The organism is Rhizobium oryzicola (genome assembly GCF_030504645.1).
Lineage (GTDB): Bacteria > Pseudomonadota > Alphaproteobacteria > Rhizobiales > Rhizobiaceae > Neorhizobium > Neorhizobium oryzicola.
On sequence record NZ_JAUKWQ010000011.1, the window covers coordinates 1 to 178,085 of the forward strand.

Here is a 178,085-nt window from a genome sequence, read left to right on the forward strand (position 1 = left end):
GCCGGAAAACCACCGAAGGTCGCCATCACCGCAATCATGCGAAAGCTCATTGTGCTCGCAAACGCACTGTTGAAAAACAACCGGAAATGGACCCCAAAACACGCTTGATCAAAACGGATACTCTAGCTTGCCATTAGCTGTGGTAACCGCTGCATAAGCAGGTTGAGGAACTGCCGAGCGGCTGTCGATAGCGCGTGCGAGCTCGGATAGACGGCATAGATCGTCACCGGGTCCGGAACCCAATCCTCCAGCAGCGGCATCAATCGCTTTGCTTCAAAGTGGTCATAGCATAAGGCTTTTGGCAGGGAGGCAATGCCGAGCCCCTGGCAGGCGGCGCTCAGCAAGGCGCTTGGAAGCGTAGTGGTAAAAACAGGCGCGAAGCGATGTGTATGCACCTGTCTTGTTTTGCGAAGGCGCCATTTCCATTCCGTGCCCCGTTTGCCGAGTCCAATGCAGCGAAAATCCTGCAATTCCTCTGGGCTCTTTGGAACAGAACGTCCTTCTAGTACATCTGGGCGTGCCGCCAGAATGTAGGGAGACGTCATGATCTTGCGCGCTACGAGGCTGCTATCCGGCAAAGCAGCAAAGCTTGGATATATAGCAAAATCGGCCATGCTGTCGCGTGGGTCAAAGATCCCCATTGTCTCTTCCAAGTGCAGACGGACCTCGGGCACGGAGGCTGCAAATTCCACGGCAAGTGCATCAACAATGGCGGTACCGAGGACGGGCGGGCAGACGACGTGCAGCACGCCGGTCGGCTGGGCGCGGGATCGTTCGGCCAAGGCCAGAACCTTGTCCGCCTCATTGGCCAGACGCACGCAGTGTTGATAGCACTCCGCGCCAAAATTCGTCAGCCCGAAGCGACGGCTGCCGCGATGATACAGGGGAAGCCCCAGTCGAGTCTCCAAATCGCCCACCCGTCGAGCCAGCGTGGACTTCGATACGCCAAGGCGTCGTGCCGCGGCCGAAATACCGCCACATTCCACAATCTTTCGAAAGAGATACATGTCGTCGAGGCCATTCATTGTAAACTCGCTTTTGGAACGATAACGTCCCAAATATAGAACGACAGAAGTCAAAAGTCGCGGCTATCATTCCAATCATGGAAACGGAGGGTTATCCCAATGCCGCAGACACATGACATCACTCTCAATACACTCTTTGGAACACTGAGGGGCCTCCGGCGGGACGGCATCGCGTTCTTCCACCGCGTCCCTTTTGCAGAGCCACCTGTGGGGAACCGCCGTTATGCGCTGCCGAGCGAACCCCTGCGATGGGATGGCGTGCGGGACGCTCTGGAGACGGGTCATGTGGCCCCACAACTGCCATCGCGTCTGGATGCGGTGATGGGGACGTACCCGATGCATCTCGATGAAGATTGCCTGCACCTCGACATCTGGTCACCCGTCACGACGGGTGCGCCTGCGCCGGTGCTTGTCTTCCTCCACGGCGGAGCTTTCATGACGGGTGGCGGCTCGCTTGCATGCTATGATGGCTTCCTGCTGGCAAAGAACAGTGGTTGCGTTATCGTCAACGTCACATACCGTCTGGGCCCGCTCGGCTTCCTGTCTCAGCCGGATTTCGCGCCGACCAACCTCGGCATCCACGATCAAATCGCGGCACTTCGTTGGGTGGGTAAGACGATTGCCGCGTTCGGTGGCGATCCAAAGGCTATCACGGTCGCAGGACAATCTGCCGGCGCCTTCAGCATTGCCGCAATGCTGGCCAATCCCGTCTGCAAGGACCTCTTCCAACGTGCTATCTTAATGAGTGCCCCGCTTGGATTGAAACTACGCAAAGCTGAACAGGCACCGCTGGTGGCGCGCGCAATGCTGCAGGCGCTGGGGCTTGATCCGAACGATTTGCAAGCGCTGCGCACGCTGCCCCCCGAAGCGTTCCTCGATGCGTTACGCAAACTGCAGCAGGCCCTGCCACCGTCTACTGTGCCGGGTGATGTCGCGCCCCCCTTCATGCCCGTCATTGATGGTGATCTCATAAAGCGTGATCCGATCGAGGCGATTCTGGAAGGAGAAGGAGCCTGGTGCGACACCATCATCGGCATTACACGCGAAGAATACGGCTCCTTCAGCCTCGGCAATCCGCTGTTTGCCAACTTCACCGATGTACAGCTAGAGGCCGAGTTCGCGCGCGTGTTCGGTGAGGAGGCAGAAGAGCGTCTTGCCCGCGCCCGTGCTCGCCGAGTTCCCGGCAATCCAGGCGCAATTCTGGCCGACCTTCGTGCCGACGAAGCCTTCGTTGAACCAAGTGCTGCCTTCGCCGCGGCACAAGCCCGTAATGGTGCGCGCTCCTACATGTACCAGTTCGACTGGCAGGCGCCGATGGTCGGGCTAGGCGCCTGCCACTGCATCGACCTGCCATTCCTGTTCGGCAACATCGATACCTGGCACAGCGCCGTCTCGGTGGCCGGTGCTGATGCCCAGGAAACGTATGACCTGTCACACATTTTCCAGAGTGCTCTCACCAGCTTTGTGCGCACCGGTTCGCCCGAGGGCGAAGGGCTACCGGCTTGGCCATCCTATGGTGAAAATGGTGTGCGCCTGCATGTCGACAGGAGGGTGCAAGCCTACGCAAGCATCTGATGGCGGAGATGAGTATGAGCGGCCACCTATGGCGTCCAACCCGGGTGGACTTGAGGGTGAAAAGAACGACCCAAGGCGTCAACGTGCCGGCTCGCTCTGGAAGGAAAGCCGGATGCGTTGGCTGTTCATGACGGCTCTCTGGCATTCGAGCAGCAAGCCGTTGTCGATGCCGCCCTTCGAATGAACGACAAGCACCGGCGCATTGGCGGGGCTCTGCAGCAGACTGGCCTCCCGGTCCGTAGGGAGTCCCGCTTCGACCGTGGTTGAAACGCGGCGCAACTGGCCGAGACCTTCGTGGCGGGCAACCAGCGTGAGGGAATTGGCTTCCTTCATCTTTCGCTCGAGATCTTCGATGAGATCCGCGCGGATGTGACGAACCGTCAGAATGAAGGGTACCTCGTCCCCGAGGATGAGGTCGGTGACCCTCAGCAGCGGATGGCCGCTCTCCACCTTCAGGATACCAGCAATTTCCTCGTCGGCTTTTGTGTACTCGCTATCCAGAAGCTGGACGGTGGAGCGCACGCCCTGCCGGTCCAGCACATCGCGAAAGCGCGAGGTCGCATCCACTTCATAGGTCAGTCCCGTCTGCATGACGAAGGAGCCGCGTCCATTCACGCTGCGGATGAGGCCTTCCTGCGACAGTGCGAGATAGGCGCGCCGCACCGTGTTGCGGCTGACGCCATATTCTTCGGACAGATCGAATTCCGGCGGAACCTGTCTGCCAGGCTGCAATTCGCCTACCAGAATGGCCTTCTTTACGGCCTGATAAACCTTGAACCATTGCGGCTCCATCAATCGCTTACCCCTCAAAAACCATAGCTGTACCTACAGCTGTCATTCGCAGTTCACAATGACCTCTTAAGAATTTGCCCATCACGGCGGGCAAGGAAAACTGTGCAGTCCGTCGGACACCTCTGATCATCGTCATTTTAACGTCGACGCTTGAACACGCCGGACGCGAGCCACCTCGCGTCTTCGCGGACCGTTTCCTTGGATTGCTATCCTCAGAAGGTCAAGAAAATGACTGGAATCACTCGTCGCCATCTTCTTTCCGTCTCCGCTGCCTCCACGGCCGCCTTTGCCATGCCACGGTTTGCCTCTGCCCAATCGACGGAGCGTCCGGCCGTGACCGTTGCCGTGCAGCGCATTTCCAATTCCAACACGCTGGAAATGCTGACGGAACAGTCCAATGTCGGAACCCGCATCTACACGAGCTATGCGGAGACGCTGATCGGCAATAACTGGATCGGCGACATGTCGCTGCAGCCGCAGCTTGCCACCTCCTGGAAGCGCGTGGATGACCAGACGGTGGATGTGGACCTGCGCGAGGGCGTTAAGTTCCACAATGGCGATGTGATGACCGCCGAGGACGTGGCCTTTTCCTATGGCCCGGACCGGATGTGGGGCGGCGGCACCGTCGAGGTCCCGGAAAACGTCAAGGTGGTGGCACGGCAGGCGCTTCCGGCCTTCGAGCGCATCGAGGTGCTCGGGCCGCACAAGATCCGCCTGCACAATTCCTCCATCGATCCGGTGCTGGAAGGCCGCCTGTCCGGTTCGATCGGCATGATCGTCAGCAAGCGCGCCTTCATGGAAGCCAAGAGCTGGATGGATTGGGCGCGCCGGCCGATCACCACGGGTCCCTATGCGATCACGGAATACAAGCCGGATTCCGTGCTGACGCTCTCCGCATTCGATGATCACTGGGAAGGCCGTCCGCCGCTTCGCCAGGTCCGTTTCGTGGAGACGCCGGAAACGGCTTCGCGCATCAACCTGCTGCGCTCGGGCGGTGCCGATTTCGCCTGTGACATTCCGCCGGACCAGATTGCGACCGTCGAGGCCGACAAGCGCTTCAAGGTGGTCGGCGGCCCGATCAACAACACCCGTTATACGGTCTTCAACAAGTCGCATCCGGTGCTTGCCAACCCGCTGGTCCGCCAGGCGCTGACCCATTCCGTCGACCGCAACCTGATCGTGGAATCGCTCTGGAGCGGCCGCACCGAAGTGCCGCGCGGCCTGCAATGGTCTTTCTACGGCGATTTCTACATCGCCGACCACGAGAACCCTGCCTATGATCCGGACAAGGCGCGCGCTCTGCTGCGCAAGGCCGGCTATAACGGCGAGCCGATCCCCTACCGCGTGCTGAACGATTATTATACTGCCCAGACGGCGACCGCGCAGATCAATACGGAAAACTGGCGTGCCGTCGGCCTCAACATCAAGCTGCAGATGGTCGAAAACTGGGGCCAGATCAGCGAAGGCGGCCCGGAGACCCGTGGCATTCACGACTGGTCGGCTGCTGCCAGCCTGCCGGACCCGTACGTCCAGATGTCCGGCTCCTGGGGGCCGCTCGGGTCGCCCTGGAAGAGCAACCAGTGGCGCAACGAGGAATTCGGCAAGCTCTCGCAGGAACTCGGCAGCAGCACGGACAAGACGCGCCGCATCGCCGTCTGGCGCCGCATGCTGCAGATCATCGAGATCGAAGATCCGGCCTATGTGGTCCTGCACCGCAACGCCTCCTTCACAGCCAAGCGCGCCGATATCAAATGGACCCCCGCCCAGTCCTTCGTGATGGATTTCCGCCGCCATAACTGGAGCGCGTAAGGTCATGGCCTTCGTCGAGATCGAGAACCTGTCGGTCGCTTTCGGGCGCTCGATGGCGCTTCGCGGCATCAACTTGTCGGTAGAGCGTGGTGAGGCGGTCGGGCTGGTTGGTGAGTCCGGCTGCGGCAAGTCGGTCACCTGGCTTGCAGCCCTCGGGCTTTTGCCGGCATCGGCCACCGTTCGCGGTTCCGTCTGGCTGGACGGCAAGGACATTCTCGGCGCGCCGAAGGCGCGTCTGGAGCCGGTGCGGGGCGGGCGCATTGCGATGATCTTCCAGGATCCGGCAGCAAGCCTAAACCCCGTCCACCGCATCGGGCGACAGATCGGCGAGGCGCTGACGCTCCATCGCGGCATGACCGGCGAGCGGGCGAAGGCCGAGGTGATCCGGCTGATGGATCAGGTCGGCATTCCCGATGCGAGAAACCGCATCAATGCCTATCCGCATGAGCTTTCGGGCGGCCAGAACCAGCGCGTGATGATTGCCATGGCGTTGGCCGGCGAGCCGGAATTGCTGGTGGCCGACGAGCCCACCACGGCATTGGATGTGACTATCCAGGCGCAGATCCTCGATCTGTTGACTACGCTTCGCCGCGACACCGGTATGGCGATGGTGCTGATCTCGCATGATCTTGGCGTTGTGTCGGAAACCTGTTCGCGCATCGCCGTCATGTATGCCGGCCGTATCGTGGAAGAGGCGCCGAGCGGGCAGATCTTCAGCCATCCGGGCCACCCCTATACACGCGGGCTGCTGGGTTCGCTGCCGCCGCTCACCGGCCCTCGGCGGCGGCTTGTCGCCATTCCCGGCAGTGTGCCGGAGGCGGCTCGCATGCCGAGCGGATGCGCTTTCGCGCCTCGCTGCGACCTGTCGACGGAACTTTGCGCACAGGTCGATCCAGCGCCTCTGCCGCTTGCCGACGATCACAGTGCGGCGTGTGTTTTCGCCAAACCCTACCAGAGGAATGTCCATCCTGTTGCGGGTGAGGGGGCATTTGCCCGTGAGCGGGTGCTGCAATGAGTGGCGGTACTGCTGAATTGTTAGAAGCGCGCGATCTTGCCCGCAGCTACATGATGCACCGCGGCTTTCTGGGTCGCACCACCCAGGTGCGCGCTGTCGATGGCGTTTCGCTCAGCCTGTCGCGCGGCGAAACGCTCGGACTGGTCGGGGAATCCGGTTGCGGGAAGTCGACGACCGCGCGGCTGGTGCTCGGCATTGAGCCGCCGGATGAAGGCGCTGTGACCTTCGACGGAACCGCGATGCCGAGAAGCGGCACCTCGAACTGGGCCGCCTTACGCCGTCGCATGCAGATGGTGTATCAGGACCCGCTCCAGGCGCTCGACAAGCGCCTGACCATCGGCGCGCAGGTGGCCGAGCCGCTCGATATTCACCGCATTGGCACGTCCGCCGAACGCAGGGAACGCGTGGCGGCCGTCATGGCCGAGGTGGGCCTGCAGCCGCATCACGCGGCACGCCATCCGCAGTCGCTATCCGGCGGTCAGCGCCAGCGCGCCGTGATTGCCCGCGCCCTGGTGACCAATCCTGATCTTCTGGTCTGCGACGAACCGATCAGCGCGCTCGATGTCTCGATCCAGGCGCTGGTGCTGAACCTTCTGATGGACCTGCAGGAACGGTCCGGCATGGGCATGCTGTTCGTCAGCCACGACCTGCGCGCCGTGCGCCAGATCAGCCATCGCGTCGCTGTCATGTATCTCGGCCGGATCGTGGAGGAGGGTGAACCCGATGCCGTCCTGCAGGATCCCGCCCACCCCTATGCGCAGGCGCTTGTCTCGGCCATCCCGCATCCCGGCAAGACGGCGGCTCGCGTTATCCTGCAGGGGGATCCGCCCAACCCGGCCAACCGCCCGAGCGGTTGCGCATTTCATCCGCGCTGCCCTGTCGCAACCGCCACCTGCCGCACGGAAGTGCCGGTGTTGAAGCCCCGCCGCAGCGATGGCCGCCGCGTTGCCTGCCATGTCGCGCATGGGGAGGCGGCACCCGCCCGCGCCCCGACCATGCTGGAGACCTGCTGACATGCTGCAATACCTTTTGTCCCGGCTGCTGCGCGCCGCCGTCAGTATCGTCATGGTCGTCACCTTCGTCTTCGTCGTGCTGCGCATGTCCGGCGACCCGGCCACCGTGATCATGGGAGCCGATGCGCCGCCGGAAGCAATCGATGCCTTCCGCAAGGCTTGGGGGCTCGATCAGCCGCTTTGGGTTCAGTATTTCGCCTTCTTTGAGGCCGTCTTCAGCGGCGAACTCGGCCGCTCCATGCGCGATGGCCGCGATGTGGTGGCCGTGGTCCTGGAGAGGGTACCCTCTACGCTGGCGCTTACCATTCCGGCCTTCTTCGTCAACATCGCGGTCGGCATTCCGGCAGGCGTCTATGCCGCGCTGCACCGCAATTCCCTGATCGACCGCTGCGTGATGGTCATGGCGGTCACCGGTTTTGCCGTGCCCTCCTTCATTCTTGCCATGCTGCTGGTGCTGATCTTCTCGGTCACGCTCGGCTGGCTGCCATCCGCGGGGCAGGACAGCTGGCGAAACGCCATCCTGCCGATTGCGACCATGGGCTTCGGCGGTGCGGCCTTGCTTGCCCGGTTTACCCGCAGCGCCATGCTGGAAGTGCTGGGTCAGTCCTATATCCGCACCGCCAGTGCCAAGGGCCTGCCCTGGTCGGCGGTGGTCTGGCGCCATGCGCTGCAGAATGCCGCCATCCCCACCATCACCATTATCGGCTTCATGCTGGGCGGCCTCGTGGCCGGTGCCGTGGTGGTCGAGAGCGTGTTTTCCTGGCCGGGCGTGGGGCGTCTGCTGGTGGTTTCTGTCGCCAACCGCGATCTCGCCGTCGTGCAGGCCGTGGTGCTGATGATCGCGATGACCATGGTCGCCGCCAACATGGTTGTCGACGTGCTTTACGGGCTGGTCGATCCGCGCATGCAGGGACAGGCGAGGGCGGCGCGCCGATGACCGATGTCTCCGCTTGTCCGCCGCTCGAACCCTGACGGAGTATTTTGATGGTCGACGCCACCTCGTCTCCCGCCGGTACCGGCGGCTCGCTGATCACGCGGCTCCTGTCGCGGTTTGCCACGGGCAACCGGATGCCGCTGCTGATTGTAATCGCCATCCTCTGGCTCGTTCTGATGCTGGCAATTGCCGTATCCGCGGACCTGATCTCGCCCTATCGCTTCACGCAGATGGATCTGCGCAACCGCTTGAGCCTGCCGGTCTTCATGGGCGGCAGCTGGCGGCATGTGCTGGGCACCGATGAACTGGGGCGCGATGTGCTCTCACGTCTCATCACCTCGATCCGCATGAGCCTGCTGATTGCCTTCGGCGCCACCATCATTGGTGCGGTGATCGGCGTGACGCTGGGTTTTGTCGCCGCGCATTTCCGCGGGATCGTGGAACAGGCGGTTCTGGCCCTGGTGGATTTTTCCGCCGCCATTCCCTTCCTGGTCCTGGCATTGGCCGTTCTTGCCTTCTTCGGTAATTCGCTGGTTCTTTTCGTCTGCCTGCTCGGCTTCCATGCCTGGGAACGCTATGCCCGCATTGCCCGCGGTCTTGCCATCAGCGGCAAGACGCATGGCTATGCCGCCGCCGTGCACCAGTTGGGCGCCTCGCCCTGGCGCCTTTACGGCCGGCATATCCTGCCCAATATCGCCTCCACCCTGATCGTCTCGATGACGCTCGCCTTTCCGGAAATCATCCTTCTGGAAAGCGGCCTCTCCTTCCTCGGGCTCGGCATCCAGCCGCCGGACACCTCGCTCGGCAACATGGTCGGTTTCGGGCGCGAATATCTCTCGTCCGCACCCTGGATCATGCTGGCGCCGGCCTTCGTCATCACCGTTACCGCGCTTTGCGTGTCGCTGCTCGGCGACTGGCTGCGCGACCGGCTAGACCCGACCCTTTCCTGACTTTCCACCCCAAGCAGCATGTTTGCTCGATAACACAAGGACTGACCCATGTCTGATCTGCCCATCCTCGGCGCCGCCATGACGTTGAAGGACGTCGAACTGAACCGCGCCTGGCTTCTGGAAAAGCCACGCGATCTCGAATTGCAGGATTTCGTTCCTGCCGAGGTTCTCTCGGGTGACTGGCAACCGCTGGTGGACCGCGCAAAGCAGCTTCTCGATGGCCATACGGGCCGGCTCGGCATGCACGGCCCCTTCATGGGCTTGAACATTGCCTCCGCCGATCCGGATGTGCGCGCCGTCGTGGCACGTCGCATGGATCAGGCACTCGACGTGGCTCAGGCACTCAACATCACCCAGATCGTCATCCATAGCCCCTATACGACCTGGATGCACAACAATCTCGACAACTGGCCGGACCAGCGCCAGCGGGTGTTAGAGACGACGCACCAGACGCTGGATGCCGCCATCAAGCGCGCCGAGGATCAAGGTTGCGTGTTCGTGCTTGAAAACATCGAGGACAAGGACCCCGCTGAGCGCCGCCGTCTGGTGGAAGACTTCAACTCGCCGGCCTTTGCCCTATCGATCGATACCGGCCATGCCCATTACGCCCATGGCTCCACCGGTGCGGTCCCGGTCGATTATTTCGCGCATGATGCCGGTAACCTGCTGCAACACGTGCATCTGCAGGATGCCGATGGCTTTGCCGACCGTCACTGGCCGCTCGGCCACGGCAATATCAACTGGCGTGCGCTGTTTGCTCGCCTGTCCGTCATCACCTCCAACCCGCGCCTGATCATCGAGATCCGCGACAAGAGCCAGATCAAGGCCTCTGCCGCTCATCTCGTGGAACTTGGCCTGGCGCAGTAAATCATAAAGTAGGAAGGGCGCGGTGACCCTTCGCCCTTCCTCATTCAAGACCTTTCAGCGCAACGCCGCTTTGCCTGTCGAACAGATAGAGGTTTTGTGGTTCGATATGGACATCGATGACGCGCGCCGCGAGCATTTGGCGGCTCATCGTGGCAGCGGCTACACCGCAGTGAAAATCTTCTCTCTGCCTTTTCCCGGCAGGTGAGCCCCGGCGCGTCTCAACCGACGTGAGGCGGGAGCGCACATTGTCAGCGAGCTTGCATCACCCTTCCGCTCACAGTGAGTTCAAGGCCGTATCACTTCCGGCTACGTAAGTGTGCCTTTAAGCAAGCGGTTGTCCACCACGCAGTTCCGCCTCGTTCCGGACCCGACACCTCTGGCCACCCCTCACTACGATCCCATCTAAAGGAAATGTGTGGTCTGCCTTTGGAGCTTAGCAACGTTATGAATGAAGCCGATATTCTGAAGAACGCCTTCGCCATGCCGCTAACCAGTCCGGCGTTTCCCAGGGGGCCGTACCGGTTTGTGAACCGGGAATTCATGATCATCACCTATCGCACCGATCCGGATATTTTGCGCAAGTTGGTGCCGGAACCCCTTGAAATCGACCCGGCAAATCCGCTGGTGAAATACGAGTTCATCCGCATGCCGGACTCGACCGGCTTTGGGGACTACACCGAAAGCGGTCAGGTCATTCCGGTGTCGTTCCAAGGTCGGAAAGGCGCCTACACGCACTGCATGTTCCTCAACGACGATCCGCCGATCGCAGGGGGGCGGGAACTCTGGGGCTTCCCCAAAAAACTCGCCAATCCATGCTTGAAGGTTGAGACCGACTCCATCGTTGGCACACTGGATTATGGTTCCGTGCGCGTTGCCACTGCGACGATGGGCTACAAGCATTCCAAGCTTGAGAATGGCCCCGTGCTCGAGTCCCTCAAGTCACCGAATTTCCTGCTGAAAATCATTCCCCATGTCGATGGTAGCCTTCGCATATGCGAGCTGGTGGAATACCATTTGGAGGATATCGATCTGAAATGGGCCTATGCCGGTCCGTGCAGCCTTAAGCTCGATAGCCACGCGCTCGCTCCGGTGAATGACTTGCCAGTGCTGGAGATTGTGTCTGCCATGCATTTCCGCGCCGATCTGACGCTTGGTCTCGGCAAGGTCGTCCACGATTACCTCGAAAACTAGGAACTGTCATGAAACTCGAAAATAAGGTTGCCATCGTCACGGGCGCTGCTAGCGGTATCGGCAAGGAAATCGCTCTAACTTTTGCCCGCGAAGGCGCGAAGGTCGCCATCGCGGATCTGAATGTCGATGCCGCCAAGACCGCAGCCGAGGAGATCGAGGCGAAGTACGGCAAGGGTAGCGCGATCGGTATCGGCATGGATGTGACGAGCGAAGCGCAGGTCGAGGCAGGCGTCGATAACGTTGTCTCACACTTCGGCAAGCTGGATATCTTGGTTAGCAACGCCGGTATTCAGATCGTTGCGCCCGTCGATGAGTATGATTTCACCAAGTGGAAGCAAATGTTGGCCATTCATCTCGATGGCGCATTTCTGACGACCCGGGCCGCGCTCAAGCATCTGTATCGTCAGGGCACTGGCGGCAGTATCATCTATACGGGTTCCGTTCATTCCAAGGAAGCTTCGCTCCTCAAGGCACCGTATGTCACAGCCAAGCATGGTCTGATTGGCCTGGCAAAAGTAGTGGCGAAAGAAGGGGCTAAGCATAAGGTCCGTTCCAACGTCATCTGCCCTGGTTTCGTGCGCACACCCCTCGTTGATAAGCAAATTCCAGAACAGGCAAAAACATTGGGCCTGACGGAGGACGAGGTCGTCAAGGACATCATGCTCAAGGACACCGTGGATGGCGAATTCACGACCGTTCAGGATGTTGCTGAGGCGACTTTGTTTTTAGCTGCTTTCGAGAGCAACGCACTGACCGGTCAATCCCTGGTCGTAAGTCACGGCTGGTTTATGCAATAAGATTTGAGAGGGTCTCATGAAAACCCGCGGAACATCATTTGCGACGAACCGCCCTCCCTTTGAATGCATCGCATTGGTACTTCAGGGAGGTGGAGCGCTCGGCTCCTATCAAGCGGGTATTTATGAGGCGATGGCGGAGGCCGGCCTGCCGCTCGATTGGGTGGCCGGTATCTCAATCGGCGCAGTTAACGCTGCGCTGATTGCAGGCAATCCACCGGAAAAGCGCGTGGAAAAGCTCCACGCGTTTTGGAACACGATTACCACCAATCCGCTATTGGATTGGGTAACGACGAACGAGCTGTTTGCGCCCAAGGGTGAACTGGCACGCCGCGTTCACAATGCCATTGGCGCGAATTACGCGCTGTTGGCTGGCGCTGCGGATTTCTTTACTCCCAGGTTTCCAGCGCCATTTTTTCATGCGCACGGCAGCCACGAGGCAACCAGCTTTTACGACACCGCCCAGCTCAGGTCGACACTGGAGCGGCTGGTTGATTTCGATCGGATCAATCATGGCGAGACGCGGTTCTCAGTTGGCGCAGTGAATGTGAGAACTGGAAACTTCACCTATTTTGATAACACACGCGAGCTTATAAGGCCTGAGCATGTCATGGCCAGCGGAGCGTTACCGCCCGGATTTGGCGCCGTCGAGATTGACGGGGAACATTATTGGGACGGGGGGCTGATCTCCAATACGCCGCTGCAATGGGTGGTGGATACCGCTGGTATGCGCCAGGACACGCTTGCCTTCCAGGTTGATCTGTGGAGCGCGCGCGGCGATCTTCCGGGAAATATCTTCGAGGTGTCGACACGTCAGAAGGAAATTCAATATTCCAGCCGCACGCGGTCCGAAACCGATCACTTCAAACGCCTGCAGCGGATTCGCGGCGCTCTTGCTCACCTGCTCGAGAACCTGCCCCCAGAATTGCAAAACAGCGAGGATTTTGATCTGCTGAAACAAGTGGCGGATCAGAAGGTCTACAGTGTGGTCCACCTGATCTACCGAACACAGAAGCATGAAGGTCACTCGAAGGATTACGAGTTCTCGCGCCTGACCATGCTTGACCATTGGAAATCCGGTTATCAGGACGCGAAACGTACTCTGGAGAATCCTGCCATCTACGCGCGACCTCAAAACCGTGAAGGCGTTCTGGCTTTCGACTTGCTGAAAGAGGACGATTAACGCATCGCCCGCTGGCAAAACGCTCAGCGGACGATCGCATATCTGGATGCGAATTGCTTTTCCGCGGGACGTCCGGAAGCAAAGCGGCGCTTTGAGTCGCCTCGCTCCCGGAAGGGCAGACTTATATGTCAGAAGAACCCCAGCTTGTTGAGGCTGTAGGAGACCAGCAGGTTCTTCGTCTGCTGATAATGGTCCAGCATCATCTTGTGCGTTTCGCGACCAATGCCGGATTGCTTGTAGCCACCGAAAGCTGCTCCTGCGGGATAGGCATGGTAGCAATTGGTCCAGACGCGGCCAGCCTCGATGCCGCGACCTGCGCGGTATGCGGTGTTGGTGTCACGGCTCCACACGCCGGCGCCAAGTCCATAGACGGTGTCATTGGCAATCTCGATGGCCTCTTCGACTGTCTTGAAGGTGGTCACGGACACGACGGGGCCAAAGATCTCCTCCTGGAATACGCGCATCTTGTTGTGGCCTTCGAACACGGTCGGCTGAATGTAGAAGCCGTCTTTCAGATTGCCGGAGAGCGACTTGCGATCGCCGCCGGTCAGCACTTTCGCGCCTTCCTTCTTGCCGATTTCCAGATAGCTCAGGATCTTGTCGAACTGCTCCTTCGACGCCTGGGCGCCGATCATCGTCGCGGCATTGAGCGGATCGTCCTGGCTGATTGCCTCCACGCGCTTGATCGCCTTTTCCATGAAGCGGTCGTAGATGGATTCGTGCACCAGTGCACGCGACGGGCATGTGCAGACTTCGCCCTGATTGAGCGCGAACATGGCAAAGCCTTCGAGCGCCTTGTCGAGGAAGGCGTCATCTTCGTTCATCACGTCGGCGAAGAAGATGTTGGGCGACTTGCCGCCGAGTTCCAGAGTGATGTTGGTGACGTTGTCAGCGGCGTAGCGCATGATCTCCTTACCGACCGACGTCGAGCCGGTAAAGGCGATCTTGGCGATCCGTTTGCTTTGCGCCAGCGGCTTGCCGGCTTCCGTGCCAAGCCCGTTGACGATGTTGAGGACGCCAGGCGGCAAGAGATCCTCGATCAGTTCCATGACGAGCAGAATGGAGGCCGGGGTCTGCTCCGCGGGCTTCAGCACTACGCAGTTTCCGGCTGCCAGCGCCGGCGCCAGCTTCCAGGCGGCCATCAGGATCGGAAAATTCCATGGAATGATCTGGCCGACAACGCCGAGTGGCTCGTGGAAATGATAGGCCACGGTGTCATTGTCGATCTGGCCGATGGACCCTTCTTGAGCGCGCACGCAGCCGGCAAAATAACGGAAATGGTCGATGGTGAGCGGGATATCAGCATTCGTGGTTTCCCGCAGCGGCTTGCCGTTGTCCCAGGTTTCCGCACGCGCGATGAGGTCCAGATTGTCCTCGATGCGCTGGGCGATCTTCAGAAGAATGTTGGAGCGCTCGGTTACGCTGGTCTTGCCCCAGGCGGCGCGGGCCTTGTGCGCCGCGTCCAGAGCGAATTCAATATCGCTGGCATCGGAGCGCGGCACTTCGCAAAGCTTCTGTCCGGTGACGGGCGACAGGTTGTCCATATAGCGGCCGGACTTCGGCTCCACCCATTGGCCGCCAATGTAGTTTCCATATTTCAGCTTGAACGGTGCTTCACCCGCCTTGTGCTGGACCTGAATGTTCATGCGTTCATCCTCCCTGATGAAAGGCGATCGGTGATGATCGCGTGAGAGGAAGGTGATCGCGAAACAGCAGTATGGATAGCCACTGCCAGCCATTCCGCACCGCACACTGTCTCACATCTGCGACAGCGCAATCGGCGAAATGATCGGTTCAACTTACGGCCAGCTTCTTCATCTTGCGGTGAAGTGTTGCCCGGCTGATCCCCAGCAGGGCAGCTGCCTGGGTGATGTTGCCATTGGTCCGCGAAAGGACGCGGCGAAGGGCTGCCCGTTCCGCCTCGGCAAGTTCTGCACCCCTGTCGTGACGGTCTTCGCGAAGTGCGTCCGACGCCGGGATGCCAGCCGCCAGTTGCGCGTCATCCAGCCGCAAGGCAAGCCTTGCCGCGCGCGTCGCGCCCAGAATGATGTCGTCCTGATCCACTGCCAAAAGAGATAGGGCCGACGACTTTCCAGGTGGCAGCATGAGGATGCGCGCACCCGGAAAGGCCCGACGGAACAGATTGCCCTCGATGCGTTGCGCCGCATCGCGCACGGCCTGCGTCAGCATGGAAAAGGTCAACTCGTTCACGTCATCCCGGCAGGTGGAAATGTCGAGGGCGCCAATCACATGGCCCTTGTGGTCGCGGATGGGCGCTGTCGTGCAGCACAGACTGATATTGGACGTGAAAAAATGCTGGTCGCGATATACAGTGGCGGAGCGCTCCTCGGCAAGTGCTGTTCCGATGCCGTTGGTGCCGACGCTCGCCTCGCTCCAAACCGCCCCGGACCATAGGCCGAGCTTACGGAAATCCTGGTCGTCGGCCGATGCACCTCGTCGCTCCAGCGCCACGCCATCGGCATTCGTGAGAAGCAGGCAGCATCCGGCCTTGCCGACTGTGGTAAAGATCCGGTCGAGTTCGTCAGTGCTTTCGGCAATCAAACCCGCGGAAATTTCGCGCGCACGGCGAAACTCGGGATCGGCCAGGATCATCGGCTTGCTGCCTTTTTCCGGCGCCAGATGATGCATGGTCATGCAGCGACGCCACGATGCAATGATCGGCGAGTTCGCCGCAGCCGAAGGCTGGCTGGCGCTGTGGTACACGTGATCCGCATGGCCCGTGCTGCTGGACATCGGCTCCTCCCCGATTTTTCCGGATGGTGCGCCGGAAGCCTGCTTCTTTCAATGAAAAAAGTGATGCTTGTGTTTATCCCTTCGTTGCAAGGATCAAACGCGCTGAAAGGCGCAGCGCTTGAGGCGAGCAAAGTCCGCTCACGTCAGGCAAATGAACTGGCGGTTGATTGGGGTGAAGCTCCGCGCTAGCCTTCTTATTCCCAAGCAATGGCTTCAGCAGGAGGTCAGTTGCCGGGATGACGCTTTTCACTCAGAGCGATCTTTGCGACTTTGCGATCAGATTCTCGGGAAGCTTTATGGTTCGCTTTCCAGGCTGATAGGCAGTGTAAAGGTGAAGACGGTTCCAACATCAAGGGCTGTCACCTTCAGGATACCGTCATGCGCTTCGATAATGGACTTGCAGATTGCCAGTCCCATGCCCATGCCGGCCGCCTTTGTCGTATACATGGGCTCGAAGATCTGACTGGCGATCTCCGGGGAAATACCGCTGCCGAAATCGCGGATGTCCACCGTGACGTCTCCGTCTTTGGTACATGATACGATTTCCATGCGCCGCTCAGCGGATGGAAGGGTGTCCATTGCTTCCATTCCGTTTTGCAAGAGATTCAGGACAACTTGCTTGAGCTGGGTGGCATCCCCAAGGACTGCTCCCTCGCCTGCGGCAAGCGTCACGGTTACGTCGACACCGTGGCGCTCAATTTCTGATCTCGCAATGTGTAGAACCTCCTTGATAACCTCATCAACCTTGATGTTCTGCCGGATGCCGGGAACCTGCTTCGATAGCGCGCGTAATGCCCGAATAATTTCATGGGCCCTTGCTACGCTTGCCTGTATCTCCGTCAGAACCATGACGGTTTCCTCGATCTCCGGTTCCGCCCGTTTCAGCCATCGCAGACCTGCTCCTGCATTGGATGCGATAGCTGCCAGCGGTTGTCCGATCTCGTGGGTGATGGAGGCGGCGATGCTTCCGAGCAGCGTCAGACGTGACGTCTTCTCGAGTTCCGCTCGCGCTCCGGCCAGCGCGCGCTCGCTTTTTGCACGAAGCTCGTTTTCCGCCAGCAGGCTCGTGTAAAGCCGGGCATTTTCGAGGGAAATTGCCGCCTGGGATGCAATGACGGTGACAAGAGCAATGGTATCGGGGGCGAACACGCCCTCGAGGTAATCATTCTGAAGGCAAAGCAAACCAGTGAGTTCACCGCGACGAAGTAGGGGAACGCAAAGAAGCGAGCGACCTGTAAGGACCGCGTCCCGCTCCGATGTCCATGTTCCGAAGTCGGTGCCGGACAGCAGGAAGGGTGCACGCACTTGCAGTGCCCTGTCGATGACCGAATAGGGCAGCCCCTGATCAGGCTGTGGAAGATTTGAACTGCTGACGCGGACATTGCCTCCGTCTGTCCAGGCCGAGGCTTCAATGTCTAGCCTGCCTTCGGAAATCTTCAGGAGAAGACCCCGATTGGCGCCAGTGTGGACCAGCATCCTCTTCATCAGAGTTTCTATCAAGCGGTCGAGCATGATCTCGTCTGAGAGGGCGAGAGAGATGCCGAGAACGGTCTCGGCCTCGGCGGAATGGGTTCTCAAATTAGGCTTGGTCGCGGGCGGTTCCAACACGTCGGGAAGCAGGTTAGCGGTGAGAATATCCGCCTTCCAGCCGGCGCCCCATCGCGCATATGTCGCAGCAGCGACCCGCATATAGGCATTGCCGGCCACGGCATTTCCCATGTTCAGGCAGCAGAGAGCCGCGCGCTCCATAGCCAGCGCGACTTCCTGCTGAAAGTGCGATGCCCGGGCGGCCTGCGCGGCCTCCTCATACAGGACAAGCGCATGCGCAGGGTTCATCTCAATGCGGGCAATCTCGGCTTCCAGGAGCAGTAGCTTATGGCCGAAGGTTTCTGGATTGAGCTTGGCCCATGAAGCAAATCTATCTTTAATTTCGGATAGCCGCTGACGATCCGGACCGGCGCCGGATACGCCATTGTAGGACGCCGCAATCGCCATTCCCAAAAAGAACTTGCAGTAGGCGGTATCGATATGGGTGATAAGAAGTGGACCCAACTCATCCGCATAGGCCAACTTTGCAATGGCCTCTTCATAGGTTCCGACGAAATAGAGGGACATGCCCGCGTAGAAATTCACCCAGAACAACGTGGTCGGCGCGACAATCGGAGCACGAGGGCCGGTATCCAGCGCCTGGATCCGGGAGGCCTCTCCGCCGTCGGCAAGCTGGTGTACGAAAGAAAGTTGTGCCGTGAGGATATACTCGATGTCGCTATACCCAAAGCGACGGCACACGGCCACCGATTCCTCCGCCTCTCTCGCGACATGTGTGAGATCCTCGCCCATGAAGATCAAGTCAGAGATCAGATGGTTGCGCGCATAGCACATCCAGGCGACATCGCCTGCGGCATGGCCGGCGGTGATCGCTTCCCGAACGCGCTCCAGAGCAAATGGCATCGGGCGCGTCCAAGGACCAATCTGGTCCACGGCAAGAAGGACAGATGTCCTGTACTCCTCGAAGCCATATCGATCGACCAGTGCCCGTGCGGCAAGGCAGAACTCCAGCCCGTCGTGATAGGCGTCGTATTTCTCTCCAATCATGGCTCCGAACCAAGAAAGGCCGTGGCTCGATTCCGGACAGGCCCCGTATCGGATAGTCAGTTCCACCATCTTTGCCAGATGGGTGAACCTCAGCCCGTCGGTGGTAAACACCGACGAGATCAGCGGTGCCAGCAAGGACATGGCCGCGCGGACACGGGGATCCTCCATGGCCGGCGAGTCTGCCAAAGCCGCAACGGGCTGATCGCCCAGCAGTTCAAGGATCCCGCCATAGATCTGGTCTTGTTCCTCGCGGCACGGCCAGCGCTTCAGATGGACGCCAAGTTCGGTCAATCCCGATAGTACCGCATCAATGGCACCCTCGTAGTCCGACTGAAGGGTCAGCAGGTTGGCGCGAAGCCGAAACACGGCATTTCGATCCAGATCGGAGGCCGCACGGGGCAACAGTTGATGTAACTGTGTATCTGCCTTGTCGAGTATTGCGGCTGCCAACAGCGCATCACAGAGGAGTATGTGAGCGCGAAAGGATAGGGCATATTCCTCCTTCCACATCTCCTCGTCGATCAGTCGAAGTGCGGCCTCGGCGTAACGGGTTGCCTGAACAGCTGCAGCGGAGCGTCTTGCATGCGTCACAGCGGCAAGAAGAGCCTCCACGAACAGCTTACGCTCGTCGCGAGAAAGGCATTCCGCGTGTGATAGCTCGATCTGACTTGCGATGGCGAACGCGGCTGGTCCGCTTTGTGTGCCCCATAAGGATAGGAGGACATGAGCAAGGCTATGGTGAACACGCTGGCGCTTCGATACGTCCAAAAGTGCATAAGCTGCCTCCTGGATGCGGTCGTGGGCAAATTTCAATGACGTCGGAGAAAGAATTATGAATCCCGAACGAACCAGAGGCATGGCTTGGTCAAGCAACTGATCGTCGGACATGTTCAACGCGTGTGCAAGCACTGCCTTGTCCGTTTGCGGGCCGATGCATGCCATCGTTATCAGAATGTTCAAAGCCTCAGGCCCGGCCTGCATCAGGCGTTGTGTGACGAAGGAAAGAATGTTTTCGCTGACAGGATAGCGCGATACATCCTCCTTGCGACAGGACCATGAGCGTTCGACGGGTGAAAAGGCAATCACACCATCCTGCACAAGCGCCTGTAGCAATCTGCGTACATAGAAGGGGTTGCCGCCCGTCTTCTCCTGTAGTGTGTCCGCAAGACCGAGCAGATCCCTCGACGCCTCCGGGAAAATCGCCAGCAACATTTCGCCGATCGCATCCAAAGAGAGCGGAGCTAGAACGATCTCGGTCACATCAACCATTGTCGCGCGGGCGCTAACGGCAAGGGAAGCCAGTGCTTTTGGCGTTGAGTTTTCGTCACTTCGGCTTGCCACTACAAGAAGCAGCCCCGCAATTGGCTCTTGGACGAGAAAGGATAGAAGCGACAAGGTTGCCTCATCGGCCCATTGCAGATCGTCGATAAACAGAACGACCGGCGAGAGAGCATCGGCAACCGTAGAAAGAACCGAACGAAGAGCTCTTTGCAGGAGAAGCTGCATTAATGGAGCAGGAATTTCGCCGGCCGGTGTCTTTGTCCCTGTTAGCACCTCCATTGCCGGAACGAGATCGAGAAGCAGGCGTGCATTGCCTTCCAACTTCCCTGCAAGAAGCTGCCGGAGTTCGCTTAGAGCCAGGCGATCGAAGCGCATCACGTGATCGATCAGCGCGCGCATGGCCTGCACGATGGGCGCATAAGGGGAGTCCGACTGCTGTAAATCACCTTTGCCTTGTATGAAGAATATGTGCTCGGGGAGCCCGCTCGTGAGGTTCTGGATCAGGGCAGACTTGCCCACGCCTGGCTGCCCGTGAACACCGATCAATCCAGGTTTTCTGTCTCGCAGGAATACCTGGACTGCCTCGCCCAAAAGATGCTGTTCATTCGCCCTGCCGGAAAGTGCTGGGATCGAAAGTTGGGCAAACGGGGCATCAATGACGCCGATTTCGAAATCACTGATTGCACGGTTTTGCCGCCACTCTTGCAGGCACCGAAGTAGATCCATTTCGAGGGCGATCGCCGACTGATATCGGACTGTGGGTTCTTTTGCCAACAGACGATCAAGAATTGCTGCGATGACAGCAGGCAAACCATCATAGACAACCGAGGCATTTTGTGGAGCTAACGCAAAATGTGCATGCCGCCATTCCAGAGTTGAACTGGCGCTCAAGGGTAAACTGCCCGTCAACAGTTTGAAGAGGACCATTCCGAGCGCATAGAGATCGCTTCTCGCATCAGACTGCGGGCTAATCGGCCGCAATTGTTCTGGAGCGCGATAGACGATGTCATCGCCAAGATCGACGTGCAGGCTCGATGACGGAGACAGCGCCCCTGATTGATCAATCGTGCCAAAATTCCGAAGACGTGCCTCCCTATTCTTGTCAATCGCAATATTGCTAGGGTGCAGGCTCGCCAGCGTACCGCAATCTGCGTGGGCTGCCACAACTGCCTTGGTCATCGAGATGGCCAGAGGCAGAAATTCATCGAGCGGCCGAGGCTCAGTCCGCAACAGGTTTGTGAGGATGCTGGACGTCTCGAAAATGGCAACAAGGCGGTCTGTCTCCAGCAAGACCGCCTTGGGCCTATCGTGCCACCACTCGCAGCCATTTCTCCAAGTGGGAACCTCGCAACCGACCGAAGCTTCGGTGCCCGACGGCAGTACAAAGGCTTCCCATGTTCCAGATGGGTCATACAGTCTATAGAGTTGCCGCCCACCCGATTGCCAAACAAGCTCCCGCTGGGAAGCGACAAGCCAAGCGTCATCAAAAATCACATGGCTCTCCGTCAAGCGCTATCTCATCTCGAGCAGGCCTCATTGGGCTTGTCTTGTTGGTATACGCTGCACCTGAGCTGTCTAGAATAATAGGCGTCCAATTTGAATGAGATGGTCGTGTGTGCTGCAATATTTGGTCGATTGAGAGTGGTTTATATAAACACACCGCGAATGCGTGATGTTGAGTTCTGTCGCCGCGTTGACCGATGACCCGTCGCGAGTTCATGGTACCCCGATGCGGTCGGCGTAAGAGGGTTCCTCAATCGACTATGTCGCTCGCCGGTATAACCCTGCGGTCGCTCAAACAATACCTGCGTATAGCTTTCATCGGCTCAAGAACGTCGTAAACTCTGCTCGATTCAGACACTTCGCTTTTGTCGAAAATATCCCGACATAACGTTTCTATCGTCATGGAGCAGAAATGAACTCCATTTCACTTCTCAAAGAAGTGCAGCCACCGCAGCATATCGGGTGGCTGACAGGCTTCTCCACGCATGTCATGGCGTCAGCTCTTCCGAAGGATTCATCCAGCTTGATGATACCGTGTGTCACTGAAGACGGATCGTCATATCGCTATCGATCCCGAACGCTATTGTCTGTGGCAGCGCCGACTTTTCAATGCTGACTTGCTCGGCACAAGATCTAACTTCGCAGTGTCCGCCGGTAATTCACGTTTTCCATGCGGCGTTAGAACCCGCCTTCAACAGCGACTTCTAGCTTTAGGCCCCTTTTGCGAAGCCCATGCACTGCTAAATTCAACCGCGACAAGGACAGGAGCGACAGATGGCGGATCTTAGCGCAAGACGGGACCAGATGTTCCCAATCCTGAACGCGCGTCAGATTGAAACTGCCAGCAGATTTGCGAGCGGTGAGGCGAGGGAATTTCTGCCTGGGGAAGTCATCTACAGGGTCGGGGATCGCGGGGCTCCCGCTTGGCTGGTAATTGGCGGATCGATGGATGTCTTTCGCCATGACGGATTATCTGGACCGGCGCTCATAACCACCCACGGGATCGGGCAGTTGTCCGGGGAGGTCAGTCAGCTTTCGGGACGGCCGGCTCTCGCAGGAGCCCATGCGGGGGATGCAGGATGCACCGCACTGCCTTTTGATGCCGCCCACCTGCGTGCTCTGATGATTGGCTCTGCGGATGTCGGGGAAATCATTATGCGGTCGCTTATCCTGCGCCGTGTGGGCCTTATCGATGCGGGAGCCGGATCGGTGCTGATCGGCACAGATGGCAATGCCGCATTGTCTCGTCTTCAGGGGTTTCTCACCCGGGGCGCTTTTCCCTATACGGTGCTGGATGCCACGATCGAGGGGGAAGGCAAGGCCCTGGTTGAGCGTCTAGGTATTCTTGCATCCGAACTGCCGCTGATGGTCTGCCCCAATGGGACAGTGCTGAAGAACCCGACCGATACAGAAGCAGCACGCTGTCTCGGCATGACGCCGGATTTGCCTGAAGGCAAGATCTACGATGTAGCCGTCGTCGGCGCCGGGCCAGCCGGCCTGGCAACAGCCGTCTATGCCGCGTCGGAGGGGCTCGACGTTCTGGTCATCGATGAGCGTTCGGTGGGTGGTCAGGCAGGCGCGTCTTCCCGAATTGAAAATTATCTCGGCTTTCCCACTGGCATCTCCGGCCAGGCTCTCGCGGGCCGTGCTTACAATCAAGCACTGAAGTTCGGTGCAGAACTCGTCGTTCCCGTCGAAGTCCAGAGTTTAGTCGAACCCACAGGCGCAGGTGCACCTCTGGAACTGGCGCTGGCAGGGGATAAGACGGCGTTAGCGCATACCGTCGTCGTCGCCTCCGGCGCGCGCTACAGGCGTCCAGACATTGCTGATTTGGTTGCCTTTGAGGGAAGCAGCGTTTCCTATTGGGCGTCGCCGATCGAGGCAAAGCTCTGTACTGGTCAGGACGTGGTTCTGGTGGGGGGCGGCAATTCTGCTGGCCAGGCCATTGCTTTTCTCGCACCGCAAGTGCGGAAGCTTCACCTCGTCGTGCGTCGCGCGCTCGAGGAGACCATGTCTCAATATTTGATCGACCGTATTCATGCTTTGCCGAATGTTGAGCTTCATATGAACTGCGAGGTGGATGCGATCGATGGTGAACCGGTGCGCGGCCTGTCTTCGGTCCGTATCCGCAACCGCATAGACGGGAGTTCCGAGATCCTGCCGCTCCACCATCTTTTCCTGTTTATTGGCGCAGATCCCAATGCCGGCTGGATCAGGGATCAGGTTCGCACGGACGCAAAGGGCTTCATTGTCACCGGTCAGGCTTTCGATGCCAATATCAAGGTAGATCGAGATCCTCTACCCTTGGAAACAAGTCTGCCAAACGTGTTCGCCATCGGCGATGTTCGAGCCGGATCGACCAAGCGTGTTGCCGCTGCCGTAGGCGAAGGCGCCGCCGTGGTGTCACAAATCCACGCGGCCCTTAGTCACCTCAGCGTCCGGCGCTGAGGGCTCGGGCATTGGGCTGTATAACAGCGGAGGTGTGTCTTCTGATCGTGGCAAGATATCGAAGGCTTGGCTTCAGAGGGCGGATGCTGCCAGTTGACGGCCATAGGCTACGATATTCTCGCCGACGCTCATGCGCTCTGTCTCATACCGACTGAGCGCAATAGATAGATCCTCTTCTTGTGACAGAATGCTGCTCAGTGCCATTACATCGCCAGCCGCCTTCGAGACGCCCATGGCCGTGTGCGGCCGGGCAACAAAGGCCGCGTCTCCAATCAGGGCAATCGCGCGACCGATCATGCGGGGTGCTTCGTAATCGAAAATCCCTTGGATGGAAGGCATTGGCTCCGCCTCGACCGCCAGTGCGAATTGGGGTGGAAGCATCGCTGCAGCGTCGCGGCGAAACTCGTTCAGGCGTTCAACTGAGAGAGCGCCTCGTGGCAGGGAGAATGCGTGTATACTGCCGCCAGCATCCGTCAACGTTGCCGCCAGTTGATCCGCTGGAACAGGCCGGTACCAGACCCAGTTATAGCGCCGTTGGCCAATTTCTCTTTCACCCCTTGAGCCCGGTACGAGATAACCGAGCACATGCACGCCTGGTTGGCTGTAGAAGGCGAAGCGATCCAGAAGCACTGCTGCCGCTGGCGGAAGGTGAGTTTCTGGAATGAGACCCCGCCACGCGACATAACCTGAATAGAGGTTTTTGCAGTGATTTGGATTGATGGCGGCACGCACTGCCGAACCGAGACCGTCCGCACCGATGACCAGATCCGCAAGCTCGCGACGCCCGTTGCTGAAGAGGATTTCCGCGTCATCATCACCATCTTGTACGCTGGCAACCTCGTGACCCAGCTCATAGGTCTCGGGCGCGATACGGGAGGATACAGTTTCAAAAAGCACGTCCCAGGAAATTTGGGTCTGCGGTGTGTTCAAACGGTGTGCGATGCCGCCATCTCGATCAAGATAAATACGTTCATCAGCGACAACGCCAATGCGTGCTACATGTTCGCAACCGATTAACCGCAGGATATGCAGCAGCTCACGCTGACCGACGAGCCCGGCGCCGCGTCCTGCCAGACCGCTCGTCGATCTTTCAAAGATGCGCACATCGTGGCCCGCTTCCTGCAGAAGGATGCCAGCAAAGAGACCCGCGAGCGATCCGCCAACGATCCTGATCCGGAGTTTTCGCATTGTCGTATCCTCACGTCTGCATGACACCGGCTGCCAAGCGTCTGGATTGCCGCACCGGTTGCTCTGTCGGGTCAGAGGGTAATCAGGGCGCGACGCAGCTTTTCAGGCGTCAGTGGCATATCGCGGAAGCGCAACCCCGTCGCATCTGCCAGCGCGTTGGCAAGGGCTGCCGAGGTCGGACCCTGAGATGCCTCGGCCACGCCCAGAAAGGGCTCACCCGGCTTCGGCAGCACATCCACCCGGATGTCGATCGGAACAGACTGAAAGCGCAGAATAGGATAACTACTCCAGTCGAAGCTTGTCCTGCGTTGGGTATCGTAAGACATTGCTTCGCGCGTACACCAGCTGAGAGATTGGATCAGGCCACCCTCGACCTGGTTGCGGACACCATCCGGATTGACCACCTCTCCGCAATCCACCGCTGTCTGCGCGCGAAGAACGGTAATGGCGCCGGTGTTCTGCTCGACGGAGATTTCCAGAAAGACCGAACAATAGGCTCCGAGGTTCTTGTAGCGGGCAAAGCCCATGCCGAAGCCGTGGAACTTGCTTTCCTTACGCCGCGTCTTCCATCTGAAGGCTTCGGCACCGGCCATCATGACGGCGCGGGCACGGGCATCTTCCATATGGTCAAGCCGAAGATCGAGCGGGTCGGTTGCTGCCGCCTTGGCGAGTTCGTCGAACATGCTTTCAATCGAAAAAACGTTCAAGTGCCCGCCCAGCGAACGCATCGCGGACGAGCGAAACGGCCCGTTTGAAATGAAGTGAAAGTTCACATCCATATTCGGCAAAGCGTAAAGCGGGTTTGAGTTACGGCTTCCATCCCCTGCCGGCATTGGGATGGGTATTTTCTCGGCCGGCGGGAAAGCGGGAGTCACCTCCCATCCGGCAAGCACACCATTCGCCGTTGTCGGGCGCGTGTTGTGTGGGGGGCTCCAGACGTCGTAATTCCAGGTGACAATACGGTTGCTCGCGTCGAGTTCCGCGACGGCTTCTGTGACCATGCCGGCACCGAGCGGTTCCCAGCCGAATTCCTGCTCGCGCATCCATTGAAGGCGAACCGGGCGGCCGGGCAGCAGATGGGCAATCAGGGCCGCATCGGCGGCGGCATCGTCTGCGCCGTTCTGACCGTAACATCCCGCGCCCTGAACATGGATCGCATGGACCTTATCTTCCGGCATGCCGACAAGGCTCGAAGCTACGCGCTTGACATCGAAAATGCCCTGACTATGGCTCCAGACTGTCAGCTCTCCATCGACCATCTGTGCGATGGCACAGGAAGGACCAATCGAGCCATGGCTGTACCAGGGCCTTGTATAGCGGGCCTCCAGGCGCTTGACCGGTTTGGCCGTCGGGTGAGAGACTTTTTCAATGACGTAATCCTTCGCGGGTAACGGCTTCAGAATGGAAGCGATATCACCGACAGGAAGATTTTCATCCTGTCGCTGCGAAGGGTTCGCCATCAATTGCCGCATGATCGAGACGGCATCCCACTCCCGCTCACAGACAACGGCTGCAAAGTCACCCTGTTGAACGAACGCGTGCAGCCCCGGAATGGCTTCGATCTCGGCGCGCGGCGGCAGCGCGAGCTTCATTCCTTCGGATGGTGCGCGAATGACGCGTGCATGCAGCATGCCCGGAAGACGCATGTCCTGGATGAAGGATGCGCCCCCGGTCACCTTGCCCGGAATATCGAGGCGGGGAAGGCTTTGACCGATGCTGCGATAGCTCTTCGGCTGGCGCAAAGGGGCATCGGCGACGGCTTCCACATGCAAAGAGAGCGATGCGGCAACGGCGCCATACGGGATGCTGCGACCATTGCTGGCGCGGATCGTGCCGTCGCCCATGGTTGACACCTCGGTATCTGCAACGCCGAGCATCGAGGCTGCCGTGCGCAGAAGCAGCATGCGGACATTCGCTGCGGCAAGACGCAGGGCTGGGCCACCATATTGCATGGAATGGCTAGCGGCCGTCAGTCCCTCGTCAGGCGTACGGGTGGTGTCCGCCGTTACGATTGAAACCAAATTGGGTGGCATGTCCAGCTCTTCTGCGGCCACCTGCAGAAGCGCCGTCATGATGCCTTGCCCTAGTTCCACCTTGCCGGTGAAGACCTGAGCCTTGCCATCTGCATCGATCCGGATCCACGAGTCGAGATAGGGAAATGGTTGAAGATCGTCGGGGAGTACAGAGACGGCACCAGTACCCGATGGCTCAGCTTCCCCGGTTGCCGCGCCGCGAGCCGTTGACATTCCGGCAAGCGAGAAGGCAACGACGATCCCGGCGCCGCCGAGAAAGTTGCGGCGCGTGACCGGCAAATGGCTGGATGGGGTCACGTTGCATCTCCCTTGTTTTGATGGTTGGCCAGCACCGCACTCGCACGTTTAATTGCACGGATGATCCGATAATGCGTGCCGCAGCGGCACAGATTGGGCTGCATATGCTGGCGAATTTCTTCATCGGAAGGCGAGGGATTGTAGGATAGCAGGCTCTGGGCGCGCATGATCATTCCCGCGATGCAATAGCCGCACTGCGCCGCCTGCTCATCAATGAAGGCCTGCTGCAAGATGCCCGGCTTCTCTGCAGTTCCAAGTCCTTCCAGGGTTGTCACCCGGCGTCCCACCGTTGCCGCCACAGGTGTCAGGCAGGAAAAGACCGCGTTCCCGTCCACATGAACGGTACAGGCGCCGCATTGACCGAGGCCGCAGCCGTATTTGGCCGCGTTGAGTTGCAGATCATCGCGTAGGACGTAGAGGAGCGGCGTGTCCGGGCTTGCTGTAACGGTATGGCGCTCGCCGTTGACGTCGAGAGAGATGGTCATTTGGCGTCCTCTTTCCGTATGACTGAAACCTTGGCGGCCAGATCGGGCCATGTGGGCGCATCGGTGAAACGCGACCGCGCGTAGGCAAGCAGGTCTGCGATCTGTTGATCTGTCAGTGCGTCGGCAAAGCCCGGCATGTAAGGTCCGTGGCCAGCGGCAGGCGTGATGCCGCCCAGCACTACCTTGATAGCATTGCGCGGATCATCCATTTTCAGATCGGACACAACAGATAGTGGCGGCCGTCCTGCCGTTTCCATGGGGGCTCCGCTCATGTGGCAGCCACCGCAGGCACCGGCGAAAAGCTTCGCCGCGTCTGAAGCCGGCGTCCTGGTCGCTGCCTTCGACGCGGTTGTCCCTTCAGCCTTGGCCGGATTTGCGTTCGTTTTTGCGGAAGGTGTAGCAGCCGGCTTCATGCGCGAGGCGATGTAGGTTGAGATGGCCCTGACATCTGCGTCATCCACCTCGGAAAGTCCCTCGGCAACCGGGCCCATCGGGCCACCGGCGGCGCTGTGAGCGCCAGCGATACCGTTCTTCAGGTAATCGAACAGCGACGCCTGATCCCAGCGACTGGCAGAAGGGTTGGACGCATCGAGCGCCGGCGCGATCCACCCTTCGGCAACACCGCCTGCCAGATCGGAGCCATGCTCCTCGGCGCCGAGGAGATTGCGCGGGGTATGGCAACCGCCGCAATGGCCAAGGCCTTCGACCAGATACTTGCCGCGATTCCATTCGTTGTTCTGTGTTTTATCCTGAACGAACGCGGTCTTTCTCAGGAACAGAAACTTCCAGCCGGCGAGCAAGGGGCGGAAGCCCAGCCCCGGCAACAGATCGTTCGGAGGTTGAACCTCCTTCACCGGCTCGCGGGTCATCAGGAAAGCATAAATCGCCTGAAGATCCGCATCATCGACATGTGTGAAATGCTCGTAAGGCAATGCTGGATAAAGATGCGAGCCGTCGCGCGCCACACCTCTCGTCATCGCGCGCTGGAAGGCGGCGAATGACCAATTGCCGATACCGGTTGTTTCATCCGGCGTTATGTTGTCGGAATAGAGCGTACCGAACGGCGTCGGCAGAGCTTTCGATCCCGCAAAGGGACGACCGCCATCGGTTGAATGACAGACCACACAATCGCCAATGCTGGCAAGTTCCGCGCCGCGTTTGACTTCTGCCACCTCGAAGCTGCTCGGAGACGGGCGCGCCACCGGTGGGATGGCTGGCTCATAGACGATAATGGCCGCCGTGACCATGCCGACCAAACCAGCAATGCCGAGGGCAGAAAGCCAGATCTGGCGTTTGGATTTTACCACGATCATCTCAGCAGGCTCCATCAGGCCATTTATTCGCCTTCGGTCCCGTGGGTTATTCATCCTGGTTAGGACAGAGGTCGGGCTTTGGATCGAAGACTTCAGGGCATGAGGATAGAATTGTGCTGACCGGGTTTGAACTATCGACTGGTATACGCGTGCTCATACTCCAGTATAGCTGGAGAAGCTGACACGCAGTCGACGCGAGCAACCATGACAGGGGCGTGGGTCGTCAGAGCCTGGATACCGCGATCGCAAAAATCATGATCGCCGGAGTTTCTCGAAGCTAAAGCCATGAGTGACTGATCCGCATTGACTGATTTTGCGGCGGCCGGACATCTTCCGGTCTTGAACGGACCACGTGCTACAAGCGCGGGAATTCGTCTTGACGCGCGCTTGAATTTTGCGATCAGAGATCGTACAAAAATTTGATCAAATTATTAGAGGCGATAAAGTGCGCCTTCCCGGCAGAAGAAGGTCGCTCTTCCGCAGAAGCAATCTCATAAAAGCGGCCACGAGGTGAACCATGAGCATTCTCAACAATACCCGCGAGCTTCAACGCATCGACGCGGCGCACCATCTGCACCCATTCACCAATACGCGAGAACTGAACGGCCGAGGTGCGCGCATCATCACCTCAGCCAAAGGCGTCTATCTAAACGATGCCGATGGTAACAGGATCCTCGACGGCATGAGCGGTTTGTGGTGCGTGAATGTGGGTCATGGCCGCAAGGAGATCGTCAGTGCTGTCGCAAATCAGATGGAGCAGCTGACCTTCTACAACACCTTCTTCAATACGACCCATCCGCCGGTGATCGAACTGTCGCGCCTACTTTCCGAAGTAACGCCACCGCAGTTCAATTATTTCCATTTCACCGGCTCCGGTTCCGATTCCAACGACACCATTTTCCGTATGGCCCGGTATTACTGGGAGCTCGAGGGCAAGCCGGAGAAATCGATCTTCATTTCTCGCCGCGGTGCCTATCACGGCTCCACCGTTGTGGCGGCATCATTTGGTGGCTTCAATTCCATGCACAAGCAGGGAGGCCTGCCGATCGACGGGATCTACCACGCGCCATCGCCGGACTGGTGGAGCAATGGCGGCGATTTGAGCCCCGAGGAGTTTGGTCGCAAGGTGGCTGCGCAGACATTGGCGCTGATTGATGGCATCGGCGCCCACCGCATCGCCGCCATGATTGGGGAGCCGATTATGGGTGCTGGTGGCGTGATCATCCCGCCGAAGACCTACTGGCCAATCATTGCTCAGGGCCTGAAAGAACGTGACATCCTGTTCATTTCAGACGAGGTGATTTGCGGTTTCGGCCGTACGGGGCAATGGTTCGGCTGTGAGTTCATGGGCACGGAGCCAGACTTCATGACCATGGCGAAGGGCATTACCTCTGGCTATGTGCCAATGGGTGCTGTGGCGGTTTCAGACCGTGTGGCCAAGGTGCTCATAGAGAAGGGTGACGAGTTTACCCATGGTTATACCTACTCTGGCCACCCGGCAGCCTGCGCGGCCTCCATCGCCACGATCGGCATCATGCGTTCTGAAAAGCTTGTTGAGCATGTTCGCGAGGACGTCGGCCCCTATCTGAAAGAGAAATGGCTGACATTGGCGGATCACCCGATGGTCGGTGAGGCGGTTATGGAAGGTCTCATAGGCGCCTTCCAGTTCACATCCAATAAAAGCGCGCGTGCGGGTTTCCCCGAAGCGGCGAAAATTGGTTTTACCGCGCGTGAGCATTCTTTCCAGAATGGTCTTGTGATGCGCGCGGTTGGGGACCGCATGGTCATTGCACCGCCCCTCACGCTAACCCGAGCCGAGGCTGACGATCTGGTCGAGAAAGCGGCTAGGGTCACCGATCTCACCTATGCCTATGCTAAGAAGCAGGGTCTGATGGCATGATACGCTAGGGTGAGGGCCCAATCATCTTGTTGAAATGGTGTGAGGCGATCCGGATGAGATACGAGGCGAAGAACGGAGGCGATGCAAAGGCATCGGCGAGGCTTTTCAACGACGTAGCTCGCCGGATCGACCACATCCCGAGCATAATCCTCTCAGGATTATGCGGGAGGACGCGCGAACGGCTGCGATCTGCTTTGTCGAAGCGCTTGAATGGGTGCCGGACCCATTCGTGCGCGCTTCTCCTCGCATATCATGGCCGTTCATCGCGCCATTTCAATAATATGATTGAGCCCTCACCCTAGGCTCCACGTTCAGCCGTTGGCGATCGTGGAGCCGTTTGATGTGACTGGAACAAGACAAAGCAATGAAGATAGCATCGCCCAGTGGCTCCCATTTCGAAGAGGCGGAAGAATTTCTGGCTCGATACCCGCAGGTCGAAGGAATCGATATCGTCATGACCGACTGCCACGGCATTGGTCGCGGCAAGATCATTCGACGTCATGAGCTTGCCTCGCTCTATCATTCCGGTCGGGCCATGCCGGCTTCCCTGTTCGGGCAGGATGTAGCAGGCGATGACGTCGATAGTTCGGGCGTCGTGCTGACGGATGGCGGTGGCGATAAGCGATGCTGGCCTATTCCGTCCACTCTGGGAATGATGCCGCATACGGGGCGCGGTCAGGTCCTGGTCAGCATGTATAATCCCGATGGGAGCGCCTTTGATGCTGAGCCACGCCACGCGCTGGTGCGCCAGGTGGAGCGGGCAGCGAAGCCGGGCTTTACGCCGATGGGTGCTTTCGAGCTGGAATTCTATCTCATCGATAAGGAACGTGACAGCAGCAGGCGATACCAGCCGGCGCGCTATGCGCTGAACGGTCGCCATTCCGTTCAGCGCAATACGATGTCCGTCGATGAACTGGATGAGATGTCACCACTGTTTGATGTCATTTACCAGGGTGCGGCGCATTTGGGGCTTACGCTGGAATCGCTCATCTCAGAATATGCGGCAGGCCAGTATGAGTTGACGATTCGGTATCGCGATCTTCTGCGCGCTGCGGATGATGTTGTCATCGCCAAGCGTCTCATTCGCTCCGCGGCGCGTCGGTTTGGGATGGAGGCCTGCTTCATGGCCAAGCCCTTCGGCCAGCAGGCAGGCTCAGGCATGCATCTTCATCTTTCGCTTCGCAATGACGTCGGCGAAAATCTCTATGGCGACCAGCCCGATGGTCGGCTTAGTCCGGTTATGCTGCAGTCGATTGCCGGTATCCGTGAAACGGTTGGCGACACAATGCTGGTTCTGGCTCCTTTCCTCAACTCCTGGAGACGGTTTGCATCTGTCTCCTATTCTCCCGCCTCCGACGATTGGGGCGTCGAGAATAGAACGGTAGCCCTGAGGGTGCCCGGTACTCCGGGCAAAGGACGCCATTTCGAACATCGTGTGGCCGGGGTTGATGCCAACCCTTATATGGTCGCCGCTGTTACGCTTGCCGGCGCGCTGCAAGGCATTGAAAGCAAGGCAGACCCGGGACCACCGGTCGAAGGGCATCTCCACAGTGATGCGCGCGCGCATAGCAGCCTGCCGCAAAGCTGGCTTGATGCCATCGACCGAGCTGAGCATTCCAGTTTCGTTCGCCAGGCGCTTGGGCCGATGCTCCATCAGGCATTCATCGCGGTGAAACGCGCCGAGTATGAACGGCTGGCGCTGGAGGTTTCCGAGGCCGAATGGGATCTCTACGGCTTTGTCGTTTAGAAAGACGACACTGCCGAGCTCTCAAATTATGAGCTGTTACCGGAGAGAAATGACCGCCCAAGATGACCGACGCCATCCTGAATATCGGCAGTAATGGCGGCGCGCAGCGCGTCTGCATTTTTAGCGTCGATCGCTTGCATGGCTTCTGCATGGCGATCAACCCGGTAGCTTTCCGCGAGATTGGCCGTCGCCGCTCTCATGAAGGGACCGAGGCGTAGCCAGACCGATTCCAGAAGGTCGAGCAGTACGCCCTGGCCGCTTGCCTCGTAGATGCACCGGTGAAAGGAGAAGTTGAGGGCAATTGCCTTCTCCAATTCCTCGGCCGCGTAGGCTGCTTCCAACTCCATATCTATCGTTTGCAGGCGCGCGAGGCGCGTTGAGTCGATGAATGGCAGGGCCCGCTCGGCCGCAAGTGTTTCCAGGGCAATACGGGTGGCAAGAATTTCGTCGAACTTTGCCGCAGTCATAGCCGGCACGCGAACCCGTCGATTGTCGAGGTATTCCAGAGCGCCGTCAGCCACGAGCCGGTGCAAGGCCTCCCGCACAGGCATTGGACTTACGCCCAGTTTTTCGGCCACACCCAAGATGGTAATAGGACGGCCTGGCTCTACTATGCCAGACATGATGTCACCGCGCAGGGTTCTATAAACCCGCTGTTTGACTGATTCTTCAGTTTTTTTCGGCGTTTGTGCCATTCTGGCTCCCGGCATTTCAACGTGGCGCAAATCATCTTCCCGATCGTAGCACAAGAAAATCCTCAAAGAGGCCCATGCTGAATTTACACAGGTGCGGCACATTGTTGTTGTAATTTGATCAAATTTAGCTTTGATGGCATCAAAAGACGATCGCAGATCGCAAGTGGGAAACGTGGCTATGCAAGCAGATTCGGCGTCGGAGAGGCAACGCTGCTTATCTGAGGCGAATTACCAATGAGTGGGGGATCTATGGGGCCGGCGATGACATATGCTTGTCCTTATCAAGCTCTTTGTGGAAGGCTGCATTCAGCGATATCAAGGCCACTGCGCCAGAGGCGACCTCCACGGTCTGTCCAGTTATGACGATCTCTGACGGCAAGATGAGGCTTCGAGGCATAAGCCAGGAAGCTCAGCATCCGTTGGGTAATCCCGCCCGCGTATGCTCAATAAAAGGTGCATGATGATCAATGAGAAAGACGCAAGACAATTTCTCGACGCCAATAAGGATATAGAAATCCTCGAAGCCTTCGTCATCGACGTGAATGGCGTTCCAAGAGGCAAATGGATACCACGGGAGCGAGCGCTGGATGTTCTCACCAAGGGCATGGCGATGCCTCGCTCTGTCTACGCACTGGATGTGTGGGGCAGGGACGTCAGCGAAGCTGGCCTTGCGGAGGGCACCGGCGATCCGGATGGAATCTGTCTGCCTGTACCAAACACTCTTTCGCGCGTGACCTGGCTCGCACGGCCCACCGCACAGGTGTTGCTGCAGATGACGGTCGATGGCGCGCCCTTTTACGCTGATCCGCGCCACGTTCTTGGTAACGTGGTCGACCGCTTCAAACAGGATGGCTTGACCCCTGTTGTCGCGACAGAGTTGGAATTCTATCTCATCGATCCTATCCGCTCAGCGCTTGACCCGGTGCGCCCACCCAATAGCCGGGAAGGCCGCTGGCACACAGGCCAGACACAGGTTCTTTCGATTTCCGAATTGCAGGACTTCGAGGAAGTCTTTCATGCCATCTCGTCTGCTGCACGTGCTCAAGGTATTCCCGCCGATACGACGCTACGCGAAAACGGCCCCGGCCAGTATGAAATCAATCTGAACCATGTGCCGGATGCGCTCCGAGCGGCGGACTACGCCGTGTTGTTGAAGCGCATCGTGAAGGGCGTGGCCCGTGCCCATGATCTGGATGCCACCTTCATGGCCAAGCCCTACGGCACTCAGGCCGGCAGCGGCATGCATGTGCATTTCTCGATCTTGGATGACGAGGGCCGTAACATCTTCGTAGGCGAAGACGGCCCCTCGGAACGGTTGATGCATAGTGTGGGCGGCTTGCTGGATACCATGGGCGATAGCATGGCGATTCTGGCGCCCCACCAGAATTCCTATCGTCGTCTGCGCCCTTCCGAACACGCGCCGACCTATGCCTCCTGGGGCTTTGACAATCGTTCGGCCGCGGTGCGCGTGATTACGACACCCAAGCCCGCAACGCGTATCGAGCACCGCGTGGCAGGCGCCGATGCAAATCCTTATCTAGCGCTTGCCATGATCTTGGCAGGAGCCCGTACCGGCATGCGGGAGAAGAGAATGCCCGGCGGGGCAATTTCGGGAGACGATCATTCCATCACGCATGAGCCATTGCCGACGAACTGGGATCAGTCGTTGCGCAGTTTTTCGAAGTCTACCTTCGCGCTGACGGCGCTCGGCCAGCAGTATTGCAAGCTCTACCGCGCCTGCAAGCATCAGGAACTGGCGGAATTTGCGATACGTGTCACGGATGTCGAATATGATGCCTATATCCGCACAGCCTAAACCCCGTTCGCTGACGATCCTGCCTGGCCTCGAGCCACTCGACCGTATAATGGATATACCCTTCGTGTCTCGGCTTGATCTCGTCACAAAATCGCTCCGTCAGAATGATCCCGAGTTTGCCGGATATGCTCTAGCCGTAGCGCGCGGCTGCTTGTGTGCTGTTCCCAGCTTTGTCCACCTTCTAGCCCAAAGCCTTCGCCATCAGATCATGGCGAAGGCTTTGGGCCCGGCTCGGGCTTGCGGAAGCGCGGGGCACACAGCCTACCGGCCGAGAAGCTGCAGGCTGCAAGCCGGATGTACCAGGCGCGATGCCCTTCGCCGAACGGCTCGATCCTAACGAAAAATGCTAGCTGCAGAACGAATTATTTAGCCTGCGGCGCCCTAAAGCGCGCCGATCGTTGCGGTATAGACGGCGTAGAGCGATTTCGTCCCCGTGATGAAGAGGCGGTTTCGTCGTGGTCCGCCGAAGCAGAGGTTCGCCACCGTCTGTGGCACCAGGATCTTGCCGATCAGAGTGCCGTCTGGTGCAAAGCAATGCACGCCGTCGCCCGCGCTGGTCCAGAGATTGCCGTAGATATCGAGCCGGAAACCATCCGGTATGCCAGCGTTAAGACGGCAGAAGATGCGGCCATTCGAGAGCGTCTTCCCGTCGATCACATCGAACACGCGGATAACCGGTTCTGCCTGTTCATCATGGCTTCGCGCCGAATCCGCCACATAGAGAAGCTTTTCATCGGGCGAGAAGGCCAGACCGTTCGGCTGACCGAAATCGTTGACCACCGACGTCAGTTCACCCGTCTGTGGGTCGAGCCGGAAGACGTTGCGATGCGCCTGCTCGGGCTCTGCCTTGTATCCCTCGTAATTTGACATGATGCCGTAGGTCGGATCCGTGAACCACACGCTATCATCAGATTTTACCACCACATCATTGGGGGAATTCAGGCGCTTGCCCTGGTACCGGTCGGCCAGAACGGTGATGGTCCCGTCGATCTCGGTGCGAATGACCCGTCGTCCGCCATGTTCGCAGGAAACAAGGCGACCCTGCCTGTCCCGCGTATTGCCGTTCACGAAATTGCTGGGCTGGCGATAGACCGAAACCGGCTGTCCATCCACGTAGCGCAACATGCGCTCGTTGGGGATGTCGCTGAACAAGAGCAGGTTCTGATCCGCGAACCAGACGGGCCCCTCCGTCCAGCGACCGCCGCTATAGAGTTCCTCCAGCTCGGCACTGGGAACAATGAGGTGGCGGAAGCGCTGGTCGATGATCTCAAAAGGGGTATCAGACATGAGGTGAGCCTTGATTAGCGGGCGGAGACCCTGCGGCTGGCAGCAATGATGACGGCGATGATGATAAGTCCGGTCAGCATCAGGCGAATGCCTGCGCCGAAGCCGTAGGTGTTCAGCATCGAAACCACGAGGAACATGAACAGCGAAGCGCCCCAGATGCCGGGCACGTTGGAATTGCCACCCGCGACGGCAGAGCCGCCGATCACGACCACCGCAATGGACATGAGCAGATATTCCGCGCCCATATTGAGCGCAGCGCCACCGGAGAAGCAGGCGAGCAGGTAGCCGCAGAGTGCGGCCAGCACCGCGCAGATAACGTATGTCAGGAACCGCGTTCCATCGACCGGAATCCCGGCCATGCGTGCTGCAAAGGGGCTCTGGCCGATGGCGGAAATCCAGCGCCCATAGATGGAACGGTCGAGCAGCCACCAGATGGCGACGGACAGGGTAAGGCCCACCACTGCAATATTCGGTATGCCAAGCGTCATGCCGGTGGTGAAAGCCGAAAGCTCGTCCGGCGGCTTGATGCGCAGTCCGCGATTGGACCAGATAGCCAGCGACTGTACCAGGAAGCTCATGGAGAGCGTCGCGATGATCGGCGGAATGCGCAGGAGCTTGATTAGCCCGTAATTTGCGATGCCGACACCAAGCCCGATACCGATGGCGACCAGCAGCCCCGGCAGAATGAGCGAGGCATCCGTATTCATGAACTTCAGCGCCAGCGTGCCGGACAGTGTGATCGTCGCCGGAACGGATAGATCCACATTGCCCGGCCCGAGTGTAATCACCAGCATCTGCCCCAGCCCGACGATCACGGAAAAGGCAGCAAAGGTCAGTGTTGCCTGTCCGAGGCTGAAAGTGGAGGCGCCACCGGTGAAGAGTACCGTGAGAACAAAGGTTGCGAGAGCGGCCAGCCAGGACCAGATCCAGGGCTTCGAGAGGGCTGTGTTGAAGATTGTCATGATCTCACCTCACGCCTCACGCCGGGAAAAAATAAGTCGCAGCCCAAGCACCACGATCAGCACTGCCCCTTGCGCGCCGATCTGCCAATCGGGGGAAATGCGCAGGAAGGAGAGAAAGGAGCCCGCCAGCGTCAGCGTCAGTGCGCCGACGACGGCGCCAATGGGCGACACCCGGCCCCCGACAAATTCACCACCGCCGAGGATGACGCCTGCGATGGAAAGCAGCGTATAGCGCAAGGCAATATTGGCATCTGCCGATGTTGTCAGACCCACCAGCGCCATGCCCGCCAGTACGGAAAAGAAACCGGACAATGCATAGGCTGCAACCTTGATCCGGAGCACCGACCAGCCGGCGCGCGAGACGGAACGCGCATTGCCGCCCACGCCACGGATCGCAACGCCGAGGGTCGATTTCATCACGATCAGATGCGCCACAATGCCGATGACGAGGCTTGCGACAATGGCGAAGGGAATGATTGGCGTCTGCGCCGTCATCATGGAGCGAAGCCAGACGGGCGCCTGCCCACCGGGCGAGGGGAGGATCAGCACTGCAAGCCCGCCCCAGACGAAGCTCATGCCAAGTGTGACGACGATGGAGGGAAGATCACGCAGGTGGATGATCATGCCCATGAAGGCGTAAGCGGCAATAGCTACCGCCAGAATGAATATGCCGAGCAGGGGCGTTGACGGCATATAGACTGCGGTGACGCAAGCGGCGAAGCTGACGAAGGTGCCGATGGAAAGATCGAGATCGTTGACGGCAATCACTAGCATCTGGGCAATCGTCGCCAGCGCAATCGGCACGGCCAGATTGAACAAGAGATTTAGGCCGAGATAGCTCATGGCGCGTGGCTGCAGCCAGAAGACCGCCACCAGAAGAACGGCCAGCGAAACCAGCGGGATGAGAAGGCGGATATGGTCGGCGGAGATCTTGATCTTCATGCCGCCTCTCCCGAAAAGGAGGCGGCCAGCACATTGTGCTCACTCACTTCGTCGCCTGAAAGCTCGGCGACAATCGCGCCATCCCGAAAGACATAGACACGGTCGCACAGGCAGATTTCGTCCATTTCCGTCGAATACCAGATGAAGGTGCGTCCGGCTTCCGCCTCCGCACGGATGATCGAATAGACATCCTGCTTGGTGCCGATATCGACGCCCCGCATGGGGTCGTCCATCAGCACGATCCGGGCCGGTGTCGAAAGGGCGCGGGCAAACAGCACCTTCTGCTGGTTGCCGCCGGAGAGGGAGAGAATGGGCAGATGCATGTCTGGCGTGCGGATGGCGGTCTTTTGCTTCCACTCCGCGCCCACCGCATCCTCGTTCGCCGCATGGACGGAAAAGCGTTTCGACAGCGCGCCAAGATTGCCGACGGAAAGGTTGCGCAGAATGCTCCAGAGCGGAAAGGTGCCGTTCAGCGCGCGGTCTCCCGCTACGAAGGCGATTTCATCCGGTCGATGCGGCAGCCAGTTGCTGGAGCGCTCGCGAAACAGCGCAAGCAACATCGCCGTCTGTCCGTGACCGCCAAGTCCTGCAAGCCCGATGACCTCACCCTTGCGGGCCTTCAAGCCCAGGCCTGTGCGGGGTGTCGCGGGAATATCGATGACCGTGGGAGATGTGTCGAGGACTGTGCGGACACCGGTACGTGTCTTTTCCCGAACCACGCTGCCCATCGCTTCGACGAGCGACTTTCCGGTGAATTCGGAGACGGGCCTTGCAGCGACCACGCCGCCATCCTTCATGACGACGATGCGTGTGGACGTCGACAGGATTTCGCCGAGAATATGGGAAATGAGGAGGACGGAACCACCGCCGCTCACGAATTTGCGCACATGCGCCAACATCTGTTCGGCAAGCGCGGAGTCCAGCGAAGATGTCGGCTCATCCAGAATGACCAGTTTCGGCGGTCCGCTGACATCGAGGAAATTGAGGGCGATCTCCACCATCTGCCGTTCGGCGATGGAAAGCGTGCCAACGGTTGCCGAACAATCCACGCGATTGCCGGGGAAGACTTCCGAAAGCTTCGTTTCGATCAGGGCGAGTGCGCGTTTGCGCCATCCAAATCCTGTCAGCCCCGCATGCATAAGCCGCGCGTTTTCCACGATGGAAAGATTGGAGCAAAGGGAAAGCTCCTGAAACACGCAGCGAACGCCGCCGGCTCGGGCGGCGGAAACACCAGTCATGCCCGAAGCCATGCCGCCATAGGAAACACTGCCTTCATGCGGGGTTAGCCCGCCATTAATGACATTGACGATGGTAGACTTGCCAGCGCCATTATGCCCGACAAGGCCGACAGCCTCACCAGCGGAAATCTCGAGATCGACACCCGATAGCGCACGGACCGCGCCAAAGGTTACGCTTGCGCCGCGCACGGCGACAACGGGAGTGGTCATGCCTGAAGTCCGTCCTCACATGTTATAGGGGGTGCCGGTCAGCATTTCCGCTGACCGGCGGGTCCGGAGGCGGACCTATTTTGCGTCTGCAATCACCTTCTCGGCATCAGCCTGGGAATATTCCACATTGGCCACGCCGCCCTTCTGGGTGGATTTCAGGTTGTCTTCCAGATTGGCCTGGTCGATTCTCAGGAACGGTACGGTCAGATCCTTCTTGACCTGCTTGCCATCGAGGATCTGCTGGGCCACCCAGAAAGCCAATGTGGAGACGCCGGGCGCAATCGAGACGGACATGGTCTCGTAAGCGTTGGCGTCCTTCTGCTTCTTCCACCACTGCAACTCGTCTTCGCGGTTGCCCATGACGATGATCGGCGTCTTGCGCTTGGCGGCCTCGAAAGCCTGCGCCGCGCCATAGCCATCGCCGCCCTGCGTCACGACAGCGGCCACGTCCGGCAGGCTCGGCAGAACGCCGGCAACAGCGCGCTGTGCCACGTCCTGCGCCCAGTCGCCATGCACGGAACCGACGATCTTGAACTGCGGGAACTGCTTTACCCCCTCATGGATGCCGGCCGAGATCTCGTCATCAACGAAAACACCGGCCAGACCGCGGATCTCCAGGAGATTGCCGCCCTGCGGCAGACGCTTGGAAAGATATTCAACCTGGCTACGGCCCATTTCCTTGAAGTTGACGGCGATGCGCCAAGCACAGGGTTCGTTGACGATGCCATCGAAGGAAACGACGATGATGCCGGCATCGCAGGCTGCCTTTACGGCGCCGTTCAACGCCGTGGGCGATGCGGCATTCAGCACGATCGCATCATAGCCCTGAAGGATCATGTTCTGGATCTGCGCGGCCTGCTCGGTCGCCTGGTTTTCGGCGGTCGTGAAAGCGTCGGCGGCGGCAACCTTCTTGGCCGCCACGGCAGGCTTGGTCACCTTGTCCCAGCTTGTCAGCATGGCCTGGCGCCAGGAATTGCCGGCATAATTGTTGGAAAGCGCGATCTTCTTGCCAGAGGTATCGGCATTGGCGGCGTGCGGCAGAACGGCAGCAGAAAGCACCGCTGCTGTTGCCAGCAGAATGGTCTTGAACGTCATGTCTCTCTCCCTTTGTACCCGGCTCCTCGCCGGTCTCGGAAATCGGTCCTCCCCGCTTCCGAAGAACATTTGCACCAGGGCCTCCAACCCCAGTAAAGCCATCTTCCGTCATGACAGCAGCGCTGCCTAGGGCCAAAACGGCAGAGAACGTGCGTATCTGCGCATATAATTTGCGGGTTCCCGCAAGACATGGCAGCCTTCCGAGACGCAAGTTGATAGACGTTCAGCAATCGGCAGGAGGAAGCCGGTAGCGGAACCCGCATGGGAGGAATATCAGGTGCTCCATTCCGGCGCGCTTCTCGAACAGTATCTGGCGATCTCCAGATTGCTGGCCGGCCAGCTCGACTTCCGATCGGCGATCCAAGTTGTGGCGCAGGAAATCGCGCACATCATTCCGCACGACCATATGGATGTGTGCATCAAGATGCTGGACGGTCATTTTCATACGGCCCATGAAAGCGGCATGGAAACGGACTGGAGCCTGCAGCCGCCATTGCCGCTGGATGGCAGTCCTATTCGCAGTCTGCTGTTCGGCGAGGTGGATATGATGCTGACGGACGATGCCTGCAACGATCCGCGCTTTCACTTCGAAGGTTCCTTCTCGCACCCGATCATAGAGATGGGGCTGCGCGGCAGGCTGCATGTGCCGCTGAAGGTGCAGGGGGATGTCATTGGCGCCTTTTCCTGCTCCAGCCGCACCGTCGGCTTTTACGGTCCTGAAGATGTCGAGCGTGCCAGAGCGATTGCGGACCTGCTGGCACCTTACTTCTTCGCCATCCGTGCCGCCGAGCAGAGCAAGCGATCCGCCATCATCGAGGCGGAAGCGCGAGCGCGGGAGGAGGGGCTTCGCCTTGGTGCGCTGCGGCTGACGGAGGCATTGGAAACCGAGCGCCAGCGTATCGGCATGGACCTTCACGACCAGACGCTGGCCGACCTGACGCGGCTTGCTCGCCGCATGGAGCGGCTGTCTCGCACCTCGGATCTGGCGGAGGAAGAGCTGGAGCCGCTGCTGCGTGGGCTTCAGCACTGCATGCAGGATCTGCGGCAGATCATCGAGACAGCGCAGCCCACGGTGCTGCAATTGTTCGGTTTTGCGCAGGCCGTTGAAACGCATCTTGATCGATCGCTGCGCGACAGCGGGGCCAGTCTCGAATGGGAGCTTGTCGATGAGGCCGGTGGCGCCTTCGATCTGCTTGAGCAGCCGGTGGCGATCGCACTTTTCCGGATCACGCAAGAGGCCATCAACAATGCCATCCGCCATGGTCAGGCGGATCATCTGAAAGTGCTCCTGCGCAAGACGGCACGAAGCCTGGTCATCGAAGTACAGGATGATGGCGTGGGTATCGCCCCGTCAGCCAAGAGAGCCGGTGCTGGTATCGACAATATGCGAACACGTGCGCGGTTGATCTCGGCTCGGTTCGAAGTGGGACGTGGGCCATCCGGCAGGGGAACCACGGTGTCCGTCCATTTGCCGCTGGTGCGCAGGGAGTTGCAGGCATGAAGGTCTTGGTCATCGAGGACGATCCACTTCACCGTTCCTATCTCAGCGAGGCCGTTCGTGCGGCCCTGCCGGAATGCCTGCATGTCATCGAAGCGGAAAACGGTCTCGTCGGAGAGAGGCTGGCGCGCGAGAACAAGTTCGCCCACGTAGTGATGGATCTGCAGATGAATGCCCGCAATGGCATTGAAGCAGCGCGCACGATCTGGAAGGAAAGGCCGGATACGCGCATTCTCTTCTGGTCCAACTATGCCGATGAGGCCTATGTGCGCGGTGTCTCACGCATCGTTCCACCCGGCGCGGCCTATGGCTATGTGCTGAAATCCGCCTCCGATGACCGGCTGAAGCTCGCGCTGCGCAGCATCTTCATCGAAAGCCAGTGCGTGATTGACCGCGAGGTCCGCGGCCTTCAACAAAGGAGCCTCGGTAACTCGAACGGTCTGACGGACAGCGAATATGAAATCCTTGTCGATATCGCGCTCGGGCTAACGGATCGAGCGATTGCGACCCGGAGAAACCTTTCGCTCCGCAGCGTGCAGAACCGGTTGCAGCGGCTCTACGAGAAGCTGGAGGTCTATTATCCAGCCGGTGCCGCCGAGGAAGACAATCGTTTCAATCTGCGGGCCCGCGCCGTTTCCATCGCGTTGCTGCGGAAGCTCCTGAACTATTCTGCATTGGAACGCGCCGAGGCTGAGTTGTCCGAATGGCTGGCCAGCCACTGACGGTGCGAGGCGTTTCCGGCCTTCATTGGCAGGTACGTAACGGCTGCAAGTGCGCAAGCGCTTCTTCTGCTTCTGATCGCAAAGGCATGCCGAGCCGCCCGCCGAACACCTTGCACTTCAAGGCGGCCGTTACGGAACCAAGCCGTATGGCTTCTTCCACGCCGAGACCTTCTGCGACGGCCAAAGCAAATGCGCCGTGGAAGGCGTCGCCCGCTGCAAGTGTGTCGACGGCAATGATGGGCAGTGCTGGCTGATGCATGATCTGCCGTGTCTGCCTGTCCTGCCACCAGGCGCCGTCCGCGCCAAACGTGATGCAGACAAAGGCCTGAGGAAAACGGGCGGCTAGCTCGCGGATAAGATTTTCCGGGCTTGAACTTGGAGACTGGGAGCGGGCGGCGGGTTCGGAGAAGATGATGTGATCCGCCTCCCGTGCGAGGCCGTCAAGGATATCGACCGGGGCCACATCGCCGTCGAGAATGGCGGGAATACCGGCCCGCCTGGCGCTTTTGAGCACCTCGCGCGCAAGTGACGCCCACCGCACATCCACCAGTACGGCATCGAACTGGCTCACCCTCGCATCGTCGACAGGCGGCGGGCTTGCATGCAGGCGGTGATCATAGAAGGGGACTATCAGCCGGTCGCCTTTTTCATCCACGAGAATGGTCGAAAGCGCCGAGGGTGCTTCCGCCACGACCGTCATCTCCGACACATCGACGCCGTCCCGTGCCAGATCATGACGGATACGGTTGCCCGTCTCATCCGATCCGACAGCGCCCCAAAGTGTGGCCCTGCCGCCCAGGCGCGCAATCGCGAAGGCCGCGCTGGATGCCATGCCCTCGGCGATCTGTACCATGCGGGAGGGCAGTATCTTGCCTTCGCCGCTGGGTAGTTCCTTTACCTGGAAGATGGTGTCGAGTACGGCGGCACCAACACACAGAACATGCTTGCTCATTGCGATCAACGATTGCCCTCAGCCACCCTTCACCGCACCGGCGGTCAGCCCGGCAACGATCTGTTTCTGGGCAAACATGGTCAGCAATAGAACCGGCAGCGTCACGATCAGGGCGGCAGCCGCCAATGGTCCCCAGCTGACCTGTTCGAAGGAGAGCATGTTGTAGACGGCGACAGGCAGGGTCCGCGTCTCGCGATTGGCCAGCACGATGCCAAAGACGAAATTGTTCCAAGAGAAGATCAGCGCCAGAATGAAGGACACAACGATGCCGGGCTTGGCGATCGGCAATGCCACGAGGCGGAAGACCTGCCAGGCGGTGGCGCCATCGATGCTGGCGGCTTCCTCCAGCTCCTTCGGCGTCGTCTCGAAATAGCCGATCATGATCCACACCACGATCGGCACCGTCACCACCAGGTGAATGATGATCTGCGGCCAGAGCGTGCCGATCAGATTGACCCACTGGAACAGCAGAAACAGCGGAATGAGGAAGGAAAGGCCGGGGGTCATGCGGGCGATCATGATGACGATGGCGGATTTTTCCGCCTTCAACCTTGCGATGCCATAGCCGGCGGGAACGCCGATCAGTAGCGCCAGCAGGGTCGCCGAGCCGGTGACGAGGATCGAATTCCAGAAATAAAGAAGGAAATTATTCTCCTGGAATACCTTGGCATAATTCGACCAGGCAAAATTTTCCGGAATGAAGATCGGCGGATAGGCGCCGTTGTCGATCTCGTATTTCAGCGACAGCGAGATCATCCAGAGAAAGAACAGGACGACAGGCGAGATCATCACCAGGGCAACGAAGAAGAGCCCGATCTTGTCGAGGACACGGTAACTGATAGCAGGCATCTTCATCAGCGGCTCTCCATGTCGGACCAGTTGGCACGCGCCCGAACCAGCAACAGGACGAAGGACAGCGCGATGATGATCATGAAGAAGACCACCGCCATCGCCGAACCATAGCCGATGTCGTAATAGGCGAAGGCTGTGTTGTAGAGGTAGATGTTGATCGTCTCGGATGCGGTGCCCGGCCCGCCCTGCGTCATCGCATAGATGATGTCGAAGCTCTTGATCGCATCGATGGAGCGGATGATGACGGCAATCATCAGGAAGGGCGCGATCATCGGCACTGTCAGGTAACGAAACTTCTGCCAGGCGTTGGCGCCGTCGATCTCCGCACTCTCATAGGGTTCGCGCGGAATGGCCGCGAGGCCACCCAACACGATCAGCATGACAAGCGGCGTCCATTGCCAGGTTTCGACCACGACCAGGGATGGGATCACGGTCACGCGATTGTAGATCCACTCCTGCGCGCCGATGCCAACGAAAGAGAGGAGATAGTTCAGCACGCCAAGCTGCGGATGGAACATCATCGTCCAGACCAAGGCGATTGCGACCGGGGTCGCCATCATCGGCATGACGAAGATCCCGCGCAGGAAGCCGCGCAGCGGAAATTTTGCATCGAAAACCAGAGCGGCAAGCGTTCCGAAGAAGAGCGGTAGCACGACCGACAGTGCTGTGTAGGTCGTTGTATGCCACAGCGATTCCCAGAACCGCATGTCCTGCATCAGGCGGACATAGTTTGCCAGACCGATGAAGGTTCGCGGCTGGCCGAGAGTCCAGCTGTTGACGCTCATCCAGAGGGTGAAAAGCCATGGAAAGACAATGACGGCTGATACGACCAGCAGGGCCGGCATGACGAAGGGCCAGTAGTTGGGAGCAAGCACGGATGGCTTGCTCCCCTTGTCCTGGGCTTCGGTCATCGGATTATCGATGCTCACGGAGGCCATTATCCCTCGCTTCGCGCCAGAACCGGTTCGAACTGGGCTGTTGCGTTTTTCAGTTCCGTTTCTGCGTCTGCGCCACCGATCATGTTGGTGAGAGCCACGCCGTAGATATCGCGGAACTCGGTGACCGGGATGATGACCGGCAGGGCGAGCTTCGAAACCTTGCCGGAGCCTGCCACTGCATCCAGCCATGCGCCGGGCATCTTGACGCCTTCACGCACCTTAGCATCTGTCAGGATGGACTGACGGAAGGGCACACCGGCACCGGCCTGCAGCAGGCGTGCGCCCATGTCATGCGAAATCGCCCATTGGCAGAACAGGTAGGCGGCTTCCTTCTTGGTGGATGCTTCCACGACGCCGAGACCATCGCCGAATGTGCCCGCCGCCTGGCCGCCCGGACCCTTTGGCATGACGCTATAGCCCGTCTTGCCGACCACGCGCGATTTCTGCGGATCCTCGATCGGCGGCGCAAAGCCGACACCATCGAACCACATGCCGATCTTCCCCTGCAGGAAGGCCGATTGCGCTTCTGCCCAGTTGAAGCCGGAAACGCCGGGAGGTGCGGATTTCGTCAAGAGCCGCTGATAGAGCTTGGCAGCCTCGATCGCTTCCTTGGACAGCGTGTTGATCTTGCCGTCCGGCCCGATGGTGGAGGCGCCATAGCCCAGCATGAACGATGTCCAGACCGGTGTGTTGGCATTCTTCAGGCCGCGCGCCACGAAACCATAGGTGTTGGCCGAGGGGTCGGTGATTTTTTCCGCGGCCGCAACGAGTTCGTCCAGGCTTGTCGGATAGGAAAGCCCCTTCTTCTCGAACAGCTCCTTGTTCCAGTAGACGATCCAGTAATCGACCGAGAAGGGCAGGGAGCGCAATGTACCCTTGGCATCCTTGGCGAACAGCAGTCCGGCTTCCGCGAAGTCGCCCTCCGTCAGAGACGGATCGGTCAGATTCGGATCCTTCAGGAAGCCGCTGATATCGGCCAGCCAGCCCCCCTTTTCGAATTGCCGCTTCTGCACATGGTAGCTGAGATGAACCACGTCGAAGCTCGGCTTGCCGGTGCTGAGTTCGATCACCGTCTTCTGGCGCTGCTGCTGCTCCGGGGTCGCTTCTGCGTTGACCTTGATGCCCGTCAGGCTTTCGAATTCCGGAAGATACTTCGTGAGCGTATCGCTGCGTGGGCTTTTGACCAGGTTTACGTTCAGCGTCGTGCCGCTGAAGCGTTTCCAGTCCACGGCCGCTGCGGCCGGTCTGCCGCCGATCAGGGCTGCGCCGCCGATCGCCGCACTCGCTGCCAGAAACGAACGGCGTGTGGGCTTCAGAATTGAAGTCGTCATGATCTCCTCCTCCCAAGTTTCGATCACGCCTCCTCCGCGTGATCGGTTGCATGATTAGATTGCCAGTGCGCGGTCCCTCGCATTGCTGATATGTGCGACGAGACGCTGGACCGCGTCTTCAATCGATCGGCTCTCGATCGCTTCGAGCACCGAAAGATGTTCCCTCATGACCGGCGCGACCCGGCCATCGATGCGGATCCTCTCCTGATTGATCAGGCGCATCTTGATGGCATTGACGCGATAGGCATTCGACAGGATCGAGTTGCCGACCTTGTCGATGAAAGCATTGTGCATGCCCCAGTCGGTTGCCTGCGCGTGCTGCTCCAGTTCCGGCGAAGGTCCGCCAGCCTCAATCTGTTCGAGGATTTGCCGATGTTGGTGCAGAAGACGTTGAACCTCAGCGTCGCTTGCCGTGCGCGTAAAGAAGGCAACCGCTTCCTTCTCCAGTATCATGCGAAACTGGAAAGCTTCGCGGATGAGGCTGAGATCGATATGGGCGATCTGCAGTCCCCTTTGCGGCACGGTCTTGATCAGGCCTTCGGTTTCCAGCCGGGGGATGAGCTCTCGGATCGCGCCCAGCGTCAGGCCGGTCAGTTCCACCAATTGCCGCTGAGAGATGAATTGGCCGGGCTTCACGTCACGCGCAAGCAGGTGGCGCGTGAAGCTTTCATACGCCTTTTCCCGCAAGGTGACCTGTTCGCCCGTCTCGTCCATCTTGTCTCCCATCCAGCCTCGCTCAGGCAGCCCTTGTCGAAAAAGCCTTTTCGTATGCCTGCCCGATCCGCTCCCGGTCCTGCGCCGGAATGGTTACAAGCGGCGCTCTGACATTCAGCCATACCGCGTTACCGGTGACGCGGGCAACAAGCACCTTGACGGATGGGGTCACCGGAAATTTCAAAATGAATTCGACCAGTTCCGTGACACGTGCATCGTCTCTCCCGTCGACAGCCATTGCACGGATTTCCTGCGGCATCAGGTTTGCCATGCCGGAAATCGCACCCTGGCCGCCAAGACGTGTTCCCTGCGCCAAGTGACGTTCATCTCCAATCAGAATTGCAAGATCGCCATGTTCCCTCAACAGGCGCTCCGTATGGGCCCAGTCGCCGCCCGAGTCCTTTACGCCCGTGACGACGCCGGGGAAGGCCTGCCTAAGGCGCCCCACCAGTTCGACGGACAGCTTGACCATTGTGACAGAGGGAATGTTGTAGACGATGATGTCATGTGCCTTCTGTCCCAGACGGTTGAACACGTCCGAGAACCAGTCGAAGAGACCCTCGTCGGAGACATTCTTGAAGTAGGAGGGCGGTGCCAGCAGGATGTTGCGGGCGCCCGCCTCCAGCGCCTGCAAAGCCTGTTCGGCGGCATCCGCACTGGAATCGACAAGTACGGCGACCACGAGACGCTCTGCCGGGATGCCAGCGGACTTGAAGGCCGCGAGCGTCTGTGCCCTTTCGACCTGGCCGATGGAGCTTCCCTCACCTGTGGTGCCAAACAGGGTCACGCTGTCACAGCCGCTCTGCAGGCACTGCGCCGCATGCTGCGTCAGAAGCGAGAAGATGATGTCTCCGCGTTCGTCATAGGGTGTTGTCAGCGCCGCTGACAGGCCAAACTTGGTGGTCAATTTCGTGCTCCTCCACACCGATTGAAGGTATGGTGGCACACTGACATGTTAGATGTAAATAGGTAGAATGTTGAGTTGTGTATTAGCTTTTCGCGAATGGCGCTGCCAAATTCCGTTATCTATGGCGGCGCTTGATGGATATCTGAATAATTGATATTTATCGAGCTTCTACGGAGAGGCCAGATTGAGCAACCGCTTTTTGATGATAACGCCGGAAGACGGCGCTGATGTTCTCAAGTGCCTCGCCGCGCCGGCAAGGTTGGCGATCCTCGAACTGCTTCACGTGCGGGGAGCGTTGAACGTCAATGAGATTGCAGAGGTTCTGGAACTACCGCAGTCGACGACATCCACTCATTTGAACCAGATGGAAGAGGCAGGCCTGATCCGTACCGAGGTTCAGAAGGCGCGCAAAGGCAGTCAGAAAATTTGTCATGCGGTGCATGACGAGATCGTTCTGACATTTTCCCGTCCAGCCGAGGCCAAAGATCAAGCCATTGAGGTCGCGATGCCGGTCGGGCTCTACAGCGGCTTCGAGGTTGCGGCGCCCTGTGGCATGTGTGGCCATGATGCCATCATCGGCTATCTCGACAATCCGGATACATTTCTCTCGCCGGACCGTATGAAAGCAGGGCTTTTGTGGTTCACCCGCGGCCATGTGGACTATCAGTTTCCCAACAATGCCAGAATCAAGGGCGCGCCCATCCGTGAGTTGGAATTGCTGATGGAGCTGTCCTCCGAGGTGCCGGGCACATCCGCCAATTGGCCCTCGGACATCACCATTTCCGTCAATGACAAGTCAATCGCGACCTGGACATCCCCCGGCGACTTTGGCGATCAACGGGGCAAGTTCACGCCGGACTGGTGGAAGTTGCGCGGAAGTCAGTACGGCATGCTGAAGAGCTTTCGGGTGACGGAGAATGGCACATTCATCGACGGAGTGCGCGTGTCCGACACCTGTGTGAGCGATCTTGAATTGCTGGAGCATCGCTCCATCCGTGTGCGAATCGAAGTGCTCGATACGGCGCAGCATCCAGGCGGGATCAACATTTTCGGGCGCGGTTTCGGCAATTACGACCAGGACATCGTGCTGCGGATCAAGACCTGATTGCTCGGTATCTCTTCGCATTCGTGACGGATTGACGCCTGAACTCACGCGTGTATCATATCCTAAATTACGATATTTATCAAAATATCGGATATAAAAGGAGGAGATATCGATGCAGGCGACCGGAACACTTCACCGCGATTTTCAAATCAGCAAGATTGATCCGCGGCTTTACGGGTCGTTCATCGAGCACCTCGGGCGTGCGGTCTACACTGGCATTTACGAGCCAGATCATCCGACTGCAGATGAAAATGGCATGCGCCAGGATGTCATCGATCTGGTGCGCGAACTTGACGTGCCGATCGTACGCTATCCCGGTGGCAATTTTGTTTCAGCCTACAATTGGGAAGATGGCGTCGGCCCGAAGGATCAGCGCCCGGTTCGGCTCGATCTCGCCTGGCACAGTTCCGAATCCAATCATGTCGGCATTCATGAATTCGCCGATTGGGCGAAAGCCGCTGGCACCGAGATGATGCTGGCAGTCAATCTTGGCTCGCGTGGCCTCGATCAGGCGCGTGCGTTTCTCGAATACGTGAACCATCCGGGCGGCAGCTACTGGTCGGATCTGCGCCGCAGCCATGGCCGCGAAGAGCCTTGGGGCGTCAAGATGTGGTGCCTGGGTAACGAGATGGACGGCCCATGGCAGATCGGCCAGAAGACGGCCGATGAATATGGCCGGCTTGCCTTCGAAACGGCCAAGGCCATGCGCGCCTTTGACAAGTCGATCGAACTGGTGGTGTGCGGTTCCTCGACGCCGAGGATGCCGACCTATCCGGCCTGGGAGGCAACGGTTCTCGACTACACCTATGACTCTGTCGATTACATCAGCCTGCATATGTATTTTGACAAGCAGCAGGATGACACCGCGACCTATCTGGCGCAGACCGCGCGGCTGGATGATTACATTGCGACGATCGCAGCGGTCATCCGTATGACAAAAGCGAAGAAGCGCTCAGCCAAGGATGTCTATATCAGCTTTGATGAATGGAATGTCTGGTACCATTCCAAGGAAGCGGACAAGAAGATCCTGGAAGGCGGCGGCGGCTGGCCACATGCGCCGGCGCTACTGGAAGACATCTACAATTTCGAGGACGTGCTGCAGGTCGGCTGCATCATCAACACCTTCATTCGCCGGGCGGATGTGGTGAAGGTCGGCTGCCTGGCGCAGCTGGTCAATGTCATCGCACCGATCATGACGGTGCCGGGTGGGCCTGCCTGGAAGCAGACGACCTATTATCCTTATCTCTTTGCGTCCCGTTACGGGCGCGGCACATCCTATCAGCTGGCGCTGGATTGCCCGGGCTATGCGACGGATTTCGCAGCCAAGGTCGACTATCTCGATATTTCCGCTGTCGAAAGCGATGCCGATGGCGCGCTGACGCTGTTCATCGTCAATCGCCACGAGACGGAAGCGATAGATCTTGCACTTTCGCTGCAAGGCTTTGGCGATCGCAAGGTCATTATGGACAAGGAAATTGCGGGCCACGACCTGGCAGCCGTCAACGGCCCAGACAGGCAGAGCGTCCAGCCGCGGGATGGCTCGGGTGTCAAGTTAGAAAGGGAGCGGCTCTCGGCACCGATTGCGCCGCTCAGCTACCGGATGATCCGGCTTGGGAAGTGAAGAATTCGACTTGGGGGAGGAGAAACCATGTCGGCTTCGATCGAACTTGAAAATGTCAGCAAGCGCTATGGCGCGCTGACGGTTCTGGATGACATCTCGCTATCCATTGCCGCGGGGGAATTCGTTGTTTTTCTGGGACCTTCGGGCTGCGGGAAATCCACACTTCTGCGGATGATTGCGGGCCTGGAGGATGTCAGCAGCGGTACGATTTCCGTGGGTGGGCGCCGGGTTGATACCCTGCCGCCCGGCAAGCGCGGGGTCGCGATGGTGTTCCAGTCCTACGCGCTTTATCCGCATATGACGGTTCGCCAAAACATGGCTTTCGGCCTTGAGAATATCGGCGTGCCGAAAGATGAGATCGGAAGGCGCGTGAAAGCGGCTGCACAGACGCTGGAAATTGACCATCTGATTGATCGCAAGCCGCAGAAACTTTCCGGCGGTCAGCGTCAGCGCGTGGCAATCGGCCGGGCGATCGTCAAGGAGCCGGCCGCCTTTCTGTTCGATGAACCGCTGTCCAATCTGGATGCGGCCTTGCGAGGCCGCACGCGCCTGGAGCTAGCGCAACTGCATGCTCGGCTTGGCAGCACCATGATCTTCGTGACCCATGATCAGGTGGAGGCAATGACGCTTGCCGACCGCATCGTCATCATGAATGCCCGGCGGATCGAACAGATCGGCACGCCTATGGAAATTTACCAGCGGCCAGCCACCCGGTTTGTGGCAAGCTTCATCGGTTCGCCCACGATGAATTTTCTCCCCCTCACAGCCATCGAAAAGGGGCAGAGCGGGCTCGCCCTCTCGGTTGCCGGACTTGGACGCGTGGAAACATCGTTTCCTTCGCAAACCAAGATCGACGTCGAAGGCGCAAGCCTCGGCATCCGGGCGGAGGATCTCTCCATATCCGCTGAAGGTGAAACCGGGATTCCCTTGAAAGCCGAGATTGTCGAGCGGCTCGGTGACCGGACGCTGGTCTATGGCGTGCTCGGCGATGGCAGCAAACTCACTGTCGAGGCTGATGGCCGCGCTGCCGTTCGCGCCGGTGAAGTCCTGCAGGTTCGGCTTGCGCCGGATACCTTCCATCTGTTTGCCGCTGATGGGCGCGCGGTGCGGGGAGGGCAGTGACATGGCCGAGAGCTACAGGCGCAGCCAATGGAGCCACGGGCTCTTCATTCTTCCCTACCTCTGCTTCTTTTTGGTCCTGCTGGTTTTCCCGCTTTTCTGGGGTATGTGGCTCAGCCTCCATAAGGCTGATCTATTCGGACCGGGCCGATTTGTCGGCCTCACCAATTATACCCGCGTTCTTGCAGATCCCGTCTTTCTGCAGGCGCTGCGCAACACGATCATCTTCGTGGCTGTCAGCGTGCCGGCCCTTGTTGTCATCGGCCTGTTCCTGGCGCTGGCGCTGAACCGCACCACGAGAGCAACCTCCTTCTTCCGCGGGCTTTTCTTCTCGTCCTCGGTCTTGTCCGTCACCATTGTCACGCTGATCTGGCGCTTCGTCTTCATTCCGGGTGATGGTCTGCTGGCGGTGCTTTTCAAACAGGTCGGGCTGACGCCGATCAGCTTTTTGTCCACCAGTGGCTGGTCGCTGTTTTCCGTCGGGGCTGCCACCGTCTGGTGGTGCATCGGTCTGCCGATGATGCTGTTTCTCGCAGCCCTCCAGCAGGTGCCGCAGGATCTTTACGAGGCCGCTGCGCTGGATAATGCGAGCGGCTGGCGGGTACTGACCCGCATCACGTTGCCGTCGATTGCCCGCACCATCGTGCTGGTTACGATCATTCAGATCGTCCTTCAGTTTCAGCTGTTCGGGCAGGCGCAGTTGATGACCAATGGTGGACCGAGCGGCACATCGCGCCCGCTTGTCATGTACATCTATGAAGTCGGTTTCGTCCGCTGGGATATCGGTCGGGGCGCCGCTGCTTCGCAGATCCTGTTCCTCATCATTCTCGTCGCGGCCATGGCGCAATACATCGTCTCGTCGCGAAAGACGGAGGCCTGAGCCATGCGAGAGCCGGAGGTCACCTACAAGCCCGAAAGCCTGACAGCCAGCCGCCCGCTTCTTTGGGGAGCGGCAGTTCTTTCCCTCATCATGATGGCGCCGGTGGCCTGGCTCGTCGGCTTGTCCATCAAGAGCAACCAGGATCTGATGATGGGGACGGACTCGGTCTTCCGTTTCCCCTATACGCTGGTCAATTATCTCAACATTCTGCACTCATCGCAGGTGTTCGGCTGGCTGCTGAACAGCGTGATTGTCGCAACGGGTCATACGCTTGGCGTGCTGGTTCTGTCATCCTTGGCCGGCTACGGCTTTGCGCGTCTGGAGTTCCCGTTCCGGCGGACTGTCTTTGTCATCGTGCTGTTCGGACTGGCCGTGCCAGAACAGGCCGTCATCATCGCCCGCCACCAGATGTTCAGCTGGTTGAACCTACACAATACCTATCTCGGCCTGATGCTACCTGGCTTTTCCTCAGCCTTCGGCGTGTTCCTGATGACGCAGTTCTTCCGAGCGATCCCGAAGGATATCGACGAGGCCGCTCTGCTCGATAATGCCTCGCAGTTCCGCATCTTCTGGAAGATCATGCTGCCGCTGACCCTGCCGGCTCAGGCAACGCTTGGCATTTTCACCTTCCTGGGCGCGTGGAACGATTACTGGTGGCCGCTGATCTCTGCTACCCGTAAGGAGATGTACACGCTGACGATCGGCATCGCCTCGTCCCAGACCAATTTCGCCCAGAGTGAAGGGCTTGGTTTTCTTGCCGCCCAAGCTGTTTTCGCCAGCCTTCCGGCCATCATCGTCTACCTCATTTTCCAGCGTCACATCGTCACCGCCGTCTCTGGCGGTGCGGTGAAGTAAAACCCGATCCGGCCGGAGAGGAGCTGGCCGGATTTCTGTCAACCGGGCCGTAAAGGCCACTTTTAGGGAGTGAGATCATGAAACGCATTTTGATGACCACAGTCGCTGCACTGGCCATGGGCTTTGCGGCTTCTGCCCACGCGCAAACCAAGATCGAATTGCAACGCTTCTTCGGCGCTTGCGATGCTGATTACGGTAAGGTGACTGATGTTTCATCCGCTGTCGGTGAGTGCGGCATCATCACCTCGTTGATCAACAAATTCCGGGCCGACAATCCAGACATCACCGTCAATGTGACGACGGTGGAGTGGCCGGGTTACGATCAGCTCAACGCCCAGCTTGCCTCTGGTGCCGCGCCTGACGTCGTCTCCATGCATTATTCTGCTATCTCCGATTACCAGAGCCGAGGCCTGCTGGAGCCCGTCGATAAGCTATTGGGCACGCAGGGCGTTTCGCCTGCGAGCTTCACGGATGCAGCGCGCGCCGGCGTCATGAAGGAAGGCCAGATGTACGGCCTGCCCTTCGACAACTGGACCATGCTGTTCCACGTCAACATGAACCTCATGAAGAAGGCCGGTCTCGTCAACGCGGATGGTACGCCTGTCCTGCCCACATCCGCGGACGAGTTGATTGCCCAAGGCAAGCAGTTCAAGGAAAAGACCGGCAAGCCCTACCTGATCCAGATCCTGGCCAATGAAACCGCGTCCTATACGCGCGTGCTCTACACATTTCTGCAGCAGCAGAAGTCTGACTTCTTCGCCAATCCGAAGCAGATCAAGTTGAAGACGCCGGAAGCAAAGGCAGCCGTCGAGCTGATGAAGCGGACGGTCAGCGAAAAGATCAGCACGGTCGGGCTCGACTATGCGGCCTCCGTCTCCGCCTTTGCCAATGGCGATGGCGGGATTGCCGTCAACGGCACCTGGCTGATCGGCGACTATGTCGCGCAGTCGAAGAAGGAAGGCACCGCTCTCGCCAACGGCTATAGTGTCTATCCGATCCCGCAACTGTTCAAGGCGCAGGATAGCACTTACGCCGACGGGCATAGCTGGGTGATGCCGAAGAAGAACCGTACGCCGGAGCAGGTTCAGGCGATTGGCAAGCTCTTCAAGTTCTTGGCGGACAATGATTTCCAGTGGGCACGCACGGGCCATCTGCCCGCCGTCAAGGCCGTCTTCGACAAGCCGGAGTTCAAGGCTCTGCCGCAGCGCGACAATATTGCGAAGATTGCCCAGACCGGCCGCTCTCTGCCGGCTGAAGTGCAGCGGCAGTTCGCGATCCAGAGCATCATCGGCGAGGAAGTCGGTGCAGCTGTCAACGGCGACAAGCCCGTGGATGATGCTCTTGCCTCTGCCGAAAGCCGCATCAACGAGTTGCTGGGCGATCTCTGATCACTTCTTCCAGAGCTGGAATATTCGGGCGGGGACCATAGGACGGTCCCCGCCCATTTTGTTTCTGCGTGCGGTGCGGCAACTTTTGATGGTTGACAGGGCGTTTCCCCGAGGTATTCTTTTATAAAAATACATATACCATAATTGCGGAACAAAACTGGGAGTTAGCGGATGAAGATCAAACTCGCATTGCTTATGGCAGTGGCTCTCGCGCTGCCGACCTACGCTATGGCACAGGAAAAAGGTGGGGTGCTCAACGTCGCGACCATCGGTGAGCCGCCGACGCTCGACCCGATGACGTCGACCGCCGATCTCGTCGGGATCGTCACGCAGCACATCTTCGAGACACTTTATACCTTCGACAAAAAGTGGGGCGTGACGCCGCTCCTGGCCGAAAGTCTTCCGGAGGTCAGCGCAGACGGCAAGGTCTACACCATCAAGTTGCGCAGCGGTATCAAGTTCCACGACGGCAGCGATATGACCTCGGAAGACGTGGTCGCCTCGCTCAATCGCTGGGTCAAACTTGCCTCGCGCGGCAAGCAGGCTTCCGGCTTCATCGATTCGATTGCTGCCGCCGATGCTTCTACGGTAACAATTAAGCTGAAGCAGCCCTACGCGCCGCTAACTTCGCTTCTCGCCTTCAACAACTCTGCCGCAATCATTATTCCGGCCAAGAAGCAAGCGGATACGATGACCGAGTTTGTCGGTACCGGTCCCTATATGCTCAAGGAGCGCAAGGCAGATCAGTACATCCAGCTCGTGCGCTTCAAGGATTACAAGCCCCGCTCTGGCGAAAGTGATGGCTATGGCGGTGCGCGCCATCAGTATCTCGACGAGATCCGCTTTGTGCCGGTGCCAGACGCCAATACGCGCGTGGAAGCCGCTGTTTCCGGTCAGTATGACTACGTGGATTCCCTGCCGGTGGAATCCTTCGATAAGCTGAAGGCATCGAAGGCGACGCAGCCGCTGCTCTTGAAGCCGTTTGGCTATCCTGTCTTTGTCTTCAATACGGCGGAAGGTCCGGCCAAGAGCCTGGAAATCCGCAAGGCGATCCGGCAGGCGCTGAACATGGAGGACATGCTGGCCGCGGCCTTCGGCAGCAAGGATTTCTATGCCCTTGATGGCAACATCTATCCGGCTCCCTACAGCTGGTCGACCGATGCGGGCGTGAAGGGGAATTACAATGTCGCCGATCCGGAAGGTGCTGCGAAGGCTGCCAAGGCGGCAGGCTATGATGGCAAGCCGATCCGTATCCTCACCAGCCGTCAGTATGAGTTTCATTACAAGATGGCGCAGGTTGCCGCGGAATACCTGAAGGCCGCTGGCTTCCAGGTAGATATGCAGGTCGTCGATTGGGCAACGCTGACGCAGCGCCGCACCGACAAGGCACTTTGGGACATCTACATCACTCATAGCCCTTTCCTGCCGGAGCCGGCGCTGATCGGTTCGCTCGCGCCAAGCTCACCGGGCTGGTGGGATACGCCGGCACGCAAGACAACGGTTGATGCTTTCTCCGCGGAAGCTGATCCGAAGAAGCGCATTGCCCTTTGGGCCGATGTCCAGAAGGCCATCTATGCCGACGCGCCGTTCATGAAGATCGGCGACTTCAACGCGGTCGCTGCGGTGTCTACTAAGCTCAAAGGCGTCGACCCGGCTCCGTGGCCGTATTTCTGGAACGCGTCTATCACGAAGTAAGCACGAGGAATGGATGCTGGTCGGTTCAGCCGGCCAGCATCTGCTCGCACTCCGTTTCCGCTAGAATGCAGGAGTTCGCCTCCCGATGATACATTACATTCTCCAGCGCTGCGCGGGCATGATCGTGGTCATGTTTCTGGTGGTGACGATCGTCTTCGTGATCGTGCGTGTCACGCCAGGCGACCCTGCTGCGGTGATGCTCGGGCCCGATGCGACGCCGCAGGACATCGCGCAGCTGCGAGCGCGGCTCGGTCTAGATCAGTCCATTCTCATGCAGTACCTTTTCTACATCGGCCAGTTGCTGCGGGGCGATCTCGGGCAGTCGATCTTCCTCAATATGCCTGTTGGCCGTGCGCTCATCGAACGCGCAGAGCCTACCTTCTTTCTGACAGTGTTTTCGCTCGCCATCGCAAGCGTGATAGCCCTGCCTATCGGCATCTATGCCGCCTACCGCCGCGGCTCCTTCGTAGACCAGGCATCCACGACGCTTGCCATGCTGGCCGCCAGCATTCCAAGTTTCTGGCTGGGGCTGATCCTGATCCAGTTCTTCGCCGTGCGCTTCGGCATGTTTCCAGTGTCCGGCTACGGCGGTCCCGGCGCGAGCTTCCTGACGCGCATGTATCACCTGACCCTGCCGGCCGTGGCGCTTGGCCTCGTCTCATCCGCGCTCATCCTACGCTTTACCCGCGCCTCCATGCTGGATGTGTTGGGAGATGATTACATCCGTACCGCTCGCGCCAAGGGCTTGGTGGAACGGCGCGTCATCCTGAAGCACGCGTTGAAGAATGCGCTTATTCCCATCCTGACTGTGCTCGGCCTGACGGCCGCGGTTCTCATCTCCGGTGCAGTCGTGACGGAAACCGTGTTTGGCCTGCCAGGCGTCGGCAATCTCGTTGTGTCCGCCGTTCTGCGCCGCGATTACCCGGTGATCCAGGGTGCGCTGCTGGTGATCGCCGGTCTTTACGTTCTGATCAATTTCGCGATCGACATGCTTTACCTTCTTGTTGACCCAAGGGTGCGTTACTGATGGCTGATACCACAATGACCACCGCAGTCTCGGAAGCTGCACCACCCCGCAACGTTTTGCGCCGCGTGTTAAAGCGTAAGACTGTTGCTGTCGGGCTCCTTGTCCTTGCTGTCTTTGTCCTGCTCGCGGTTCTCGCGCCTTGGATCGCGCCCTATTCGCCGTCAAAGCTTTCCATCGTCAACCGCCTGAAGCCGCCGGGCGACATATACTGGTTTGGCACCGATGAATTCGGCAGGGACGTGTTTTCCCGCACAATCTATGCGGGGCGCCTTTCGCTTCTGGTCGGCGCATCCGTCGTGGTTCTGTCAGCCGTGATCGGTGTCACGCTAGGCTTGCTGGCCGGCTTCTTCCAGAAGCTCGATACACCGATTGCCCGCCTGATCGACGCTATGATGGCCTTCCCCGACATCCTGCTGGCGATTGCGCTGGTGGCGGCGCTTGGTCCCTCGCTGACAACCGTCATCATCGCTCTGTCGGTCGTCTACGCACCGCGCCTTGCCCGCATCGTCCGCGCCTCGACGCTCGTCATTCGCGAGCTTCCCTATGTGGAGGCGGCAAGGGCGCTTGGTATCTCCACCTTTCACATCATGACGCGGCATGTGTTGCGCAACCTGATGTCGCCGATCCTGGTACAGGCGACCTTCCTGTTTGCCAGCGCCATGCTGGCCGAGGCCGGTCTTTCCTTCCTCGGGCTCGGCGTCAGTCCGGAAATTCCCACCTGGGGAACTATGATCGCCGCCGGACGCCAGTATATCGGCCAAGCTGACTGGATGACCTATTTCCCCGGCTTCGCCATCATTCTCTCGGTCCTGTCGCTGCAAATGGTGGGCGACGGACTGCGCGATATGCTTGATCCCAGACTTCGAAAGGACCTCTGATATGACCGGTGAAAAAGCGAGGAAACCGCTTCTCCTCACCAATGTGAAGCCGATGGCGTTCGGCGGCGCGGCGAAAACGGACCTCACAGACGTCCTGATCGGTGCAGATGGCAACATTGCCGAAATCGGTCCTCGGATTGCCGCTCCCGCAGATATTGAGCGCATCGATGGCAAGGGTGCTTGGATCTCCCCCGGCTGGGTAGACCTGCATGTGCATATCTGGCATGGCGGCACGGATATCTCCATCCGCCCCTCCGAATGCGGCGCGGAACGCGGCGTCACGACGTTGGTCGATGCGGGCTCGGCGGGTGAGGCAAACTTCCACGGCTTCCGTGAGTACATCATCGAGCCATCGCGAGAGCGCATCAAAGCCTTCCTTAATCTCGGTTCCATCGGTCTGGTCGCCTGCAATCGCGTGCCGGAACTACGCGACATCAAGGACATCGATCTTGATCGCATCCTCGAATGCTATGCGGAAAACAGCGAACACATCGTAGGCATCAAGGTACGCGCCAGCCATGTGATCACGGGCTCCTGGGGCGTGACCCCGGTCAAGCTCGGCAAGAAAATCGCCAAGATCCTCAAGGTGCCGATGATGGTGCATGTGGGCGAACCGCCCGCCCTCTATGACGAAGTGCTGGAGATTTTGGGGCCCGGTGACGTGGTCACCCACTGCTTCAATGGCAAATCCGGCTCAAGCATCATGGAGGATGAAGACCTCTTCAATCTGGCCGAACGCTGCGCCGGCGAGGGCATCCGCCTCGATATCGGCCATGGTGGCGCCTCCTTCTCCTTCAAGGTGGCGGAAGCAGCCATCCAGCGGGGTCTCTTGCCCTTCTCGATTTCCACCGATCTGCATGGGCATTCGATGAACTTCCCGGTCTGGGATCTCGCGACAACCATGTCCAAGCTGCTCTCGGTCGGGATGCCGTTCGACAAGGTTGTCGAGGCGGTCACACACAATCCGGCATCGGTCATTCGGTTGTCGATGAATGATCGCCTAGCCGTTGGTGCGAGAGCGGATTTCACGGTGTTTGATCTGGTGGATGGCGATCTCGAAGCCACGGACTCCAATGGTGATGTGTCCCGGCTGCGGCAATTGTTCGAGCCTCGCTATGCGGTGATTGGTACCGAGGCGGTTGCAGCCAGCCGCTACGTGCCACGCGCCCGCAAGTTGGTGCGCCACAGCCATGGCTATTCATGGCGGTGAACGCCTCATCCGATTTTGCAAGACAGGAGAAGGCGTGATTACGTCCCCAATCCATGCTGAAAGCGACCACGGGTCCCCAGCGCAGAACCCTTACGAAAGGTTGTCGGCCCTTGGCATCGTGCTGCCGCCGCCGCCGCCGCCTATCGCCAATTTCGTGACACATGTGCGCGAAGGCAATATCCTCTACCTCTCGGGTCAGGGACCGCGTGAGGCCAATGGGTACATGCACGCAGGCAAGGTCGGCGCGAATGTTACCGTCGAGGAAGCCTATGTTCATGCCCGGCTAACAGGCATCAATCTGCTCTCCGTGATGCAGGAGGCGCTTGGCAACCTCTCACGCATCAAGCGGGTGGTGAAACTGCTCGGCATGGTCAATGCCATCCCGGAATTCGAAAGCCATCCGCAGGTCATCAACGGATGCTCGGATCTGCTCATCGAAGTCTTTGGCAATGCCGTGGGCCAGCATGCGCGCTCCGCCGTCGGCTTTGGCTCGCTTCCCGGCAACATCACGGTCGAAATCGAAGCGATTGTGGCGCTCAACGACTAGGAGGACGTTAGTGGCTGCGCCATCCCATCACTTTTTCGATCCGTTCGGCAGATGCACGCACATGGTCCGTGTAGCGACTTTCATCGGACGCGACCTTCTGATCCGGAAGCACGATCGAAATGGTCGCGACGCACTGACCATCCCTGTCGCAGATCGGCGAAGCAATGCAGGCCACCGCATAATCGGATTCCGCAACCTGGATCGAAAGCTTTTCATCAAAGGCTTTACCGGCGGAATCGGACAGCGTTTTCGGGTCGATTTCGGCGCGTCCCGTCGGAGACGAGCGCGCACAGCGCTTGAACAGGCTGATACGCTCCGCTTCCGGCAGATGGCCCACAAGCAACCGGCCGGAGGCCGCCCAGTTGAGTGGAATACGCGTGCCGACACGGGATGCGACCTGGAAGTGGCTCGGACCGTCGGCCATGGCGAGAACCAGCATATGGTCGCCATCGCGCCCGCAAACCTGAACCGTCTCGCCCACCTCGCGGCACAGATCATGCATTTCATGCGTGGCGACGCTCATGAAATCCAGCGAGCGGGCATAGGCAAGGCCGTAATGGTAAAGCCGCGCACCGAGCCAGATTGCGCCCTCGCTATTTCGCGCCAGCATGTTCTTTTCCACCAGATCGTCGATGATGACATAGACGGTAGAAAGCGGCGCCTTGATCGCCTTGGCAATGGCATAGGCACCAGCTGGCGCGCCCGTTTCATAGAGATAATCGATGACCTGCAGCGCTCGATCGATGCCGCTGACACGCGAGCGGCGGCCACCACTTTCCGTCGATTCACCGCTTTCGCCGGTCTTGCCGGAGGCCGTTGTGGATGAAGTTCTCGCGTCCAATTCAACGCTCCTCGTCTCGTTTCGAGAGGCTATTACGTTACTATGGCATAGCTGTCGATGGCAATCGTCAGCCTGCCTTCAAACTGGAGAGACAGAATGTCAGATGATATCCGCCAACGGATCGGCCTTCGCCCCGTCGTCAATGTATCGGGCACGATGACAAGCCTCGGCGCATCCATCGTCGTTCCGGAAGCCATTAAGGCGATGACGGAGATCCTGCCGCAGTTTGTCGAGGTGAATGACCTGCAGCGCAAGGCGAGTGCCTTGATTGCACGACTGACGGGGGCCGAGGCTGGCTTCGTCACCGCCTCCTGCGCGTCCGGTATCAGCCTAGCGGTTGCCGGCGCGATCACCGGTCCCAATCTCCTTGCCATCGAGAGACTGCCGGATGTGGCGCCGGAAAAGAATGAAGTTATCGTTCAGATGGGCCATGTCGTCAGCTACGGCGCACCGGTCGATCAATCGATCCGGCTGGCGGGCGGCAAAGCGGTCATGATCGGGCAGGCAACCTCGACGCATCGCTTTCACATGGAGCAGGCGATCAACGAAAAGACCGCTGCCGCCGTCTTCGTGGTCTCACATCATGTGGTCAATTATGGCCTGCTGCATCTGACGGAATTTGTCGAGATTGCCCATGCCAAGGGCGTGCCTGTCATCGTGGATGCGGCGTCGGAATACGATCTGAAACTCTTTCTGGCGCAGGGTGCCGATATCGCCCTCTATTCCGGCCACAAGTTTCTGGGCGGCCCGACATCCGGCATCGTTGCCGGAAAGAAGGAACTCGTCCGCAATGCTTTCCTACAGAACATGGGCATCGGCCGCGGCATGAAGGTCGGCAAGGAAAGCATTGTTGGCGTGATGGCGGCACTGGAAGCCTGGGAGAAACGCGATCATGCGGGCATTCGCGAGCGGGAAACCGGCTATCTGAACCTTTGGAAAAGGACCCTGGACGGCCGCCCCGGCATCACAGCCCTCATCGAGCCCGACCCCACCAACAACCCGCTGGATCGTATGCGGGTCATCGTCTCGCCCCCTGACGCGCATATCACTGCCTGGGATCTGGCAGCAGCGCTTGGCCGGGGCAACCCGCCGGTCATCGTTCGCGACCATGAGGTTGAACACCACTACTTCTATCTGGACCCCTGCAATCTCCATCCGGGGCAAGAGGTGATTGTGGCAAATCGTCTTGCGGAAGAGCTCGATAAGGCACGCGCTTCCAACGAGATCATCGCAACGCCGCTGGAGGATCGCAGTCGCCACCGGTTCGATGGAATGCTGCGCTGGCCCGACTGATCGCCTCGGCCAACCATCGGGATCTGCAGGAAGGGAATGAGCATGAACCCCTCAACGAACTGCACGACATCCGCCATTGAGCAGGTTCTCAATGTTGAGAACCTGACCACATCCTTCCGCGTGGATGGGGCATGGAAGCCGGTTGTTCGCAACGTTTCCTTCTCTGTGGCTCCAGGCGAAACGGTTGCGATCGTCGGTGAGTCTGGGTCCGGCAAAAGCGTGACCTCGCTTTCCATCATGCGGCTGCTGTCGCCCGACATGAGCCGTATCGACGGCCGTATTTCGTTGAACGGACGGGAGCTCTTGTCCCTTCCCGAGCACGAGATGCGCAAGGTGCGCGGCAATGAGATCTCGATGATCTTCCAGGAGCCGATGACGAGCCTCAACCCGCTCTTCACCATTGGCGACCAGATCTCCGAGGCCCTGCTGTGCCATAGCGACATGTCGGTCAAGGAAGCGAGAGCTGAAACCATCCGCCTGCTGGAAAAGGTGCGCATTCCCTCGGCCGCTTCCCGCTTCGATGAATATCCGCATCGCTTTTCCGGCGGCATGCGCCAGCGCGTGATGATTGCCATGGCGCTGGCTTCCAAGCCGAAGCTGCTGATTGCCGATGAACCGACGACGGCGCTGGATGTGACGATCCAGGGGCAGATCCTCGACCTCATCAAGATGCTGCAGGAGGAAGAAGGAACCTCGGTTCTGTTCATCACCCACGATATGGGCGTGGTGGCGGAAATCGCGGACCGGACTGTCGTCATGCTGCGTGGCGAGCAGGTGGAAACCGGTGCGACGGCAGACATCTTCCATCGCGGCAAGCACCCTTACACCCGCGCTCTGCTGTCCGCGGTACCGGTGCTGGGCTCCATGCAGGCGCATGATCGCCCTGTGCGGTTCCCGATCACCGATAGTACGACAGGCGTTGTCAGCCAGCCGATTGAAACGCCTGACACGGTTTCGGGCACCAAGCCCCTTCTCGAGGTGAAGGGCCTGACCAAGCGCTTCGATATTCATGCCGGCCTTTTCGGACGCCTGACGGGACGCGTGCATGCCATCGAGAACGTTTCCTTTGATCTCTACAGGGGAGAGACGCTGTCGCTTGTGGGCGAATCCGGCTGCGGCAAATCCACCACCGGACGGGCTATCATGCGCCTGATCGAGCCGGATGCCGGCACCGTCCTCGTCGAAGGCCGGGACGTGCTTTCGCTGGACAAGCACAACATGCGTGAAATGCGCAAAAGCGTGCAGATGATCTTCCAGGACCCGTTCGCTTCGCTGAACCCACGCATGACGGTGGGGCAGGCGATTGCCGAGCCTTATCTGGAACACAAGATGGGCACCGCGAAACAGGCAAAGGATGTCGTGGCCGACATGCTGGTCAGGGTCGGTCTTTCACCAGACATGGCCAACCGATATCCGCACGAATTCTCAGGCGGTCAAAGGCAACGCATCTGTATCGCCCGTGCGCTCGCGCTTCAGCCCAAAGTGATCGTGGCGGATGAAAGTGTGTCGGCGCTGGACGTCTCGATCAAGGCGCAGGTCATCAACCTGATGCTCGACCTGCAACAGAGCCTCAACCTCTCCTTCCTATTCATCAGCCATGACATGGCGGTTGTCGAGCGTGTCAGCCATCGTGTCGCGGTCATGTATCTCGGCGAGATCGTGGAGATCGGGCCAAGGGCGTCCGTGTTCGGCAATCCGCAACATGAGTACACGAAGAAGCTGATGGCGGCGGTACCCATCCCTAATCCTGATGTGAGGCGAGAAAAGCGAGGCTCCCCGGTAGACGAGCTTCGCAGTCCGATACGGGAGCCGGATTATCAGCCGGTTCAGAGGAACTATCGTACTGTCAGCGACGGTCATTTCGTCGCGGTCTAAACGTCGGGTCTGCCTTTATCGCGATCGACCGCGTGATGCTGGGGCAGGCGTAATTCCACGGAGAAGCCCGGCCCATCATGATCAACGATGAGCGCCTCACCGCCATGCGCACGGGCAATGCCGCGCACGATGGATAGGCCGAGACCGGAACCGCCGCGCGATCGCGTGCGGGAATCATCTGCGCGCCAAAACCGTTCAAAGGCCTTTTCACGATTTTCCGCAGGAAGGCCCGGGCCAGTGTCGGAGCAGCGTACAAACAGATAGTCCGCTGTCTTTCCGGTTTTCAGCGATACGATGCTGCCTGGGGCGTAACGCCTGCAATTGTCGACCATAGCCAGGATTGCTTGGCGAATGCGTGTCCGGTCGGCATGTGTTTGCGCATCTTCCAAATCGGTGTGGATCTTGATGCCTGCCTGTCGCAAATCTTCCTCGACAGAGGCGAGAACCGAAGCCACCTCCAGCGGCAGATCTACCTCGGACAGGTCGAGCGCGAGTTGCCCTACATTGGTCAAGGCAAGGGTGCGGAGCTCTTCGACGATGGTGGACAGATCATCCACATGCACGATTAGACGGTTATAAAGTTCAGGTGTCGGCTGAAATGCTCCGTCCAGAAGCCCCTGCAAGCGGCCGCGCAGGATTGTCAGCGGTGTGCGCAGCTCATGGGCAATCGACGAGTTGGAATATTTAATCTCTGCTTCCGCCTTTTGCAGGCGTTCCGCCATGGAGTTGAAATCGTGGATCAGGCTTTTGGCCTCTCCAAAGGCAGTACCCACGGTTTCGGCGCGTGCCGAAAAATCGCCCTCGGAAATCAGCCTCGCTGCTCCTGCTACCGATTTCAGAGGCCGAACGATCTGCTGCGCCATTCGCCACCCAACGAACGACGCAGTGATGACACCCGTGGAGAGAATAACCGCCAAAAGCACGAAATCGCTCGTCTGCCACTTCTCATCGAAAACGGCATCGGGATAGAGCCATTCGTAGATGAAAAAGTAATAGGCCATGAAGCCGAAATACATGACGGCAAAGGCAACGAGCGTCAGACCGACCATTGCTCGGACAATGTGGGTATTCAGCGTGTTAGACATGGAGTTCGCTCAGTTTGTAGCCAACGCCACGGACGCCGGTGAGCAGCCGATCTGCTCCGGCCGCGGCGAGTTTGCGCCGCAGGTTGCTGACATGGCTGTCAACCGTCCTGTCCAGCGCCTCACCTTCAGGCAGGCAGGCATCTACGAGCTCCGATCGCTCGAACACCCGGTTTGGTGACGCCGCCATATGCGCCAAAAGCCGGAATTCCGTCCGGGTTAGCTCAAGCATACGTGGACCTTCCGCCGCCTCCACCGTTGCCGTATGCGCCTCCATATCCACTGAAAGCATCCCGACCCGCCTGACCTGCCGGAGACTGCCGCCGATTGTTCTGCGCAGGATCGCTTTGGCACGCGCCACCACTTCAAGCGGATTGAACGGTTTGACCACATAGTCGTCCGCTCCAAGCCGCAGGGCTTGAAGTTTGTCCAGATCTTCCGCCAGCGCGGTAACCATGATAACGGGCGTATTGCTGCGCCTGCGCACGGCGGCCAGCACTTCGAAGCCGTCCTGGTCGGGAAGCTTGACATCGAGCACGATGAGATCCGGCTTCAGGCGGACATGGTGCGAGAGGCCGACCGATCCATTGGCAGCAGAGACCGTCCGGAAACCTTCCCGCGAAAAATACACTTCCAATATTTCCGCAATCTCCGGTTCGTCCTCGACGATCAGAACGAGCGAATTGTCCATGATTGGTGTTCCGCAGTGATTTGTCTGAGGGAAGGAAGCCGTGTGCCGGGGCAAACGTCAACCGGGCAAAGGCTGCCTCCATGAAACCTGCACACAAACTGCGCTGTATCTGCCGCCGCTCAAAGTGATGTGTGACCATCGAAAGGGACGCATCATGTCGGACACCAATTCCATTCTCCTCAGCCTTCTGATTCTTGCCACCGCAATGATGACGATGAAGACCGTCGTCGACGTTCCACTGCAGGCACGGCTGCCCATTACCCTTCAGCATTGGCCGATGCGATGAGCTGGCTTGGGCAGTGACGCAAGCCATGGATGCAACAAATATGACTGCTGCGGACCTATGCTCGGCTTGGCTGAGAAGCGCCCGTATTCTTGGTTTGCTCCTGCTGCCTTTGCTGGCAGGATGCCAGATCCAGGACCTGAGGCCGCAGGCCAAGGCGCCAGCACTGCCGGCTGCCTATCAGGGGAAGAACGCCGCGATCCAGGCCAGCGGCATAGCGCAGGTGTCTTGGTGGCAGGCGTTAAGAGATCCGATGCTGGAACGCCTGATGGCGCAATCTCTGGCGCAAAACCTCACGCTTGTGCAGGCCCAGCAGCGGCTTACGGCGGCAAGGGCGCTGGCGCATTCATCCATTGCCGCCTATTCGCCCAATGTCGGCCTCAACGCGCTTGCCCAGGGCGGAACGGCGAAAGCAACCCGGGATGATCCGACGCGTCGGCCTTTGCAGGTTAACCTAGATGGAGGGTGGGAAGTATCCCTGTTTGGCCAGAAGGGGCTGACCCGTATTGCTGCCGATGCATCTGCCGGGATGGCGGCGCAGGATGTGGAAGCAGCCAAGCTTGCCGTCATGGCGGACGTCGCGTCGGCATATACGCGGCTGCGCGCACGGCAGCAGCGTCGAATGATCAACGAGGCGCTCATTGGCCTGCTCGGCAAGAATCAGGTTCTTGAGCAGACGAAGGCCAAAACGGGTCTGCAGGCTCCTGTTCAGGCGGATCTTTACCGCATGGAGATGGAAGCAGCAAAGCTGGAAAGATCCCAGCTGGAAGCATCGATCGCTGACACGCTCCAGCAAATCGCCACTCTTCTGGGCACAGCATCCACTGATCCCGGGCTCGCGGCGCCTGCAACCCAGCCGGTCGTCGGTAAGACCGCGATCGCGGCTCGTCCCGCCGATCTATTGCGCCAGCGACCCGATGTGCGCCGGGCCGAACTGGTCGTGCTTCAAAGCGGTGCAGAGGTCGGTCTCGCTGAGGCGGATCTTTATCCGAAGATTCAGCTTTCCGGCATGATTGGCATAGGCACTGCGGTTGCGGGTTCAGTTTTCAGTGCCATGGGCGGTTCGTCCATCCAGCTGCCTCTTTTTGATCAAGGCAAGCGCCGCGACATCGTCACAGCTCGAAAGGCACAGCTGGAAGAAGCCATGGCGGCCTATCGGCAAAACGTTCTGTCCGCTTATGAGGAAGCGTCAGCTGCCTTGCGTGCATGGCAGCTTGCGAAGCAGAACACGGCGCGCCTGACAGCTGATCTCAAAGCAGCAGATGCAAAGCGCAATGCTGCAAACCTTCTCCTTCGTCAGGGCCTTGCCGACGCTTCTGGTTCGCTTGGCGCTCAGATTGCGGTTCTGCGTCTGCGCGGTGAACTCGTGGATTCCGTCGAAAGTGAAAGTCTGGCCTTCGTTCTCTTTTCAAAGGCAATTGGGGGCTCACCCGCGGGTGGCTTGGCGGTTGCCTCAGGACGGCAGGATGCGGGCCGATGATCTCGATCGCACGAAAAACCCTGCTGCACGACTGGCGGCGCTTCTTGCCGGCGGCGGTCGCCGTTGCCTTCTCCGGTGTTCTCATGACGGTTCAGGGCGCATTGTTGCTCGGCATCGTCAGCGCCAACGCACTTTATGTCACGCAATCCAGTGCGGATTATTGGGTCGGATTTCCCGGGACGCAAAGCGTGGAATTGGGGCGCACGGTGCCCGCCGATACAGCGGCGGAACTTTATGCAGAGGCCGGCGTTTCCCATACGGAGCCACTTCTGATCGGTTCGGGGGATTGGCGCGCTGCCCAGGGAGGTGGTGTCAGCGTCACCATTATTGGCATTGAAAGTGCGGCGGACGCCAAAGGGCTGGATCGTGTTATCCCGCGCGCCCTTCGCAACCTACTGAGTGCTCCGGGCGCGATTGCCATTGATGCCGCCGATGCCGGCAAGCTATCAGTGAAGCTGGGTGACCGGGCCGAAATCAACGGGCGCGCCGTGGAGCTTATTGGCTTCATCGATGGGCTGCGGGGCTTGGGCGGCGTGAATGTCGTTGCCTCCCTCCAAACTGCTCGCACGCTGGATACTGCCTTGCCGGCCGATGGTGGTGCGACCTACTTTCTCTATAATGTGAAAAGAGCCGGCGAGGGCGAAAGCATCGCCCGGCGCCTGAACAACCGCGGATCTCCACCTCGGTATGAAGTGTGGCGGGCGGGCATGCTGGCCGACATGTCCACGCTCTACATGCTGCTGGATTCCGGTGCCGGCATTGCCTTTGTATTTGCAACGCTGATCGCGATGCTGATCGGTGCCGTAATCACAAGCCAGACCTTGATGGCTGCTGTCGCGGGTACGATCCCGCAATACGCGACCTTGCGCGCACTCGGCGTACCTTTCCCTCGTCTGCGCAAGATCGTTGTCGAGCAGGCCGCTTGGGTCGGACTGGCTGGGCTCGTCGCAAGCCTGGTTATCAGCCTCACGATTGCACTTCTCGCCGCGATATACCGGGTTCCGTTCGATCTTCGCATCAGCGTGATTGCAGGCGCATCCGGCGTCGTGCTGCTGGTCGCCATGGTCGCCTGCATGCTTGCCATTCACCGTCTGCGGGATGCCGACCCCGCTTCGCTTCTGAGGTAGACATGCGCCCTGTTCTCCAGGCAACCCACATCGAGAAATCATTCAATGTGCAGAATATCCGAACGAGGGCGCTCATTGATGTCACCGTCGATATTTGCCGCGCGGAATTCACCCTGATGATCGGCCCTTCCGGCTGTGGTAAAAGCACGCTTCTCGCCATCCTCAGCGGCATGTCATCTCCGGATCAGGGGGCGGTCCATGTGGGTTCGTTTAACCTCTCGGAGCTGACCGATGAACAACGGGATCTGTTCCGGCTCAAATATTGCGGCTTCATCTTCCAGGGCTTCAACCTGTTTCCGGCCTTGACGGCGTTGGAGCAGGTGCAGGTGCCGCTGGATTATATGAATATTCCGGAGGACGAAGCCAGGGAACGTGCGCTGTTGGCGCTGGACCATGTGGGGCTTTCGAAACGCAAGCATTTGCGCCCTGCCGAAATGTCTGGCGGCGAAAAGCAGCGTGTGGCAATCGCTCGTGCCATCGTGAAGCGACCCGTCATATTGTTTGCCGACGAACCGACCAGTGCGCTGGATAGCGAAAACGGTCGCAATGTCATCGAAATTCTCCGCGCCACGGCGAAAGAGACGGGCACCGCCGTCCTGTGCGTCTCCCACGATATGCGCCTGCTCTCCAAGGCCGACCGCGTTCTCCAGATGGAGGATGGCCGGCTGTTGCGCGATGAGCGCCCCAATGCAGTTTCCCAATCGACAGAACGAGACGTTCCATGAAGCTCAAGCGCTCTTTCAGATATATCGCGATGGCAACGGCGTCAGCCATCATCCTCCCTGCGGCCCTCTGGCTCAGCGCCAACGCTCCGAATGCCGAGGAGGATCAGGCCAGCGAACAGCGCGCAGCCCAACCGATCCTGGCGGCGGCACGCGGTGTCGTGGAAGTTGAGGGCGGATTATTGAAGATCACCGCGCCTCGTGACGGACGCATCCTGTCGATTGAAACGGCGGAGATGAGGTGGGTTCAAGCTGGAGACGTTCTGGCAAAGCTCGATAGCCGGCAGGAGGAACTCGCTGCAAAAATTGCTGAAAGCGAGGTGGGACAGGCAGAGGCACGGCTGCGAATGGTTCGAGCCAAGGCGAAAGCCGCAGCCAAACTTGCAGAACGTATGCAGCAGGCAGCCAGCGGCAAGGCTGTGTCCGATCAGGCCTTGGATGATGCCATTGCAGCGAAAAACGATCTCACAGCCGAAGCAGATATCGCGGTCGCCGCTCTCGAGGCTGCCAAGGCAAAAGCGGCACTCGCTGCCCGCGAAGTTGAGATGCGCATTGTTCGAACGCCAACGGATGGGGTTGTCATCCGGCAGGCCGTAAAGTTGGGCGACATGGTTTCGCTGCAGGCCATGACCGATATGTTTACGCTGCTGCCTGCGGGAGACAAGATCGTGCGTGCAGAAATCCCGGAACAGTTTTTGGATGGGGTAAAGCCGGATGTCGAGGTTGAGGTGTTCAGCGATGATCGCGCGGTAAAACCAGTGCCGGGTCGTATCCTGCGCATCTCTCCGGTGCTGATGCAGGCCACCGGTCAACTGGCCAACGAAAGAAACGATACCCGCACGGCCACATCCATCATTGCAATCCGTCAGGATGCATCGCTGCGCGTCGGCCAGCGGGTTATGGTGCGTGTCTATAAATAAGCTTCGATTATAGACTGTCGCGCCCAACTCTTGACGTGGGCGCGGCAAGAACTTGAAGAGCTGCACCTGGCGAACCTCTCGCCTCACCAAGCCCCTGATGGCTCGGTATTGCATCGATCTGCGAGCTCTTTCTACTGGCAAAGTGTGCCCGAGATTTGGCGACGTTGAAGCTACAATTCCGTGTGCTTAGGTTGAGCAACGTGCCTGCTCCCAGAATGCGATCGCTCTTACGTCATCGCGTATGAAAGAAACCGCCGCGGTGACTTGACAGTTCACTTTGCCTCGGTCGGTGTCGCATCGACTATGTGGTCTCGGTAAATCACATATATTTATTAAGGTATTATATAAATCAGGACCCGCCATGCTTTGGTTGGCATGACGGGTACTTTGTTTTTTCATCCCATCGGGGAAAAATCTAAGCCCAAATACGTCAGGGTCTGTCCGTGCTCTGCGTGGTCTCGCTTGGCCGCTTCGTGCGCATCACCGTGAGGATGAAAACGAAGAAGGCCGGAACGAAGAACACCGCCAGCACGGTGGCCGATATCATGCCGCCGAGAACACTCATGCCGATGGCATTCTGGCTGGCGGCGCTGGGTCCCGTTGCAATCGCAAGCGGAACGACACCCAGCGTGAAGGCCAGCGATGTCATGATAATCGGCCGGAACCGCAAGCGTGCCGCATCAACCGCCGAATTCAGCAGTGACCTGCCTTCGGCGTAGTAATCCTTCGCGAACTCTACAATCAGAATGGCGTTCTTTGCGGACAGACCGATGATCGCGATGAGACCCACCTTAAAGTAGAGGTCGTTGCCGGTACCTGCCGCGATGACGGCGAGCACGCACCCGATTACCCCAAGCGGAACGACGAGCATGACCGAGAGCGGGATTGACCAGCTTTCGTAAAGCCCAGCAAGCAGCAGGAAGACGAAGAGGATCGACAGACCGAACAGCAGCGGTGCTTGAGCGCCGGAGGTGATTTCCTCCAGCGATTGCCCCGACCATTCGTAGCCGAAGCCTTCCGGCAATTGCGCAGCCAGTTTCTGCATTTCGGCAATGGCGGCACCCGAAGACTGCCCCGGCTTGGCTTCGCCCGTGATGCGCACCGTGGGGTACCCGTTGTACCCGACGATCTGTGGGTCGCCCTTCTTCCATTCCGCAATGGCAAATGCCGACAGGGGCACCATGCCGCCGCTGGCATTGCGGACGTTGAGTTTCATGAGGTCTTCCGACTGCATACGTGCACGGCTTTCAGCCTGAACGATAACACGCTGCATGCGCCCCGCATTGGGATAGTCGTTTATGTATGACGAACCGAGATTGGCTGTGATGGTATTGTTGATCTCTCCAAACGTCACGCCGAATGTATTGGCCTTTTCACGATCGATAACGAGAACGACCTGCGCCGATTCCGGCAGTCCCTCGACGCGCACATTCGTCACGACATCGCTTTTGGCAGCCAGCGCCATCAGGGCGCCCGCTGCAGACTTCAACGCCGCCTGACCCTTGCCACCGCGATCCTGCAGGCGGAAGGAGAAACCATTGGTCGTGCCGAAGCCTTCGATCGGCGGCGGAGATAGAGCAAACGAGGTAGCGTCCTTGAGCGCAAACAGCTGCATGTTGGCGCGCTGCGCGATCTCATCCACTGAATTGCCCTTGCCGCGCAGGCTCCAGTCCTTGAGCGTCACAAAGGCAAGGGCGGCATTGGGACCGTTGCCGGAGAAGCTGAAACCCTGGACAGCGAACACATCCTTGACGGCTTCCTCACCCTTGAAGATCGTTTCGATCTGCTTCACCGATGCCAAAGTGCGGTTGGCACTCGCTTCGGACGGCGCCTGGATATCAACCAACAGGAAGCCCTGGTCTTCATTGGGAACAAAGGAGCTGGGGATCTGGACGAAGACATAGGCAAGGCCAGCCACCAGCGCGAGGTACACAACCATCATCCGTCCGGCGCGACGAGTCATGCCTTTGACCTTGTGGGTGTAGCCAGACGTCATCCGGTCAAAGCCGCGATTGAACCAGCCACCCAAACCCTTCTTTTCATGATGCCCCGCCTTGATGGGGCGCAGGAAGGTCGCGCAGAGCGCGGGTGTTAGCGACAGCGCAAGAAATGCCGAGAATAGGATGGATACCACCATTGTCAGCGAAAACTGGCGATAGATGATACCTGATGCGCCGGGAAAGAACGCCATGGGAATGAACACGCAAGCCAGAACCAGCGTGATGCCAAGGATGGCGCCGGTGATCTGACCCATCGCCTTCTGCGTCGCCTCTTTTGGAGACAGCCCTTCCTCCGCCATAATGCGCTCGACATTTTCCACGACGACGATTGCATCGTCGACGAGAATGCCGATCGCCAGCACCATGGCGAACATGGTCAGCACATTGATTGAGAAGCCTGTGGCATACATCACGGCACAGGTGCCGAGCAAGGCCACGGGTACCACAAGCGTCGGGATGATCGTGTAGCGAAGGTTCTGCAGGAAAACGAACATCACCACGAAAACGAGCACGAGCGCTTCAACCAGCGTGCTCAGGACCTTTTCGATCGAGGCGTTCACGAAAGGCGAGGTGTCATAGGGAATGGAATATTCCACACCCTGCGGGAAGAACTTCGATAGCTCCTGCAATTTTGCCTTCACGGCCGCCGATACCGCCACCGCATTGCCGGTGGAGGAAAGCTGGATGGCAAGGCCCGCAGAAGGCTTGCCGTTCAAACGGCTCGAAAATGTATAGGTTTCCGCGCCCTGCTCGATCCGAGCGATATCACGCAACCGGACGGTCGATCCATCCGCATTGGCGCGAAGGATGACATTGCCGAATTCCTGCGGCGTTGCCAGCTGGCCCTGCACGATAACGGTTGCGGTCAGATCCTGATTGATCGGGTTTGGCGAAGCACCGATCTGGCCGGCCGCAACCTGGGCGTTTTGTGCCGTGATGGCGGCATTCACATCGGCGGCGGTGAGGTTCAGGCCGACCATTTTGTCCGGATTGATCCAGACACGCAGCGCCCGCTGGGAAGCAAATAGCTGTGCACGACCGACGCCGGGAAGGCGGCGGAGTTCGCCAATGACACTTCTGTTGATGTAGTCGCCGAGCGCGATTTCATCCATCCTGCCGTCATTGGAGGTCAGTGCGGCAATGAGCAAGAAGCCCGCATTTGCTTCTTCCACTGTTACGCCCTGGGAACGAACTGTTGCAGGAAGTCGTGCCTCCGTACGCCGGATTGCGTTCTGCACATCGACTGTTGCCTTGGCGATGTCCGTGCCCGTCCTGAACGTCGCGTTGATGCCGACGGAACCCGTATTATCGGAGGTCGACTCGAAATAGGCGAGCCCCTGGACACCGTTCAGCTCCTCCTCAATCAGCCGCGTCACACCTTGGTAGATCTCCTGCGGCGATGCACCCGGGTAGCTGGTGGAGATCGAAAGCTGTGGCGGCGCTACGGAGGGATATTGCGAAACCGGCAACATCGGAACGGTGATGATGCCCGCAATCATGATGAAGAGAGCGAAAACCCAGGCAAGTACGGGTCGCTCAATGAAGAACTTAGCCATGTCTGTTCTCACTTCGCCTTATCATCTGCGGCGGATTGCTTGGGCGACGACCACACCTCTGGCACGACCTTGGCCCCGGGCTGGATCTTCTGGGCGCCATCGACAATAATCGTCTCCCCCGCTTGAAGCCCGGAGAGCACGATCCATTCCGCATCGATGGCTGCACCGAGCGCCACCTGACGCGTCTGGGCTGTGTTATCCTTGGCCAGCACATAGACCTGTGGCTTGCCATCAGCATCCCGGGTAACGGCGCGTTGCGGAACAGTGAGGCCGCTTTGCTGGATTGCTTGTTCGACGCGCACGCGCACATACATGCCCGGTAACAACTCGCCGCGATCGTTCGGGAATTCTGCCCGCAGCATGACCTGCCCTGTGTTCGGGTCCACACTTGCGTTGGAGAAAAGCAGCTTGCCCGCTTGCGAATAGGTCTCGCCGCCGTCGAAAACCAGTTCCACGCGGGCCGCTCCAGGGCTGGGGCTCGATAACTTGCCCTCCGCCACGGCGCGCTTCAGTGCCAGCAAATCCTGCACCGACTGCGTGAAATCGACGTAAACCGGATTGACCTGCTGAATGAGAGCCAAGCTGGACGTGCCCTCGGCAGTCACCAGTGCACCTTCAGTCACGAGCGCGGCGCCAATGATGCCCGTGATGGGGGCGCGTACTTCGGTGTAATCGAGATTGATCTTCGCCTCGTCGAGAGCCGCTTGCTGCAGGGCGACTTCCGCATTGGCTTGGGCCAGATTGGCTGCGGCCGCATCAAAATCGACGCCGGTCGAGACACTTCGCTCCCGAAGTGTCTTTTGACGGTCGAACTGTTGCTGGGCATTCACCTGAACAGCCTTGGCCTTTTGCAGGGAAGCTTCAGCGCTCTGCACCCGTACCTTGAACAAACGGGGATCAATCCGATAGAGGACCTCGCCCTGCTTGACGACACTACCCTGCTGAAAAATTCGCTCCTGAAGAATGCCGGAGACGCGGGCACGCACTTCTGAAACGCGCGTTGCGGCAATGCGCCCCGGCAGTTCGCTCATGAACGGAATGGGGTGCGTCTTCAGGGCTATGACGCCAACGGCGGCCGGTGGGGCCGCAACGCCTTCCTGCGCATGCAGATGAGTAAGGGGCGTTAAAATCATGCTGGCGGCAATCAGGCACAGCTTTAGGCGCGGCAGTTGGCTGCGGCGTGTCATGCGTTTCTCCTTGTCGCGGATTGTGTTTATCTGGGCGGGCGCTCAGCTCTACTCAGGAAAGATGGTGTAGATGGCCCGGATGGCTTCGAGGATTTCCCGTCGTTCCGCTTCCGGAAACGTATGGAAACCAAAGAGTTCCGTGCAGTAGAAACCGGTCAGCGCGAGATAGGCCAGCAGTGCGGCCCTGGGTTTCGGGCCGGATGCCATGGCCTGCAGGTCCGCTGTGGTCAATTCCTGCATGTGGAGGCGCAGCTTGTCGTCATCCGCCATCGAAGCACTTATGGTCGTGGCAATTGCTCGGTCGCTTTCACTGATCGGCTGCTCCAGCGCAGCAATTCGCCCGAAAAGTTCCGGATGCGGCGTGTCGCCATGTGCTTGCACAGAGGCGTCGATACGTTCCACTTCGGCTTTGATTTCCCGCTCGATGAGCGCATCCAGCAAAGCGCTTTTTGACTTGTGGTCGTACACCACCGTCGCCTTGCTAACGCCCGCCTCCTGCGCCACGGCGTCAATCGACAGGCCGGTTGCTCCTAGCTTCACCACCACGCGCGCGGCGGCATCCAGAATCTCGTCTTTTGATATCTTGCGATTACGGCCCATCAGGCACCTCCAAATCTCAGTTGCCTTTTTTACGAACGATCGTATATAAATGCAAGAAATAAAAACGAACGTTCGGATATTTTGTAGGCAGACTGAAAATGGCACTTTCGTACCGCTGGCTCGTGCTCTTCGCCGTGATGATGGCGTTTCTCCCGGTCGTGATCGACATGACGATCCTACATATCGCGGTGCCGACTCTGACCATCGCGCTCGCCGCCACCGGCACCGAGATGCTTTGGATCATCGATAGCTATGCTCTGGTCATGGCGGGCCTTTTGGTGCCGATGGGAACGCTTGCCGATAGGGTCGGCTATCGGCGGATCATGCTGATAGGTCTTGGCATCTTCGGTATGGCCTCCGTTGCCGCGGCCTTTTCGCCAAATGCAATCAGCCTTATTGCCGCACGCGCCGCACTCGGCCTCGGATCGGCGATGATCATGCCCTCCGTTCTCGCGCTCATCCGCCAGACTTTTGAAGACGATAAAGAGCGGGCGATGGCGCTTGGCATCTGGAGCGTTGTTGGCATGGCGGGCGCTGCCGCCGGCCCGCTGGTTGGCGGTCTGCTGCTGGAACATTTCTGGTGGGGCGCCGTATTTCTGGTGAACGTGCCGGTGATGTTGGTTGTGATCCCGATCGTCTGGACATTGATTTCCGACCGTCCAGGAAATCTCCAGACTCCGTGGAAGCTTGGTCAAGCACTGGTCCTGATCCTCGGCCTCATGCTAAGCGTCTACGGCGTGAAGACCGCCTTCAAGGCCGGTTTTGCCATCAGCGCTATCGCGCCCCTCACTATCGGCCTTGTGCTGCTTGGGTGGTTTGCTCGCATGCAGGTTCACTCCGAAAGCCCCATGCTGGATCTCGCGCTGCTTAGCAAGCCAGCAATCTCGGTGGGCATCCTGATGGCCTTTGTAACCAGCGGTTCACTTGCGGGGTTCGAACTTTTACTGGCACAGGAACTACAATTCGTGCTTGATAAGACGCCGCTGGAGGCTGGCCTTTTCATGCTGCCGCTTGTTGTGGCCGCTGCGGTAGGCGGCCCGATCGGTGGTCGGCTGCAACATTGGCTCGGCTTGAGAGCGGTTGCATCTGCCTCCATGGCTGCTGCGGCGATCTCCCTTGCTGCACTCGCTCTCGTAGACTTTCAGAGTCCGGGTTTCGTGACGCCGGCTTTGCTGGCTCTGCTCGGCTTCTCTCTGGGGGTTGGCCTACTTGCCTCGTCAGTTGCTATTCTCAGCAGCGCTCCGGCGGACCGGGCGGGGGCTGCAGGAGCCTTGGAAAGCACCGGGTATGAGCTCGGTGCCGGTCTCGGCGTGACTGTCTTCGGCGTGCTGGTCAACTCCATATACCGGCATTCCTTCGAAGCACCGGCCACCGCACCGGCAAGTGCCTTCAACTCGATCGGCGAGGCGATGACCGCTGCCAGGACAGTTGGCAGCAGTGCTGGTGGCGAAATCATCTCGGCAGCAAAACTCGCCTTCATGCATGCACACGGCACCGTTCTGATGGGCGTTGCGGTCCTGACCGGGCTGCTGGCTATTGCCGTTTACCGAGTTCTTCAAGGCTCCGAGAGCCGGTCGCGTCTCCACTGAACGTCCACAGAACGTCATCACATGATGCAAGGCGGGATGCTGCAATCCTGCCCTTACCATTGACTGCACCCATAATCTAAGCAGCAGGAAAACAAGAAGGTTCCGATGACACGCATTATCCTGGTCGAAGACGATAGGTTGTTCGCGCGCATATTGCAGTCGTCGCTCATCCAGAACTCCTACCGGGTAGACTGGTTTGAGACAGAGGCAATCGCGATCCAGGCGATTGCTGAGACGCACTATGATCTCGGCATATTCGACGTATCATTGTACCGGACGAGCGGACTGGACCTTGTTCGAAAGCTGCGTTCAGCCGGCAACCATCTGCCTGTCCTGATGCTGAGTACCTTTTGCCGATCCCAGGATCGTACAGAAGGTCTCGACAGCGGCGCGGACGACTATCTCGCAAAGCCTTTCGACATGGCTGAATTCCAGGCCAGGATCAGGGCGCTTTTGCGCAGGCAGAGGCATGCCGTTGACGAACCGCTCCGCAGTGGCGACGTCGAACTGCATACCGACGCGATGATTGTGAGACGCAATGACAGAATAATTCGGCTCACTCTGAAAGAATTCCTGACCCTTCGCATCCTCATGGAGCGCTCTGGTCGATACGTGTCCAAGGCGGATATTGAGTATGCAATCTATGATGTCGACACACTGGTGGAAAGCAATGCGATCGAGGTGACAATCTACACGCTGCGCAAGAAACTGGGTTCGGACTTCATCCGTTCCATCAGGGGCGTCGGCTACACCGTAGAACGCACTGGTGCGGAGAGGACCAGGGATGTCTGCGATCATCACCGATCCAGGATTGCTTGACGATGAAGTTGTGCGTCAAGGTTTGTCGACCTGAAGTCCTGATCTGCGCCGAGTGACCCCCAGCCGAAAATGCCGCTATCTCGCAGTCTACAGCGACAGCCCCGTGCCGCGGTCGAAGACATGCACCTGTTGTGCCGCAACCGCGGCCTGGAAAGGCATGCCATGGCGGGCCGGGAAAGCGCCATCGACCACGGCCGTCACCGGCTCGCCCGCCAGCGTGAAGACGACATGGGTCTGTGCGCCCGTCGGCTCCACCACTAGTGTCTGCCCGCCCACAACCGTGTCGCCCGTATCGCCAGCCACGAAATGCTCCGGACGGATGCCGAGTTTCACCGCCTGCCCACGCTTGACCTGACGTGCTAGGTCCAGCCTGACGATTGTCCCATCGGCAAGGCGCGCCGCAGGCTGTCCATTCTCCGCATCCACATCCGCATCGAGAAAATTCATGGCTGGCGACCCGATGAAGCCGGCGACGAACAGATTGGCGGGCGTGCGGTAAAGGTCGAGCGGCGTGCCGACCTGTTCGATATTGCCGCCGTTCAGCACCACGATCCGGTCAGCCAGTGTCATGGCCTCGATCTGGTCATGCGTCACGTAGACGGAGGTGGTGCCAACCTTCTGGTGCAGCGTCTTGATCTCGGTGCGCATGGCAACGCGCAGCTTCGCATCAAGGTTCGACAGCGGTTCATCGAACAGGAAGACGGCAGGATCGCGCACGATGGCGCGACCCATGGCCACGCGCTGGCGTTGACCGCCGGAGAGCTGGCTGGGTTTGCGATCCAGGAGATCGCCGAGCGCCAGCATCCGAGCCGCTTCCGCAACGCGTTTTTCGATGTCGGCTTTGGCAACGCCTGAAAGTTTCAGGTTGAAGCCCATGTTCTCCGCTACCGTCATATGCGGATAAAGCGCATAGGACTGGAACACCATGGCGATGTTGCGCTCGCGTGGGGTCAGCGCGTTGACGACATTACCGCCGATGACGACCTCGCCATGGCTGATATCCTCAAGCCCCGCGATCATGCGCAGCAGCGTCGATTTTCCGCAGCCGGAGGGGCCGACCAGCGCAATGAATTCGCCATCTGCGATAGACAGCGATACGCCATGGATCACTTCCAGCGCGCCATAGGCCTTGCGGACATCTTTTAGTTCTACTGATGCCATTTCACTCTCCGAATTACGATTTCACCGCACCGGCCGTGAGGCCTGCGATGATGTGTTTCTGCGCCAGGAAGAAGACGATGACGGTGGGCAGGATGGTGAGCGTGATGAAGGCCAGCACCAGCTGCCATTCCGTGCCGAACTCGCCGCGATAGACCATGATGCCGAGCGGCCAGGGGTATTTCGTCTCGGTGTTCAGCATGATCAGCGGCAGGATGTAGCTGTTCCAGCTGTTGACGAAGGTGACGATGCTGACGGTTGCCACGATCGGTCGCGAGAGTGGCAAGGACACATACCAGAAGAAGCGGATATAGCCGCAGCCATCAACAAAGGCCGCCTGAAAGAGTTCGTCCGGAAGGTTTCTAAAATAGTTTCTGAACAGCAGGATGCTCATGCCGAGCCCGAAGGCCACCTGCGGCAGGATCACGCCCCAATAGCTATCCAGCAAGCCTAAATCCCGGATGCGGATGAAGAGCGGCAGGATGGCGGTTGCGACTGGGAACATCAGGCCGATCAGAAAATAGTTCATCAGCTGCGCCGAGCCGAAGAACTTCACATGCGCGAAGGTGAAGGCGGCCATGGCGGAGACGACCACCGTCAGGAATACGGAGATGACCGCAATGAGTAGGGAGTTGCCCATCTGCCGCCAGTAGCGTTCGCCGAACAGAATGTCGGTGTAGTTGGACCACACCCATTGATGCGGCAGGCCGAACGGGTTGACGCGCAGATCTCCCAGCGACTTGAAGCCGCCGAGCGCCGTCGTCATCAGAGGCACGAGCACGAGGCAAGCCACCAGCGACAGCGAGGCGTAGAGATAGAGGCGCGTTCCCGCCGTCATTTTGATGCCAGATGTCGTATCAGTCATGGCGCATGAAGATCCGTTTGTAGCCAAAGGCGAGCGTGACGCAGATGACGAAGAGCACGACGCCGACCGCGCTGCCGAGGCCCACCTGCATGCGCGTGACGCCGTAAGTGTAGAGGAAGGTCACCATCGTCTGGGTGGAGTTGGACGGCCCGCCGCCCGTCAGCGGCATGACAAGATCGAAGAGCTGCAGGGAGCCGATGATCGCAAAGAAGACGGACAGCCTGACGGTGGATGCGAGAAGCGGCAGCGTGACATAACGGAACTTCTGCCAGCCGGTGGCGCCATCGATCTCGGCGGCCTCTAGGACGCTGCGGTCCACGGCCTGCAGGCCGGCGATGTAAAGCATCATGTGGAAGCCGAAATATTTCCACACGATCACCGCCAGCACTGCGTAGATGGCGAGACTGCGATCCGCCAGCACGTAAGGCGTCGCGACACCGAAGAAACCGGCCACGGCTGCAAAGAGGCCGTAGTCACCGTCATAGACAAAGCGCCAGATCAGGCCCGCTGCCACATCGGCAAGGACGTAGGGAAGGAAGAAGATCAGCCGGAAGGCAACGACACCGGCGATCTTGTGCGCCAGCATCATTGCCAGCCAGATCGCCAGAGGGATCTGCAAGAGCAGCGAGATCAAAATGATCAGGCCGTTATTGATCAGAGCCTGCGAGAAGGCGGCATTGTTGAAGAGAACGGTAAAATTCTTGATGCCGATGAATTCGGTCGGTGTGCCGTAGCCGTTCCAGCGGTAGAGGCTGTACCAGGCGGCCTCGCCCATCGGCAGGATGACGAAGAGCGTGAAGAGCAGTAACGCCGGTGGCAGGAACAGGATCAGCACCGGCAAACGCCCGCGTGCTGTGGGGCTCTTGTATTTCACCGCGCTTTTGGCGGGGGCCGGCCGCGCATAGGTAGCCGCCGTCATATCCGTCATGCCTTCGTCTCCTCCTCGAATCCGTCTCGCAAGAACCGCCAGTCCTGCTGGCGGTTCTTGTTTCGCAGAGGCGCTATTCCAGCGCGCGCGCATCCTGGATCATCTGTGCGCCATCCTTTGGCGACATATTGCCGGAGAGGATTTCCACCGAGACATCGTTGACCACTCGCCCGACGGATGGCCCGAGATCCTGGTCAAAGAAGTTCTGGTGCCAGGTGGACCCCGCCAGTTGATCGGCGGCCTCCCGCATCAGCGGGTTCTTCAAGGAATCTTCTGCGCCCAGCGCCGCCGGAATGATCATGCCAGCTGCCGCCATCTTGCGCTCCTGCTCGGGGCTGGTCAGGTATTTCAGGAAGTCCACTGCGGCGGGTGACGCCTTCTTGGTGATGGCCCAACCGTTCAGGCCACCCAGCGTGTCTGTCGCCTTGCCTGCGCCACCTTCAACCGCGGGGAAGGGGAAGCGGCCAATATTGTCGGCCGCCAGTCCCTTGCCGTCCCCGGCATTCTTGGCCTGGTTCGGTTCCGTGTTTTCGAAGCCCAGCAGGATCGCGGCTTTGCCATCGCCGAACACGCCAAGCGTCTGCGGCCAGGTGGCGCCGAGATAGCCGCCCTGGAACGGCTGCAACTTGCCGAGTTCCGCTAGCTGTTCGCCGGCCTTGATGATCGAGGGATCAAGGAAGCCATTGCCCTCGTTCTTCTTGGCCTTATCGAACACCGCCTGGCCGCCATTGCGCATGACCAGATAGCTCCAGTAGAAATGCAGCGGCCATTTTTCGCCACCACCACCAGCAATCGGGGTGATACCGGCATCCTTCAGCGTCTTTACCGCCTTCAGGAAGTCGTTCCAGGTCTTGATGTCCTCGGCCTTTACGCCGGCCTTCTGGAACAGCTGCTTGTTATAGAAGAAGGCAACCGTCCCCATGCGATAGGGAACCGCATAGGTCTTGCCGTCAAAGGTCAGGCCGTCGAGGGCCGCAGGCTTGTAGGTTTTCGCCCAGGCGCCGCCATCGGCCTTCATGTCACTCGTGAGATCCTTGAGAGCGCCTGTCTGCGCCTGCTGGCGCAGTACGCCGCCGCCCCAGCTATAGAAGAAATCCGGCGCCGCATCGGATTGCAAAAGCGTCGGCAGCTTTGCCTTGAACGCCTCGTTTTCCAGAAACTGCAATTCGACGCGCACGTCCGGATGCGCGGCATGGTAGGCGTCGGCGATCTCCTGCCATACCTTGATGTTGGATGGGACCGTCTCGACATGCATCCACTTCACGACGGTTTCCGCACGAGCGACAGCCGCGAAACTTCCCAGTGCAAGTGATGTGGCAATCGTCAGACGAACGAAACGGTCGGCGCGCGGGCGCGCCGTCTCCTGGTGATGCGTCATCCTTTTCTCCTCCCAAGGTGCGCATTTATTCCTCAACACGTACAAAATCAGACCAAGCCAATGTGCATGTCAACTGATAAACTGCAATTTTCAGGAAATCTTTCAAAACGGATTGACTTTGTCGGGAAGGTCCCGATTATTTTTATCCGGATACCGAAGATAATCACGATGCGAGCGCTCAGCGATTCATGAAGACTGCCGACCCGGAACTGATGCGCGCCATCAACCGCTTTACCGTGCTGGACACGATCCGCCGCCACGGCCCCATCTCGCGAGTGGAGATCAGCGAACGCTCGCAACTGTCCACCACGACCGTCTCGGCGATTACCGCCTCCCTGCTGGATGATGGTCTGATCCTGACCCGCCACGAAGGGGATATTCGCAATGCCGCCTCCAGGGGGCGACCACGAGTCATGCTGGTGCTGAACCCGGATGCGGCCCGCGTCGTCGGTGCCAAGATCGCCGCCCACCAGATGCATTTCGTTGTGACCAATTTCTGCGGCGAGGTGATCTCGCACCTCTCCCTACCAATCCGGGTCAATCGCCAGCCGGTTGGCGTCATCAGCGATCTCATCGAGGATGGCGTGCGCCGCTGCGTGGTGGATGCGGGGCTTAGCCTCGACGAGATCGATACTGTCTGCATCGGCTTTCCCGGCGTCATCGAGCATCGCACCGGGCTGGTCCGTTCGAGCCCCATCCTCAGCGAGCCGGATGTAGATTTCGCCCGCGAAATGTCGCAGCGGCTGAACGTCGCGACCATTGTCGAAAGCGACTCGCACGCCATCACGCTTGGGCATCACTGGTTCGGCAAGGGCCGCGATCTCGATGACATGGTGCTGGTCTCGCTGGAGCAGACGCTCGGCCTCGGCGTGCTGAACGGCGGCCAGTTGTTTCGCGGTGCCGGCGGCCTCAGCCACAATCTCGGCGACCTGATGATGGGGAGCGGGCTTGCCGAAACCATCCGGCTTTCCGCTGTCGCCGGCGAACAGGCCATTCTGGGCGAACAGTCGCAGCAGGGCCGCTTTGCGGAGGCGGTACGGCTGGGGCGCGGGATGGCGCATGCGCAAGCACTGATAGCCGCCGAAGACAACGGCCTGACGGCGGCGGCAACACGGGCAGGGGAGGCGATCGGCATTGCGGTCGCCAATATCGTCACGCTGTTCGGTCCGCCCCGCGTCGTCATCGTCGGTTCGAGCCTGCTGTTGGGAGAGGTATTTCTCAACACGCTGGCGGATGCCTATCGCCGTGCCATTCCGCCGTCGATCCGTGAGGTGGCGGAACTCGTTTTTGAGAATTCGCCGGACGAGATGTGGGCGCAGGGCGCTGCGGTCGTCGCCCTTTGCGAGCTCTACGAGTCCCCTTGGGGTACAACCGGACCGGCGCCGGCGCCTCAGTTTTGAGACTTCACTCTACATATCTGGTATCTGGGAGGATCCATGGACAAGGTTGGTATCGGTATCATCGGCTGCGGAAACATTTCCTCGGCCTATCTCAAGGCCATGGCCTCCTTCCCCATTCTCGACATCAAGGGGATTGCGGACCTGAACGAGGAACTGGCGCGGCAGCGCGCCTCCGAATTCGGCGTGACCGCGCGCACGGTCGACGAACTGCTGGCAGACTCGAGCATCGAGATCATCGTCAATCTGACAGTCCCGAAGGCGCACGTAGCGGTCGCCATGCGCGCGCTTGAGGCCGGCAAGCACACCTATTCGGAAAAGCCGCTGGGCATCAATTTTGCCGAAGGCCGCTCATTGGCGGAAGCGGCGCGCGCCAAGGGCCTGCGCATTGGCGCCGCACCTGACACCTTTCTCGGCGGATCTCACCAGACGGCCAGGGAGTTGATCGATTCCGGTGTGCTTGGTCAACCGGTTGGCGGCACCGCCACCTTCATGTGCCCGGGCCATGAGCGTTGGCACCCGAACCCGGCCTTCTACTACGAAGTGGGTGGCGGGCCGATGCTGGACATGGGCCCCTATTACATCACCGATCTCGTCAATCTACTGGGGCCGGTCTCCAAGGTTGCCGGTTTTGCGATTGCGCCGCGCAAGGAGCGTCTCATCACTAGCCAGCCGCGCAATGGCGAAATCATTCCGGTGCATGTTTCTACCCATGTGGCGGGCGTGATGGCCTTCGAGTCCGGTGCGATCGTCCAAATCGGCATGAGCTTCGATGTGGCGGGTCACAAGCATGTGCCTTTGGAGGTTTACGGTACCGAGGGAACACTGATCGTGCCGGACCCCAACCACTTCGGCGGCCAGATCGAATATCTGAAGAAGGGCGGCAGCTTCGAGCCGCAGGAGACCACGCGCCCCTATGCGGATGGCAATTATCGATCGATCGGGGTTGCCGATATGGCGCATGCGATCCGCAGCGGCAGGCCGCATCGCGCCAATGGCGATCTAGCGCTGCACGTGCTTGAGGTGATGGAAGCCTTCCATACTGCTGCAGAGCGCGGCTCTACGATCGAAATCACCACAAAAACCGAGCGGCCGGCCCCACTGTCGCAATCACTTGATAATGGCCAATTGGCCCGCTGATACCCGGGAGGAAGTACAATGCGTGAAGCCCTGATCGTCTGGGGTGGCTGGAGCGGCCACGAACCGGAACAATGCGCCGAGATTATCCGTGACATGCTGCAGGGGGATGGTTTCAAGGTTTATGTGGAGCGCAGCACGGAAGCCTTTGCCGACCCTTCGATCCACGATCTCTCGCTGATCGTTCCAATCATGACCATGTCGAAGATCGAGAAGGAGGAGGCCAGGAATCTGGCAGCCGCCATCGAAAGCGGCGTCGGCTTTGCCGGCTATCATGGCGGGGCCGGCGATGCCTTTCGCGAATGCGTGGAATACCAGTTCATCGTCGGTGGCCAATGGGTGGCGCATCCCGGCAATATCATCGATTACACCGTCAATATCACCCGGCCCGACGACCCGCTGATGGAGGGGATCACCGATTTCCCCTACCACTCGGAGCAGTATTACATGCATGTCGATCCCTCGAACGAGGTGCTGGCGACCACCACCTTTACCGGCGAACATGCCTACTGGATCGACGGCGTGGTGATGCCTGTTGTCTGGAAGCGCCATTACGGCAAGGGCCGCGTCTTTTACTCGTCGCTCGGCCATGTGGCGCAGGAATTTCAGGTGCCGCAGATGCACGAGATTTTTCGTCGCGGCGCCAACTGGGCCGCGCGCGATTGATTGCTCCCTGAAATCGCATATCCAGGCGCTGGAGGGTACAACTCGCTCCAGCGTCTGTCCCTCAATCATGTTAGGCGCAGCGGTGTAGGATCAATTCGACCTCGATACCTCCCAAAGCCGGACCTCAATTTTATTCCCGCGAGGCGAGCCAGGCCTTGAAGGCTTCCACTTCGTCCGTCTGGATGGCGCCGACGCCTGCGTCTGCCAGCACCGTCCACACACCATGGGGATCGGAAAGCGCGCGGGTATCGTTGAAGTCCAGGCAGTGCGATACATCCAAGGTATTGATCCAGACACGGATGTTCTGCCGCTCCAGTTCGTTCCGCGCAGAAGCGATGTCTTCCAGATTCTGGAACTTCACCTCGATCATCGGAGCCTTCAAGGCTTCGATCTGTCTAAGGTCCTCCGCAAATCGGCCCGGCCGCACGCGGAACATTGGCATATGCGGAATCTTTCCGAACCAGTCCGCGTCGAGAACTTCGAAATGCTTGGCGTCGAGGTCGATATCCGTCTTCACCACGACCTGATCGGCAATGTTCAACCGTAGCACCGTTTCCATCACCTGAGGCAGGTCACGGGCATATTTGGTGTCGATATTGATCGCCACACGGCCTCGAGCCTCTTCAAGGATCTCTTCGAGCGTGGGTACGGTTTCGCCCGTCACCGTGGCGTCCTCACCGCCGGCACCGCTGAGTAGACGTGCCTGACGGATGATGTCGAAGGGCAGATCGCTGACGGTGCCCTTGCCTGTCGTGGTGCGGTCGAGCGTTTCGTCGTGAATGACCACAAGCTTCCCGTCGCTGGTCGATTGCGTATCGATCTCCACCATGTCCACACCGGCCTCCACAGCAGCGCGGATCGAAGCGAGAGAATTCTCTGCCGTCGTCTTCCACAGCCCGCGATGGGCAATGGTCAGAATGGTCGGATTAGCACGGGAACTCATTTCCAAGATGCCGCAGGAGCCGTGAGGTGTCGCAGTCGTTTCGGTGAAGGTGAGGGCAGACATGTCGCTTGCTTTCAGTTTTGGGAGTTTGATGGAGGAGACGGTCAAATCTTGCCCATGCCTGCGGCCATCAGGTCGTCACGCATGATGCGCCCGGCGATGATGAACACGATTAACGCAGGCAGAAGCAGGATAAAGGAGACGATGGCCGCCAGCGGCAGCTGCATCGAATAGGGGTCGAGATACATGTAGAGCTTGATGGGTAGGGTCTGGATTACAGGCGCGCCGACGATGAAAGATTTGTCGAATTCCTCGAAGCTGCCGATGAAGGACATGAGCCCGCCGGCCAGCAGGCCGGGCACGGAGAGCGGCAGGATGACGTGCAGCACGATGCTGGCGGTGCCGGCACCAAGCGAGCGCGCTGCATGGATCAGTTCGTCCGGTATCGTCTCGAAGGTTGCGGACATAAGACGGATCATCAGTGGCAGCGTCCCGACGATCTGCACGATGATTACGCCGGCCACCGAGTAGGCGAGCCCGAGCAGCAGAAACACCTTTCCGACCCCCACCGCGACGACAAGCCCGGGAATGATGACGGGTGCGAGGATGAAAATTTCTACCAGTCGCTTCAAACGGAATGGGAAACGTCCCATGGCCCAAGCCGTTGGCATGGCGATCAGTGCCGTCAGGATTGTAACGGTGAAGGCGATGAAAAGACTGGTGAGGAGCGCAGCGACAAGATTTTCATCCCCAAGGATGTGGATCCAGCGGCTGGTTGTGAAGCTTTGCGGAAAAATTGATGGCGGCTGCCAGCCATCAGCAACGCTCCAAAGAAACATCAGTGTCAAAGGCAAGGCAATGCAAAGCGCCAGAGCAAGATAAAGACCGGCGGATACCAGAGGCCTGTCTTCCGCTTTGAAGAGGCGGCGGCGTGGCGCCTCGCGGCTATCGATAGCGAGCAGGGTCATGATTGCTCTCCCTTCCGGCTGTCGTGACCGATGCGGCTTGTGAGGCTGTAGTAGGCAAGCAGCACGATGATGGCGAACAGGCTGAGAACCATGCCCATGGCGTAGACCTGTTCAAATCTCCCCTGCTTGAACTCCTGTACCATCAGAACGGACAGGGGGCGTGCCGTCGGAGGCCCGACAATGTCGGGAATGGCGAATGAACTCATGGAGCCGATGAAGGTCAGCAGGATCGCCGCGGTGATGCCGGGCATGGCCAAGGGAATGTCGACGAACAGGAAGGTTTTCAGCCTGGAAGCGCCGAGCGAGCGGGCCGCGTGGCGAATGTCTTCCGGAATGGCAGCGAAGGCGCTGGTGATGATCAGGGTCATGAACGGCACCTGCTTCCAGGCGCCGGCAAGAATGACCCCAATGCCCCAGTCATCCCGTACCAGCTTGGGCAGGGTGAAGCCGATGGGTGCCAGCAACCGGTCAAAGAAGCCCCCGCGTTCGAAGACGACAATGACCATCAGCCCGACGATGATGCCGGGCACAGCCAGCGGCAGCTTGTACAGGCCGCTGAACAGCTTTCGCCCGAGGAAGCTTCTGCGCAGCAAAAGAGATAGCGGCACGGAGAGTGTGAGAGACAGCAAGACCGGCATGGTGCCGTAATAGATGGACGTCGAAAGCCCCCGCAGCGTCGAGGCACGAGTAAAAATGCACTGGTACCAGTTCAGGGTGAAAGTGCCATCTTCAAGTTGGAAGCTGCCCACGAGTGCCGAGAGGAGGGGCGTTCCGAAGAAGAACAGCAGATAGCCCACTCCCGGCGTAAGGAGTAACAGAAGCTGAAGCGAGCGGTGTCGATGCAGCACACTCATCACGCTGCCTCCGCCATGGGAAGGTGATCCAGAAGGTGAACGGGTCCCGCCAGATCGAAGGACACACGGGTTCCGACGGACAGAGGGTCGACGCCGCCAGCCTGGCTGACTTTCAGCGAAAGGGTCCCGATCTCCATGGTGTAAAAAAGAGTGGCGCCGAGGAAGGCAACCGATGAGACGGTTGCAACTCCATTCTCATCCGCAATGATCGCGATGTTCTCGGGCCGGAGTGACACCTGCGCGGTGCCGGTGGCAGGGCGATCCAGCGTTATCACCTGTCCCCACGGCAGACGCCCACCGGTTCCGGATGCTTCGACGGTGAGTAGATTGGTCTGGCCGAGGAATTGCGCTGTGAAGACATGTCTTGGCGAACGATAGAGTTCCAGCGGCGTGCCGATCTCGACGATGCGCCCGGCATTCATCACCACGATGCGGTCCGACATGGCCATGGCCTCCGCCTGGTCGTGGGTCACGTAAAGGCTGGTGGTGCCGATACGCCGATGCAACGCCACCAGATCATGGCGCAAGCTGTCGCGCAGCTTGGCATCAAGGTTCGATAGCGGTTCATCGAACAAAAGCAGGCTCGGCTGCATGACAACTGCACGGGCGAGAGCTACGCGCTGCTGCTGGCCACCCGAGAGCTGCCGAGGCATGCGGTCGAGCAGGCCATGCAGATTGCAGATATCGACCACATGGGCGATGCGCTTCGCCCGCTCATCCTTTGGCACATTCTTCATCTTCAGTCCGAAGCCCAGATTTTTGGCAACCGACATGTGCGGAAACAGCGCGTAGGACTGGAAGACCATGGCAATGTCACGCGCTTCCGGGGGAGCCAGGTCGAGCCGCTTGCCCGCCAGATGAATTTCGCCGCCAGAGGCTTCGCTGATCCCCATCAAAATACGCAGCAGCGTCGACTTTCCGCATCCGGAGGGGCCAAGAATGGTGACGAATTCGCCCCGTTCGACGCTCAGCGATACCGGGTGCAGGACGCGGGTTTCGCCATAGTGCTTTGTGAGGTTTCTGATCTCGAGTTCGGACATCATGCAGTCCTCTCCGCGGGAATGGAAAGCAAAGGGGGGCGGGAGCCCAGCATGCGGGGGCTCCCGACAGCGAGGCGTTACTGGTTCAGCACCTTCTCATCCAGCGCTTCGGCAAGCGCCTGCGACATGTCCCAGAAGGCCGGAACCGAAAGGCGCGGATAGACGCTCTTCGGCAGCACATGCTCCTTCATGGCGGCGGGGATCAGGTCGTTGGTTATGTCGGTGCGCGGCGAACGGGAGGCTTTGGTTTCCAGCTTCCAGGTCTGGAAATCCTTGCCCATGGCCAGATCAACGAGCAGCAGGGCCGCTGCCACGTGTTTTGCGTTGGCAGGTACAAACATGGCGTCGCCGGAGCCAACCTGACCTTTCTCCAGGAGCGTCAGGCGGAAGCTATCGGGGAGTTGCTTATTGCCAAGGAAGGTCATTACCTGATCTTCCCAGACGGTGCCCATGTAGAGTTGGCGATTGTTGATGAGGTTCAGGGTGTCGGCATTGCCATTGGTTAGTTCGGCGACCTTCAACAGACGGCTGTAATAGTCCCAGACCGGCTTCAGGCACTCGGATTTCATCGCCCAGTCCTCAGCCTGTTTCAGGGTCAGGCTGTAGTCCATCAATGTCTTGCGGCAATCGCCCGTCAGGTAATTGAGAGCCACGGAATAGATGAAGCCGCTACCAGAACCGCCCTTGGCGGGAAGCGTCACGCCAAGACGCTTCGGGTGGTTCTCCGCCCATGCGAGAAGCTCCTCGAAGTTCTTCGGCACGTCATTGGCCTTCACGAAGGCGCTGTCGTAGCCGATAGCCGTCTGGTTTAGATGCACCAGCGGGAAGGTGCCTCCATGCGCGCGGCCAAACACCGTGTCGGCAAGAACGGGATCATAGGTCGCCATGTTCGGCAGGACCTTCGTCAGTGCAATCTTGCCGATCACCCCTTTGGATGAGAGTAGCGGATAGCCGCCGCCGCCAGCGAAGTAGACATCGACAGGCGCATCCTGGCCCGCCGCCTGTACGGCGATCAGCTGCTGGTTTGCCTGATCGCCGTTCACATCGCTGTAGACGACCTTGATGCCATACTTGGCCTCAAAGCTATCGGTCAGTTTCTTCCAGGTATCGGAGAAACTGCCGGCAAAATTGTACATGGTTACCGTGCCCTCAGCTTTGGCCGCCGGTACTACGATGTCGTAGAAATTCTCTCGTGTGACCTTCGAGAGATCGATGTCCAGGTTCTTCATATTGGTATCGGCCGCCAGAGCTGGCGTCAGCAGGCTCGCAACGGAGGTCGCCAGGACCAGTGCGCCAGCGGCGAAAAATTTCATCGGCATTGCGATCTCCTATGGTCGGATCAACTGGCGCCTTATTAATACACATTGAGTGTAATATTTATGACAGAAGATGACTGCAGCTTGGAAAGCTCGCGGGCGATTGCGGATTGACGTCCCAGGCGCTAGACCTTCCCCCCATGTCAGACGCCCGGAATCAGCCATCCCGTTTCGATCGACAACCGCTGGCGAGCGGTAATGAGCGCTTGATCCTGGACATTCTCCGCCGTCACGGCCCCATGGCCCGTTCGGCGATCACCGGCCACACCAACCTGACCCAGCAATCCGTGCACCGTCTGGTGGAGGGGCTAATGGAACGTGGATTGTTGCGCGCCGGCTCGCCTGCGCGCGGGATGAGGGGCCAGCCAAGTCCGGTCATCGAACTGGCGCTTGAATCGGTGCTTTCACTCGGCATCTCCATCAACACCGATACCGCGCTGATCTGCCTTGCCAATTTTGCTGGCGACATCATTGCCCAGACGAAGCTTGATTTCCTGCCGGCAGACCGCGAAGCGACATTGGCCGCCTTTGTCGAAGCCCGGGATTCGATGCTGGTTTCTCAAGGCCTCACGCAAGATCGCCTCGTGGGCCTAGGCTTCTCGATGTCGGGCTTCTTCGTTTCCGATGGGCGGCTCTTCAATGCGCCGGAACCGCTGGTAAACTGGTCGCTGATCGATCTGCGTCCGATCCTGGAAGAAACCTTCCAACTGCCAGTCTGGCTGGAAAATAACGGCACCACGGGCGCCATCGGCGAAAGTCTGCGCGGGGTCGGCCGCTGGTGCGATACCTTCGCCTATTTGTCGTTCAACTACGGTTTCGGTGGCGGCCTTATCCTCAATGGGCAACCCTTTCACGGGTTTCATGGCAATGCCGGGGAATTCTCCGGGATCTACGATCCTGACGAATCCCCTCGTCGTCCCGCCCTGCAATACCTGTTGAGGATCTTGCAGCAAAACGGGGTCAATATCGGTACCGTCGATGCACTCAACGAACAGTTCAACCCGCATTGGCCGGGGGTTGAGGAATGGTTGATGACGACCATGCCGCAAGTGGAGCGGTTGGTCGTGACGCTCATTTCCGTCTTAGATCCAAAAGCCATTGTCTTCGGCGGCCAGATACCGCCACACCTGGGACAAATGATGATCGACCGCTGCCCAATCCCATCCAAGCGGCAACATCGCTATGGCGTCGGGCCTCAGGAAGCACAATTGGTCTTGAGCGAGACGAAAGGCGATGCGTCAGCCATTGGCGCCGCACTGCTGCCTCTCAAGATGCGCTACTTCATGTAGTAGCGCTTACTTTTTGAGGATCACCCAGATTGCATGGATAATGCCTGGGATGTAGCCGAACAGAGTAAGCAGGATGTTGAGCCAGAAATGGAGACCGAGACCAACCTGAAGGAAGACGCCGACAGGGGGAAGCAGGATGGCAAGAAGAATGCGAATGACGTCCACGATGATCTCCTAGGGCGGAATGCGCTCACACAACGCAGGGGGCAGGAATAGGTTCACCATACTGCGTGGATGCTGGCAACCCGCTTGGCTTTATTGCAAAAACTTCCATAGTCTTTGCATTCAACGCTGTGCCACGACGATTGGCACGCCTGGGAAACGAATGCTCGATGTAAGCATACAGTTTTGAACGAAGTCGCGAAGAGGCAATTTTCCGGTTTCCAACGGAAGGCCATCTCGCTAGACAACCGCAGACGCCATGCGCGGGAGACCGCAGATTGTGAATAGTTGACGAATGATCCTGCTTTTCCTGAAGGCCGCGCTGCTGGGCGTGATCATTACCGCGCCGCTTGGCCCCATCGGGATGCTCTGCATCAACCGAACGCTGGAGCGCGGTTTTCTGGCCGGCTTTTCCTGCGGGCTCGGCACCGCAGTTGGTGATGCAAGTTATGCGCTTGTGGCGGTCACGGGTATTGCAGCCTTTTCCGAAACCATGTCGCGCGCCACCTTGCCGCTCGCCATTGCCGGTGGCCTGCTTCTTCTCTGGCTCGGCTATCGCGGCCTGAAGAGCGATGCCATCGAAGCAGCCGAGATCAGCGGTAGCGGCCTGTTCGGGACGATCATCGCGACGTTTCTGTTGACGATATCCAACCCGGCGACGATCCTGTCCTTCGGTGCGTTGTTTGCGGGCTTTGGTCTTCTCAATGAAACGTCGCGCTTCAGCTCCGCGGTCATCGTCTCCGGCGTGCTGGTGGGTTCGCTCGCCTGGTGGTTCTGCCTGAGTGCCGCCGTCGATTTCGCCCGCAACCGCTTGACCGAAAGCGTCGCGGCAAAGGTATCGCGCGGCACCAGCTATCTCCTCATCGTCTTCGGTGTGGTCGCGCTCGGCTCGGCGGGTTACACTCTCGTTGCCTGATCATCCGCCGCGTGACCGATACGCCGATAGGCATCTTCCACCAGCGTGATGTGGGTATGCATCATGCGCTCTGCTTCCGTCTGGTTGCCGCGCAGAATCGCCTCCAAGATCATGCCGTGTTCCGCATGGGACTTGGCCAGACGGCCAAGCGTGGAGAACTGCGCGCGACGAAAGGGCTGCAGGCGCTGGCGGGTGGAAAGCGTTATTTCTTCAAGATAAGGGTTCTGGCTACCGCGATAAATCGCGGCATGAAAACGTTCATTGGCAGTGATGTAGGCCTGCCGGTCTCCGGCGGAAACGATCAGCGCCATTTCGCCGTGCAGCGTGTCCAGTGCATCTCGTTCCTGCGGCGACATGCGTGAGGCACTGAGGCCCGCGCAAAGCGCTTCCAGATGTCCCATCAGTTCGAACATGCCGGCAAGCTTTTTCTCGTCCGGCTTAGCGACGACCGTGCGGGTGTGCGGGCGCTGGTCCACCAGGCCGCTCGCCGCAAGCTGCTTCAGCGCCTCGCGAACCGGCGTGCGGGAGACACAGAATTCCGACGCCAGCTGGGTTTCATCCAGAACGGTGCCGGGCGGCAGCTCGCTGCTGATGATCCGTTCGGCCAGTTGGCGCCGGATATCTTCCGTGGATGTGCGCGGCGCCTTTTCCAGCACGGTCGCTCCGTTTCCTTACTCCGGCATCATGCTTACATGCGCTGCCGCCACCTTCCAGCCGTCCGATGTCCTGACCCAGGTCTGCATCTGCCGCCCGATCTCTCCCGGAAGATCCGGTCGGATGAACAGCGTCGATGCGGTCGCAAAATCGCGGCCATAGGTGGTGATCACAGTCTTCTCCAGCCGGCGCGTAAACGGCGTCTGGCTTTTGCGGAAGGCGGTGATCTCGCCATATCCATGCTGCACTTCGCTCACCCCGTAGCGGATGGTGGCCGCATTGTCGAGAAACATGGAGAGCAGCGTGGCATTGTCATTGGCCAGCAGGGCTTTCTCATAGGCGGCGAAGATGGCCTCCACTTCTGCCTGCGTTTCGGGGTGGTTGATTTCCATCAGCCTGTCTTTCTCTGCGTCATGCATGCGCGAGCGCCTTGGTCACCGCCGCTTCCAGGGCCGCAAAGGGTGTCGCCCATCCAACGATGCCGCCCTGCGCCACGATCATCTCGATCGCTATCTGCTTGAATTCCGGGAAGTAGCTTTCCGTGGCGTCCTCGATCAGCAGGCACTCATAGCCCCGGTCATTGGCTTCCCGCATCGAGGTCTGCACGCAGACCTCCGTCGTGACGCCGGCAAACACCAGATGCGTGACGCCCTTGTTGTCGAGGATGGGCTGGATATCCGTATTCCAGAACATGCCCTTGCCGGGCTTGTCGATGACGATCTCGCCGGCGATCGGCTTCAGGCTATCCACGATCTGGTTGCCGGGCTCGCCGCGCACCAGAAGCCTGCCCATCGCACCTTCCTCGCCGATCCTAAGCGGCGCATCGCCGCGCCTTATTTTGGAGGGCGGGCAGTCGGAAAGGTCAGGCAGATGCGCCTCGCGCGTATGCACGACCGGCCACTTCTTGCGACGGAAGAGGTCTATGAGCTTTGCCGTCGTCGGAATGATCGCTTCCAGCCGGGTCACATCATTGCCGAGGCTGTCGCCGAAGCCGCCTTTCTCGATGAAATCCCGCTGCATGTCGATGACGACAAGTGCGGTGCGGCCGGGGGCGAAGGGAAAGGGATAGGGGCGGGCGGGTACGGGAAACGTCATGAATGCCTCCACCTCAATGTCCGGCCATGTGCTGGCCGATCGTGTTGCGATCGGTCGCCTCGATCGGCGCGACATAGGAGATCGTGCCGCCGGACATGACAGCCACACGGTCCGCCAGTTCCAGGATCTCGTCCAGATCTTCCGAGACCAGCAGCACGGCTGCACCCCGGTTGCGAGCCTCCATGATCTGGCTGCGGATATCGGCGACCGATGCAAAGTCCAACCCGAAGCAGGGATTGGCGACGATCAGCACATCCACATCGCCGGAGAGTTCGCGAGCCAGCACGGCGCGCTGCACATTGCCGCCGGAGAGCGTTTCGATCGGCGCATCGGGCGAAGTCGTCTTCACCCGGTAGCGGGCAATCAGTTCCTCCGCCTTGGCGCGCATCGGGCCCTTCGACATCCACCAGCCAAGACTGGTGATCGGCGGCTTGTCGAAGGAGCGGAAGGCGATGTTTTCCGCCACGCTCATGCGCGGCACGGTGGCGTTCTTCAGCGGCTCCTCGGGCAGGCCGAACACCTTGAAGCGGTCGAAATTGCCCCGCTTCGGGGTGAAGATCTCACCGTGAATGGTGATTTCGCCGTCAGTGAGAGGACGCTGGCCCGCCAACGCCTCCACCAGCGCGCTCTGGCCATTGCCGGAGACTCCGGCGATGCCGACAATCTCGCCGCCCTTGATCTTGAGGTTGACGCCCTGGATGGCGGGCAGACCCGCATCATCCTCGGCGCAGAGACCGGCAAGTTCCAGGACCTCCTTGGTTTCGGCATGCGATACGCGGGCGGCGCGCTCGCGCACCTCCGTGTCACCGATCATCATGCGGCTCATCTCTTCGACGGTCGCGAGCTTGGCGTCGCCTTCGCCGGTCAGACGACCGCGTCTGAGGACCGAGAAACGGTCGCAGAAGGTTTTCACCTCGCGGAACTTGTGGGAGATCATCAGGACGGTGATCTCGCCGCGATCGCACATGCCATGCAGCAGGCCGAGCATCTCATCCGCTTCCCCCGGCGTCAGCACTGAGGTCGGCTCATCGAGGATCATGAAGCGCTGGTCGAGATAGAGCAGCTTCAGGATTTCGAGCTTCTGCTTCTCACCGGCGGAAAGCGAGGACACCTGCGCATCGAGCGGCACCCGGAAGGGCATGGTTTCCATGAAGGCGTCGAGCGCCTTGCGCTCCTTCACCCAATTGATCACCGAGGGTGCGTCTGCACGGGATATGACGAGGTTTTCTGCCGCCGTCAGACAGGGCACCAAGGTAAAGTGCTGGTAGACCATGCCGATGCCGTGGGCGCGGGCATCACGCGGCGAGCGGATGGAAATTTCCTGGCCATCCAGCGTCACTTGGCCCTTGTCGGCGGAATAGAAGCCCATGATGCATTTGACGAGGGTGGATTTTCCAGCACCGTTTTCCCCGAGCAGCGCATGGAAGGAGCCCGCCGCGACATCGATTGATACATCGCCGAGTGCTGTAAAACTGCCAAAGGTCTTGGTCATGCCCGTTGCAGAAAGCGATGGCGCCTTCCGGGCCAGGGGCATTTCGGATGCAAGTGCGCTCATGATCATCCTCCGTTTCGTCTGGCAATGATGGCAACGGGGCCGCCGCCGTCCGGCCCTTGATGTTCCGCGCCGCCGGAGACGAAGATCTCCGTCGTCCCAACCAGCCCCGCCAGGACGCCGCCCACGAAGGCGCGGGCGTGGCGGGTGGCGGAAATATCGCTGTCGTCAAGCATAGTATGCCGGGAGTCGCGCAGGCGACCGCTCGTGCCCGGCTCCGCCTTGGCGAGCAGCGCGACCAGCGAAGCGTCGTCGCGGCCGAGGTTGAGGCGATCAAGCGCAGCCTTCACAGGGGCCACGTCGATGGCATCGGCCATGACGGCGTGATCTACCGCCAGCGGCCCACTCCATTGACGGCTCATGCCAAGAACGACGATCTCATGATTTTCCAGCTCCACCCCGGCGGATGTGCTGGCGCGGGAAGACCAGAGCGACATGTCCCGCCCGATCTGCGTGTCATCGATATCGGAGAGCTGTAATTCCCCGAGGGCCACAGCCACGCCCAGCGCCGAGGCAGCGCGGGAAAGACCCATGGATTTCAGCGTATCGCGCGTGGCCGTGGAATGGCCTTCGGTCTCAGCGCGTTGGATCCTGTCGGATGTCAGAAGCGGGCATTTGATCTGCACGAAATGGACATCGCTGAGGGCGTCGATCCCGGCATCACGAATGGCAGCGCGCACCCCTGCCGCCACCATCTCCACCTGTGCCAGCCGACCCAGGTCTTTCGGGGGAAGGGCAGGTGTCAGCGCCCGTCCGATAGCCAGGGACTGCTCATCGCCAATCTCTTGGCCTGCCGTCCGTTCCAGCACCAGAATATGCGGAGACAACGCACCTTCGGTTCCGCCGGACATGACATAGGCGATCTCGTCCAACGCCGTATGTGGCAGATGCCGCGACAATTCAGCCTTGAGCATATGAACGGAAAAGGCGCGGGTGAAATCGTTGACGCAGCCATTGCCTTCAGTCTTGCCGAGGATCGCGACAATGCCATCAGGCGAGATCGCGCCTGACGCAATCGCAGAAGCGATGCCGGAGACATCATCCGGGCCGGTGGTGGCAATGCGGTGCACTTTCGCTTCAGGCATCAGGGCAGGGCCTTGATGAAATCGACCGAATTGGAGACCGCGCCGAACACCCCGCCCTGCATCTTGATCATGTCGACGGCGGCGAGGTGGTTCTCGACCTTTGTCGCCGCGCAGCAGTCTTCCAGCAGCAGGCATTCATAGCCGCGATCATTGGCATCACGCATGGTGGTATGCACGCAGACATCCGTCGTAACGCCGGTAAAGACGATGTTGCGGATGTTTTTCATGCGTAGCACCAGTTCGAAATCCGTGGCGAGGAAGGTGCCCTTGCCGGGCTTGTCGATGATGGCCTCGCCCGGTTCCGGCTGCAGTTCGGGAATGATTTCCCAGCCCGGCTCGCCACGCACCAGAATACGCCCGCACGGACCCTGATCGCCGATGCCGGCACCGATGCGCTGCGAGCGCCAGCGCTTGTTGGCGGGCAGATCGGATAGGTCAGGCTTGTGGCCCTCGCGGGTATGGATGATGGGGTACCCCTTGGCGCGCATGGCCGCCAAGACAGCCTGGATCGGCTCGATCGGCTTGCGGGTCAGGGAAATGTCGTAGCCCATGCTGTCGACATAGCCGCCCGGTGCGCAGAAATCCGTCTGCATATCGATGACGACAAGGGCGGTATTGTGCGGTCCCCAATTACCATCGAAGGGCCAGGGATAGGGATCGGCGGCAAGCGTCGTGCCGCCGGGGATCAGGGCCTGTGCGATCCGTTCGTCGAGAGACGTCATGTGGTACCTCACTTGGTAATGGAAAGTTCGCCCGGGGCCTCACGGGCCGACACCTTCGACCGCGCCGAGGCGACCATGATGAACAGCGTGAGGATGTAAGGGGCGGCGTTGAAGAAGTAGTAGCCCTGGCTGATGCCGACGGACTGCAGCGATGGCCCCAGCGCGCCGGCTGCACCGAAGAGGAGGGCGGCCAGAATGCAGCGCAGCGGCCCCCAGCGGGCGAAGATGACGAGCGCCACGGCCATCAAGCCCTGGCCGGAGGAAAGTCCCTGGTTCCAGGAGCCGGGATAATAGAGCGAGAGGAATGCTCCGCCGACGCCTGCCATGAAGCCGCCGACGGCGGTGGCAAGGAAGCGGACGAGATCGACTGACACACCCATGGCCTTGGCAGCAGGCGCGCTGTCCCCTGTCATCCGGACGATCAGGCCCCAGCGGGTGTTGCGGAAGGCCCACCACATGAAGACGGCGAGCGCTACGCCGACAAAGAACAGCGGGTTGACTTCCAGCGCCTGCGCCAGGCGATGGTCGCCCGTCCAGTCGCCGAGATGGATCGCTTCCAGGCGCGGCGCCTGCGGCTGTATGTAGGGCTTGCCGAAGAAGAAGGCGAGGCCGGTGCCGAAGCTCATGAAGGCGATGCCGACGGCGATGTCGTTGACCTTGGGCAGCTTGCAGATGAAGCCGTGCAGGGCACCCAGCACCAGACCGGCGCAGCCGGCAAACAACACGCCCGCCCAAGGGCTGCCGGTCAGGAAGGAACCGGCATAGGCAATCATGGCACCGAGTACGAGGCTGCCTTCCAGGCCGAGATTGATACGCCCGGATTTCTCCGTCAGGCATTCGCCGAGTGCGACGAACATGAAGGGCGTGGAGACGCGGATCGCGCCGCCCAGCATGGCAATCAGTGCGGTCACGACCGCACCATCCTGTACGACATCGATCATGTGCGGTCCTCCACGCGTTTCGGCTGCAGGAAGGGAATGCGGCCATAGAAGGTTTCGCTGGTCAAAAGCACCACGAAGATCAGCCCCTGCAGCACCAGAACGGTCGCATCCGGCATGCCCATGCGCCGCTGGATCACGCCGCCGGCGGCATTCAGCGCACCGAACAGGATGGCGACCGGGATAACGGCGAGCGGCACTTGCCGCGCCAGGAAGGCGACGAGGATGCCGGTGAAGCCGTAGCCCGCCACCAGCGAGGCATTGGCCTGTCCATGCACGGCCGCCACTTCATAAAAGCCGGCAAGCCCTGCGCAGGCGCCGGCAATCATGGTGCAGATGACAATGAGCTTCCCGACCGGCAGTCCTTGCGCCAGCGCCGCCCGGGCATTGCCGCCGGTGACGCGGGCCGCGAAGCCGAAGGTGGTGCGCGTCATGAGGATATGCAGCACCACGGCCAGGATCAGACCCGCCGCCAGCCCCCAATGGACCTGCGTGCCGGGAATGGCGCCGATGCGATAGGCGTCGCCGATCGGCATGGTCGACGGTTTGTTGGCGGAAGCCGGATCGCGCAGGATGCCTTCCACGAAGAAGTTCATGGTGGCGATCGCGATATAGGAGAGCAGCAGCGAGGAGATCGTCTCGTTGACACCGCGATAGTAGCGTAGCCAGCCGGCAAAGCCGATCCACAACCCGCCCGCCAGCATTGCCGCGATTGCCATGACCGGAAGTGTCAGAAACGCCGGTACGCCAGCCGAGACGAGCGGTATCGCGATCGCCGCGGCCGACAGTCCGCCGAGCACCAGCGCCCCTTCACCGCCGATCATGGTCAATCCGATGCGGGCAGGCACGGCAAAGGCCAATCCGGTCAGGATCAGCGGTGCCGCCCTTTGCAATGTGTTCTGGAAGGAGAAGCTGGAGCCAAAGCCGCCGGTCCAGATCAGGGTGAAGAAGGTGATCGGCGACTTGTCGAGCACCAGCAGGAAGATCGAAAAGATCAGGGCAGAGACGATCAGCGCCGCTACCGGAATGATGATGGCTTCCGCCAGCCGCAACGTCCCAACACTGGGCCTGCGCTTGATCTGGGCTATCGAAAGGGACTGAACCGTCATGTCTGCCACTTGCGTTCTCCTCTCAACGGAGGACCGCCCAGCGTGATGGGCGAACCTGCTTTTCGGTGGGCGGCGGCGGTGCTTAGGCTCAAGACCCCCTCTGGCCTGCCGGCCATCTCCCCACAAGGGGAGAGAAAACCAGTGGCACCGACCAGCCTGGACCTCACCCGATAATGTCTGGGGACGGCAGGGCGGCTGGGTTAGCCCCTCCCCCTTGTGGGGAGGGGTTGGGGAGGGGGCTTCTGCTGGCTACGACCGTCAGCGCAGAGCACGATCACGTAATCGAGCCCTGAACGCCTTCCAGCAGCCAGTTCATGCCATCGAGATAGGGGTCGTAATTGTCGTAGGTCTTGTTGACGACGACATTGCCCTTGTTGTCCTTGAGTGTGCCCTTGTAGATCGGGTCGCCCTTCTTGAGGCCGGCAATCGCCGCGTCGGCGGCTTTCTTGGCGGCGTCGGAGGCACCGGCGCCGTAAGCCGTGTTCTGCAGCATGTCCTTGTCAAACCCGCCGACGAGGAAGTTCGGCAGCGTCTTGCCGGCCGCGATATCGGCGGCAAACGACTTGTAGATGGTTTCCCACTTGTATTCGGCGCCGGTGATGAAGCCCTTTGGTGCCAGCGGCGCCTGGGATGCGTTGTGGCCAAGCGTCTTGACGCCGCGGCCTTCCGCCGTCTGGATCACCACCTTCGGGCTGTCCACGTGGCAGGTGATGACATCGCAGCCGGCATCGACCAGAGCGTTGGTCGCTTCGGCTTCACGAACCGGCAGCGACCAGTCACCCGTGAAGATCACGCGAACGGTTGCATCCGGCTTGACCGAGCGGGCGCCGAGCAGAACGGAATTGATGTTGGAGAGAACGGACGGAATGGGCTTTGCAGCCACGAAGCCGATCTTGCCTGATGGCGAGGAGAGGCCGGCGGCGACGCCGTTCACATAATGTGCCTGGTTGAGATAGGGGAAATAGGAGCCGGCATTCTTCGGATCCTTGTCCTTGCTCCAGAGTGGTGCCGCGTGGCGAAATTCCACCTTGGGATATTTCTTCGCCAGATCGACGACGAAGGGATTATAGTAGCCGAAGGAGGTCGCGAGAACGAGGTTCGCTCCGTCAAGGTTGATCATCGATTCCATCGACTTGGCGACGGCATCGGTTTCGGGTACGTTTTCTTCTTCGACAACGGTCACGGCGGAAACGCCCTTAAGAGCCTTGGCGGCGACGGCATGAGCCTGGTTCCAGCCGAAGTCGTCACGCGGGCCGACATAGACAATGCCGACGGTGACAGGCGATGCGGCTGTTGCGATGCGCATGGGCAACGCCGAGGCTGCGATACCGGCCAGGCCGGTCTTGATCAGCGAGCGGCGGGAGATTTCGAAACGTGACATGCTATGCTCCCCTTCTTGTTTGACCCGTGGATGGGCTTTCGAAGAAAGGAAAGCAAAGCGCGTGCCACGCGAGTTTTCCCCACTGGCGACCGTTAACCTCCTGAAATTCTACAATCCGGCCGCAATAGGGACGAAACCAAAATGATCAATTATTAACCAATATTATTATTGTGAACTAAAAATAGCCATGCATGATACCATTGCATACAATCGCGTTACCGCGGATATGCCTGCTCAGGGCGTTGCTGAACACAGGAAACGCCACCATCCAGCGGTGTTCGATAGCTATGACAGCTACTAATTAGAAGGTCGTGATGAACGGCCGTCTTCCACCGGTTCCCTCAGAAAACCGCAGCCCGAAAGACCCGCGCAAGGCCTAGAAAACGGGTCTGTTGATCGGATGACGGCACGCGATCACAGGTATCCGGCGGTGGCGGCGAACAGGTTCGTTACCACGATCACAACCCCAAGCGCGGCGGCTGTCATTCTGCGCATTGATGTGTTTGCTGTAGACTGCAAATGCATGAGCAGCCGACTTTCTCTTACTGCGCGTTGGAATATTCCCCGTTGGCCAGATAATATTACGTCTGGCCGACGGGGCTAAGGCCGTGTCATTGTATTGCTTCGGTGAAAATTCGGCCCGTTTTTCGTTAGACACAACCGTCCACGATGATCACTGGCCGGCCCTGGCTGCAATCCTCAATGCGCGCGTCCACGCGGTAGATCGTCCGCAGCATGTCTGAGGTGATCACCTCGGCACTGGGACCCGAGGCGACCAGCCGTCCAGCGTGGATCACCATGGCCTGGCTGCAATAGCGCAGGGCGTGGTTCAGGTCGTGCAGCGCAATCAGCACAGCCATGTTTTCAGCGGCTGCCACGCGCTTCATGAAATCGAGTACCTCGATCTGGCGAAACAGGTCCAGCGCAGATGTCGGCTCGTCCATCAGCAACACTTCAGGCTTGCGCACGAGCGCCTGCGCGATGGCCACCAACTGCCGCTGGCCTCCCGATAGTGCGCCGAGGTCACGAAAGGCGAGATCGGTAATGCGGAGTGCCGAGAGGATACGGTCGATCTCCGACAGGTCGTTATCGGCAACGCGCCAGCCGGACCCCTGTTTGGCTGCAAGAAGAACGGATTCGTAAACGGTCAGCACCGCATTGGCGCCGGTATCCTGCGGCATGTAGCAGATGGGCCGATGGCCTTCACGAACATCCTCCACCTGCACCACACCCGGCCCGGCCAGAAGCCCGGCAATGCGCTTGAAGAGCGTCGATTTGCCGGCGGCGTTGGGGCCGATCAGCGCCGTCAGTTCCCCGCCTTTCAGCCAATCAGTGCAGACGCCTTCGAAGACCTGCGTTCGGCCGTAGCGCGCGCCGATATCATTGAGCTTCAGGGCTACCATGCGCGCCTCCGGTTGGTGAAGATAAGCGAGAAGAAGAAGGGTACACCGACCAAGGCGGTAATCACGCCGATCGGCAGGATTGCACCGGGGATCAGCATCTTCGAAACGACCGACGTGGCCGACAGGAGAAGGGCGCCACAGATCACCGAGCCGGGCAGGAAGAAGCGCTGGTCTTCGCCCACCACCATGCGGGCAATATGCGGGCCGACGAGCCCGATGAAGCCGATTGTGCCGACGAAGGATACGGGAATAGCCGCCAGAAGGCTGACCAGCAGCATGGTTTCAAGCCGAAGTGCGCGAACGTTGACGCCGAGGCTCGCCGCCTTGTCGTCACCGAGCCTAAGAGCCGTCAGCGCCCAGGCGCGGCGGGCAAACAGCGGTACGCAGAACACCAGAACCAGAGCCGTGACGGCAACCTTTGTCCAGGTGGCCTTGGTGAGGCTGCCCATGGTCCAGAACACGACAGCGGCGAGCGCCTGTTCCGACGCCAGATATTCGAGAAGCGAGAGCAGCGCGTTGAAGGTGAAGACCAGAGCGATCCCAAGTAATACAATGGTTTCGACGGTTACGCCGCGCAGTGTCGAGACGCCATAGATGAAGAGGGAAGCCGCCATCGCCATCAGAAAGGCATTGATGGGGATCATGAATTCGATCGCTGTCGGGAAGATCGCAACACCTGCCACGAGCGCCAGCGCCGCGCCAAAGCCTGCGGCTGCTGAAATGCCGAGCGTAAACGGGCTCGCCAGCGGGTTGGCAAGGATGGTCTGCATCTGCGCACCGGCGAGCGATAGGCAGGCGCCAACGGTCACCGCCATTAGCGCTATCGGCATACGGATATCCCAGATCACCACGCGCAACTGGTTCGAAACCTGACCGGGCGTGAAGATGGCAGACAGAACCTGGCTCAGAGAATATCTGGCTGGACCGAGGCCGATATCGACAGCGACGCTAAAGGCGAGCGCGAAAGCCAATCCGCACAGGATCAGGATGCGGCGCGCGGTCAGCGCGCGGTAGCGACTGCTTCCCTCTACGGAAAGGTTGTCGGTGAGAGCAACCATCAGTTCGATCCTTTGTCGAGCGAGACGAAATAGCCGGGCTTGTATGTGACCGGCAGGAATTTCTCGTGGAAATCGCGGAAGGTCTTTTCCGGGTCGAGATCCGCAAACAGCTCCGGAAGGAACCACTTGGCGAACTGCTGGATCGGAATGAATTCGTACGGTGCGCCATAAAATTGATGCCAGACGGCATGCACCTGGCCTGTTTTCACCGCCTTCAATTCCGGGAACGGCACACGGGTCATCAGATCCTTCAGGCGGCTGCGCGCTGCAGCCATGTCCGCGCCACGCCCGACGGCAACGAATTTGTTGATGTCGGATTCCGCGGCCCAGTTCGAACCGGTGACGATTACCTGATCCGGGTCAGATACGACGAGTTGTTCGGGGTTTAGATCGCCGAACGTGGTCTTAATAATGCCGTCAGCAATGCTCTGGCCCCCGGCCATATCCACCATGGCTCCGAAATTATAGGGGCCGAACGTTCGGCAGCATTTGTCCTCGCCGGAAATGCCGGGCGCACGTTCGATGAAGACCTTGGGCCGCTTCAGATCCTTGGCGGCGGCAACACGGTCGGCCACCCGCGCGATCTCGGCCCGGCGATAGGAGATCAGTTCGTTCGCCTTCTCTTCGCCTCCGAAGATTTGTCCCAGAATCCTGATTGATTTCTCGGTATTCTTGTCCGGGTCTAGACGGAAGTCGAGATAAATGACCTGGATATTTGCGGCCTGCGCCTTGGCTTCAAACCCGCTTTCCTTTGCCACCTTCGCGGCCTCCAGGTTCAGCGTGATGACATCCGGCTTCAGCGTAATGGCCGTTTCAAGGTCGAAATCGCCTGAAGGAACGTAGCCAAACCGCGGAAGCTTCTCGATCGCCGGGAAGTGTTCGACATAGGCGGCGTAGCTGTCAGGATCCTTCTTCAGCAGGTCGTCACGCCAACCAACAATCGTATCGAAAGTATGTTCGCCCTTGAGGGCCGCGATGACATGCACTTGGCGCGCTTCGCCGACAATGACCCGTTTGGCCGGTAGGTCGAGGTGAACCGTTCTGCCCGCCACATCAACCAGATCGGCGGAAAAGGCAGGGCTTGCCAGGCAAAGCATTGCTGCACCGAATGCCTGCGCCAGTTTATGAAATATCATCTTCTTATCCTCACGACAGGAGGACGGCAGGAGCTTCCTGCCGCCCTCTTGGTCTTGAACTGTCAAATCAGAGGCCTGGCTTTAGCGATACGAAGTAGCCGGAATGGTAGTCGACCGGCAGGAAGTGCGTATGCAACTCCTTGAAGGTTGCTTCCGGATCGAGATCCTTAAACAGGTCCGGGTGCAGCCACTTTGCCATCTGCTGCACGGCGACGAACTGGTAGGGATTGTTGTAGAACTGGTGCCATATGGCGTGGACGTTCCCATCCTGCACGGCCTTCACACCTGTGAATGCGGGACGTTGCATGAGTGCGGAAAGCTTTTTGGCAGCCAGTGCCTTATCGGCGCCCGGGCCAACGCCGACCCACTTGCCGCCGGGAACATAGAGTTCCCAGTTTGCGCCGGTCACGATGATCTGGTCCGGATTGGAGGCGATGATCTGTTCCGGATTCACGCTGCCGAAGGTGCCGGGAATGATGCCCTTCGCCATGTTGATGCCGCCAGCCAATTCGACCATCTTGCCGAAGTTCTCGTTACCAAAAGACATGCAGCAATCATCGCTATAGCCTCCGGCACGTTCCATGAAGACGACGGGCTTCTTCAGGTCCTTGGCCTTGGCCAGCGTATCCGTCACACGGGCGATCTGCGCGTCATGGAATTTGACGAATTCCTCTGCCTTTGCTTCCTTGCCGAACAGCTTGCCGATCAGGCGCATGGAGGGATCGGTATTCTCCATCGCCTTTTCGCGAAAATCGACATAGACAAGCGGGATGCCAACCTTGGAAAGCTTCTCGATATAGCCGCTTTCTTCCGTCGCTGACTTGGCGTCGATGTTCATGATAATGACATCGGGCTTCATGGTAACGGCCTGCTCGATATCGAAGGTGCCGTCCTTCATGCCGCCGAAGGTCGGGATCTTTGCCATCTCCGGAAACTTCTTCAGGTAGATGTTGTAGCCATCCAGATCCGCCTTCTGGAAGTCATCACGCCAGCCGACAATGCGCTTGAAAGGCGTTTCCGTATCCAGCGCGCCTGTGAAATAGATCTGTCGGCCTTCGCCCAGAATGACACGCTCTACCGGAACGTTCACTTCGACCTGGCGACCAGTAATATCCGTCACCTTCACCTTTTCACCAGCGAACGCTACGCCTGACATCAGGACGAGCGAAGACAGGGCAGCGCCAGCCACCCGAGAAACGTTGAACACGTTTGCCTCCATTTGAATGTTTCAGAGGCATCTATGTTTTTATGACTTTATCAGTCAAGAAATATCTTTTAGAAGAATTCCAACCAAGTTGTCTTCTAACGGAACGAACATATGCAACAGTTGGCGGCGCAATCAAACTACGGCCTCCGAGACGAAATCAAAGCCTATTGGTCGGTGCGTGCTGAAACCTTCGACAGCCAGCCGGGCCATGAGATTTTCTCCGAAGAAGAGCGCGATGCCTGGCACCGTTTGATCCGCAAGCATCTGGGAGCAGGTGAGGGGCGCAAGGCGCTTGATCTGGCGTCCGGCACAGGTGTTGTTTCCCATCTGCTGGATGACGTCGGCTTTTCCGTAACCGGCATGGATTGGGCCGAGCCGATGCTGGAGAGGGCGCGGGCCAAAGCCAAGAGCAGAGCGCGTTCCATCCGATTCCTGATGGGGGATGCGGAAAATACGATGGAAGACGATGCATCCTACGATGTCATCACCAACAGGCATCTGGTCTGGACACTGGTTGATCCGAAAGCCGCCTTTGTGGAATGGCACCGTGTCCTGAAGCCGGGCGGCAAGCTGCTGATAGTGGATGGCGATTTCGTCAATCCAAGCTGGATTTCACAACTGGCGAAGAAGGCCGCTGCACTCTTCCAGTCCTGGGGCATCGGCAAGAAGGTTGCTCATCACGGCCCGGACGCGTCACTGGCGGAAACCCACCAGAGCATTCTCTCACGCGTGTATTTCTCGCAAGGCGCACGCGCCGATGCCGTCGCAGCGCTCCTCAAGGAAGCCGGCTTCACTTCAGTGGCTGTGGATACGGATATGCGCGCCATTCACCGGGCGCAGAAAAAGAATTTCGGCTTTCTGAAAGGTCTGGAACGGGCGACACAGCATCGCTACGCGATTTGCGCGATCAAGTGATGAAAGGATGGCGGAGCACAATGGGTGCTACGCCATCCATTTTTGAGTTCAGTGGGCACTTCCCGTCGCGGTGGCGAGGAAGCCTTCCAGTGCCGTGACCTGCTCTGGCGACAGGAATAGGCCCTGCTTGGTGCGCCGCCACAGAACGTCGCTAACGGCCACTGCCCATTCCCTCTCGATCAGCCAGTGCACTTCCTTTTCATAGAGCGTGCCACCGAAATACTGGCCGAGATCCTCCGTCTTCGCTGCGCTTCCGAGGATCTTGTAGGAATCTGTGCCATAGCAGCGGATCAGGCGATCCGCGTGTCGCTGTTGCAGGAAGGGGTATTTTGCCTTCAACTCGCTGACCATCTGCGCGTAGCCGGTTGCCACGAAATCTCCGCCGGGCAGCCGGCTGCCCGCGGTCCAGGGCTTGCCCTTGATGCCGATTGTTTCGCCGATCTTCTCCAGCGCGTGTTCGCCAAGACGGCGATAAGTGGTGAGCTTGCCGCCGAAGACATTCAGCAGCGGTGCCTCGCCGTCGCTACCTTCGACCTTCAGAACGTAATCTCGGGTTGCTTCCTGCGCCTTCGAGGCGCCGTCGTCGAAGAGCGGGCGAACGCCGGAATAGGTCCAGACGATGTCTTCAGGACGCACCGGTTCCTGGAAATATTCACTGGCCGCCTTGCAGAGATAGTCCGTCTCTTCCGGCGAAATCTTCACGTCACGCGGGTCGCCCGTGTAATCCCGGTCCGTCGTGCCGATGAGGGTGAAATCATCTTCGTAAGGAATGGCGAAGAAGATGCGGTTGTCAGGGTTCTGGAAGAAGTAGGCGCGCGGATCGGAGAATTTCTTCCGCACCACGATATGGCTTCCCTGAACGAGGCGTACATTATGTGCGTTGTTACGGCCAACAGCGCCCTGCAAGACCTGATCCACCCAGGGACCCGCGGCATTGACCAGCATCTTTGCCTTGTGGGTGGATGTCTCATTGGTACGTTCGTTCCGGACCGTGACGGTCCAGACGCCGCCATCCCGCCGTGCAGAAACAACCCGATGACGGTTGAGGATTGTGGCGCCGCGTTGTTCTGCGTCGCGCGCGTTCAGAACCACCATGCGGGCATCATCCACCCAGCCATCGGAGTATTCGAAGGCCTTGTCGAAGATCGGCTTCAACGGCCTGCCGGCAGGATCGCGGCGCAAATCGAGCGTCTTCGTGGCCGGCAGCAGCTTGCGACCGCCGAGATGGTCGTAGAGGAAGAGGCCCAGGCGGATGAGCCAGGCGGGGCGAATGCCGCCTTTCTGATAGGGCAGAACGAAGCGCAGCGGCCAGATGACATGCGGCGCCATGGCCCACAGGATTTCGCGCTCCATGAGCGCCTCGCGCACCAGACGGAATTCGTAATGCTCGAGATAGCGCAGGCCGCCATGGATCAGCTTGGTGGCTGCGGATGATGTGCCGGAGGCAAAATCATTCATTTCGGCCAGCACGACGGAATAGCCGCGGCCCGCCGCATCACGGGCGATGCCGGTGCCGTTGATGCCGCCGCCAATGACAAAAAGATCGTAGATCAAGACCTGTCTCCTCACGCGGGCTCAGCCCGCTGAAAGCTTTTGAAACGTTGATCGGTTATAAATGAAAGAACAACGAATGTAAAACGAAAGCAATCGCGTATTCGGGATCATGATGCCGTTTCGACCAGCGAAACACCCGCCTGTCGGATCATGTCGCGCAGGCTGTCTGACTCGCATCGATCTGTGATGAAGGTATGAACCTGGGAGAGATTGGCAATTCGAACGGGGGCCGCTCGCTCGAATTTGGTGGCATCCGCCACCAGGATGACATGCCGGGCGTTAGCGATGATCGCCTGCGTCACCTTCACTTCGCGAAGGTCGTAATCCAGCAGCGCTCCATCGGCATCGATTGCGGACGTGCCGATGACAGCATAATCCACCTTGAACTGGCGGATGAAATCCACCGCCGCTTCGCCAACAATGCCGCCATCCGATGCGCGCACAACGCCACCTGCAATGACGACTTCGACCGTGTCCACCAGCCGCAAGCGATTGGCAACATTGATGTTGTTGGTAATCACCATCAGGTCGCGGTGCCGGGTCAGCGCCTCTCCGACGGCTTCTGTGGTTGTGCCGATATTGATGAACAGCGAGCTTCCATTGGGAATGAGCGCTGCGGCCGCAGCACCTATTGCCTGCTTTTCCGTCGCCGCGATCTGCCGTCGCGCTTCGTATTCCAGATTTTCCGTTCCGCCTGGCAACATGGCGCCGCCATGAATGCGGGTGAGAAGCTTGGCCTCGCAAAGATCGTTCAGATCCTTTCGGATCGTCTGGGGAGACACGGAGAACTGAGCGGCAAGCTCATCCACCCCCACTTTGCCGGCAGAGCGTGCGCGTGACAGGATCTGGTTCTGACGTTCGGAGAGAAGCATCGCAGGTCTTTCGTTTTTCTTTCACATTGCCGGACTGTGAAACCTCACGCAAGCGGCGAACGCATGTGAATCTTTATGAAATCCTTATGCTCCGTGTGAGCATTCCCAATAGAGATTTGATCCTGAAACAGGCGACATTCCCTCCGTACAAAACAGGAGTGAAACCCTTGTCTGACGTTATCTTCCTGGGCCTCGGGCTCTTCGGATTTGTTGCGCTTGCCGTCTACGCCCGCGCGCTTGGCCGTTTGTGAGGTCGCCATGTTTGAACCCATTCTCGGTCTCGCCGCCGCTGTCTTTCTCGGCATCTACCTCGTTCTCACGCTGATCCGCCCGGAACGCTTCTAACTCCTCCTTCGGAGATACATCATGTCCATCAATGGCTGGCTGCAGATAGCATTGCTGCTTCTGCTGGCCTTTATTCTCATTAAGCCGCTTGGCGCCTATATGGCGCGGGTTTTCGAGGGAGAAAGAACCTTCCTCTCTCCCGTGCTGGGTCCCATCGAAAAGCTGATCTACGTGATTGCCGGCATCAATCCCAAGCGGGAGCAGGGCTGGCTTGCCTATACGCTGGCGATGCTCGCCTTCAACCTGATTGGCTTCGTCACGCTCTATGCCATCCTGCGCCTGCAGTTCTATCTGCCGCTCAACCCGCAGGGCTTTCCGGGCATGACGCCGGATCTCGCCTTCAACACGGCGATCAGCTTCGTCACCAACACCAACTGGCAGAACTATTCCGGTGAGTCTGCGGCCAGCAACTTCACCCAGATGGCCGGCCTGGCGGTTCATAATTTCCTCTCGGCTGCGACCGGTATGGCGATAGCGCTTGCCGTGACCCGCGCTTTCGCACGCTCTGCGGCCACGACGCTTGGCAATTTCTGGGTCGATATGACCCGCTCCACGCTCTACGTGCTGATGCCGCTGGCGGTCGTCTTGGCGCTTGTCTTTGTCGCCCTTGGTCTCCCACAGACGCTCGACGCTTCCGTCACCGCCACCACCCTGGAAGGTGCGCAGCAGGCAATTCCGCTCGGCCCCATCGCCAGCCAGGAAGCCATCAAGCAGCTCGGCACCAATGGCGGCGGCTTCTTCAATGCCAATGCCGCACATCCGTTCGAAAACCCCTCGGCCATCACCAACTACCTGAATATTCTGGCGATGCTCTCCATCACCAGCGCGCTGATCTACACCTTCGGCAAGACGGTGGGCAGCGTGCGTCAGGGTTGGGCATTGATCGCCGCAACCGCGATCCTGCTGGTTGCCGGTATTGTCTGCGTCTACATCGCAGAAACCTCGGGCGTTCCCTCGCATCTTGCCATGGGCATCGATCCGACGCTCGGCAATATGGAAGGTAAGGAAGTCCGCTTCGGCCAGGCCATGGATGCCGTCTATGCCGCCACCACGACGGCCATCTCCAACGGCGGCGTCAACGCCATGCTGGGCTCATTCACGCCGCTTGGCGGCCTGGTGCCGATGTTCCTGATCCAGCTTGGCGAGATCCTGCCCGGCGGCGTCGGTTCCGGTCTCTATGGTCTGATCGTCTTTGCCGTCCTGACCGTTTTCGTCGCCGGTTTGATGGTGGGCCGCACGCCGGAATTCCTGGGCAAGAAGATCGAAAGCCGCGAGATGAAATACGCGATGTTTGCGATCCTCGTCCTGCCATTCGCAATCCTGGCTTTCTCTGCGATTGCCGCCGTGCTTCCCTCCGCGCTGGCAGCCCTTGGTAATGCCGGTCCGCATGGCCTGTCGGAAATTCTCTATGCCTATACCTCGGCGGCAGGGAATAACGGTTCGGCCTTTGCCGGTCTCTCGGGCAATACCGTATGGTACAACACGACGCTTGCCATAGGCATGCTGCTCGGCCGTTTTGCCTATGCGGTTCCGGTTCTGGCGATTGCAGGCTCCATTGCCGGCAAGACCCGCAGCGAAGCTTCGGCTGGTACTTTCCCCACCCATACCCCTCTGTTTGTCGGCCTTCTCGTCGCGATCATCCTGATCATGGGCGGCCTGCAATACTTCCCGGCCCTCGCACTCGGCCCGATTGCTGAGCATGTGAGCATGGTTGCCGGTCAACTCTTTTAATATGAGGCAGTCATCGTGACTCCATCTCACCCCACGCAAGAAGCAAGACGTGCGCAGAGCCTGTTCGATGCAACCATTCTGGCCGGCGCCGCGAAGGATGCCTTCCTGAAGCTTGATCCGCGCAAGCTCATCCGCAACCCTGTCATCTTCGTCACCGAAGTCGTCGCGGCCATCGTCTCGCTGCTCTTCGTCCGCGATCTGATCGTAGGCAGCGGCGCCGCCTTCTCCGGCCAGATCGCCGCCTGGCTCTGGTTCACGGTTCTGTTTGCAACCTTTGCCGAAGCGGTCGCAGAAGGCCGCGGCAAGGCGCAGGCCGACACGCTTCGCCGTACCAAGAGCGACCTCGTCGCCTATAAGCTTTCCGCCGATGGCAAGAGCTTCACAACGATCCCAGCCGCTTCGCTGAAAGTCGGCGATGTCGTGCAGGTCGCGGCCGGCGAACTAATCCCCGGCGACGGCGAGGTTATCGAAGGCGTTGCCTCCGTCAACGAAAGCGCGATCACGGGCGAATCCGCCCCAGTCATTCGTGAAGCTGGTGGAGACCGTTCTGCTGTCACTGGCGGCACGCAGGTGCTGTCCGACCAGATCCGCGTGCGCATCACCGTGGCACCCGGCTCTTCCTTTGTGGATCGGATGATCGCGCTGATCGAAGGTGCGGAACGTCAGAAAACCCCGAACGAGATCGCGCTGTCGATCCTGCTGTCCGGTCTCACGCTGGTCTTCCTGATCGCCGTCGTCACCCTTTGGGGTCTCGCCAGCTATTCCGGCATCGTCCTGTCAGTCACGGTTCTCGCCGCCCTGCTGGTGACGCTGATCCCCACCACCATTGGTGGCCTCCTGTCTGCCATCGGCATTGCCGGCATGGACCGCCTCGTGCGCTTTAACGTCATTGCCACCTCCGGCCGTGCGGTCGAAGCTGCCGGTGACGTGGACACACTGCTGCTCGACAAGACCGGCACGATCACCTTCGGCAACCGCATGGCGAGCGACTTCGTCGCGGTGCCGGGCGTGTCGCAGGGGGAACTGGCTGCTGCAGCCCTTGCATCCAGTCTCGCCGATGAAACGCCGGAAGGCCGCTCCATCGTGGCGCTTGCAACGGGCGAATTCGGCCAGGCTGCTCCAACGGAAAAGCCGGATCAGGTCATTCCCTTCTCGGCAGAAACCCGTCTTTCGGGTGTTGATATCGCCGGACGTCGTCTGCGCAAGGGCGCGGTGGACTCCGTGCTGAAATTCGCAGGCGTTGATGATGTCGCCGCGCCGAAGCCCTTCAAGGATGCGGTTGCCCGTATCGCACAGTCAGGCGGCACGCCGCTTGCCGTTGCCGATGGCAACCGTCTGCTCGGCGTTATCCATCTGAAGGACGTCGTCAAGCCCGGCATTAAGGAACGGTTCGCTGCCATGCGTGCCATGGGTATCCGCACTGTGATGGTGACGGGCGACAATCCGGTCACGGCTGCGGCAATCGCCTCGGAAGCCGGCGTGGATGACTTCCTCGCCCAGGCAACGCCGGAAGACAAGCTTGCCTATATCCGCAAGTCGCAGGAAGGCGGCCGCCTGATCGCCATGTGCGGCGACGGCACCAATGACGCACCGGCGCTGGCCCAGGCCGATGTGGGCGTGGCTATGCAGACCGGTACCCAGGCCGCCCGCGAAGCGGCGAACATGGTGGATCTCGATTCCAGCCCAACCAAGCTCATCGAGATCGTGGAAATCGGCAAGCAGTTGCTGATGACCCGCGGTTCGCTGACCACCTTCTCGATTGCCAACGATGTGGCCAAGTATTTCGCCATCATCCCCGCACTGTTCGTCACGGCCTATCCGGGTCTTGCAGGCCTCAACATCATGGCGCTGTCCAGCCCGCAGTCGGCCATTCTCTCCGCCGTCATCTTCAACGCACTGATCATCATCGCGCTGATCCCGCTTGCGTTGAAGGGTGTTTCCTATCGTCCGGTCGGTGCTGCCGCACTGCTGCGACGTAACCTGCTCGTCTATGGCGTCGGCGGACTGATCCTGCCCTTCATCGGGATCAAGCTTGTCGATCTCGCCGTGGCCGGCCTTCATCTGGTGTAATCATGCTTGCACATCTCAGACCTGCAATCGCCACCGTCTTGCTGTTTACCGGTATCTGCGGCCTGGCCTATCCGCTCGCCATCACGGGGATCGCAACCGCCACCATGCCCGCCCAGGCATTAGGCAGTCTCGCCCGCAACGGCGAGACAGTCGTCGGCTCTACGCTGATCGGCCAGACCTTTACCGCGGATAAATATTTCTGGCCGCGTCCGTCCGCGACCTCGCCGAACGGCTACAACGCCATGGCCTCCGGCGGCTCAAACCTGGCGCCGACCTCGCAGAAGCTGCATGATCAGATCGCCGCTAATATCGACGCCTGGAAAAAGGCGGGTGGATCCGGTGCTATTCCGGCCGACGCGGTGACCGCGTCCGGCTCCGGGCTTGATCCTGACATCACGCCGGAAAATGCGCGCAGCCAGATTGTCCGTGTCGCCAAGGCACGCGGACTTTCGGAAGCCGATGTCGCCAAAGTGGTGGACGCGAATGTTGAACGACGTCTCTTCGGCGTGATCGGCGAGGCGCATGTGAATGTGTTGAAGCTGAACATGGCGCTCGATTCAGTGAAGTAGAATCGATAAGCTCCGCTCATGTCCGACGAGTTTCGCGATCAGGAAAACCGGCCCGATCCGGATGCGCTTCTGGCGCTGGCAAGCCGCTCCCGAAAGGGGCGGCTCACCATATTTTTAGGCGCAGCACCGGGTGTCGGTAAAACCTTCGCCATGCTGTCGCGTGCCCGTATCCGCCAGATGGCGGGCACCGATATCGTTGTCGGCCTGGTGGAAACCCATGGCCGGGCGGAAACGGAAGCGCTGGTGGAGGGATTGGAAATCCTGCCCCGCAAAACTCTGGAATACAAAGGCAGGTCGCTCGAAGAGTTCGATCTCGATGCCGCCCTTGCCCGAAAGCCGGCCATCCTGATCGTCGATGAACTGGCGCACAGCAATCTGGGCGAAAGCCGTCATCCAAAACGCTATCAGGATGTCGAGGAACTGCTAGCCTCCGGCATTGATGTGTGGACAGCCCTCAACATCCAGCACCTGGAAAGCTTGTCGGATATCGTTTCGCAGATCACAGGCGTACAGGTGCGCGAGATCGTGCCGGACCGGGTGCTGAAGCAGGCGGATGATGTGATCCTCATCGACCTGCCGCCGGAGGAATTGCTGGCACGGTTGCGGGAGGGCAAGGTCTACGTGCCCGCCAATGCCGCGCGCGCCACGGAAAGTTTTTTCCGTCTGGGCAATCTGACCGCGCTGCGTGAATTGGCGCTTCGCCGCACTGCCGATCGCGTCGATGACGAGATGGTGGATTTCCTCAAGCAGAACGCGATCGAAGGACCCTGGCGAACCTCGGAGAGGCTTCTGGTCTGCGTCGGTCCGGATGAACTGTCCGAAAAGGTGGTGATGACCGCAAGCCATCTCTCCTCCGGCTTGAACGCACCCTGGCTCGTCGTGTGCCTTGAGCGGGCGGACCAGGTGGATGAAGACCCGCAAAGGCAGGCCCGCGTCGACGACACCCTGCGGCTTGCCGAGCGACTGGGAGGCGAGACCCGCCGCCTCTATGGTCGCGATTTCGTGGAAGAACTGCTGAAGGTCGCCCGCAAGGAGCATATCACTCAGATCGTCATCGGCGCGCCGCGGCGTTCGAGCCTTCAGCGGCTGTTTCGCCGCTCGCTTGCGGATGAATTGCTGAACCGGCTGGGCGGTCTTGGGCTTCATTTCGTGACCGAAGACAAGCCGTCCGGGAGACGGTCGTTCGATCTGTTCAAGCGCTTTGGAAGTCGCCGCGTTGGTTTGACACCGCGCCAGTATGCCACGGCGCTTCTCGTCACTGTCGCGGCCACAGCGGCGGGACGGGCCATCATCGAAGTGGTGGCGCTTCCGAATGTCTCCATGCTTTTCCTGCTGGCTGTACTCGTCGCGGCTCTGCGGGAAGGATATCTGACCGCGCTGCTGGCTTCTGTTCTGTCAGCACTCGCCTACAACTTCTTCTTCATTCCACCGATCGGCACGCTGACGATCGCCGCGCCTCATGAAGTGTTCGCCTTCATCATCTTCATTGTCGCAACCTTGCTCGCCGGTGGCATTGCCTCTCGTCTGCACAAGCAGGCACTTCTATCCGCACGGCGCGCAGCGCAGACGCAGACACTTTATGAAGTGTCATCCAAACTGGCGGGGACGCTCGACCGAGAGGCGATCGTCTGGACGGCCGTCAGCCAACTTAACAGCACCATCCAGCGGCCCGTGGCGCTTCTTGCGCCTGTCGATGGACAACTGGAGCTGCAATCCTCCTGGCCACCGGACACGGAGCTTGGTGTCGCCGAGCTGACGGCTGCGCGCTTTGCCTATGAAAAGGGTGAGGTGGCGGGATCGGGCACCGGTACTTTGCCCAATGCGAAGCTGCAATTCCGTCCGCTTCGCGGACCTTCTGGCACGCTGGCCGTCTGCGGCTACGCGCCGGATGCCGAGGGGCTGGACCCCACGGAAGAACATGCGCTGGCGGCCATTCTCGATCAGGTCACCATTGCGCTCGATCGATCGGCGCTGACGGTGAAGAGCGTTGAACAATCGGCACGATTGGAAAATGAACGCTTCCGCTCGGCGCTGCTTTCCTCCATCTCCCATGATCTCCGCACGCCCCTTGCCACCATTACCGGTGCCGTCACCAGTCTCAAGGAATTCGGCGACCGCATGCCGGAGGAAAGCCGGCGAGACCTGCTGATCTCCATCGAGGAGGAGGGCGAGCGCCTGTCGCGCTTTGTCGGCAATCTCCTGGATATGACCCGCATCGAATCCGGTGCTGTGGAGCCGAAGCGTGATTGGGTGGATGTGGGCGAGGTGGTGCTGTCCAGTGTCGAGCGGGCGAAACGCCTGGCTCCAGGCATCGATATTTCCGCCAGCGTGGCCCAGGATCTGCCGCTCATCCGGGCTGACAGCGTGCTTTTGGGGCAGGTGCTGTTCAACCTCATCGACAATGCCTGCAAGCATGGCGGCGGCGAACCTGTGACGGTCTATGCCAAGATCGAAGGTCAGGCGGTTGCCGTGTCCGTCACCGATCTCGGCAAGGGAATTCCGGAAAAGGATCTGGACCGGGTGTTCGAAAAATTCTACCGCAGATCCAAGAAGACGGATGGCCGCAAACCGGGAACCGGGCTCGGCCTTTCCATTGCCAAGGGATTTGTGGAGGCCATGGGCGGCAGCATTCAGGTGGAAAGCCCGGCGGTGCGGCGGCGAGGCACACGCTTTACCGTGCGCTTTGCGGTGGAAGCCTCGGCCAATGACATGCCGGTGGCCAAGGGTAGGCAGGTGGTATGAGCGGCCAGCGGGTTTTGATCGTTGATGACGAGCAGCAGATCCTGCGGTTCCTCAAGCCCGCTCTGTCTGCAGCCGGTTACGATGTCATCGAGGCGATGACCGGCGAGAAGGCGCTTGCCTCGGCGGCGACCGCATCGCCGGAGCTCATCATTCTGGATCTCGGCCTGCCGGATATGGATGGCAAGGAGGTGATCCAGCGGCTGCGCAGCTGGACGCGGGTTCCGATCATCGTGCTTTCGGCGCGCGACCGCGAGACGGAAAAGATCGCAGCGCTCGATCTCGGTGCCGATGATTATCTTGAGAAGCCTTTCGGCATTGGCGAACTCACGGCGCGCATCCGTGCTGCCCTTCGCCATAACCAGAGCGAGACGGCTGCTTCCGCCACCATCACCAGCGGCAACCTGACCATCGATCTCGCGCGGCGTCTTGTGACGAAGAGCGGCGAAACGGTGCGGCTGACGCCGAAGGAGTATGATCTGCTCGTTCTCCTGGGGCGCCATGCGGGCCGCGTCATGACCCATGGTATGCTGCTGAAGCAGGTATGGGGCCCCGCGCACGAACATGACCTGCAATATCTGCGCGTCTTCATCAGGCAGATCCGCGCCAAAATCGAGGAGAACGAAGCAGCACCGCAAATCATCCTCACCGAGCCTGGTGTTGGCTATCGCTTCATGTCCGAAGCCGGCTTGTAAAGGATTGTCATTGCTTAAATTTGCTTAATTGCTGGGCATGCCTGCTTCTTAGGCTTGAATTTGAGGGTGATCTTATTAGTATCGCGGCGCCTGCTTGAAGTGCCGGTATCCCCAGAGAAGGACAGAGAACCAATGACGAAGAATCTCCGCCTGTTGGCATCCGCCCTGGCGATGGGCGTTGCATTTGCCGCGTCCGCGGTATCCGCCGAAGCGAAGACCTTTACCATTTCCTGGTGGGGCTATAACGGCGACAAGCTGAACGCCAATATCATCGAACCATTCAAGAAGATCTGCGGCTGCGATATCGTCTTCGAAACCGGCAACAATGCCGACCGTGTGAACAAGCTGAAGCTGCGCGGCGGCAAGGGCGTCGACGTCATCTATCTCTCGGACAGCTTCTCGCAGGCTGGCATTGCCGATGGCTTGTTCCTGAAGATCGACGGCTCCAAGCTGCCGAACCTCGCTGATCTCTACGACCTCGCCAAAGATCCTCAGGGCGGTTACGGCCCGGCCTATACCATTGGCCGCGTCGGCATTGTCTATGATGCGGCGAAGGTCAATCCGGCCATCACCTCCTGGAACGACCTCTGGCGTCCGGATCTGAAAAGTGCAGTGAGCCTGCCCGGCATCACCACCACGGCCGGTCCCATGGTCGTGATGCAGGCGGGCAAGCATGCCGGTGTCGATGCGTTCACCAATGCCGACAAGGCCTTCGAGGCCGTCACGGCGCTGAAGCCGAATGTTGCCAAGAACTACAATACCGGTTCCGAACTGGTGAACCTGCTCTCGACCGGCGAAGCCAAGGTTTCGATTGCGCAGGACTTCACGCTGGCTTCGATGAAGGCCGCCGTGCCGACCATGACCTGGGCGACGCTGAAGGAAGGCGATATCGCCACGCTGAACACGGTCAACATTCCCAAGGGTTCGGAAAACGTCGACCTGGCTTATCAGTTCATCAACTTCATCCTGTCCAAGCCGGTGCAGCAGCTCGAAGCAGAGCAGGGCGTTGACGCCCCTGTTTCCAAGAAGGTCGAGCTGACACCGGAACAGGCGAAGATCTGGACCTATGGCGCGGACACGATCGCCAAGCTGACGCTTCTGAACTACGCCAAGATGAACGATGCCAAGATGGACTGGATCGATCGCTGGAACGAGATCTTCAGCAAATAATCGTGGCAGAACGCAAAAAGAATCGGCCCGCGCAGAGCGGGCCGGTTTACACAACCGGCTTTGTAGGCTAGCCGGTTTTGACAGGGCGACTATTTCGCCAAAGAGACAATACCGGACAATCTGAACGCTGTCCTCCGAGATCACGGATGCGTTGCCTGAGATGACGATGGTGAAACGTTTAACCCCTTGGCTTCTGGCGGCTCCGGCCACCCTTCTGGTGCTGGCATTCCTGATCCTGCCGGTCGGGTCCACGCTGGCGACAACCTTCCTTGAACCCAAGGGCTGGATTGCGCCCTACGTCACCTTCTTCAACAGCGGCGTTCGGCGCACGGTGCTTTATCGCACCATCGAAATTTCCGTCATCACCACGGTTCTCTCCGTGATTATCGGCTTCATCGCTGCCTATGTGGTGGCGCATGTGCCGGGACGGTTGAAAAGCATCATGATCATCGCGGCGGTCTTTCCGCTGCTGACGGGCGTCGTGGTGCGTTCCTTTGCCTGGCTGATCCTGCTCGGCAAGAACGGCATCCTGAATTCGGCGCTGCTCGGGCTTGGTCTGATCAGCCAGCCGCTCTCCATGCTCTATACCGAAGGCGCGGTTATCGCGGCGATGGTCTATCTCTTCGTGCCGCTGATGATCCTGACGCTGGCCGGCGTTCTCGAGGGTATTCCGAAGGATGTGCTGGAGGCGGCAACCTCGCTCGGTGCCACACCTTTCGGCGTGTTTCGCCAAGTCATTCTGCCGCTCGCCATGCCGGGCCTGATCGTCGGTGCCGTACTGGTTTTTACCGGCAGCTTCACATCCTATGCCACACCACAGCTTCTGGGCGGCGAAAAGCAGATGATGATGGGTACGCTCCTCTATCAGCGCGCCATGGTCACCTTCGACTGGGTGGGCGCTTCCACGGTGGCCGCCATCATGGTGGTGGTGACTTTCGTGATCGTCTTCCTGATGACGCGGCTTGCGCGCCGCCTGAACCCGATGGTGGCCTGACCCGATGACCACAAAGCTTCACCCGCTTCTGATTGTGTTTGCTGCCGTGATCTTCGCGATCCTGGTCGCACCCCTCTTCATCATTCTGGGCGCCGCCGTGAGCGATACCAGCTTTTTGACCTTCCCGCCGCAGGGTTTTACCATGCGGTGGTTCACCAATATTTTCGATATCACCGCCTTTCGCACGACGGCCATCACCAGCCTGCAGGTGGCCGTGACCGGCACTTTCCTGGCGCTGCTGATCGGCATTCCCGCCGCCTATGCCATGAACCGCTTCCGCATTCGTCTGCCGTCCTGGCTATCGAATGTCTTCGTCCTGCCGATTCTCGTGCCGGAAATCGTGCTCGGCTTCTCACTGGTGAAATCCATCACGATTGGGCTTGAGCTGCCGGTCTTCGCAACGCTGCTGATCGGCCACACGCTGCTGGTGCTGCCCTATGCGGTGCGGGTGGTGGGGGCGAGCCTTGCCTCTTTCGACTTCTCCATTGAGGAAGCGGCAATCAGCCTTGGTTGCCCGCCCTTGAAAACCTTCTTCACGGTCGTGCTGCCGAATATCGGTGCGGGTGTTGTGGCGGCCTTCATCCTCGCCTTCATCACCTCCATCAACGATGTCTCTACCTCCCTGTTCCTCACGGGCCCTGGGGTCTCGACCCTGCCGATCCAGATCATCGCGCATATGGAGCAGTTCTTCGATCCCACCATCGCCTCCGTTTCCGTGCTGCTGATGATCCTGACGGTTGGCGTCATGGCCATCGTCGAAGCCACCCTTGGCCTGACCTTCCTGACCAAATGACCTTTCAGACAAAGTGACCCGCCCGTGACCGTTTCGCTGACCCTCGATAACGTTTCTGCCCATTACGGCTCCACCCAGGTGCTGAAAGACCTGTCGCTTTCGGTGAAGGCCGGGGAACTGGTCTCGCTGCTGGGCTCCAGCGGCTGCGGCAAGACGACGACACTGCGGCTGGTCGCCGGCTTTCTGGAGCCGAGTGCCGGCAGCATCCGGCTGGGCGACCGTGACCTGACGCGGCTTCCCGCCCATCAGCGCGATATCGGCCTTGTCTTCCAGAACTATGCGCTGTTTCCGCATTTGAGCGTGCGTGACAACGTAGCCTTCGGCCTGAAGCAGCGCGGTGTTGGCAAGGCGGAGCGAGATGCCAAGGCCAATGCCATGCTGGAGCGCGTCGGCCTTTCCGCCTTTGCGGAACGCATGCCAGCAGCCCTTTCCGGCGGCCAGAAGCAGCGTGTCGCGCTCGCCCGCGCACTTGTCATCGAACCGCCGCTGCTGATGTTCGATGAGCCGCTGTCCAACCTCGATGCCAAGCTGCGCGTCGACATGCGTGTGGAGATCCGCCGTCTGCAGCGGGCCAATGGCACGACATCGCTCTATGTCACGCATGATCAGGAAGAGGCCTTCTCGATCTCCGACCGCGTGGCGATCATGAACGCCGGCCGCATCATGCAGCTCGATACGCCGGAAGTGCTTTACCAACGCCCGGCCAACAGTTTTGTCGCCCGTTTCGTCGGCTTCGAAAACCTGATCGAAATGACGGTGACGGAGCGCAACGGCGAGATGGTGACGGCGACAACCAAGGCCGGTGCATCGCTGACACTGTCGCAGACCGTCTATGGTGCGATCCCCGACCGTTTCATTCTGGCAGCCCGTCCCGATGGTCTGGCTGTGCGCCAGAGCGGCGAAGGCATTCCCGTTACCCTCGGCATCCGCACCTATCTCGGTCGCGCCTACCAGTATCAGTGCACGACATCGACTGGAGACCTGACCGGCAACGGGCCGCTCAGCGAACTGCTGGAGCCCGGCGCCCAAGCCGTGCTGGTGCCTGTGCCGGAGCAATGCTGCATCCTGCCGCCGGAAGCCTGAAGCCGGTTAGAAGACGACCGGCTGCACTTCTCCGGTCTGCACATTGACCAAGCCTTGCGGCGCGTAATCGCTGGGTGCCACCAGCACCCAGCGCCAGGGCGCACAGGTGAGTGTTGCAAAGGCCAGCCGCTCGGGGAAGCCGGGGAACCATCGCGGGCTAAAGGTCGGCTCATACATCCATTCGATCTTGTCGCCTTCGGCGTAAAGCGCCTGCATTTCCTCGTGCAGAACTTCCGGCGCACGGCAGGTCATCAGGCCAGCAACCTCATAGCGCACTGTCGCGACCACCTGACCCTCGCGCACCAGCGCCCAGCCGCCATCATTGGCGGCAATCGCGTTCACGGCCTTGGCCATGGCTTCATCCGAAGAGCCGACGCACCAGATGTTATGCTTGTCATGCGCCATAGAGCAGGCAAGTGCCGTATCCGGTGTCCGCGGGCCGGTTCCGACCCAGAACATTTTCGAGACCGCGCCCTTGCCGGAAAAGCGGTCGACCACCGAGAATTTGGTGATGTTGCGGGTCTCGTCACGCTGTACTGCACCGTCCTTGACCGGCAATTCGTAGGTCAGGAAATGGTCGTCCCAATGGAAGGGTCGCAGCACCGCCGCCTGCATGGTCGTGCGGCCTTCCTCTGCGGGAATGACAAAATCCGCACCCGTCAAGTCGCGGCCGATATTGATGGTCTTTGTCGCCCATTCGGGCCAATCGATCTTGGGCACCTCAGGCAGATAGCGCTTGCCGTCTGAGACCTGCCTGCCATCGGCCCATACCTTGGCGATCTCGAAGCGATCGACATCGGAGAGAAGAACGATATCGGCATAGCGGCCCGGAGTGATCGACCCGACCCAAGGCGTGAGGCGCATGTGGCGGGCAGGGTTTATGGTAGCGCACTGGATAGCGATTTCCGGTGCAAGCCCGGATTCGATCGCAAGGCGGACATTATAATCCGTCGCGCCGAGCTTCAGCGTATCGGAAGCGCTGCGGTCATCTGTGGTAAAGGCAATCTGCGACCAGTCGGAGAGACCTTTCTCCAGCAGACCCTTGATGACTTCAGGCAGGCTGTGCGGGCGAAGCTCCATGAACAGGCCATGGCGCAGCTTGTCCCAGAACTCCTGGAAGGTCCAGGCTTCGTGATCCGATGCGAGACCCGCCGCCGCAAAGGCGTTGATGGTGGGGATATCGCGAATGCCGGCCGCATGCCCTTCCACCACGCCGCGCTGCTCGAAGGTGGCGCGGATCATGCCCCAGAGGCGGTCATAGGAGGGGTTATCGCGGTTCCAGACGGCGGGCCAGTCCATCACTTCGTCGAGGCCTGCCACCATCAGGCTTTCTTTCAGGAAGGCCTTCTGTTCGTCGTAACCCAGATAACCGCCGCCGTGCTCGTAACCAGTCGGCGGCACGGCCGAACCGGGCAGGGGGAAGATCTTCAGCGGCGAACCGGCTTCGCGTGCCTTGAGCCAAAACTCCAGCGTCTTGGCGCCATTGACGTTGGAGAATTCATGGCTCGCCTCGCAGGTCCAGGTGTTGCCGCGCGGCAGCACCAGGGCAGCCTCCCATTCCGGCGTCAGATGCGAGCTTTCGATGTGCTTGTGCACTTCGCCGAGCCCCGGAACGGCAGCCAGGTCCGGCTCATGCAAGCGGGTCGCGACCTCCCCCGGATAGGAGCCGGCATCGCCGACATAGGCAATGCGGCGATCCTTGATGATGATTTCCTGATCTTCTGCCCAAGTCCGCGTCGCCACATCCAGCAGTCTGCCGACCCGCAATGCAACATCAGCGGGACGCTTTCCCAATGCCACAAGGGTCAGTTCCTGGCGAATGGCAATCTCGGTGGCAGAATCGGGATTGATATCGGGCCGGCGGGCAGGCATGGCGGTATCCTTTTCGCGACAAAAGCCGCAAGGCTATGAAATATCGGGCGATAACCCTATTTCGGGAGGCCCGCAACTGCTTAACGGTTAAGCTGGAACAGCGTCGTTCTCCGAAGATTGGTCAGCATCCTTCACTTTGCTGATCACTGGATACACGACCTGCCCATCCTCCTCCCCGCGAGGGAAGTGGCCATCGCGATGCCGCCGCTCCGCAGCCTTGTAGCCGGCAGGGCTGACGCCGATATAGTGTTTGAACATGCGGGAGAAATAGTAGCTGTCGCTATAGCCGATCAGGGCTGCCGTCTCCTTCACGGATCGGCCGGCCGCCAGCAGTGCCATGGCGCGCTCCATCCTTTTGAATTCCTGATATTTCGTCGGTGTGAGGCCGACCTGCCGACGAAAGACCCGACGAAAATAATCCTGATTGTAGGGCGTGGCAGAGAGAGCATCAGCCACGATCTGGTCATTGAGCGGGTCTGCGGCAATTCGGCTGGCCGCGACCATGACCGCCATCGAGAGCGCGTCCGGGTTGTCGACGGTTGCCTCCTGTTGCTCGCGCCAGCCCATAAAGGCTGCTTCGATGAACTCGATGAGAAACACCATGAACAGGTGATGCTGCGCGAGTGTCGTGGAGGAGAGCGGCACAGTCTCTCGGTAATGACGCACCATTGGTTCCAGCATGTCCCAGCGTGGAAGCGCAATGCTTCGGCGAATGTCCATTTGCGAGAACATGTCCATGCGGCCGAAGACATTCAGCGTAAAGTGCTGGGCGATGCCGGTGTAGAGTTCCGTTGAAGTTGATCGTCCCACAAAATGCGTATTGGCCGGGATCAGCATGGCATTTCCCGGCTCCATCAGAATGGTTTCACCGGCAATCCGATACTGGGCGTGACCTGTAAGACATATGATAAGATCGTGAACGCTGTTTGTTTTGTCGATGCTCCAGCTTGGCGAGTGGAGCATCTTGATGGTTGAGCGAGTGAGTGTCAGGCTGAGCGCCTGAACAGGAATTGTGGCAAGCGGGCCTTGTTCGCTTTTCTCCATCTTTTTGTCCGGAAGCCTCTATTCTCAATGATACCTCGTGTGATGATAGTAGCCGCATTGGACGGGGCGCGCTAGCTCCGTCGCCTGTTCAATGGGAGGAGCGGGCGAAAATGGAGGAAATTGCGGCCGTAATCGCACTGTCCTCGCAATTCGCCTTCGTTGCTGATGATGCAGATTTTAGACTATCAGGGTATTGATCGCTGCTTTGACGGTGGCACGCGGGGTGATGGCCTTGCGTCAGAAAGTGCGCCTAGGCATCTTGTCACATGGCTGAGCAGTCAGGGCGCAAACTTGTATGATGAGAAGCGGTCGGCGCTTGCTGCGGGGATTGGTCGATGAGTGGTGATCATCGTTTCCTGGGGCTGCTTTATCTGTCGCCTTACATCATCGGCCTGCTGGTCTTTACCGCGCTTCCCTTCCTGGCGTCGTTCTATCTGAGCTTCACAGATTACAACCTCATGAGCACGCCCACATTCGTAGGCATCGCCAACTATGCGAAGCTGCTGACGGCGGACCGCACGTTCAAGAAGTCGCTGTCCATCACGCTGTTCTACGTGTTCACGACGGTGCCGCTGAAGCTTGCCTTCGCACTCTTCATCGCCGTCATCCTGAACTACAAGCTGAAGTTCATCAATTTCTTCCGCACCGCCTTTTATGTGCCTTCGATCCTCGGCGGCTCGATCGCGATTGCGGTGATGTGGCGTTATCTCTTCGCCGATGTCGGCATCGTCAACATGGCGCTGCAAGGCATTGGGTTCGAACCGGTCAACTGGTTCGGTGATCCCACGAACGCGCTCTTCACCATCACGTTGCTGCGCCTGTGGCAGTTCGGTTCGGCCATGGTGATCTTCCTGGCGGCCCTGCAGAGCATCGACAAGTCGCTTTATGAGGCGGCCTCCATTGATGGCGCTGGCAAGTTCGCCACCTTCTGGCACATCACCATGCCGCTGATCACGCCGGTCATCTTCTTCAACCTAATCATGCAGATGGTCCAAGCGTTCCAGGAGTTCAACGGACCCTACATTATCACCCAGGGCGGCCCGCTGAAGTCCACCTACCTGCTGCCGCTCTATATCTATGAGGCCGCCTTCAAGCGCTTTGATATGGGCTATGCCTCCGCGATTGCCTGGGTCCTCTTCGCCATCATCATGGTGCTCACCCTGATTGCCTTCTGGTCCTCGCGCCATTGGGTCTACTACGCCGGCGACAAGAGGAGCTGATCCCATGGCCGATCACGTCATCACGACCAATCTGGCAGACGATTCCGAAGCCGCTCGCATCCTGCAGGCCCAGCGTCGTCGCCATATCATCGGTGCCACAATCCGCTACGGGATCCTGTTCGCCGTCGGTCTCATCATGCTCTACCCGCTGATCTGGCTGGTGGGCGCATCCTTCAAGACCAATTCGGAAATCTTTGCGGGCCCTGGCTTCATTCCGGATTCCCCGACCATTGCCGGTTATGTCCAGGGATGGCAGACCTCGACGCCCTATACCTTCGGACGCTTCTTCTGGAATACGTTCCTGATCGTCATCCCGAAGATCATCGGCACGGCCATTTCTTGCACGGCAGTGGCTTATGGTTTCGCGCGCTTCGATTTCCCCGGCAAGAAGATCCTGTTTGCATCGCTGATCGCGACGCTGCTTCTGCCGAATGTCGTCACCCGCATTCCGCAATACCTGCTGTTCCGCGATCTCGGCTGGCTGGACAGCTTCCTGCCGCTCTGGGTGCCCTCTGCCTTTGCGGGTGACGCCTTCTTCGTCTTCATGTTGGTTCAGTTCCTGCGCGCCATCCCGCGCGACATGGAAGAGGCCGCGCGCGTAGACGGCGCCTCCACCTGGCAGGTTCTGGTCTTCATCGTCGTGCCGCTTCTGACGCCGGCGCTGATCTCGGTCTGCCTGTTCCAGTTCATGTGGACGATGAACGACTTCCTTGGGCCGCTCATCTACATCTCGTCGGTGGACAAGTTCCCCGTTTCGCTCGCCCTCAAACTCTCGATCGATACCACCGAAGCCTTCGAGTGGAACCGCATCCTGGCCATGTCCGTGCTGACTATCCTGCCGGCGCTGACCGTTTTCTTCGTGGCCCAGAAATACTTCATCGAAGGCATCTCCGCCGGTGGCGTGAAAGGATAATCCGATGGCTCGTTTGCAGCTGAGAAATCTTGAAAAGGACTACGGCGGTTTCAAAGCCGTGCATGGCATCAACCTTGAAGTGGCGGATGGCGAATTCATGGTGCTGGTTGGCCCATCCGGCTGCGCCAAATCCACCACGCTGCGCATGATTGCAGGCCTTGAGCGCGTGACCGGCGGCGAGATCCGTATCGGCGACAGCCTTGTTAACGACAAGGCGCCGGGTGAGCGCGGCATTGCGATGGTGTTCCAGAACTATGCGCTCTATCCGCACATGAAGGTACGCAAGAACCTGTCCTTCGGTCTGCGGCTGAAGCGCCGCCCGAAGGAGGAAATCGAGCAGGCAACCCACGACGTTTCCAACATTCTGGAGATTGGCGACTATCTGGAGCGCCTGCCCAAGCAACTGTCCGGCGGTCAGGCACAGCGTGTCGCGGTCGGCCGCGCGCTGATCAAGAAGCCGCAGGTCTTCCTGTTCGATGAGCCGCTTTCCAACCTCGATGCCAAGCTCCGTGCGTCCATGCGCGTGCGCATCACCGATCTGCACAAGCAGCTGAAGGCGGATGGCCTGCAATCCACCGTCGTCTACGTCACACACGACCAGACGGAAGCCATGACCATGGGTGACCGCATCTGCGTGATGAAGGAAGGTCGCATCATGCAGGTGGCGGATCCCGTCAAGCTCTATAACCGTCCGGCCAATGCCTTCGTGGCGGGTTTCATCGGAAGCCCGGAAATGAACCTCATCGATTCCAAGCTGGATGGACGGTCGCTGAAGATCGGCGGCAAGGTTCTGGAACTGGATGATGAGATGTTGTCGCGTCTTCAGCCGCGCGGCACTGACGTCACGCTCGGCGTACGCCCGCAGCATTTTGCCGTGGTTGGGGTGGATGTTGCCAACGCTCTCGACGGCCGCGTCTCGCATGTCGAGTTCATGGGCCACGAAGTCTATCTCTACATTCGCGTGGAAGGGCAGCAGGTCATCGCTGTCGTTCCGGCCAATCACTACGATCGCGGCAAGATCAATGGCGACGCCATCCGCTTGGCGCCGCAGGCGGGTAGCGCGCATCTCTTCGATCGCGCATCGGGCGAGAACATCTCGCTTTCGAATCAAGCTTGAATTCCAAAGGTTCTCGGGAGGAACGATATGAAACTGACCAAGATTTTCCTCGGCGTGGCACTGGCCGCGACAAGCCTGGCGCAGACGGCGAATGCCTCCAACCTGCGCATGTCCTGGTGGGGGGGCGATAGCCGCCACAAGGCCACGCAGGTTGCGTTGAAGGCCTGCGGCGACAAGTATGGTCACACGATCGCGGCCGAGTTTACCGGTTGGGACGGGCATCTGGAAAAGGTAACGACGCAGATCGCCGGCGGCACCGAAGCCGATATCATGCAGATTAACTGGCCCTGGTTGCCGCTCTTTTCCATCAATGGCGATGGTTTCGCGGACCTCAACCAGTACAAGGATATTATCGACCTTAGCCAGTGGACGAAGGACGATCTGGCGGCCGGTACCATGAACGGCAAGCTGAACGGCCTTTCCGTTTCCACCACTGGCCGCGTGTTCATGTTCAACAAGACCGCACTCGACAAGGCCGGCGTTGCCATCCCCAAAACATGGGATGAACTGTTTGCTGCTGCAAAGACGCTGAAGACCAAGGTCGGCCCCGAAGCCTATCCGATGAATGCGGTCAAGGAGACGGCGGTTCTTCTGATCTCGCTCTATACCACCCAGAATACCGGCAAGGATCTGGTGGACCAGAAGGCCAAGAAGGTGGCCTGGAGTGCCGAGGAACTCGCAAAGGGTATCGATTTCTACGGCAAGCTCGTCAAGGAAGGCGTCGTACAGACGCAGAAGTCGGTCGCTTCGGAGGGCAATCTCAACCTGTTCGAAAGCCCGAAATGGGCGGATGGGCGCATCTCCGGTTCCTATGAGTGGGATTCGACCTTCTCAAAATATGCTGATCCGCTGAAGGGCCAGAAGCTTGAGCCGGTGTCGATCCTGAAGAACACGGATGCCAAGACGGAAGGCGTCTACCGCAAGCCGTCTATGGTCTTCTCCATTTCCAAGCGGTCGAAGGACCCGAAAGCGGCCGCCCAGATCCTCAACTGCCTGCTGAACGAGCCGGAAGGCATCAATGCCATGGGGACGGCCCGTGGCCTGCCGGCCAGCAAGATCGCAGCCAAGACGCTGATTGACGGCGGCAAGATCGAACCGGAAATCGTGGCGGCCAATGCCATCATCATGAACGGCACCGGCCCGACCGTATCGCCGCTGAACGAGCATCCGGAAGTGCGCGCCGTCTTCATCGATACGTTGGAGGAATATGCCTACGGCCAGATCAAGTCTCAGGAAGCCGCAGAAGCCATCATCGATGGTGTGAACGCCGTCCTGAAGAAGTTCTGATATCGCGCTGGCTCCCCTCCAGAGAGGGGAGCCACACCCGAACATTTCCCAAAAAGGTTGATGCCATGTCCACGCTGACGCTTCTCGCGGCAACGTCACGAACTGCCACATTCCGTCTCGACGCCGATGCGAACCAGTATTTCCTTCCCGGGTCGCGTTCGTGGCGGTTGCTGGATGGTGACGGCAATTCCTGCGGCGAAGGCCGTACGGACAAAGTGGTGTTTACCCTTGTCGGTCTGCAGCCGCAAAAGAACTACCGGATCGCTCTGGAGGACGCCACGATCTGCGAGTTCAAAACGCTTGCGGAATCCGCGCTGATCGACATTACCGCCGCAGGTGCTTCGCTCGATGCCGAAGACAATACGGCGTTCATCCAGCAGGCGATCGATACATTGCCGGCCGGTGGGACGTTGAAGGTTCCTGCGGGGACATTTCTGACAGGGCCGCTGTTCCTCAAGAGCCACATGACCCTTCTCCTGGAGGATGGAGCCTGTCTGAAAGGACTTATAGATCGTGACCGCTATCCCATTCTGGCTGCGCGGCATGAGGATGGCCGGGTTCTGGGAACGTGGGAAGGTGTTTGTGAGCCCTGCTATGCAAGCCTGATCACCGCGCTGGATTGCGAAGATCTGGCCATTACCGGTGCCGGTATCATCGATGGCGGTGCTGACGGCGGTGACTGGTGGACCTGGCCGAAGGAGACACGCAATGGTGCGCGGCGTCCGCGGACGGTTTTTCTGTCCCACAATCGGGGCGTATTGCTGACGGGCGTCACGGTTCGCAATTCTCCGTCGTGGACGGTGCATCCGGTCCTTAGCCGGGATGTTGTCGTCGCCGACCTCAAGATCGAAAACGATCCTTACTCTCCCAATACAGACGGCCTCAATCCCGAGTGCTGCCGCAACGTTCTTCTCACGGGCATCTTCTTTTCCGTCGGTGATGACTGCATCGCCATCAAGGCTGGAAAGAGGGACCCGAAGGGCGGTCTCGACCAACCCTGTGAAGGTATCGCGATCGAGAACTGCCGCATGGAACGGGGTCACGGTGGCGTTGTGATCGGCAGCGAAATGAGCGGCAGCGTTCGAAATGTAAGCGTGCGCCGCTGCAGCCTGAGCGAAACCGACCGTGGCCTGCGGGTGAAGACGCGGCGAGGCCGCGGTGGCGCGGTGGAGAATATCACGGTCGAAGACTGCGTGATGGAGCGGGTAGCCGTGCCGCTCGTCATCAACTCGTTTTACTTCTGCGACGCCGATGGCCGCTCGGATTATGTCCAGTCCCGCTCGCCCTATCCCGTCTCAGATACCACGCCGATCATTCGAGGCATTACCATCCGCAATGTCGTGGCTGACAACGTGGCGGTCTCTGCCGCAGCCCTTTACGGACTGCCGGAAGCGCCGATCGAAGACGTCACCATCGAAAACTACCGCGTCAGCTTCGACCCTGATGCAGTAGGTGACGTGCCCGACATGGCGCTCTATTTCGAGCCGCTTCGTCACGCGGGGATTGTCACCCAGAACACCCAGCTTTCTCACGAGGCCGACCTGACCGTCGTTTCTCCCCAGCAGAGTACCGCCGTATGAGCACCACGATCACTGATTACTTCGACGCGTATGCGCGAGACTACCGCTACTACAAGGGTGGCGCCTGGTGCTACGAAGATGGCTGCCTCTATCGCGGCCTGATCGCCCTTTATGAAGCAACCGGCGAGCAGCGCTGGTACGACCATCTCATCCGGCTTGTCCAAGGCCAGGTGAGCGAAGCGGGCGAACTCGCCGGCTATACGCTGACGGAATATAATATCGACAACGTTCTCCCGGGGCGCACGCCGGTTTACCTGTCGCAGAAAACAGGAGACCCGCGTTATCTCATTGCCGCGAAACGACTGGAGCGGCAGCTTCAGAGCCATCCGCGCGTGAAGGCAGGTCCCCATTGGCACAAGCTCCGCTATCCGCATCAGGTCTGGCTTGATGGACTGTATATGGCGCTCCCCTTCAAGGCGGAGCTTGGTCGGCTAACCGGAAACAAGGATCTGATCCATCAGGCCATTTCGGAAATGCTGACTGCCCTGGATCTGATGTTCGATGCACCGAGCGGGCTTTATCGGCATGGCTATGACGAAGAGCGCCTGCAGCCTTGGGCGGATCCGAAGACTGGCCTTTCCCCCGCCCATTGGGCTCGTGCTATTGGCTGGATGGCAATGGCGCTGGTGGATCTCATCGAAGCTACCGAAGGGGAAGCCGATCAGGCGAAACTCATAGACAAGCTTCAGGCTCTCCTGCCTGTTCTCGGTGGTTTGAGAACCGCGGATGGCCGCTGGTATCAAGTGATTGATCAACCCGCTCTTGAAGGCAACTACGCGGAGAGTTCTGCAACGGCCATGTTCGCCTATAGTTTCCTCAAGGCTGCGCGACTGGGTCTGGGGTCTGACTTTGCAACGGTTGGGTTGGAAGCCTTGGCAAGCCTTGAAAAGAACGCCCTGTTGCCGGATGCCAGCGGACGCACTGTCCTTCAGTCGATTTGCTGTGTGGCTGGCCTCGGCGGTTTCGAAGGGCGGTTCAGGGATGGCTCGTCAGCCTATTACGTCTCTGAAATCCTGAAGGATGATGACATCAAAGGTGTTTCGCCGCTGATGACGGCCCATGCCGAGCGACACTTGCGGATCTCCCAGACACAGCCGGTTGCGGATGTACTGGCGGGTTGAAAGCCGCCTTGGATATGTCTTCGCATGGCGCGACCGTGCTTCAAATCGATAGGTGAACGGAACCCATATCTCCATTTGGACTTTTCGACCTTGTTCCGCAGGAGCTTCGAACAAGACGGGTTCTGGCCTGGTCTTTAGCACTGCAATGGTTGCAATCAGCTGGAGCATGACAATGTCTGAGACAATTGCCGATGGGTTCGTCCAAATCCTTGAAGCTGCGGGTGTGAAACGCATCTACGGTGTGGTGGGTGACAGCCTGAACGGTCTGACCGATGCGATCCGCAGACATGGCAAAATTGAATGGGTCCATGTGCGCCATGAGGAGGCGGGTGCCTTTGCCGCCGCTTCGGAAGCCCATCTGACCGGCTCGCTGGCCGTGTGTGCAGGCAGTTGCGGCCCCGGCAATCTACATTTGATCAACGGCTTGTTTGATGCCCATCGCTCACGGGTCCCGGTTCTCGCAATTGCTGCGCATATCCCATCTTCCGAGATTGGCTCCGGCTACTTTCAGGAAACGCATCCGCAAGACCTATTTCGGGAATGCAGCCATTATTGCGAACTCGTCGCTGATTCTTCCCAGATGCCGCGCTCTGTGGAAATCGCCATTCGCGAAGCGGTCGGAAAACGCGGCGTATCAGTCATCGTCATGCCGGGAGACGTTGCGCTCAAGCCTGCTGCCGCATCCTATACGCCCCGGCTTTCCGGCCTTCTTCCCAAAGCACCTGTCGTGACGCCGCCGCATGAAGAGATCGTGGATCTTGCAGCACTTCTCAACGCGGGCGGTCGCACCACCATCCTGTGCGGGTCTGGCGTTGCCGGTGCGCGTGACGAGGTGATGGAACTGGCGCGTTTTCTGAAGGCGCCGATCGTTCATGCCTTGAAGGGCAAGGAATTCATCGAGCACGATAATCCGTACGATGTCGGCATGACCGGACTGATCGGCTTTTCCTCCGGCTATTACGCGATGAAGGATTGCGACGTCCTTCTGATGCTGGGGACGGACTTTCCCTATCGGCAATTCTACCCCGAAGGCAAATCCGTGCGCATCGCCCAAATCGATATCCGCCCCGGACAGATTGGGCGTCGTGCACCGGTTGATCTCGGTCTTGTCGGGGGTATCGGCCCGACGGTGCGTACACTGCTACCCTTGCTCCAGGAACAGACGAACACCAAGCACCTGGATAACGCGATTTCCCATTACCAGAAAACGCGGCGCAAGCTGGATGACTTGGCGGAAGCCGACCGCAGCAGCGACATTATTCATCCGCAGCAGGTGGCAAAGACACTCAGCGATCTTGCGGCCAGCGATGCAATCTTTTCCTGCGATGTGGGCCTGCCGACGGTCTGGGCAGCGCGCTATCTCGCTCTTGGTGGCGGGCGGCGCCTTGTTGGCTCCTTCTGGCATGGCTCCATGGCCAATGCTTTGCCCCAGGCCATTGGCGCGCAGGCCACCTATCCCGGGCGACAGGTGATCTCCTTGTCCGGCGACGGCGGGCTTACCATGCTGATGGGCGATCTTCTGACGCTCGTCCAGTCGAAGCTTCCTGCGAAGATCGTCCTCTTCAACAACTCAGCCCTGGGCTTTGTCGAGGTCGAGCAGAAGTCGACCGGCTTTCTGCCCTTCGGTACCGGGTTCACAAATCCCAACTTCGCGGCGATGGCGGAGGCGGTCGGCATCAAGGGCATCCGCCTGGAGCGTCCGGAGCAGGTGGAGCCCGGCCTTCGCGATGCGCTGGCCCATGATGGCCCGGTGCTTGTCGATGCGGTGGTTGCAAGAACGGAGCTGCCGATCCCGCCCTCCATCAAACTGGACATGGCAAAGGGATTTACCCTTTACATGTTGAAGGCTGTGTTCGGCGGACGCGAAGACGAGATCCTCGATCTGGCGAAAACCAACCTCTGGAAATAACGATAACGGAGGCGGCACAGAATGTGCCGCCAATCCTTCCATTGTGTGATGACTTTGACCCGGCGCCAAACTTCTTGCGCACCTCTAAAGATTGCAGATTGAACCTGCCCGTCAAACTGGCTATCCGACAAGTAATGTGTAGGGATCGTCAGGTAAGCTTGTTATGCATGTGAAATTCCTCGTTACCCATTCCGGTGGCTTTCACGCGGATGAGGTACTTTCGACCGCGATCCTCACAAGGCTTTTCCCTGAGGCAGACATCATCCGGACTCGGGCGCCGGAATGGATTACGGCCGGAGCCGATCGCATCATCTACGATGTTGGGGGTGCCTATGATGCTGAGGCAGGAATATTCGACCATCACCAACGCGGTGCGCCTCTTCGCCCTGATGATCAGCCATACAGCTCGTTCGGACTGATCTGGAAACATTTTGGGCGCGAGTATCTTACTGCGCTCGCCGTGCCGGAAACCTTTATCGAAACCGTTCATGCGACGTTCGATGCAAGTTTCGTTCTGCCCATAGACCTGCTCGACAATGGTGCCCTGAACCCGGATAGTGCCGGGGTGTTGGCGGGTCTCACATTGCCGTCACTCTTGGAGGCATTGAAGCCGCCTTTCGATGAGCCGGATCGGCAGGCTACGGACCGCGCCTTCCTCAGCGCACTTGCGATTGCACGCAGTTTCGTGGAAGCGAAGATTTCCGGTATCCATGCCAAGCTGCGTGCCGAAACGCTTGTGATGAATGCCATCGCCTCAGCAGGGCAGGCGCGCGTTCTCGAACTGCCGATCGGCATGCCCTTTCGCTCCGCCATCATCAAAGCGGGAGCCGATCAACTGCTCTTTGTGGTTCACCCGCGTGAGAACGACTGGTGCCTGACGGGCATTCGACGCGCCGAGGAAGGCTTCGAATTGCGCGCCGACCTTCCCGCAGCTTGGGCAGGATTGAGCGGAGCCGACTTGCAAAAGGTAACGGGCGTGGAGGGCGCAAGCTTCTGCCATAATGGGCGGTTCATCGCTGCAGCCGCGACGCGTGAAGCAGTGCTGGCGCTGGCTAATCTTGCGGTGCAGGAAGCGGAGCGGCACGGGGCGTGACGCCCTTATTGCCGCGGGCCTATAGGGCGGAATCCGCTTGTCAGGCGGTATGTCGCTCCAGATCCGTTTTGCACCAGATGGCAGGTTCGGAGGCGAGACGTGCCTTCAGCCAACTCTCTTCCGGAAGCACCCCTATCGTCGCGAAAACCTCGCGCTGCATAGAGGTCACATCATCGGGGATGCGGGATTTGCCGCCAAGCACCAGATCAAAGCCCAGGGACCAGATCTGCCAGTGGCGCATGCCCTTGCGGGTGGTCGTGTCCGAAAGGATAGAATTCCACTCGCTCGCAAGGTCTCTGCGGCCTGCCCACAAAGCCACGGGTATCGAACCGATCGCCAACCCGTAACAGGTTGAAAGATCGTGGTGCAGCGAGCCAACATGGGCAGCGCAATCCTGCGCGATCCGGAGAGCCGTTTCGGTATCACCCTTCAGCCAAAGGATGCGCATCAGCAGTGACAAGACGGCCGTCTTGCCATCGACCTGCGCATGGTTGGTGTGATTCGTACGGTCAGGGTTCTGGTCGCCGGCAATGACCTGGTTCAGCAGCCGCAGTGCTTCATCCTGATTGCCCATAAAGTGGCTCGAGAGTGCCAGCATATGATCAGCCGTCAGGATATGAGCGATATCGCCCGTTTGGTAAGCGGGTTCCTTGAACTGTTCAGCAAGGGTCAGGCTCACGGCATAGTCACCTGCCAGGATGGCTTGGGCCCAGAGACCCCAGATGGCGCGCAAAATAGCCGGCTCATCGTTGTGTGCCGTTGCGATTTCCATTGCGCGGCTGAATGCCTCCTTCATGGCATTCCCTGGTCCTTCCGTGTGCCAGAGGGCGTGGCCAAAGGCTGCCATCAACTCCGCCTCGGCGGAGCCGCCAGCCAGCGCAGTTCCCTCGATAGCCTTGATCGAGCGGCGGAGAACAGAAAGATATTCGCCTGGCAGCGAGAGATGGAACCACAAGGGCGCGGAGGCGACGGCGAGTTCAACTCCAAGGGCGGCATCACCTTCCGGCGAGAACGCCCAGTCGAGCGCAGCGCGGATGTCATCGACACGCCAGCCATGCAATGCCAGCGTTCGGAAGGGATCATTGCCGTCCCAGGCGACCTGCTCGGAGGTGAAGAATTCGAGGGTGTAGCGGGCATGCGCCAATTTCGCAGTTCTTTCCTGTCCGCTTTCCGCCAGCTTCTGTTCGGCGTAAAATCGCGTTGTATCGAGCAGTCGGTACAGGCTTGAACGGTTGCTACGGTCGAGCACGACCAGAGACTTCGAAACAAGCGCTGCCAGTGTCTCCATCGTATCCGCTTCACTCAAGCCTGAGACAGCAACAACTGCGTCGAGCTGGAACGAGGAACGAAACACCGAGAGATCGCGGAAGACGGCTCTTTCTTTGCCTGTGAGGAAGTCGTGGCTCCATTCCAGCGTCGCACGCAGTGTCTGCTGGCGGGGCAGGGCGGTGCGGCGCCCCTTGGTCAGCAGCGAAAACCGGTCATCCAGCCGCGCGGCAATATCGGATGCATCCAAGGTATCCATGCGTGCGGCAGCCATTTCGATGGCGAGTGGAATGCCGTCCAGCCGCCTGCAGATATTATTGACGGCCAGAACATCCGCATCAGAAAGCAGAAAGCCGTCATAACTTGCCTTGGCGCGTTCGCAGAATAGCTGCACCGCGGGATAGGTGAGCGCGCTTGCTGCTGTTGTAACCTCGTCGCCCTTTGGTGCATCGAGCGTTGGCAAACGAAATACCCATTCTCCTTCTGCCCGTAGCGGTTCGCGGCTTGTGACCAGCAGCGTGACCTCCGGAACGCTCTGCAGGATATTTTCCACGAATACGGCGACGGCATCGATCAGATGTTCACAGTTGTCGAACAACAGAAGGGTCGGTCTCGTCTTCAAGACCTCGGCAACCGCTTCCTCAATGCCGATGGAGGACGCGGCGATTCCAAGCTGGGTCGCAACAGTTGTTGCGACAAGCGCCGGATCGGAGAGGGGTGCAAGATCAATGAAATAGGCTGCATCATCCGAAGTGGAAACATGCCGGTGCGCGAGATCTAGCGCGACTGTGGTTTTGCCGATGCCACCAGGTCCGACGATGGTCAGGAAGCGCCGCTCCATCAGTAGCGAGAGCAGGCCATCCACGATGTCATCGCGGCCTATCACACGGGTGAGGTTTTTCGGAAGACGCGTTAGGCGCTTGTCTTGTGCCACTGGTTTCGGTGTAGCATCGTTCTGCTGTTTAGCCCGCGTAACAGTGCCGACAAAGCGGTACCCACGCCCCGCATCGTTCAGAATGAACGGGCTGCCATCCGGTTTTTCCCCGAGAGCTTTCCTCAATGATGAGAGGTGTACGCGCAGTGCATTCTCATCGACGGTCGTGTCGGGCCAAACGCGGGCCAACAGGTCCAGCCGCGAAACCAACTCGCCGGGGCGCTCCAACAGCACGATCAAAATATCCAGCGCGCGCGATCCGATGCGGACATTCTCTCCCCGCTGAGTGAGGCTGCGTTTTTGGAGCGAAAGTGCAAAGTCCTCGAAAAGCAGAGTCTCGTCGGAAAAAGTCTGATTCATGAGAATGGCTTGTTTGCTCCGGGTCGGCACCTGTCGGTGAAGCCTTCCGACTTTCGGTAAGCTGCAGACGAACGCTTGAGCGATAGAGTGCCGAGTCGAAACTGTATCGGATATTATTCCGCAGTTTTGTACAATCGTCTCGCAAAATGCCGCTGGGTCGCGATCCCTCTTGGCTGACCCGATGGCGAAGCAGTTTCGCGTCCTCAGGCAGGCAAGCATCTGCGCTTAGCGCCGATCAGCGATCTTAAGTCCGTTTAACAGCCCTTAATTACCGCCCGTCCGCCGCTCCCGGTAGCTTGTGACTGCGAACAACGCAACCAACCAGCCACGGTGAGGAACAGATGTCCATTCACGATCGAAGCTTCGGCAACACTCCTTCCACCCCTATCGAGATCAATCGGCTTCCCATGGCAGCCGCACTTGACCTGGCCCGACTTCTCGAAATTGCCGAACAGCATGCGGCAACGGATGCGGACGTTGTCCGCAACTATATCAATCGCGCCCGCTCATTGCTTGCACCCCAGCAACCCGCCACGAGAACAGGCGGTCTAGCACCCTGGCAAATCAAACGTCTCGACCGCCATATCGATGAGAATATCGAGCAAAGCCTTCGGGTCGTCGAACTGGCGCGGCTTGTGCGCCTGAGCCCAAGCCACTTCGCCAAGGCTTTCAAGACGAGTTTTGGAACAACGCCCCATCTGCATGTTCAGGCCAAACGGATTGCGCGCGCCAAGGAAATGCTGCTTGCCAAAGATCGGCCGCTTGCCGAAATCGCGCTGGATTGCGGCATGTGCGATCAGGCCCATCTCTCGCGCGTATTTCGCAAGGCGACGGGGCTTGCGCCTAGTCAATGGCGCCGCGAATTCGCGTCGCTTACGGAGTAACCGCAATCATGTCTGAATTTCATTCAAAGCCTCCCCTGCATGTCATCAAGGGCAGCGAATTGGCTGTTCTGGACGCAGGAACCCAGGAGTTTCTGGATCGCGGCGATGGGCTGATTGCCGATTATGAGGGCTACCGAAGACGCCTCGCACCCGAGCAGATGATGTCGCCAGCGGATGCCGGCGTCGATGTGGAGATGATTGATCCGGCCACGTCGGTTTCATCGTCCAAGCCCTTTCGCATCCTTCGTCCCGCGGGTGCGAGCGGAAGCTTGCCGCTTCTGTTCTACTTTCACGGCTGCCGCTGGCAGAAGGGAGAGCCGCACTCGCATGACAGGTTCTTATACGAGGTCTGCCGGAGGGCGCACATTTCCATCGCCTGCATTGATGATGCGCTTGCCGATGATCTATCGCTGACGGACAAACTTCGAACCAGCGAGCAGATCATAGCATCCCTGCTGGAAGAGCGGGCATTGACGGCCGGCAGCCGTCCACTGCTTATCGGCGGTGACGGCGTGGGTGGTTACTTCGCTGCATCGTTGAGCCTGACATGGGATCGGCGGCATTCCCACGCGCCGGGCGTCGTATTGCTTGTCTGCCCAATGATCCCAGGTACCGAAGAAACCAGTTCGCGACAACAGTTTGCCGATGGGCCTTGGCTAACGGCTCGGATTATCCAACAGATGCTGAGCAGCCGCTTTGCCCGGCAGATCGACCACTCGGATGCAGTTCTGCCTGCGTTGGCAGGCTTGCGGCAATTGACCAATTCACCGCCCGTTATGATCGTCACAGCCGAAAACGATCCCCTGCGTGATGAAGCGGAGACTTACGGACGAAATCTGATGAAAGCGGGCATCGAAGTATCGCTGACCCGCTATATCGGCACGATCCATAACTTCCCGGTGGTCGATGCGCTGGCGGATACGGCCGCAGCAAGGGCTGCTGTCGGCCAGATCGTCAACGCGTGCATGACCTCGGCGTGCCGGTGACTTCGAGCCGTTCAGGCGCACACGCACCGTTGAACTTCCGGCGATGAGACATGCCTATCGCGATAATGGTAATAAGTCGGTCGCACGAGCCGGATTCAGCCTAAATCGATTTAAATAGCTGCATTGGCTGCATACACTCAACCCCCTCATATGGGGGGCTCCATTTGCGGGCGCCCATGTGCGGGAATTTCATGCTTTTCTTAAATTCAGCATTCTTGGCCTTGTCATAACGACCTGGGGGCCAAAAAATGTTTATCACGATCCAAGCATACGAATACGATCAATATTCCTGTCTGCTCAACCAATTCTTTCACCTGCGTAAGCAGGTCTTTCATGATCGACTGAATTGGAAAGTGTCGCTGCGCGGTACGCATGAAGTTGACCGCTATGATGACATGAAGCCTGCCTATCTCGTCTGGTGCAGCGACGATGCCCAAGTTCTGTACGGTGGCATGCGCCTGATGCCGACCACTGGCCCGACCCTGCTGTACGACGTATTTCGCAAGACGTTTTCCGCAGACGTGGACCTGCAGAGCCCGGGCATCTGGGAAGGCACCCGCATGTGCGTGGATGAAGTCGCCGTTCAGCGTGATCTTGGCATGGATGCGGGCCGTGCTTTCTGCATGCTGCTGCTGGCGCTTTGCGAATGCGCGTTGGAGCATGGCGTGCACACGATGATTTCCAACTACGAGCCTCATATGGCTCGCATGTATCGCAAGGCCGGTGCAGAGGTTGAGGAACTTGGGCGCGCCGATGGCTATGGCAGGTTTCCTGTTTGCTGCGGGGCTTTCGAGGTTTCGGACCAAATCCGCGCCAAGATGCAGGCCGCGCTAGGCGTTACCGCCCCCCTTTACAGCAAGTTTTATCCGGTCCGCTCCTTCGCGGCTGGTCTTGCTGTTGCCGCTTGAACCCCAAAGAGAAGATTTCACCATGGATGAACAACAAAAATCGACCTATGTGCGCATCGCTCGAAACCTCATCGAATCCCGTCGCGAGGCTGTTCAGTTAAAAGATGGTTTGCTCTGCTATCTTCTGGAAATGGTTCTAGAGGAGCTCATGGGCCGCACACCCATCACTGAATGGGATCTGCTGGAACCTGGCGCGATCTCCAAGTCCGATTATCCCGTGATCTCGCTTGCCGGACGGGAGCAATTCACCGGGACCGCCGCAGGCTGAAGCCAGCCTCATCTATTCTGGAGGCCCGTCAATCCGGCGGGCCTCCATTGTCTATTGATTGATCGGCAACCTTCGCGGCAGGTCCCATCACCGCGTTGCAAACACCCGGACCATGTCGAAGGAAACCGGCCGGCGGCGGTCGAGGGCCAGCGCGTCGCGAATTTCGGCGATGTGATCGCGCATGAGGAAAACGGCCTCCTCGACCTCGTGCTTCTCGCAGTGCGCGATCAGGTCTTCATGGTGGTCATGCCAGCCGGCCAGCCCAAGCTGGTTTTCGAAGAGGTTGACGATCAGGCTTGTGCGCGCGACGAGCAGCCGTACCTGATCCGCAAGAACAGCATTGCCGGAGAGCTCCGCCATCAGCGTGTGGAAGCCACCGGAGAGATGGATGGCTTCGCGCATATGCCCCTCATGCCGCAGCTGGTGTTCCTGGCGCACATTGTCCCGCAGCCTGGCGATGGAGGCCGCATCGGCGGCTCGCGCAAAGGCCTCCGTGGTTCCTGCCTCAATGGCAATACGGGCTGCAAACACCTGCCGCGCTTCATCCGCATCCGGTGCAGCCACATAGGCTCCGCGATTGGGAATGAACACCACCAGCTTTTCCCAGCTCAATCTTTGCAGGGCCGCGGCCACCATCCGCCGGCCGATTCCGAAGGCTTCCACAAGCGCCAGTTCCGTCAGCTTGGTGCCGGGCAACAGCCGCTGATCGACAATGGCATCAAAGAGATGCTGATAGGCACCCTCCGCATCGTCAATCTTTGGGCGATTGCGCTGGTTCATGACGCCCACCAAACGCGTCTTCTGGTTCATCCTTAGGCTTCTCCCGCTTAAATGCTGCCCAGAGAATTGTGCACAATGTTGCGCGCAGTTGGGAATTTCAGATCTTTGTCAGATTGGCACGGCCCTTGCAAACCTGTCCCCACAGATCATACGAAAAAGGGGACACAGATGTTCGAAACCAAAACCTCCAGAAGAACCATTCTCCAGGCAGCGCTTGCGGCGCCGTTCGTTTTGCAGGCCGGGCGCAGCTTTGCCGCCGAGCCGGTGAAGTTCTCCTTTGCCGTGCCGTTTGACGGTTCTATCTCCATGTATCTGCTGGCACAGCAGAATGGTTGGTACAAGGAAGCAGGTCTCGACTGCCAGTTCGATACCAGCGGCGGTTCGGGCGAGGCGGCATCGCGTACGGGTTCCGGCGTCTATGACGGCGGCACGGTCGACATCAACAACCTCGCCGAGTTCAATTCCAAGAACCCGACTGCCGATGTGCGCGCCGCCTATATGCTCTATTTCAAGAGCCCGCTTTCGGTGGTGACGCTGAATAAGTCTGGCATTGCAAAGCCTTCGGACCTGGAAGGCCGCACGATCGGCGCCGCCGCCGCGGACGGTGCCTACCGCCTATTCTCTACCTATGCCAAGACCACCGGCATCGATGGCGGCAAGATCAAGTGGAATATGGTCGGCCTGCAATTGCGCGAAGCGGTTCTGGCCAACGGCAGTGCGGATGCCATTCTAGGCTTTGATTCCACGGTCTATTTCGGCCTCCAGAAGGCAGGCGTCGCTGCGGGTGATATCAAGATCCTGTACTATTCGGATGCAGGTCTGGATCTCTACGGGAACGCTATTGTGCTGTCGAAGAAGTTCCGCACTGAACGTCCCGACGTGGCAAAGTCCTTCATAGCCGTCAGCGCCCGTGGCTATCAGGCAGCGCTTGCTGATCCGAAGGCGGCGATTGCTGCGCTCAAGGCCCATTCCCCGCTGATCAATGCCGATCTGGAAGAGCAGAAGCTGCGCTGGCTCATCAAGAACCAGTTCACGACGGATGAAACGCGCAAGAACGGTCTCGGCGGCGTCGATGCGGCGCGGCTGTCCAAGTCCATGGAAGCCGTCGCTGCCGGTTTCGGCCTGCCCTCCGTTCCGAAGGCGGAAGATCTGTTCGATCCGTCCTTCCTGCCGTCTGCGGATCTGCGGAAGCTGCCAGCATGACATTCGATCTGGTCATCCGGGGTGGTACCATCGCGACCGCCTCGGATGTGACGAAGGCGGATCTCGGCATCCGCGAGGGGCGTATTGTCGCGATTGCCGATCGTATCGCAGGGGGGGAGCGCGTGATCGATGCCACCGGCAGGCTTGTGCTGCCGGGAGGTATCGATGCCCATTGCCATCTCGACCAGCCGCAGGCACCGGGCCTCGCCGCCAAGGGTGCGAAGATGGCGGACGGCTTTTGTTCCGGCAGCATCAGCGCCGCCTTCGGGGGAACGACGACGATCGTTCCCTTCTGCGTGCAGCATCGCGGAGAATCGCTGACGGCGGCGGTTGCCGATTATCATCGTCGCGCTGACGGGCAGTCCGTCACCGACTACGCTTTCCATCTGATCGTCAGCGATCCGACGCCTGCCGTGCTGGGCCAGGAATTGCCGGCCCTCATCCGTCGCGGCCATACCAGTATCAAGGTGTACATGACCTATGATGCCATGCAGCTCAGCGACCGGCAGATCCTCGACGTGTTCGAGACGGCACGGGCCGAAAAGGCGGTCATGCTGATCCATGCCGAAAACCACGAGATCATCGGCTGGCTGGCTGATCGTCTGGAACAGCAGGGCAAGACCCGGCCCGCCTTTCACGCCACCTCCCGCCCACTGGCGGTGGAGCGCGAGGCGACGCACCGGGCGGTAACGCTTGCGGAAATTGCCGGCGTGCCGCTCGTCATCGTGCATGTGTCCGGTGGTGAACCGCTGGAAGAAATTCGCCGGGCGCGGGCGCGCGGTCATGTGGTGATCGCGGAAACCTGCCCGCAATATCTGCTCCTCACCGAAGCCGATCTCGATATGCCCGATATGCTGGGTGCTAAGGCCATGTGCAGCCCGCCGCCGCGCGATACGGCTGCCCAGGCAGCACTCTGGCGCGGCATCGAAGATGGAACGATCGACATCTTCAACTCGGATCACGCGCCCTATCGGTTCGATGCCGAAGGCAAGCTGAAGGCGGGGCCGGACGCTTCCTTTCGAGCGGTTGCCAATGGCATTCCGGGGCTTGAAACGCGACTGCCGATCCTGTTCAGCGAGGGCGTGGTGAAGGGACGGATCGACCTCTCCCGTTTTGTCGCTCTGACCGCTACCAACAATGCAAAGCTCTACGGGCTTCACCCACGCAAGGGAACGATTGCCGTGGGCGCCGATGCTGACATTGCCATCTGGGACCCGGAAAAACGCGTCACCATCACCAATGACTTGCTGCACCACAATGTCGACTACACGCCTTTCGAAGGGCTGGAGGTGCAGGGGTGGCCGGAAACGGTCATCAGCCGCGGTGAGGTCATCATCGAAAACCAGGAGCTGAAGGCTCGGCCGGGACGCGGCCAGTTCCTGGAACAGCAGACATCGTCAGCCTGGCGGACAAGGGAAATCAACGCATGGATCTGAAGATCGCGGGAAAACGCGCGCTTGTGCTGGGCGGCAATCGCGGCATGGGCCTTGCCATTGCCAAGGGGCTGGCGGGCGAGGGGGCCTCCGTGCTGCTCGCCGCGCGCGACGAACAGGCGCTGGCTAAAGCCGGCGCCGAAATCGGCGCGGCAGGCACCTTTGCCGTGGATCTGTCGGAGACGCAAAGCCTTGCAGCCTTTGCCGCAGCGGTCGGCGATATCGACATCCTCATCAATAATACCGGTGGCCCGCCCTATGGCGGTGTGATCGGCCGCGAAGTGGCGGATTGGGAAGAAAGCTTCCGGTCCATGTCCATGTCGGTGATCCGCCTGACGGACCTGTTCCTGCCCGCCATGCGCAGCAAGAGTTGGGGCCGCGTCGTCACCGTCGTCAGCACCGGCGCGGTGCAGCCAATCCCGGTGCTTGGCATATCCAACACCATCCGCGCCGGGCTGATCGCCTGGTCCAAGTCACTGGCGCCGGAAGTTGCCAAGGATGGTGTGACGGTCAACGTGCTGATGCCGGGCCGCGTCGCGACCGAACGTGTTGCCATGACGGATGAGGCGACGGCCGCGCGCGAGAACATTTCGGTGGAGGCGGTGCGCCAGCGTTCCTTCGCGCAAATCCCCGCTGGCCGCTATGCCGAGCCTGAGGAGATCGCCGCAGTGGTGTCCTTCCTGTGCAGCGGTCCCGCCTCCTATGTTACGGGCAGTGTCTACCGCGTCGATGGAGGCTATGTCCGCCATGTCTGAGAGCAAAGCCCAGTCCGCCGCCCGAGAGGGCCAAGCCCGATGCTGACCAGGCCCGCGATCAAGCTGACCCACCGGGGTGCAACCCTTCTTCTCGCCGCCGCTGTCGAGGCCGCAGAGGCCATGGGGGTGCCGCAATGCATCGCCGTGGTCGATGACGGCTGCAATCTGATGGGCTTCATCCGCATGGATGGATCCCGCGTTCTTTCGGTCGAAAGCGCCACGCGCAAGGCCATGACCGCCGCGACCACCGGCCGGCCGACTGGCGGCATCTCTCCCGACAAAGCGCTGCTTCTTGCGGAAGCGACATCCGGCAAGATGACCAACCTGCTGGGTGGCCTGCCGCTGATCATCGATGGGCATATTGTCGGCGGCATCGGTGTCGGCTCCGGCACCAGCGAGCAGGATCTACAGGTGGCGCAGGCCGCGGTGGCGGCGTTTCTCAAGCGCATGGACGAGGGGCAGCATTCATGACGATCACGATCGCGCCGACAGAGCACGGCGTCACAAGGATTGCGCAGCTGGAAAACGTGCAGGTGCGCTTCGGCAAGGGAGAGAACACCTTTCTTGCCCTGGACCGTACCAACCTGACCGTTCGCGCAGGGGACTTCGTCGCCATGGTCGGGCCTTCCGGCTGCGGCAAGTCCACGATTTTGAAACTCGTTGCCGGTCTTCTGAAGCCGACGGATGGCATGGTCTTCGTGGCTGGCCGGGAGGTCGGCGCGGAGCAGGTCGGTATCGGCATGGCCTTCCAGAACCCGACCATGCTGCCCTGGTTGACCATCCGCCAGAACATCATGCTGCCGTTGAAGATCGTCAAACCCTATTCCGATACCTTCCGCCGCGACAAGGATACGGTGTTTCGCGAGCGGGCGGATGCGCTGCTGGCAAAAGTGGGCCTCACCGGCTTTGGCGATCGCCGGCCCTGGGAGCTTTCGGGCGGCATGTTGCAGCGAGCCAACCTCTGCCGTGCGCTCATTCATTCTCCAAAGCTTCTGATGCTGGACGAGCCCTTCGGCGCGCTCGACCAGTTCACCCGCGAGGAACTCTGGGCGATCCTGCAGGATCTCTGGATGGAGACGAAGCCAACCGTGTTCCTCGTCACCCATGACCTGCGCGAGGCGGCCTTCCTGGCAAGCCGCATCCTTGTCATGAGTGCGCGGCCTGGCCGTGTCACGGAGGATCGGGCGGTGGATTTTCCGCGTCCTCGTACGCTGGAGACGACGTTTGAAAGCGGGTTTACCGATCTCACCAACGATCTGCGACGGATGATCTTTGCCGCGCGCCAGGGGGTATAACCAGATGTCGTCGATGCAAATCCGGGAAAACCTCAAATCCGTCTCGCTGATCGTGCTGATGTTCGTGCTGTGGGAAGTGGCTTGCGTCCTGTTCCACATCAGCCCGATCGTGCTGCCGCGCCCTAGCGCCATCTTCACCACGCTGTTCGTCCAGATGCCGGCACTCTGGCCGAATATTCTGCAAACGCTCGCCACCACCATGGTCGGCTTCGGGCTTGGCATGGTCATCGGCGTGGCGCTCGGAGTGTTTGTGGGCGTATCGAGAACGGCCTATAAGACCGCCTATCCGCTGCTGGTCGGCTTCTCGTCCATCCCGAAAGTGGCGGTCGTGCCGATCTTCGTTCTCTGGTTCGGCTCCGGCACGGTACCGGCCGTGCTGACGGCGCTCACCACCTGCATCTTCCCGATCGTCGTCAATGTCGCGACCGGTCTTGCGACCACGGAGCCGGAGATGGAGGATGTGCTGAAAGCGCTCGGCGCCACGCGCATGCAGGTGTTGTGGAATGTCACCCTGCCGCGCGCCATGCCTTACTTCTTCGCCTCTTTGAAGGTGGCGGTGACGCTTGCTTTCGTTGGGACGGTACTTTCCGAGACGGTGGCGTCCAACCTTGGCATCGGCACGGTCATGATGATGGCAAGCTCCAGCTTCGATGTACCGCTGGCCTTTGCAGGCCTCTTCGCGCTCGCCTTCCTGGGCATCGTTCTCTACAGCATCTTTGCGCTGATCGAGCAGCGCGTCTGCGGCTGGGCCATCCGCAAGCAGGATCTGGCGATGGGGTGAGATGGAAACTCCCCACCTCCCCATCAAGGGGAGGTGGGAAATCGTGGCAAGCTCCCACAACTCCTTTGCCGAAAAAAGCGGCGCCCGAAGACGCCGCCTGTATTCTGTTTGAGTAACCCGGCTCAGCTGCGCTTGGTGCGCCAGCTGTCCGCATAGTTTTCGCGGGCTTCGCGGGCGTAAGGGGTCTGCGAGACGCGAACGCGGATCTGCGCCTGCTTGTGCGGCCGCTCGATGGACGTCTTCTTGGTTCCGCCATCCGGCTCGCCCCAGATGAGCGTCAGCACGTCGCCGATCTGAATGTCTGCATCCACCACGCCGAGCGAAAGCATGCAGCGCTCGTTGTACGAATAGCCGTTGAACATGGACATGCCGACCATCTTGCCATCCTTCAGCACCATGTCGGCGCTGGTGGAGGCATAGTTCGGCTGCGGGAAGTCAATCCATTTGTAATGATCTTCGCCCGGACGGAAGGCAGAGGCGATGACTTCCACCACATCCTCGGCATTCCACTCGAAGGTCACCTTCTTGCGATTCTTCTGGCCCTTCAGTTTTTCGAGGGCAGCCTTGCCGATGAAGTCTTCCTTCTTCCAGCCGATATAGAAGTCGTAACCGAGTTCGAACGGATTGACGTAGTAGTCCTCGATATTGTCGGAGACGAAGCTGCCGCCGATTGGGCCATTGGCCTCATAGGAATCGACGCCCAGCCATTCGCGGTAGGCGGCCAGCATGCCGTCGCCGGTATAGATGCCCGGCAGCGGCGAGGGGATCCAGCCGCTTTCCAGCGTGTTGGTGGAATAGGCGCGGCTGCCGCAGCGCACGAGATCCACGTCCGCTTCCTTCGCCGCTTCCAGAATGCAGGAGAGGATGTAGTTCTTGTCCTCGTACGGCCCCCAGATTTCCAGGCCCGGCGCGCCGGACATGCCGTGGCGCAGCGCCTGCACCTTCTTCGAGCCGATATTGATGTGATCGACGTGGAAGAACTTGATGTCCGGGATCGGGCCGCGGTTCAGCTTCTCGAAGATCTTCGGCGCTTCCGGACCTTGGATCTGGTAGCGGTAATGGGTGCGCACTACTCGCTCGCCCTCGGGGCGCGACGGCGAGCGCGGATCGTGCTTGATGCGCACATTCCACTTGCCATAGGCGGCGCAGAACATCAGCCAGTTGGACGTCGGCGCACGGCCAACCAGGATGAACTTGTCCTGCCGCTCGCGGAAAATGATGTGGTCACCGATGATATGGCCGTTCGGCGTGACCGGCACGAAATGCTTGGCGCGGTTCAGGTCAAAATTCGAGAAGGAATTGATGCCGTGATAAGCCAGGAATTTTTCCGCTTCCGGGCCTTCGACGATCAACTCGTCCATGTGATGGGATTGATCGAACAGAACGGCGGAATTTCGCCAAGCGGCCTGTTCGGAGCGCCAGTTGTTGAATTCTGGCGTCACCACCGGGTATACATACATCCCGATCGGTGAATTGCGCAGACGTCCGACAATGTCGGGATTCGCCTTGATAATATCGCTAAGACTGGTCGCTGCCATAGTTTCTCCTCCCTAGGCACTCATCAGTGTGTATACATAGATGCCAAACCGGGCGAAGAATGCAAGCCTCTTTCTGCACCTTTTTCGCAAGCACATACGTGTGCGGGCGCGCAAGCGATGGCTGCGCGCAGAGAGCACGGAATGGGAGGAGGTCAGAATTAACGGTGGATCAGGGCAAGACCCGGAATCTGATGTAGCAGCGCCGGGTCCTGGCTGAAAATGTATTCGAGGTTGCGCCGCGCCGTGCGGGCGTGTTCCCGCGCAATTGCTTCCGCGCGCGCGCCCTCGCGGGCGGCAATGGCTTCCACGATGGCGCGGTGCTGTTCCTGTGCTGAACGCAGCGAGCGGCGGAAGGCGGCGATATCAAGCTTGTTCGGCAGGAAGGTTGAGGGTGACGCGAAAGGCAATGCGGTTGCACGCTCCACCTCACGGCGGATTACCTCGCTGCCGGAGAGGCCCGCCAGCTGGTGGTGGAAGGTTGCGTTCAGATCCGCATAGAGGTCGAAGTCGAGATCATCCAGTTCCTCGCCGAAGCAGGTATCCAGGCGCTCCACCGTCTCACGGATGGCTGCCAGCGCCTGCGGGGCGACGCCGCGCTCTGCGGCAAGCCGCGCTGCCGTGCCTTCCATCACACCCCGCAATTCGATGGAATCGATGACATCGGCAAACCCGAATTTGCGGACCACGAAGCCGCCATTCGGCAGTCGATCCAGCAGCCCCTCCTCGGCGAGACGTGACAGTGCCTCGCGCACGGGCGTGCGGGATATATCCAGCGTTTCGGCAAGCGACACCTCGAAGAGGCGCATGCCGCCCGGCAGTTCGCCGTTGATGATCTTCTCGCGAAGTTCGATCACTGCGCGGCGACCATGGGTCGCTGCCTCGCTTGCCTTGGATGCCAAATCGCTCCCCCGTGCCTTATCCGTTCGCATCCATGGATGCGCAATACCCTTTTCCAGCTATGTATACATAGCCAGCGGGCATGCCAGCAAGAGCGCTTTCATTCGGCGGGTGCGGGAAGCGCGGAGGGTGTCTCATTGCGATGGAAGCGCGCAGACCAGCGTGAGAAAAGCAGGTAGATGATCGGCGTCGTATAGAGTGTCAGCACCTGCGACACGATCAGGCCACCGATGATGGTGATGCCGAGCGGGCGGTGAAGGTCCGCCCCAGGGCCGGTGGCCAGCACCAGCGGCAGCGCGCCCATGAAGGCGGCAAGCGTCGTCATCATGATGGGGCGGAAGCGCTTAAGGCATGCCTCGTGGATCGCCTTTTCCGGCGCCATGCCATGCACGCGTTCCGCCTCCAGCGCGAAATCGACAAGCATAATGCCGTTCTTCTTCACGATGCCGATCAACAGGATGATGCCGATGAAGGCCACCACCGTCAGTTCTGTGCCGCTGATCCAGAGCGCCAGCAGTGCGCCGAGACCGGCAGAGGGAAGGGTGGAGATGATAGTCAGCGGATGTACGAGGCTCTCATAGAGAATGCCAAGCACGATATAGACGGCCAGCAGGGCCGACAGGATCAGCAGCGGCTGGTTGCCGGAGGATTTGCTGGCGCTTGCCGCATCGCCGGCAAACTCCGCATGCAGCGTATCGGGCAGGTGCATGCCGGCGACCGAGGCCTTGACCGCCTCGTTGGCCTGCGACAGCGTCGTCTCAGGTCCCACATTGTAGGAGATGGTGACGGACGGGAACTGCCCCTGATGGTTGACACCAATCGGTGCCAGCGTGCGCTCCACCTTGGCAAAGGCGCCAAGCGGCACCTGTGTGCTGCCACTGCCGGGCACATAGATCTTCAGGATGTGTTCCGGGTCCTTGGCGAAATCCGGATAGGCTTCGAGAATGACCCGGTACTGGTTTCTCTCACCATAGACGATCGTCACCTGCCGCTGTGCGAAGGCGTTGTTGAGGGCGGTATCGACCGCGCTCATCTTGATGCCCAGGCGCGAAGCCGCCGTTCGGTCCACCACCACATTGGCCTGCAAGCCGCTCGGCTGCCGGTCGCTGTTGACATCTGTCAACAGAGGTTCCTGCCGGAGCCTTGCCAGAATGCGGGGCGCCCAGGTGATCAGTTCATTGTAATCCGCGTCCCACAGCGTGAACTGGTACTGCGAGTCGGACGAGCGCGCGCCGATACGGATGTCGCTTGGGGAAAAGAACGAGGTGTCCAGGCCGGGAATGACGGCCGTTGCGCGGCGCAGGCGATCGATCACCACTTCCGTCGGTTCGCGCTCGCCGGGGGGCTTCAACGAAATCTGCATCTGGCCGCGATTGGCGGTGCCCAGAAAGCCGCCGCCGACGCTGGCACCGATATTGGCAACCGCTGGATCCTTCTCCACGATGTCCAGCGCCCGTCTTTGCAGTGCCACCATGGCCGGATAGGAAATGTCGCTTGCCGCCTGGCTGTTGCCGAAGATGAAGCCGGTATCATCCCGCGGTAACAAGCCCTTCGGCACCTTCGCATAGAGATAACCGGTCAGGACGACGCAGGCGATGGTGGTGAGCACCGCCAGAAAGCGGTGATGCAGAACGCCGCTCAAGGTGCGGTCGTAGAAACCGATCATGCTATCCAGCGCGCCTTCCACCACACGGTCGAACCTGCTGCTGCGCGCATCGAGATCATGCGCCTTCAGCCGATGGCCGCAGATCATCGGCGTCAGCGTGAGCGAGACAATGGTCGACACGATGATGGTGAAGGCGAGCGTCAGCGAGAAAGTGAGGAAGAATTTGCCGACCACGCCGCCCATGAAGAACAGCGGAATGAAAGCCGCCATCAATGACACGCTGATGGCGATGACCGTAAAGCCGATCTGCCGTGCCCCCTCGCGGGCGGCGTCCAGCGGCTTCATGCCTTTTTCGAGATTTGCATAGACGTTCTCGATCATCACGATCGCGTCGTCCACCACGAAGCCGCTCGCGACCGCAAGCGCCATCAGCGAAAGGTTGTCGATGGAAATACCGGTCACCCACATGGCGGCAAAGGCCCCGGCGAAGGAGAGTGGCACCGTCAAGCCCGCCGCAACGGTCGGCACCACGCGGCGCAGGAATACAAAGACCACGGCCATGACCAGCGTGATGGTGGCCAGAAGGGTGAATTGCATATCCTCGACGCTGGCGTGGATCGTGGTCGTACGATCATTCAGCACATCGATCTCAATGCCGGAGGGGATGAGTTCCTTGAGTTCCGGAATGAGCGCACGCACCGAATCGACGGTGGAGACGACATTTGCATCTGCGGCTTTGGTAATGTTGAGCAGCACGGCGGGCTTGCCGTTGAACCAGGCATCCGAGCGGCGGTTGCGCACGCCGGGCTCGACGCTTGCGATGTCGGCAAGCCGGGTGGCGGTTCCGTCGCCGGAGCGGATGATCAGCTGGCCGTAATCCTCAGGCTTGGTCAGCTGGGCGTTGACCGAAAGCGCATAGAACGAGCTTGGTCCATCAACAGCACCGACAGGTGCCAGTGCATTGCCCGCGACGATGGCATTGCGCACATCATTGGCCGAGAGACCAATCGCCGCCAGCCGGTCTGGATCGAGACGTACGCGCACGGCAGGCTGGTCGGCGCCGCTGACATTGACGTCGCCCACGCCTTCCACCTGCGAAATGCGCTGCACGACGACCGTATCGGCCGCATCGAAAATTGCGCTTGCCGGCAGGGTGGAGGAGGTGAGCGCTAGCGTCAGGATCGGTGCAGCCGCCGGGTTGGCCTTGCGCATATTCGGCAGGTTCGGCATGTCGCTTGGAAGATCTGCCACCGCCGCGTTGATCGCGGCCTGCACATCCTGGGCCGCGCTGTCCACATCGCGGGAAATGTCGAATTGCAGGAAGATGTTGGTGGTGCCAAGCCCGCTGGCGGAGGTCATTTCCGTTACGCCGGCAATCGCACCCAGATGCCGCTCCAGGGGGGCGGCGACGCTGGAGGCCATGCTTTCCGGGTCGGCGCCCGGTCGGCTGGCCGAGACGCGAATGGTCGGCAGGTCGACCGCCGGCAGGCTGGAGACCGGCAAAAAGCGATAGGCAACCAGCCCCAGCATCATCAGGCCGATTGCCAGAAGCGTCGTGCCGATGGGTCGGTTGATGAAGGGGGCCGAAATGTTCATGCGGGTTCACCCGCTTCCCGCGCGGCCGCTTCGTTCGGGCCTTTCGCGCGGGCACGCAAACCGTCCAGCGCCAGGTAGATGACTGGCGTCGTATAGAGCGTGAGCAACTGGCTGAGCAGCAGGCCGCCGATGATGGATATGCCGAGTGGAATACGAAGCTCCGCGCCCGTGCCTTGCGCAAGCGCCAATGGCAGCGCACCAAACAGGGCGGCAAGCGTGGTCATCATGATCGGGCGGAAGCGAAGCGCTGCGGCCTTGATGATCGCCTCACGCGGCGCAAGCCCGTCCTGCCGCTCCGCATCCAGTGCGAAGTCGATCATCATGATCGCGTTCTTCTTCACGATACCCATCAGGAGCACGATGCCGATCAGCGCGATGATCGAGAGATCCTGCCCGAACAGCATCAGCGCCAGAAGCGCCCCCACCCCGGCGGACGGCAGGGTGGAAAGAATGGTGATCGGGTGGATCGCGCTCTCATAGAGCAGGCCAAGCACGATGTAGATGGTGATGATGGCAGCCAGGATCAGCCAGGGTTCGCCTGCCAGTGAGCGGTCGAATTCTTCCGTATCGCCGCTGTAGTGACGCTGGATGGAGGCCGGCATGCCGATCTCCTTTTCCGCGCTCTTGATGGCATCCACCGCATCCGACAGCGAGGCGCCGCGCGCCAGATCGAAGCTCAGCGTTACCGCCGGAAACTGCTCGCTGCGGCTGATCACCAGCGGCGCGTTGGTGAAGCGCACGGTTGCCACGGTACTCAGCGGCACCATGACGTTGTTCGCGCCTTCCACGTAAAGCTGCTCCAGCGCCTTGGGATCACCCTGGAAGCGCTGAGAGGCTTCCAGGATCACGCGGTACTGGTTGGCCTGCCCGTAAATGGTGCTGATCTGCCGCTGGCCGAAGGCATCGTAAAGCGTATCGCTGATGCCCTGCATGGAGACGCCAAGGCGGGCTGCCGTTTCGCGGTTGACCTGAATGGCGAGGCGCCCGCCGCCCATTTCCACTTCGGAGGTCACATCTACCAGCAGCGGGTTCTGCTGCAGGCGCCGCGCCAGACGGTCCGCCCAGTCGGCAACGGTGGCCGTCGCCGTGCCCGTCAACGTGTACTGGTAAGGCGCGCGGCTTGCGCGCGTGCTGATCGAGATGTCGCGCACGCTCTGGAAGGTGGCGTGGACGCCGGGAATGCCGGCGACGCGCTCGCGCAGGCGGTCGATCACGTCAGTGGCGGAGATCGCCCGTTCATCCTGCGGTTTCAGCACGATGGTGTAACTTGCCGTGTTGAGCGTCAGGTTGGTGGCGCTGGTGCCGATCACGGCGATCACGCTTTCGACGGCCGGATCATCGCGCAAACGATTGCCGATGTTCTGCTGTGTCGCCTTCATCACATCGAAGGAACTGGTCGGTTCGGTTTCCACCACGGCGGTAATCAGGCCCGTATCCTGCACAGGCAGAAAGCCCTTGGGGATGGCGATGTAGAGCGCCACCGTGACGCCAAGCGTGATGGCCGTCAGCGACAGCATCAGCCAGCCACGGTTGACCGCCCAGACCACGCTTTTGTGGTAGCCCTCGTTCATCCAGTCCATGAAGCGGTCCGTCAGCCCAAGCAGGCCGGAACTGCGCTCCTTCGGCGCACGCAAGATTCGCGCGCACATCATCGGCGTCAGCGTCAGCGAGATGATGGCGGAGACGACGACGGCGATCGTCAGCGTCAGCGCGAACTCGCGGAACATGCGGCCGACGATGCCGGTCATGAACAGCAGCGGTATAAAGACGGCGATCAGCGATGCCGTCAGCGAAATGATGGTGAAGCCGATTTCGCCGGCACCCTTCAGCGCCGCCTGCATCGGCTTCTCGCCCTCTTCGATATGGCGGGCAATGTTCTCGATCATCACGATCGCATCGTCCACCACGAAGCCGGTGCCGATGGTCAGCGCCATCAGTGACAGGTTGTCCAGGCTGAAGCCTGCAAAGTACATGATGCCGAAAGTGGCAATCAGCGATAGCGGCAGCGCAACGCCGGCAATGATCGTTGCCGTCAGCGTGCGCAGGAACAGGAAGACGACCAGAATGACAAGGCCGATGGACAGCACCAGCGTCCATTGCACGTCATGGATCGACGCCCGGATCGTCTCAGTGCGGTCGTTGACGATATCGAGCGAGACACCGGCCGGCAGCGCCAGTTTCAGGCGCGGCAGCTGGCGGCGCACATCCTCCACCGTCTGGATGACGTTGGCGCCGGGCTGGCGCATGATGTCGACGATCACGGCGGGACGGCCCTGATACCAGGCACCGACACGGCTGTTTTCCAACCCTTCCACCACATCAGCCACATCCTTCAGCCGCACGGGGGCGGCGTTCTTGTAGGCGATGATCGTCTGGCGATAGACTTCCGGCTCGTGGATCTGGTCGTTGGCCGACAGCGTGAACGACTGGAATGTGCCATCCACCGCACCCTTTGCACCGGACACATTGGCATTGGTGATGGCTGAGCGCAGGTCCTCCAGCGAAAGGCCATAGGAGGCAAGCCTCGTCAGATCCGCCTGCACGCGAATTGCCGGGCGAACGCCACCCTGCACGCGCACATCACCGACGCCTGAGACTTCGCTAAGTCGCTGCGACATGATCGTGTCGGTGAAGTCGCTCAGGTCTCGGATCGGGTAGGTGTCGGAATGCAGTGCAAGCGTGATGATCGGCGTATCCGCGGGGTTCACCTTTGCATAGGTCGGCGGATAGGGCAGCGTCTTCGGCAGGCTGCCGGCGGCGGCGTTGATCGCCGCCTGCACATCCTGCGCGGCGCCATCGATATCGCGGTCGAGGTTGAACTGCAGCGTGATCTGGCTGATGCCGAAGGCGCTGGAGGAGGTCATCGAGGCAACCGCCGGTATCTGCCCCAGCGGTCGCTCCAGCGGCGCCGTCACCAGCGCCGTCATCGTATCGGGATCGGCCCCCGGCAATTGGGTCGTGACCCGGATTGTCGGAAAATCCACCTGCGGCAGCGGCGCGACCGGCAGATTGAAGAAACCCAGAAGCCCGCCGAGCAGCGTTGCAATCCCCAGCAGCGAGGTGGCAATCGGCCTGGAAATAAAGGGCGTGGAAATGCTCATTTCGAGGCGTCAGCCGCTTTCTGGGGATCGGTCTTGGTAGCGTCCGGCGCTGGCGAACCGGATTGCGCGCCCCCATTCTGGCGACGGTGACCGGAGGGTGGCTGGTCGGCACCCGGTTGTGCTTGCCCACCCGGTTGCGTGGGCGCGGCATGATCGCCTGCGGCCGGCTTATTCTGATTGTTGTTCTGGTTGTTGCCCTTGTTGCTGCCGCCCTTGCGGCGCTGCCCGCGGCTGTCATCGGAAAGTGGCACGGCCATCTTTGACGGGTCTGCCTCTTCCGGTGTCGAAACGCGCACCTGTACGCCATCCTGGAGCCGCGCAAAGCCCGTCGTGACCACCCGGTCGCCATCCTTCAGGCCCTTGGCGATGACGGCAATCTGGTCATCCTGCATGGCGACGTCGATCGCCTGCATCTTCACGGTATCGTCCGGCTGCACGATATAGGAATAGGTGCCGCCGGGGCCGCGCTGCACGGCAGCGGACGGCACGGTCAACACATCCTTTTTCGTTTCCACCAGCAGCCGCGCATTCACGAAGGCGCCCGGCCACAGCGTCAGCTTCTCGTTCGAAAATTCGGCGCGGAGCTTCACCGTTCCGGTCGTTGCATCCACCTGGTTGTCCACGACAGTCAGCTTGCCGTTGGCGAGAAGCGTCTTGCCGTCATCGGCGAAGGCATCGACAACAAGCGGACCCTTGCCGTTTGCGGCGTTGACGCGGGCGAGATCCTGCTGCGGTACAGAAAACACCACGGTGATCGGGCGGATCTGCGAGAGCGTGACGATACCGTTTGAATCTCCGCTGGAGATGATATTGCCGACATCGACATTGCGGATGCCGGTGCGGCCATCGATCGGCGCGCGAATGGTGGTGTAATCCAGCTGCACCTGCGCGCCTTCGATCGCCGCCTGGTCAGATTGCACCTGCGCCTTGTATTGCGCCACGAGTGCCTTCTGATTGTCGACCTGCTGCTGTGTGGCGGCGGAATTTCCGGCGAGCCGCTGCAGGCGGTCCGCTTCCACAATCGCATTGGCCAGTTGTGCCTCATCCTGCGCCTTCTTGGCGGCCGCCTGATCGAGTTGTGCGCGGTAAAGGGCGTCATCGAGCCTTGCGATGATGTCTCCCTTCTTCATGTCCTGGCCCTCGCGGAACAGGATTTCGGTGATCCGACCACTCACCTGCGCGCGCACCACAACCGTATTGGCGGGTCTGACGGTGCCGACGCCCACGGCGTAAACAGGCACATCCGTGATGGCGGCGGGGGCGGCCACGACCGGGATCGCACGGTCACGTGCGGTCTGACGGTCAACCTGCTTTTTGGGAAACCACGTGCCGGTCACGGCCTGAAATTGCGTTTGCACCTGCGGCTGCTGAGCGGCATAGGCAAGTCCCGCTCCGGCAATGGCAAGGCCGAACAGGATAATCTTTGTACGTGTTTTCATCGATGACCGCTCATGCGTGGTGTGACTGAGCCGCGCGCGCTCTGCAGAGGCGCGCTCGACCGGGCGTCAGGTAGCCGCGCTGCCTAACGAACAGACGACAAACCAACCACAACTTTGAAAAAAAACCACTTACAAGAACGTAATGAACGGGGTTTTCCGTCTGCGCCGTTCGAGTCAGCGCACCATAACGCAGGAATGTGGTGAATGTTCTGCAAGCCCTGCGGGAATTCAGCCAGTATTATCGACCGCGCGTGCGAAGGCTGCAAGCACCGTTCGCTCTGAACGGTCGAGATAGGAACCGAGGAGCGCCGCAGCCTCAGCCGGTTTGCCTTCTTCCAGCAGCGCCAAGATCTGCAGGTTGAGATCCAGGTAGGGGGCATGCAGGAATTCGGGATCATCCAGCAGGCCGAAGCTTAAGCGAAGTTCGGCGGCCGTTTGCGCATAAAAGGCATTCAGTCGCGGGCTGTCGGCGAGATCGACGATCGCCGCATGGAAGGCCATATTGGCGCTGCCGACACCCACCCAGTTTTTCGTGTTGCGGTGTTCGATCGCGAGCTCCACAGCCTCGCGCATGCGGGAAACTGCGGGATGTTTGGGGTAGGATTGCGCCAGGGCCGTGCATTCCACCATGCGGCGCACGCGGTAGATGTCGATGATGGATGCCATGCTGGGCGTTGCAACAAAGACGCCGCGATTCGGCTCATGGCGCAGAAGGCCATCCTTCGTCAGCAGGCGGAAGGCTTCCCGCAGCGAATTGCGCGATACGTCCAGGCTTGCGGCCAGGGCTGCTTCGGAAAGACGCTGGCCGGGCTTCAATTCACCGGCAATCAAGCGGTCGCGAATGGCTTCTGCCAATCGCTGCGCCAGTGTCAGGCCCAAATCCTGCTCTGCCATTCCCGCTCCGTCCGGCCAAAGCTAGCCGCATTTTCCATCTGCGCCGGATGCGGCGCCACTATTGCGCACTGCCTTACTCGCCTTGACGCATCGGGACAATATGACAACTTCGCCATGCAGTTGATTGAGCTATGTCTTGCCGCCGAGCGCGCCTCGTCTTGCAAGATCGTCTGCGCGTTCGTTGCCCTCCACCTCGGCATGTCCCTTGCACCATGCAATGCTGACACAGGACAGCGCGTTAAGGTCATCGTCGATGACCTGCCACTGATGACGGTCGGGTATCCAACGCTTGCGCTCACGGCTATTGGCGGTCACCCGCTTCCACCCATTGGATCTCCAGATCTTCAGGAGCCGGTTGCAGCCTTCGACAACATAGTGTGAGTCTGACCATATCGTGGTTTGCGGTCCGCATGTCTGTTGTCTGAGCCATTGGAGCGCCTCGCACAAGGCTGCCAGTTCCATCTCGCCGTTCCCGGATGCCTTGGCCGACGCGGACTGCGATTCTGTTTCGGCGCCATCTTGGTAAACAACAAAGGCCCAGCCGCCGAGTTTCGTGTCCGGGCAAAACGAGCCATCGATGTAGACATCGATATTGCCGCTCATCGATCCATCTCCCCAACGGGCATCGGGGCCGTGTTACAATTGACGCTCATATCAGGGCCGATCACGCCCATCATAACGGATACGATTTTGCGCGATCGCGTCGCTGTTCAGCGTCGCCCATTCGGCCAGCTGCCTGGCCGTTTCGGAAAGCGAAAACCCAAGCTCGGTCAACCGGTATTCCACCTGTGGCGGCGTGCTGTGGTGCACCGTTCGCACTACCATTCCATCCCGTTCCAGGGCTTTCAGCGTCCTCGTCAGCATCTGTTGCGAAATGCCGTTGACCTGGCGCTTCATCCCGTTGAACCGTGCCGGCCCCTGCCTCAACGCGACAATGACCTGGATCGTCCACTTGTCGCCCACGCGACTGAGGATTTCGCTGACACTTCTGCAGTCGCCTGCGGCGTGCGCTGTGGTCACATCCATCTGACTACCTCGCAAATTTATGCTTTTGACGGTGAATTTGTGGTCTCATAAATGGCTGTGGTCAACCAATTAGACCGCTCATCGGACAATCCGGGAGATGGTCGAAACCACGGAGACCACGATGAAGCTGTTCTACTACCCGGCCGCCTGCAGCCTTGCAGACCACATCGCGCTGATCGAGGCCGGCCTTGCCTATACGGCCGTGCCCATCAACCACGAGAAGAAGACAGCGGATGGACGCGACTTTCTCTCCCTCAATCCGAAGGGTTACATCCCCGCGCTTGAACTGGAGGACGGGTCAATCCTGACGGAGAATCCGGTCATCCTCAACTACATAGCCGAGAGGGCAGGAAAACTGCTTCCGCAGGGGCTGGCGCGCTGGCGTGTGCTGGAAGCGCTCGCCTTCATGAGCTCCGAAATCCACTCCGCCTATCAACCTTTCTTCCGAAATTTCCCGGAGGTCGAGAAGGCGAGGGCGCGGGAAAAGCTGACCGGGAATTTCGCGATCCTCTCGGCGCAACAGGCTGATCGGGAATTCCTGGTGGGTGACACCTTCACCATTGCGGATTGCTATCTCTACTGGGTTCTGACGGTCGTGCCGAAGACTGGGGTCCAGCTGCCGGATAATCTGCAAGCGAGCTTCGACCGCCTGAAGACGCGGCCGTCCGTGGTCCGGGCCTTGGCGGAAGAAGGTCTGTAGCAGGCCGCTTGGCGGGCATTGCAGGAGGTCGCTTCATCGAAAGGGAGCGGCCGATCGTCCGGAGGCACCCGCAGGACGCCGCCGTTTGCTCAACCCATTGGCAAGATCCGCTCAATGCAATGGCAATGCGGCTACGAAACGAACAAATTGATGATCGATAAAGAAATTATTGTTCAACAATCTTGACACTCGTGAGGAACATGGCAGCATTGTGACATGGATCATCCGCAGAGGGGCGGTTGAAGGTAAAAAGGAGAATGCCATGGAGACGAACAAGCTCGCGATGGCCCCGGAGGGTGCTAGCGCTGCCGACACCGCCCGCAAGAAGCGCTATGCGCTGCTATCGGCCATGTTCCTGATGTCGATGTCCGCCGTCGGACCCGGCTTCATCACCCAGACCGCCACTTTCACCGTCAAACTCGGTGCGGCCTTCGCCTTCGGCATCATCGTGTCGATCCTGATCGATTTCGTGGTGCAGGCGAATATCTGGCGCATCGTTGCCGTCACTCGCATGCGCGCCTCTGACATCGCCAATGCGGCCATACCGGGCTCGGGCTATTTCCTGGCTGTTCTCGTCATCATCGGCGGCCTGTTCTTCAACATCGGCAATATCGGCGGCGCGGGCCTCGGCTTTAACGCCATGCTGGACCTCGACCCGAAGATCGGCGGCGCGATTGGTGCCTTGGCCGCGATCGGCATCTTCCTGTCGCGTCGTGCCGGTGTTGCCATGGACCGGGTGGTCTTCGTCGCCGCCTTTGTGAAGCTGGCGCTGATCGTTTATGCAGCGATTGTCTCAGGTCCTCCGGTGGCCGAGGCACTCCGTCAGACGGTTCTGCCTGACACCATCGACTTCGCCACCATCACCACCATTGTTGGCGGTACGGTCGGCGGCTACATCACCTATGCCGGTGCGCATCGCCTGCTCGACCGCGGCATGGGCGGCGTCGAAAACATCGCCGCCGTCAACCGCGCGGCCTTCAGCGGCATCGCAATCACCGGCGTGCTCCGCTACATCCTGTTTCTTGCCATCCTCGGCGTTGTCGCCAGTGGCGTGGCGATCGACCTCTCCGGCAAGGCTGCAAACCCGGCGGGCCAGGCCTTCCGCGCCGCTGCCGGCAATATCGGCTTCCGCCTGTTCGGCGCCGTTCTGCTTGCATCCGCCATGACCAGCATCATCGGTGCCGCCTACACCTCCGTCTCCTTCCTGACCGCCTTCAAGAAGGACATGACCGAGCGTCATCGGAATTTCGCGACGGTCGGCTTCATCGCCTTCTCGCTGATCTGCTACGTGCTGATGACGACGCCGCCCGCTGCCATGCTGGTCTTTGTCGGTGGCCTCAACGGTCTCGTCTTGCCGATCGGCCTGTCGATCTTCATGTATGCCGCCTGGAAGCGCGCCGACCTCATGAACGGCTATCAGTATCCCCGTTGGCTGCTCGGTCTTGGTGTGCTCACCTGCGCGCTCACCTGGTATATGGGCTACAAGTCCATCGGACCGATCTTCGCTCTGCTGGGCCTTTAATAGATAAGGGAGGATATGCGATGGCTGCTATCGATCTGAACAGCGACCTCGGGGAAAGCTATGGCGCCTGGAGCATGGGCGATGACGCCGCCATGCTGTCCATCGTCTCCAGCGCCAATGTGGCCTGCGGTTTCCATGCCGGCGATCCCGCCGGTATCCTGAAGACGGTGAAGGCAGCCGTCGAACGGGGCGTCGTCCTCGGCGCTCACGTCTCCTATCCCGACCGTGTCGGCTTCGGCCGGCGCGACATGGATGTCACGAGCGGTGAGCTGATCGCCGATGTCATCTATCAGATCGGCGCCCTGCAGGGCATTGCCGCAGCCGCCGGTTCCAAAGTGCGCTATGTAAAGCCGCATGGCGCGCTTTATAATCGCATCGCCAACGATGCAAAGCAGGGCCAGGCGGTGATCGACGGCATCAAGGCGATCGACCCGACGCTCGTCCTGATGGGGCTCGCCGGTGCGCCGATCCTCGATCTTGCCCGCAAGTCCGGTCTTGCCGTTGTCGCGGAAGCCTTTGCGGACCGCGCCTATACGCCTCAGGGCGAACTCGTGTCCCGCCGCGAAGCCGGCGCCGTGTTGCATGATCCGCAGGAGATTGCGAACCGCATGCTGCAGCTGGCCCGCGAGGGCACGCTGACCGCCATCGACGGCTCCACCATCAAGGTGGATGCCCAGTCGATCTGCGTGCATGGCGACAGCCCCGGAGCGGTCGCGATTGCCGCGGCGCTGCGCCAGCGCTTCGAGGCGGAAGGCATCGCCGTCCGTTCGTTTGTTTCGGAAGCTTGAAAGCATCGTCATGCGCTTTTTACCCGTCAGCCTCACCACGCTTCTGGTGGAGCTTGCCGATCTCGACCAGACGCTGGCGCTGTTTGCCTCGTTGAATGCCGATCCTGTCGACGGCATTGAGGAAATGGTTCCTGCCGCCCGCACGGTGATGATCCGCTACCGTCCGGAAAAGATATCTGCCGCCGAGATTGCGGCGGAGATTTCCATCCGTGACCTTTCGGCCAAGCTCGCGCCATCGGAAACGCTCGTGGAAATTCCCGTCATTTATGACGGCGAAGATTTGGATGAAGTATCAGTCCTTACCGGCCTTTCCGTGGAGGAGGTCATCCGCCGCCACACGGAAAGCACCTTCACCGTGGCCTTTTGCGGCTTTGCGCCGGGTTTCGGCTATCTCGTCGGTGGCGATCCCGCGCTTCATGTGCCGCGCCGGAAAAGCCCGCGCACCCGCATTCCAGCGGGCTCTGTGGCCCTCGCAGGCGCTTTCAGCGGCGTCTATCCGCAGGCAAGCCCCGGCGGCTGGCAGATCATCGGCACGACACCGGAACAGATGTGGGACCTGTCGCGCAATCCGCCGGCGCTGTTCCAGCCCGGCCATCGCGTGCGATTCTTCGATCTCGCCAAGCGTCCGCAGACCGCTGCTCCCGCAGTCACCACAATCGAGACGGCTCAGCCAGCAGCAGAAGAGGGGCCGGCCTTCAAGGTGACGGCCTCGCCGCTACCGGCGGTGTTTCAGGATCTCGGCCGTTTCGGCCAGACGGGGCAGGGCGTGTCCGCCTCCGGGGCGCTCGATCAGGGGGCACTGAAGGCGGCAAACCGCATTGTCGGCAATCCCTTCAACTTCGCCTGTCTGGAAGTGACCTGGGGCGGCCTCGTGTTTGAGGCGACGGCCCGCACGGTCATCGCCGTCACCGGGGCCGATTGTCCTGTCGACATCCGCGATGCCAGCGACCGACGGCTTGTGTCGAAAACCTATCAGCCTGTTTCGCTGGAACCGGGCGACAGGGTGACGATCGGCCACGCGGCATCCGGCATGCGGGCCTATCTGGCGGTGCGTGGCGGCTTCAATGTGGAGCCGGTTCTCGGCAGCGTGTCGACCGATACGCTGGCGGTTGTCGGCCCGGATGCGGTCGGTAGCGGCGCAGTCCTGAAGCTGAATGGCGAGGTATCCGGTCTCTCCAGCGTTTCGCTCGGCGAGCAGCCGGCCTTCGCGCTGCCAAAGGCGGGGGAGGTCGTGACGCTGGATGTGGTGCTCGGTCCCCGCACGGACTGGTTCACGGAAAAAGGCTTGGAGACGCTCACCAGTCAGCTCTGGCAGGTGACGCCGCAATCGAGCCGCGTCGGCATTCGCCTCTCCGGCGATATTTCGATCGAGCGCAAGGATTCGGCCGAACTGCCGAGCGAAGGCACAGCGACAGGCGCCATCCAGGTGCCGCATAGCGGCCAGCCGGTGCTGTTCCTGGCCGACCACCCGCTGACTGGCGGTTATCCGGTCATCGGCAATGTCGCGGAATACCACCTCGATCTCGCCGGGCAGATCCCGGTCAATGCGAAGATAAAGTTCCGGCCCATCTCGCCCTTTGCCGAGATCGTGCCCGCAGCGCGTGCAAGCGCGTGACCCTCTGAGGAGAAATTTCATGAAGAAAGTGCTGATCGCCAATCGCGGCGAGATTGCCGTGCGCATCATCCGCGCCTGCCGGGATTACGGTATCGCCTCCGTCGCCGTTTATTCCGAGCCGGATGCCGATGCGCTGTTCGTGCGCCTGGCGGATGAGGCCTATGGTCTTGGCGGCGCCAAGCCGTCCGAAAGCTATCTCGACATCGACAAGCTGATTGCCATTGCCCGCCGGTCGGGCGCGGATGCCGTGCATCCCGGCTACGGCTTCCTGTCGGAACGCGCCGAATTTGCCCGTGCCGTGATCGATGCAGGCCTCACCTGGATTGGGCCTGATCCGCATGTGATCGAGGCGCTGGGCGACAAGGTGGAAGCCCGCCGCATCGCAACGAGCGTCGGCGCGCCGCTGGTGGCCGGCAGCGATGGCCCTGTGTCGTCCGCCGCCGAAGTCATCGCCTTCGCGGAAGCACATGGTCTGCCTGTTGCCATCAAGGCCGCCCATGGTGGTGGCGGTCGCGGGTTGAAGGTCGCCTGGAAGATGGAGGAGATCGGCGATCTCTACGAATCCGCCGTGCGCGAAGCGACGGTGGCCTTCGGCCGTGGCGAGTGCTTCCTGGAACGTTTCCTGCACCGTCCGCGCCACATTGAGGCGCAGGTGCTGGCCGACAAGCACGGCAATGTGCTGGTGCTGGGCACGCGCGACTGCTCGGCGCAGCGGCGGAACCAGAAGCTGATCGAGGAAGCGCCAGCACCGTTTCTCACCGACGCGCAGAGGAATGAGATCCACGAGGCGGCGCGGCGCATCTGCGCAGGCGCCGGCTATTCCGGTGCAGGCACGGTGGAATTCCTGCTCGGCACTGATGGCACCATCTCCTTCCTGGAGGTGAATACCCGCCTGCAGGTGGAACACCCCGTTACAGAAGAGACGACGGGCATTGATCTCGTGATCGAGCAGTTCCGCATTGCCAGGGGCGAGCGCCTGACGGTGACGGAGACGCCGGTACCCCGCGGTCACTCGATCGAGTTTCGCATCAATGCGGAAGATCCCGGCCGCGGTTTCCTGCCGACGCCGGGCGCGATTACCCGCTTCGATCCGCCGTCTGGTCCGGGCGTGCGCCTGGATACCGGCGTCGTCTCCGGCTCCACCGTGCCGGGCCTCTACGATTCGCTGATGGCGAAGCTGATCGTCACGGGTGCCACCCGTGAGGAGGCGATCCGCCGGGCGCGGCGCGCGCTGAAGGAATTCCAGATCGACGGTGTGGCGACGGTTCTGCCTTTCCACCGTGCTGCCATCGAAACGGACGATTTTACCGGCGTCGATGGCTTCAAGGTTCACACACGCTGGATCGAGACGGATTTTGCCGAGAGGCTGGAGGCGCAGTCACGGCCGGAACCGGTCGAGGATGCAGGCCTGATCCGCACCGTCATCGAGATCGACGGCAAGCGCCATGCGCTGGGCATCCCGGCCATGCTGCTGGCGGGGCTCGGGAGTGTCAACGCCTCTGCACCGACCGGCGAGGCCACAGCGCCCGTGGATAAGGCTGCCGTCACCGCACCGATTTCCGGCAATCTCCAATCCTTCAAGGTGGAGGATGGGGCGACGGTGGCCGAAGGCGATCTCCTGGCTGTCATGGAAGCCATGAAGATGGAAACACGCGTGACGGCGACAAGCGCCGGCACCTTCCGCCGTGTGGCGGAGGAGGGTGCCTATCTTGCTGCCGGGGCGGTTCTCGGGCGCATCGAATAGCTCACCGTTCGAACCGGGCCCGGCGAACCATGCGCCGGGTCACTGTTACAAGATCCGATAGGGCACGATCGAGCGGTTGTCATGGTCCACCGCCAGCCGACTCTTGAGCGGCGGCACGGCCCGCTGCGGACAGTTGTGCCGTTCGCAGATGCGGCAGGATATGCCAATGGGCTCAAAGGCGGCGCGATTATCGATGTCCAGATCGTCCGCGTAGACGAAGTTGTCGGCGTAGGAAATCTCGCAGCCGAGCGCCAGCGCATAACGGGGTTGAACGGCGCGGAAGCCGCCGCTTCCCTTGGTGATCTGCGTGGCGAGGCAGAGATAGCGCACGCCGTCAGGGGTTTCCGCCAGTTGCCGGATGATGCGTCCGGGCATTTCAAAAGCCTGATGCACATTCCAGAGCGGGCAGGCGGCCCCGAAGCGCGCGAACTGAAGTTTTGCCGCGCTGTGGCGCTTGGTGATGTTTCCGGCGCGATCCACCCGCGCAAAGAAGATCGGAATACCCTTCTGTCCAGGCCTCTGCAGCGTGCTGAGCCGATGGCAGATCTGCTCGAGGCTGGCGCCGAATTGCGCGGCTAGCAGGTCCAGATCGTGGCGCAGTTCGCGGGCGCGCTTCAGGAAGTTTTCGTAAGGCAGCAACAGGGCCCCGGCAAAATAGTTCTGCAGCCCGATGCGACAGATCTCCACCGCTTCGGCTGTGCGAAAACCGGCTTCGCGGGCAATGCGGTCGATCACGTCCCTTGCGTGGAGTTGGGCGATCTGCAGCGCCATCTGAAAATCACGCGTGGCGGGCGTGGCATAGGCGTTCAACGACAGGCGCCGCGTCACCGGGTCAAAGCTTCGGATCAACTCGTCCTTCAATGCCGTGCGCTCGACGCTTACGCCGAAACGATCAGCCAGAAATTGCTGAAGAGCCACATGGTTCTCGCCGCCGCCGAGCTTCAATTCGCCTGCCAGCCTTTCGGCCATCACGTCCAGGTCGTGGATGTAATTGTCGACGAAATGGAAGTAGTCCCGCACCTCATCATACGGCGTGGTTTCGCTGAGAGCTGCGCGGCCCAGCCGGTCGTCCATGCTGGCCAGTTGCTCGCTAGAGCGGCGGTAGGCCTGATGCGCGGCAATCAGGGCATGGGCAATCGCCGGAGCGTTCTGCGTCACCAGCTTCAGGTCCTGCAGGCTGCCGCTGTATCCTTCAAACAGCGGATCGGACAGCGCTTCCGACAGTGCGGAGAGAAGCCGGTCGCCTTCGCCGGAGGAAAGGTCGGTGATGCTGACGCCGAACTTCTCCGCCAGCGCCAGCAGAACGGCGGCGGAGACGGGGCGTTGATTGTTTTCGATCTGGTTGAGATAGCTTGTCGAGATGCCCAGCCGTTCTGCGAACTGGGATTGCGTGGCCCGTGCCGCCTCCCGGACATCCCGAACCTTTCGACCGATATAGAGTTTGCCTATCGCCATGAGTTCGCAACTTCGCAAAATGTAATTTGCATATTTATAGATTATACATTGCCACCTCTTCAACCAAAATCCATGTTTCACCTGCACGTTCAACGCGATACAAGGGATTGCAGATTCAAGGGAGGCAGCATTGCGCGCAGTTTTGAGCGAAGTGGAAGCACGGCGGGCGGAAGCGCGTCTCGGCGGCGGCCAGAAGCGTATTGATGCGCAGCACGCCAAGGGCAAGCTGACGGCACGTGAGCGCATCGAGGTGCTGCTCGATGAGGGCTCCTTTGAAGAATACGATATGTATGTCACCCATCGCTGCGTTGATTTTGGCATGGAAGGCCAGAAGGTGGCGGGCGATGGTGTCGTCACCGGCTGGGGCACCATCAATGGCCGTCAGGTCTATGTCTTCAGCCAGGATTTTACCGTCCTCGGCGGCTCGCTTTCTGAAACCCATGCGCAAAAGATCTGCAAGATCATGGATATGGCCGTGCGCGTCGGTGCGCCGGTCATCGGCCTGAACGACAGCGGTGGTGCTCGTATTCAGGAAGGCGTGGCGTCGCTCGCCGGTTACGCGGAAGTGTTTCGTCGCAATGCGGAAGCATCCGGCGTCATTCCCCAGATCTCCGTCATCATGGGGCCGTGCGCCGGTGGGGCGGTCTATTCTCCCGCCATGACCGATTTCATCTTCATGGTACGCGATAGCTCTTACATGTTCGTCACCGGTCCGGATGTGGTGAAGACAGTCACGAACGAGATCGTGACGGCGGAAGAGTTGGGCGGCGCTTCCACTCACACCAAGAAATCGTCGGTGGCCGATGCGGCCTATGAGAACGACATCGAGACGCTGGAAGCCGTGCGCCAGCTCTTCGATTTCCTGCCGCTCAACAACCGCGAAAAACCCCCGGTTCGGCCCTTCTTCGACGATCCGGCCCGCATCGAGATGCGGCTTGATAGCCTGATCCCGGATTCGGCCACCAAGCCCTACGACATGAAGGAACTCATCTACGCGATTGCCGATGAGGGTGATTTCTTCGAGATTCAGGAAGCCTTCGCGAAAAACATCATCACCGGCTTCATCCGGCTGGAGGGGCAGACGGTGGGCGTTGTCGCCAACCAGCCTATGGTGCTGGCGGGGTGCCTGGATATCGATGCCTCGCGAAAGGCGGCGCGCTTCGTGCGTTTCTGCGATGCCTTCTCTATCCCGATCCTGACGCTCGTTGATGTGCCGGGCTTTCTGCCTGGCGTCGCACAGGAATATGGCGGCGTGATCAAGCACGGCGCCAAACTTCTGTTTGCCTATTCGGAAGCCACCGTGCCGATGGTGACCCTGATTACCCGCAAGGCCTATGGCGGCGCCTATGACGTGATGGCCTCGAAGCATATCGGTGCCGACGTCAACTATGCCTGGCCGAGCGCGGAAATTGCCGTGATGGGGGCCAAGGGTGCCACCGAAATCCTCTATCGCTCTGAACTGGGTGACGCGGAGAAGATTGCCGCGCGGACAAGGGAATATGAGGAGCGGTTTGCAAACCCCTTCGTCGCGGCTGAGCGCGGCTTCATCGATGAGGTCATCATGCCGCATTCCTCACGGCGGCGGATCGCGCGCGCCTTTGCTTCATTGCGCAACAAGCAGGTCACGACCCATTGGAAAAAGCACGACACGATCCCCTTGTAAGGGTCGCGCTGGCTGCCCTTCCACCTATATCATGAGGGCAGCGCCGACCTCCCTGGCGTGCTCTTCACGAAACAAGGATTTGATATCCCATGAGCGATCCCAAATTTCCGCCCGAAAAGAACCTGCCTGCCGGTTACGAGCCGCCAAAAGTCTGGACCTGGGAGCCCGGCAATGGCGGCGCCTTTGCCAGCACCAATCGCCCGATTGCAGGTGCCACGCATGAGAAGGAACTGCCGGTCGGCAACAATCCGTTGCAGCTCTATTCTCTGGGAACGCCGAACGGGCAGAAGGTGACGATCCTGCTGGAAGAGCTTCTGGCGGCAGGGCATCAGGGCGCGGAATATGATGCCTGGCTGATCAATATCGGCAAGGGCGACCAGTTCGGCTCCGGCTTTGTGGGCGTGAACCCCAATTCCAAGATCCCGGCGCTGATGGACCATAATCCGAAGGGCGGCGGCGAACCGTTGCGCCTGTTCGAATCCGGCTCCATCCTCGTCTATCTCGCCGAAAAATTCGATGCCTTCCTCCCGACGGATGTCCGCACCCGCGCGGAGGCCATGAACTGGCTGTTCTGGCAGATGGGCTCGGCGCCTTTCGTCGGCGGGGGTTTCGGCCATTTCTACACCTATGCGCCTGTCAAGATCCAATACGCCATCGACCGCTATGCCATGGAAACCAAGCGTCAGCTGGACGTGCTGAATCGCCAGCTGGCCAATAACGAGTTTGTCGGCGGAAGCGAGTATACGATTGCCGATATGGCGATTTGGCCCTGGTATGGACGCCTGGCGCTTGACCAGTCTTATCCGAATGCCGGCGAATTCCTCAGCACTGCCGAGTATGAGCATGTCGTGCGCTGGGCCAAGCAGCTTGCGGAGCGTCCGGCCGTCAAGCGTGGCTCCATCGTCAACAAGGCAGCGGGCGATCCCGGCAAATTCCTTCCCGAGCGTCATTCCGCATCCGATTTCGATGGCCTGACCCTTTAACGTAAAGATCATGGCCTGCCTCTTCTTTTGAGAGGCAGGCTCCGACAACAAGAAAAGACTCTGGAGACTGACCTTGGCCAATCTGCCCGAAATGACGAAACACCGAGGCTTTCCGGGCGGGATGCCGGGCACCGGCGTGCAGTTCACCATTCGCCGCGCCAACCCCAAGGGCGTGACACCGCTCAAGGCCATTCCCCGTAAGGCCCGCCCCGGGACGAAGGAGCATCGCATCGATGCGGCTTTCCTGCATGCGCTCTGGCATCACTTTGGCACGGAGCCCTTCGAGCGGGGCAACCTGGATGCCGCGCGCTTGAGTCTCCTGTTCGGGCGTGAAGTCGTGGCCGTGGAAAAGGATTTTGATCCGCAATCCTATGAAGCGCTGCTGCAAATCAATGAGCGCGTGGCGCGGCAGAATTTTCCGGAATCCTTCGAAGACGTGTTCGAGGTGTGAAGCATGTCTGTCGAGATCAGCAAGTTTCTCAGTTACGTGCTGCGCCACGCGCCAGACAGCATAGGCCTTTCTCTCGATGAGCAGGGATGGGCGAGCATGGGAGAACTCATCGAAAAGGCAAATGCCGCCGGTCACGTCCTGGATGATGCGCGTTTGAGGGCGATTGTCCGCGAGAGCGACAAGAAGCGCTTCACGATCTCCGAGGATGGACTGAAGATTCGCGCCGCGCAGGGCCATTCCATCAAGGTCGATCTCGGTCATGCGCCGAGCAAGCCGCCCAAGGTTCTTTTCCATGGAACCGCGACCCGCTTTCTCGATGCGATCCTCGCAGAAGGATTGCGAGCGCTCAACCGTCAGCAAGTGCATCTTTCGAGCGATGAGGCCACAGCGCAACGGGTTGGCCAACGCCACGGGAAGCCGGTTGTTCTGTCCGTGATGGCAGGACAAATGGAAGCCGATGGCCACAAGTTTTATCAGGCCGAGAACGGTGTCTGGCTGACGGATAGCGTTCCGCCCGCTTATCTTGCAGTGCTGGGGGAACAGGGCTGATGGCAAAGACCCCTGAAATGCCGAAGCATCGCGGCTTTCCCTTGGGCCTTCCCGGCACGCAGTGGCAATACACGCTACGCCGCGCCAACCCGAAGGTGACCAAGCTTATCGCTATGCCGCGCCACCGCACGCTGGACCAGACGGTGGCGTTGGCCGATCTCGGCTTCATGCAGGCGCTCTGGCAGTTTTTCGGGGCGGAACCGTTCGAGCGCGGCAATCTGGATGGCGAGCGCTTGGGTCGCCTGTTCGGCCGGGAGGTTATCGCCGCCGAACGTGGCTTCGATCCGCAATCCTACACCGCCAAGCTGAAGATCAATGAAGCGGCAGCGCGGAAGAATTTTCCGGAAGCCTTTGACGAAACGGGCGGGGTCTAGATCCATGGCGATTACCAAAATCCTCATTGCCAACCGAGGCGAAATCGCCTGCCGCGTCATCCGCACGGCGAAGAAAATGGGCATCAAGACTGTCGCCGTCTATTCCGATGCGGACGCCAATGCGTTGCATGTGCGTGAAGCCGATGAGGCGGTGCATATCGGCCCGGCACCCTCTTCGCAGTCCTATATCGTCATCGACAAGATCCTCGATGCCATCCGAAAGACCGGTGCCGATGCCGTGCATCCCGGCTATGGCTTTCTCTCAGAAAATCCGTTGTTCGCGCAGGCCCTGGAAAAGGCAGGCGTGACCTTCATCGGCCCGCCGGTCGGTGCCATCCAGGCCATGGGTGACAAGATCACCTCCAAGAAGATCGCGGCGGAAGCGGGCGTTTCCACCGTGCCCGGCCATATGGGGCTGATTGAGGATGCGGATGAGGCGGTGAAGATTTCCGCGTCCATCGGCTATCCCGTCATGATCAAGGCCTCCGCCGGTGGTGGCGGCAAGGGCATGCGCATTGCCTGGAACGATGCAGAAGCCCGCGAAGGCTTCCAGTCCTCCAAAAACGAGGCGAAGAGCTCTTTCGGGGATGACCGTATCTTCATCGAGAAATTCGTGACCGAGCCGCGCCACATTGAGATCCAGGTGCTGGGCGACGAGCACGGCAATTGCCTCTATCTCGGCGAGCGCGAATGTTCCATCCAGCGCCGTAACCAGAAGGTGATCGAAGAGGCACCGTCGCCTTTCCTCGATGAAGCGACGCGCCGCGCCATGGGCGAGCAGGCGGTGGCTCTTGCGAAAGCCGTGGGTTACCATTCAGCCGGCACGGTGGAATTCATCGTCGATGGCAAGGCCAACAAGTTCTACTTCCTGGAAATGAACACCCGCCTGCAGGTGGAACATCCCGTCACCGAACTCGTCACCGGCATCGACCTCGTGGAACAGATGATCCGCGTCGCCTCTGGCGAGAAGCTTGCTCTGGCTCAGGACGATGTGAAACTGAACGGCTGGGCCATTGAAAGCCGCCTTTATGCGGAAGATCCGTTCCGCAACTTCCTGCCCTCGATCGGCCGTCTCAGCCGCTATCGCCCGCCCGTCGAAGGCAAGCAGCCGGACGGCACGGTGGTGCGCAATGATACCGGCGTCTATGAGGGCGGGGAAATCTCCATGTATTATGACCCGATGATCGCCAAGCTCTGCACCTGGGGGCAGACGCGCGCGGTGGCGATCGATGCCATGGCCGCGGCACTCAATGATTTCGAGGTGGAAGGCATCGGCCATAACCTGCCTTTCCTCTCGGCCGTCATGGGGCAGGAGCGCTTTCGTTCAGGCAAGTTAACGACAGCCTATATCGCGGAAGAGTTTCCGGAGGGCTTTTCAGGTGTCTCACCCGATGCCGCTGCCTCGCAAAAACTGGCCGCCATTGCCGCCGTCATCCATGCGCAGGTTCAAGGGCGCGCGACGCAGATATCTGGCACCATCGGCAACCATCCGCGTGTCGTGGGCAAGGACTGGGTGGTGAAGCTCGGCGATGTCAGCCATGCCGTGACGCTTTCCGGTGGCGCGGATGCAGAGGCTGTCACGTTCAGCCAAGGCGGCGAGACTGTCACGGTTGCCGCCTCCTGGCATCCGGGCCAGACCCACGCCCATTTCCGGCTGAACGGGAACAAGCTCGGCGTGAAGGTGGATCTCATCGGTTCCGCCATCCGCCTGCGCGCCAATGGCATGGATGTATTGGCACGCGTTCGAAGCCCGCGCGTCGCGGAACTGGCAAAGCTTATGCCCGTCAAGCTGCCGCCGGATACCTCGAAGATGCTGCTCTGCCCCATGCCGGGGGTGATTACCGGCGTGGCGGTAAAGGTGGGAGATACGGTCGAAGCAGGCCAGACGCTGGCAACCGTCGAGGCGATGAAGATGGAAAACGTGCTGAAGGCAGAGCGCAAGGGCGTGGTCAAGCGCGTTGCTGCGAGTGCCGGTCAGAGCCTCGCGGTGGACGAGTTGATCATGGAGTTCGAGTAGTGAAAGCTTGGGCGACGTGGGCTGCAAGGTGGTTTGGAATCTATATAACCTGCAACCTGATCACTGTCTTGATCATGTTTGTAGCCGCAGCCGGCCTGTCCCTCTGGCGTACACACATAAGCCCGCCAGACAATGCTTATTTCGAACGATTTATGAATAATAAATTGGCGGGTTACAGACAGATGAATGGCCGAAACCTGAAGTGCACGTCTAAAACGATAAACCAAGGTTACGAGGTTTCCCGTCAGTATTTTCGGGGAAACGTAGGGGAAGAATTCACGTATCACTGGTTCGATACGGATGGCTCTTACATCAGCTCACTGGATGGTGGGTGAGATGATGGAAAACGTGCTGAAGGCGGAGCGCAAGGGCGTGGTGAAGCGCGTTGCGGCAAGTGCCGGTCAGAGCCTTGCGGTGGACGAGTTGATCATGGAGTTCGAGTGATGCGAAGCGCGGTTTCACCCCCCTCTGCCCTGCCGGGCATCTCCCCCACACGGGGGGAGATCGGGTGTGGAACCCTCCCGCATACTCTTGATCGTTTCAAGAGATACCCGGGTTGCCAACCTCGATCTTCGTTGAGGCCTCGCCTCCTGCTGATCTCCCCCCGTGTGGGGGAGATGCCCGGCAGGGCAGAGGGGGGTATGTGGCTCTGTCAATATGATCGAATGGGATCTCACAGCTGGCCGTTTGCTAGAGGCCGTACTCCGCCTTCTTCCTGGCAATCATTTCGCGGATCTGTTGCTTGCTTTCTTCCATCGTCAGGAACGGACCCTTGCGTCGCTCGTCAAGAAGCGCTTTCAAGGCAGCCAGTTCAGCCTCTTTCATTTCCGTCTGCTCGCGCAACAGTTCTAGCCCCTGCTGCACAACGGCGCTCACGCTGGAATAGCGGCCTTCTTCAACCAGCCGGCGGGCAAAGGCGTCCTGTTGGTCGGAAATCGATACGGAGGTCTTTACGGTCATGGCAGATCCATCCAGATGTTTCCCTTATGGTATTACTGAGTGCCACCATCGTCAAACTGGAAAGCGACGGACGGAGCCGGGGGACGAGCGCATCGTCGGCACCGAACAATATCAACGGCTTAGGAAAAAAATCACCTGACATTTTCCCCGCATTTCGAACCTGTGAAACAATCACTTCGTTCCGCAGCGGATACACCGGCAGGCGTGCCGGCGATGCGGTGCCGGTTCGGGTTGTGGGGATAAGACGCAAAGCCTCATCATCCGGGTCCGCGAAACTTGAGTCCCCCTCCGGCGACACGGGCGGAGAGGATGCGCGTCGGACGTCAGCGCGGCCTCTCCGAAATACCCAGCGGCGCGCCGGACGTGCCTGTGTGGCACACAAGGGGAAGACGGGTTCGGGCTCGCATCGCCCGTTGTCCGCCTGCCGGTTCGAAAGAGCCAGCGGGAACGGCGATGGCAAACGGCTCGATCCGATCTTCCAGTCAGAGGGACCCCACACGCGGGCAGAAACGACCGAACGGGGCGCTGAGAGGTGCTACCCATACTACCCAATACGAGGCAGCTTTCAGCGCCCCGGCCGATATCACCCTGTTCCGTCGGAGCAGTCGAACCGAACAAAAACACGCCACGGGCCACCCGGTCGCGTGGTCATAGGCGCTTGTCGAGGAGGAAACCGATGACCAAAAAGACCGTCGCAGACTGGCAGGCGCTGGCCGAGAAGGAGCTGAAGGCGTCGCCCGACAAGCTGGTTTGGAACACGCCAGAGGGCATTCCGGTGAAACCGCTCTACACGGCGGAAGATCTTGCGGGCGTCGAACATCTGAAAAGCCTCCCCGGGTTCAAGCCGTTTGTGCGCGGGCCGCGGGCCACCATGTATGCGGGCCGCCCATGGACGATCCGCCAATATGCGGGTTTCTCCACGGCCGAAGAAAGCAATTCCTTCTATCGCAAGGCGCTGGCCGCCGGTCAGCAGGGCGTTTCCGTCGCCTTCGATCTCGCCACCCATCGCGGTTACGATAGCGACCACCCGCGCGTCGTGGGCGATGTCGGCAAGGCGGGTGTGGCGATCGACTCGGTCGAGGACATGAAGATCCTGTTCAACAGCATTCCGCTGCAGGACATTTCAGTCTCCATGACCATGAACGGCGCGGTCATCCCGATCCTCGCCAATTTCATCGTGACGGGCGAGGAGCAAGGCGTCTCGCGCGATCAGCTTTCCGGCACCATTCAGAATGATATTCTGAAGGAGTTCATGGTTCGCAATACCTATATATATCCGCCGGAACCTTCCATGCGGATCATTGCCGACATCATTGCCTATACGGCAAAGGAGATGCCGCGCTTCAACTCCATCTCGATTTCCGGCTATCACATGCAGGAAGCCGGCGCGACGCTGGTGCAGGAGCTTGCCTTCACGCTGGCCGATGGTCGGGAATATGTGCGCGCCGCACTCGCCCGTGGTCTGAATGTCGATGAGTTCGCCGGTCGCTTGTCTTTCTTCTTTGCGATCGGCATGAATTTCTTCATGGAAGCGGCGAAGCTTCGCGCTGCGCGCCTGCTTTGGTCGCGCATCATGGAAGAGTTCGAGCCGAAGAAGCCCGGTTCGCTGATGCTGCGCACCCACTGCCAGACCTCGGGCGTCTCGCTTCAGGAACAGGACCCCTATAACAACGTCATCCGCACGGCCTATGAGGCGCTGTCGGCCGTGCTCGGCGGCACGCAGTCTCTCCACACCAACGCGCTGGACGAGGCGATTGCGCTTCCGACGGAATTTTCCGCGCGCATTGCCCGCAACACGCAGCTCATCCTGCAGCATGAAACGGGCGTGACCAAGGTGGTCGATCCGCTGGCTGGTTCTTACTACGTCGAGAGCCTGACGAAGGAACTGGCCGACAAGGCTTGGGGCCTGATCGAGGAGGTCGAGGCCATGGGCGGCATGACCAAGGCGGTGGCCGATGGCCTGCCGAAGCGCCTGATCGAGGAGGCGGCGACGCGGCGTCAGGCACGGGTGGATCGCGGCGAGGAGATCATCGTCGGGGTCAACAAGTACCGGCTGGAAAACGAAGAGCCGATCGACATTCTCGATATCGATAATACCGCCGTGCGCAATTCGCAGATCAAGCGGCTGGAGCAGATCCGCCGCCAGCGTGACCCGGCCCGCGTTGCCGCGGCGCTTGCGGTTCTGGAGGAGGCGGCGGAGACCGGTGAAGGCAATCTTCTGGCGGCCGCCGTGGAAGCGGCGCGGGCCCGCGCAACGGTCGGCGAGATTTCCGATGCCATGCGCCAGGCCTTTGGCGATCACACCGCCGTGCCTGAGGTGGTGACGGATATTTACGGCCCGGCTTACGCAGATGATCCCGAATATCAGATGCTGACCGGTCGCCTTTCGGAATTTTCCAAGGCCACGGGTATCAAACCAAAGATGTTGGTCGCGAAGCTCGGGCAGGATGGGCATGATCGTGGTGCGAAGGTGATTGCCTCAGCTTTCGGCGATATCGGCTTTCAAGTGATTGCCGGTCCCCTGTTTCAGACGCCAGAAGAGGCGGCGTCGCTTGCCGTCTCGGAAAAGGTGCAGGTGGTCGGCATGTCATCGCTGGCTGCCGGTCACAAAACGCTTGCCCCGCAGTTGATCGAAGCGCTGAAGGCCAAGGGCGCTGAGGACGTGATCGTTGTGGTGGGCGGTGTCATTCCCCGGCAGGATTATCAGTTCCTGCTGGATTGCGGCGTTGCTGCCGTCTTCGGCCCCGGCACCAATGTGCTGGATGCGGCACGAGCTATTTTGGATCTGCTGGAGGGGCGCAGAAGGAATGCGTAAGCGGGGCTGGAGGAGTCGTGCAGATTTCTATCACCTCCCGTTTTTGTATGGCCGCAACGGCGCTACGGTTTCCCCACCTCCCCTTGATGGGGCAGTGTTTACAGAATCAGCTTTCGGGATTCTATTTGGTTCCGGCAGGTGATTTGGAGAGGAGGGTCGCGGATGGATTGCCCGAGATGCCATGGACAGGATCTGCGCAAAACCGGCTTGAAAGG

General features: G+C 59.8%; 149 protein-coding genes and 2 pseudogenes. 85 read left to right on the top strand and 66 right to left on the bottom strand.

Going from position 1 to position 178,085, the window contains the following annotated elements; all coding sequences use genetic code 11:
- Nucleotides 1-108 (top strand): annotated as a pseudogene (locus Q2T52_RS22335) (IS110 family transposase); the annotation flags it as partial.
- 14 nt (nucleotides 109-122) lie between these two features.
- On the opposite strand, the gene Q2T52_RS22340 reads toward Q2T52_RS22335, so the two are convergent.
- Nucleotides 123-1,025 (bottom strand): LysR family transcriptional regulator, encoded by a 903-nt coding sequence (locus tag Q2T52_RS22340; RefSeq protein ID WP_302079103.1) that lies wholly within the window; start codon nucleotides 1,023-1,025, stop codon nucleotides 123-125.
- Nucleotides 1,026-1,124: 99 nt separating this feature from the next.
- Here Q2T52_RS22340 and Q2T52_RS22345 point away from each other — a divergent pair, with 99 nt between their 5' ends.
- Nucleotides 1,125-2,600 carry a carboxylesterase/lipase family protein gene (locus Q2T52_RS22345; RefSeq protein ID WP_302079104.1) on the top strand — a complete coding sequence of 492 codons (1,476 nt, stop codon included), beginning with the start codon at nucleotides 1,125-1,127 and terminating at the stop codon, nucleotides 2,598-2,600.
- Nucleotides 2,601-2,678: 78 nt separating this feature from the next.
- Here the strand turns inward: Q2T52_RS22345 and Q2T52_RS22350 are convergent, their stop codons facing one another.
- Nucleotides 2,679-3,392: a GntR family transcriptional regulator gene (locus tag Q2T52_RS22350; RefSeq protein ID WP_302079248.1), complete on the bottom strand. Its 714-nt coding sequence runs from the start codon at nucleotides 3,390-3,392 to the stop codon at nucleotides 2,679-2,681.
- 228 nt (nucleotides 3,393-3,620) lie between these two features.
- Here Q2T52_RS22350 and Q2T52_RS22355 point away from each other — a divergent pair, with 228 nt between their 5' ends.
- From Q2T52_RS22355 to Q2T52_RS22395, 9 genes are all read left to right on the top strand, one after another.
- Complete coding sequence (locus tag Q2T52_RS22355; protein WP_302079105.1) at nucleotides 3,621-5,201, top strand: ABC transporter substrate-binding protein; 1,581 nt, start codon at nucleotides 3,621-3,623, stop codon at nucleotides 5,199-5,201.
- A gap of 4 nt (nucleotides 5,202-5,205) precedes the next feature.
- Nucleotides 5,206-6,216: an ABC transporter ATP-binding protein gene (locus Q2T52_RS22360; protein ID WP_302079106.1), complete on the top strand. Its 1,011-nt coding sequence runs from the start codon at nucleotides 5,206-5,208 to the stop codon at nucleotides 6,214-6,216.
- Nucleotides 6,213-7,229, top strand: a complete 1,017-nt coding sequence (locus Q2T52_RS22365) for an ABC transporter ATP-binding protein (RefSeq protein WP_302079107.1) — start codon at nucleotides 6,213-6,215, stop codon at nucleotides 7,227-7,229. The genes Q2T52_RS22360 and Q2T52_RS22365 overlap by 4 nt, the downstream gene beginning before the upstream one ends.
- A gap of 1 nt (nucleotide 7,230) precedes the next feature.
- Nucleotides 7,231-8,166: an ABC transporter permease gene (locus tag Q2T52_RS22370; protein ID WP_302079108.1), complete on the top strand. Its 936-nt coding sequence runs from the start codon at nucleotides 7,231-7,233 to the stop codon at nucleotides 8,164-8,166.
- 131 nt (nucleotides 8,167-8,297) lie between these two features.
- Nucleotides 8,298-9,113, top strand: a complete 816-nt coding sequence (locus Q2T52_RS22375) for an ABC transporter permease (protein ID WP_302079249.1) — start codon at nucleotides 8,298-8,300, stop codon at nucleotides 9,111-9,113.
- A gap of 48 nt (nucleotides 9,114-9,161) precedes the next feature.
- Nucleotides 9,162-9,980 carry a sugar phosphate isomerase/epimerase family protein gene (locus tag Q2T52_RS22380; RefSeq protein ID WP_302079109.1) on the top strand — a complete coding sequence of 273 codons (819 nt, stop codon included), beginning with the start codon at nucleotides 9,162-9,164 and terminating at the stop codon, nucleotides 9,978-9,980.
- A gap of 444 nt (nucleotides 9,981-10,424) precedes the next feature.
- The gene (locus tag Q2T52_RS22385; protein ID WP_302079110.1) at nucleotides 10,425-11,171 is read left to right on the top strand and encodes an acetoacetate decarboxylase; all 747 of its coding nucleotides are present in this window, start codon (nucleotides 10,425-10,427) and stop codon (nucleotides 11,169-11,171) included.
- 8 nt (nucleotides 11,172-11,179) lie between these two features.
- Complete coding sequence (locus Q2T52_RS22390) at nucleotides 11,180-11,968, top strand: 3-hydroxybutyrate dehydrogenase (protein WP_302079111.1); 789 nt, start codon at nucleotides 11,180-11,182, stop codon at nucleotides 11,966-11,968.
- A gap of 16 nt (nucleotides 11,969-11,984) precedes the next feature.
- Entirely contained in the window at nucleotides 11,985-13,148 is a 1,164-nt protein-coding gene (locus Q2T52_RS22395) for a patatin-like phospholipase family protein (RefSeq protein ID WP_302079112.1), read from the top strand.
- 128 nt (nucleotides 13,149-13,276) lie between these two features.
- On the opposite strand, the gene exaC is transcribed toward Q2T52_RS22395, so the two are convergent.
- The 3 genes from exaC to Q2T52_RS22410 form a co-directional block, all read right to left on the bottom strand.
- Complete coding sequence (gene exaC / locus Q2T52_RS22400) at nucleotides 13,277-14,794, bottom strand: acetaldehyde dehydrogenase ExaC (protein ID WP_302079113.1); 1,518 nt, start codon at nucleotides 14,792-14,794, stop codon at nucleotides 13,277-13,279.
- A 148-nt stretch (nucleotides 14,795-14,942) separates the two neighbouring features.
- Nucleotides 14,943-15,902: a helix-turn-helix domain-containing protein gene (locus tag Q2T52_RS22405; protein ID WP_302079114.1), complete on the bottom strand. Its 960-nt coding sequence runs from the start codon at nucleotides 15,900-15,902 to the stop codon at nucleotides 14,943-14,945.
- A 294-nt stretch (nucleotides 15,903-16,196) separates the two neighbouring features.
- Nucleotides 16,197-21,287, bottom strand: a complete 5,091-nt coding sequence (locus tag Q2T52_RS22410) for a trifunctional serine/threonine-protein kinase/ATP-binding protein/sensor histidine kinase (RefSeq protein ID WP_302079115.1) — start codon at nucleotides 21,285-21,287, stop codon at nucleotides 16,197-16,199.
- Nucleotides 21,288-22,055: 768 nt separating this feature from the next.
- Here Q2T52_RS22410 and Q2T52_RS22415 point away from each other — a divergent pair.
- Nucleotides 22,056-23,729, top strand: coding sequence for an FAD-dependent oxidoreductase (locus tag Q2T52_RS22415; protein ID WP_302079116.1), 1,674 nt, complete (start codon nucleotides 22,056-22,058; stop codon nucleotides 23,727-23,729).
- Between the two features lie 72 nt (nucleotides 23,730-23,801).
- Here the strand turns inward: Q2T52_RS22415 and Q2T52_RS22420 are convergent, their stop codons facing one another.
- The 4 genes from Q2T52_RS22420 to Q2T52_RS22435 all read right to left on the bottom strand — a co-directional run bounded on the left by Q2T52_RS22420 (nucleotide 23,802) and on the right by Q2T52_RS22435 (nucleotide 29,045).
- Complete coding sequence (locus Q2T52_RS22420) at nucleotides 23,802-24,917, bottom strand: FAD binding domain-containing protein (protein WP_302079117.1); 1,116 nt, start codon at nucleotides 24,915-24,917, stop codon at nucleotides 23,802-23,804.
- Between the two features lie 71 nt (nucleotides 24,918-24,988).
- Nucleotides 24,989-27,247 (bottom strand): molybdopterin cofactor-binding domain-containing protein, encoded by a 2,259-nt coding sequence (locus Q2T52_RS22425; RefSeq protein ID WP_302079118.1) that lies wholly within the window; start codon nucleotides 27,245-27,247, stop codon nucleotides 24,989-24,991.
- Nucleotides 27,244-27,732 (bottom strand): (2Fe-2S)-binding protein, encoded by a 489-nt coding sequence (locus tag Q2T52_RS22430; protein WP_302079119.1) that lies wholly within the window; start codon nucleotides 27,730-27,732, stop codon nucleotides 27,244-27,246. The genes Q2T52_RS22425 and Q2T52_RS22430 overlap by 4 nt, the downstream gene beginning before the upstream one ends.
- Nucleotides 27,729-29,045: a cytochrome c gene (locus Q2T52_RS22435; protein WP_302079120.1), complete on the bottom strand. Its 1,317-nt coding sequence runs from the start codon at nucleotides 29,043-29,045 to the stop codon at nucleotides 27,729-27,731. Before Q2T52_RS22435 ends, Q2T52_RS22430 begins: the two co-directional genes overlap by 4 nt.
- Before the next feature lie 517 nt (nucleotides 29,046-29,562).
- Between Q2T52_RS22435 and Q2T52_RS22440 the strand changes: the two genes are divergently transcribed.
- Nucleotides 29,563-30,945 carry an aspartate aminotransferase family protein gene (locus Q2T52_RS22440; RefSeq protein WP_302079121.1) on the top strand — a complete coding sequence of 461 codons (1,383 nt, stop codon included), beginning with the start codon at nucleotides 29,563-29,565 and terminating at the stop codon, nucleotides 30,943-30,945.
- A gap of 364 nt (nucleotides 30,946-31,309) precedes the next feature.
- A complete protein-coding gene (locus Q2T52_RS22445; protein WP_302079122.1) occupies nucleotides 31,310-32,692 on the top strand; it encodes a glutamine synthetase family protein in 1,383 nt (460 codons plus the stop codon).
- A gap of 26 nt (nucleotides 32,693-32,718) precedes the next feature.
- Here Q2T52_RS22445 and Q2T52_RS22450 read toward each other — a convergent pair whose 3' ends face one another.
- The gene (locus Q2T52_RS22450) at nucleotides 32,719-33,387 is read right to left on the bottom strand and encodes a GntR family transcriptional regulator (RefSeq protein WP_302079123.1); all 669 of its coding nucleotides are present in this window, start codon (nucleotides 33,385-33,387) and stop codon (nucleotides 32,719-32,721) included.
- A gap of 460 nt (nucleotides 33,388-33,847) precedes the next feature.
- Here Q2T52_RS22450 and Q2T52_RS22455 point away from each other — a divergent pair, with 460 nt between their 5' ends.
- A complete protein-coding gene (locus Q2T52_RS22455; RefSeq protein WP_436799575.1) occupies nucleotides 33,848-35,203 on the top strand; it encodes a glutamine synthetase family protein in 1,356 nt (451 codons plus the stop codon).
- A gap of 381 nt (nucleotides 35,204-35,584) precedes the next feature.
- Here Q2T52_RS22455 and Q2T52_RS22460 read toward each other — a convergent pair whose 3' ends face one another.
- From Q2T52_RS22460 to Q2T52_RS22480, 5 genes are all read right to left on the bottom strand, one after another.
- A complete protein-coding gene (locus Q2T52_RS22460) occupies nucleotides 35,585-36,490 on the bottom strand; it encodes an SMP-30/gluconolactonase/LRE family protein (RefSeq protein WP_302079125.1) in 906 nt (301 codons plus the stop codon).
- A gap of 14 nt (nucleotides 36,491-36,504) precedes the next feature.
- The gene (locus Q2T52_RS22465; protein WP_302079126.1) at nucleotides 36,505-37,452 is read right to left on the bottom strand and encodes an ABC transporter permease; all 948 of its coding nucleotides are present in this window, start codon (nucleotides 37,450-37,452) and stop codon (nucleotides 36,505-36,507) included.
- Between the two features lie 9 nt (nucleotides 37,453-37,461).
- Nucleotides 37,462-38,394, bottom strand: coding sequence for an ABC transporter permease (locus Q2T52_RS22470; protein ID WP_302079127.1), 933 nt, complete (start codon nucleotides 38,392-38,394; stop codon nucleotides 37,462-37,464).
- Nucleotides 38,391-39,842 (bottom strand): ATP-binding cassette domain-containing protein, encoded by a 1,452-nt coding sequence (locus tag Q2T52_RS22475; protein ID WP_302079128.1) that lies wholly within the window; start codon nucleotides 39,840-39,842, stop codon nucleotides 38,391-38,393. Before Q2T52_RS22475 ends, Q2T52_RS22470 begins: the two co-directional genes overlap by 4 nt.
- Nucleotides 39,843-39,917: 75 nt before the next feature.
- A complete protein-coding gene (locus tag Q2T52_RS22480; protein ID WP_302079129.1) occupies nucleotides 39,918-40,937 on the bottom strand; it encodes an ABC transporter substrate-binding protein in 1,020 nt (339 codons plus the stop codon).
- A gap of 277 nt (nucleotides 40,938-41,214) precedes the next feature.
- On the opposite strand from Q2T52_RS22480, the gene Q2T52_RS22485 reads away from it, so the two are divergent.
- Nucleotides 41,215-42,438 (top strand): GAF domain-containing sensor histidine kinase, encoded by a 1,224-nt coding sequence (locus Q2T52_RS22485; RefSeq protein ID WP_302079130.1) that lies wholly within the window; start codon nucleotides 41,215-41,217, stop codon nucleotides 42,436-42,438.
- Nucleotides 42,435-43,157: a response regulator transcription factor gene (locus Q2T52_RS22490; protein ID WP_302079131.1), complete on the top strand. Its 723-nt coding sequence runs from the start codon at nucleotides 42,435-42,437 to the stop codon at nucleotides 43,155-43,157. The genes Q2T52_RS22485 and Q2T52_RS22490 overlap by 4 nt, the downstream gene beginning before the upstream one ends.
- Nucleotides 43,158-43,179: 22 nt before the next feature.
- Here the strand turns inward: Q2T52_RS22490 and Q2T52_RS22495 are convergent, their stop codons facing one another.
- From Q2T52_RS22495 to Q2T52_RS22520, 6 genes are read right to left on the bottom strand one after another with little or no spacing between them, the layout of a single operon-like run.
- Complete coding sequence (locus Q2T52_RS22495) at nucleotides 43,180-44,109, bottom strand: sugar kinase (protein WP_302079132.1); 930 nt, start codon at nucleotides 44,107-44,109, stop codon at nucleotides 43,180-43,182.
- Nucleotides 44,110-44,127: 18 nt separating this feature from the next.
- Complete coding sequence (locus Q2T52_RS22500; protein ID WP_302079133.1) at nucleotides 44,128-44,964, bottom strand: carbohydrate ABC transporter permease; 837 nt, start codon at nucleotides 44,962-44,964, stop codon at nucleotides 44,128-44,130.
- Complete coding sequence (locus Q2T52_RS22505) at nucleotides 44,964-45,899, bottom strand: carbohydrate ABC transporter permease (protein WP_302079134.1); 936 nt, start codon at nucleotides 45,897-45,899, stop codon at nucleotides 44,964-44,966. The genes Q2T52_RS22500 and Q2T52_RS22505 overlap by 1 nt, the downstream gene beginning before the upstream one ends.
- A complete protein-coding gene (locus Q2T52_RS22510; protein ID WP_302079135.1) occupies nucleotides 45,899-47,230 on the bottom strand; it encodes an ABC transporter substrate-binding protein in 1,332 nt (443 codons plus the stop codon). The genes Q2T52_RS22505 and Q2T52_RS22510 overlap by 1 nt, the downstream gene beginning before the upstream one ends.
- A gap of 54 nt (nucleotides 47,231-47,284) precedes the next feature.
- The gene (locus Q2T52_RS22515; RefSeq protein WP_302079136.1) at nucleotides 47,285-47,944 is read right to left on the bottom strand and encodes a GntR family transcriptional regulator; all 660 of its coding nucleotides are present in this window, start codon (nucleotides 47,942-47,944) and stop codon (nucleotides 47,285-47,287) included.
- A gap of 22 nt (nucleotides 47,945-47,966) precedes the next feature.
- Nucleotides 47,967-48,851, bottom strand: coding sequence for a dihydrodipicolinate synthase family protein (locus Q2T52_RS22520; RefSeq protein WP_302079137.1), 885 nt, complete (start codon nucleotides 48,849-48,851; stop codon nucleotides 47,967-47,969).
- A 184-nt stretch (nucleotides 48,852-49,035) separates the two neighbouring features.
- On the opposite strand from Q2T52_RS22520, the gene Q2T52_RS22525 reads away from it, so the two are divergent.
- The 11 genes from Q2T52_RS22525 to Q2T52_RS22575 all read left to right on the top strand — a co-directional run bounded on the left by Q2T52_RS22525 (nucleotide 49,036) and on the right by Q2T52_RS22575 (nucleotide 61,176).
- On the top strand, nucleotides 49,036-49,956 hold the full coding sequence (locus Q2T52_RS22525; protein ID WP_302079138.1) for a metalloregulator ArsR/SmtB family transcription factor: 921 nt from the start codon (nucleotides 49,036-49,038) through the stop codon (nucleotides 49,954-49,956).
- A 112-nt stretch (nucleotides 49,957-50,068) separates the two neighbouring features.
- Complete coding sequence (gene arfA, locus Q2T52_RS22530; RefSeq protein ID WP_302079139.1) at nucleotides 50,069-51,577, top strand: arabinosylfuranosidase ArfA; 1,509 nt, start codon at nucleotides 50,069-50,071, stop codon at nucleotides 51,575-51,577.
- A 27-nt stretch (nucleotides 51,578-51,604) separates the two neighbouring features.
- Entirely contained in the window at nucleotides 51,605-52,699 is a 1,095-nt protein-coding gene (locus tag Q2T52_RS22535) for an ABC transporter ATP-binding protein (RefSeq protein WP_302079140.1), read from the top strand.
- A gap of 1 nt (nucleotide 52,700) precedes the next feature.
- Nucleotides 52,701-53,576 (top strand): carbohydrate ABC transporter permease, encoded by an 876-nt coding sequence (locus Q2T52_RS22540; RefSeq protein ID WP_302079141.1) that lies wholly within the window; start codon nucleotides 52,701-52,703, stop codon nucleotides 53,574-53,576.
- A 3-nt stretch (nucleotides 53,577-53,579) separates the two neighbouring features.
- On the top strand, nucleotides 53,580-54,431 hold the full coding sequence (locus Q2T52_RS22545) for a carbohydrate ABC transporter permease (protein ID WP_302079142.1): 852 nt from the start codon (nucleotides 53,580-53,582) through the stop codon (nucleotides 54,429-54,431).
- A gap of 77 nt (nucleotides 54,432-54,508) precedes the next feature.
- A complete protein-coding gene (locus Q2T52_RS22550) occupies nucleotides 54,509-55,819 on the top strand; it encodes an extracellular solute-binding protein (RefSeq protein ID WP_302079143.1) in 1,311 nt (436 codons plus the stop codon).
- A gap of 171 nt (nucleotides 55,820-55,990) precedes the next feature.
- A complete protein-coding gene (locus tag Q2T52_RS22555) occupies nucleotides 55,991-57,514 on the top strand; it encodes an ABC transporter substrate-binding protein (RefSeq protein WP_302079144.1) in 1,524 nt (507 codons plus the stop codon).
- An 85-nt stretch (nucleotides 57,515-57,599) separates the two neighbouring features.
- Nucleotides 57,600-58,541 carry an ABC transporter permease gene (locus tag Q2T52_RS22560; RefSeq protein WP_302079145.1) on the top strand — a complete coding sequence of 314 codons (942 nt, stop codon included), beginning with the start codon at nucleotides 57,600-57,602 and terminating at the stop codon, nucleotides 58,539-58,541.
- A 14-nt stretch (nucleotides 58,542-58,555) separates the two neighbouring features.
- Nucleotides 58,556-59,419 carry an ABC transporter permease gene (locus tag Q2T52_RS22565; protein ID WP_302079250.1) on the top strand — a complete coding sequence of 288 codons (864 nt, stop codon included), beginning with the start codon at nucleotides 58,556-58,558 and terminating at the stop codon, nucleotides 59,417-59,419.
- Between the two features lies 1 nt (nucleotide 59,420).
- On the top strand, nucleotides 59,421-60,629 hold the full coding sequence (locus Q2T52_RS22570) for an amidohydrolase/deacetylase family metallohydrolase (RefSeq protein ID WP_302079146.1): 1,209 nt from the start codon (nucleotides 59,421-59,423) through the stop codon (nucleotides 60,627-60,629).
- Between the two features lie 34 nt (nucleotides 60,630-60,663).
- Complete coding sequence (locus tag Q2T52_RS22575) at nucleotides 60,664-61,176, top strand: RidA family protein (protein ID WP_302079147.1); 513 nt, start codon at nucleotides 60,664-60,666, stop codon at nucleotides 61,174-61,176.
- A 7-nt stretch (nucleotides 61,177-61,183) separates the two neighbouring features.
- Here the strand turns inward: Q2T52_RS22575 and Q2T52_RS22580 are convergent, their stop codons facing one another.
- Nucleotides 61,184-62,017, bottom strand: a complete 834-nt coding sequence (locus Q2T52_RS22580; protein ID WP_436799576.1) for an IclR family transcriptional regulator — start codon at nucleotides 62,015-62,017, stop codon at nucleotides 61,184-61,186.
- Nucleotides 62,018-62,113: 96 nt separating this feature from the next.
- Between Q2T52_RS22580 and Q2T52_RS22585 the strand changes: the two genes are divergently transcribed.
- Entirely contained in the window at nucleotides 62,114-63,310 is a 1,197-nt protein-coding gene (locus Q2T52_RS22585) for an aminotransferase class V-fold PLP-dependent enzyme (protein WP_302079148.1), read from the top strand.
- A 42-nt stretch (nucleotides 63,311-63,352) separates the two neighbouring features.
- A complete protein-coding gene (locus tag Q2T52_RS22590; RefSeq protein ID WP_302079149.1) occupies nucleotides 63,353-65,185 on the top strand; it encodes an ABC transporter ATP-binding protein in 1,833 nt (610 codons plus the stop codon).
- Here the strand turns inward: Q2T52_RS22590 and Q2T52_RS22595 are convergent.
- Together Q2T52_RS22595 and Q2T52_RS22600 are read right to left on the bottom strand one after the other, a co-directional pair.
- On the bottom strand, nucleotides 65,182-66,270 hold the full coding sequence (locus tag Q2T52_RS22595; RefSeq protein ID WP_302079150.1) for an ATP-binding protein: 1,089 nt from the start codon (nucleotides 66,268-66,270) through the stop codon (nucleotides 65,182-65,184). The genes Q2T52_RS22590 and Q2T52_RS22595 overlap by 4 nt on opposite strands.
- Entirely contained in the window at nucleotides 66,263-66,958 is a 696-nt protein-coding gene (locus Q2T52_RS22600; protein ID WP_302079151.1) for a response regulator, read from the bottom strand. The genes Q2T52_RS22595 and Q2T52_RS22600 overlap by 8 nt, the downstream gene beginning before the upstream one ends.
- 154 nt (nucleotides 66,959-67,112) lie before the next feature.
- Between Q2T52_RS22600 and Q2T52_RS22605 the strand changes: the two genes are divergently transcribed.
- From Q2T52_RS22605 to Q2T52_RS22625, 5 genes are read left to right on the top strand one after another with little or no spacing between them, the layout of a single operon-like run.
- On the top strand, nucleotides 67,113-67,244 hold the full coding sequence (locus Q2T52_RS22605) for a hypothetical protein (protein ID WP_302079152.1): 132 nt from the start codon (nucleotides 67,113-67,115) through the stop codon (nucleotides 67,242-67,244).
- A gap of 40 nt (nucleotides 67,245-67,284) precedes the next feature.
- Nucleotides 67,285-68,721 carry a TolC family protein gene (locus Q2T52_RS22610; RefSeq protein WP_302079153.1) on the top strand — a complete coding sequence of 479 codons (1,437 nt, stop codon included), beginning with the start codon at nucleotides 67,285-67,287 and terminating at the stop codon, nucleotides 68,719-68,721.
- A complete protein-coding gene (locus Q2T52_RS22615; protein ID WP_302079154.1) occupies nucleotides 68,718-69,848 on the top strand; it encodes an ABC transporter permease in 1,131 nt (376 codons plus the stop codon). Before Q2T52_RS22610 ends, Q2T52_RS22615 begins: the two co-directional genes overlap by 4 nt.
- 2 nt (nucleotides 69,849-69,850) lie before the next feature.
- On the top strand, nucleotides 69,851-70,573 hold the full coding sequence (locus Q2T52_RS22620; RefSeq protein WP_302079155.1) for an ABC transporter ATP-binding protein: 723 nt from the start codon (nucleotides 69,851-69,853) through the stop codon (nucleotides 70,571-70,573).
- The gene (locus Q2T52_RS22625) at nucleotides 70,570-71,490 is read left to right on the top strand and encodes an HlyD family secretion protein (protein ID WP_302079156.1); all 921 of its coding nucleotides are present in this window, start codon (nucleotides 70,570-70,572) and stop codon (nucleotides 71,488-71,490) included. The genes Q2T52_RS22620 and Q2T52_RS22625 overlap by 4 nt, the downstream gene beginning before the upstream one ends.
- Nucleotides 71,491-71,920: 430 nt before the next feature.
- Here Q2T52_RS22625 and Q2T52_RS22630 read toward each other — a convergent pair whose 3' ends face one another.
- From Q2T52_RS22630 to Q2T52_RS22640, 3 genes are read right to left on the bottom strand one after another with little or no spacing between them, the layout of a single operon-like run.
- Nucleotides 71,921-75,046, bottom strand: coding sequence for a multidrug efflux RND transporter permease subunit (locus Q2T52_RS22630; RefSeq protein ID WP_302079157.1), 3,126 nt, complete (start codon nucleotides 75,044-75,046; stop codon nucleotides 71,921-71,923).
- Between the two features lie 8 nt (nucleotides 75,047-75,054).
- Nucleotides 75,055-76,233: an efflux RND transporter periplasmic adaptor subunit gene (locus Q2T52_RS22635; RefSeq protein ID WP_436799577.1), complete on the bottom strand. Its 1,179-nt coding sequence runs from the start codon at nucleotides 76,231-76,233 to the stop codon at nucleotides 75,055-75,057.
- A 48-nt stretch (nucleotides 76,234-76,281) separates the two neighbouring features.
- Nucleotides 76,282-76,833 carry a TetR/AcrR family transcriptional regulator gene (locus Q2T52_RS22640; protein WP_302079158.1) on the bottom strand — a complete coding sequence of 184 codons (552 nt, stop codon included), beginning with the start codon at nucleotides 76,831-76,833 and terminating at the stop codon, nucleotides 76,282-76,284.
- 98 nt (nucleotides 76,834-76,931) lie between these two features.
- On the opposite strand from Q2T52_RS22640, the gene Q2T52_RS22645 reads away from it, so the two are divergent.
- Nucleotides 76,932-78,422 carry an MFS transporter gene (locus Q2T52_RS22645; RefSeq protein ID WP_302079159.1) on the top strand — a complete coding sequence of 497 codons (1,491 nt, stop codon included), beginning with the start codon at nucleotides 76,932-76,934 and terminating at the stop codon, nucleotides 78,420-78,422.
- Nucleotides 78,423-78,527: 105 nt separating this feature from the next.
- Nucleotides 78,528-79,241, top strand: a complete 714-nt coding sequence (locus Q2T52_RS22650; protein WP_302079160.1) for a response regulator transcription factor — start codon at nucleotides 78,528-78,530, stop codon at nucleotides 79,239-79,241.
- Between the two features lie 87 nt (nucleotides 79,242-79,328).
- Here Q2T52_RS22650 and Q2T52_RS22655 read toward each other — a convergent pair whose 3' ends face one another.
- From Q2T52_RS22655 to Q2T52_RS22670, 4 genes are all read right to left on the bottom strand, one after another.
- Entirely contained in the window at nucleotides 79,329-80,402 is a 1,074-nt protein-coding gene (locus Q2T52_RS22655; RefSeq protein WP_302079161.1) for an ABC transporter ATP-binding protein, read from the bottom strand.
- A 13-nt stretch (nucleotides 80,403-80,415) separates the two neighbouring features.
- Nucleotides 80,416-81,264 carry a carbohydrate ABC transporter permease gene (locus Q2T52_RS22660; protein ID WP_302079162.1) on the bottom strand — a complete coding sequence of 283 codons (849 nt, stop codon included), beginning with the start codon at nucleotides 81,262-81,264 and terminating at the stop codon, nucleotides 80,416-80,418.
- Nucleotides 81,257-82,192 carry a carbohydrate ABC transporter permease gene (locus Q2T52_RS22665; RefSeq protein ID WP_302079163.1) on the bottom strand — a complete coding sequence of 312 codons (936 nt, stop codon included), beginning with the start codon at nucleotides 82,190-82,192 and terminating at the stop codon, nucleotides 81,257-81,259. The genes Q2T52_RS22660 and Q2T52_RS22665 overlap by 8 nt, the downstream gene beginning before the upstream one ends.
- 73 nt (nucleotides 82,193-82,265) lie before the next feature.
- Nucleotides 82,266-83,570 carry an ABC transporter substrate-binding protein gene (locus tag Q2T52_RS22670; RefSeq protein ID WP_302079164.1) on the bottom strand — a complete coding sequence of 435 codons (1,305 nt, stop codon included), beginning with the start codon at nucleotides 83,568-83,570 and terminating at the stop codon, nucleotides 82,266-82,268.
- A 188-nt stretch (nucleotides 83,571-83,758) separates the two neighbouring features.
- On the opposite strand from Q2T52_RS22670, the gene Q2T52_RS22675 reads away from it, so the two are divergent.
- The 3 genes from Q2T52_RS22675 to Q2T52_RS22685 are packed head-to-tail and all read left to right on the top strand — an operon-like array spanning nucleotide 83,759 to nucleotide 86,770.
- Complete coding sequence (locus tag Q2T52_RS22675; RefSeq protein WP_302079165.1) at nucleotides 83,759-84,970, top strand: ROK family transcriptional regulator; 1,212 nt, start codon at nucleotides 83,759-83,761, stop codon at nucleotides 84,968-84,970.
- 36 nt (nucleotides 84,971-85,006) lie between these two features.
- The gene (locus Q2T52_RS22680; protein ID WP_302079166.1) at nucleotides 85,007-86,107 is read left to right on the top strand and encodes a Gfo/Idh/MocA family protein; all 1,101 of its coding nucleotides are present in this window, start codon (nucleotides 85,007-85,009) and stop codon (nucleotides 86,105-86,107) included.
- 18 nt (nucleotides 86,108-86,125) lie between these two features.
- Nucleotides 86,126-86,770, top strand: coding sequence for a ThuA domain-containing protein (locus Q2T52_RS22685; protein ID WP_302079167.1), 645 nt, complete (start codon nucleotides 86,126-86,128; stop codon nucleotides 86,768-86,770).
- 130 nt (nucleotides 86,771-86,900) lie between these two features.
- Here Q2T52_RS22685 and Q2T52_RS22690 read toward each other — a convergent pair whose 3' ends face one another.
- The 5 genes from Q2T52_RS22690 to Q2T52_RS22710 form a co-directional block, all read right to left on the bottom strand.
- Nucleotides 86,901-87,713 carry a glycerophosphodiester phosphodiesterase family protein gene (locus tag Q2T52_RS22690; RefSeq protein WP_436799580.1) on the bottom strand — a complete coding sequence of 271 codons (813 nt, stop codon included), beginning with the start codon at nucleotides 87,711-87,713 and terminating at the stop codon, nucleotides 86,901-86,903.
- A 104-nt stretch (nucleotides 87,714-87,817) separates the two neighbouring features.
- Nucleotides 87,818-88,681, bottom strand: a complete 864-nt coding sequence (locus Q2T52_RS22695; RefSeq protein WP_302079169.1) for an ABC transporter permease — start codon at nucleotides 88,679-88,681, stop codon at nucleotides 87,818-87,820.
- Nucleotides 88,678-89,535, bottom strand: coding sequence for an ABC transporter permease (locus Q2T52_RS22700; RefSeq protein WP_302079171.1), 858 nt, complete (start codon nucleotides 89,533-89,535; stop codon nucleotides 88,678-88,680). The genes Q2T52_RS22695 and Q2T52_RS22700 overlap by 4 nt, the downstream gene beginning before the upstream one ends.
- Nucleotides 89,535-90,578, bottom strand: a complete 1,044-nt coding sequence (locus Q2T52_RS22705; protein WP_302079172.1) for an ABC transporter ATP-binding protein — start codon at nucleotides 90,576-90,578, stop codon at nucleotides 89,535-89,537. Before Q2T52_RS22705 ends, Q2T52_RS22700 begins: the two co-directional genes overlap by 1 nt.
- A 74-nt stretch (nucleotides 90,579-90,652) precedes the next feature.
- Nucleotides 90,653-91,894: an extracellular solute-binding protein gene (locus tag Q2T52_RS22710; protein ID WP_302079173.1), complete on the bottom strand. Its 1,242-nt coding sequence runs from the start codon at nucleotides 91,892-91,894 to the stop codon at nucleotides 90,653-90,655.
- 137 nt (nucleotides 91,895-92,031) lie between these two features.
- Between Q2T52_RS22710 and Q2T52_RS22715 the strand changes: the two genes are divergently transcribed.
- Nucleotides 92,032-93,180 carry an ROK family transcriptional regulator gene (locus Q2T52_RS22715; RefSeq protein ID WP_302079174.1) on the top strand — a complete coding sequence of 383 codons (1,149 nt, stop codon included), beginning with the start codon at nucleotides 92,032-92,034 and terminating at the stop codon, nucleotides 93,178-93,180.
- Nucleotides 93,181-93,186: 6 nt separating this feature from the next.
- On the opposite strand, the gene Q2T52_RS22720 is transcribed toward Q2T52_RS22715, so the two are convergent.
- Nucleotides 93,187-93,345: a YqaE/Pmp3 family membrane protein gene (locus tag Q2T52_RS22720; protein WP_302079176.1), complete on the bottom strand. Its 159-nt coding sequence runs from the start codon at nucleotides 93,343-93,345 to the stop codon at nucleotides 93,187-93,189.
- 292 nt (nucleotides 93,346-93,637) lie between these two features.
- Between Q2T52_RS22720 and Q2T52_RS22725 the strand changes: the two genes are divergently transcribed.
- Nucleotides 93,638-94,258, top strand: a complete 621-nt coding sequence (locus Q2T52_RS22725) for a LysE family translocator (protein ID WP_302079177.1) — start codon at nucleotides 93,638-93,640, stop codon at nucleotides 94,256-94,258.
- Here the strand turns inward: Q2T52_RS22725 and Q2T52_RS22730 are convergent.
- The 13 genes from Q2T52_RS22730 to Q2T52_RS22790 all read right to left on the bottom strand — a co-directional run bounded on the left by Q2T52_RS22730 (nucleotide 94,240) and on the right by Q2T52_RS22790 (nucleotide 107,547).
- Nucleotides 94,240-94,914: a GntR family transcriptional regulator gene (locus Q2T52_RS22730; protein WP_302079178.1), complete on the bottom strand. Its 675-nt coding sequence runs from the start codon at nucleotides 94,912-94,914 to the stop codon at nucleotides 94,240-94,242. The two genes, Q2T52_RS22725 and Q2T52_RS22730, sit on opposite strands and share 19 nt — an antisense overlap.
- A gap of 15 nt (nucleotides 94,915-94,929) precedes the next feature.
- On the bottom strand, nucleotides 94,930-95,304 hold the full coding sequence (hpxZ, locus tag Q2T52_RS22735) for an oxalurate catabolism protein HpxZ (protein ID WP_302079253.1): 375 nt from the start codon (nucleotides 95,302-95,304) through the stop codon (nucleotides 94,930-94,932).
- 19 nt (nucleotides 95,305-95,323) lie between these two features.
- A complete protein-coding gene (locus tag Q2T52_RS22740) occupies nucleotides 95,324-96,007 on the bottom strand; it encodes a cysteine hydrolase family protein (RefSeq protein ID WP_302079179.1) in 684 nt (227 codons plus the stop codon).
- A gap of 13 nt (nucleotides 96,008-96,020) precedes the next feature.
- Nucleotides 96,021-97,562 carry an ABC transporter ATP-binding protein gene (locus Q2T52_RS22745; RefSeq protein ID WP_302079180.1) on the bottom strand — a complete coding sequence of 514 codons (1,542 nt, stop codon included), beginning with the start codon at nucleotides 97,560-97,562 and terminating at the stop codon, nucleotides 96,021-96,023.
- Between the two features lie 2 nt (nucleotides 97,563-97,564).
- On the bottom strand, nucleotides 97,565-98,644 hold the full coding sequence (gene atzD, locus Q2T52_RS22750; protein WP_302079181.1) for a cyanuric acid amidohydrolase: 1,080 nt from the start codon (nucleotides 98,642-98,644) through the stop codon (nucleotides 97,565-97,567).
- Nucleotides 98,644-99,366 (bottom strand): biuret amidohydrolase, encoded by a 723-nt coding sequence (biuH, locus tag Q2T52_RS22755; RefSeq protein ID WP_302079182.1) that lies wholly within the window; start codon nucleotides 99,364-99,366, stop codon nucleotides 98,644-98,646. The genes atzD and biuH overlap by 1 nt, the downstream gene beginning before the upstream one ends.
- An 8-nt stretch (nucleotides 99,367-99,374) precedes the next feature.
- Nucleotides 99,375-100,307 (bottom strand): ABC transporter permease, encoded by a 933-nt coding sequence (locus tag Q2T52_RS22760; RefSeq protein ID WP_302079183.1) that lies wholly within the window; start codon nucleotides 100,305-100,307, stop codon nucleotides 99,375-99,377.
- The gene (locus tag Q2T52_RS22765) at nucleotides 100,304-101,413 is read right to left on the bottom strand and encodes an ABC transporter permease (RefSeq protein ID WP_302079254.1); all 1,110 of its coding nucleotides are present in this window, start codon (nucleotides 101,411-101,413) and stop codon (nucleotides 100,304-100,306) included. Before Q2T52_RS22765 ends, Q2T52_RS22760 begins: the two co-directional genes overlap by 4 nt.
- 274 nt (nucleotides 101,414-101,687) lie before the next feature.
- Nucleotides 101,688-102,794, bottom strand: a complete 1,107-nt coding sequence (locus Q2T52_RS22770; protein ID WP_302079184.1) for a BMP family ABC transporter substrate-binding protein — start codon at nucleotides 102,792-102,794, stop codon at nucleotides 101,688-101,690.
- Nucleotides 102,795-103,444: 650 nt separating this feature from the next.
- Nucleotides 103,445-104,197, bottom strand: coding sequence for an ABC transporter ATP-binding protein (locus Q2T52_RS22775; protein WP_302079185.1), 753 nt, complete (start codon nucleotides 104,195-104,197; stop codon nucleotides 103,445-103,447).
- The gene (locus tag Q2T52_RS22780) at nucleotides 104,191-105,255 is read right to left on the bottom strand and encodes a FecCD family ABC transporter permease (protein ID WP_302079186.1); all 1,065 of its coding nucleotides are present in this window, start codon (nucleotides 105,253-105,255) and stop codon (nucleotides 104,191-104,193) included. Before Q2T52_RS22780 ends, Q2T52_RS22775 begins: the two co-directional genes overlap by 7 nt.
- The gene (locus Q2T52_RS22785) at nucleotides 105,255-106,352 is read right to left on the bottom strand and encodes an ABC transporter substrate-binding protein (RefSeq protein WP_302079255.1); all 1,098 of its coding nucleotides are present in this window, start codon (nucleotides 106,350-106,352) and stop codon (nucleotides 105,255-105,257) included. Before Q2T52_RS22785 ends, Q2T52_RS22780 begins: the two co-directional genes overlap by 1 nt.
- Nucleotides 106,353-106,458: 106 nt before the next feature.
- Nucleotides 106,459-107,547, bottom strand: a complete 1,089-nt coding sequence (locus Q2T52_RS22790; protein WP_302079256.1) for an ABC transporter substrate-binding protein — start codon at nucleotides 107,545-107,547, stop codon at nucleotides 106,459-106,461.
- A gap of 162 nt (nucleotides 107,548-107,709) precedes the next feature.
- Between Q2T52_RS22790 and Q2T52_RS22795 the strand changes: the two genes are divergently transcribed.
- On the top strand, nucleotides 107,710-108,513 hold the full coding sequence (locus Q2T52_RS22795; protein ID WP_302079187.1) for a class I SAM-dependent methyltransferase: 804 nt from the start codon (nucleotides 107,710-107,712) through the stop codon (nucleotides 108,511-108,513).
- Nucleotides 108,514-108,561: 48 nt separating this feature from the next.
- Here Q2T52_RS22795 and glpD read toward each other — a convergent pair whose 3' ends face one another.
- Together glpD and Q2T52_RS22805 are read right to left on the bottom strand one after the other, a co-directional pair.
- Nucleotides 108,562-110,067 carry a glycerol-3-phosphate dehydrogenase gene (gene glpD, locus Q2T52_RS22800; RefSeq protein ID WP_302079188.1) on the bottom strand — a complete coding sequence of 502 codons (1,506 nt, stop codon included), beginning with the start codon at nucleotides 110,065-110,067 and terminating at the stop codon, nucleotides 108,562-108,564.
- Between the two features lie 107 nt (nucleotides 110,068-110,174).
- Entirely contained in the window at nucleotides 110,175-110,939 is a 765-nt protein-coding gene (locus Q2T52_RS22805) for a DeoR/GlpR family DNA-binding transcription regulator (protein ID WP_302079189.1), read from the bottom strand.
- 216 nt (nucleotides 110,940-111,155) lie between these two features.
- On the opposite strand from Q2T52_RS22805, the gene kdpF reads away from it, so the two are divergent.
- The 10 genes from kdpF (at nucleotide 111,156) to Q2T52_RS22855 (ending at nucleotide 123,128) form a co-directional block, all read left to right on the top strand.
- Nucleotides 111,156-111,284 (top strand): K(+)-transporting ATPase subunit F, encoded by a 129-nt coding sequence (kdpF, locus tag Q2T52_RS22810; RefSeq protein ID WP_302079190.1) that lies wholly within the window; start codon nucleotides 111,156-111,158, stop codon nucleotides 111,282-111,284.
- Between the two features lie 21 nt (nucleotides 111,285-111,305).
- The gene (gene kdpA, locus Q2T52_RS22815) at nucleotides 111,306-113,015 is read left to right on the top strand and encodes a potassium-transporting ATPase subunit KdpA (protein ID WP_302079191.1); all 1,710 of its coding nucleotides are present in this window, start codon (nucleotides 111,306-111,308) and stop codon (nucleotides 113,013-113,015) included.
- 15 nt (nucleotides 113,016-113,030) lie between these two features.
- Nucleotides 113,031-115,085, top strand: a complete 2,055-nt coding sequence (gene kdpB / locus Q2T52_RS22820) for a potassium-transporting ATPase subunit KdpB (RefSeq protein WP_302079192.1) — start codon at nucleotides 113,031-113,033, stop codon at nucleotides 115,083-115,085.
- A 2-nt stretch (nucleotides 115,086-115,087) separates the two neighbouring features.
- Complete coding sequence (kdpC, locus tag Q2T52_RS22825) at nucleotides 115,088-115,654, top strand: potassium-transporting ATPase subunit KdpC (protein ID WP_302079194.1); 567 nt, start codon at nucleotides 115,088-115,090, stop codon at nucleotides 115,652-115,654.
- An 18-nt stretch (nucleotides 115,655-115,672) separates the two neighbouring features.
- The gene (locus tag Q2T52_RS22830) at nucleotides 115,673-118,396 is read left to right on the top strand and encodes an ATP-binding protein (protein WP_302079195.1); all 2,724 of its coding nucleotides are present in this window, start codon (nucleotides 115,673-115,675) and stop codon (nucleotides 118,394-118,396) included.
- The gene (locus tag Q2T52_RS22835; RefSeq protein ID WP_302079196.1) at nucleotides 118,393-119,088 is read left to right on the top strand and encodes a response regulator; all 696 of its coding nucleotides are present in this window, start codon (nucleotides 118,393-118,395) and stop codon (nucleotides 119,086-119,088) included. The genes Q2T52_RS22830 and Q2T52_RS22835 overlap by 4 nt, the downstream gene beginning before the upstream one ends.
- A 132-nt stretch (nucleotides 119,089-119,220) precedes the next feature.
- The gene (locus Q2T52_RS22840) at nucleotides 119,221-120,258 is read left to right on the top strand and encodes a polyamine ABC transporter substrate-binding protein (protein ID WP_302079197.1); all 1,038 of its coding nucleotides are present in this window, start codon (nucleotides 119,221-119,223) and stop codon (nucleotides 120,256-120,258) included.
- Nucleotides 120,259-120,424: 166 nt separating this feature from the next.
- Complete coding sequence (locus tag Q2T52_RS22845; protein ID WP_302079198.1) at nucleotides 120,425-121,252, top strand: ABC transporter permease; 828 nt, start codon at nucleotides 120,425-120,427, stop codon at nucleotides 121,250-121,252.
- Between the two features lie 4 nt (nucleotides 121,253-121,256).
- Nucleotides 121,257-122,045, top strand: coding sequence for an ABC transporter permease (locus Q2T52_RS22850; protein WP_302079199.1), 789 nt, complete (start codon nucleotides 121,257-121,259; stop codon nucleotides 122,043-122,045).
- A 24-nt stretch (nucleotides 122,046-122,069) separates the two neighbouring features.
- Complete coding sequence (locus Q2T52_RS22855) at nucleotides 122,070-123,128, top strand: ABC transporter ATP-binding protein (protein ID WP_302079200.1); 1,059 nt, start codon at nucleotides 122,070-122,072, stop codon at nucleotides 123,126-123,128.
- A gap of 6 nt (nucleotides 123,129-123,134) precedes the next feature.
- Here the strand turns inward: Q2T52_RS22855 and Q2T52_RS22860 are convergent, their stop codons facing one another.
- Both Q2T52_RS22860 and Q2T52_RS22865 read right to left on the bottom strand, forming a co-directional pair.
- Entirely contained in the window at nucleotides 123,135-125,000 is a 1,866-nt protein-coding gene (locus tag Q2T52_RS22860; RefSeq protein WP_302079201.1) for an adenine deaminase, read from the bottom strand.
- Nucleotides 125,001-125,087: 87 nt separating this feature from the next.
- The gene (locus Q2T52_RS22865; RefSeq protein WP_302079202.1) at nucleotides 125,088-126,044 is read right to left on the bottom strand and encodes a helix-turn-helix domain-containing protein; all 957 of its coding nucleotides are present in this window, start codon (nucleotides 126,042-126,044) and stop codon (nucleotides 125,088-125,090) included.
- A 335-nt stretch (nucleotides 126,045-126,379) separates the two neighbouring features.
- On the opposite strand from Q2T52_RS22865, the gene Q2T52_RS22870 reads away from it, so the two are divergent.
- The 8 genes from Q2T52_RS22870 to Q2T52_RS22905 all read left to right on the top strand — a co-directional run bounded on the left by Q2T52_RS22870 (nucleotide 126,380) and on the right by Q2T52_RS22905 (nucleotide 136,284).
- Entirely contained in the window at nucleotides 126,380-127,264 is an 885-nt protein-coding gene (locus Q2T52_RS22870) for a carbohydrate ABC transporter permease (protein ID WP_302079203.1), read from the top strand.
- Between the two features lie 4 nt (nucleotides 127,265-127,268).
- On the top strand, nucleotides 127,269-128,177 hold the full coding sequence (locus Q2T52_RS22875) for a carbohydrate ABC transporter permease (RefSeq protein ID WP_302079204.1): 909 nt from the start codon (nucleotides 127,269-127,271) through the stop codon (nucleotides 128,175-128,177).
- A 4-nt stretch (nucleotides 128,178-128,181) separates the two neighbouring features.
- A complete protein-coding gene (locus Q2T52_RS22880) occupies nucleotides 128,182-129,294 on the top strand; it encodes an ABC transporter ATP-binding protein (RefSeq protein ID WP_302079205.1) in 1,113 nt (370 codons plus the stop codon).
- A gap of 27 nt (nucleotides 129,295-129,321) precedes the next feature.
- Nucleotides 129,322-130,581: an ABC transporter substrate-binding protein gene (locus Q2T52_RS22885; RefSeq protein WP_302079206.1), complete on the top strand. Its 1,260-nt coding sequence runs from the start codon at nucleotides 129,322-129,324 to the stop codon at nucleotides 130,579-130,581.
- A 65-nt stretch (nucleotides 130,582-130,646) separates the two neighbouring features.
- Nucleotides 130,647-132,161 (top strand): polygalacturonase PglA, encoded by a 1,515-nt coding sequence (gene pglA, locus Q2T52_RS22890; protein ID WP_302079207.1) that lies wholly within the window; start codon nucleotides 130,647-130,649, stop codon nucleotides 132,159-132,161.
- Nucleotides 132,158-133,282 carry a glycoside hydrolase family 88/105 protein gene (locus Q2T52_RS22895; protein ID WP_302079208.1) on the top strand — a complete coding sequence of 375 codons (1,125 nt, stop codon included), beginning with the start codon at nucleotides 132,158-132,160 and terminating at the stop codon, nucleotides 133,280-133,282. The genes pglA and Q2T52_RS22895 overlap by 4 nt, the downstream gene beginning before the upstream one ends.
- A 172-nt stretch (nucleotides 133,283-133,454) precedes the next feature.
- On the top strand, nucleotides 133,455-135,191 hold the full coding sequence (gene poxB / locus Q2T52_RS22900; RefSeq protein ID WP_302079209.1) for a ubiquinone-dependent pyruvate dehydrogenase: 1,737 nt from the start codon (nucleotides 133,455-133,457) through the stop codon (nucleotides 135,189-135,191).
- Nucleotides 135,192-135,354: 163 nt separating this feature from the next.
- Complete coding sequence (locus Q2T52_RS22905) at nucleotides 135,355-136,284, top strand: MYG1 family protein (protein WP_302079210.1); 930 nt, start codon at nucleotides 135,355-135,357, stop codon at nucleotides 136,282-136,284.
- Between the two features lie 40 nt (nucleotides 136,285-136,324).
- Here the strand turns inward: Q2T52_RS22905 and Q2T52_RS22910 are convergent, their stop codons facing one another.
- A complete protein-coding gene (locus Q2T52_RS22910) occupies nucleotides 136,325-138,844 on the bottom strand; it encodes an ATP-binding protein (RefSeq protein WP_302079211.1) in 2,520 nt (839 codons plus the stop codon).
- 341 nt (nucleotides 138,845-139,185) lie between these two features.
- On the opposite strand from Q2T52_RS22910, the gene Q2T52_RS22915 reads away from it, so the two are divergent.
- The 4 genes from Q2T52_RS22915 (at nucleotide 139,186) to Q2T52_RS22930 (ending at nucleotide 141,890) form a co-directional block, all read left to right on the top strand.
- On the top strand, nucleotides 139,186-139,728 hold the full coding sequence (locus Q2T52_RS22915) for a helix-turn-helix domain-containing protein (protein WP_302079212.1): 543 nt from the start codon (nucleotides 139,186-139,188) through the stop codon (nucleotides 139,726-139,728).
- A gap of 8 nt (nucleotides 139,729-139,736) precedes the next feature.
- Nucleotides 139,737-140,714: an alpha/beta hydrolase fold domain-containing protein gene (locus tag Q2T52_RS22920; protein ID WP_302079213.1), complete on the top strand. Its 978-nt coding sequence runs from the start codon at nucleotides 139,737-139,739 to the stop codon at nucleotides 140,712-140,714.
- A gap of 248 nt (nucleotides 140,715-140,962) precedes the next feature.
- A complete protein-coding gene (locus Q2T52_RS22925; RefSeq protein ID WP_302079214.1) occupies nucleotides 140,963-141,622 on the top strand; it encodes an acyl-homoserine-lactone synthase in 660 nt (219 codons plus the stop codon).
- Nucleotides 141,623-141,644: 22 nt separating this feature from the next.
- Nucleotides 141,645-141,890: a hypothetical protein gene (locus tag Q2T52_RS22930; protein ID WP_302079215.1), complete on the top strand. Its 246-nt coding sequence runs from the start codon at nucleotides 141,645-141,647 to the stop codon at nucleotides 141,888-141,890.
- A gap of 87 nt (nucleotides 141,891-141,977) precedes the next feature.
- Here Q2T52_RS22930 and Q2T52_RS22935 read toward each other — a convergent pair whose 3' ends face one another.
- Nucleotides 141,978-142,700 carry a GntR family transcriptional regulator gene (locus tag Q2T52_RS22935; RefSeq protein ID WP_302079217.1) on the bottom strand — a complete coding sequence of 241 codons (723 nt, stop codon included), beginning with the start codon at nucleotides 142,698-142,700 and terminating at the stop codon, nucleotides 141,978-141,980.
- Between the two features lie 138 nt (nucleotides 142,701-142,838).
- On the opposite strand from Q2T52_RS22935, the gene Q2T52_RS22940 reads away from it, so the two are divergent.
- From Q2T52_RS22940 to Q2T52_RS22965, 6 genes are read left to right on the top strand one after another with little or no spacing between them, the layout of a single operon-like run.
- Nucleotides 142,839-143,873, top strand: a complete 1,035-nt coding sequence (locus tag Q2T52_RS22940; RefSeq protein ID WP_302079218.1) for an ABC transporter substrate-binding protein — start codon at nucleotides 142,839-142,841, stop codon at nucleotides 143,871-143,873.
- Nucleotides 143,870-145,309 carry a dihydropyrimidinase gene (hydA, locus tag Q2T52_RS22945; RefSeq protein WP_302079219.1) on the top strand — a complete coding sequence of 480 codons (1,440 nt, stop codon included), beginning with the start codon at nucleotides 143,870-143,872 and terminating at the stop codon, nucleotides 145,307-145,309. Before Q2T52_RS22940 ends, hydA begins: the two co-directional genes overlap by 4 nt.
- The gene (locus Q2T52_RS22950) at nucleotides 145,300-146,061 is read left to right on the top strand and encodes an SDR family oxidoreductase (protein WP_302079220.1); all 762 of its coding nucleotides are present in this window, start codon (nucleotides 145,300-145,302) and stop codon (nucleotides 146,059-146,061) included. The genes hydA and Q2T52_RS22950 overlap by 10 nt, the downstream gene beginning before the upstream one ends.
- A 39-nt stretch (nucleotides 146,062-146,100) precedes the next feature.
- Nucleotides 146,101-146,532, top strand: a complete 432-nt coding sequence (locus Q2T52_RS22955; RefSeq protein ID WP_302079221.1) for a GlcG/HbpS family heme-binding protein — start codon at nucleotides 146,101-146,103, stop codon at nucleotides 146,530-146,532.
- The gene (locus Q2T52_RS22960; protein WP_302079222.1) at nucleotides 146,529-147,356 is read left to right on the top strand and encodes an ABC transporter ATP-binding protein; all 828 of its coding nucleotides are present in this window, start codon (nucleotides 146,529-146,531) and stop codon (nucleotides 147,354-147,356) included. Before Q2T52_RS22955 ends, Q2T52_RS22960 begins: the two co-directional genes overlap by 4 nt.
- Before the next feature lie 4 nt (nucleotides 147,357-147,360).
- Nucleotides 147,361-148,137, top strand: coding sequence for an ABC transporter permease (locus Q2T52_RS22965; RefSeq protein WP_302079223.1), 777 nt, complete (start codon nucleotides 147,361-147,363; stop codon nucleotides 148,135-148,137).
- A gap of 122 nt (nucleotides 148,138-148,259) precedes the next feature.
- Here the strand turns inward: Q2T52_RS22965 and ligM are convergent, their stop codons facing one another.
- The 8 genes from ligM to Q2T52_RS23005 all read right to left on the bottom strand — a co-directional run bounded on the left by ligM (nucleotide 148,260) and on the right by Q2T52_RS23005 (nucleotide 160,234).
- Nucleotides 148,260-149,675, bottom strand: coding sequence for a vanillate/3-O-methylgallate O-demethylase (ligM, locus tag Q2T52_RS22970; protein WP_302079224.1), 1,416 nt, complete (start codon nucleotides 149,673-149,675; stop codon nucleotides 148,260-148,262).
- A gap of 158 nt (nucleotides 149,676-149,833) precedes the next feature.
- A complete protein-coding gene (locus tag Q2T52_RS22975) occupies nucleotides 149,834-150,604 on the bottom strand; it encodes a GntR family transcriptional regulator (RefSeq protein WP_436799578.1) in 771 nt (256 codons plus the stop codon).
- 68 nt (nucleotides 150,605-150,672) lie between these two features.
- Entirely contained in the window at nucleotides 150,673-153,774 is a 3,102-nt protein-coding gene (locus tag Q2T52_RS22980; RefSeq protein ID WP_302079226.1) for an efflux RND transporter permease subunit, read from the bottom strand.
- Nucleotides 153,771-156,875: a multidrug efflux RND transporter permease subunit gene (locus Q2T52_RS22985; RefSeq protein ID WP_302079227.1), complete on the bottom strand. Its 3,105-nt coding sequence runs from the start codon at nucleotides 156,873-156,875 to the stop codon at nucleotides 153,771-153,773. Before Q2T52_RS22985 ends, Q2T52_RS22980 begins: the two co-directional genes overlap by 4 nt.
- On the bottom strand, nucleotides 156,872-158,314 hold the full coding sequence (locus tag Q2T52_RS22990) for an efflux RND transporter periplasmic adaptor subunit (RefSeq protein ID WP_302079228.1): 1,443 nt from the start codon (nucleotides 158,312-158,314) through the stop codon (nucleotides 156,872-156,874). The genes Q2T52_RS22985 and Q2T52_RS22990 overlap by 4 nt, the downstream gene beginning before the upstream one ends.
- A 228-nt stretch (nucleotides 158,315-158,542) precedes the next feature.
- Entirely contained in the window at nucleotides 158,543-159,208 is a 666-nt protein-coding gene (locus tag Q2T52_RS22995; RefSeq protein ID WP_302079229.1) for a GntR family transcriptional regulator, read from the bottom strand.
- A 129-nt stretch (nucleotides 159,209-159,337) separates the two neighbouring features.
- A complete protein-coding gene (locus Q2T52_RS23000; RefSeq protein ID WP_302079230.1) occupies nucleotides 159,338-159,811 on the bottom strand; it encodes an RNase H family protein in 474 nt (157 codons plus the stop codon).
- A gap of 51 nt (nucleotides 159,812-159,862) precedes the next feature.
- Nucleotides 159,863-160,234, bottom strand: coding sequence for a winged helix-turn-helix transcriptional regulator (locus Q2T52_RS23005; protein WP_302079231.1), 372 nt, complete (start codon nucleotides 160,232-160,234; stop codon nucleotides 159,863-159,865).
- Between the two features lie 97 nt (nucleotides 160,235-160,331).
- Here Q2T52_RS23005 and Q2T52_RS23010 point away from each other — a divergent pair, with 97 nt between their 5' ends.
- The 5 genes from Q2T52_RS23010 to Q2T52_RS23030 all read left to right on the top strand — a co-directional run bounded on the left by Q2T52_RS23010 (nucleotide 160,332) and on the right by Q2T52_RS23030 (nucleotide 166,603).
- A complete protein-coding gene (locus Q2T52_RS23010) occupies nucleotides 160,332-160,934 on the top strand; it encodes a glutathione binding-like protein (RefSeq protein ID WP_302079232.1) in 603 nt (200 codons plus the stop codon).
- Nucleotides 160,935-161,196: 262 nt separating this feature from the next.
- A complete protein-coding gene (locus Q2T52_RS23015) occupies nucleotides 161,197-162,456 on the top strand; it encodes an NRAMP family divalent metal transporter (protein ID WP_436799579.1) in 1,260 nt (419 codons plus the stop codon).
- Between the two features lie 20 nt (nucleotides 162,457-162,476).
- Nucleotides 162,477-163,244: a LamB/YcsF family protein gene (locus Q2T52_RS23020; RefSeq protein ID WP_302079233.1), complete on the top strand. Its 768-nt coding sequence runs from the start codon at nucleotides 162,477-162,479 to the stop codon at nucleotides 163,242-163,244.
- Between the two features lie 10 nt (nucleotides 163,245-163,254).
- Nucleotides 163,255-164,859, top strand: coding sequence for a 5-oxoprolinase subunit B/C family protein (locus Q2T52_RS23025; RefSeq protein WP_302079234.1), 1,605 nt, complete (start codon nucleotides 163,255-163,257; stop codon nucleotides 164,857-164,859).
- 19 nt (nucleotides 164,860-164,878) lie between these two features.
- Entirely contained in the window at nucleotides 164,879-166,603 is a 1,725-nt protein-coding gene (locus Q2T52_RS23030; RefSeq protein WP_302079235.1) for an acetyl/propionyl/methylcrotonyl-CoA carboxylase subunit alpha, read from the top strand.
- A gap of 45 nt (nucleotides 166,604-166,648) precedes the next feature.
- Here the strand turns inward: Q2T52_RS23030 and Q2T52_RS23035 are convergent, their stop codons facing one another.
- The gene (locus Q2T52_RS23035) at nucleotides 166,649-168,058 is read right to left on the bottom strand and encodes a helix-turn-helix domain-containing protein (RefSeq protein ID WP_302079236.1); all 1,410 of its coding nucleotides are present in this window, start codon (nucleotides 168,056-168,058) and stop codon (nucleotides 166,649-166,651) included.
- Nucleotides 168,059-168,188: 130 nt separating this feature from the next.
- On the opposite strand from Q2T52_RS23035, the gene Q2T52_RS23040 reads away from it, so the two are divergent.
- From Q2T52_RS23040 to Q2T52_RS23070, 7 genes and pseudogenes are all read left to right on the top strand, one after another.
- Complete coding sequence (locus Q2T52_RS23040) at nucleotides 168,189-169,721, top strand: acyl-CoA carboxylase subunit beta (RefSeq protein ID WP_302079237.1); 1,533 nt, start codon at nucleotides 168,189-168,191, stop codon at nucleotides 169,719-169,721.
- 89 nt (nucleotides 169,722-169,810) lie between these two features.
- Nucleotides 169,811-170,704, top strand: coding sequence for a glutathione-dependent disulfide-bond oxidoreductase (gene yghU, locus Q2T52_RS23045; RefSeq protein ID WP_302079238.1), 894 nt, complete (start codon nucleotides 169,811-169,813; stop codon nucleotides 170,702-170,704).
- Between the two features lie 73 nt (nucleotides 170,705-170,777).
- Nucleotides 170,778-171,155: a hypothetical protein gene (locus Q2T52_RS23050; RefSeq protein ID WP_302079239.1), complete on the top strand. Its 378-nt coding sequence runs from the start codon at nucleotides 170,778-170,780 to the stop codon at nucleotides 171,153-171,155.
- Between the two features lie 3 nt (nucleotides 171,156-171,158).
- Nucleotides 171,159-171,704 (top strand): RNA 2'-phosphotransferase, encoded by a 546-nt coding sequence (locus Q2T52_RS23055; protein WP_302079240.1) that lies wholly within the window; start codon nucleotides 171,159-171,161, stop codon nucleotides 171,702-171,704.
- The gene (locus Q2T52_RS23060; protein WP_302079242.1) at nucleotides 171,704-172,078 is read left to right on the top strand and encodes a hypothetical protein; all 375 of its coding nucleotides are present in this window, start codon (nucleotides 171,704-171,706) and stop codon (nucleotides 172,076-172,078) included. The genes Q2T52_RS23055 and Q2T52_RS23060 overlap by 1 nt, the downstream gene beginning before the upstream one ends.
- A 4-nt stretch (nucleotides 172,079-172,082) precedes the next feature.
- A complete protein-coding gene (locus Q2T52_RS23065) occupies nucleotides 172,083-174,095 on the top strand; it encodes an acetyl-CoA carboxylase biotin carboxylase subunit (RefSeq protein ID WP_302079243.1) in 2,013 nt (670 codons plus the stop codon).
- 339 nt (nucleotides 174,096-174,434) lie between these two features.
- Nucleotides 174,435-174,539: pseudogene (locus Q2T52_RS23070) on the top strand (biotin/lipoyl-containing protein); the annotation flags it as partial.
- 246 nt (nucleotides 174,540-174,785) lie between these two features.
- On the opposite strand, the gene Q2T52_RS23075 reads toward Q2T52_RS23070, so the two are convergent.
- On the bottom strand, nucleotides 174,786-175,055 hold the full coding sequence (locus tag Q2T52_RS23075; protein ID WP_302079245.1) for a type II toxin-antitoxin system ParD family antitoxin: 270 nt from the start codon (nucleotides 175,053-175,055) through the stop codon (nucleotides 174,786-174,788).
- A 676-nt stretch (nucleotides 175,056-175,731) separates the two neighbouring features.
- On the opposite strand from Q2T52_RS23075, the gene scpA reads away from it, so the two are divergent.
- Complete coding sequence (gene scpA, locus Q2T52_RS23080; RefSeq protein WP_302079246.1) at nucleotides 175,732-177,870, top strand: methylmalonyl-CoA mutase; 2,139 nt, start codon at nucleotides 175,732-175,734, stop codon at nucleotides 177,868-177,870.
- Between the two features lie 17 nt (nucleotides 177,871-177,887).
- Nucleotides 177,888-178,085 (top strand): hypothetical protein (locus tag Q2T52_RS23085; protein ID WP_302079247.1); only part of this gene is annotated, 198 nt, incomplete at its 3' end.

Excerpts from the sequence above, each read along its gene's own strand:
- Q2T52_RS22340 (WP_302079103.1), bottom strand. The coding sequence starts at position 1,025 with ATGAATGGCCTCGACGACATGTATCTCTTTCGAAAGATTGTGGAATGT.
- Q2T52_RS22345 (WP_302079104.1), top strand. The coding sequence starts at position 1,125 with ATGCCGCAGACACATGACATCACTCTCAATACACTCTTTGGAACACTG.
- Q2T52_RS22350 (WP_302079248.1), bottom strand. The coding sequence starts at position 3,392 with ATGGAGCCGCAATGGTTCAAGGTTTATCAGGCCGTAAAGAAGGCCATT.
- Q2T52_RS22355 (WP_302079105.1), top strand. The coding sequence starts at position 3,621 with ATGACTGGAATCACTCGTCGCCATCTTCTTTCCGTCTCCGCTGCCTCC.
- Q2T52_RS22360 (WP_302079106.1), top strand. The coding sequence starts at position 5,206 with ATGGCCTTCGTCGAGATCGAGAACCTGTCGGTCGCTTTCGGGCGCTCG.
- Q2T52_RS22365 (WP_302079107.1), top strand. The coding sequence starts at position 6,213 with ATGAGTGGCGGTACTGCTGAATTGTTAGAAGCGCGCGATCTTGCCCGC.
- Q2T52_RS22370 (WP_302079108.1), top strand. The coding sequence starts at position 7,231 with ATGCTGCAATACCTTTTGTCCCGGCTGCTGCGCGCCGCCGTCAGTATC.
- Q2T52_RS22375 (WP_302079249.1), top strand. The coding sequence starts at position 8,298 with ATGCCGCTGCTGATTGTAATCGCCATCCTCTGGCTCGTTCTGATGCTG.
- Q2T52_RS22380 (WP_302079109.1), top strand. The coding sequence starts at position 9,162 with ATGTCTGATCTGCCCATCCTCGGCGCCGCCATGACGTTGAAGGACGTC.
- Q2T52_RS22385 (WP_302079110.1), top strand. The coding sequence starts at position 10,425 with ATGAATGAAGCCGATATTCTGAAGAACGCCTTCGCCATGCCGCTAACC.
- Q2T52_RS22390 (WP_302079111.1), top strand. The coding sequence starts at position 11,180 with ATGAAACTCGAAAATAAGGTTGCCATCGTCACGGGCGCTGCTAGCGGT.
- Q2T52_RS22395 (WP_302079112.1), top strand. The coding sequence starts at position 11,985 with ATGAAAACCCGCGGAACATCATTTGCGACGAACCGCCCTCCCTTTGAA.
- exaC (WP_302079113.1), bottom strand. The coding sequence starts at position 14,794 with ATGAACATTCAGGTCCAGCACAAGGCGGGTGAAGCACCGTTCAAGCTG.
- Q2T52_RS22405 (WP_302079114.1), bottom strand. The coding sequence starts at position 15,902 with ATGTCCAGCAGCACGGGCCATGCGGATCACGTGTACCACAGCGCCAGC.
- Q2T52_RS22415 (WP_302079116.1), top strand. The coding sequence starts at position 22,056 with ATGGCGGATCTTAGCGCAAGACGGGACCAGATGTTCCCAATCCTGAAC.
- Q2T52_RS22420 (WP_302079117.1), bottom strand. The coding sequence starts at position 24,917 with ATGCGAAAACTCCGGATCAGGATCGTTGGCGGATCGCTCGCGGGTCTC.
- Q2T52_RS22430 (WP_302079119.1), bottom strand. The coding sequence starts at position 27,732 with ATGACCATCTCTCTCGACGTCAACGGCGAGCGCCATACCGTTACAGCA.
- Q2T52_RS22435 (WP_302079120.1), bottom strand. The coding sequence starts at position 29,045 with ATGATCGTGGTAAAATCCAAACGCCAGATCTGGCTTTCTGCCCTCGGC.
- Q2T52_RS22440 (WP_302079121.1), top strand. The coding sequence starts at position 29,563 with ATGAGCATTCTCAACAATACCCGCGAGCTTCAACGCATCGACGCGGCG.
- Q2T52_RS22445 (WP_302079122.1), top strand. The coding sequence starts at position 31,310 with ATGAAGATAGCATCGCCCAGTGGCTCCCATTTCGAAGAGGCGGAAGAA.
- Q2T52_RS22450 (WP_302079123.1), bottom strand. The coding sequence starts at position 33,387 with ATGGCACAAACGCCGAAAAAAACTGAAGAATCAGTCAAACAGCGGGTT.
- Q2T52_RS22455 (WP_436799575.1), top strand. The coding sequence starts at position 33,848 with ATGATCAATGAGAAAGACGCAAGACAATTTCTCGACGCCAATAAGGAT.
- Q2T52_RS22460 (WP_302079125.1), bottom strand. The coding sequence starts at position 36,490 with ATGTCTGATACCCCTTTTGAGATCATCGACCAGCGCTTCCGCCACCTC.
- Q2T52_RS22465 (WP_302079126.1), bottom strand. The coding sequence starts at position 37,452 with ATGACAATCTTCAACACAGCCCTCTCGAAGCCCTGGATCTGGTCCTGG.
- Q2T52_RS22470 (WP_302079127.1), bottom strand. The coding sequence starts at position 38,394 with ATGAAGATCAAGATCTCCGCCGACCATATCCGCCTTCTCATCCCGCTG.
- Q2T52_RS22475 (WP_302079128.1), bottom strand. The coding sequence starts at position 39,842 with ATGACCACTCCCGTTGTCGCCGTGCGCGGCGCAAGCGTAACCTTTGGC.
- Q2T52_RS22480 (WP_302079129.1), bottom strand. The coding sequence starts at position 40,937 with ATGACGTTCAAGACCATTCTGCTGGCAACAGCAGCGGTGCTTTCTGCT.
- Q2T52_RS22490 (WP_302079131.1), top strand. The coding sequence starts at position 42,435 with ATGAAGGTCTTGGTCATCGAGGACGATCCACTTCACCGTTCCTATCTC.
- Q2T52_RS22495 (WP_302079132.1), bottom strand. The coding sequence starts at position 44,109 with ATGAGCAAGCATGTTCTGTGTGTTGGTGCCGCCGTACTCGACACCATC.
- Q2T52_RS22500 (WP_302079133.1), bottom strand. The coding sequence starts at position 44,964 with ATGAAGATGCCTGCTATCAGTTACCGTGTCCTCGACAAGATCGGGCTC.
- Q2T52_RS22505 (WP_302079134.1), bottom strand. The coding sequence starts at position 45,899 with ATGGCCTCCGTGAGCATCGATAATCCGATGACCGAAGCCCAGGACAAG.
- Q2T52_RS22510 (WP_302079135.1), bottom strand. The coding sequence starts at position 47,230 with ATGACGACTTCAATTCTGAAGCCCACACGCCGTTCGTTTCTGGCAGCG.
- Q2T52_RS22515 (WP_302079136.1), bottom strand. The coding sequence starts at position 47,944 with ATGGACGAGACGGGCGAACAGGTCACCTTGCGGGAAAAGGCGTATGAA.
- arfA (WP_302079139.1), top strand. The coding sequence starts at position 50,069 with ATGCAGGCGACCGGAACACTTCACCGCGATTTTCAAATCAGCAAGATT.
- Q2T52_RS22535 (WP_302079140.1), top strand. The coding sequence starts at position 51,605 with ATGTCGGCTTCGATCGAACTTGAAAATGTCAGCAAGCGCTATGGCGCG.
- Q2T52_RS22540 (WP_302079141.1), top strand. The coding sequence starts at position 52,701 with ATGGCCGAGAGCTACAGGCGCAGCCAATGGAGCCACGGGCTCTTCATT.
- Q2T52_RS22545 (WP_302079142.1), top strand. The coding sequence starts at position 53,580 with ATGCGAGAGCCGGAGGTCACCTACAAGCCCGAAAGCCTGACAGCCAGC.
- Q2T52_RS22550 (WP_302079143.1), top strand. The coding sequence starts at position 54,509 with ATGAAACGCATTTTGATGACCACAGTCGCTGCACTGGCCATGGGCTTT.
- Q2T52_RS22555 (WP_302079144.1), top strand. The coding sequence starts at position 55,991 with ATGAAGATCAAACTCGCATTGCTTATGGCAGTGGCTCTCGCGCTGCCG.
- Q2T52_RS22560 (WP_302079145.1), top strand. The coding sequence starts at position 57,600 with ATGATACATTACATTCTCCAGCGCTGCGCGGGCATGATCGTGGTCATG.
- Q2T52_RS22565 (WP_302079250.1), top strand. The coding sequence starts at position 58,556 with ATGACCACCGCAGTCTCGGAAGCTGCACCACCCCGCAACGTTTTGCGC.
- Q2T52_RS22570 (WP_302079146.1), top strand. The coding sequence starts at position 59,421 with ATGACCGGTGAAAAAGCGAGGAAACCGCTTCTCCTCACCAATGTGAAG.
- Q2T52_RS22585 (WP_302079148.1), top strand. The coding sequence starts at position 62,114 with ATGTCAGATGATATCCGCCAACGGATCGGCCTTCGCCCCGTCGTCAAT.
- Q2T52_RS22590 (WP_302079149.1), top strand. The coding sequence starts at position 63,353 with ATGAACCCCTCAACGAACTGCACGACATCCGCCATTGAGCAGGTTCTC.
- Q2T52_RS22595 (WP_302079150.1), bottom strand. The coding sequence starts at position 66,270 with ATGTCTAACACGCTGAATACCCACATTGTCCGAGCAATGGTCGGTCTG.
- Q2T52_RS22600 (WP_302079151.1), bottom strand. The coding sequence starts at position 66,958 with ATGGACAATTCGCTCGTTCTGATCGTCGAGGACGAACCGGAGATTGCG.
- Q2T52_RS22605 (WP_302079152.1), top strand. The coding sequence starts at position 67,113 with ATGTCGGACACCAATTCCATTCTCCTCAGCCTTCTGATTCTTGCCACC.
- Q2T52_RS22610 (WP_302079153.1), top strand. The coding sequence starts at position 67,285 with ATGACTGCTGCGGACCTATGCTCGGCTTGGCTGAGAAGCGCCCGTATT.
- Q2T52_RS22615 (WP_302079154.1), top strand. The coding sequence starts at position 68,718 with ATGATCTCGATCGCACGAAAAACCCTGCTGCACGACTGGCGGCGCTTC.
- Q2T52_RS22620 (WP_302079155.1), top strand. The coding sequence starts at position 69,851 with ATGCGCCCTGTTCTCCAGGCAACCCACATCGAGAAATCATTCAATGTG.
- Q2T52_RS22625 (WP_302079156.1), top strand. The coding sequence starts at position 70,570 with ATGAAGCTCAAGCGCTCTTTCAGATATATCGCGATGGCAACGGCGTCA.
- Q2T52_RS22630 (WP_302079157.1), bottom strand. The coding sequence starts at position 75,046 with ATGGCTAAGTTCTTCATTGAGCGACCCGTACTTGCCTGGGTTTTCGCT.
- Q2T52_RS22635 (WP_436799577.1), bottom strand. The coding sequence starts at position 76,233 with ATGACACGCCGCAGCCAACTGCCGCGCCTAAAGCTGTGCCTGATTGCC.
- Q2T52_RS22640 (WP_302079158.1), bottom strand. The coding sequence starts at position 76,833 with ATGGGCCGTAATCGCAAGATATCAAAAGACGAGATTCTGGATGCCGCC.
- Q2T52_RS22645 (WP_302079159.1), top strand. The coding sequence starts at position 76,932 with ATGGCACTTTCGTACCGCTGGCTCGTGCTCTTCGCCGTGATGATGGCG.
- Q2T52_RS22650 (WP_302079160.1), top strand. The coding sequence starts at position 78,528 with ATGACACGCATTATCCTGGTCGAAGACGATAGGTTGTTCGCGCGCATA.
- Q2T52_RS22655 (WP_302079161.1), bottom strand. The coding sequence starts at position 80,402 with ATGGCATCAGTAGAACTAAAAGATGTCCGCAAGGCCTATGGCGCGCTG.
- Q2T52_RS22660 (WP_302079162.1), bottom strand. The coding sequence starts at position 81,264 with ATGACTGATACGACATCTGGCATCAAAATGACGGCGGGAACGCGCCTC.
- Q2T52_RS22665 (WP_302079163.1), bottom strand. The coding sequence starts at position 82,192 with ATGACGGATATGACGGCGGCTACCTATGCGCGGCCGGCCCCCGCCAAA.
- Q2T52_RS22670 (WP_302079164.1), bottom strand. The coding sequence starts at position 83,570 with ATGACGCATCACCAGGAGACGGCGCGCCCGCGCGCCGACCGTTTCGTT.
- Q2T52_RS22675 (WP_302079165.1), top strand. The coding sequence starts at position 83,759 with ATGAAGACTGCCGACCCGGAACTGATGCGCGCCATCAACCGCTTTACC.
- Q2T52_RS22680 (WP_302079166.1), top strand. The coding sequence starts at position 85,007 with ATGGACAAGGTTGGTATCGGTATCATCGGCTGCGGAAACATTTCCTCG.
- Q2T52_RS22685 (WP_302079167.1), top strand. The coding sequence starts at position 86,126 with ATGCGTGAAGCCCTGATCGTCTGGGGTGGCTGGAGCGGCCACGAACCG.
- Q2T52_RS22690 (WP_436799580.1), bottom strand. The coding sequence starts at position 87,713 with ATGAGTTCCCGTGCTAATCCGACCATTCTGACCATTGCCCATCGCGGG.
- Q2T52_RS22695 (WP_302079169.1), bottom strand. The coding sequence starts at position 88,681 with ATGACCCTGCTCGCTATCGATAGCCGCGAGGCGCCACGCCGCCGCCTC.
- Q2T52_RS22700 (WP_302079171.1), bottom strand. The coding sequence starts at position 89,535 with ATGAGTGTGCTGCATCGACACCGCTCGCTTCAGCTTCTGTTACTCCTT.
- Q2T52_RS22705 (WP_302079172.1), bottom strand. The coding sequence starts at position 90,578 with ATGATGTCCGAACTCGAGATCAGAAACCTCACAAAGCACTATGGCGAA.
- Q2T52_RS22710 (WP_302079173.1), bottom strand. The coding sequence starts at position 91,894 with ATGCCGATGAAATTTTTCGCCGCTGGCGCACTGGTCCTGGCGACCTCC.
- Q2T52_RS22715 (WP_302079174.1), top strand. The coding sequence starts at position 92,032 with ATGTCAGACGCCCGGAATCAGCCATCCCGTTTCGATCGACAACCGCTG.
- Q2T52_RS22725 (WP_302079177.1), top strand. The coding sequence starts at position 93,638 with ATGATCCTGCTTTTCCTGAAGGCCGCGCTGCTGGGCGTGATCATTACC.
- hpxZ (WP_302079253.1), bottom strand. The coding sequence starts at position 95,304 with ATGGAAATCAACCACCCCGAAACGCAGGCAGAAGTGGAGGCCATCTTC.
- Q2T52_RS22740 (WP_302079179.1), bottom strand. The coding sequence starts at position 96,007 with ATGACGTTTCCCGTACCCGCCCGCCCCTATCCCTTTCCCTTCGCCCCC.
- Q2T52_RS22745 (WP_302079180.1), bottom strand. The coding sequence starts at position 97,562 with ATGAGCGCACTTGCATCCGAAATGCCCCTGGCCCGGAAGGCGCCATCG.
- atzD (WP_302079181.1), bottom strand. The coding sequence starts at position 98,644 with ATGCCTGAAGCGAAAGTGCACCGCATTGCCACCACCGGCCCGGATGAT.
- biuH (WP_302079182.1), bottom strand. The coding sequence starts at position 99,366 with ATGACGTCTCTCGACGAACGGATCGCACAGGCCCTGATCCCCGGCGGC.
- Q2T52_RS22760 (WP_302079183.1), bottom strand. The coding sequence starts at position 100,307 with ATGATCGATGTCGTACAGGATGGTGCGGTCGTGACCGCACTGATTGCC.
- Q2T52_RS22765 (WP_302079254.1), bottom strand. The coding sequence starts at position 101,413 with ATGACGGTTCAGTCCCTTTCGATAGCCCAGATCAAGCGCAGGCCCAGT.
- Q2T52_RS22770 (WP_302079184.1), bottom strand. The coding sequence starts at position 102,794 with ATGTCACGTTTCGAAATCTCCCGCCGCTCGCTGATCAAGACCGGCCTG.
- Q2T52_RS22775 (WP_302079185.1), bottom strand. The coding sequence starts at position 104,197 with ATGGTAGCCCTGAAGCTCAATGATATCGGCGCGCGCTACGGCCGAACG.
- Q2T52_RS22780 (WP_302079186.1), bottom strand. The coding sequence starts at position 105,255 with ATGGTTGCTCTCACCGACAACCTTTCCGTAGAGGGAAGCAGTCGCTAC.
- Q2T52_RS22785 (WP_302079255.1), bottom strand. The coding sequence starts at position 106,352 with ATGCTTTGCCTGGCAAGCCCTGCCTTTTCCGCCGATCTGGTTGATGTG.
- Q2T52_RS22790 (WP_302079256.1), bottom strand. The coding sequence starts at position 107,547 with ATGTCAGGCGTAGCGTTCGCTGGTGAAAAGGTGAAGGTGACGGATATT.
- Q2T52_RS22795 (WP_302079187.1), top strand. The coding sequence starts at position 107,710 with ATGCAACAGTTGGCGGCGCAATCAAACTACGGCCTCCGAGACGAAATC.
- Q2T52_RS22805 (WP_302079189.1), bottom strand. The coding sequence starts at position 110,939 with ATGCTTCTCTCCGAACGTCAGAACCAGATCCTGTCACGCGCACGCTCT.
- kdpA (WP_302079191.1), top strand. The coding sequence starts at position 111,306 with ATGTCCATCAATGGCTGGCTGCAGATAGCATTGCTGCTTCTGCTGGCC.
- kdpC (WP_302079194.1), top strand. The coding sequence starts at position 115,088 with ATGCTTGCACATCTCAGACCTGCAATCGCCACCGTCTTGCTGTTTACC.
- Q2T52_RS22830 (WP_302079195.1), top strand. The coding sequence starts at position 115,673 with ATGTCCGACGAGTTTCGCGATCAGGAAAACCGGCCCGATCCGGATGCG.
- Q2T52_RS22835 (WP_302079196.1), top strand. The coding sequence starts at position 118,393 with ATGAGCGGCCAGCGGGTTTTGATCGTTGATGACGAGCAGCAGATCCTG.
- Q2T52_RS22840 (WP_302079197.1), top strand. The coding sequence starts at position 119,221 with ATGACGAAGAATCTCCGCCTGTTGGCATCCGCCCTGGCGATGGGCGTT.
- Q2T52_RS22845 (WP_302079198.1), top strand. The coding sequence starts at position 120,425 with ATGGTGAAACGTTTAACCCCTTGGCTTCTGGCGGCTCCGGCCACCCTT.
- Q2T52_RS22850 (WP_302079199.1), top strand. The coding sequence starts at position 121,257 with ATGACCACAAAGCTTCACCCGCTTCTGATTGTGTTTGCTGCCGTGATC.
- Q2T52_RS22860 (WP_302079201.1), bottom strand. The coding sequence starts at position 125,000 with ATGCCTGCCCGCCGGCCCGATATCAATCCCGATTCTGCCACCGAGATT.
- Q2T52_RS22865 (WP_302079202.1), bottom strand. The coding sequence starts at position 126,044 with ATGGAGAAAAGCGAACAAGGCCCGCTTGCCACAATTCCTGTTCAGGCG.
- Q2T52_RS22870 (WP_302079203.1), top strand. The coding sequence starts at position 126,380 with ATGAGTGGTGATCATCGTTTCCTGGGGCTGCTTTATCTGTCGCCTTAC.
- Q2T52_RS22875 (WP_302079204.1), top strand. The coding sequence starts at position 127,269 with ATGGCCGATCACGTCATCACGACCAATCTGGCAGACGATTCCGAAGCC.
- Q2T52_RS22880 (WP_302079205.1), top strand. The coding sequence starts at position 128,182 with ATGGCTCGTTTGCAGCTGAGAAATCTTGAAAAGGACTACGGCGGTTTC.
- Q2T52_RS22885 (WP_302079206.1), top strand. The coding sequence starts at position 129,322 with ATGAAACTGACCAAGATTTTCCTCGGCGTGGCACTGGCCGCGACAAGC.
- pglA (WP_302079207.1), top strand. The coding sequence starts at position 130,647 with ATGTCCACGCTGACGCTTCTCGCGGCAACGTCACGAACTGCCACATTC.
- Q2T52_RS22895 (WP_302079208.1), top strand. The coding sequence starts at position 132,158 with ATGAGCACCACGATCACTGATTACTTCGACGCGTATGCGCGAGACTAC.
- poxB (WP_302079209.1), top strand. The coding sequence starts at position 133,455 with ATGTCTGAGACAATTGCCGATGGGTTCGTCCAAATCCTTGAAGCTGCG.
- Q2T52_RS22905 (WP_302079210.1), top strand. The coding sequence starts at position 135,355 with ATGCATGTGAAATTCCTCGTTACCCATTCCGGTGGCTTTCACGCGGAT.
- Q2T52_RS22910 (WP_302079211.1), bottom strand. The coding sequence starts at position 138,844 with ATGAATCAGACTTTTTCCGACGAGACTCTGCTTTTCGAGGACTTTGCA.
- Q2T52_RS22915 (WP_302079212.1), top strand. The coding sequence starts at position 139,186 with ATGTCCATTCACGATCGAAGCTTCGGCAACACTCCTTCCACCCCTATC.
- Q2T52_RS22920 (WP_302079213.1), top strand. The coding sequence starts at position 139,737 with ATGTCTGAATTTCATTCAAAGCCTCCCCTGCATGTCATCAAGGGCAGC.
- Q2T52_RS22925 (WP_302079214.1), top strand. The coding sequence starts at position 140,963 with ATGTTTATCACGATCCAAGCATACGAATACGATCAATATTCCTGTCTG.
- Q2T52_RS22930 (WP_302079215.1), top strand. The coding sequence starts at position 141,645 with ATGGATGAACAACAAAAATCGACCTATGTGCGCATCGCTCGAAACCTC.
- Q2T52_RS22935 (WP_302079217.1), bottom strand. The coding sequence starts at position 142,700 with ATGAACCAGAAGACGCGTTTGGTGGGCGTCATGAACCAGCGCAATCGC.
- Q2T52_RS22940 (WP_302079218.1), top strand. The coding sequence starts at position 142,839 with ATGTTCGAAACCAAAACCTCCAGAAGAACCATTCTCCAGGCAGCGCTT.
- hydA (WP_302079219.1), top strand. The coding sequence starts at position 143,870 with ATGACATTCGATCTGGTCATCCGGGGTGGTACCATCGCGACCGCCTCG.
- Q2T52_RS22950 (WP_302079220.1), top strand. The coding sequence starts at position 145,300 with ATGGATCTGAAGATCGCGGGAAAACGCGCGCTTGTGCTGGGCGGCAAT.
- Q2T52_RS22955 (WP_302079221.1), top strand. The coding sequence starts at position 146,101 with ATGCTGACCAGGCCCGCGATCAAGCTGACCCACCGGGGTGCAACCCTT.
- Q2T52_RS22960 (WP_302079222.1), top strand. The coding sequence starts at position 146,529 with ATGACGATCACGATCGCGCCGACAGAGCACGGCGTCACAAGGATTGCG.
- Q2T52_RS22965 (WP_302079223.1), top strand. The coding sequence starts at position 147,361 with ATGTCGTCGATGCAAATCCGGGAAAACCTCAAATCCGTCTCGCTGATC.
- ligM (WP_302079224.1), bottom strand. The coding sequence starts at position 149,675 with ATGGCAGCGACCAGTCTTAGCGATATTATCAAGGCGAATCCCGACATT.
- Q2T52_RS22975 (WP_436799578.1), bottom strand. The coding sequence starts at position 150,604 with ATGCGAACGGATAAGGCACGGGGGAGCGATTTGGCATCCAAGGCAAGC.
- Q2T52_RS22980 (WP_302079226.1), bottom strand. The coding sequence starts at position 153,774 with ATGAACATTTCGGCCCCCTTCATCAACCGACCCATCGGCACGACGCTT.
- Q2T52_RS22985 (WP_302079227.1), bottom strand. The coding sequence starts at position 156,875 with ATGAGCATTTCCACGCCCTTTATTTCCAGGCCGATTGCCACCTCGCTG.
- Q2T52_RS22990 (WP_302079228.1), bottom strand. The coding sequence starts at position 158,314 with ATGAAAACACGTACAAAGATTATCCTGTTCGGCCTTGCCATTGCCGGA.
- Q2T52_RS22995 (WP_302079229.1), bottom strand. The coding sequence starts at position 159,208 with ATGGCAGAGCAGGATTTGGGCCTGACACTGGCGCAGCGATTGGCAGAA.
- Q2T52_RS23000 (WP_302079230.1), bottom strand. The coding sequence starts at position 159,811 with ATGAGCGGCAATATCGATGTCTACATCGATGGCTCGTTTTGCCCGGAC.
- Q2T52_RS23005 (WP_302079231.1), bottom strand. The coding sequence starts at position 160,234 with ATGGATGTGACCACAGCGCACGCCGCAGGCGACTGCAGAAGTGTCAGC.
- Q2T52_RS23010 (WP_302079232.1), top strand. The coding sequence starts at position 160,332 with ATGGTCGAAACCACGGAGACCACGATGAAGCTGTTCTACTACCCGGCC.
- Q2T52_RS23015 (WP_436799579.1), top strand. The coding sequence starts at position 161,197 with ATGGAGACGAACAAGCTCGCGATGGCCCCGGAGGGTGCTAGCGCTGCC.
- Q2T52_RS23020 (WP_302079233.1), top strand. The coding sequence starts at position 162,477 with ATGGCTGCTATCGATCTGAACAGCGACCTCGGGGAAAGCTATGGCGCC.
- Q2T52_RS23025 (WP_302079234.1), top strand. The coding sequence starts at position 163,255 with ATGCGCTTTTTACCCGTCAGCCTCACCACGCTTCTGGTGGAGCTTGCC.
- Q2T52_RS23030 (WP_302079235.1), top strand. The coding sequence starts at position 164,879 with ATGAAGAAAGTGCTGATCGCCAATCGCGGCGAGATTGCCGTGCGCATC.
- Q2T52_RS23035 (WP_302079236.1), bottom strand. The coding sequence starts at position 168,058 with ATGGCGATAGGCAAACTCTATATCGGTCGAAAGGTTCGGGATGTCCGG.
- yghU (WP_302079238.1), top strand. The coding sequence starts at position 169,811 with ATGAGCGATCCCAAATTTCCGCCCGAAAAGAACCTGCCTGCCGGTTAC.
- Q2T52_RS23055 (WP_302079240.1), top strand. The coding sequence starts at position 171,159 with ATGTCTGTCGAGATCAGCAAGTTTCTCAGTTACGTGCTGCGCCACGCG.
- Q2T52_RS23060 (WP_302079242.1), top strand. The coding sequence starts at position 171,704 with ATGGCAAAGACCCCTGAAATGCCGAAGCATCGCGGCTTTCCCTTGGGC.
- Q2T52_RS23065 (WP_302079243.1), top strand. The coding sequence starts at position 172,083 with ATGGCGATTACCAAAATCCTCATTGCCAACCGAGGCGAAATCGCCTGC.
- Q2T52_RS23075 (WP_302079245.1), bottom strand. The coding sequence starts at position 175,055 with ATGACCGTAAAGACCTCCGTATCGATTTCCGACCAACAGGACGCCTTT.
- scpA (WP_302079246.1), top strand. The coding sequence starts at position 175,732 with ATGACCAAAAAGACCGTCGCAGACTGGCAGGCGCTGGCCGAGAAGGAG.